Source organism: Desulfobacula toluolica Tol2, assembly GCF_000307105.1.
Taxonomy (GTDB): domain Bacteria; phylum Desulfobacterota; class Desulfobacteria; order Desulfobacterales; family Desulfobacteraceae; genus Desulfobacula; species Desulfobacula toluolica.
Genome location: NC_018645.1, coordinates 1,649,803 through 1,880,488 on the forward strand (window position 1 = coordinate 1,649,803; position 230,686 = coordinate 1,880,488).

The 230,686-nt window shown below is 42.4% G+C and carries 188 protein-coding genes, 3 tRNA genes, 1 other RNA gene and 3 pseudogenes (2 of these 195 running past the window's edge); 107 read left to right on the plus strand and 88 right to left on the minus strand.

The window, feature by feature from the left end; genetic code table 11:
* The 5 genes from TOL2_RS07580 to TOL2_RS07600 form a co-directional block, all read left to right on the plus strand.
* Positions 1-489, plus strand: partial view of an ABC transporter permease gene (locus tag TOL2_RS07580; protein ID WP_014956919.1) — the 3' portion only. It extends 288 nt beyond the left edge of the window; the window shows 489 of its 777 coding nt (coding positions 289-777); the start codon falls outside the window, past its left edge; the stop codon is at positions 487-489.
* 172 nt (positions 490-661) lie between these two features.
* Complete coding sequence (locus tag TOL2_RS07585; RefSeq protein ID WP_148278075.1) at positions 662-1,804, plus strand: glycosyltransferase family 4 protein; 1,143 nt, start codon at positions 662-664, stop codon at positions 1,802-1,804.
* Between the two features lie 56 nt (positions 1,805-1,860).
* Positions 1,861-3,006: an ABC transporter ATP-binding protein gene (locus tag TOL2_RS07590; RefSeq protein WP_232508095.1), complete on the plus strand. Its 1,146-nt coding sequence runs from the start codon at positions 1,861-1,863 to the stop codon at positions 3,004-3,006.
* Positions 3,007-3,010: 4 nt separating this feature from the next.
* Entirely contained in the window at positions 3,011-4,441 is a 1,431-nt protein-coding gene (locus tag TOL2_RS23520) for a methyltransferase domain-containing protein (protein WP_014956922.1), read from the plus strand.
* On the plus strand, positions 4,438-5,541 hold the full coding sequence (locus TOL2_RS07600; protein ID WP_014956923.1) for a glycosyltransferase: 1,104 nt from the start codon (positions 4,438-4,440) through the stop codon (positions 5,539-5,541). The genes TOL2_RS23520 and TOL2_RS07600 overlap by 4 nt, the downstream gene beginning before the upstream one ends.
* Here the strand turns inward: TOL2_RS07600 and TOL2_RS07605 are convergent.
* The 3 genes from TOL2_RS07605 to TOL2_RS07615 form a co-directional block, all read right to left on the minus strand.
* Entirely contained in the window at positions 5,521-6,498 is a 978-nt protein-coding gene (locus tag TOL2_RS07605; protein WP_041279356.1) for a hypothetical protein, read from the minus strand. The two genes, TOL2_RS07600 and TOL2_RS07605, sit on opposite strands and share 21 nt — an antisense overlap.
* Before the next feature lie 8 nt (positions 6,499-6,506).
* A complete protein-coding gene (locus TOL2_RS07610; protein WP_232508097.1) occupies positions 6,507-7,871 on the minus strand; it encodes an MBOAT family O-acyltransferase in 1,365 nt (454 codons plus the stop codon).
* Positions 7,872-7,988: 117 nt separating this feature from the next.
* Positions 7,989-8,816: a class I SAM-dependent methyltransferase gene (locus TOL2_RS07615; RefSeq protein ID WP_014956925.1), complete on the minus strand. Its 828-nt coding sequence runs from the start codon at positions 8,814-8,816 to the stop codon at positions 7,989-7,991.
* 146 nt (positions 8,817-8,962) lie between these two features.
* Here TOL2_RS07615 and TOL2_RS07620 point away from each other — a divergent pair, with 146 nt between their 5' ends.
* The 4 genes from TOL2_RS07620 (at position 8,963) to TOL2_RS07635 (ending at position 18,494) form a co-directional block, all read left to right on the plus strand.
* On the plus strand, positions 8,963-12,298 hold the full coding sequence (locus TOL2_RS07620) for a glycosyltransferase (RefSeq protein WP_041279882.1): 3,336 nt from the start codon (positions 8,963-8,965) through the stop codon (positions 12,296-12,298).
* A 326-nt stretch (positions 12,299-12,624) separates the two neighbouring features.
* The gene (locus TOL2_RS07625) at positions 12,625-16,971 is read left to right on the plus strand and encodes a DUF4214 domain-containing protein (RefSeq protein WP_014956927.1); all 4,347 of its coding nucleotides are present in this window, start codon (positions 12,625-12,627) and stop codon (positions 16,969-16,971) included.
* A gap of 368 nt (positions 16,972-17,339) precedes the next feature.
* A complete protein-coding gene (locus tag TOL2_RS07630; RefSeq protein ID WP_014956928.1) occupies positions 17,340-18,146 on the plus strand; it encodes a SapC family protein in 807 nt (268 codons plus the stop codon).
* 114 nt (positions 18,147-18,260) lie between these two features.
* Entirely contained in the window at positions 18,261-18,494 is a 234-nt protein-coding gene (locus TOL2_RS07635; protein WP_014956929.1) for a DUF6447 family protein, read from the plus strand.
* A gap of 89 nt (positions 18,495-18,583) precedes the next feature.
* Here the strand turns inward: TOL2_RS07635 and TOL2_RS07640 are convergent, their stop codons facing one another.
* Complete coding sequence (locus TOL2_RS07640) at positions 18,584-18,850, minus strand: VWA-like domain-containing protein (protein WP_269764193.1); 267 nt, start codon at positions 18,848-18,850, stop codon at positions 18,584-18,586.
* A gap of 237 nt (positions 18,851-19,087) precedes the next feature.
* Here TOL2_RS07640 and TOL2_RS07645 point away from each other — a divergent pair, with 237 nt between their 5' ends.
* Positions 19,088-20,428, plus strand: coding sequence for an ATP-binding protein (locus tag TOL2_RS07645; protein ID WP_014956931.1), 1,341 nt, complete (start codon positions 19,088-19,090; stop codon positions 20,426-20,428).
* Between the two features lie 487 nt (positions 20,429-20,915).
* A complete protein-coding gene (locus TOL2_RS07655) occupies positions 20,916-21,194 on the plus strand; it encodes a hypothetical protein (protein ID WP_041279359.1) in 279 nt (92 codons plus the stop codon).
* Between the two features lie 239 nt (positions 21,195-21,433).
* On the opposite strand, the pseudogene TOL2_RS07660 reads toward TOL2_RS07655, so the two are convergent.
* Positions 21,434-22,324, minus strand: a pseudogene (locus TOL2_RS07660) (IS3 family transposase); the annotation flags it as partial.
* Positions 22,325-22,438: 114 nt separating this feature from the next.
* Between TOL2_RS07660 and TOL2_RS24810 the strand changes: the two are divergent.
* On the plus strand, positions 22,439-22,780 hold the full coding sequence (locus tag TOL2_RS24810) for a hypothetical protein (protein WP_158406074.1): 342 nt from the start codon (positions 22,439-22,441) through the stop codon (positions 22,778-22,780).
* 178 nt (positions 22,781-22,958) lie between these two features.
* Here the strand turns inward: TOL2_RS24810 and TOL2_RS07675 are convergent, their stop codons facing one another.
* The 10 genes from TOL2_RS07675 to TOL2_RS07715 form a co-directional block, all read right to left on the minus strand.
* Positions 22,959-23,192: a hypothetical protein gene (locus TOL2_RS07675; protein ID WP_041279361.1), complete on the minus strand. Its 234-nt coding sequence runs from the start codon at positions 23,190-23,192 to the stop codon at positions 22,959-22,961.
* A complete protein-coding gene (istB, locus tag TOL2_RS07680) occupies positions 23,192-23,941 on the minus strand; it encodes an IS21-like element helper ATPase IstB (protein ID WP_014956934.1) in 750 nt (249 codons plus the stop codon). The genes TOL2_RS07675 and istB (TOL2_RS07680) overlap by 1 nt, the downstream gene beginning before the upstream one ends.
* On the minus strand, positions 23,938-25,377 hold the full coding sequence (gene istA / locus TOL2_RS07685; RefSeq protein ID WP_083863884.1) for an IS21 family transposase: 1,440 nt from the start codon (positions 25,375-25,377) through the stop codon (positions 23,938-23,940). Before istA (TOL2_RS07685) ends, istB (TOL2_RS07680) begins: the two co-directional genes overlap by 4 nt.
* A gap of 141 nt (positions 25,378-25,518) precedes the next feature.
* Positions 25,519-25,695, minus strand: coding sequence for a MerR family transcriptional regulator (locus TOL2_RS24605; protein WP_158406075.1), 177 nt, complete (start codon positions 25,693-25,695; stop codon positions 25,519-25,521).
* Positions 25,692-26,180, minus strand: coding sequence for a transposase (locus TOL2_RS07690; RefSeq protein WP_014956136.1), 489 nt, complete (start codon positions 26,178-26,180; stop codon positions 25,692-25,694). The genes TOL2_RS24605 and TOL2_RS07690 overlap by 4 nt, the downstream gene beginning before the upstream one ends.
* A gap of 401 nt (positions 26,181-26,581) precedes the next feature.
* Positions 26,582-27,943, minus strand: coding sequence for a DUF4214 domain-containing protein (locus tag TOL2_RS07695; RefSeq protein WP_014956936.1), 1,362 nt, complete (start codon positions 27,941-27,943; stop codon positions 26,582-26,584).
* Positions 27,940-28,572, minus strand: coding sequence for a hypothetical protein (locus tag TOL2_RS07700; RefSeq protein ID WP_014956937.1), 633 nt, complete (start codon positions 28,570-28,572; stop codon positions 27,940-27,942). Before TOL2_RS07700 ends, TOL2_RS07695 begins: the two co-directional genes overlap by 4 nt.
* A 50-nt stretch (positions 28,573-28,622) precedes the next feature.
* Positions 28,623-30,056, minus strand: a complete 1,434-nt coding sequence (locus tag TOL2_RS23525; RefSeq protein WP_083863517.1) for a sulfotransferase — start codon at positions 30,054-30,056, stop codon at positions 28,623-28,625.
* Positions 30,057-30,074: 18 nt separating this feature from the next.
* On the minus strand, positions 30,075-30,311 hold the full coding sequence (locus TOL2_RS07710) for a hypothetical protein (RefSeq protein WP_232508099.1): 237 nt from the start codon (positions 30,309-30,311) through the stop codon (positions 30,075-30,077).
* Positions 30,284-31,489, minus strand: a complete 1,206-nt coding sequence (locus tag TOL2_RS07715; protein ID WP_014956939.1) for an arylsulfotransferase family protein — start codon at positions 31,487-31,489, stop codon at positions 30,284-30,286. The genes TOL2_RS07710 and TOL2_RS07715 overlap by 28 nt, the downstream gene beginning before the upstream one ends.
* A 1,035-nt stretch (positions 31,490-32,524) precedes the next feature.
* On the opposite strand from TOL2_RS07715, the pseudogene TOL2_RS07725 reads away from it, so the two are divergent.
* The 3 genes and pseudogenes from TOL2_RS07725 to TOL2_RS07735 all read left to right on the plus strand — a co-directional run.
* Positions 32,525-33,157: pseudogene (locus TOL2_RS07725) on the plus strand (IS1634 family transposase); the annotation flags it as partial.
* 135 nt (positions 33,158-33,292) lie between these two features.
* Positions 33,293-34,294: an NAD-dependent epimerase/dehydratase family protein gene (locus TOL2_RS07730; RefSeq protein ID WP_014956942.1), complete on the plus strand. Its 1,002-nt coding sequence runs from the start codon at positions 33,293-33,295 to the stop codon at positions 34,292-34,294.
* Positions 34,295-34,544: 250 nt separating this feature from the next.
* Positions 34,545-35,651, plus strand: coding sequence for a lytic transglycosylase domain-containing protein (locus TOL2_RS07735; protein WP_014956943.1), 1,107 nt, complete (start codon positions 34,545-34,547; stop codon positions 35,649-35,651).
* 2 nt (positions 35,652-35,653) lie between these two features.
* Here TOL2_RS07735 and TOL2_RS25135 read toward each other — a convergent pair whose 3' ends face one another.
* From TOL2_RS25135 to guaA, 3 genes are all read right to left on the minus strand, one after another.
* A complete protein-coding gene (locus TOL2_RS25135) occupies positions 35,654-35,812 on the minus strand; it encodes a hypothetical protein (RefSeq protein WP_173391120.1) in 159 nt (52 codons plus the stop codon).
* 142 nt (positions 35,813-35,954) lie between these two features.
* A complete protein-coding gene (locus TOL2_RS07740) occupies positions 35,955-36,935 on the minus strand; it encodes a coiled-coil domain-containing protein (RefSeq protein WP_051012321.1) in 981 nt (326 codons plus the stop codon).
* A 57-nt stretch (positions 36,936-36,992) separates the two neighbouring features.
* Positions 36,993-38,522 (minus strand): glutamine-hydrolyzing GMP synthase, encoded by a 1,530-nt coding sequence (gene guaA, locus TOL2_RS07745; RefSeq protein ID WP_014956945.1) that lies wholly within the window; start codon positions 38,520-38,522, stop codon positions 36,993-36,995.
* A gap of 256 nt (positions 38,523-38,778) precedes the next feature.
* Here guaA and efp point away from each other — a divergent pair, with 256 nt between their 5' ends.
* Entirely contained in the window at positions 38,779-39,342 is a 564-nt protein-coding gene (efp, locus tag TOL2_RS07750) for an elongation factor P (protein ID WP_014956946.1), read from the plus strand.
* Positions 39,343-39,483: 141 nt separating this feature from the next.
* On the opposite strand, the gene topA is transcribed toward efp, so the two are convergent.
* The 11 genes from topA to parE form a co-directional block, all read right to left on the minus strand.
* Positions 39,484-41,751 carry a type I DNA topoisomerase gene (topA, locus tag TOL2_RS07755; RefSeq protein ID WP_014956947.1) on the minus strand — a complete coding sequence of 756 codons (2,268 nt, stop codon included), beginning with the start codon at positions 41,749-41,751 and terminating at the stop codon, positions 39,484-39,486.
* The gene (gene dprA, locus TOL2_RS07760; RefSeq protein ID WP_083863520.1) at positions 41,748-42,815 is read right to left on the minus strand and encodes a DNA-processing protein DprA; all 1,068 of its coding nucleotides are present in this window, start codon (positions 42,813-42,815) and stop codon (positions 41,748-41,750) included. Before dprA ends, topA begins: the two co-directional genes overlap by 4 nt.
* An 83-nt stretch (positions 42,816-42,898) precedes the next feature.
* Entirely contained in the window at positions 42,899-43,597 is a 699-nt protein-coding gene (ybgF, locus tag TOL2_RS07765) for a tol-pal system protein YbgF (RefSeq protein WP_014956949.1), read from the minus strand.
* A gap of 4 nt (positions 43,598-43,601) precedes the next feature.
* Positions 43,602-44,633, minus strand: coding sequence for a protein translocase subunit SecF (secF, locus tag TOL2_RS07770; protein ID WP_014956950.1), 1,032 nt, complete (start codon positions 44,631-44,633; stop codon positions 43,602-43,604).
* Between the two features lie 12 nt (positions 44,634-44,645).
* On the minus strand, positions 44,646-46,217 hold the full coding sequence (gene secD, locus TOL2_RS07775; protein WP_014956951.1) for a protein translocase subunit SecD: 1,572 nt from the start codon (positions 46,215-46,217) through the stop codon (positions 44,646-44,648).
* A gap of 20 nt (positions 46,218-46,237) precedes the next feature.
* Positions 46,238-46,588: a preprotein translocase subunit YajC gene (gene yajC / locus TOL2_RS07780; protein ID WP_014956952.1), complete on the minus strand. Its 351-nt coding sequence runs from the start codon at positions 46,586-46,588 to the stop codon at positions 46,238-46,240.
* A 36-nt stretch (positions 46,589-46,624) separates the two neighbouring features.
* Positions 46,625-47,446: a hypothetical protein gene (locus tag TOL2_RS07785; protein ID WP_014956953.1), complete on the minus strand. Its 822-nt coding sequence runs from the start codon at positions 47,444-47,446 to the stop codon at positions 46,625-46,627.
* A gap of 72 nt (positions 47,447-47,518) precedes the next feature.
* Positions 47,519-48,991 (minus strand): Rne/Rng family ribonuclease, encoded by a 1,473-nt coding sequence (locus tag TOL2_RS07790; protein WP_014956954.1) that lies wholly within the window; start codon positions 48,989-48,991, stop codon positions 47,519-47,521.
* A 259-nt stretch (positions 48,992-49,250) separates the two neighbouring features.
* The gene (mltF, locus tag TOL2_RS07795; RefSeq protein WP_014956955.1) at positions 49,251-50,633 is read right to left on the minus strand and encodes a membrane-bound lytic murein transglycosylase MltF; all 1,383 of its coding nucleotides are present in this window, start codon (positions 50,631-50,633) and stop codon (positions 49,251-49,253) included.
* 3 nt (positions 50,634-50,636) lie between these two features.
* The gene (gene parC, locus TOL2_RS07800; protein ID WP_014956956.1) at positions 50,637-52,910 is read right to left on the minus strand and encodes a DNA topoisomerase IV subunit A; all 2,274 of its coding nucleotides are present in this window, start codon (positions 52,908-52,910) and stop codon (positions 50,637-50,639) included.
* Complete coding sequence (gene parE / locus TOL2_RS07805) at positions 52,910-54,850, minus strand: DNA topoisomerase IV subunit B (RefSeq protein ID WP_014956957.1); 1,941 nt, start codon at positions 54,848-54,850, stop codon at positions 52,910-52,912. The genes parC and parE overlap by 1 nt, the downstream gene beginning before the upstream one ends.
* Before the next feature lie 142 nt (positions 54,851-54,992).
* On the opposite strand from parE, the gene TOL2_RS07810 reads away from it, so the two are divergent.
* Positions 54,993-58,862, plus strand: a complete 3,870-nt coding sequence (locus tag TOL2_RS07810; protein WP_014956958.1) for a class I adenylate cyclase — start codon at positions 54,993-54,995, stop codon at positions 58,860-58,862.
* Between the two features lie 64 nt (positions 58,863-58,926).
* Here TOL2_RS07810 and TOL2_RS07815 read toward each other — a convergent pair whose 3' ends face one another.
* Positions 58,927-59,601 (minus strand): LOG family protein, encoded by a 675-nt coding sequence (locus TOL2_RS07815; RefSeq protein WP_041279887.1) that lies wholly within the window; start codon positions 59,599-59,601, stop codon positions 58,927-58,929.
* Positions 59,602-59,810: 209 nt separating this feature from the next.
* On the opposite strand from TOL2_RS07815, the gene TOL2_RS07820 reads away from it, so the two are divergent.
* From TOL2_RS07820 to TOL2_RS07835, 4 genes are all read left to right on the plus strand, one after another.
* Positions 59,811-60,092, plus strand: a complete 282-nt coding sequence (locus tag TOL2_RS07820) for an HPr family phosphocarrier protein (protein WP_014956960.1) — start codon at positions 59,811-59,813, stop codon at positions 60,090-60,092.
* 3 nt (positions 60,093-60,095) lie between these two features.
* The gene (ptsP, locus tag TOL2_RS07825; protein ID WP_014956961.1) at positions 60,096-61,871 is read left to right on the plus strand and encodes a phosphoenolpyruvate--protein phosphotransferase; all 1,776 of its coding nucleotides are present in this window, start codon (positions 60,096-60,098) and stop codon (positions 61,869-61,871) included.
* Positions 61,868-62,332: an SsrA-binding protein SmpB gene (gene smpB, locus TOL2_RS07830; protein ID WP_014956962.1), complete on the plus strand. Its 465-nt coding sequence runs from the start codon at positions 61,868-61,870 to the stop codon at positions 62,330-62,332. The genes ptsP and smpB overlap by 4 nt, the downstream gene beginning before the upstream one ends.
* Positions 62,333-63,428: 1,096 nt before the next feature.
* Positions 63,429-63,755 carry a transporter substrate-binding domain-containing protein gene (locus tag TOL2_RS07835; protein WP_158406078.1) on the plus strand — a complete coding sequence of 109 codons (327 nt, stop codon included), beginning with the start codon at positions 63,429-63,431 and terminating at the stop codon, positions 63,753-63,755.
* Positions 63,756-64,239: 484 nt separating this feature from the next.
* On the opposite strand, the gene TOL2_RS07840 is transcribed toward TOL2_RS07835, so the two are convergent.
* From TOL2_RS07840 to ssrA, 5 genes are all read right to left on the minus strand, one after another.
* The gene (locus TOL2_RS07840; RefSeq protein ID WP_083863523.1) at positions 64,240-66,372 is read right to left on the minus strand and encodes a PAS domain-containing hybrid sensor histidine kinase/response regulator; all 2,133 of its coding nucleotides are present in this window, start codon (positions 66,370-66,372) and stop codon (positions 64,240-64,242) included.
* Positions 66,332-67,783, minus strand: a complete 1,452-nt coding sequence (locus TOL2_RS07845; protein WP_148278077.1) for a transposase — start codon at positions 67,781-67,783, stop codon at positions 66,332-66,334. The genes TOL2_RS07840 and TOL2_RS07845 overlap by 41 nt, the downstream gene beginning before the upstream one ends.
* 157 nt (positions 67,784-67,940) lie before the next feature.
* Positions 67,941-68,711 carry a transporter substrate-binding domain-containing protein gene (locus tag TOL2_RS07850; RefSeq protein WP_158406080.1) on the minus strand — a complete coding sequence of 257 codons (771 nt, stop codon included), beginning with the start codon at positions 68,709-68,711 and terminating at the stop codon, positions 67,941-67,943.
* 544 nt (positions 68,712-69,255) lie between these two features.
* Entirely contained in the window at positions 69,256-69,786 is a 531-nt protein-coding gene (locus TOL2_RS07855; protein ID WP_014956967.1) for a hypothetical protein, read from the minus strand.
* A 357-nt stretch (positions 69,787-70,143) separates the two neighbouring features.
* Positions 70,144-70,501, minus strand: a transfer-messenger RNA (tmRNA) gene (ssrA, locus tag TOL2_RS24070).
* Positions 70,502-70,934: 433 nt separating this feature from the next.
* Between ssrA and TOL2_RS07860 the strand changes: the two genes are divergently transcribed.
* A tRNA-Lys gene (locus tag TOL2_RS07860) sits at positions 70,935-71,010 on the plus strand.
* 511 nt (positions 71,011-71,521) lie between these two features.
* Here the strand turns inward: TOL2_RS07860 and TOL2_RS07865 are convergent.
* Both TOL2_RS07865 and TOL2_RS07870 read right to left on the minus strand, forming a co-directional pair.
* Positions 71,522-72,130 carry an L-threonylcarbamoyladenylate synthase gene (locus TOL2_RS07865; protein WP_014956968.1) on the minus strand — a complete coding sequence of 203 codons (609 nt, stop codon included), beginning with the start codon at positions 72,128-72,130 and terminating at the stop codon, positions 71,522-71,524.
* A gap of 85 nt (positions 72,131-72,215) precedes the next feature.
* The gene (locus TOL2_RS07870) at positions 72,216-72,788 is read right to left on the minus strand and encodes an HDIG domain-containing metalloprotein (RefSeq protein ID WP_014956969.1); all 573 of its coding nucleotides are present in this window, start codon (positions 72,786-72,788) and stop codon (positions 72,216-72,218) included.
* 488 nt (positions 72,789-73,276) lie between these two features.
* Here TOL2_RS07870 and TOL2_RS07875 point away from each other — a divergent pair, with 488 nt between their 5' ends.
* The 10 genes from TOL2_RS07875 (at position 73,277) to TOL2_RS07920 (ending at position 87,805) form a co-directional block, all read left to right on the plus strand.
* The gene (locus tag TOL2_RS07875; protein WP_014956970.1) at positions 73,277-74,545 is read left to right on the plus strand and encodes a substrate-binding protein; all 1,269 of its coding nucleotides are present in this window, start codon (positions 73,277-73,279) and stop codon (positions 74,543-74,545) included.
* A 118-nt stretch (positions 74,546-74,663) separates the two neighbouring features.
* The gene (locus tag TOL2_RS07880) at positions 74,664-78,794 is read left to right on the plus strand and encodes a response regulator (protein ID WP_014956971.1); all 4,131 of its coding nucleotides are present in this window, start codon (positions 74,664-74,666) and stop codon (positions 78,792-78,794) included.
* Between the two features lie 20 nt (positions 78,795-78,814).
* On the plus strand, positions 78,815-79,654 hold the full coding sequence (locus tag TOL2_RS07885) for a CheR family methyltransferase (RefSeq protein ID WP_198408368.1): 840 nt from the start codon (positions 78,815-78,817) through the stop codon (positions 79,652-79,654).
* A complete protein-coding gene (locus tag TOL2_RS07890; protein WP_014956973.1) occupies positions 79,651-80,244 on the plus strand; it encodes a chemotaxis protein CheB in 594 nt (197 codons plus the stop codon). Before TOL2_RS07885 ends, TOL2_RS07890 begins: the two co-directional genes overlap by 4 nt.
* Entirely contained in the window at positions 80,225-82,678 is a 2,454-nt protein-coding gene (locus tag TOL2_RS23530) for a response regulator (protein WP_051012324.1), read from the plus strand. Before TOL2_RS07890 ends, TOL2_RS23530 begins: the two co-directional genes overlap by 20 nt.
* A gap of 182 nt (positions 82,679-82,860) precedes the next feature.
* On the plus strand, positions 82,861-83,679 hold the full coding sequence (locus TOL2_RS24075) for a putative molybdenum carrier protein (protein WP_014956975.1): 819 nt from the start codon (positions 82,861-82,863) through the stop codon (positions 83,677-83,679).
* Positions 83,676-84,650, plus strand: coding sequence for a rhomboid family intramembrane serine protease (locus tag TOL2_RS07905; protein ID WP_014956976.1), 975 nt, complete (start codon positions 83,676-83,678; stop codon positions 84,648-84,650). Before TOL2_RS24075 ends, TOL2_RS07905 begins: the two co-directional genes overlap by 4 nt.
* 43 nt (positions 84,651-84,693) lie before the next feature.
* Positions 84,694-87,210, plus strand: coding sequence for an intermembrane phospholipid transport protein YdbH family protein (locus TOL2_RS07910; protein WP_158406081.1), 2,517 nt, complete (start codon positions 84,694-84,696; stop codon positions 87,208-87,210).
* A gap of 14 nt (positions 87,211-87,224) precedes the next feature.
* Positions 87,225-87,425 (plus strand): YnbE family lipoprotein, encoded by a 201-nt coding sequence (locus tag TOL2_RS07915; RefSeq protein ID WP_014956978.1) that lies wholly within the window; start codon positions 87,225-87,227, stop codon positions 87,423-87,425.
* Positions 87,426-87,433: 8 nt separating this feature from the next.
* Positions 87,434-87,805, plus strand: coding sequence for a YdbL family protein (locus tag TOL2_RS07920; protein WP_014956979.1), 372 nt, complete (start codon positions 87,434-87,436; stop codon positions 87,803-87,805).
* 87 nt (positions 87,806-87,892) lie between these two features.
* Here the strand turns inward: TOL2_RS07920 and TOL2_RS23540 are convergent, their stop codons facing one another.
* The 3 genes from TOL2_RS23540 to TOL2_RS07935 all read right to left on the minus strand — a co-directional run bounded on the left by TOL2_RS23540 (position 87,893) and on the right by TOL2_RS07935 (position 93,466).
* Positions 87,893-90,244: a PAS domain S-box protein gene (locus TOL2_RS23540; RefSeq protein WP_083863530.1), complete on the minus strand. Its 2,352-nt coding sequence runs from the start codon at positions 90,242-90,244 to the stop codon at positions 87,893-87,895.
* Between the two features lie 14 nt (positions 90,245-90,258).
* Positions 90,259-91,557 (minus strand): amino acid ABC transporter substrate-binding protein, encoded by a 1,299-nt coding sequence (locus tag TOL2_RS07930; RefSeq protein WP_014956981.1) that lies wholly within the window; start codon positions 91,555-91,557, stop codon positions 90,259-90,261.
* Between the two features lie 142 nt (positions 91,558-91,699).
* The gene (locus TOL2_RS07935; protein ID WP_014956982.1) at positions 91,700-93,466 is read right to left on the minus strand and encodes an AMP-binding protein; all 1,767 of its coding nucleotides are present in this window, start codon (positions 93,464-93,466) and stop codon (positions 91,700-91,702) included.
* Between the two features lie 296 nt (positions 93,467-93,762).
* Between TOL2_RS07935 and TOL2_RS07940 the strand changes: the two genes are divergently transcribed.
* The 5 genes from TOL2_RS07940 to TOL2_RS07960 all read left to right on the plus strand — a co-directional run bounded on the left by TOL2_RS07940 (position 93,763) and on the right by TOL2_RS07960 (position 97,110).
* The gene (locus TOL2_RS07940) at positions 93,763-94,539 is read left to right on the plus strand and encodes a DUF4198 domain-containing protein (protein ID WP_014956983.1); all 777 of its coding nucleotides are present in this window, start codon (positions 93,763-93,765) and stop codon (positions 94,537-94,539) included.
* A gap of 1 nt (position 94,540) precedes the next feature.
* Positions 94,541-95,146: a cobalt transporter CbiM gene (cbiM, locus tag TOL2_RS07945; RefSeq protein ID WP_014956984.1), complete on the plus strand. Its 606-nt coding sequence runs from the start codon at positions 94,541-94,543 to the stop codon at positions 95,144-95,146.
* The gene (locus TOL2_RS07950; protein ID WP_014956985.1) at positions 95,143-95,619 is read left to right on the plus strand and encodes a hypothetical protein; all 477 of its coding nucleotides are present in this window, start codon (positions 95,143-95,145) and stop codon (positions 95,617-95,619) included. Before cbiM ends, TOL2_RS07950 begins: the two co-directional genes overlap by 4 nt.
* A 1-nt stretch (position 95,620) precedes the next feature.
* A complete protein-coding gene (gene cbiQ / locus TOL2_RS07955) occupies positions 95,621-96,376 on the plus strand; it encodes a cobalt ECF transporter T component CbiQ (protein ID WP_014956986.1) in 756 nt (251 codons plus the stop codon).
* Between the two features lie 74 nt (positions 96,377-96,450).
* Positions 96,451-97,110 (plus strand): energy-coupling factor ABC transporter ATP-binding protein, encoded by a 660-nt coding sequence (locus TOL2_RS07960; protein WP_232508100.1) that lies wholly within the window; start codon positions 96,451-96,453, stop codon positions 97,108-97,110.
* 109 nt (positions 97,111-97,219) lie between these two features.
* Here TOL2_RS07960 and TOL2_RS07965 read toward each other — a convergent pair whose 3' ends face one another.
* Both TOL2_RS07965 and recJ read right to left on the minus strand, forming a co-directional pair.
* A complete protein-coding gene (locus TOL2_RS07965; RefSeq protein WP_014956988.1) occupies positions 97,220-97,645 on the minus strand; it encodes a hypothetical protein in 426 nt (141 codons plus the stop codon).
* A gap of 178 nt (positions 97,646-97,823) precedes the next feature.
* On the minus strand, positions 97,824-99,533 hold the full coding sequence (recJ, locus tag TOL2_RS07970) for a single-stranded-DNA-specific exonuclease RecJ (RefSeq protein ID WP_014956989.1): 1,710 nt from the start codon (positions 99,531-99,533) through the stop codon (positions 97,824-97,826).
* 200 nt (positions 99,534-99,733) lie between these two features.
* Between recJ and TOL2_RS07975 the strand changes: the two genes are divergently transcribed.
* The 4 genes from TOL2_RS07975 to TOL2_RS07990 are packed head-to-tail and all read left to right on the plus strand — an operon-like array spanning position 99,734 to position 102,956.
* Positions 99,734-99,943 (plus strand): DUF4911 domain-containing protein, encoded by a 210-nt coding sequence (locus TOL2_RS07975; protein ID WP_014956990.1) that lies wholly within the window; start codon positions 99,734-99,736, stop codon positions 99,941-99,943.
* Positions 99,933-101,303: a tRNA (N6-isopentenyl adenosine(37)-C2)-methylthiotransferase MiaB gene (miaB, locus tag TOL2_RS07980; RefSeq protein ID WP_014956991.1), complete on the plus strand. Its 1,371-nt coding sequence runs from the start codon at positions 99,933-99,935 to the stop codon at positions 101,301-101,303. The genes TOL2_RS07975 and miaB overlap by 11 nt, the downstream gene beginning before the upstream one ends.
* The gene (map, locus tag TOL2_RS07985) at positions 101,300-102,181 is read left to right on the plus strand and encodes a type I methionyl aminopeptidase (protein WP_014956992.1); all 882 of its coding nucleotides are present in this window, start codon (positions 101,300-101,302) and stop codon (positions 102,179-102,181) included. Before miaB ends, map begins: the two co-directional genes overlap by 4 nt.
* Positions 102,171-102,956 carry a lysophospholipid acyltransferase family protein gene (locus tag TOL2_RS07990; protein WP_014956993.1) on the plus strand — a complete coding sequence of 262 codons (786 nt, stop codon included), beginning with the start codon at positions 102,171-102,173 and terminating at the stop codon, positions 102,954-102,956. Before map ends, TOL2_RS07990 begins: the two co-directional genes overlap by 11 nt.
* Positions 102,957-102,989: 33 nt before the next feature.
* Here the strand turns inward: TOL2_RS07990 and TOL2_RS07995 are convergent, their stop codons facing one another.
* Genes TOL2_RS07995 through TOL2_RS08030 form a run of 9 tightly spaced genes read right to left on the minus strand, consistent with a single transcriptional unit; the run spans position 102,990 to position 111,360 of the window.
* Complete coding sequence (locus TOL2_RS07995) at positions 102,990-104,621, minus strand: B12-binding domain-containing radical SAM protein (protein WP_014956994.1); 1,632 nt, start codon at positions 104,619-104,621, stop codon at positions 102,990-102,992.
* 11 nt (positions 104,622-104,632) lie between these two features.
* The gene (locus TOL2_RS08000) at positions 104,633-105,802 is read right to left on the minus strand and encodes an MFS transporter (protein ID WP_014956995.1); all 1,170 of its coding nucleotides are present in this window, start codon (positions 105,800-105,802) and stop codon (positions 104,633-104,635) included.
* Between the two features lie 5 nt (positions 105,803-105,807).
* Complete coding sequence (locus TOL2_RS25755) at positions 105,808-105,933, minus strand: hypothetical protein (protein ID WP_269764194.1); 126 nt, start codon at positions 105,931-105,933, stop codon at positions 105,808-105,810.
* A 22-nt stretch (positions 105,934-105,955) separates the two neighbouring features.
* Positions 105,956-106,606, minus strand: a complete 651-nt coding sequence (rpe, locus tag TOL2_RS08005; RefSeq protein WP_014956996.1) for a ribulose-phosphate 3-epimerase — start codon at positions 106,604-106,606, stop codon at positions 105,956-105,958.
* Positions 106,546-107,601 (minus strand): PASTA domain-containing protein, encoded by a 1,056-nt coding sequence (locus TOL2_RS08010; protein ID WP_014956997.1) that lies wholly within the window; start codon positions 107,599-107,601, stop codon positions 106,546-106,548. The genes rpe and TOL2_RS08010 overlap by 61 nt, the downstream gene beginning before the upstream one ends.
* Positions 107,602-108,960: a 16S rRNA (cytosine(967)-C(5))-methyltransferase RsmB gene (gene rsmB, locus TOL2_RS08015; RefSeq protein WP_014956998.1), complete on the minus strand. Its 1,359-nt coding sequence runs from the start codon at positions 108,958-108,960 to the stop codon at positions 107,602-107,604. It lies immediately after the preceding gene.
* On the minus strand, positions 108,961-109,908 hold the full coding sequence (gene fmt, locus TOL2_RS08020) for a methionyl-tRNA formyltransferase (protein WP_014956999.1): 948 nt from the start codon (positions 109,906-109,908) through the stop codon (positions 108,961-108,963).
* On the minus strand, positions 109,905-110,429 hold the full coding sequence (gene def / locus TOL2_RS08025; RefSeq protein WP_014957000.1) for a peptide deformylase: 525 nt from the start codon (positions 110,427-110,429) through the stop codon (positions 109,905-109,907). Before def ends, fmt begins: the two co-directional genes overlap by 4 nt.
* Positions 110,416-111,360, minus strand: a complete 945-nt coding sequence (locus TOL2_RS08030; RefSeq protein WP_014957001.1) for a bifunctional riboflavin kinase/FAD synthetase — start codon at positions 111,358-111,360, stop codon at positions 110,416-110,418. Before TOL2_RS08030 ends, def begins: the two co-directional genes overlap by 14 nt.
* A 121-nt stretch (positions 111,361-111,481) precedes the next feature.
* Here TOL2_RS08030 and TOL2_RS08035 point away from each other — a divergent pair.
* Both TOL2_RS08035 and TOL2_RS08040 read left to right on the plus strand, forming a co-directional pair.
* A tRNA-Leu gene (locus TOL2_RS08035) sits at positions 111,482-111,568 on the plus strand.
* A 22-nt stretch (positions 111,569-111,590) separates the two neighbouring features.
* Positions 111,591-111,675 (plus strand) — tRNA-Leu (locus TOL2_RS08040).
* Positions 111,676-111,759: 84 nt separating this feature from the next.
* On the opposite strand, the gene TOL2_RS24080 is transcribed toward TOL2_RS08040, so the two are convergent.
* A complete protein-coding gene (locus tag TOL2_RS24080) occupies positions 111,760-111,981 on the minus strand; it encodes a tyrosine-type recombinase/integrase (protein ID WP_014957002.1) in 222 nt (73 codons plus the stop codon).
* A gap of 45 nt (positions 111,982-112,026) precedes the next feature.
* Here TOL2_RS24080 and TOL2_RS08045 point away from each other — a divergent pair, with 45 nt between their 5' ends.
* The 9 genes from TOL2_RS08045 (at position 112,027) to TOL2_RS08075 (ending at position 117,927) form a co-directional block, all read left to right on the plus strand.
* Complete coding sequence (locus TOL2_RS08045; protein WP_014957003.1) at positions 112,027-112,614, plus strand: hypothetical protein; 588 nt, start codon at positions 112,027-112,029, stop codon at positions 112,612-112,614.
* Between the two features lie 415 nt (positions 112,615-113,029).
* Positions 113,030-113,227 carry a cupin domain-containing protein gene (locus tag TOL2_RS25875; protein ID WP_014957004.1) on the plus strand — a complete coding sequence of 66 codons (198 nt, stop codon included), beginning with the start codon at positions 113,030-113,032 and terminating at the stop codon, positions 113,225-113,227.
* Positions 113,228-113,230: 3 nt separating this feature from the next.
* Entirely contained in the window at positions 113,231-113,875 is a 645-nt protein-coding gene (locus TOL2_RS25880; protein WP_332370622.1) for a pirin family protein, read from the plus strand.
* A 52-nt stretch (positions 113,876-113,927) separates the two neighbouring features.
* Complete coding sequence (locus tag TOL2_RS25765) at positions 113,928-114,050, plus strand: hypothetical protein (protein ID WP_269764195.1); 123 nt, start codon at positions 113,928-113,930, stop codon at positions 114,048-114,050.
* A gap of 146 nt (positions 114,051-114,196) precedes the next feature.
* Positions 114,197-114,418, plus strand: coding sequence for an aminotransferase class III-fold pyridoxal phosphate-dependent enzyme (locus tag TOL2_RS25960; RefSeq protein ID WP_014957006.1), 222 nt, complete (start codon positions 114,197-114,199; stop codon positions 114,416-114,418).
* Between the two features lie 238 nt (positions 114,419-114,656).
* On the plus strand, positions 114,657-115,367 hold the full coding sequence (locus TOL2_RS08060) for an IS110 family transposase (protein WP_014957007.1): 711 nt from the start codon (positions 114,657-114,659) through the stop codon (positions 115,365-115,367).
* A 141-nt stretch (positions 115,368-115,508) separates the two neighbouring features.
* Positions 115,509-116,948 (plus strand): IS21 family transposase, encoded by a 1,440-nt coding sequence (gene istA / locus TOL2_RS08065; protein ID WP_083863884.1) that lies wholly within the window; start codon positions 115,509-115,511, stop codon positions 116,946-116,948.
* The gene (gene istB, locus TOL2_RS08070) at positions 116,945-117,694 is read left to right on the plus strand and encodes an IS21-like element helper ATPase IstB (RefSeq protein WP_014956934.1); all 750 of its coding nucleotides are present in this window, start codon (positions 116,945-116,947) and stop codon (positions 117,692-117,694) included. The genes istA (TOL2_RS08065) and istB (TOL2_RS08070) overlap by 4 nt, the downstream gene beginning before the upstream one ends.
* Positions 117,694-117,927, plus strand: coding sequence for a hypothetical protein (locus TOL2_RS08075; protein ID WP_041279361.1), 234 nt, complete (start codon positions 117,694-117,696; stop codon positions 117,925-117,927). Before istB (TOL2_RS08070) ends, TOL2_RS08075 begins: the two co-directional genes overlap by 1 nt.
* Positions 117,928-118,105: 178 nt before the next feature.
* On the opposite strand, the gene TOL2_RS24815 is transcribed toward TOL2_RS08075, so the two are convergent.
* The gene (locus tag TOL2_RS24815; RefSeq protein ID WP_158406074.1) at positions 118,106-118,447 is read right to left on the minus strand and encodes a hypothetical protein; all 342 of its coding nucleotides are present in this window, start codon (positions 118,445-118,447) and stop codon (positions 118,106-118,108) included.
* A 120-nt stretch (positions 118,448-118,567) separates the two neighbouring features.
* On the opposite strand from TOL2_RS24815, the pseudogene TOL2_RS08090 reads away from it, so the two are divergent.
* A pseudogene (locus tag TOL2_RS08090) lies at positions 118,568-118,909 on the plus strand (transposase); the annotation flags it as partial.
* A 639-nt stretch (positions 118,910-119,548) separates the two neighbouring features.
* On the opposite strand, the gene TOL2_RS08095 reads toward TOL2_RS08090, so the two are convergent.
* Positions 119,549-119,749 (minus strand): cold-shock protein, encoded by a 201-nt coding sequence (locus tag TOL2_RS08095; protein ID WP_014957010.1) that lies wholly within the window; start codon positions 119,747-119,749, stop codon positions 119,549-119,551.
* Between the two features lie 455 nt (positions 119,750-120,204).
* On the opposite strand from TOL2_RS08095, the gene TOL2_RS08100 reads away from it, so the two are divergent.
* The 3 genes from TOL2_RS08100 (at position 120,205) to TOL2_RS08110 (ending at position 123,677) form a co-directional block, all read left to right on the plus strand.
* Complete coding sequence (locus tag TOL2_RS08100) at positions 120,205-121,251, plus strand: IS110 family RNA-guided transposase (RefSeq protein WP_014957011.1); 1,047 nt, start codon at positions 120,205-120,207, stop codon at positions 121,249-121,251.
* Positions 121,252-121,994: 743 nt separating this feature from the next.
* Positions 121,995-122,261, plus strand: coding sequence for a hypothetical protein (locus tag TOL2_RS08105; protein ID WP_014957012.1), 267 nt, complete (start codon positions 121,995-121,997; stop codon positions 122,259-122,261).
* Between the two features lie 30 nt (positions 122,262-122,291).
* Positions 122,292-123,677 (plus strand): sigma-54-dependent transcriptional regulator, encoded by a 1,386-nt coding sequence (locus TOL2_RS08110; RefSeq protein ID WP_014957013.1) that lies wholly within the window; start codon positions 122,292-122,294, stop codon positions 123,675-123,677.
* Here the strand turns inward: TOL2_RS08110 and TOL2_RS08115 are convergent.
* Positions 123,674-125,572 carry a sensor histidine kinase gene (locus TOL2_RS08115; RefSeq protein WP_232508102.1) on the minus strand — a complete coding sequence of 633 codons (1,899 nt, stop codon included), beginning with the start codon at positions 125,570-125,572 and terminating at the stop codon, positions 123,674-123,676. The genes TOL2_RS08110 and TOL2_RS08115 overlap by 4 nt on opposite strands.
* Positions 125,565-127,214, minus strand: coding sequence for an ABC transporter substrate-binding protein (locus TOL2_RS08120; RefSeq protein WP_014957015.1), 1,650 nt, complete (start codon positions 127,212-127,214; stop codon positions 125,565-125,567). The genes TOL2_RS08115 and TOL2_RS08120 overlap by 8 nt, the downstream gene beginning before the upstream one ends.
* 953 nt (positions 127,215-128,167) lie before the next feature.
* Here TOL2_RS08120 and TOL2_RS23545 point away from each other — a divergent pair.
* Both TOL2_RS23545 and TOL2_RS08135 read left to right on the plus strand, forming a co-directional pair.
* The gene (locus TOL2_RS23545) at positions 128,168-129,430 is read left to right on the plus strand and encodes a two-component system sensor histidine kinase NtrB (protein ID WP_051012326.1); all 1,263 of its coding nucleotides are present in this window, start codon (positions 128,168-128,170) and stop codon (positions 129,428-129,430) included.
* 307 nt (positions 129,431-129,737) lie between these two features.
* Positions 129,738-130,910 (plus strand): pyridoxal phosphate-dependent aminotransferase, encoded by a 1,173-nt coding sequence (locus TOL2_RS08135; RefSeq protein WP_014957017.1) that lies wholly within the window; start codon positions 129,738-129,740, stop codon positions 130,908-130,910.
* 148 nt (positions 130,911-131,058) lie between these two features.
* Here TOL2_RS08135 and TOL2_RS08140 read toward each other — a convergent pair whose 3' ends face one another.
* Positions 131,059-131,367, minus strand: a complete 309-nt coding sequence (locus tag TOL2_RS08140; RefSeq protein WP_014957018.1) for a hypothetical protein — start codon at positions 131,365-131,367, stop codon at positions 131,059-131,061.
* A gap of 260 nt (positions 131,368-131,627) precedes the next feature.
* On the opposite strand from TOL2_RS08140, the gene TOL2_RS08145 reads away from it, so the two are divergent.
* The 7 genes from TOL2_RS08145 to TOL2_RS08175 all read left to right on the plus strand — a co-directional run bounded on the left by TOL2_RS08145 (position 131,628) and on the right by TOL2_RS08175 (position 143,270).
* Positions 131,628-132,971: a pyridoxal phosphate-dependent decarboxylase family protein gene (locus TOL2_RS08145; protein ID WP_014957019.1), complete on the plus strand. Its 1,344-nt coding sequence runs from the start codon at positions 131,628-131,630 to the stop codon at positions 132,969-132,971.
* Between the two features lie 297 nt (positions 132,972-133,268).
* Entirely contained in the window at positions 133,269-134,978 is a 1,710-nt protein-coding gene (locus TOL2_RS08150) for a hypothetical protein (RefSeq protein WP_014957020.1), read from the plus strand.
* Positions 134,979-135,046: 68 nt separating this feature from the next.
* Positions 135,047-137,314 (plus strand): cache domain-containing protein, encoded by a 2,268-nt coding sequence (locus tag TOL2_RS23550; protein WP_014957021.1) that lies wholly within the window; start codon positions 135,047-135,049, stop codon positions 137,312-137,314.
* Entirely contained in the window at positions 137,314-137,976 is a 663-nt protein-coding gene (locus tag TOL2_RS08160; protein ID WP_014957022.1) for a response regulator transcription factor, read from the plus strand. The genes TOL2_RS23550 and TOL2_RS08160 overlap by 1 nt, the downstream gene beginning before the upstream one ends.
* A 166-nt stretch (positions 137,977-138,142) precedes the next feature.
* Complete coding sequence (locus tag TOL2_RS08165; RefSeq protein ID WP_014957023.1) at positions 138,143-139,753, plus strand: acyl--CoA ligase family protein; 1,611 nt, start codon at positions 138,143-138,145, stop codon at positions 139,751-139,753.
* Between the two features lie 59 nt (positions 139,754-139,812).
* Positions 139,813-141,174, plus strand: a complete 1,362-nt coding sequence (locus TOL2_RS08170) for a hypothetical protein (protein ID WP_014957024.1) — start codon at positions 139,813-139,815, stop codon at positions 141,172-141,174.
* 248 nt (positions 141,175-141,422) lie between these two features.
* Positions 141,423-143,270: an acyl-CoA dehydrogenase gene (locus TOL2_RS08175; protein WP_014957025.1), complete on the plus strand. Its 1,848-nt coding sequence runs from the start codon at positions 141,423-141,425 to the stop codon at positions 143,268-143,270.
* An 88-nt stretch (positions 143,271-143,358) separates the two neighbouring features.
* Here the strand turns inward: TOL2_RS08175 and TOL2_RS08180 are convergent, their stop codons facing one another.
* The 3 genes from TOL2_RS08180 to yqeC are packed head-to-tail and all read right to left on the minus strand — an operon-like array spanning position 143,359 to position 145,822.
* The gene (locus TOL2_RS08180; RefSeq protein WP_014957026.1) at positions 143,359-143,961 is read right to left on the minus strand and encodes a nucleotidyltransferase family protein; all 603 of its coding nucleotides are present in this window, start codon (positions 143,959-143,961) and stop codon (positions 143,359-143,361) included.
* Positions 143,958-145,022 (minus strand): XdhC family aldehyde oxidoreductase maturation factor, encoded by a 1,065-nt coding sequence (locus tag TOL2_RS08185; RefSeq protein ID WP_014957027.1) that lies wholly within the window; start codon positions 145,020-145,022, stop codon positions 143,958-143,960. Before TOL2_RS08185 ends, TOL2_RS08180 begins: the two co-directional genes overlap by 4 nt.
* Positions 145,022-145,822, minus strand: coding sequence for a selenium cofactor biosynthesis protein YqeC (gene yqeC / locus TOL2_RS23555; RefSeq protein WP_014957028.1), 801 nt, complete (start codon positions 145,820-145,822; stop codon positions 145,022-145,024). Before yqeC ends, TOL2_RS08185 begins: the two co-directional genes overlap by 1 nt.
* A 174-nt stretch (positions 145,823-145,996) precedes the next feature.
* Between yqeC and TOL2_RS08195 the strand changes: the two genes are divergently transcribed.
* The 11 genes from TOL2_RS08195 (at position 145,997) to tnpC (ending at position 155,667) form a co-directional block, all read left to right on the plus strand.
* Entirely contained in the window at positions 145,997-146,809 is an 813-nt protein-coding gene (locus TOL2_RS08195) for a thioesterase family protein (RefSeq protein ID WP_041279369.1), read from the plus strand.
* Positions 146,810-147,108: 299 nt separating this feature from the next.
* Positions 147,109-147,534 (plus strand): DUF2231 domain-containing protein, encoded by a 426-nt coding sequence (locus TOL2_RS08200; protein WP_014957030.1) that lies wholly within the window; start codon positions 147,109-147,111, stop codon positions 147,532-147,534.
* Positions 147,535-147,549: 15 nt separating this feature from the next.
* On the plus strand, positions 147,550-148,095 hold the full coding sequence (locus TOL2_RS08205; RefSeq protein WP_014957031.1) for a DOMON domain-containing protein: 546 nt from the start codon (positions 147,550-147,552) through the stop codon (positions 148,093-148,095).
* Positions 148,092-149,054: an SCO family protein gene (locus tag TOL2_RS08210; RefSeq protein WP_014957032.1), complete on the plus strand. Its 963-nt coding sequence runs from the start codon at positions 148,092-148,094 to the stop codon at positions 149,052-149,054. The genes TOL2_RS08205 and TOL2_RS08210 overlap by 4 nt, the downstream gene beginning before the upstream one ends.
* A 17-nt stretch (positions 149,055-149,071) precedes the next feature.
* A complete protein-coding gene (locus TOL2_RS08215) occupies positions 149,072-150,700 on the plus strand; it encodes a cytochrome c oxidase subunit I (RefSeq protein WP_014957033.1) in 1,629 nt (542 codons plus the stop codon).
* 40 nt (positions 150,701-150,740) lie between these two features.
* Positions 150,741-151,337, plus strand: coding sequence for a cytochrome c oxidase subunit 3 (locus TOL2_RS08220; protein WP_014957034.1), 597 nt, complete (start codon positions 150,741-150,743; stop codon positions 151,335-151,337).
* A gap of 124 nt (positions 151,338-151,461) precedes the next feature.
* The gene (locus tag TOL2_RS08225; RefSeq protein WP_014957035.1) at positions 151,462-151,749 is read left to right on the plus strand and encodes a cytochrome C oxidase subunit IV family protein; all 288 of its coding nucleotides are present in this window, start codon (positions 151,462-151,464) and stop codon (positions 151,747-151,749) included.
* A 7-nt stretch (positions 151,750-151,756) separates the two neighbouring features.
* On the plus strand, positions 151,757-152,368 hold the full coding sequence (coxB, locus tag TOL2_RS08230) for a cytochrome c oxidase subunit II (RefSeq protein WP_014957036.1): 612 nt from the start codon (positions 151,757-151,759) through the stop codon (positions 152,366-152,368).
* Positions 152,358-153,278: a UbiA family prenyltransferase gene (locus TOL2_RS08235; protein ID WP_014957037.1), complete on the plus strand. Its 921-nt coding sequence runs from the start codon at positions 152,358-152,360 to the stop codon at positions 153,276-153,278. Before coxB ends, TOL2_RS08235 begins: the two co-directional genes overlap by 11 nt.
* A 94-nt stretch (positions 153,279-153,372) precedes the next feature.
* Entirely contained in the window at positions 153,373-153,771 is a 399-nt protein-coding gene (locus tag TOL2_RS08240) for a hypothetical protein (protein WP_014957038.1), read from the plus strand.
* A gap of 273 nt (positions 153,772-154,044) precedes the next feature.
* On the plus strand, positions 154,045-155,667 hold the full coding sequence (gene tnpC / locus TOL2_RS08245; protein ID WP_014957039.1) for an IS66 family transposase: 1,623 nt from the start codon (positions 154,045-154,047) through the stop codon (positions 155,665-155,667).
* 391 nt (positions 155,668-156,058) lie between these two features.
* On the opposite strand, the gene TOL2_RS23560 is transcribed toward tnpC, so the two are convergent.
* Together TOL2_RS23560 and TOL2_RS08260 are read right to left on the minus strand one after the other, a co-directional pair.
* Positions 156,059-164,830 carry an autotransporter outer membrane beta-barrel domain-containing protein gene (locus TOL2_RS23560; protein ID WP_051012328.1) on the minus strand — a complete coding sequence of 2,924 codons (8,772 nt, stop codon included), beginning with the start codon at positions 164,828-164,830 and terminating at the stop codon, positions 156,059-156,061.
* Positions 164,831-164,932: 102 nt separating this feature from the next.
* Entirely contained in the window at positions 164,933-166,051 is a 1,119-nt protein-coding gene (locus TOL2_RS08260; RefSeq protein WP_232508106.1) for an ISNCY family transposase, read from the minus strand.
* A 449-nt stretch (positions 166,052-166,500) separates the two neighbouring features.
* Here TOL2_RS08260 and TOL2_RS08265 point away from each other — a divergent pair, with 449 nt between their 5' ends.
* The 6 genes from TOL2_RS08265 to TOL2_RS08290 all read left to right on the plus strand — a co-directional run bounded on the left by TOL2_RS08265 (position 166,501) and on the right by TOL2_RS08290 (position 172,683).
* Positions 166,501-166,851, plus strand: coding sequence for a type II toxin-antitoxin system RelE/ParE family toxin (locus tag TOL2_RS08265; protein WP_014957042.1), 351 nt, complete (start codon positions 166,501-166,503; stop codon positions 166,849-166,851).
* Positions 166,848-167,123 (plus strand): helix-turn-helix domain-containing protein, encoded by a 276-nt coding sequence (locus TOL2_RS08270; protein WP_014957043.1) that lies wholly within the window; start codon positions 166,848-166,850, stop codon positions 167,121-167,123. The genes TOL2_RS08265 and TOL2_RS08270 overlap by 4 nt, the downstream gene beginning before the upstream one ends.
* A gap of 291 nt (positions 167,124-167,414) precedes the next feature.
* A complete protein-coding gene (locus TOL2_RS08275; protein WP_014957044.1) occupies positions 167,415-168,767 on the plus strand; it encodes a transposase in 1,353 nt (450 codons plus the stop codon).
* Between the two features lie 244 nt (positions 168,768-169,011).
* Complete coding sequence (locus tag TOL2_RS23565; RefSeq protein ID WP_014957045.1) at positions 169,012-169,920, plus strand: alpha/beta hydrolase; 909 nt, start codon at positions 169,012-169,014, stop codon at positions 169,918-169,920.
* A gap of 113 nt (positions 169,921-170,033) precedes the next feature.
* Positions 170,034-171,602: a bifunctional GNAT family N-acetyltransferase/carbon-nitrogen hydrolase family protein gene (locus TOL2_RS08285; protein ID WP_014957046.1), complete on the plus strand. Its 1,569-nt coding sequence runs from the start codon at positions 170,034-170,036 to the stop codon at positions 171,600-171,602.
* Positions 171,603-171,732: 130 nt separating this feature from the next.
* Positions 171,733-172,683 (plus strand): radical SAM protein, encoded by a 951-nt coding sequence (locus TOL2_RS08290; protein ID WP_014957047.1) that lies wholly within the window; start codon positions 171,733-171,735, stop codon positions 172,681-172,683.
* Here TOL2_RS08290 and TOL2_RS08295 read toward each other — a convergent pair.
* Positions 172,680-172,865, minus strand: a complete 186-nt coding sequence (locus TOL2_RS08295) for a hypothetical protein (protein ID WP_041279371.1) — start codon at positions 172,863-172,865, stop codon at positions 172,680-172,682. The two genes, TOL2_RS08290 and TOL2_RS08295, sit on opposite strands and share 4 nt — an antisense overlap.
* A gap of 278 nt (positions 172,866-173,143) precedes the next feature.
* On the opposite strand from TOL2_RS08295, the gene TOL2_RS08300 reads away from it, so the two are divergent.
* From TOL2_RS08300 to TOL2_RS08375, 15 genes are all read left to right on the plus strand, one after another.
* Complete coding sequence (locus TOL2_RS08300) at positions 173,144-174,118, plus strand: AAA family ATPase (RefSeq protein ID WP_041279901.1); 975 nt, start codon at positions 173,144-173,146, stop codon at positions 174,116-174,118.
* Between the two features lie 18 nt (positions 174,119-174,136).
* Entirely contained in the window at positions 174,137-175,015 is an 879-nt protein-coding gene (locus TOL2_RS08305; RefSeq protein ID WP_014957049.1) for a DUF58 domain-containing protein, read from the plus strand.
* On the plus strand, positions 175,016-175,594 hold the full coding sequence (locus tag TOL2_RS08310) for a hypothetical protein (protein WP_014957050.1): 579 nt from the start codon (positions 175,016-175,018) through the stop codon (positions 175,592-175,594).
* Positions 175,594-176,589, plus strand: a complete 996-nt coding sequence (locus TOL2_RS08315) for a VWA domain-containing protein (RefSeq protein ID WP_014957051.1) — start codon at positions 175,594-175,596, stop codon at positions 176,587-176,589. Before TOL2_RS08310 ends, TOL2_RS08315 begins: the two co-directional genes overlap by 1 nt.
* Positions 176,590-178,410, plus strand: a complete 1,821-nt coding sequence (locus TOL2_RS08320; RefSeq protein ID WP_014957052.1) for a VWA domain-containing protein — start codon at positions 176,590-176,592, stop codon at positions 178,408-178,410. It begins immediately after the preceding gene.
* On the plus strand, positions 178,394-180,943 hold the full coding sequence (locus TOL2_RS08325) for a BatD family protein (RefSeq protein ID WP_014957053.1): 2,550 nt from the start codon (positions 178,394-178,396) through the stop codon (positions 180,941-180,943). Before TOL2_RS08320 ends, TOL2_RS08325 begins: the two co-directional genes overlap by 17 nt.
* 123 nt (positions 180,944-181,066) lie before the next feature.
* Positions 181,067-181,624: a DJ-1 family glyoxalase III gene (locus TOL2_RS08330; protein ID WP_014957054.1), complete on the plus strand. Its 558-nt coding sequence runs from the start codon at positions 181,067-181,069 to the stop codon at positions 181,622-181,624.
* 33 nt (positions 181,625-181,657) lie between these two features.
* Positions 181,658-183,196: a two-component system sensor histidine kinase NtrB gene (locus TOL2_RS08335; RefSeq protein ID WP_158406084.1), complete on the plus strand. Its 1,539-nt coding sequence runs from the start codon at positions 181,658-181,660 to the stop codon at positions 183,194-183,196.
* Positions 183,189-184,535 carry a sigma-54-dependent transcriptional regulator gene (locus TOL2_RS08340; RefSeq protein WP_014957056.1) on the plus strand — a complete coding sequence of 449 codons (1,347 nt, stop codon included), beginning with the start codon at positions 183,189-183,191 and terminating at the stop codon, positions 184,533-184,535. Before TOL2_RS08335 ends, TOL2_RS08340 begins: the two co-directional genes overlap by 8 nt.
* 3 nt (positions 184,536-184,538) lie before the next feature.
* Positions 184,539-185,501, plus strand: coding sequence for an ABC transporter substrate-binding protein (locus tag TOL2_RS08345; RefSeq protein ID WP_014957057.1), 963 nt, complete (start codon positions 184,539-184,541; stop codon positions 185,499-185,501).
* A 275-nt stretch (positions 185,502-185,776) separates the two neighbouring features.
* Complete coding sequence (locus tag TOL2_RS08355) at positions 185,777-186,877, plus strand: TRAP transporter substrate-binding protein (protein ID WP_014957058.1); 1,101 nt, start codon at positions 185,777-185,779, stop codon at positions 186,875-186,877.
* A 36-nt stretch (positions 186,878-186,913) separates the two neighbouring features.
* The gene (locus TOL2_RS08360) at positions 186,914-187,438 is read left to right on the plus strand and encodes a TRAP transporter small permease subunit (RefSeq protein WP_014957059.1); all 525 of its coding nucleotides are present in this window, start codon (positions 186,914-186,916) and stop codon (positions 187,436-187,438) included.
* A gap of 15 nt (positions 187,439-187,453) precedes the next feature.
* The gene (locus tag TOL2_RS08365) at positions 187,454-188,761 is read left to right on the plus strand and encodes a TRAP transporter large permease (RefSeq protein ID WP_014957060.1); all 1,308 of its coding nucleotides are present in this window, start codon (positions 187,454-187,456) and stop codon (positions 188,759-188,761) included.
* A 44-nt stretch (positions 188,762-188,805) separates the two neighbouring features.
* Positions 188,806-189,783 (plus strand): CoA transferase subunit A, encoded by a 978-nt coding sequence (locus tag TOL2_RS08370; RefSeq protein ID WP_014957061.1) that lies wholly within the window; start codon positions 188,806-188,808, stop codon positions 189,781-189,783.
* A 67-nt stretch (positions 189,784-189,850) separates the two neighbouring features.
* Positions 189,851-190,621: a CoA-transferase subunit beta gene (locus TOL2_RS08375; RefSeq protein ID WP_014957062.1), complete on the plus strand. Its 771-nt coding sequence runs from the start codon at positions 189,851-189,853 to the stop codon at positions 190,619-190,621.
* A gap of 26 nt (positions 190,622-190,647) precedes the next feature.
* Here the strand turns inward: TOL2_RS08375 and TOL2_RS08380 are convergent, their stop codons facing one another.
* From TOL2_RS08380 to TOL2_RS08410, 7 genes are all read right to left on the minus strand, one after another.
* Complete coding sequence (locus TOL2_RS08380) at positions 190,648-192,054, minus strand: sigma-54-dependent transcriptional regulator (RefSeq protein WP_014957063.1); 1,407 nt, start codon at positions 192,052-192,054, stop codon at positions 190,648-190,650.
* Between the two features lies 1 nt (position 192,055).
* Complete coding sequence (locus TOL2_RS08385) at positions 192,056-194,287, minus strand: PAS domain-containing sensor histidine kinase (protein WP_014957064.1); 2,232 nt, start codon at positions 194,285-194,287, stop codon at positions 192,056-192,058.
* 20 nt (positions 194,288-194,307) lie between these two features.
* Positions 194,308-195,066 (minus strand): IclR family transcriptional regulator, encoded by a 759-nt coding sequence (locus TOL2_RS08390; protein WP_014957065.1) that lies wholly within the window; start codon positions 195,064-195,066, stop codon positions 194,308-194,310.
* Positions 195,067-195,249: 183 nt separating this feature from the next.
* Positions 195,250-197,679: a benzylsuccinate synthase subunit alpha gene (locus TOL2_RS08395; RefSeq protein WP_014957066.1), complete on the minus strand. Its 2,430-nt coding sequence runs from the start codon at positions 197,677-197,679 to the stop codon at positions 195,250-195,252.
* 89 nt (positions 197,680-197,768) lie between these two features.
* Positions 197,769-197,948 carry a benzylsuccinate synthase gamma subunit family protein gene (locus tag TOL2_RS08400; protein WP_014957067.1) on the minus strand — a complete coding sequence of 60 codons (180 nt, stop codon included), beginning with the start codon at positions 197,946-197,948 and terminating at the stop codon, positions 197,769-197,771.
* A 205-nt stretch (positions 197,949-198,153) separates the two neighbouring features.
* Complete coding sequence (locus tag TOL2_RS08405; protein WP_014957068.1) at positions 198,154-198,495, minus strand: 4Fe-4S dicluster domain-containing protein; 342 nt, start codon at positions 198,493-198,495, stop codon at positions 198,154-198,156.
* A complete protein-coding gene (locus tag TOL2_RS08410; RefSeq protein WP_014957069.1) occupies positions 198,488-200,938 on the minus strand; it encodes a molybdopterin-containing oxidoreductase family protein in 2,451 nt (816 codons plus the stop codon). Before TOL2_RS08410 ends, TOL2_RS08405 begins: the two co-directional genes overlap by 8 nt.
* 610 nt (positions 200,939-201,548) lie before the next feature.
* On the opposite strand from TOL2_RS08410, the gene TOL2_RS08420 reads away from it, so the two are divergent.
* The 3 genes from TOL2_RS08420 (at position 201,549) to TOL2_RS08430 (ending at position 205,034) form a co-directional block, all read left to right on the plus strand.
* Positions 201,549-201,854, plus strand: coding sequence for a DUF997 family protein (locus tag TOL2_RS08420; RefSeq protein WP_014957070.1), 306 nt, complete (start codon positions 201,549-201,551; stop codon positions 201,852-201,854).
* Positions 201,855-203,348 carry a sodium:solute symporter family protein gene (locus tag TOL2_RS08425; RefSeq protein ID WP_014957071.1) on the plus strand — a complete coding sequence of 498 codons (1,494 nt, stop codon included), beginning with the start codon at positions 201,855-201,857 and terminating at the stop codon, positions 203,346-203,348.
* Between the two features lie 114 nt (positions 203,349-203,462).
* Positions 203,463-205,034, plus strand: coding sequence for a benzoate-CoA ligase family protein (locus tag TOL2_RS08430; protein ID WP_014957072.1), 1,572 nt, complete (start codon positions 203,463-203,465; stop codon positions 205,032-205,034).
* Positions 205,035-205,187: 153 nt separating this feature from the next.
* Here TOL2_RS08430 and fdhD read toward each other — a convergent pair whose 3' ends face one another.
* From fdhD to TOL2_RS08455, 5 genes are read right to left on the minus strand one after another with little or no spacing between them, the layout of a single operon-like run.
* A complete protein-coding gene (fdhD, locus tag TOL2_RS23570) occupies positions 205,188-205,979 on the minus strand; it encodes a formate dehydrogenase accessory sulfurtransferase FdhD (protein ID WP_014957073.1) in 792 nt (263 codons plus the stop codon).
* Positions 205,980-206,037: 58 nt separating this feature from the next.
* A complete protein-coding gene (locus TOL2_RS08440) occupies positions 206,038-207,630 on the minus strand; it encodes an ABC transporter substrate-binding protein (protein WP_014957074.1) in 1,593 nt (530 codons plus the stop codon).
* Between the two features lie 42 nt (positions 207,631-207,672).
* Positions 207,673-209,289: an ABC transporter ATP-binding protein gene (locus tag TOL2_RS08445; protein ID WP_014957075.1), complete on the minus strand. Its 1,617-nt coding sequence runs from the start codon at positions 209,287-209,289 to the stop codon at positions 207,673-207,675.
* A 13-nt stretch (positions 209,290-209,302) separates the two neighbouring features.
* On the minus strand, positions 209,303-210,121 hold the full coding sequence (locus TOL2_RS08450) for an ABC transporter permease (RefSeq protein ID WP_014957076.1): 819 nt from the start codon (positions 210,119-210,121) through the stop codon (positions 209,303-209,305).
* 13 nt (positions 210,122-210,134) lie between these two features.
* Complete coding sequence (locus TOL2_RS08455; protein WP_014957077.1) at positions 210,135-211,094, minus strand: ABC transporter permease; 960 nt, start codon at positions 211,092-211,094, stop codon at positions 210,135-210,137.
* A 673-nt stretch (positions 211,095-211,767) separates the two neighbouring features.
* Between TOL2_RS08455 and TOL2_RS08465 the strand changes: the two genes are divergently transcribed.
* From TOL2_RS08465 to TOL2_RS08485, 5 genes are all read left to right on the plus strand, one after another.
* The gene (locus tag TOL2_RS08465; protein ID WP_014957078.1) at positions 211,768-213,057 is read left to right on the plus strand and encodes a KamA family radical SAM protein; all 1,290 of its coding nucleotides are present in this window, start codon (positions 211,768-211,770) and stop codon (positions 213,055-213,057) included.
* A gap of 97 nt (positions 213,058-213,154) precedes the next feature.
* Positions 213,155-214,465: a glutamine synthetase family protein gene (locus TOL2_RS08470; protein ID WP_014957079.1), complete on the plus strand. Its 1,311-nt coding sequence runs from the start codon at positions 213,155-213,157 to the stop codon at positions 214,463-214,465.
* Between the two features lie 257 nt (positions 214,466-214,722).
* Positions 214,723-215,220, plus strand: a complete 498-nt coding sequence (locus tag TOL2_RS08475; protein ID WP_014957080.1) for a MarR family winged helix-turn-helix transcriptional regulator — start codon at positions 214,723-214,725, stop codon at positions 215,218-215,220.
* Between the two features lie 152 nt (positions 215,221-215,372).
* Entirely contained in the window at positions 215,373-215,702 is a 330-nt protein-coding gene (locus TOL2_RS08480; protein ID WP_041279375.1) for a hypothetical protein, read from the plus strand.
* Positions 215,703-215,719: 17 nt separating this feature from the next.
* A complete protein-coding gene (locus TOL2_RS08485) occupies positions 215,720-216,793 on the plus strand; it encodes a DUF120 domain-containing protein (RefSeq protein WP_014957082.1) in 1,074 nt (357 codons plus the stop codon).
* Between the two features lie 59 nt (positions 216,794-216,852).
* Here the strand turns inward: TOL2_RS08485 and TOL2_RS08490 are convergent, their stop codons facing one another.
* From TOL2_RS08490 to TOL2_RS08545, 11 genes are all read right to left on the minus strand, one after another.
* On the minus strand, positions 216,853-217,485 hold the full coding sequence (locus TOL2_RS08490) for a histidine phosphatase family protein (RefSeq protein ID WP_148278083.1): 633 nt from the start codon (positions 217,483-217,485) through the stop codon (positions 216,853-216,855).
* Positions 217,409-218,539, minus strand: a complete 1,131-nt coding sequence (locus TOL2_RS08495; RefSeq protein WP_014957084.1) for a DVU_1551 family NTP transferase — start codon at positions 218,537-218,539, stop codon at positions 217,409-217,411. Before TOL2_RS08495 ends, TOL2_RS08490 begins: the two co-directional genes overlap by 77 nt.
* 4 nt (positions 218,540-218,543) lie before the next feature.
* The gene (locus TOL2_RS08500) at positions 218,544-219,584 is read right to left on the minus strand and encodes a molybdopterin-binding protein (protein ID WP_014957085.1); all 1,041 of its coding nucleotides are present in this window, start codon (positions 219,582-219,584) and stop codon (positions 218,544-218,546) included.
* 17 nt (positions 219,585-219,601) lie between these two features.
* Positions 219,602-219,802: a sulfur carrier protein ThiS gene (gene thiS / locus TOL2_RS08505; protein WP_041279377.1), complete on the minus strand. Its 201-nt coding sequence runs from the start codon at positions 219,800-219,802 to the stop codon at positions 219,602-219,604.
* A gap of 6 nt (positions 219,803-219,808) precedes the next feature.
* Entirely contained in the window at positions 219,809-220,546 is a 738-nt protein-coding gene (locus TOL2_RS08510) for a HesA/MoeB/ThiF family protein (protein ID WP_014957087.1), read from the minus strand.
* A 4-nt stretch (positions 220,547-220,550) separates the two neighbouring features.
* Entirely contained in the window at positions 220,551-222,911 is a 2,361-nt protein-coding gene (locus TOL2_RS08515; protein ID WP_014957088.1) for a xanthine dehydrogenase family protein molybdopterin-binding subunit, read from the minus strand.
* A 10-nt stretch (positions 222,912-222,921) separates the two neighbouring features.
* Positions 222,922-223,386 carry a (2Fe-2S)-binding protein gene (locus TOL2_RS08520; protein WP_014957089.1) on the minus strand — a complete coding sequence of 155 codons (465 nt, stop codon included), beginning with the start codon at positions 223,384-223,386 and terminating at the stop codon, positions 222,922-222,924.
* A gap of 18 nt (positions 223,387-223,404) precedes the next feature.
* A complete protein-coding gene (locus TOL2_RS08525; RefSeq protein ID WP_014957090.1) occupies positions 223,405-224,286 on the minus strand; it encodes an FAD binding domain-containing protein in 882 nt (293 codons plus the stop codon).
* Between the two features lie 15 nt (positions 224,287-224,301).
* The gene (locus TOL2_RS08530) at positions 224,302-225,063 is read right to left on the minus strand and encodes an IclR family transcriptional regulator (protein ID WP_041279378.1); all 762 of its coding nucleotides are present in this window, start codon (positions 225,061-225,063) and stop codon (positions 224,302-224,304) included.
* 778 nt (positions 225,064-225,841) lie between these two features.
* On the minus strand, positions 225,842-226,402 hold the full coding sequence (locus TOL2_RS08540; protein ID WP_014957093.1) for a GAF domain-containing protein: 561 nt from the start codon (positions 226,400-226,402) through the stop codon (positions 225,842-225,844).
* A 76-nt stretch (positions 226,403-226,478) separates the two neighbouring features.
* Positions 226,479-226,940 (minus strand): universal stress protein, encoded by a 462-nt coding sequence (locus tag TOL2_RS08545; protein ID WP_014957094.1) that lies wholly within the window; start codon positions 226,938-226,940, stop codon positions 226,479-226,481.
* 524 nt (positions 226,941-227,464) lie between these two features.
* Here TOL2_RS08545 and TOL2_RS08550 point away from each other — a divergent pair.
* Complete coding sequence (locus TOL2_RS08550; protein WP_014957095.1) at positions 227,465-227,791, plus strand: antibiotic biosynthesis monooxygenase family protein; 327 nt, start codon at positions 227,465-227,467, stop codon at positions 227,789-227,791.
* 61 nt (positions 227,792-227,852) lie between these two features.
* Entirely contained in the window at positions 227,853-228,941 is a 1,089-nt protein-coding gene (locus tag TOL2_RS08555; RefSeq protein WP_014957096.1) for an NAD-dependent epimerase/dehydratase family protein, read from the plus strand.
* Here TOL2_RS08555 and TOL2_RS08560 read toward each other — a convergent pair.
* The gene (locus TOL2_RS08560; protein WP_014957097.1) at positions 228,938-229,930 is read right to left on the minus strand and encodes a universal stress protein; all 993 of its coding nucleotides are present in this window, start codon (positions 229,928-229,930) and stop codon (positions 228,938-228,940) included. The genes TOL2_RS08555 and TOL2_RS08560 overlap by 4 nt on opposite strands.
* Before the next feature lie 87 nt (positions 229,931-230,017).
* On the minus strand, positions 230,018-230,686 hold the final stretch of the coding sequence (locus TOL2_RS08565) for a bifunctional aminoglycoside phosphotransferase/ATP-binding protein (RefSeq protein WP_014957098.1). The gene runs 966 nt beyond the window's last position; only the last 669 of its 1,635 coding nucleotides appear in the window; its start codon lies beyond the right edge, outside the window — the gene reads right to left on this strand; its stop codon occupies positions 230,018-230,020.

A 230,686-nucleotide genomic window follows, 5' to 3' on the forward strand; every position in this document is an offset into this window, starting at 1 on the left:
AAGGTGAACACATCCTTTTCTTCTCTGCTTTTACATATCCATTTGTCGGAAACCATCACCTATATTATCTCCATGCTGGTTTTCTTTATTATCCTGGCGTTTCAGGGATATGAGTTCCATAGATCTTTGCTGCTTTTGCCATTTCTCTATTATCTTCAACAATTGCTGGCCCTGGGTATTGGATTGTTTGCCGCTGTATTAAATGTTTTTATTCGTGATGTGCGTGAAATAACAGGCGTGATTCTTCAGCTTTGGTTCTGGTTTACGCCAATTGTTTATATTTCAAACATCCTTCCGCAATTTGTACAAAAATTGATTGCCTATAATCCGGCATATATAATTATTGAGTCCTATCACAGGATTTTTGTGTTTAATGAGTATCCTTCTTTTAAAAGCCTTATGCTTCTAACTATTATGACACATTTTATATTGTTTTTTTCTTTTTTGATGCTGCGGTATCTGGAAAAAGACATCCGGGATTTTTTATAATGGATTTGCTTTTTCTTGTGTGCTGGACGTCTGTATTTCTGCTGGGGACTTTTTTGACTTGGAAGCGGTTTGTCAGCCGTTTCAGGATCTATTTTTTAATGCTGCTGAATCTATTTTTTCTTGCCGGTCTTTTCGGTTTTTATCCACTGGTGACGGGGATGTCTGGTAAATTTTGAAAATTTTAGTCAATGCAATACCGATGACCGGTGTTTTGACCGGTGTTGCCAGATATCTGCGCAATTTGTATAGGGCTATGTGCCTGATGGATAAGGCTGATATCTATTATTTTAATGGTAGAATTCAGACAGTATCCATGCCTCTTCCGGCAAATTCAACTCGACGGCAGCAAACCACCTGCTCAGTGCGGTATCTTCCTGATCCCATTGTCTTTGGTTTGCGGGCAGCTTGCTGGTTAAAATATGAATACTACCTTAACCGAATATGTAAAAGTGAAGAGCCTTTTTTTGATGTCTATCATGAAACCGCTTTTACGCCGGCAAAATTGACGCATGTTCCCACGGTTTATTCTATTTACGACTTGTCTTTGCGTCGATACAGGGAAACACATCCAAAGGACAGGGTATGGCTTTTTGAATATTTCATAAAGACACGGTTGCGCTACGCCAGCCATATTCTGACCATTTCCGAGTTCATTCGGCAAGAGATCATTGATGAGTTTAACCTGCCCCCATCCATGGTAACAGCAGTTCCGCTGGCGCCAGACCCCTTGTTTGTTCCCTGTAGTGATGATATCGTATCAATGGTCAGACATAAATATAACCTGCCCAAGTCTTATCTGCTTTTTGTAAGTTCCCTGGAACCCAGAAAAAATATTGATCTTTTAATCAAAGCCCTTATGATTGCCCGTACAGATATCCCCCTTGTCCTGGTTGGCTGGCAGGGGTGGGGGGAAAAACGCTGGCTTGAAAAAATCGAGGGTCAAAGTCTGGCAAATAAAATTTATATCACAGGCCATATTCCGGATTATGATTTGCGAGCCGTTTATTCGGGGGCACAAGCTCTGGTTTATCCCAGCCTTTACGAGGGGTTTGGGCTTCCTATTGTTGAGGCAATGGCATGCCATTGTCCTGTTATCTGTTCCGATACCGCCAGCATGCCAGAGGTTGCAGGCGAAGCCGCCATTTTAATTGATCCTGCCAGAAGTGATGAACTTGCCCATGCAATTGAAACCATTGTCCATGACAGCGAAATAAGGTATAAGCTTGTGAAAAAAGGGGGTGATCAGGCAGCCAGATTTACCTGGAATGATACGGCCATACAAACTTTTGAGGTGTTTAATACGGTTCTAAAATGATTGTTGTTAAAAATATTTCAAAGACCTTTAAACTTTATAGGCAACCTTCTGATAGATTGAAGGAAATTGTATTAAGGCGTTGTTATCACAAAGAATTTCCAGCAGTAAGCGATGTTAGTTTCCAGGTTCAAAATGGTGAGACCCTTGGAATAGTAGGGGAAAATGGTGCGGGCAAATCAACGATTTTAAAGCTGTTGACAGGGATTCTTATCCCAGATTCAGGGTCTATCCATATCACCGGTAAAATCACAGGTCTTTTAGAGCTTGGAACAGGGTTTAATGCTGAATTTTCCGGCATCGACAATATTATTCACAATGCGACTTATCTTGGGCTTTCAAGACCTGAAATCAATGAAAAACTGGATATGATCATTGAATTTACAGAGCTTGGCGAATTTATTCACGAACCCATAAAGACATATTCTTCGGGTATGGTCATGCGGTTGGCATTTTCTGTTGCCATTCATGCAGAACCCGAAGCCTTTGTTGTGGATGAAGCGTTATCTGTTGGGGATGCTTATTTTCAGCAAAAATGCATAAAAAAAATAAGGGAGTTCAAAGAAAACGGGGGATCCATTGTGTTTGTTTCCCATGATATGAATTCTGTAAAAGTCTTGTGTGACAAGGCAATTTTGCTGAATAAAGGTTGTGTGGTTGAATATGGTGTACCTGAAGCCATTATAAATTCTTATAATTTTCTTATTGCACAACGATCTTGTGGGCAGGAGATTAAATATAGGGAGAAACAGACGTCTTCAGGATATGGAAATCACAAGGTGATGATTGAACAAGTTGATTTGCTTGATGAAAACAATAATAGATCTGAAGTTCTCATGAGCGGCCATTCTGCCAATATTAAGGTTCGCCTTAAAGGACATGAGGCAATGGATGACCTGACGCTGGGGATTGTCATACGGGACAGGTTCGGACAGGACATATACGGAACCAACTCCTATTATATGAAAAAGCAGATCAGTATTCAACCGGGCCAGATTCTTATTGTGACCTATGCATTTGAAGCATTTAATCTTGGACCCGGCAAATATTCCATCACTTTGGCAATCCACAAAGGTGCAGATCATATTGACGAATGTGTTCACTGGATAGATGGATGTGCTGTATTTGAGATGGTGGCAGGGGATAACTATTTTTTTACAGGTTTAGTAAGACTGACACCTGATTTGAAGGTAACAAAGGAATAAAATTATGATTGAAATTGATACGCCCGGGGTTGATATAGATAAAATAAAGGCCTGCATCCAAGAAGAACTGGAACAGTATAAAACAGTCAATGGGGGGAGATCTTTTAAATCCATTCCCTGTCCGTCTGATTTTAAATCGGCAGAGCAATGGCGTATTGATGATTGTGTCAGCAAAGAAACCCTTTTGCAATTCCACGGGCCGGAATTTATAAACAAGGCATATATTTCAATACTTCACAGAAAACCTGATTTCCAGGGGAAGGCCATCTATCTTGATAAATTGCAGAATGGTCAGCTTACTAAAATCGAAATTCTGGGCAGGCTCAGGTATTCCAGAGAGGGACGTCTTAAAAAAGTTTATATAAAAAATCTTTTGTTTCCCTTTCTACTTAAAACTTTTTTCAAAATCCCCGCATTGGGTTGGGGCTTGAGAATTATGGCAGGAATTTTCAATCTGCCTATAATTTTGATGAATATACAGAGAATTGAAAATACGTCGATTGCCCACTACAGTCTTATGGAAGAGAAGGATAAAAATACTCGAACGCTGATTTTAAAATTAGATGAGGATATTCAAAGCCTTAAGACCGACAGCATCCAGGCCCGATCTGACCTGGCAAAGGAAGTCTCCTTGGTTAAAACAGATTTATTAAAACAGATAAAAGATAACACAATAACGCTTCTGGATATGCAGCGCAGAATTCAAACCCATTTGGAAGAGGCCAGAAAAAGATTTCCTGAACCGATTTCAAATGACCAGCTTGTACATGTGGTCAAAGAAGAGGACCACCTTTTTGATGCAATGTATCTGAGTTTTGAAGACCGGTTCCGGGGCACGGAAAATGATATCAAAGAGCGGGTGAAGGTTTATCTTCCCTATGTGCAAAAAGCGTGTGAAAATACAAAGGATAAGTCACTTCTGGATGTGGGTTGCGGTCGGGGGGAGTGGCTTAAGCTTTTAAAGGAGAACAATATTGCAGCCGCAGGCCTTGATCTGAACGGTGTTATGGTGGAAAAATGCCGGGATGCTGATCTGGATGTTGTCCAATCCGACTTGCTGGCATATCTTAGAAACTTAAAAGCCGATACGCTTTCTGTGATCACAGGGTTTCATATTGTAGAACATTTGCCCTTTAATACTATGATTTCTTTGTTTGATGAATCTTTGAGGGTTTTAAAACCAGGTGGCATGGTTGTTTTTGAAACCCCCAATCCTGAAAACCTGATGGTGGGTGCATGTGATTTTTATACGGATCCATCACACAAAAATCCCATTCCGCCCCATACGCTTTCCTATCTGGTTGAAGCCAGGGGATTTGTAAATATTGAAATAGTGAGACTTCACCCCAATAATGCCATTCAGATTGAAGATCCGTTTTTAAATTACTATTTTACAATTGGGCAGGATTACGCTGTTATTGGATTTAAAGAATGAAAATATGTGTTGCAGTTGGTTCCCTGCTGGAAAATGATGCCATCGGAAATGATGTCGCCCATCAATTGTCTGTCCTGAATACCAATAATATTTCAGCTTTTGTCTATACAGATCAGGTAAAAAGGGCCGGGACGGCGCAATATGTCCTGGACATGGTCGCTTTGTCTGATCTTATTGATGACCCTGATAATATATTGATTTATCACCATGGCGGGTGCTGGGGCAATGGTCAGAATATTCTTGAAAAAGCAAGATGCCGGATTTTTCTTAAATATCACAACATCACCCCCCCTGAATTTTTCAAGCCCTATACCCGGTTTTTTAAAAAATATTCCAACCATGAAAAATTTTGTAGAAAGGGCATTGAGCAAACCAACAAAATTCTTCGTTTGAACAAAGTCAGCCGGTTTTTATGTGATTCTTGTTTTAATGCAAAGGATTTTCTAAACTGCGGTATTGATGATTCCAAAATTAAGATTGTGCCGCCTTTTCATAAGTTAGATGATTTTAAAAACGTTGAAATAAATCCGGATCTTTGTCAAAAATTAGATGATGGAAAAATAAATGTTTTGTTTGTCGGCCGCCTGGTGCCAAACAAAGGTCACAAACATTTGATCCGGGTGATTGCAGATTATACAAAAATGTACAACTCAGATATCCGGTTGATCATTGTGGGGGGAATTGATCCGAATCTTCGCTTGTATCTGGATGAACTTAATACCTTAATTAAAAAAAATAAATTGCAGGAGATTGTTCATATAAAAGGTTCTGTGACCTTTGAAGAACTCCACACCTATTATAAGGCCTGCCATATTTTTTTACTCATGTCAGGCCATGAAGGATTTTGCCTGCCGGTGTTAGAAGCCCAGTTTCATTCCCTGCCCATTGTTGCCCTAAATACCAGTGCCGTCCCGGAGACCATGGGGGAAAACCAGATTGTATTTGATGAGCCGGATGGTCAAAAATTTGCCGCAGCAATCCATGTTTTGTATCATAATTCCGATTTCCGGGAGTATATTGCAAATGAAGGCAAAAAAAATATCGAGCGGTTTTCAAATAAAACAATAGAAGACAAATTTTTAAAAGCCGTGCTTGATTAAAATATGGGTCTTTAAATCCCGGATCATCTGTTCTGTCCGAAGCTGTCTTCCCGTTTCAGTCAAATGAAAATAGGTATTAAAATACAGTGACGGTTCATACATATAATCATAGGGATTGCCCACATAGCGCCACCCTCTGCGTCTTACTTCCATCACAATATTGTCATAAAACCACTTTTCTCCTGGATTTGTGTAATAGCTTTCATGCTTCATTAGCGTGCTGGGCATAAAGATCACACTGACATTTAATTTTTTACAATACAGGATAAATTCACTGATAAACTGCCAGCCAATTGCATCTGGGTCAAAGGTTTCAGAATATTTTTTAGGCTTGAGCTGCTGGGAGTGTATTTCCTTGAACATGGCCCAGGTTTTAAATTTTAGATTTGTATTGATCTGATCTCCGTGGCTATCGATTTGATGGGCCCCGTATAAGCCGGTATCTATTTTTTCCCCGCCTTGATATAAAAAACCTCGGAGTAGTCTTTTTAAGTCCATGTAAAGCACCATGTTTATTTGTTCTTTCAGGCTCATTTTCCAGAAAAACCCTGGGTCCCTTGAAAATATATAATCAACCGTCTGTGCACTCGGGGTTCCATCATAGGAATACATTGGATACTCCAGGGGCATGAGAATAATGTCGCCTGGATGGACCACTTTTTTAGCCGTTTCCAGGGTGTAGGGCAGGTCGATGCCTGCATTGACACCGTAATTTAAGACCGGCATGTGGAATGCCCGGGCAATTTTTTGACTGTCCACACCAAATAAAATATTGGAACCTGCCAGAAGGATGATTTTTTCCCCCATAATTCTTTCTGAAATAAGTTGTTTTTTTTCATAGACATCATAAATCCATTGGGACATTTGTGTGGGATTATTTACCTGGACAGCAATGAGTAAAGCCCAGAACAAAAAAGCTGAAACCAGGGAAAAAATAAAAACCGTTAAAAATCTCAAATCAATCCTTAAAAATTAAAATATACAAAGGTTTGTGCCGGGGATGCGACCATTGATTTTAAGGCAACAAACAATAAAATCCCTGCGACAAATCCATGCTTCAAAGATACTTTGGGTTCATCATTCATAGATGTGATAAACGCCATTGAATTCGGAAAAAACCAAATAACCATCAACCCACAAAAAAGCAAAAATTCCCTGGACGTCAAACACGCATATACCCCCCATTTAGTGAATTTTAAACCCTCAACAGAAAAAGCGCGAAAATCAAAAAGTGCCCCATAGTATTGGAGGGCCATTTCAAAGGTCTGGGCTCTGAATAAAACCCATAAAAGCGTCACCACCAAAAAGGTAAGGAGTATGGAAAACTGTTTTTGCAGTCTTAATCCCTGGGGAAACAATTTGTTTTTAAGATGAAGAACAGCTAAAAACAGGCCATGGAGGAACCCCCACAGTAAAAAAGTCAATCCAGCCCCATGCCAGATCCCGCAGATAGTCATGGTGATGACCAGGTTGTACAACTGCCTGGGAAGGCAGACCCGACTGCCGCCCAATGTAAAATAAACGTGTTCTTTTAAAAAGACAGATAAAGTGATGTGCCATTTTTTCCAAAATTCAATTAAATTTTGTGCCTTGTAGGGTGAATCGAAATTTATGGGAAGTTTTATACCTAGAAGAAATGCCAGGCCCAGGGCCATATCAGCATACCCGCTAAAATCAAAATAAATTTGAAACGAGTAGGCAAAAATGCCCATCCAGGCATCATAGTTTGATAACAGGGTACTTACATTTAAAAAGGATTGATTGACTATAGATGTCATATTATCCGCAAACACAACCTTTTTAAACAGGCCGGTGCAAAATAAAAAAATCCCTGCATTAAAATAGACTTCATTGAATTGGGCCCAGGAAGGTTTTTTGATCTGAGAAATAAGGTCGTTATAGTGAACAATGGGGCCGGCTATGAGTTGGGGGAAGAAAAACACAAAAAACAGATACTCTTTAAAATAAGTTAGCGTGATTTTTTGTCTAAACATATCCACTTGAAAGGCGATTTGCTGAAATGTATAAAACGAAATGGCAAGGGGCAACACAAGAGAATAATGGCTTATTTGCAAAAAGTTAGTGTACTTATAGTAGATCAGCGGAAGTAAATTAAGCAGAATGACGGCGGCAAGTATTTTTTTTTTATGCTTTTCCGGGATGTTTTTGGCATAGCCATAATTTAGTGCCACTGATGTGAATAAAATGATCAGATGTTCCAGTTCCGACTGCATATAAAATATAATGGAAGCCGCTATCAAAAACCATACACGAAACCGGATGTCTAACAATCGAAACAAAAGGACAGTCGGTATTAAAAATATAAACATAAACTCATATGAATTAAATAACATTACTCAGCTTTCCGGGTTAGTTTTGTTCACGATTTAAAATTGCAACTGACTGAAATAATTAAAACAGGCCCAGGTGAGCCCAGGTTTCGCTTTCTACAATTTGCGAAAGAAACAAATGATGGATGTCCATTGGACTCTGCCGTCATTCAGGATAATATGATGCCGTATTCTATGTACATCTCCATCAAGGTGCATCATGATGGGATCCATCAGATATTCCAATGAGGGCAACTCGTAATTCATTTCATGTACCAGTTGAAGTTGTGGGCTGGCATTGATAATATATTTTTCAAGCAGTTCCTTTGTGAAAAATTCAGGATGATCCTTGCAATTGGGGGTCAGTATAAACTCAGTTGCAACAGCAACAATACCGTTTTTCTTTGTCACCCGTGCCATTTCCTTCATGGATTCCTTTGCTTTTTTGTGCCCGCCAAAGTGTTCAATGGACGACAAAGACCATACAAAATCAAAGGTTTTGTTATCAAATTTGAGATCTGTGCCGTTCATATTCAGCAATTGGAGTTTTGATTTATCATAGCCTCTGTCGCAGAACTCATCTGAGTTTTCAAGAATAGAAGGATTCGCTTCGTTTCCCCCTATGGCATTGTTTGTCCAATTCTCATTGCCGTACAAATCAGTGCCGGTTACCTCGGCGATATGATCCGCCAGATAATACAAAATCGGTTCATGTCCTGCGCCAACACCAAGGCCTTTGGCCTTTGCATCAATTGCTCCCAGGGTATGCAGGCCCCAGATGCATTGCGTCCATTCCCAGCCTTTTCTATATGCATATTCCTTGGATTCACTAAAGCAATGCTTGTCCACAGAGTAGGATTCAAGTTCTCGATGTATTTTCATCCATTCCGGATTGTCCCATTTGTTTGGGTTTGTCATCTCATTTAATCTGTGCAAATCCATCATTTTTATCTCTCCTTTTTTCAATGCCGATTAAAATGGTAAAGACTAACAATTATTGTTGAATAGCATCTCATTTTCATATATGGAAGTGCCAACAGATAATTATTTTCTATTTTTAAAGAGTGAAACACAAGATAAAAATAAAAATTATGGAAAAAATAGCGATACATCAATTTCATTCAGGCTCTGCCTATGGTGATGCCGTAACCAATTCAATGTTTTTAATCCGCAGATTGCTTTTAAAGTTTGGGTTTGATTCAAAAATATATGTGGAGCGGATTGCCCCGGAATTAAAAAAAGAACTGTTCTCTTATAAAAAACTGAAATTAAAAAAAAGTGATATCATTTTGATTCATCACTCCATGGGGCATGACCTTGGAAAGTGGGTGATGGGTCTTGCCGGGAGAAAAATCCTTGTGTACCACAACATTACCCCGGCTCATTTTTTTTCTGATAATTATCGTTTTAAACACTATGCCACCCTTGGCAGAAAGCAGTTGAAATTATTTCTTCCCCTCATGGAGTCTATCATATGTGTTTCAAAATTCAATGCAGATGAACTGCGAGGTTTTGGCTACAAGGATGTGAAAGAAATTCCCCTTTTGGTAGACATCGATAGGATTCAAGCCCGGAAATGGGATGACTCAATTGTGGCAGAATCCGCCGGGATTTATACTGTTTTGTTTGTGGGGCGGATCGCTCCCAATAAATGCCAGGAGGATCTTGTCATCATTGCCCGATATTTAAAGACAATGTTAAGCCGTCCTTTTCAGCTGATACTTGTCGGTGGTTATTCTAAAATAGACGCCTATTATCGGAAATTGTCCGCCCGGATCAAGGCAGCCGGCGTGGAAGATTGTGTCAGATTTACAGGAAAAATTTCTGATGCCAAGCTGTATGCATGGTACAGAACAGCAGATCTGTTTTTGAGTATGAGTGAACATGAAGGGTTTGGCGTTCCCTTAATTGAAGCCATGGCATTTGATGTTCCTGTTGTGGCATATAAATGCAGTAATATCCCTTATACCATGGGAGGGGCAGGGGTATTAATTACCCAAAAAGACCACTTTTCCATTGCCGCCTTTATAAAAATTCTTTCCAGTGATCGACCCATGAAAAGGGCCCTGATCAGGCAGCAGAAAAAACAGGTGGCCAAATTTACCAACCAGCAATTGTCAAAACAATTATACGCATTTTTAAAAGAACAGAACATTGATGTTCCAAATCCTGATGTCGATTTTGGAACTAATTTAAACTCTGCTCCCCTTCACTGTCAGGTCGAAGGCCCTTTTGAAACTTCCTACAGCCTTGCCCTTGTAAACAGGGAGATGGCTCTGGCATTGGATCGTAATAAACCGGGGAGTGTAACTCTCTTTGCCACTGAAGGTCCCGGTGATTATACCCCTAATATAGAGGCTGTCAGATCCTTTGCCGGTGTTGAAAATCTTTGGAAAAAGGGGTGTAAGGCCAGCCGGGCAGATGTTGTGATTCGTAACCTTTATCCGCCAAGGGTAGCGGATATGGATGGTCAGATTAATTTTCTTTATTTTGCATGGGAAGAGTCAGGGCTTCCCTTTGAATGGGTAGAGCAATTTAATCAACATCTGGACGGCATGCCCGTGGTTTCAAATTTTGTTAAAAAAATTCTCATTGATAATGGCGTTTATCTGCCTGTTCAGGCAGTGGGGGATGGGGTAGACCATATTTGCAAGAGTATAACAACCTATTCGTTAAGCGTAGAAACAAAATATAAATTTTTACATATTTCTTCATGTTTTCCCAGAAAAGGTATTGATCTTTTGTTATCCGCCTTTGCCAGGACGTTTACGGTAAAAGATGACACAAGTCTTGTGATTAAAACCTTTCCTAATATTCACAATACCATTGAAGAAAAAGTAAAGTGTCTTAAAAAGAGATTCCCGGATTGTCCTCCCATTGAGATTATTAATAAAGACCTTGCCCTGTCACAAATTGCAAGTCTTTATCAGCAATGCCATGCTCTTGTGGCGCCCTCCCGGGGGGAAGGGTTCGGCCTGCCCATGGCTGAAGCTATGCTGTATGGGCTGCCGGTTATTACAACCGCCTATGGCGGGCAGTCTGAATTTTGTACAAAAGAGACCAGCTGGCTGATTGATTTTTCATTTAAGATAGCCAAAACACATATGGGGCTTTTCAATTCTGTGTGGATGGAACCGGATGTGAATCATCTTGGACGCTTGATGCATGAGGTGCGCTTTGCAACCCAAGCTCAGCTTAAATTAAAACTTGATGCTGCAAAAGCATTGATCAAAGATCAATTTACCTGGGACCAGTGTGCCGGCAGGTTAAAAAAATTTGTGCAGAAAATAGACAATATTCCCCCGCTTTTCCAAAAAAGAATACGCCTTGGCTGGGTATCCTCCTGGAATACAAAATGCGGCATTGCAACCTATTCAAAATTTCTCATTGATGGATTGTCCAAAGATGATTTTGATATCACCCTGTTCGCTTCCAAGGCCGAGGCAACCCTTGTGCCGGATGCGCAAGTTTCATCGGATGCAAATGTTTTACGCTGCTGGACTGATTGTGCCGGCGGGGTTAAAGCGCTTCTGGCAGCCATGGCCAAGGAAAAGCCGGATGCCCTGGTTCTTCAGTTCAACTTTGCCTTTTTTAGTTCAGGTCATCTTGGAAAGATTATTCAGTTTGCAAATGACCAGGGGATTGTTCTGATCATTATGTTTCATTCCACAAAGGATGTGAAAGTCGGCAGGTGGGAAGCATCCCTTGAACCTGTCACATCTTTGCTTGAAACGGTTGATCGTCTTCTGGTCCATAGTGTGGAAGATCTGAACCTGTTTAAATCCAGGGGGGTATATAAAAACACCGCTATTTTCCCCCATGGGGTTTTGAACCGGTTGCCGGTTTCTACTGTATCCAGAGGCAAATTTATTATTGCCAGCTACGGTTTTATGCTGCCCCATAAAGGTTTGGAGCAATTAATTGAATCCTTTGTGATGCTGAGAAAGAATCGGCCGGATCTGCAGTTGTTGATGGTAAATGCATTGTATCCCAACCGGGTATCGAATGAGACAAAACTTCGGTGTGAGAATTTAATAAAAGCAAATCAGCTTCAGGGATCGGTTACCATGGTAACTGATTTTCTCAGAGATGAAGACAGCTTTGCCTTGCTCGATACAGCATCCATGATTGTATTTCCTTACCAGGCAACGGCTGAATCATCAAGCGCTGCTGTCCGATACGGTCTTGCAACCCATTGTCCTTGTGCGTGTACCCCCCTTGAAATTTTTTCTGATGTTAAGGGTATTGTTCATACGCTGCCGGGAACATCGCCTGAGGATATTGCCGCTGGTATTGAAAGATTACTTTGTGATCCAGACCGCTTGAAAAGTAAGCAGACGCTTCAGGAAAGGTGGCTTTCAGCCAATTCCTGGGATGTTTTGGGCAAGCGGCTCGGGGGGATGATAAGAGGTCTGGTTTTTTCTTAAAATAGCAAACACGGCTTCATCCGGTATTTTGCTGTGTCCAAGGTTAAATTAAACCATATCTGTATAAATATGGCCAAATATTATAATTTTTTGTTCCGAGACCATTGGCCGGTTAAATTGTTTTGGTAAACCATTGGTGCTGGCAGATACCCGCTGGGCCGGAAGAATACAGCATAATTCGGATTTGCCCGGCGCAGTTAAACTTGTAGAAAAGTTGACATTGGTATCTTATTTGCATATGTTGAATCGAGAATGAAATTGTGAGTATTATCTGTGCCATTTTTATGGTGGCGCAATTATTAATTTATTGTTAAGGAGAATAAAGAATGGCAGTAACAAGAGAAGAAGTTGCAGAGCTTTTCGCGGCTACATTTAATAGAGCGCCACTTTCCGAGGGACTTGACTATTGGACAAGCAGTGATTTTACCATTGAGATGGTTGCCAATAGCTTTTTTGACCAAGCTGAAGCTCAGGCTATTTATACTAACGACGGCGATCCAATCTCGAGTGAAGAGTTTGTGATCAGAATTTTTGACAATCTTTTTAACCGTCTTCCGGCAGTGGCAGGACTTGAATACTGGACCAATGCCCTGGATAGCGACGCTGTTTCCCAGGGTGAAATGATTTTGGCTGTAAAAAATGGCGCAACAGGAGACGATGCGCTTATCCTTGCCAACAAGACCGAAGTTGGTCTTTATCATGCTGACCAGGGCGCAACAGGCACTGATTTTTCCCTTGCAAATATCGACGCCACTGATGCCAGCGTGGCATCTGCAATGGCTGCCGTTGATGCCACGATAACAGAACGTTTAACGCTCACGCAACGTGCCGACAAATCCACCGGTACTGATGGTGATGACGTGTTCGTGGCGCCGGTTACTCAGAACGAAATCGGTTCTGGTGAGCTGGCTAACACCTTTGAAACCGGCGACGTACTGAGCGGCGGACAAGGGGCTGATGTTCTGCGTGCAGACCTCATCGCCACGGGTACTATCCAGGATAACTTTAACGGTGCAGCGATCTCTGCTACGACCACTGGTATCGAAGCGGTTTACCTGACGGCCATCACACCGCAGATCGATACTGCTAACAACACCACTTGGGCCTCTACAATTGATGCAGGCAGAATGGCAGATGTTGAGCAGTGGTGGACTGATGAAAGCCGCGCTGACGTCCAGATCGAAGACATCCGCACCCGTCCCCAGGACACTGTCTTTGGTATGGAGCTGACGGATCCTAACGTAAGCTACAGTGCATTTTTCAACCCGCTGTTCCTTGACGGTGATATGAGTGCTGAATCTGCGCTGACACTGATCGTTCAGGAAATCACCGATGGCCAGGCACCGTCTGTTACTGAACTGGAAAATATCACTGTTAGAGAAATAAACTTTTCTCTGGGCGGTACTGACTACACCCTGGATACCGAAGACATCCGTGCTGCCAACACCTGGGCTGATCTGGAAACCGCTATCGCTGCTGAACTGGTCGAGCAGGGTCTGGCCACACTGTCTGTCTCTCACACTGGCAACGGTGTGTTTGAAATTAACGATAGCGAAGGCACGGCTTTCGCAGTTGAAGATGGTGAAGCCCTGATCCTGGGTGTGGCCTCTGATATCGATACACGTAACCGTCTAGAAGTAGGTCGTCTGGAAACTGAAGGCCAGACCTCCAGCACCCTGATTCTGGATGGCGCTGGTTCCGGTTCCCAGGGCGGCGCTGTGAACATCGCGGCCGCTTCTGGTGATCGTGGTGTTGAAGTCATGGATGTTCAGGTGGGTCGCGACAGCCACATCTCATCCCTGGCTTCTGAAAACAACCCACGTAATGTAGCTTCTGGTTTCGAGATGGAGCAGATGCTGGAAGAAGTCAACGTTACGCACACAGACGCCGGCACGGGTACTCTGCAGATCGGTACTCGTACTGTTGATGCACAGGGTGTTTCCACCACTACGGATGACCGTTTGAACACCGATGGCCTGACTGACGTGCGTATATTTGATGCTTCCGGCTTTGATGCTGCATTGAAAGTCGGTGCTGCTCTGACCGGTAACGCCTTCGACAAATACCTGGCGGATGCCGATGACACTGTTCAGTTCAGCTACCTGCTGGGCGATGCCGGTTCCAACCTGAACCTGGCTGTGAACAACGTGCTTGCGGGTGATGTTGACTTTGCCCTGGAAATCGTTGGTGGTGATGGTGATGATCGTATCAACCTTTCTGGTCTGGCCGATAAGCATCAGACTGCTGTTGACGGTGAGCTGAGTGATAACACCCTGGAGGTCAATACTTCCACCGGGTTTGCTGCAACACAAAATGGTTTTGACGTTGCTGTTGCTGCTGGGACTGACCTGAATGCTGCTGAAACCTCTTTTGACGATGTTTCCAATATCGACACGGTTGTTATTGGTGCTAACACCGTCAACGTTGGCGCTCAGGCAAATGTTGCTGCAGCACAGGCTGCTGCTATAGCTCCTGCTGCTAATGCAAACTTTGCTGATACAACTCACGATATCTCCGCAGGTGGCTTTGGTGACGTCGACAACTTTGTGATTGCAACCAACACCACTGTTGACTATACCATTGGTGGAGTCGCTTTTACTACAAACATCAATGGCATCACTGACACTCGCCTGATCAACCTGGATGCCACCACGCAGACCGCTGAAGTTTCTGGTAAAAATCAGACTCTGGGAGCAGGTAACAGCGATAACAACCAGGCCTTTGGCACAATTCGCCTGTCCAATACTACCGGCAGCGAACTGGATCTGGCCCTGAGCAACACAGCTCGTGCTACTGGTAGGCTGACTGTTAACGCGCTGACCATCGACGGTAATACCAGCGAGGTTCGCACGCTGAACCTGGACTCTGCGGGCACACGTCAGACCAGCAATACCGTTGCTGCCCTGAACGGTAACCTGGTGAATACCTTCAACCTGGAAGGGTCTCAGGATCTGCGCATCACCAACTTGGCTTCTGCAGCTAACTCTATTGCTGCCATCGCTGCAGATATTGACAGCCTGGACGTTGATGCCAGCACGCTGGAAGGTGATCTCTACCTGGGTGTTACTGGTGCAGTCGTAACCGCTATTGACGGCGCTATGGGTACCAACCGTACCGTTGAACTTATCGGTACTGAAGGCACAGCAGATATTCTGAATATCCGTGATGGTGTAACAACCACCAATGCAACAACAATCTCAGAATTTGAGACTATTCGCTTTGGAGACGGCGGCACAGGTATTGCTGCTTCCCCATCTATCACCGTCGCAACAAATTTTAATGCGACCAACGTAGCCGATGTTGATCTATACGATCTGATTGATAGCACCGTTGCTATTTCATTGACAAATTTGCGTGCTACCGAGAATGTGCAGATCAACTCAGTTGATACAAATGGCTCAACTGTTAATGGTGATGTAACGCTTGCTGCTGCAAATCCGACTACTGGAAGCGCGGTTAATGTTGATTTTGTTTCAGATACTGTAGCAGGTGCCGTTGATGCCAGCTTCTGGGGTGTTGGCGGTAACAACCTTAACGTTCAGGATTTCGCTGCAATTAACCTCGATATGGGGGGATCAACTGTTGACAGCTATGATTACAACTTTGAGCTGAATCTTATGGCTAACCCCACAAGCGGTCTTGTTAATGCCCGTACGCTGGAAATCACCGGTGGTGCAGGTGTTGGCGTGTTTCAGGACACTTTGACCCTGGGTCTGCTGGATACAGCACTGACCCTCGTTGATTTCTCTAACTACAATGGTTCTTTTACGACACAAGGTTGGGATAGCCTTAAGGGTACCAATGCGACTGTTGCTGTCAATGAATTTGATTTTATCTTTGATGTTGGTGGAGACAATACTGTAATTGCCATTCCAGCTGCAGCAGCACCTGCTTCTGTTGATACGGCTGAGATTATTACTGTTGATCTCACCCTCGGTGGTGGTATTGTAGGTGCTGGAGCCCTGGCGGCGGGTGATTCAATCACCATTAACTTCGCTGGTGGCGAATATGTATTTAACAACACTACAGGTGCTGCGATTGCAGAGGCTTCACTTGATGAGGCCATCGTTGCCGACGCTGGGAACCACCCGGATGCATTCAGCATTGTTGCCGGCGCTGGTAATGCGTTGACACTTACAGCGGCTATCCCCGGCGACATGCCCGCAGCAGTTATTACCTCATTGCAGGGTGGTGTTGCCGGTGTTACTGATGCAGCAGTTACTGCTGCTGTAGTTGTGGCTACAGCTGGTGATGTGGTTGGTACAAATGTTACCGGTTTTGATCTTGTAACCGCAGCTTCGGAGTACATTACAGCGTTTGATTTCAATACTGATGCAGATGCATTCGGTACTATCTGGCAGATTAATAATTTCATGGCGTTCGAAGCTGGTGAAAATATTGATCTTAGTAATCAGTCTATCATTGACCTGCGTGACCTTGGTGTTGACAGCGCGGCAGATATCAGCGTTCAAGCTGGTGATGCCTACTTGGCTGGATTGACAGCGGCTGAAATTGCAGTTTACGATGCTGCACAAGGTTTAGGTTTCTCAGCGGCCAATTTTGTTGCAGGTAACGCAGTTGTTACCTCTAACGAAGGTTTGAACTACACCATCCTTCTTACTGGTGTCGATTCTGCTGATCTGGTTAATGAAAACTTCTCCGGCATCGCTTAATTGTCAGTTTGAAGATGTAGCATGAAAAAAGGCCACCCGCCACCCTTTGGTGGGTGGCCTTTTTTTAAAGTGCGCCCGCTTAGGAGTGTGGTGCGTATGCACCATCCATCAGGCTGTGGTGCCCATATGGAGACAGTAACTACTTACTATTTGACATGCACTTTGTAGTTCGGCAGCCTGTCTCTCAAAGCCTGGACTAATCAGCTATATGCATTAGTTTCATCGTTTTCAACATTTTTTGTGAACCGCCGTGTACAGAACAAGTACGCACGGTGGTGTGGGAGGACGGCAGGGATGATGACAACACCCCTGCCTCCGACTCGATCCCGTTACTCTTATACAGCACATCTTTTCTCTCTGGAGTCACTATGTTTAAACAGCTAATCCCCTTAAATGCCGAAACACACCGTGACCTGCTTTTTTCACCTAACCAATCCTTCGATTTTGCGAGGGAACAGGTTATGTTGCCGCTGGTTGCCTCAGAACTGAACAAGGTTGCGCGTGAAATGGCTATTGTTTTTCCGCTGGAGGGTGGCGTTCCCCAGGCACTGGTCGGCGTTGATGCGGGGCATAACCTGTACATTAATCAATCCGGTTATTGGTTAGGGCGTTATATCCCAGCGCAATTGCGTCGGTATCCCTTTGCCTTAACAGAAGTCGACGCGACCTCTGAACAATTGGCAGAACACGGGCGCCGTTTTGCCCTGCAGGTGGATATAGCTTCTGCCCACCTCAATCAAACCGGTGGCCAACGGTTGTTCGAGGAAAATGGGCATCCGACAAAACTGCTCAAAAAGGTGCAGCGCATTCTAATGCACATACGGGCCGATAATGAACGCACGGTCGCCATGGTTGCTGAACTGGAGAGCCTTGATCTGCTTGTGCCCCAGTATCTTAAGATCAACCCTGATTCCGGCAACCCCAGGGTCATCAGCGGATTTCGATTGGTTGATACCCAGGCTTTTGCTAAACTAACACCAGATCAACTGGGAGGCCTGCACACTAGTGGCTCACTCGCCTTGATCTACGCTCACTTCATTTCCCTTAGCAACCTCGAAGACGGTTGTCTTGCTAAGCAGGCAGCTAATAGGGGAACACAAACGGTTGAAAAGGATGAAATTGACTTGGAAAAAATCTTCGGTAGCTTCAACGATACCTTAAAATTCGACTTTTAACCCCCAAGCCTGACCTCATATACTTGGCATCACGCTCACGATGCCGATGATGACGGCTTTTTTGCCTTAAAACACTCAACTGAGTATGTATAACCTAAGGAGATACCCCCCAACATGACCAACAAGACTGATAAAGCCCAGACCACAGCCACACCGGGTCAGACCCTCACCATCGATGGTGTTGATTACAACGCAGCGGATCTGTCTGAGAATGCCAAAAATCAGATCATGAACCTGCGTGTGACCGATCAGGAGATTGCCAGCCTGCAGCAGAAGCTGGCCATTGCACAGACTGCTCGTGTGGCCTATGCCAATGCCCTCAAGGCTGAACTGCCTGCGGCCAAGTAAAGGGAAAATGGGAAAGAAAAAAAATGGTGGGATGTTTCTACGGAAATGTCCTTTTATAAAAAATAAAAAAAAGGAAATTGATCTATTTGTCAACACAACGATAAATAGATCAGAGTCCTTATAAACGAAAGGCCCTCATCACTTCTGTGGTGCGGTGTCTCTCGTATTTGTTCGTCCTGCCTGAAATCAGTGCCTCTATCTCCTTTAAGTTTAAGTGTCAATGGCAGATCTGCCTGGATGAAAGTTTTCTGGCCTTGTACTTTGGAATCCACATAAATTACCTCTACGGTTGTATTGAATTCTTCCAGCATGCCAGACACTTCAGCAGAAAACTGCTCCACCTGGCCCTCAGACACAGAACCGGATATATTCTATCTGGGTGGCGGTGTTGTGATTACGTATCAAATGTTTAAACAGACTTTCTAAAATGAAAAACAATAAAGACCCTTGACTTTTTAAATTATATTTTTTATAGTATGACCTGTCTTTGATAAACAAATGCGCTGAATTAACATTAGCCATTTGACTTCAAAACGGCATTGAAGGCCCCTTGTTAACGGGGAGATATCCATGGTGTCAGGAAGGGCAAAACAATGAAACGCTTACAGGAAACCACATTACTCTCTTGGAAAGATTCCGGTCGGCGGAAACCATTGATTATCAGAGGTGCTCGTCAGGTTGGAAAAACATGGCTGGTTGAAAATGTTCTGGCCGGGGAATTTGAAAACTTTGTTAAAATAGACCTGGAAAAAAGAAGAGATCTTCACGTTTACTTTTCGGGCACACTGGAACCCGAAACAATCCTTGGGTACCTGGAACTATCAGCGGGAAGAATAATTCCCGGTAAAACCCTTGTCTTTTTTGATGAAATCCAGGCATGTCCACGGGCCATCATGGCACTGCGCTATTTTTACGAACAAATGCCCGAGCTCCATGTGGTTGCGGCAGGCTCCCTTCTGGAATTTGCTTTTGGGGAAATTTCCATTCCCGTGGGACGCCTCCAATACCTGAACCTTTACCCCATGACCTTTTACGAATATCTTAGGGCCCTGGGCAAAGCCCCCATGGCCGCCCATGTGATGAAAAACCAGGCCGGGGTTGCTCCGCATATCCAGCAGATGATTCTGGCTGAATTGAAAAATTATTTTTTTGTGGGGGGGATGCCGGAGTGTGTTCAAGCCTGGTATGACACCAGCTCCATGCTCGAAGCCTTTAAGGTACAATCGGAAATCCTGGATTCATATCGGGATGATTTTTCCAAATATACCCCCCGGGTGGACACTAATTGCCTGGATGCGGTATTTTTAAACTTGGCCCAGACCGTGGGAGAACAGATAAAATATACTCGCTTAAACCAGGGCCACACCAGCCCTACTAACCGGAAAGCCTTTGATCTCTTGGTGAAAGCTCGGCTCGTACAAAAAATCCCGGCTGCCAGCCCATCCGGCCTGCCCCTTGGGGCCACTGCCAATCAGAAAAAATTTAAAACAGCCATGTTGGACATCGGGTTACTCCAACGACTGTGCCAGGTCCCTGTGGAAATGGAACTTAAACAGAAAGATCTCCTTGCCATGTACCGGGGAAAACTGGCAGAGCAATTTGTGGCCCAGGAATTGCTGGCTTTGCAGGATACATCGCTCTATTATTGGGCCAGAGAAGTCAAGGGCAGTAATGCAGAAGTGGATTTTCTCATTGTGTGTAACGGAAGCATCTACCCAGTTGAAGTCAAATCCGGTGCCAGTGGCAGTTTAAAAAGCCTTCATCTCATGCTGAAGACATTTCCAGACTGCCCCGGAGGAATCGTTCTTTACAGCGGTGATTACAAAGAATTGCCTGATCAGAAACTTACGTTTTTGCCCCTTTACAATGTGTCTTCCCTCTGTGGGCTTAACCCAATCAGTGAAAGGATAAGCGGCAGCCTTCCGGCATTTTAAGAGAAGCTTGTAACGTTCTGCCTCTGAAACTACTGTGGTTTTTCGCTCTCTATCCATTACGTCACTTAAAGTTAGGTGCTGAATCAAAATTAATCCTCGGTTCAGAAATGGACTGAGGTTTTTTTTACTGAATGGGATAGGGTATGGGGAATTGAAGCCTTATTATTATACTAGTTATATGATAAATGAAAAATTCATATTTGGCTGATAACTATAATTAAAATAAGGTGTTATATATCATGCTTAAAAAAAAATTAGGCTCTGTCTTCCCCAAGCCCTGCTTTTCCTTGAATCCGATAAAAATGCTTTTGTAGATGAGAAGGGAAACTGGAAAGTTCCTTAAACCGATATCCCCAAAATTGTGCGGCCACCTGTAAAGAAAACTATTTTTTCCAATGTACCTGCTCATTTCAGACAGTATCCGTTCACGCTGCCTGAAATCCAGGATCAGGCATAAAAAGGCTTTAACGGCTTGAAAGGTGTTGACATGGAAAAACTTCTTGCCATGGATTATAAGAGCATTGCAGGCTATGTGAAAAATGGTATCATGGGAATGGTTTATGATCATAACCATTCATGGTCTAATTGTTCAAAACTCCCAGCACTCGCAGCAAAAATAGGAACATTAAACAGATCTGATTTCAAAAACAATAAACACGACTGCCCTCATTTAAATTTTATTTTCAATAAGGACAGATATCTCTGGAATATAAATGAAAACTCTTCAAACCGGTGCAAAGGGTTTAATTCAAAGGATTATTCATGATTGAAAAGAATACGACCTCATCGGGTATAATTGAGCTCCACATTGCCATATTTAATCGGGCACCTAATTCAGCCGGTTTGGCATATTGGATAGCGGTGGATGTCAAGCAAGATGTCGCCTTTTTCTAAAACACTTTGTTAATATTCCCGCAAAATCCCCTCATGACCTCCGACGGATAATTTGAGGATCCATTCTCGCCCATGAGGGATTTTTGCTAATGCTATACCCATTTCTGACATCTATGCAGCCCTCTTTGCCGTATCAGTGGATTGTTTTACCTTCTTAAATCTTTTTAAAACAACCTCTGTAAAGGGTTTCCAGTTCCTTGTTTTTTTTGACCATCTTTCAGGATGTTTCGTTTTAGCCTTCTGATACACATGATGACGATTTTTAAGGATTTGTATATCCCTGCCGTTGTGTCGATCTTCCGGAGTGACATAATTAATGCCGCTATGCAGATGCTCCTTATTATACCAATGAATAAAACGATTTGCCCATTCTCTGGCATCAAATAGATTTTCAAATGGTTTGTCCGGATATTCCGGTCGATATTTTAATGTCCTGAACAATGACTCTGAGTATGGATTATCATTGCTGATACTGGGTCTGCTGAATGAGGGAATAACTCCCAAATCCTGAAGCTTTGCCAGCATGGTGGCAGATTTCATGGGAGATCCATTATCAGAATGCAAGGTGACTTGTTCTTCTGAAATTTTTTCTTGATTGCAGGCATCCGTTATAAGTTCAGCTGCCAAATCACCGGATTCATATTCATAAACTTGACATGCCACGGCTTTTCGGCTGTATAAATCCATCACCATATATAGGTAAAAGAACCTGCCCCTTACTGTTGACGGCAAATACGTTATGTCCCAGCTCCACAACTGGTTCGGGGCATTTGCAATCAATGGATCAGGACTGTGCCTTTTTGCGGGAAGACTGGATTGACGGTGTTTATTCATTTTTAAGTCCCTAAGAATTCTGTACATGGTTGATTCAGAACCCAGATAAATTCCCTGGTCAGCAAGTCTTGGTACGATCTGATTTGGATTGGACTCAGCAAATTCAGGCGACTCTAATACATTGGCTATCCGGGTCTTTTCATCATCAGACAATTTGTTACCAGGTGATCAACGACAAATATTTTTTTCCTTCAACGACAATTAAAATTCCCGTTTCTCATTCCTTTATAACCTGCTGATTTTATATTTTTTTTCATTATTAACTTGATATTTTTTGTAACATTGATAATATCCCTCACGCCGGTCTGGAGGATAGGGCAACTGCTGGGAAGCAACCCGAGCGCCGTGACTGGTGACGAAGACATGGGGGGCAGTATGCTGTCCAATGTATTCTGCCCTTCCCCCCATGTTTTTGTCCTTCATGCGTTAAATCCCCGCGCCTTAGCGCGGAACAAATACCCCGTAGGGCCGCCGGAGGCATATTGTTTTTCTTCATTTTTCTGCTTGATACTTGAAACCCGCTTTAATCAATATATCCTCCAAAATTATCCCAACCTCACCTCTTTTTTTGAGCTCATCAAGCATCCACCGCTGGATGCGGGCATTCACATGAACACGCTTTAGATGTGACGGCAATTTCGGTTTTGGTTTTCCTCTATATCCTCCACGCATACCATCTCCTTTTTAAATAAAAAAACCCGAAAGCCTTGCCATTCAAAGATTATAGATAACCGTACAACGCTTTACAAAAAAAATATGTGATTTTCGCATAAAAAAATGGCCGTTTATTATTCATCTGTTTTTAAACAGGATTATTATAAAAACCGGTTCTGCCATGTGTTAGGCCATGTCGTGATAATATACGCCCAATAGTTCTCACAGAAGGTATTGGCTGGATATTCTCATTCTCCATTTCCTCCCTTATAACCCTGGCGCCACAGTGCAGGCCTCTATTGTATAAATGCAGCCGTATCATTTTGACAATTTCTACGAGTTCTTCCCTGGTATATGCTGTTTCCATATCGTGTTCGAACATTATCTTGCCTCCTTTTTGGCCTGCTCCATGCGATAGCTCTCAACATTCAATTCAAAGATAATGCTGTGATGAACAAGCCTGTCGATAGCCGCAGCCGTCGTCATCGGATCTTTAAAAATCTGTTCCCACTTGGAAAAGGGAAGATTGCTGGTGATCATCAGACTGCCTTGCTCATACCGGTCTGCCAGGAAGGTGAACAGCACCTCCATCTCTTCCCGGCTTTGCTGGACATATCCGATATCATCGATAATCACGGCATCAAACCTGGAGAGGCTTTTGAGCTTTTTTGTCAACTCAAGCTCCCTTTTGGCGATCAGCAGCTCCTGAACAAGCTGGCTGCATGAGATGAAAAGGACCTGCTTTCCTTTTGCAATCAATTCATGGCCAATGGCACACAACAGATGGGTTTTCCCGCTTCCCGGATTCCCAAAGGCCAAAATATTTTCAGATCGGCTTAAAAAAGAGCCGTCGATCAGTACATTCAAATGATTAGCGACCTTTATGGGAAGGCGTTTTTTATCAAAATTTTCAAAGGTCTTTGACGGTGGCAGCTTGGATGCCCTCAGGTTCCGTGCTATCCGGTTTTGCCACCGCACTTCACATTCAAGATTCAGCAGCTGTAAAAGATACTGTTCATACCCCCATGACTCCGCCCGGGCCTGATCTGCCATTTCTTCATAGCTGCGGCGCATGGTCGGCATGTGGAGACTCTTGAGATGGTTCATGATCTGGTCATGATCACTCATCATGCTGCCACCTCCTTGAGAAGTTTGTCATAAAGGGTTAAATCAACTGCCGGAATATGGATATCATCTGGTCCGGCAACAGGGGCATTGGATTCCATAAGGCGCTGAACAGCATCTTTGCTGATTTCATGGCTTTCGTTTATTAAAACCGTCAAAGCACTGTCTACAGCCACTTCACTGTCTTTTGCGGCAAGGTATAGAATCTTCAAATATCTTGAGGCAGCGCTTTGAACAGTATAGCGTTCTTTTAAATAGTCATAGGCAATCCGGAAACGGCTGGTGGGAAACATGGCATCACGATAGCGGTAGTTTTCAAACGCCCTCGGCTTTTTGACCAGGCTGTCAATGATATGCCGGTAATTGATTTTGTGCTTCCCCTCACCCCGTAACCGTGGCAAGGTGTCGATCTTTTTCTGTCCGTACCAGATTTCCAGACATTCCATGTAAAGACGAACCTGTATTTTTTCTCCTATGAGCCTGCTGTTCACTGAGTAGACATTGTGATTGACTCGTATGGTACTGCTGGGACCGACTTTTAAATCCAGTTTTTTACATGAGTCGATCCGGCGTTTGGGGAGCCGATGCAGGAGTTCCACTTCTTCTGCAAGGCGGCCTTTTCGGCCGGCATTCAGTTGCCCAAACAACCTGGACAGAAAACTCTCATACTCTTCCCGGTCTTTAAAATCCCGGTGACCTCTCAATAACAGGGCTTGTTCAACGGCTTTTTTGAACCGGTAATTGCGCTGCTCCACATCACCATTTTCATTGGGGCTGGACGGGTTCGTTTTAGAAGGAGTCAGACCGTAATGGTCGACAAGATCCTGATATCTGCGGGTGAACTCTTCCGGGTGGGTCTCCTTGTTGACAGCGGCAGCCAAGCGATCTGTGCGGTGATGATACGGTACACCGCCCAATTCCCATAAAGCATTTTGCAGGCCCTGGCTCAGGCTTTCAAAACTCTCGGAGAAACATATGGTACCGGTTTCCCAGTTGGAATAGGTTAAAACAAAATGATAAATCATGTGATCAAAAGGAACGCCGGATATGGTGATGCCCAGCTCATCCATATGGGTGAAGTCAGACTGGCATAATTCGCCCGGCTTATGAATTTGAGCGAAGAAAATTTCTTTACCCGGTCCTTCTGTTGCCCTCCAATGTTTTATCCTCCGTTGCAAGGTCCTCAACTGCCCATCGGCAAATCGGCTTGGCTGGTTTCTTTGAAGATCCTCAAAAATGGTTTTGGCTTCCAACCCCGGATTTATTGATAACATTCCTTTGATACCATCCCATACGTCTTCAAACGGGTCCTTACGTGTTCTCCAGTTATGCTCCTGTTTAAGTTCGCTTGGCAATTTGCCCATTTTACGGTACTTTCGAGCCGTTTTTTCATCCATACCTGCTTTCATTGCTGCTATCCCGAAATTTTTTTCAGTTTGAATCAACTTGAATAACCTCCTCACTTGCTGGTCCGTTACCATCCAAATCTCTCCTTTCATAAGATTTGGCGGCTTTTACCATTTTTTTGATTTATATTTCAGGAATTTTAATTGTCGTTCGGCGGGTATTATATATGACGCTGATCAACCAGGGTCGGCTCGGGAGCCTTTTCGGCTGTCCAATAGGCCATTTTTGCTCCACCGCTGAAGGGTTCGAATGGTCAGTCCCAATAATTGGGCTGCCTTGCTTTTTCGTGCCCCTGATTTACAGGCCTCTGAAATCAATTTCAACACAGTTTTTTTGTCTTCTTGACTGATCAATCGTCCTCTGACTCCCCCCAGATTTCCTGGGCTTTTTTTTTAAGAACCAGCAAGGCTGCTGTTTCTGCCAGAGCTTTGTCTTTACGGGACAGGTCTTTTTTTAGAGCAGCGATTTCTTTTTTAAGATTTTTGTACTCTTCAATTTGTTCTTTATTCGCCTTCGGGATTATTGCTGATATGGCATCTTTTTTCCACTGGTCCAAATTATGGATAAAAATACCATTTTTGCGGCACCAGGCAGTGCGTTCGTCAGCAGTCATGGAACCTGTTTTAATTATTGCTGAAATACGTTCTTCGGCTGTCCAGTCTTTGGGGCGTTTTTCTTTTGATTTCAATTTTATGCTTCCGTTTTGTTTGTATTCTCTTAACCATTTACCGATTGTAGACCGGCCAACACCTAATTCTTTTGCAATTTCATGGTGGGGTTTGTTTCCCTGTAACACCTTTTTTAACACAGCTTCTTTTAATTGAATAGAATATCCCATATTTATCACCTCAATGCCCCAAATTTAATTTTTAATTGAGGCGACATCTATCCTGACACAGGGGGATAGACACCATTGATCAAGGTGGTTGGCGTATTGAAGATGTTGCCACTTTTTTTTTGATCAAGCAGAAACCATTGAAAAATATCCACCTCAATGCCTCGAATTTAATTTTTAATTGAGGCGACATCTATCCTGACACAGGGGGTGTCAATTCAATCGTCTAGTGGTTTGTTTATGACCAGGATACATATATAGTGGAAGATATGAGCCAAAATATCGATGGCATCTTTGTCGATGGTATTGATTTGATCCTCCAATTGCAAGGTGTTATTGCGCTGGACGGCGAACTAAACAACATTGTTCTCTTTAGTTAAAACCTGGGAGCCAAAATCGGGGGATCAATTATCAGCATTTTCAGATAATAGTTGTGCAATATATTCTTCTGCCTCTTCCATATGAAAATCACTACTTGTCGCAAGTCTGATAATATTTTTTGCCCAATCCATAAAATTTTCATTGTTTGTTGACGTTCCAAGTCCAGAATTAGCAAACAAAATACCGATTTCAGTTTTTTTCGTTAACATAGCGGCATCTGCCGGGTCGCCGGTTGCAGCTTTAGCACCATTGATGACCGCCATAATTGCCTGGTCACGCCTAAGCGCTCCTTGGTCAAGCGCTCCTACCCAATAGGCAAGTCCTTCTGCTGTTGGAGTACGGCTTAAGGTATTCTGGAAAATTGTGGTGATAAATTGACTATTGCTGGACCCTTCAGGAAATTTGTCTTTCGTTTCCGGTTGGTCAAAAAAGGATTGTGTCACCTGATCGATAGTGAATAAGCTGGTTTCAATCGCATCAACCCAATACATTAAACCACCATAAGCGGGTGCTCTCTCAAAGGTTGCTACAAAAATTTCAGTAACAAGACGTTGACTCGCCTCGGAGAAAAGCATTTCATCATCAAAGCCGTCACAGTCCTGGTCAATACCGTCTCCTCTGATTTCATAGGCCACGGGGTGGATACTTGCGTTATAATCATTGCAATCGGTATGGTCTGTTACATATCCTGATGGCTGAGTCGTTGACTCTGTTGAATTATTCGGGTTGCCATAGCCATCACCATCATGATCCCGGTAGTAAGTTGCACTGCCCCCATATAATGCTGCGACACCATTTATGTCATCTTGCTGCGGAATGGTAATATCTCCGGCATATGTCCTCATAATGCTCACAGGTCCGCTATCTTCATGGTACAAGCCAAGGGCATGTCCTAACTCATGCACCGCAACACGCCTGAAGTCGTTCACAGAATACTTCCAGGAAGTTGAATATACATTCCAGGATTCATTGGAATTAAAAACAATATCAGTCTCGCTGATTGTAGAGCCAACAGTCCAGATCGTACAGACGGCAAGGGTAGCCGCGCCCCAATCGTCTCCGCAAAGTGTGGAGGAAAAGCTTACTCCATTCCTATCGTCATCTGGATCGCAGGGGTCAGAATATGTCCCGGGGACAATATAAAATTGAAATATGGTAGCAACGTTCCATTCGTACATAGCCCCCTCAAAAGAATCATTCCATAATCCGTTTTGGCCCGGGATGTCCACGTAAAAAGTAGTGGTGGGTTGAGGCCATTTAGTGTTTCCTAATTGATAAGCATAAGTCGTTGATACGCAGATAAAGACCACAAGTGATAATAGACAAGCCAAAAGAGGTTTGTTTTTAAGTGCTTTTATTGGGCAAAAATTAGAAATTTTACTCATTGATCCATATCCATTTTTTCACGCAGAATATTTTTGAATTCTTCTGCAGTCAAGCCTTTATTATCATTGTCCTTTAGTGCGAACTTAATGCCTCTTGCTGCCCCTTTGCTGAGCAATGGGGCAGTTTCTTCCTGGCTTGGGCTCATTTGTTCTAAGGCGTTATCTTTCATAACCTCTGTGACAGGTTGCTCATTGCTGGTCATTACCCTGTCCATGCCTGTGTCATCAGATTGCACCAGAAAATGGCCCTGGCTCCAGCCATACAATGGATGTACTTGTGATCTTTTCAATGATTCAACAAAGTAAATGCCATGCTCCCCCACTTGTGGAATCTTCATATCTCTGACATCCATGGTCACATCACCAACCGTACCACCCAGGAAGCTTAATGTAATGGTGCTACTTGAATATTCCCCTTTAATAATATCTTGTATTTCAAACGTCACATACGTATGGATACGGTTTTGGCTATTTTCTTCGGCCTCAAGGGTTAATACCGTGCCTTCAAAAACAAACTGACACTGCTGGAGCATTTCGTCCATGGTGACTTGACGTACACTTGCTGCATGCCCATAAGAAATAGAAATTAAAAACAGATATGCCCACATTGATAGTGTTTTAAGGTGCATAATTTTTCTCCTTGAATAAAAAAAATAGAATAGCCTTTATGGCTAACCGGCTATTGTCCGACCTGTGGTTTTCCGTTAAAACCAATTGATTGAGCCATTAATTTTTTATAAATTTTTTGTGATTCCAGTATAAGGTCCCGGGGCAAAGACTCATTTATCGGATGGTAAGATTTTGAGAAAAAAATAGTTTCTGTATAGGGGGCCAAGTCGATTTTTTCAGAGATTTTACCCCAAACAAATGCTGTATCCTCACACAGGCTCTCATAACTTAAAAAAACAGCCTGGGATGGTAGATTTTCCATCAAGTAGGAATAGGTGTTCATCCAGAGTAAAAGCCAATAGCTTAAATTTTGCGTATCCTTTCTGTCATCACTTTTGCCGTCCTTTTTTCCATCAAACAAGAACGGACGATGATCAGCTCCGAACTCATGATGGGCCAGCCATGCCATGTATTGTTTTGTAAAGGGATCTTCTGAATGTTTTTGCATGAATCTTTTATGCTGCTTCAGAAGTGAAAATGCCTGCTGTAAAGGGTCCCGGAACGGGATGATAATCAAAGCATTGGGAAATGCTTTGATTATGGAATTCAAACGGAGAATATTATTATTATTCTTGGATAAATAGCAGTTGTCAGTATCGTTTTTTAAAATGAGGCCGATAAAAGAGTTGAATTTATCTAAGATCTTCAGGTCAGCTGTCATGGGAATCAAACAGTCCTGGCGGATATAATCAGAACCGCAAAATGTACGCCAGAAAACTTCTTCCAGAGCCTCGGGGCTATCATAGTCGATCTCCAAACCGTCTCCGTGTGCTCTCTCCTGCATCCCGGTATTTTGTCGGGAAAAATGGGAGATACTGCGCCACATATTCGGCGCAAGAATAAATGGCATGTCTCTGTATGTTAGAGACGTAAATTTGCCATTCTCATACAATTTACGCAGGAGAATCGTTGTTCCTGCACGTGCCAGTCCCGCCACAAAAACATGTTTTTTACCCGATACATCATGGACCCGTGAGGAATACAGCAGGTTTTCAATATCAAACAGGGCTTCTCCCAGAAAAAAATTTCCCAATGCGATCTGATGGAGAAGTTTTGAACTGGTTCCATAGTTTCCTCTGGATTTTCGGAATACAAACAGGGCAAATAAAAGGGCGATAATGGTGCTGGCCCCCCCCCCTCTAATGGATGAGGCCAGTTTAATGAATTGTCCTTCAAAAAAAAACAGGGAGATGGCTGAAAAGACAATAAAAGGGGAAAAAGCCAGGCTCAGAACGCCAAATGTCAAGAGGGACTTTAAGAATAACTGCAGTGAATAGCGGGGAAGGACTTTTTCTTTCCAGCGATCAGAGATATGAGGTGAACGTATGATATTAACTATCTTGATCGCAATAATTTGAAGGCCCTCTATATGACTCAATACCCTTAAGCATATAAATATTCCTACAAAACAAACCGAACTGAATGATAAGAGAAACCAATCCATTTGTTTTTACTCCGGCGGCTATCGGATGGGATTTTTTTTAGCTGATTTTTTAATCTTTTTCAGCAATCTTTTAAAAGGATACCAGAGCAACGCAAATACAGCAATGCATATTGATCCCAAAATCCCCAAAATCACACCCAGAGTCCCCGTTGCAAGGCCGGGACCGATATATGCCATACCACAGACCGGATTCAGCACTACTATAACGGTCAATAAGACTGTTGCCATTAATCGCATGTTAAATTGTCCTTCCATTTTAAATTGATCTCTTTTCCTGAAATATACCGTGTCCAATGAACCGCCCCCACCGTATCGGATGATACTGCGTTCACATATTCCCATCTAACTTTATTTTCAGAAATGCGCATTATTCGGCTTTTATCACTTTCTTCGATGTAAGCATCACCGTTTGCCAATATCTTTAAACGCCCGGATGATCCGGTTGCTATTTTTTGCTCTGCCATTACCTGGGAATAGGGCAGGGCAATACTACCATCTATAGCGTCAAACACATAAATATTTGACATGCCTTCTTCAACAAAAACCTGGCTGTTGTCCTGTTTCCGGATGATATCATTGCCCAGAATGCTGTATCTGCCGTCATCAAGCTGATTAATGTCATGCTGATTCAGCCATGGGCCTGTCTTAAGCCATCTGACTTTACCGGTTTGGGGCTGGACCAAAAGGACTGTAGACAAATGCCGGATGCTCAGTGCAATATCTCCGATTTTGGCCCCATTAAATTCTTTGAGTATGGGCTGGGCATCGTTTAAGTGTATTCGATCCGTCTCGAATTTTCCGACGCCGTAAATTAAAGCGCGATATCCGTTTTTTAATAAAATATCCGTGATTGAGTACTCTTCTTTGATTTTTCCATCCAGTGAAACAATTGCAAACCCGTCGTCTCTTATTGGCAATACAGTCACTGGAATTTGATGCTCCATTACAATGGGAACCACAAGGTTTCCATTATGATCCAATTCAATGGAGTGGTGAAAGTGACGATCATTCACCCAGACTATATTTCCACATGCAGTGATCCTCACCATGGGCCCTTCTCCACTGATAAAAATCAATCCGCCGTCTTCTAATAGAAGCGGATGCTGAGCACGATACTCTTTGATTGTATTGGTGCCAATATTCTCAACTTTTGATTCCTTAAAAATCTCAGTTAACGGAGGCACCCAGGTGTGTAAAACCTCATTGTCGGCAATGGAAAATAGCTCTACAATAACCTGGTGATCTTTTTTACTATACCTTGAAATTAGTAGATATCCGTTATCATGGAATGTTGTATCCCGTAATTGGAAACCTGCAAAATCAAACTGCGTGGGACGCTCCTGAAGATCAAGTATGATTTTTTCTTTTACGGATTTAGGCGGGCCATCTTTAAACGTAAGGTAGGCATGCACCTCTCCATAAACAGCAGCCATTTGTTTCCAGGGAAATATTTTATAATTTCCGGCAGCAACTCCCCAGCCAAAAAAGCCGAGGGATAGTAAATATAATAAAGCGATTATGCTAAAGATTTTTCCCTTGTTAAACATCCTATCCCTTCCTTTGTCCGGATCTTAGATATTATTTTTTGTAAAGAGTTGATTAATCCCATCAGAGCAAGATCATTGAATTTATAGGATTGTTTTATAATGGTGTCTCCTTTTAAAAAAATAAATTGGTTTCCATTTTGGAACCCCCTGTGATATATCACAACATCTTCCTGATTCGCAAGGTGAATAACCTTAACGGTGATCAAAAAACAAACATGAGAGCGATCACGATAATCCATGGACATGTATTCACGATAAATCAAGGTGCTGATGAACTTACCTGAACTTACCAATTCAAATCAAATTCATCCGATGATTTTACGAACTTTTTTCAATGTTCTGTTCAAATAATGTTCCATTTTTCCAGGGCGGGCATGATTGTTCCAATTCTGTCTTTCCGCAATGATTCGCTGATAGATTTCAGTCTGGGGAAATCCTCTGTGATAAAGCGCTAAATCATATGCAAAATCAGTGGCAGACTCATTGCCTTTGTCGTAATGCTACCGGGCAAGGTTGTTTTTATGACCCCCCCCCAGGGCAATGGCATTCGCTTTGATTGTAACAAAAATTTTTCTTTTCAAGTCTGTAGTATAACAGCATGGATTTGTTAACTTAACCAACAAATCCAATATTTTTAATTTTTTGTGCTTAACTTTTGAATAGACCTCCAATACAGTACAATTCTATGAAAGATATTAGCGCATTACCCAAGACCACATTTAGCGGACGTAGGTTTAACCGAAAGCAACTGGAACAGGTACAGGAAACGGTTGAGATGTTTAAAAATCTCAGTCGTAAGGAGTTGGCTTTGACTATATGCGAACATCTTGATTGGAAAAACCCCAATGGTAAACTTAAAATCAACTCCGCCTTAACTTTGTTGGAAAAATTGGAATCCTATGACGTCGTAACTCCGATCTCAAGGGCCGACTGAAGAAATACGATAAAGTTTTGGAAAAAACAGGTCGGTTGAAGCAAAAATATTCCAAAGCTTCCAAGCTCTATAAAATAGATATTTCCAAAGACGACAAAAGTGGTAATGCAGTAAAACTCAGTTGGACCCGCAAAGCCGAGCCATATACAAAGGATGGATTTCCCGGAGTATATTGCCTTAGAACGAGTCACAAGGATCTGGATGAAAATACGCTTTGGCGAACCTATACAATGTTGACGGATCTGGAATCTGTTTTTCGTTCATTAAAATCTGAACTGGGAATGAGGCCTGTTTTTCATCAGGTGACAGAACGTATAACAGGTCATCTTTTTATAAGCGTCTTGGCCTATCATTTGGTTCATTGTATCCGATACCGGCTTAAAAAGGTCGATATTGACACTGGTTGGTCTGGATTGAGAGAACAGCTGGCAGGCCAAAATAGAACCACCGTTTCAATGCGCTGTAAAAATGATGATATCGTGCATGTTAGAAAGAGTAGCCGCCCCGAACCAAGGCAACAGGAAATTTATTCTGCCTTGGGGATCAGTTTTCATCCGGGAGAAACGGTTAAAAGAGTAATCAATAAAAGTAGTGCCATAACGAACAAATTAAAAATATAATAAGCTGTAATTATAGCCGATTTTAACATTAGGTCGAAAAGATGGGTTAAGTTCGAAAGTTGAGTTATATGTTTTGCCGATTTTTAATTGAAATGGTATGAAGAGTCAAGTAAATTCCAAGGATAGGGAATGTGTATGAACAAGGGAATGATGAAAACAATATTAGTGACAGGGGCGTTGGGGTTTATCGGGCAGGCAGTATGTAAAAGAGTTGCAAAAAACTATCGGGTCGTGGCATTTGACCGGAATGAGTCTTCTTTTTTTTATTCAAATTATCTGTCTGTAAAAGCAGATATTACGGATGACAACTTGATAACCCAATTATGTGATACACACCGTTTTGATGCAGTGATTCATTGTGCCGGGATCGCCCACCAGAAAGCCTGGGAAGTTGACGCTAATTCCTACCGGGAAATAAACAGCAGGGCTGTTGAAAAATTGGCCCTGGCTGCCTCAAGATCAAACCCGGAAGTTTATTTTATATTTCTTTCATCCATATCGGTTTATGGAGAAGAAAATAACGGGGATGTGATCTTTGAAGAAAGTTCTTGTAAACCTACGAGCGATTATGCATTCAGCAAACTTGATGCGGAAAACCATTTGATTGACTTGTTCAATAAAGGCGTCATGAAAAAAGTAGATTTGCTTCGGTTGTCTCCTGTCTATGACCGCAACAACAGTTTTAATATTGATAAAAGAATTTTTGCGCCTGGAAAACTGGCCTATGTTCTAATAGGTAATGGTCAACAGAAAATGTCGGCACTGGCAAGGGGGAACCTTGTTGATTTTATTCAATATAGACTTGATTCATTGAATGGCCGGAACAATGACGGTCATATTTTTTGCAATACATATAATGTGTCGGATAAAATGCCTTATACGTTTAAGCAGATTATTACTATATTTTACCAATCTTCATACAGACCCACCCGTTTTGTTATCAGGGTTCCTCTTTTTTTTATTAAAGTGACCACAAAGTGTGCTGCTTATGTGATGAGAAAAAGAAAGGCATGGTTCATTGCAGCATACAAAAAAATTAGTCTCAACTTGGTTTTTGATAATAAAAAAATGTTAAAAACCGGTTTTGAACCTGAACATGATCTGTCAACTGTGTTTTTGGATCAACCGGATATTTGATAAAAAAGCATCATTTGCTTATCAATGAACCTTTTTTTGAGTTTCAGACCTCGTTAAAATAACACATTTTAAGTATGATTTTTCTCAACTAACGGCCATAGCGGATCAAGCTGACACAACAAAAAATGAAAGAGATCTGATTCCAACAAGTTAGAAGTTCTTTCATATAAAAAGGCCATGTCAGATTGACTTTGGTATTTGATTTTGAGATTATTCGTTAAATAAAAATTTTTAATATCAGGATAAATTTATGCAATACAAATATTTATGTAACGCAATTTTTATATCCATTGTATGTTTTTTATCCCCTTTGATCTGTTTGGGAACAGAACAGGTCAAGTATCAAAATCTTCAACAGAATGTTCCTTCATTAATGGAAAGCATAAGGTTTAAAAATGATATTCACTATTGTGATATTAAAATTCCGTTGGATCATCAAGAAATAAAAGAAAGCCTTGAAAAAGAACTGCTGTTGGCTTTGTGGGACAGGCCCCAGGTGATTCTCTGGATTAAACGGTCTGCAAGGTATTTCCCCCATGTTGAACACATTTTAAAACAACATGGATTGCCCCTTGATTTTAAATATGTTCCGGTCATTGAAAGTGCATTAAGACCTCATGCCGGTTCTTCAAAAGGTGCGGTGGGATATTGGCAGTTTTTAAAGTCTACAGGAAGAAGATATGGTCTCAGGATTGATTCTAAAGTAGATGAACGAAGAAATATATTTAAATCAACTCATGCGGCCTGTAAATATATAAAGGCGTTAAATTTGCAATTCGGATCATACCTGCTTGCTCTGAGTGCATATAATATGGGCGAGTATGGTTTGGAAGGTGAAATTGAACTTCAAAAAAACAATAACTATTTTTCATTATATCTTCCCTTGGAAACTCAAAGATATGTTTTTAAACTTATTAGTGCTAAATTGATTCTTGAAAATCAGGAACGATACGGTTTTTATTTGAAAAAATCAGATTTATATCCTGTTTTTACCTTTGATAAAGTCAATTTTAAATCGGATTTTAAAATGCCCATTGCCCTAATTGCCCGAGCTGCCGCCATATCCTTTAAAGCGGTTAAAGATTATAATCCCGAATTACGTGGACACTTCCTTGGTAAAGGAGATATTCAAATTTTGATACCAAAAGGAAAGGCAAAAGGATTTAAGGAACGGTTTACAACTAATTATAAAAACTGGGAAAAAACATATAAAACAAAATTTCACATTGTTAAGCAAGGAGAAAGTCTGATCGGAATTGCTAAAGCGTATAAGATATCGTTGTTTTCACTGTTAAGATTAAATGATCTTTCTGCAAACGTTATGATTCATCCAGGCGACAGATTGACGATTGAATGAAATTATGATGTGGTGGTGTCGGCTGTATTTTCTTTTTTAGGTTTTTGCTGCTTTTTAAAGCAGGTTTTATCTTCTCTTATGATGGCACAGAGCTTTGGATTATGCAATTCTCTGCAGGTTGCGTGATTATAGAGCGGGCATTCCGGGTATTGTTTAGACATGTTTAATCCTTTTTAATGGTATCCCCAAAGAATGGGTTATATATACCTTAATTTTCATTGCCTTTCAACCCATTTTCCATGAAGCACCGGTTGGACACGCATGGATTGCGAAAGATAAAAAAAGAAAATCCCTCAGTGATCCCTATTGTGTTAAGGATTCTTCTTCAATTTTCATGAAACCGGATGAATCAATATTGATAGGCTGTTTGGGTTTGATGTGGGTTTGTGTTTTTTTTGTTGGATTTTGAGGTGAAAAAGATGACGGAAGCAGGTCAAGACTTTTTTGTATCCGGGCTATATTGCTAATGAGTTCCCGGTTCAAGGTATTTACTTGTTCGTCTGTTTTTTTCATATGAGTGTTTAAATCCGTCTTCAATTGAATTAGTTTTTTATCCAGCTGTGCTTGAGAAATCGTCTCCCGGTCTAATCTTTTATATTTTTTATCCAGAAGACTTAAATTCATTCGAAGTTCATCGATTTGCTGCTCAGAATCTGAAAGTTTTAACAGTTCAGCATCAAATTTTTCTTTGAACAGGGCTATTTCTTCTTTTATTTGTCGCGCAGCTTTATCAAACAGATCTTGATTTTTTGTTATGGCAGAAAGGTTTTCTTTGTTGACTCTTTCAAGGGTCTGAAGAGTCATTTTATCTTGATTTGCGTTATTGGAAACACGTTTTTCAAGTTTAATAAACTGATTTTGAATGGTTTTATTGTCAGCTTTTCCGCTGACTAATTTCGCAATACTGCCTTCAATTGAAACCGTTTTATTGTTAAGTTCAGGCAGTTTGTTATCAAGATCATATCTGTTTCTTGCTATTTTTATATCAAGCGCATTTAATCTTTCTTCTAATTGTTGTGAAATTTTGTCAACCTGGTTTTGTTTGGTCTGATCAACATCCACAACTCGTTCTTTCATATCAAGGTAGGCAAATATGATAATGGCACTGATAAGACATGGAATAATGATGGAAATGATCGTCACCCTGTTGGAAAGTTTCTCGATTTTCAAGGTGTTGATTTCTTCGTGATGTGTTGATGCAGGAATTTGTCCGCCCGTGTGTTTGGGAAGTTCCTCCTCATCGTCAAAATTCAGGTTATCAGGTCTGAAATCTTTTAAATTCATTGAACCCATTATTATATTTTTTTTGGCAACTTGATTGCAATGGCCGTTACTGGTATTTTATTCCCATTCAATTGTTCCGGGAGGTTTTGATGTTATATCAAAAACAACCCTGTTAATATTTTCAACTTCATTGATAATCCTGTTGGAAATTTTACCCAAAAGATCATGGGGCAATTTTGCCCAGTCAGCCGTCATGGCATCATTGCTGGTGACAGCTCTGATAGCAATGCAATTTGCAAAGGTTCTTTTGTCTCCCATTACTCCCACGCTTTTTATTGGCAGCAGAACTGCAAAAGATTGCCATAATTTTCTGTAAAGCCCGGCTTCTTTGATTTCTTCAAGTAAAATGGCATCGGCCTCTCTTAGAATTTCAAGTCGAGAAGCAGTGATTTCTCCCATGATCCTTATGGCAAGACCAGGCCCTGGAAAGGGTTGACGCCATACAAGATCCTCATTGATGCCAAGCTCTGAACCTAATTTTCTGACTTCATCTTTGAACAGCAGTTGCAAAGGTTCAATTAATTTGAGTTTCATTTTTTCCGGCAGACCACCGACATTATGATGAGATTTGATGATGGATGTGGGACCGCCAAAGGCTGATTTGGATTCAATAATGTCAGGATACAAAGTTCCCTGACCGAGAAACTCTGCTCCGTCTATCTTGTTGGCTTGGGCGTCAAATACATCTATAAATAGATTTCCTATGATTTTGCGTTTCTTTTCAGGATCGGTTACGCCTTCTAATGCAGTTAGAAATTTTTCTTTTGCATTTACAAATTTGATGTTCAGATCAAGTCCGGCTGTCAGGTTTTTTTCAAGCCCCTCTTTTTCACCTTTTCGTAAGAGTCCATTGTCCACAAAGATGCAAAACAAATTCTTGCCGATTGCTTTATGAATAAGGGTTGCAGCAACGGATGAATCCACACCGCCTGAAAGCCCCATGATCACTTTTTTGTCTCCAACAGCTTCTTTAATCTGGGAAATGGCACCATCGCAAAATGATTTCATATTCCAGTTTTCCCGGCACTTGCAGACATCAAATAAAAAATGACGGATCATGAGGGTTCCGTTTTTAGAGTGTTCCACCTCAGGATGAAATTGAAGACCGTAAAAGTTTTTTTCATGATTTGCAATGGCTGCGATAGCCGTATTTTGAGTTGAAGCGGTAATAACAAAATTTTTTGGCAGTTTAATGGCGGAATCGCCATGGCTCATCCAGCATTGGAAGCCTGTTTCCATGTCTTTGAATAAAGGGGCAGGCTCTTTTATATCAAGGCTTGCAAAGCCATATTCCCGTTTTGTTGCTTTTTTGATTTTACCGCCGAGCGTATGTACCATAAAATGCATCCCATAGCAGATGCCAAGGATGGGGATTTCAAGATCAAAAATGGATTTATCAATTTTAGGACTGTCTTGTTCATATATGCTTGAAGGGCCTCCGGAAAGAATAATGCCTTGGGGATTAAGTTCCTTTATTCTGGCAACTGAAATATCTGACGGCTCTACCTGGCAATAAACGTTATTTTCTCGAACTCTTCTTGCGATAAGCTGGTTGAATTGAGAACCAAAATCAATAACAATGATCATATAAATTTTCCTATAATAATATTTTCTAAAACATTATATTTCCTATAATACCGATAAAAAAGCAAGTTGTTTTTATCCGGAGGTTGCCAATTTACACTTAATGTGATTAACTGCCACGGGCAGACTTGGTATTTCACCTTAAGCTTTGCCGCAACAAAATATGAAGGTCTTTATTTGGATTTTTCAAAATTTTCATATAAAAGAGAGATCTGTGATAAAGTCTGTTATGTTTGAAAGATAAATTTAGGAGCATTACATGTATTTAGCAAGTGATTTGAGAAAGGGTTTAAAGTTTGAAATAGACGGAGAACCTTATGTTATTATTGGCTTTGAATTTAAAAAACCCGGAAAAGGGCAATCCCTGTATAAATGCAAATTAAAAAATATGATTACAGGGTCCCAGTTTGAACGAACCTATAGATCCGGTGATAAATTCAAAAAAGCGGATCTTGAAGAACAGGAAATGGAATATCTGTATTCGGATAAGGACAGCTACTGCTTTATGAATACATCCAATTATGAACAGCATTTTTTGACAAAAGATCAATTAGGGGATGCAATAGATCTGCTAAAGGACAATACGCTTTGTACAATCCTTTTGTATAACGGACTTCCCATTGGCATAACATTGCCCAATTTTATCAACCTGGAAGTGATCAAGTCAGAACCATGGGCAAAAGGAGATACTGCCACCGGAAGCACCAAGCCCGCTATACTTGAAACAGGGTTTGAAGTCCAGGTGCCGCCTTTTATAGAACAAGGACAGATGATCAAAATTGATACCAGAACCCGCGAGTATGTAGAACGGGTTAATGAATAATATGGTTTAAAAGTTTTCTATCCGGAGAATCTGTATTGTGATGGTATTTCATTCGACATACCATCATTTGATACGCTCCACCATATGACACAGTAATTGTTAAACAATTAAAAGCTGGCAGATAATCGGGACGGATTTTTTTTACTGATGCTCTTTGAACCCACACTTTTTATCCGGGCATTTTAAGAATTTTCCTTCCTTTTTGGTCTCTTTTTCAACAAGATAGGGGGAACTGCAATCCGGACAAGCTCTATCAATTGGTTTGTCCCAGGATGCAAATGTGCAATCCGGGTATTTTGAGCAGCCGAAAAAGATTTTCCCTCTTTTTGTCTTTTTTTCTAAAATTGTTCCTGAGCAATCTGCTTTTGGACATTTTACCCCGATATCCTTACTGCTGTATTCACCGTTGACGGACTCAGTATGCTTACAGTCCGGGTATCCGGTGCAGGCGAGAAAGAGACCGAAACGGCCGTCTTTTTGAACCATGGGTTTGCCGCATTTGATGCAATCTTTGACTTTTGTATTGTCAACAATTTTTTCAACAATTGAAATATTGCCTTTTTCATCCCGAAGATAATTGCTGGTAAAAGAACAGTCCGGATATCCCGTACATGCAAGAAAATGGCCGTTTCTGCCGATTTTTATATTCAATTGCTTCCCGCAGGACGGACAGACCAGGCCGGTCTCAACTCCGACGCCTTTTAAGCTGATCATGTTTTCACTTGCAGCATCCAGATATTTTTTAAAAGATGCATAAAAATCAGTTAAAAGCTGCACTTCTTCCAGGTTGCCGGTTTCAACATCGTCAAGATTTGTTTCCATCTGGGCTGTAAATGAGATGTTTAAAATATTTGGAAAAGAAGCTACCAATAGGTCATTCACAATAAATCCAAGCTCACTGGGCGCAAAATATCGATTTACAAGATCAACATATCCTTTGTCCCTAATCACTGACAGGATGGATGCATAGGTACTGGGTCGTCCGATTCCGTTTTTTTCAAGCTCTTTGACAAGTGATGCCTCGGAAAACCTTGGCGGAGGCTTTGTAAAATGCTGTTTTGGAAAAATTTCCAGTGTTTTTAAAACAGTTCCTTCTTTGGCATCAGGTAAAGCCTGTATATCTTTTTCTTTTGATTCATTATTTGGGGAATAAAGACTCATGAATCCTAAGAATCTAACTGTTGAACCGCTGACAGAAAACATGTATTTATCCGTTGCCTTAATCAGAATTGTTTTCTGGTCAATGATGGCCTGTGCCATTTGAGATGCAACAAATCGTTTCCATATCAGATCATAGAGCTTAAACTGGTCTGGAGACAGAAAATTTTTTATTTTTTCAGGTGAGTGAAACACAGATGTCGGGCGAATGGCTTCATGGGCATCTTGAACCTTGTTCTTGTTTTTGAAGAATCTGGGGGTGCTTAATGCAAATTCATCTCCTATTGTTTGTGCAATAAAGGCTTGTGCCTCCCGGGCTGCATCAGGAGCAATTCTGGTTGAATCCGTACGCATATAGGTGATGAGACCTTCGGGGCCTCCTGTTCCTATTTCAATGCCTTCATAAAGCTGCTGTGCAACAATCATGGTTTTTTTTGCGGAAAACCTTAGCCGATTGATTGCATCCTGTTGAAGTTTACTGGTGATAAAAGGAGGTGACGGGTTCCGTTTAATAGTTTTGGTTTTTATTTCATGAATAACAAATTGCGCAGCTTTAAGATCTTTTAAAATACCTGAAGCCTGTTTTTCGTTGGTAACCTTGGCCTTTTTATTGTTAATCTTAATGAGGGCAGCATTAAACTTAGGAGGGGATTGTGAAAGAAGGTCGGCTGTGATCGTCCAGAACTCTTCCGGAATAAATTTTCGAATTTCCCTTTCCCTGTCACAGATAATTTTAACGGCAACAGATTGAACCCTTCCTGCACTTAAGCCTCTCTGGACTTTTTGCCATAATAAAGGGGAAATCTGATATCCAACCAGACGGTCCAGTTTTCTTCTTGCCTGCTGGGCATCATATTTATTGGCATCCGGTATCAGGGTCTTTTGTAATGCCTCTTGAATTCCCTTTTTGGTTAATTCATGAATAAGAACACGATGAAAAATCCGGTCTTTTTTCTTTAAAATATCCATAATATGGAATGCAATGGCTTCACCCTCGCGATCCGGATCAGGTGCAAGATAAATTTCTTTGGCATCTTTGGCCAATTTCTTCAGATTGGAAATAACTTTGGATTTGTCTTTTATGTTAACATATTCTGCCTGAAAATTTTTTTCAATATCAATACCAAGGGTTTTAACAGGAAGATCCCTTATGTGGCCGGCACTTGCAGCAACATTAAATTCCTTTCCAACATATTTTTTTAATGTTTTGATTTTTGTTGGGGACTCGACGATGATTAGGGGTTTTGTCAATGGTATTCCTCCGAGATCGAATAATAATTACCCTGATGGCGCATCACTGTGCCTTGCAGTTCCAAATCAATTAATTGGGATGTAACCTGCGAACTTGTCATCCCGCTTTTTTCGATTAACACATCAATATGTACAGGGTAAGGGTCAAGAAAATTCATAATTAAAGATTTATTTTGTTTACAACTTTTATAATCAGTTGATTTTTGTTTTTGTAAAGGAGCCGCTTGAAAGTTTTCTTTTTCTTCATGAATAAAATGATGAAGTTCATCCATAATATCATTTTCATTTTCAACCAGCCTTGCACCTTGCTTGAGCAGAGAATGGGTGCCCTCGCTTTTTTTTGATTTTATACTTCCCGGAACTGCAAATACCTCTCGATTATATTCCGTGGCCAGTCGGGCAGTGATCAGAGATCCACTTTTTTTGGCTGCTTCAACAACAATACTTCCACAGGATAAACCTGCAATGATACGGTTTCGAGTGGGGAAATTTGATGGATATGGCTCTGTATTCAGTTTGAATTCTGAAAAAACAGTGCCGTTTTCCGCAATAGCCTGAAACAGACTTTTATTCTCCCTGGGATATATTTTATTCAATCCTGATCCCAATACGGCAATGGTCTTTCCCTTTGCTCTTAACGCACCTTTATGTGCCATGGAATCAATTCCTCTTGCAAGGCCGCTGACAATCTGAAATCCTTTTCCGGCAAGATTATATGCAAAATTTTCAGATGCGCTTAACCCATAGCCGGTTGCAGCTCTTGAGCCGATAATGGATATACAAGGAGAGCTGTTATCGAGTTTGCCCACATATGTCAAAAAAGGCGGCGGATCAGGGATTTGTTTGAGCAACACAGGATATTCGCAATCCGTTAAAGTTACAATGTTAATATTTTTGTTTAAAACAATTTCCAATTCTTTTTTTGCCCGGTACACAAATGCTTTATGATTGACGATGTTGTCTCTTACTTTTGCAGAAAGTCTGTTAACCTTTCCAAGCTGATGTTCGGATGTTTTTAAAACGATTTCGGGTGATCCAAATTGATCTATTAATCTTTTATACATTATATTGCCCAAAAACGGGATTTCCCGCAGCGTAAACCAAGGCAGATATTTTTCAAAAGAATTATTTTTTCGTAAAAAGGATATTATTCAAAATCTCCAAGTTTTTTCTGAGCTTTTTCCGCAGCCGGTGAAAAAGGATATTGTTTTAATACTTGTTTTAAATAGTGGTTTGCCCGGTTGAAATCATCCAGCAACAAATATGAATAGCCTGTTTTTAATATGGCATCAGGCACTTTTTCCGATTTGGGATATTTTATTTCCAGGTCTTTGAATACCTCAATTGCCTTTTTATAATCTTTCAGAGAATAATGACATTCACCAAGCCAATAAACACAATTGTCTGCCAGACTGTTTTGAGGATAATGTTTAATAAATTCGGAGAACAAGCCGGCAGCCTTTGAAAAATTGTTTTCAAGCAAAAGATTTCTTGCTTTTTTGTATAAATCAGCCGGTTTGAGGGCCTCAATTTTATACTGGATAGGGGCTGCAGGCTGTGGGGTTTTTTCAAGAAATGCAATTTTTGTCTCCAGGGTTGAGATGATATCCTGAAGTGTTTGTATAATGGTATTATTTTTTTCTATTTGATATTTTAAAGTTGCCTGATCCTGCTTTATACCGGTAAGCTCAGATTCCAATTCCACAAGCTTTGTGTGACATAAAGTCTCTTCTTTGTCGTTTCCTGCGGGCGTTTTAACAGAATGCATCGCACCGCAGGAAACAAAGAAAAACGACAGGATAAGAAAATAAACAGGTTTATACAATCGTTTTTTTAAACAGGGCATTTCACTACCTTTTGTTGGTCGCAAGAACAATGGGGGATGCCACAAATATGGAAGAATAGGTGCCGATAAGAACACCGATAATCATGGCAAATGCAAAATTATGAATAATTTCTCCACCCAGAAAATAAAGGGCCAAAAGAACGATCAGTGTTGTTACTGATGTTAAAATCGTCCTTGAAAGGGTTTCATTGATGCTTCTATTAAACAATAAAGGCAGTGATTCAGTTGTTTTAGCTCCTTTTACATTTTCCCTGATCCGGTCAAAGACAATAATGGTATCATTTAATGAATATCCAATAATGGTTAAGAGTGCCGCAATAATCGGTAATGAAAAATCCAGGTTTAACATCGAAAAGATTCCCACGGTGATCAATACATCATGCAAAAGCGCAACAATAGCACCCATGGCATATTTGAGGTGCAACATCCAAAACAATACCAGTGTTACAACCAGGGCTGCCGTGATCAGAACAACCATGCTTACATTAAATACGGACAGAAAATATACCGCAGTCATAAGAGAACCCGCTGTTACACCCGATAACATCCATTTTAGCTCAAACCTGCCTGAAATATATATGGTGATAAACAGCAGGGAATAAAAAATGGCTAACAGCGCTTTTTTCCTTAAATCCTGCCCGACCTGGGGGCCGACCATTTCCACTCTTCGGATTTCAGGAGCAACTCCTGTGGATGCTTTGACAGCTTCAATCACGGATTGAGACAAGCCTTTACTGGTCATTTCCAGGTTGCTGGTTCTAACCAAAAATTCATGGTCCTGGGGCTGTCCGAAATTTTGTACCGAAGCATCGTTAAAGCCTATATCGGATAGGGCTGATCGTATTTTTCCAACAGGAACCTGTTCTGAAAATTTTAGTTGAATTAAGGTTCCGCCAACAAAATCGACACCATAGTTAGGCCCTTTATTAATGATGAGAGACCCGATGCTCAAGAGGATAAGGATGGTTGATAAAACAAATCCGATTTTATGTTTACCAATAAAGTCTATATTGATATCAGACTTGATAATTTGCATTATGTATTCCCTTTATATGCTTAGTTTTGACGACTGTTTGTTTTTAAGAATAAAATCAAAAATATTTTTTGAGAGAACCAGCGCTGTAAAAAGGCTTGCAATAATACCAAGGCAAAGGGTAACGGCAAAACCTTTGATCGGACCTGTACCAAACTGGTAAAGAACCAGGGCGGCAATAAAAGTGGTCACGTTGGCATCGAGAATCGTCAGGGTTGCTCTGTCAAACCCTGCATGAACGGATGCCAGGGCGGTTTTTCCGGATCGCAGCTCTTCTCTGATTCTTTCAAAAATAATCACATTGGCATCAACAGCCATGCCGATCGTAAGAATTATGCCTGCTATTCCTGGCAGAGTCAGTGTGGCCTGGAATGCGGCAAGGCCGCCACCGATAAGAACAATATTAATAATCAGTGCCAGATCGGCAATCAAGCCTGCACCCTTATAGTAGATGCTCATGAACAGTACCACAAGAAGTCCGCCCACAAGCATTGAAATAAGACCCATTCGGATGGAATCAGCACCCAGTGTGGGACCAACGGTTCGTTCTTCAATAATTTTAACAGGTGCCGGCAAAGAACCGGCTCTCAGTGCAATGGCCAGATCTTTTGCCTCATTCAATGTAAAACTACCTGTTATTGTGGCTTTGCCCCCGGCAATTCTGTCCTGGATGACCGGAGCTGAATAAACTGATTTATCAAGAACTATGGCAAGACGTTTGTGGATATTTTCCCCGGTTATCCGGTCAAAAATCCTTGCTCCTTTTCGATTAAACTCAATGCCTACCAAGGGTTGTTGAAATTGATCAAACTCAACTCTGGCATTGGTTAGGAGGCTTCCATCAAGAAGGACTCTTTTTTTGATTAAAAAAGGAATTTTAGTTGATGTGCCGGAATTTGAATTGATTTTATGCTGATACAGTATTTCATCTCCAACCGGAGGGGTTCCATTGATGGCCAGATCAACATCAGCTTCATCATCAACCAGCTGGAATGTTAATTGGGCTGTTTTTCCGATCAGCCCTTTTGCCCTTTCCGGATCTTTAATGCCCGGCAGCTGTAAAAGGATTCTGTTCCCGCCCTGTATCCGGATATCAGGCTCACTTACACCAAACTCATCTATCCTGTTACGGATGGTTTCAAGAGCCTGTTCTGTTGCCATTTTTTTGATGTTTTCAATATCTTTTTCCGGCAAGGCTAATTTATAGGAAATATTGTTATTTTCCTTTTGAGGTTTCTGGATGATCAGATTGTCAAAACTTTTTGAAAGAACGTTTTCAATGCTGGATTTGTCTTCGCTCCCTTGAAATTTTGCAAGAATGGAATTGTCGTTCAGACGTGAAACACCAATGTGTTTCACCCCCTCGCTTCTAAGTTCTTTTTTAATCTCCTGTATTGTTCTTTCCACCTCTGCTTCAACTGCTTTGATATTCTGGACTTCAAGTACAAGATGCATCCCTCCTTGAAGATCCAGCCCCAAATTGATTTTTTTATGGGGCCAGCAATCAAGGAATGTGGGAAGCAAACAGACAACAGCCGCTAAAACAACACATAGAATAAATACAGTTTTAAAGGTAAATGGTTTCAATCTAATTGCTCCTAATGGAATTATTTTTTCTTTTTATCATCTTTACGGACAGCATCTGTATCAGAAATTACCGCTGCAACATTTCCACGGGAAATTTTAATTTTTACCTTTTCAGCGATTTCAAGACCAATGGTTGTATCATCCAAGCTTTGGATAGTTCCATAGATGCCGCCGGATGTTACAATCCGAATGCCTTTTTTTAAATTGGATATCATTTCCTTATGTTCTTTGGCTTTTTTCTGCTGTGGCCGAATCAAAAGAAAATAAAAAATTGCAAATAAAATAATAATGGGTAAAAAGCCTGCTATTCCACCTGCCTGTCCACCCGCTTGCCCGCCTGCCTGTCCCATTGCATATGCTGTACTAATCAAAATAAATCCTCCTTAGAATAAATAAAATATATAAATTTATATTTTTTTTGCAGGAATCCAGATTGTTTTTCCGTCAAACTGGATTCTGTCTATATTATGATAGTTAATTTCCTGAAGAAGTGAGAAAACTTCATCCACATTGTAAACGACAATCTTGCTTAGCGGTTCAATAATATCAATATTTGAATCCACTTTTTTTTCAATAAGATTATATATGATTACAAGTGTTTCGGAAAATTTTAAAATTTTTCCAACCCCTGAGCTTTTCCCTTGATCAATGGGTTCATCGGCTCTGGGTGTAACATGTATACCGTGATGGCCGTAAAATTCTTTTAAAATATTAAAATGAATATTCCATATGTTATCGCCGGGTTGAACCACATAAATTCCATAGGGTTTTATCTTTTGAGGCAAAATAGCTCCGGAGTCATAAATTTTTTCTTCAAAAACTTCTCCGTCTTTTATAAAGGCATTTTCTAAAATATCTCTCATAGAGATTTGAACGTCACCAATTTTGAAGCTTTCATCAGAATTGACAATCATATCAAGGCTTTTTTTAATGCCCAGGCCCTCTTTGCGTGATACCATGAGTTGCTTTAAGGTTTTGTCCTTTTGAAGATTATTATAATCAAGGGTCGGCATAATGATAATGTCACCTTTAACGGCTTTGTTTTTATTGCCCGTAATGTCCTTTTTGTTGATTCCCTGTTTTTGTGACATTACAATTTTACCTTTTGATGCTGGTAAATCCTTTTCCTGAAGTTTGGTAAAATACAGGGCGGTCAAAAAAAACACCCCGCATAAAATTACGGCAATAGTTATTAATCCGCTTCTTTTTCCATTCTTTTGCAGGCTCATGGATCCAGCTTCCTTCTTAAGATTGAAATTGTTTCAGATACACAATAGAACCCTTTATGTCAAGAAAGGTCTTCAATTGTTATGGGGAATGATAATGATTTTGTTTTCCCCCGAAACCATATTTGGATCACCCTCAATCGTAATGAAAACAGATTTTTTCGATTCAATTTCAGTGAGTTCAGCTCTTTTTTTGTTCAACAGATAACCTGCCACATCATTGGGTAAAACTCCTGTTGCTTCCTTGATTCCGGGTTTTAATGTCCTGAGCTTCAACTGCCTTAAAAATGCCAGACCCTGGGTTTCTACTGAAGGCGTCTGGCCCCTGCCTTTACAATGCCTGCAGGTTTCATAGCTTCCAAAAGTGATTGAATGCCGGATTCTTTGCCGTGACATTTCCAGTAAACCAAATTTTGTGATGCCCCCTACTTTTGTTTTAGCCTTGTCGGATTTTAAGTTTTTTTTCAGTGTTTTGGTGATTTCAGCCTTATGGCGGCTCTCTTTCATGTCTATGAAATCAACCACAATCAGACCGCCCATATCGCGCAGCCTCAATTGCCGGGCCACTTCCTCGCATGCTTCAAGATTGGTATGAAAAGCGGTTTCTTCTATGTTTTTCTTTTTGGTGGATTTTCCTGAATTAACATCAATGGAAACAAGGGCTTCTGTTTGTTCAATGACCAGAAACCCCCCGGATTTGAGGGTTACCTCCCTTTTATAAATAGAGGCAATCTGATCTTCAAGCTGATATTTGGTAAATATGGGTTTTTCGCCCTTGAACTGCTTGACTATTTTTTTTTGTTTGGGAGCGATAACCCCAATGAAATCTTTTACCTCTTTAAAAATTTCAGGGCTGTCGATGAGAATTTCTTTAATATCCGATGTTAAATAATCTCTTAAGGATCGAACGGCAAGTGTTTGCTCTTTATAAAGCAACGAAGGGGCAGGGCTTTTGATTGAAGTTTTGTCAATATTATTCCATACTCGCATCAGGTATTTTAAATCAGCCGTCAGCATGGTTTTCGTGGCGTTTTTTCCGGCAGTCCTGACAATCATGCCGAATCCTGAAGGAATATCCATTTTTTTTATGATACCGACAAGTCTCTTTCGCTCATCCTCATCACTGATTTTCCGGGACACCCCTTTTGTTGAATTGCCCGGCATCAGAACAGATAATCTTCCGGGCAGGGAGATGAAGGTTGTCAGCATGGCCCCTTTTTGGCTTATGGGATCTTTTGTAACTTGAACAATCAGTTCCTGGCCCTTTTTGATAAGTTTAAACAGGGCCTTTTCACCAGCTTCAACATCCTGAAAATAGTCTTTATGGATTTCGTTTTTTTGAAGAAAACCATTCTTAGGTTCGCCATAATCCACAAACACCGCCTGAAGGCTGGGTTCGACTCTTGTGACAATCCCTTTGTAAATATTGCCCTGTGTGACCTGTTTTGCAGTGGTTTCAATGTGAAATTCTTCAAGTTTGTTATCTTTTAGCGCAACAATTCTGTTTTCATCAGAATCTAAAGCATTGATCAGAATTTTTTGTGTCATTAATTTTTCTCTTGAATAGTGTTTTTATTCTTTGTTAGTTGTGAATTTCATTAAAATTATTGAGTTTTTAACTAATAAATTGAACGAATCAAGTCAAATTTTTTATTTCTTTGATAGACTTTATTTGTTTTCATCAAGATATCTTTATTTTATTTGCTTATCAAGGATTTACCTTGGGTTTTAACGTTTTAAACGGTTTTATCAGTATTTTTTAATGTCTGATTGTTAAATTCAATAAAGCAAAAATAGTATTGAATGTTCAATGATTTTTTTTTTGCTTAAGGATATCAAAATAGGTAAGTATGCGTTCAACATATTGAATCGGCTCCCAACCTCTTGCATAACCATATTGGGTTTTTGCATAATATTTTGATTTTGACAATAATGGCAGGACTGCTTTTAAATTATGCCATCTTGTTCCATCCAACCCCATGTCTTCGGCAATCTGTACGGCATCCATCACATGTCCATATCCGACATTATAGCTGGCCAGAGCAAACAGCATTCTTTCATACTCATCCTCAAGATGATCAAAGCGTTTAGCCATTTTATCAAGATATTTTATCCCGGCCTTAATGCTTTGTGCCGGTATTAGACGATTTTCAATCCCCATTTCTTCTGCTGTAGCCGTTGTAACCTGCATCAACCCCCTGACATTTGTAAAGCTTATTGCATTTGGATTGAAATGGGATTCCTGGTAAATGGCTGCTGCCAAAAGTTTCCAGTCAAAATCATATTTCATGGATTCTTCCATAATTATTTTTTTGTATTTTGGCAGCCGGGTTTTGATTCGATGATGAAATATTTTCAAGTCAAACAGGTCTGTATTTTCAATATTGGAATAATATTTATCTTTTATTCGGTTTAAGATTCCGGTTTCATTTGCATACAAGAAGAATTTATTCATCTGCTCCAGCAGTTGTGAATCATTCTTGTTAACCGCCCAGGCAAGATATTCTTTTTCCTGAACCGGAATCCCGATTCGGATATCCGGATAATATCTTTGATTTAGATATGCCATTGTATCGTAGGTGACTGTAAATTTGATTTCCTGGTTGGAAACCATTTGGATTAAGTCTTCTGTCGGGATATTATCATGAAGAATATAGTTTAAGTCAATGCCTGAATTTTTAATTTCCTCCAGCCTGGCATGATAAGATGTGCCGCGAGGAACATCTATTGTTTGAAAGTTAAGGTCTTCAATATTCTTTGGCCCGAAAACCAGTTTGTGATGAACAATATGCTGTTGAACGGTCATATAAGGAATTGAAAAATTGACATCCTCAAGCCTTTTTTTTGTTATGGCAAGTCCGGCTGCGATAAAATCTCCTTTTCCCTGTTCAAGATAAGAAAACATATTATTCCGTCCAGGGGTAACAATATCAAGATCAACATTAAGGAAATCGGCAAATTCTCTGGCAAGATCGTATTCAAATCCTGTGAGCCTGTTATTATACCAGTAACAGGTTTTTATGGAGTTGGTGGAGATAAATCGCAGAACGCGGTTTTTTTTGATTCTTTCCAGATGGCTTAAATTCAGATCGATTTCCCTGTTATGAATCAATGCAGAAAAAAAAACAAAAAAAAATGTCAACACCAGGAGGTGAATTAAAATAAAATACTGCAAATAAAATTTTTTCATCTTTTACTCGTCAACAGGGTTAATCGGTATTATTTCCACCCGATCGACATTTTGGTATCCACGGGGAAGCTTTTTTCCCCTCTGTCCCCTGCTTCCTGTATAATCTTTTTGATTCCCGGGGGTTAATTTCAGGAAGTGCTTGCCGGAATAAATTATAATATTAGATTCTGACGGCACAATTTTAAGGATCTTGAGCCTTTCAGGGGGTGTTGAGTTTAAGTTCTTTTTAGATATGGAAATAATTTTATTGCCCTGTCCTTTTTTCAGGTTTGGCAGTTGGCTTAATGTAAATATCAATAATCGGCCTTGAGATGAAAACGCAGCAATGCTGTCTTTTTCACGATCAACAATATTTTCAGGATTTAATAATTCATGATTTTCTTTTAAATTGATTACAGCTTTGCCGTTTTTATAATTGGTCAAAAAATCGGTAAATTTTATGATAAATCCGTAACCATTATCGGAAGCGACCAGAAAATAATCGTTACTTGCTCCTGACAGCATGAATTTGATATGTGCATTGGGTGCAATTGACAATTGACCTGTTAATGGCTCGCCATTTCCCCGTGCAGAAGGAAGTGAATGGGAAAACAGCATATAGCTTCTGCCGGTATTGTCCAGAAAAATAATGGGTTTGTCGCTCCTGGTTCTTAAACAATCCATAAGCGAATCTCCTGATTTGAATTTAACCGTTTCAGGATTTATCTCATGCCCTTTGGCCGATCTAATCCAGCCGTTTTTTGATAAAATAATGGTGACCGGTTCAATGTCCATTAAATCGGTAACAGAAAATTTTTCCGCTTCTTTGCGTTTTTGCAAGGGAGATCGTCTTTTATCTCCATAATTTTTTGCATCTGCTTTTATTTCTTCTTTGATATAGGATTTGAATGTTTTTTCACACCCAAGGATTTTTTCAAGCTCTTTTCTTTGGGATTCCAGGTCTTTGAGTTCTGATTTGATTTTAATTTCTTCTAATCTGGCCAGCTGGCGAAGCCTGATTTCCAGAATTGCAGCAGCTTGGATTTGAGTTAATGAAAAGGCCTTTATCAAATCTTTTTTTGGATGATCAGAATTTCTGATAATATTAATCACTTCATCAATATTTAAAAAAGCGGTGAGCAATCCCTCTAAAATATGGAGCCGGTCTAAAATTTTTTCCAACCGGAAGTTTATTTTTTTTCTTACTGTTTCTGCTCTGAATTCAAGCCATTCCGTCAATATTTCAAGCAGGTTTTTAACCTTGGGCCTGCCGTCGATTCCAATCAGGTTCATGTTGAAAGAGTAAGACTTTTCAAGATCGGTTGTTGCAAACAAATGATCTGTCAACGCGTTCAGATCCAGATTTTTTGATCTTGGAATAACAACCAGCCGTGTGGGCTCTTCATGGTCTGATTCATCTCGTATGTCGCTTATCATTGGCAGTTTTTTTGCTTCCATCTGAGCTGCAATCTGTTCATATATTTTTTCCGTGGAAGCATGATGGGGCAGGGCTGTGTAGATTATTTCCGAATCTTCCACATGAAATACGGCACGCATCTTTATCCGGCCGGCTCCTGTCCTGTAGCTTTCTATTATCTCCTCAGAGGGAGTGATGATCTCAGCGTCCGTTGGAAAGTCGGGGCCTTTGATGTATTTGCAGATTTGATCAAGATCCGCGTTTTCATTATCAATTAAATGTATCAAGGCCTTTGCCACTTCCCTCAGGTTATGGGGAAGAAGACTGGTTGCCATTCCCACGGCAATACCGGTTGAGCCGTTCAGTAAAATATTGGGAAGGCGTGCAGGAAGAATTTTGGGTTCATTGAGAGTTCCGTCAAAATTCGGTGACCAGTCCACAGTACCCTGATCCAGTTCTTGAAGAAAAATTTGTGCATATTGTGACAGACGAGATTCCGTATACCTCATGGCTGCAAAAGATTTGGGATCATTGGGATCACCCCAGTTTCCCTGGCCGTCCACCAAAGGATATCTTAAGGAAAAAGGTTGTGCCAGGTGAACCATGGCTTCATAGCAGGCCGTATCTCCGTGAGGGTGAAATTTACCCAGCACATCTCCCACGGTTCTGGCTGATTTTTTAAATTTTGCTGATGACGATAATCCCAGTTGACTCATGGCATATACAATTCTTCGCTGCACCGGTTTTAAACCGTCACCGATATGGGGCAGGGCACGATCTAGAATAACATACATTGAATAGTTCAAATACGCTTTTTCGGCAAAATCCTGGAAAGGTATTTTTTCATAATCATCAATGGCTGACGGAAGCGTATCTTTCATTACTCAATCTCTTTTATGTTGCCGTTGGTTTCTATCCAGGTTTTTCTGTCTTTTGCTCTTTTTTTACCCAAAAGCATATCCATGACCTCGTAGACCTCTTTTAGTGATTCTTTACAACTGCCGTTTACAGACAACCGGACAAGTCTCCTGGAATCCGGTGAAATGGTTGTCTCTTTGAGTTGTGCCGGATTCATTTCACCCAGCCCTTTAAACCGTTGGATATTTATCTTGCCATGTTTTTTGCGCCGGTCTATTCGTTTGATAATATTGTTTTTTTCCGAGTCGTCCAATGCGTAAAAAACTTCTTTGCCCACGTCAATTCTGTATAATGGGGGCATGGCAATATAAACATGACCCTGGCTTACAACTTTTGGAAAATGTTTTAAAAACAGTGCGCATACCAGCGTTGCAATATGCAATCCATCTGAGTCGGCATCCGCCAGGATGCATATTTTATTGTACCGGAGTTTTGAAATGTCATCAGAACCGGGTATGACGCCTAAAACCTGTGAAATATTCCGGATTTCCATTGATTCAACAATGGCGGAAGATTCCATATCCCATGTGTTTAAAATTTTACCGCGTAACGGCATAATGGCTTGAAACCGCCTGTCTCTTGCCTGTTTTGCCGAGCCGCCCGCAGAATCTCCCTCCACAAAAAACAATTCACGCCTTTCTTGATCAACACTCGAACAGTCTGATAATTTGGCCGGAAGGGTAGTGCCGTTTGATGACCTTTTTTTAGTCACTTTATTGGCTTTTTTAATTCGGTTTTTTGCATTTTCAATGGCAAAATTTGCCAGTTTTTCACCTTGTTCAATATTTTGATTCAGCCATAAACTAAAGGCATCCCTGACCTGAATATTCACCAGATTGGCACAATGACGCGAAGACAGTCTCTCTTTTGTCTGTCCGGAAAATTGAGCGTCGCTAAGTTTGACGGACAGGATATAACCGATTTTATTCCAGATATCTTCAGGTGCCAGGTATAAACCCTTGGGCAAAAGATTTTGAAACTTGCAAAATTCTTTTACAGATTCTAAAAGACCAGATCTGAAACCGTTTACATGGGTTCCGCCTAATCGTGTAGGAATAAGGTTGACATAGCTTTCTTCAGGGTTTGGGCCGGTGTCCATGGTCCAGTTAACCGCCCATATGAGTTGAAGATCATCTCCTTTAATATCTCCTGAAAAAGGAGATGAGAATATGCATTTTTTTTCTTTTAAATTTTCACTGAGATAATCATCAATTCCATGATCATATTTCCAGGTTTCTTTTTCACCAGATGTTTCATCATAAAAACTTGTGACAAGCCCTTTACAGAGAATGGCTTTTGATTTCAAGGCAGTTTTTAAAGCTGTTTTTGAAAATAAAGGGATATCAAAATAAGACATGTCAGGGTAAAATTGAAGAGATGTTCCGGATTCTTTTTTGTCGATTTCTTTGACAATTGTCAGCTCTTCGGTTTTAAAGCCGTTTTTAAAACCAATACAATATTCTTTTCCATCCCTTTTAATATGGATTGTTAAATTTGTTGACAATGCATTGACAACAGACACCCCAACACCATGCAGACCGCCTGAATAGCTATAGTCTTTATTGGAAAATTTTGCGCCTGCATGAAGTTTTGACATGATTAATTCCACCCCGGAGACTTTTTCTTCAGGATGAATATCCACAGGCATCCCGCGCCCGTTATCCGAAACAATAAGGGATTGATCTGTCTTTAACACCACATCAATCCGGTCGGCATATCCTGCAATGGCTTCATCCACACCGTTATCAATAACTTCAAATGCCAGGTGATCCGGGCTTGAAGTGTCAGTGTACATACCCGGTCTTCTTTTGACCGGATCAAGCCCTTTTAAGACTTCAATTGATTCGGCAGTATAGGCCGCAGCATTTTTTTTATTTTCTGTGTTAAGTTCAAATAATTTCATAAATGATTCTGTTGTGCATAAATGATTCTGTTGTGCATAAATGATTCTGTTGTGGTATAAAGTTAAGCAGCTGTAATTTTTTTAAACATATCCTATAGCATTTTTATTTATAAATGTAAAAAATGGAAAGACTATATTCATCATGGATGCTGTACTCAAAGATTTTGATTTCAATATGTTTGAAGCCCAATGGAAAAAATTATCTGAAGAAAAACAAACTATTATTGTCGAAATAGCAGAGCAGTTGGATCCAGCAGATGCAATTATAGCGGTTTTAGCAGGAATCACATCCTATCATTTTCATTTGAGGAACAATGCAAAGAGGAGCCTTGAGACCATTCAACATAAAATTCATGCTCTTTTAGCAGATCCATCAGATAAAGAGGGATTCTTGCAGGGCATGAAAGCATCCGCTTCAGTTTGTGCAAGGATCTGTGCTTATATTCGTCCCGGCCTGCACTTTAATGAACTCAGTTATTTTTTTACAAAATTGCTTGAATTTGAAGGTAAAGGGGCTTTTTTTGCTTACAGGCTTGTTTACAGGGGGCTTGTCTGCGTAAGTGACATGGAAAAAATCATTTCCAATGTTTCTGAGCATATGAAGCTTGCTTTTGTGGATCAATATATTCAAACCAGCCCAAGTGCCAGGTTAAAATTCGGATTGTCATTTAAAGGCATTTTAAGATCAATTCAGCATAGAAAGGCGGTTGTGGAATTTTATGCCGGCCTTTTTGACCGGAGAAGGGATGCAGACCCTATTTTATACAATATTAATGCCGGGTTAAGAGATCCGGATAAAATCATTTTCAATGAGATACAATCTCAGTCACCTGATATAAAAATTATGGGACTCAAAGCACTCTCCATGATGGTTAAAAAAATTTCCCCGGTTTTATTGATCAACATCTTGAAAGCAGATACCAATGAAAACGTAAGGCTTGTAATCTATAAAATCATTGAAAATTCTTCAAAGGGGATGTATCCGGAGCTTTTTTGTCCGATTTTGGAAATTTTTTATGAGAGTGATTTGCCGGAAGCCTTTGCCGCTTTCAAAGCGCTGCTTGTATCGGGAAAACTGCCGCCTTATGCCTTGATTGAACTTGTAAAGAAAAAATATCCCGCACTGATGCCGGTGATCATGATTGAAATATCAGAGTTGTCAAAAATTTCTTTTTTCATTATTCAGGATATTGCTTTGAATAAAGAAAAATATTTAAACGAGAATTTTGATGTGAATCTTGCCTGTGTTCTGGGGATGATCAAAAAACGGCCGGAAAGGGTTGTCAATATATTAAACCGATATGGTATTGATTCCAAAGATTCTTTAAGATCGGATGTTGTCCAATTCATAGAAAAAATAAAACAGTTTCTCCATCTGGAAAAAAAAAGTATTGAAACTGAATTTGATTCTATCATCAGTTTGGCCAAAAAGAATTCAAAAACAAACAGGGGTTTTATACAAAAATTTTTTTTAAGCCCAAGTGAAAAAAAGATAGAAGCTCTTAAAAAGAATACTTTGCTGAAGTCGATTGATTTTAAAGATGAAGTAATACAAAATATCGACCTGTCTTGTTGTTCTTTTTTTTCCGTCTCTCTTTTCTTTTGTAAATGTAATATTCGTAATTGTGATTTTTCCAGGGCATCTTTTTTCAAGGCATTTTTTAAAAAAAGCCTTTTTTACAATGTTGATATGCACGAAACGGAATTTGACCGGGTTAATTTTGATGACACCGTTTTTATAAATGTTAATGCACAGAACGCAACATTTAAGAATTGCAGTTTTCAAAATGTTTCTGTTTTTAATTGTAATTTTAATTGTGCGGATATGACGGATGCATCATTTTTGAATGCTGTTATCTCAAAAACCTCTTTTAACCGGACAAAAATTGCTGGTGCCTGTTTTGCTCATTCAAGAATTTCTGCAGTATCCTTCGTAGATTCAAACATTGAACAGGCTGATTTTTCAAATGTCTCTGCAAGGTTTTGCAGATTTCCTTCCGGTGCAGGGCTAATCGTTAAAACCCAAGATATGGATTATAATGCCAGAGAATTTCAAGTTTCTTTAAACGATATGCCAAAAATGGATAAAACCACGGTGGCTCAAATAAATATTTTGATTTTCAGTGAATTTATTCATTATGGTGAGAAAAAGTTTTTGAAACAAAATCAACTAAGCCTGCTGACAGCGTTTGATATTTTTAAGACCAAGCAAGCGGATTTATTTCAAATCATACCTTTTTTGCTTCATGAACATATTGAGTTTCAAGGCGTTTCAGGCATCAGTGATAAAACACCCCGTGGTATCTGCGATTATGTGCCGAGTTTTGAAACCCAAGAAGTTTTAAAAAAATATATAAGCATAGATAACATACCTGTCAGGCGGTGTAAAAATCATGCAATTGAAGGACTTTTTACCATTGGAAGCATAGGGTCTATTGCCCAGACCTCAGAATCGGATATTGATTACTGGATCTGTATTAATGAGGATAACTTCACTGAAAAAGAACTTGATCTTTTAAAAAAGAAACTGAAAACAATCGAACATCTGGCCCTGTACGAATTTGACACTACGGTCATGTTTTTTCTGGTGGATATTATAAAAACAAAACATAATGATTTCGGGGAATCAACATTTGAAAGCTCCGGTTCTGCCCAGACAAGACTTTTAAAAGAAGAATTTTACAGGACAATGATTTATGTTGCGGGGAAAATACCTCTTTGGTCTGTATTACCTACTGCAATCAGTATTAATTATTATAATACTATTTTAAATGAAATCTCAAATTTTTCAAAGTTTGTAAGATATATGGACTTAGGTGATATCCATGCCATATCAACAAACGAATATTTTGGCGCGTCCATCTGGCAGATGTTTAAATGGCTGAAAAGCCCGTTTAAATCCGTGATCAAAATAGCTCTTCTTGAAAAATATATTTATGAGTATGGTAAAGAATCATTGCTTTGCAATAAGTATAAGGATGAATGGATGAATTCCGGCATCCATTTGCAGCTTGCCCAGAATGATGCTTATTATATTTTGTTAAAGAATTTGATAAATTATTATCAGACAGCAAAAGATGAGTACTCGGTTAACCTTATGCTGACCTGTTTTTTCCTTAAGCTCGGCATTTCAAAAGAAGAGCAAATTGATAATACTGTGTTTGGCCTTAGAAAAATACTGCTGGAAAAATGTCTGATAAAATGGAGCTGGAAAAAAAATAAGATATTTTATATCGGAGGTTTCAAAACATGGCCTTATAGCGATATTGTAAAACTTTCGAACAGCATTAAAAAGTATATGAAAAAAAAACATGCAACAGTAAAAACATTGTTTCAAGGCATGTTTCATGATCGGTCAAGAATCAGCCCTGAAGACCGGATAGTACTTGAGAGAAGGGTGAGTATTGAATTTTCAAAACAACCGGGCAAGGTTGATAAGATCCTTCTCATATCACAAAATGACAGGCATTTTCAGGGCTTGCATCTCAAATATATCAAAAGAAATGATACGATCGGGACTTGGGAGCTATTTAATAAAAATAAAAAATCGGTTTATCATAATGAAGAGTCTTTGATTAAAGCAAAAACCATTGAAGAAATTGGTGCATGGTTGATTAACAATAACCTTTATAAAGAAACTGCTGTCGTTAATTTAATCCCTAATCCTACCTATGCAAGCTTTAATGATATCCGCAAACTTTATAAAACCATGTATGATTTTTTCAGTCCTGTATACAAAAAAGTCATCACTTTTGATCAGCTGTCGGAGGAAAAGGAAGTGATATACCTGTTTGTATCCATAAATTTTTATTCCCCTAGACAGCAACAAAAGATAACTGAATATACGGCAGTTTATTTGAATTCATGGGGAGAAATATTTTGTAAATCATTTTATTCGGATCATGGTTTTTCAACAATGGAAGAAACAAAAAAAGATCTCATGAACAGAATCGGCTTGGAAAGATTACCGGAAAATACAGTCTTTTATTTTTCAAAAGGAGCTGTAAGATAGGATTAAGATGGGGAAAGGGGAACAGATTTAAAATTTGTCCCCCCTCTGTCATATAACATGCATGCTATATTATTGGTTCTTGATTAAAATCCACAACCACCTTGACGATTTCATCCGGATCATCAAGGAGGTGAAAAAGGTTGAGATCTTTTTTTGAGATCATATTTTCTTTTAAAAGCTTGTCCTTTACCCATTGGATAAGACCTTCCCAGTACTCGGTGCCCACAAGGATAATAGGGAATTTCCTGATCCGCTGAGTTTGAATCAGTGTTATTGTTTCAAACAATTCATCAAGGGTTCCAAAACCGCCCGGCAGAATGATATAGGCCTGGGCATATTTTAAAAACATCACTTTTCTTACAAAAAAATATTTAAATTCAATTTGAGTTGTTGCATATGGATTGGGTTTTTGTTCAAAGGGAAGAGTGATATTCAAGCCGATCGAATCTGCATTTTCTGTTGCCGCGCCCTTGTTGGCCGCCTCCATAATCCCACCCCCACCGCCGGTAATAACCGAATATCCGTTTTTAGCAAATACTGCGGCCAGGTTTTCGGCTTTTTTATAATACGGGTGGTCGCAATCGGTTCTGGCAGATCCGAAAATAGATACTGCAGGTCCTATATCATGCAGCGAGTCAATTCCTTCAACAAATTCCCCCATAATTTTAAACAAACGCCAGGATTCGCCTGTTTTAAAATCATTAATGGGGTATTTTCCGTTAACAGGGTATTTTTCCATTTTGATAATTCCAATAACTTCTTTGTCTTTAAATCCAATTGTATTGTGGGAACTGGTAAACTTAAACAATATGTGCTATTTTAACCTTTAAATCAAGGGCCTATCATATATAAATTTAACTGTCAATTATAAGCCTTTTCCCTTACATTGACATTTTAAGGGGAAAGATATAATAAAAAAGAAAATTTTTTTTCAAAGAAAGAACAATATTGAAGAATAGTGAAATAATTACTCGTAAAACATTGGTTAAAAATGAACTTGGAATGCACGCAAGACCCGCATCCAAAATCGCACAAATGGCTGAGCTGGCTCAATCCGACATTTGGCTTTGTGCAAACTCAACAAAGGTTGATGCAACAAGTATCATTGATATATTAACCCTGTGTGCTGTGAAAGGAACCCGGATTGTGATTGAAATCGAAAATCAGGAAGATATGGTGATTCTTGATCGGATTGTTGATTTTTTTGAAACCGGTTTTGGAGAAATATAAAAGATGGTCATTTCAAAGTCACGTCAGATAATTATAAAAGGAATCAGCGGGTCACCCGGTATCTGCATCGGTAAGGCATATATCGTTGACAAAGAAGGTGTCAACCTCATTAAGCGGTATCCAGTAAGTGACGCACTGGTGCCAAAAGAGATAGACCGGTTCAAGCAGGCTGTTTTAAAAGCAAAAAACGACCATGCCAAGATCATTGAGGCCCTTGATGATGATATTGGTGAAAATTTGAATATCCTTGAAACACATATGGTTCTGTTTAAGGATAAAATGCTGTATGGCAAAACCATTGATATTATTACCAGTGAAAAGATCAATGCGGAATGGGCCTTGAGAAAAGTATCAAGAAAAGTCAAAGCCATGTTTCAGCAGATTGATGACAAATATCTGCAGGCCAGGGTAAATGATATTGTTCAGGTTTCAGACAAGATTATGTCATATTTGATTGGTGCCCAGGACATTAAGATTTCCGATATAAACAAGCGTGTGATTATTGTTGCACATGATTTGTCTCCTGCGGATGCCAGTCAGATACAGCTTGAGAGAATAAAAGGGTTTGTTACCGACCGTGGCGGAAAAGATTCTCATACAAGTATTGTTGCCAAATCATTAAAAATTCCTTCTGTGCTGGGACTGGGCCGGGCAACAATCAATGTTAAAAATGATGATATTTTAATTGTTGACGGTTCTTCCGGAACTTTGATCATAAACCCGGATGAAGACACTCTTTTTGAATATGAAGCCCGCCTGGCAAGGTTTGAAGAATACAGGGCAGGTTTGGAAAGAGAGAGTCATCTTCCGGCTGTCACTAAAGACGGATTTTTTTTAAACCTTATGGCCAACATTGAGCTTGTAGAAGAAGTTGTTGCAGTCAAAGACTACGGGGCAATAGACATAGGTCTTTTCCGGACCGAATTTTTATACCTTGATTTAAAAAGGTTCCCGACCGAGGATGAACTCTTATGTAAATACAAGGAACTTGTCGAATTAATGAGTCCGCAGAGCGTAACCATCCGGACACTTGATATTAATGGAGACAAGGTTAATCCATATTTATCAACGGTTGAAGAGGCTAACCCTTCTTTAGGGTTGCGGGCAGTAAGGTTCTGTCTTGAGAATGAGGATATCTTTATTACGCAGTTGAAAGCCATTTTAAGGGCGGCAGCCTTTGGAAATATCAAATTGCTGATTCCGATGATTTCTTGTGTCGAAGAAATTATTCAGGTCAAACAGGTTATCAATAAAGCAATCCTTGAACTTGACCATGAAGATAAAATTTTTAATAAGGATATTCCTCTTGGCATTATGATTGAGGTGCCGTCTGCAGTCATTATGGCTGAACACCTTGCCGATCATGTAGATTTTTTCAGCATTGGAACAAATGATCTGATTCAATATTCCATGGCGATCGACAGGCGCAACAGGCGGGTAGCGCATCTATACCAGGCATTGAATCCGGCGGTGTTAAAAATGATTAAAATGACCTATGACGCTGCAAAGAAAAAAGGTATAGATCTGGTAATGTGTGGAGAGATGGCAGGTGATCCAATTAATCTGCCTGTTCTTGTGGGTATGGGATTGTCAAATTTTTCCATGAACCCTGCTTCCATTCCGGCAGTTAAAAAATTGATTCGTGAACTTGATGCACAAAAGGCTGAAAAGAACGTAAAAGAAATTATGAAATTCAATACTGTGCAAGAAATATCGGATTTTATTTTAAAGGAATATAAAGATATCCTCCCTTTTCGAGAGACGGATGAAAACCTATGAACTCAGAATATATTAAACTCATTGCAACCAATAAAAAAGCCCGGCACAACTATTCCATTGAATCAGAATATGAAGCGGGAATCGTTCTGGTCGGGACTGAAGTTAAATCTATCCGGGAAGGACGAGTCAGTTTTCAGGATGCGTACGCAGATATTAAAAATGGTGAAATTTTTTTAAGACAATTACATATCTCACCATACAAATATGCATACTACAGCAACCATGAATCATTGAGAACGCGAAAGTTGCTGCTTCATGGATATGAGATTAGAAAACTTTGGTCAAAAATTAAAGAAAAGGGATATACCCTGGTCCCGTTGAAGATATATTTTAAAAACGATAAAATTAAGGTTCTCATTGGTCTTGGCCGAGGCAAAAAATTATTTGACAAGCGGGAAAGCATCAAGAAAAAAGATATGAAGCGAGATCTTGACAGGGAAAGAAAAAAAGAATCCTTTTAGCAAAGAAACCCTGTGCCATAGCAAAGTTGCTCAGGATTATTTCCAGGACAGAAGGGGAGTCGGCAAGCTGCTACAGCTTTAAAAAACGGATAAAAGATAAAAAATGATGCAAAAAGGCAGTATTGTTTTAAAGATATTTTTTTGTATAACTACTTGAATTTGCGAATAAAAATGGTGGAGGCGGCGTCCATCCAAAAGGTTGATAATTACCTTTGAAAACAAATAGTTAAAAACTATATTCGATTAAAATACCGTCAAGTTTTTTTTATTCTAAATGATTTTATGTTAAGGTTTTAGCTCAAAAATAGACATAAAACTCTCCTCAATTTTATTCACCTCCAGAAAAGACTTCGTAGATTAATTAAAAACAGGGCCTCCACCATCAACCTTGCAAAAAAAAATTGAAGACTAAGGGATAGTCCGGGGTGTTTTTGATCTCGGAATCCCTTCTTAATAGGCAGAACAAGTCCGGGTTATCCAAATATTTTCAGTATGAAAAAAAATAAACTTTTATATACAATTTTTGAAAATGAATTTCATGGCTGGAAATTAAAAATTGGAGATACCAGATATTGTGGTGAGCGTTTCTATAAAAAAAAATCATGACTTCACGTTAGAGTACTCAGTCCCACCTTGAATAAGGGACTCGGAATAAAATAATCACCCCAGTTGTTTTAGCCAAAAGATAACAACCTTTTTTGATTTTGGCTACAATTACAGCTTGGATTTACCAATCCAAATAGAATGGTACGTTTTATTGTTTCCAAGCCCCTAAAAGCACCAAATAATAAAGCAAGCACTCTTTTCCTATCCTTGAAGCTCTCTATTCAACTAAATATTTATTCAAAAAATTAAAATAAAAAAACCTATTTTTTTTCAAAAATAGGTTTTTTTAACGATTTACATGTGAAACTTGGAGTGATATAAAAATTAAAATTCTCAATTCTAAAGGAGATTTCCGATGCTCACTATTAACATATTAGGGTTTTCTCCTTTATATGCTTTCAGGAAAATATCGCTACTCTTGTTTTTACTGTTTTTCACACTTTTCTTTTCTCCAACATGTTTGTATTGCGAAACAAACGATTTAAAAAGAATGACTGCAGAACAAACGGTCATTAAAAAAAAGCGGCTTCAAACCATTATCGTGGATAATTATTATCCATATAGTTTTGTAAATGAAGCAGGACAACTGGATGGTTTCAGCGTTGATCTGATTAAAGCCGTAATCAAGGCCATGTACCTGGAACTTGATATCCAGGTTGATGATTGGGATAAAGCTCAAGACAGTCTGAAAATCGGGGCAATTGATCTTCTGCCCATGATGGCCTATTCCAAGGTCAGGGATCAATATTTTGATTTCTCAGTGCCTCATACCATTGCCTTTGATGCTTTTTTTACAAGAAAAAATACAAAAAAATAGAGTTCGCAAATGATTTTTACAACCAAACCATTATCATTATGAAACAGGACCAGGCCCATAATTATCTACAGTCTATTGATTTCATATCACCACCAACTGATCCTGATTGAAAGCATACCCGAGGCACTTAAACTGCTGTCGTCCGGATAGGGTGGGTCGCCTTTATTCCTAAGGTAGTGGGGCTTGTCTCTATTAAGAAAATGGATTTAACCAATCTTGAAATATCACCGATTTTCATACATGATTACAACAGGCCTTTTAGTTTTGCAGTTACAGAAGGGAACCAGATGCTTTTGGGACTGCTAATCCAGGGATTGTTCATGGTTAAAGAAACAGGCCAGTACCGAACTATATTCAAAAAATGGTTTAGGACTTATGACCCTGCCGAGATGTCTAATAGTTCAGATCCTGAAATATTTTATCTGTTGGGTGGTTGGTTTTATATTACTTTGCGGCGTATTGGTATTATGGTCCCTTTCCTTTTCTACTTAACCAGAACGTCACGCATCTTTTTCGAAAGATCTTTCATCATAATCGGCTTAAATAAAAACCCTTTAATACCAACGGACAGCACCTTTTCTTCAGAAAATTTTTCACTATAGCCTGTGCAAAGCAATATTGGAATATCAGGACGTATTTTTATCAGCTCAGCCGATAGCTTATTTCCAGGCATAGCCGGCATAGCCATATCAGTGATGACCAAGTCAAATTTATCAGGGGTACTCCTGAAAGTTTCAAGGGCTTCAATACTGCTGGTGTGTGGCGTAATATGATAGCCCCAACGCTCCAACATCCGTTTTTCCATTTTAATAATACTTTCTTCATCATCTACAAGCAAAATTTGTTCAGTCCCTCTTCGAAATGGTTCTTCAGCTTGGCTTTTCTGATCTTCAGAAACATTTTTTTCTACTGGAAAATAGAGATTGAACTGTGTGCCTTTACCCAACTTACTATAAACTTGTATTGCACCCCCCATGCTCGTTACAATACCATGCACAACAGAAAGCCCCATCCCGGTACCCTTGCCCTCTTTTTTAGTGGTAAAAAAAGGATCGAAAATTTTTTCTTTCACATCTTTATCAATCCCTATGCCGGTATCTGCCACTACCAAATGGGCATAATTACCGGGCTTCATATCGGGATTGATCAAATCAGGTTCTCCAAGTTCAACTTCTTTAAGGCTTGCCGTTAATGTGCCACCGTCATCTTCCATGGCATGAAAAGCGTTTATTGCCAGGTTCATAATGATCTGGTGAATTTGTATGGGGTCAGCGTTTATTGCACTGCATTCAGTGTCTATATTTTGATTGATATCAATGGTGGTTGATATTGTAGATCTTATCATTTTTAGCGCTTCTCTAAAAATTGGCTGTATCTTTATCCGTTTTATTTCATTTTTTTGTTGTCTTGAGAATGCAAGAATTTGTTGGACCAGTTCCCTGGCTCTCAAACCAGCAGTGTAAATTTCATTAAGGCTGTCCCTGTATGGACTGTCTTCAAGAAAATCCTCTATTAGCATCTCCGTATGACCTACAATGGGGAAAAGAATGTTGTTAAAATCATGGGCAATACCTCCAGCCAAAGTGCCGATCGATTCCATTTTCTGAGCTTGTTGGAGTTGTGTTTCGATTTTATTTTTTTCAGTTACATCCCGAAATACCAATACAACACCAATAATTTCACTGTTTATATTAAAAATGGGAGCGCCGCTGTTGGCAATCATTCGCTCTGTACCGTCTCTTGCAATGAGATTTGTGTAATTGGAAGGCTCTACAACGGATTTTGCTTTTAGCACTTTTTCAACCGTATTTTCGCATTGTTGTCCGGTTTTCACATTTATGATGTTAAAGACATCCTTGATATCCCTTTCGTAAGCCTCAACTTGAGTCCAACCGGTAAGTTTTTCAGCTATTTTGTTGATCAGCGTAATCCGACCTTTTGTATCTGTGGTTATAACCCCATCACCTATGGAACGTAATGTAACCAGCAGGCGTTCTTTTTCTTGGGAAAGTGCTATTTCGGTTTTTTTTAGTTCGGTAACATCCCGGTACACAACACATACTGAAGACACAGCTTCATTTAAAGCGTATATGGGGGAAATAATTGAATCGGTATAGTAAAGACGCCCCATCATTTCTTGTTCGTCTTGCACTCTCAGCACTTTACCTGTTTCAAATACTTTGTCAATGCGGCTCATCCAAAGAGTCATAAAATAAGGAGTTTGCCCCAATCCATCTCTGATGTTCCTGCCTATGACCTTGTCTGGCGTAGTCCCGAAATGATCAATCGCCGACTGGTTAGCGTAGAGATAGTTGTAGTCTTTGTCCCAAATCAAAACACAATCTTTCGCCGAATCAAATGCAGCCCGGAAACGTCCCTCACTTTCACGCAGGGCCTCTTCAGCCTGTTCGCGTTCAGCTATTTCGGTTTTCAACTGAACGTTTGCTGAATTAAGCTTTTCTGTTCGCAATTTAACCTGTCTTTTCAGGCCTTTGTTCAAAATAAGGATTGTAATACTCGATGATCCAGTTTTTAAAAATTGACATAGAATTGCAATGTCAGTTATTATCTCCATATTAACGACAAGCCTTATATTTGAGAGATGGTGATGGTTCATGTCTCCCCCATGGCCTTAGATTCATATGTTTGGTTGAATCGTTTGATTTGACAAAATGCTCTTTTAAAAATACCGAGATTTTTTTAAAGTAAGATTCTGGGTTGTCGCTATATATAATTTCTTCAACAAAGGATAAGATGCTGTCAATCTTGATGATTTCACATAGGCTGCCAACAGTCTTTGCGGGCAGTTTGTTGTTTATTGAGGCCATCTGGTCAGGATGAAGCAGGAGACAGTGATCAACCAGCAGGCTCAAGGTCAAACTTCTGTAAGACCCATCTTCACCCGGTTGTTTGGTCAGTTTTCCCCATCCTTCATTCGCCTTATGGTCTTGAATAAAAACCTCTACTAACCATCGGAGAGTATAGACTTCTGTTATATCAATATTTTGCCATGTTAAATCCGTAGCAACAAGATATCGATATTCCTTTTCTCCTTTATATTTCAACGCAATAACAAATCTTCTTTTGTCGTGGGCACAGACATACATTCTGGCACAGCTAATATACACTTTAACCTCCTTACCACCGCGTACACATAATGTTTGTTCAACCGGCTGACAATGTTCAAAATATTCTTTCACTGATTTTTTTTTATTTTTGATCAAGATGTTTTGATTGTTTCTTAATTGGCTGACTATTTGAGATGTCCCTGTAATTTCTGATGCCTTGTCCATAAAAATGGCATTGCCATATAGGGCATCAGCAACAACTGCTTCTATCTTTATAGCCGGATGTTTTTTTACAAATGTCTCCAGCAGTTCATTGGCAATCATCGTAATGGTAGGGTATGCTTCGGATCTTGCAGGTTCTTTGGGACGTTCTGATTTTGGGACTCCAGCTTTTTTTAGCCTTTTATCCTCTTTGGACCACTTACTTATCTCAGGATCAGGAATATGAAAAGCGTAGCCTATTGGAACCGTTATTTTGGGGGTTATCAAAGTCAAAAACACCAGACCTTGGCCCATGCAAAATCCACCTGTCGATTTGTCTTTTATTTTATGGACACCAAAGATTTTAGTCGTACATTTGCTGCGTTTTTTGTCTGAATCATCAATACTTATAACCCCTTTCGTAATGCCATAAGTTTGAAAAACAATACTGAGGCTGAAATGGAATAGATGTTCCCAAGCAATTTTAGAATTCCGAAACATCCAGGAAAGAGCATTCTTTTTATACTGTCCCACACTAATACGAGAGAAGGCCGACCAATTAATGCTGTTTGTCAAAATTATTCCGGTAATGCAGAAGCCCAGCCAAAGCTTTTGAGTTCTACTTAACGACATTCCAGGAGAATGTTGGATTAATGCAGCATTTAATAAATCGGTATAATTCTCAACAAATGGCAACATCTTTTTTATTAACATTTCCGCCTCATCATACATAATCAGTGAAGCGGTTGCATATATCAAATCATCTCTTGTGTTTAAATGATTTTTATTTTATTTTGTCCATTGAGGCTGGCCATCCGATGGGTGAGATACTTCCTGTAAGGTTGTATTATAACATCGACTTGACCAGCCTTTTCATTTTTAATCTGGATTTACCATTCCAAATAAAAAAACTGGATCATCGAGTAATAATAATTGTAATAATTGCTCCGAAAATGCTTCCAGATACAATCCAAAAACGCCTGTTTTTATAGAAAGGTTTATATTCCAATCCCAAGGAAATCCAATTTCGGTAAATAGCGTCTTTTTCAGCCTGAGTGATAAGAGCAAGCCCCTTTTCAAGTATCCTATTCAGAAGCGGCAAATCCTTTCTTGATGCAAAGCAAAGTGCATTTGTATAATCCGCATATCCTGCAACACGAAGGTTTGTTATCCCGTGTTTTTCAATAAAATATGATGCAGCAGCCAGATTGACAACCGCCGCGTCGACGTTTTTTGTGGCAGTTTCAAGCAAACAACCGGTTTCTTCTTTAAAAATGACAAGGTGCAAATAACTATAATTGTTTTTTATGAAATCCGTAATTGCATATCCTTTTGAAACGGCAATCTTCATATTTCGCATATTCTCTAGTGCCAAAAAACCTTTTTGCTCTTTTCTGACAATAATCACATTTGGAATCTCTATGTAGGGTTTTGTAAAGAGTACATATTTAGATCGTTCCGGATTTTTTTGCATTTCGCAAATTACTTCAATCTCATTATTTTGTAACTTCTTGATGATATTTGTCCAGGTATCTAACTTGTCCAGCTTGAATTTAAAGTGAAGTTTTTGTTCGATGAGCCTGTAATAATCAACAGCAATTCCAATAGGGTAGTTATTTATATCTGTATCGATAATAGGCGGCCAGCCTTTTTCATTATTAATGGTTATCTGTCCGGCATGCTGCATTAACCATGCTCTCTCCTCATGTGTCAGGGGGTCCTTGGTTCCACACCCGATCAAAAAAGGAAGCCCTATAAACAGAAAAGCGCAGATTACCAATAAAATCCCCATGTAATTACCGGGACAAACGTACTTTCTGAATTTATACATAAATTACCAATGATTATTTTTGAATTAAGACAAAATGCTTCCATACTAATTTCCTGTGACGATTGTATGTCAAACAAATAACGGAGCCGTTCAAAATATTAACATATCTTGTCAAACTATAGCTCCTGAAAAATAAAACCTTGAGTATCAAGTCTTTACTGTTTATTAAATGACAGACCTTTCAGATTTTGTATATCTGATTTTGTTTGTGACTCCAAGCCAAATAATGTTTAGGATCTGCGGCTAACCGGATGCCAAAAAAAATAGATCTTTGCCACAGCTTTTCATCCGGTTCGTCCGCATATTTTGTATAATTTAAATATCTAACCGCATATCACTCAGGATTGAAAGAATATGCGATAAGCATAGTTAAAAATCTTTTAAAATCTAAACTTATTCGTTAGATCTGCTTTTTTTCTATTTCTTTTAATAAATCAATAATATCTGGCACACCAAAGAATGTGCCAAAGCAATCAGTACCGTAAAGTGGATTTCTGCTACCTTTCAAATTGTGATCTATGGATGCTTTTTTCCAATACGTGGGTGATGAAGGTTCTTTGGGGAAAAAATTAAACTTGTTTTGATGAGAACTTGCATTCCTTATGTGTCTAAATAGTTCAAATTCCGGCGACTTGTCATTTCTCTCTTTCACTGCTTCATATGCTGTGTTAGCCAGCATACAGCAGCAAACATTAATGTAATTGTCAAAAGTAAAATTCCCCTTTTGGATGTTTAAAACAACATCGTGAGGGTAAAAGTGCCTTGGTTTAACCCACTTACCTTCCATGCTAACCCAATCTTTTTCTTTTAAATTAATCAATTTATCGTTGTTTAAAATAAAGGAAACCGTTGATAATGATGTCATAAAACTCATGACCATTTCAAAAAAAGGTAAACCTTGCTTGAACTGTATATGATCATATTCTTGCATTAGCTTTTTGTTCATAGATCTATGAAATGATTATACTGGTCTGTTTATCATGTAAATTTGAATGATGTTTTAAAATCAGTTCCAATAAAGGCATACACGATTAATTTGAAATTTGCCAGATAATTTTTACTCATATTATCGTTAATGGCTATTGCTCAAATTTTCATCATGATTAAAACTCAAGGATGATTGCATTGAATGTTAAAATTTTCAATCAAGTGAAAATTTATTCTGAAATAAAACAAGAATTGAATTGTAAAAAATGCCGAAAAACAGGCAAAACCATTTTGCACATGTTTTGCACATGCAAAATAGCAGGTTTTGAAATTGTAAGTTATTGATTTTATAGATATTTGTTGGTGGAGGCGGCGGGAGTTGAACCCGCGTCCGAAAACAATCAACCTAGGCTTCTACATACTTATCTCAAAATTTATATTTGTTGTAATGTCTCCTTTGAGATGGATACAAAACAATATAGTCTGAAAAGTTTAACTTTTAAGGTTCAGACGCCCTTAAAAAGCGGTCTTGCAAAGTCGACGCCCTGACCTGAGATCTGCAAGAAGGATTTCAGGAGGACGGAAGCTGCCTTAAGCAGCTACAGCGTAATTATAATCATCTGCGATTATGTTTAATGCTTTGCCAATTTTACGAGCTGACAAAAAACTCGGTATGCTACCATGGGCCTCAAAATCTCCGTCGAAGCCATTTCGCCCCCAAATTGTAAAAGATCAATTGTTTTTAAGAATAAGCTTAAATGCCTAAAAAGTCAATGTTTAACTCGATGTTTGACAAGGATAACGCATGTGAATATTCTAAATCCCCTTTATATGATCATAAGGTTGCTGCTAAAAAACGTAATCCCCTCCATTTTTGAACAGCCAAAACCCAATTACTTTTTGAAGAACTTCGAGAAAAGCTGAACAAATATAAACTAAAGCCAGGGTTTGCCATTGAACAGCACTTGGCAAAGAATCTGCTCTGCGTGGCTTATACTTTAGTCACCAATAGACTGGAAGATGCTTTATCAATCAAAGAAGCCATATTGGCAAATAAAAATCAGTACAAAATTGTAACAAATATGCATCAAAATCAAAAAAATCTATTGACATTTTTAAGATTGGTTGATAGATTTATTGGGTTAACTTTATGGGCCGTTAGCTCAACTGGTAGAGCAACTGACTCTTAATCAGTAGGTCCCGGGTTCGACTCCCTGACGGCCCACCATAAAAAAAACAAACAAAGGTTTTCAGCTTTTTTGGGGTTGAAAACCTTTTTGTTTTGGTTGTGCATAGGTTGCACTATTCTATTTCTTATCATCTAAAACATCAGCTCAGTATCCATGATTAAATAATATCCAAATATGGTATCATGCAGAACATTATGCCTTGATGAAGCAAAAAAGAAATTTAGAACCCTCTAAATTTTTTGAGCTTTAAAAAAAATATGAGAAGTCAGTTTGATAAATATTTGCCGCAATGGAACTGTGTTGCTGTTTCTGAGGCAATTGGAGTTTCAGCGGTTATTTATAATCCGCGTTCCTTAAAAAAGCCTTGAGGCAGCGGCAGAGGGTCTGTCATGGCATGTGAAAATATTGGAAGCATAAATATCGAGTGTTTGCTTAATGGTGAGGATTGGATTGTAAGGTGTTTGAATCTGGTAAAACTCTGGAAAATTTTGTTTGCCAGTATTTTTTTTGAGTACCAGACGAGTATTTTTAAATAAGTTTGTAGGTATTTTATTGGAAGATCTCAACATTTCCAGCACCGTAACGGATAATTTCCGGTACGTCATCAATTAAAGAAATTACGCTTGAAGGAGACCCCGGCACAGAACCCCCATCAATAACTATATCAATGGTGGTTGCAAAATAATCATGAAGCAGTGACGGGTCATCAAAAACCTTTCCATCCGGTCGGGTGGCACTGGTTGAAATGATAGGGTGGCCAAGTTCATTGGCCAGTGCCAGTGCGATTTTATTATCAGGAACCCTTATTCCTGCTGTTCTCCGTTTGGTCAGCATTATCTTGGGAACCAGTTTGGAGCCGGACAGAACAAATGTATACGGTCCCGGCAATAACCTTTTCATATTTCTATATGCAAAATTGGATACTTTGGCATATTTGGAGATATCTTTTAAATCAGGACAGATAAAACTAAAGGGTTTGTTTTTATTGCGTTGCTTTATGGTGTAAATTTTTTCAATGGCTTTTTTGTTCATAATATCACATCCGATACCATAAAATGTATCTGTGGGATATGCGATAATCCCGCCTTTTTTAATAATATCTACTACCCTTGAGATCTGTCGCTCCTGTGGATTGTCTGGATTGATTTTTAACAGCATGCGTTCTTTTTTGTCCTGTTTTCCTTTGAATTGGTTTTCAATCAAATAAACTTATAAAAATTGCCAGAAAGAAAAGATATCACATTTATTTAAAATATTCATCTTTTTTGATTTCTTCCGTTATACAGCCTGATAATTGGTTGGGTGTTATATTGAGATGAAAGAATATTTTTTTTTCCAGATTTATTGTATTGGTCCACATTATTTGAATACGATCTTTAAAACTTTTTTTTGTTCCATATTTAACCTTGATATATTCAAGTCTTTTGTCCAGGGATACTACTTTGTCATGCAATACCCGTTTGTCAGAATAATTGACTATTTCCTGCACCGTCACAGGCGAATCGTTTTCATAAGAGTCCAAAATAACGTGTTGACGTATGATATCACCTATTTCCGGATATCCTAATTCGGTTAACATCCGGCCGCCGGTTTCAGAATGGCGCTCTTTTGTATCAAAACTTCTGGTTTTTGTTATGTCGTGGAGCAATGCTGCGGAAATTGCCAACCTGGTGTCAAGATCAGGAGAGGTTTTTTTAAGCTTTATACATAGAAATCGGGCCACATTGGAAACCATTATAGAATGGTCAATGATATGGTCCATCATATCCATTTTCTCTATCAGCTTAAAACATTCTTTTTGGGACGGTATGTTCATAGGCCAATCTCTTAATTTTTAAATGAAAGTCTTCAAAAATCCAAACAGCGACTTTCATGCTTTATTGTGGGCAAACCAAAAAGACCAGATCGTTGTAAAAAATTGTCAAGTATGCCCGTGGCAGTTATTCAAAGGGTTAAAATTATACTATTTACCGCTAATATAGGAAAGGTTTTTTTTAGTGTGTTGTTTTTTTGGCGTCATGTCTCTTGAAAATCAATTTGTTTTGCAACACAAGATGGTGTATGTTGAATTTATAGAAATTGTCCTGAATACCTAAGCTTATTGCCTTTTTAAAAAATAAAATTCTGTATTGTTCAGCCGTGTTTTTGTTTTTCTTGTTCAGATGTCAAAATAATAATTCAGGTGTTTTTTTGGTTGATCTTTGTTGAAAGAAAAGATCAGTTTGTTTGTGGCGAAAATCACCAGCCTGGGAAAATAGGGAGGAGATGATGACGAGATGTCAAAGGTCATTGCGGAGGTTGTCATTGATATTCTCATTAGCACTTTCAGTTGTTTTTTTGTGGTCTGTAAACGGGTATGCCTACGACAAAATAGTTAAAATAGGTTTGAATTATCCACGAACCGGCCCATACTCAGTTCAGGGCCTTGATCAGATCAGGGCCACAGAACTTGCTGTGAATGAAATAAACTCAAACGGCGGTATCCTGGAAAAAAAGGTGAAAGTGGTCTGGCGCGATTCCCAATCAAGGGTTGATACAACAATTTCAAATGTCACGGACTTGATTGATAATGAGCAGGTAAAGATGGTTTTTGGAGGCTCTGCCAGCAATGTTGCCCTGGCAGCCAGCCGATTGTGCCAGGAAAAAAGGATCATCTTTTTTGGCACTTTGACCTATTCAACAGCAACAACAGGAACACATGCCCATCGCCATACATTCCGCGAATGCTATAATGCATGGATGGGAGCCAAGGCCATTGGCAGTTATCTTAAAAAGCATTTTCCTGCAAAACAAAAAAAATATTTTTACATCACAGCAGATTACACATGGGGAGACACAACAGAATCTTCTGTAAGACATTTTACAGGAACCAAAGACAAAGAGAGACACAAAGGCATAAAAATATCCTTTCCTGATGCAACAGAAAAAGAATTTAGAAAAGCAATCCTGTTTGCAGGGATGTTGAAACCGGACGTCCTGGTACTGGTTCTTTTTGGAAGGAATATGAGTACGGCAATCAGGCAGGTAAAAATTCTCGGACTTGAAAAGAAAATTCAAATTATCGTTCCAAATCTTACCCTTGGGATGGCACAAGATGGTGGACCAAGAGTTATGGAAGGGGTTATCGGAACGCTTGCCTGGTGCTGGCAAGTGCCGTATCTTTATGATTATCCAAAAGGAAAAAAATTTGTTGAATCATTTGTCAAAAGGTATAATAGATATCCGTCCACATCCGGGGCTTGTGCTTATACAATTTTATATCAATACAAGCAAGCAGTTGAAAGAGCTGGTTCCTTTGATTCTTCCGCAGTGATCAGAAGCCTTGAAGGCCACAATTATGTTTCGTTAAAAGATGAACAAATGTGGCGGAAGTTTGACCACCAGTCGGTGCAGAGTGTGTTCACTGTAAAATGCAAACCTGAAATTGATGTCATAAAAGACAGGTTTCATCTGGATTATTTTGAAATTATTGAAAAAATGACAGGAGAAGAAGCTGTCCGCACGCGAGAAGAATGGAATGCTTTGCGCCTGAATTCAGGCATGCCAATTGATTTGGAAAAACTGCCTGATTGAGCAAACCGAATTGATTAAACCGAACTGAACAAACCGAATTAACTAAAAAGGTATGGCGGTTCATATGGTTTGTTGTGCTGTATGATAACATGCGGAACACAAGGATAAGGTGAAGGCAATGAATATTGGAACTTTTTTTAAAGGAACCATAAGATCCAAGATCTTTATCGGTTTTTTTATTGCAGTAATTCCCATGATAATCATAGTTTTTATTAATTATTACCCTACCCGTGAGAATACGATTCAGACTGCATGCCGACTGATGGCGCTTTCCGCTCAAAACTGTTCCGAAAGACTGAACGCATATTTTAATGCCAGGGGAAGAGTTTTTATCAACTGGACTGAAGATGATGTGTTCGGCATGGCAATTGAATTTAACACCATCATAGAGTTGAAAGAGTATTTTTCCTCTTTGATGAAAAATTATCCTGAATTCTTGTTGCTTTTGTTTACAGATGAAAATGGAAAAGTTCTTGAGGCAGCTTTTCGCGAAGATACGGAACTTATGGATATTAAAACCTTAAAAGGAACCATTGTCACACAGACTGCTCAATTAAAAGAGGGCAATGATCACAGTGTGTCTCTTGTGAAAAACGATTTCGTAAAAAAAAACGGTTGGCAGAATTCATATACCGCTCTTTATAGTTTTAAAACACGAGATTCTTCAGGCAGGCAGAATGGATTTTTTCTTGCATACCTTGACTGGTCAATAATCCAGGGAATGATTGACCAGTTGTATGTTCAGATGATTCAAAACAGATTTAAAAGCAGTCATATTGCTATGATTGACGCGAACACTCAAATCATTATCAGTCATTCAGTCAAAGAATTTTTAAATCGCAGACTTTCACCTGACAGATCTCTTGAAAAAATCAAGCCTGCAAAAGACAAAAAGGCTGTAAAAATTTCAACTGAACGTGGTGTGGAATATGTTATATCAAAGCCGCTGATTATGGCATCAACTTTTTTGACCTTGAAAAAAACAGGGGATTTTAAACCGGATATTTATCTTGCTGTTTTTGTAGCGCAAAAGGATATTCTTTCAAGTTTTCGTAAGATTGTGGGTTTTGCTGTTGCTGTCGCAGGTATCGGCTGCAGTGTTATCTTTTTGATCTGTTTTATTCTTGCTCAATCCATTACCAGCTCAACAAGAGAGCTTGTTCGCGTTCTTGAAGCTTCTGAGAGAGGGGATATGGACGTAAGAGCAGGTTTGACTTCAAAAGATGAGATCGGTTTTTTAGCAGAACGGTTTAATGCCATGCTGGAGCAGATCAACGAGTCATCCAGTATCCTTAAAAAAAGCGAGTCAAAGTATCGGTTGATCTTTAATAATTTGCAGAATGCCATAAATAAAAAAGAGTTTTCATTCAGATTTACACCTGATTCAAACAAAGATGATCTGGTCGTATCCATGAACAAGATGCTTGCAACCCTTGAAAAAGCGGATACTGAAACAAGCAGTCAGGACTGGCTGAAAACAGGCCAGGCAAACCTTAACAACACTATAAGCGGAGAAAGAAATCTGACAACCCTTTGTCAAAAAGCAATCACATGTATTGCCAAATATGTCGGCGCTCAAGTGGCTACTTTTTTTGTCAGGGATACTGAAAAAGAGGAATTTGTTCTTATAACAAATTATGCCTTCAGACAAAGAAAAGGTTTTATGAACCGGTTTAAACCTGGTGAGGGTCTTACCGGGCAGGCGGCATTGGAAAAACAGCGAATTCTTTTTACTGAAGTGCCAAATGATTATATGAAAATTGAATCTTCTCTTGGAGCTGCAGTGCCAAAAAACATTCTGGTTCTGCCTCTTATATTTGAACAGGATGTCAAGGGAGTGATTGAAATAGGTATGGTCTCATCTTTTACAAAACTTCAGATCGATTTTATTGAACTTGCGGGTGATATTCTGGCAGTTGCATTAAATACAGCCATGTTTAATGAAAAGCTTGAAGAGTTGTTGGAGCAAACAAAACAACAGTCTTTGGAGCTTCAGGAACAACAAGAGGAGCTAAAGGCGGCAAATGAAGAACTTGAAGAACAGACCGTTATTTTAAAAAAATCAGAATCAAAACTGCAACTCCAGCAGGAGGAGTTACAGGCCAGTAATGAAGAACTTGAAGAAAAAACTGAAATTCTTGAAGCCCAGAAAAATGAGATAGAAAAAAAGAATACCTCCCTTAAGATAAAGCAAAGAGAGGTTGAAGAAAAAGCAGAACAGCTGGAACTTGCCACCCGGTATAAATCCCAATTTCTTGCCAATATGTCCCACGAGCTTAGAACACCGCTCAACAGTCTATTGATTCTTGCCAATATGCTTGCGGAAAATGAAGATCAAAACCTCACAGCAGAACAGGTTGAATCCGCCAGATCCATTCACAGAAGCGGACAGAACCTTTTACGCCTGATCAATGACATCCTTGACCTTTCAAAAATTGAGGCTGGAAAAATTGATATTAATATCTCAAAAATCAGCGTTGAGAGCCTTGGTGCCAATTGCAAAACAGAGTTTATGCACATGGCAAAAGCAAAAGGGATCGAGTTTAAACTGGATTTAAAACAAAATTTGCCAAAAACAATTACCACAGATGAACTCAAGCTGAACCAGATCATCAGAAACCTTATGGGAAATGCCGTTAAATTTACTGAAAAAGGGTCTGTTGCACTTATTATTTCCCGGCCTGATCCTGATGTGAAATTTGACGCAAAAGATCGGGACAGAAAAAAAACAATAGCCATTTGTGTTGCCGACACAGGCCCTGGAATACCACATGGTCAACTGCAGCTCATTTTTGAGGCGTTTAAACAGGTTGACGGAACCATTAGCAGACGCTATGGCGGAACAGGTCTTGGACTGTCCATATCCCGTGAGCTTGCCATTCTCATAGGAGGCGAACTTAAAGTCAGGAGTACGCCCGGCAAGGGGTCTTTTTTCACCCTTTATATTCCTGAAATTTATGCGGATGAAAAAATTGCTTTACCGCCTGAAAAGAAAAAAACAAAAGAACTTAAAACAATTTCTGAAAAAAAAGAGAGCCAAAAAGAAATTTTGGTGACACAAGAGGCATACTTCCCTGGCAAAACCATGCTGATTATTGAAGATGATAATGAATTTTCCGCTATACTGGCCGCTTTTTTCCAAAAAAACGGTTATGAAAGTATTATTGCATCAGACGGCGAAACAGGGATTAAATTTGTAATCGAACATCAACCCACTGCCATCATACTTGATATAGGGCTTCCCGGTATTGACGGATGGGCGGTTTTAAGTGAACTCAAGAATAATCCGGCCACACGGCATATCCCCGTGCATATCATGTCGGCTTTTGATAATACACGGCAGGGGCTTGAAAAAGGGGCTGTGGGATACCTTACCAAGCCTGTTGATACCAGGGGCCTTCAAAAAGCGCTCAACAGGATTGAAAGTGTCCTGGCAAGCGATGTCAAAGAACTTCTTATTGTTGAAGACGACAAAGAGCTTAAAATGAGCATCCTCAAGCTCATGAAAACCAATGACATCAATGCAGTTGCCGTTGAAACCGGGAACAAGGCCCTTGGGCTGTTAAAAAAACAGAAATTTGACTGTATGATTCTGGATCTGGGGCTTCCCGATATCACAGGGTTTGAATTGCTGGACATCATCAATACCGATCCTGTTGTGCAAAAAATTCCAGTGATAATCTATACGGGTCGTGACTTAAGCCGCGAAGAGACACAAAAACTTGAAAGATATTCTTCCAGCATTGTTTTGAAAAGTGCCGTGTCCATGGAAAGACTTCTGGATGAAACAGCCCTTTTCATGCACCGTGTGGAAAAGGATATGCCGGAAAATCATAAGAAAATAATACAAAGCTTAAGAGAGCGTGAATCCATACTGCCAGGAAAAAAAGTTTTACTGGTGGATGATGATATGCGAAATGCCTTTGCGCTCAACAAGTTTTTAAAATCCAAAGGCATGGATGTCGTGATTGCAGATAATGGGCAAAAAGCTCTTGATATCCTTGATCAAGGCATAAAACCGGATATTATTCTGATGGATATTATGATGCCGGTGATGGATGGTTATCAAACCATGAAAAAAATCAGAAAACAAAAGGAATTTAAGAGCCTGCCCATCCTTGCCTTAACTGCAAAAGCAATGGAATCGGATCGAGAGGAATGCATCAAATGCGGGGCAAACGATTATCTGTCCAAACCTATTGACACGTCAAAATTGCTGACCATGCTCAGAATATGGCTTTATTCGTAGACTTGGGTGGTGTGAATTATATGGATAATGAAGAGATAGAAATAAAGGTTCTCATGGAGGCTGTACGGCTCAGATACGGTTATGATTTCAGCCAGTATGCAGGTGCATCCCTTACAAGAAGAGTAAAAAAATGCATGTCTGATGCAGGAGTTAAAAACATTTCAGACATGATCCCTCATATTATTCATGACAAGAGGTTTTTCAGTTCTTTTTTGTATAATCTTTCCGTAAATGTCACTGAAATGTTCCGTGATCCAAAATTTTTTTTATCTTTAAGAACAAAGGTGATGCCATATCTTAAGACCTTTCCCTTTATCAAGGTCTGGTCAGTGGGAGTTTCCACGGGTGAAGAGGTATACTCGCTGGCAATTGTACTCAAAGAGGAAGGCTTGTATGAAAAATCCCTGATATATGCAACTGATTTTAACGATATAGTACTTAAAACAGCACAAAAGGGAATATATTCAGGTGATGATATAAAAAAAAGCACCCTGAACTACCAGAGAGCAGGCGGTAAAAAGTCGTTTGGAACGTATTATCATGCGGATTATGATTCCGTTATTATTGACAGATCCCTTAAGAAAAATATTGTTTTTGCAAACTATAATCTTGCAACCGATAATGTATTCGGGGAGATGAACCTGATTTTTTGTAGAAATGTATTGATCTATTTTAACAAAGACCTGCAGGAAAGGGTGTTAAAACTTTTTAAAACAAGTCTTTGCAATCATGGGTTTCTCTGTTTGGGAAGCCGTGAAACCATTGATTTTTCAGATATCTCATATTTTTTTGTGCCTGTTGTTAAAAAACAAAGGATTTTTCAAAAAAAAATAAAAACCTGTCCGGGAGAAAAAAGATGAAATTTGATTTTCATGCCGTGGTTATGGGAGTGTCAGCAGGTGGTTTTAAGGCACTTAATATCCTGCTTCCCATGTTTCCAAAAAATTTTTCCTGTCCTGTGATCATTGTTCACCATGGAATGCCGGCAGGCGATGATTTTTTTGTGAACTCACTGAACACAATGTCTAAACTTATTATTAAAGAGGCAGAGGATAAGGAACAATTAAAAACCGGAAAAATTTATATTGCTCCAGGTAATTATCATCTTCTTGTTGAAAAAGATTACACTCTTTCCCTGTCAGTGGACAAACCTGTGTGTTATGCAAGGCCTTCGATTGATGTTTTGTTTGAAACGGCAGCCCGGGCTTTTGGCCCTCATCTGATAGGAATCATTCTTACAGGTGCAAGTTGTGACGGCAGTAACGGCATCAGGATCATAAAAGCAAACAAAGGGCTGACAATAGCACAGGACCCGAACACGGCAGAGGTGAATCTGATGCCTGGTTCGGCAATTGCAACACAGTGTGTTGATTTTATTTTATCCCTGGAAGATATCCCTTCTTTCATAACCGGTTTATTGGAGGATGATCATGAAGGATGCAAGTCATAGACCTAAAATACTTATCGTGGATGATAATCCTGAAAATCTTTTTGTTCTTGAAAAGATACTTAAAAAGCTTGATGCCGATATCATAAGGGCTGTTTCCGGCAATGACGCTCTTTCAACCACTCTTTATAATGAATTTGCCCTGATTATTTTAGATGTTCAAATGCCTGAAATGAACGGTTATGAAGTAGCGGAAATTTTAAAAGATGACGAGCGCACTGAAAATATTCCCATTATTTTTGTCACTGCAATTGACAGGGACAATGCCAAAGAGATCAAAGGATACAGCAAAGGAGCTGTTGATTTTATATTTAAACCGCTGGATGAATTTATTCTGATGAGCAAGGTAAGAGTATTTCTGGAGATCTATAAAATGAAAAGCGGGCTTGAACAGCTTGTGAGGGAAAGAACCTTGGAACTTGAGAGGGCAAACGCCCATCTTTCAGACAATAATGCCAGGCTCAGAAAAATTGTTGAAACAACACAGGGGTTGACAGGTTGTATTGAAATCAGTTCTTTCGGACCTAAGCTGCTTGAGGAATTTGCAAGTCACATGACCGCTTCAGGCGGAAGTCTCTATTTTGTAGAAGAGGACGGTCTGCGGCTTTTGCATTGCCTTGATCCGGGCCATGCCCCTGATTATTTATCGTTTCCTTTGGATGAGTTTTCGATTTTAAGGCAGGTTCTGGAAAGCGGAAAGCCTTCTCTTGTGGATGATGTTGCAAAAAATGATACCATAAAGTCCAGTGGCTGGGGCGGATATCTGGATGGTTCACTTCTGGTTTTTCCGATTCTTGGAACTTCCCGGAAGGTGTCCGGGGTTTTGACCCTTCACAGTAAAACCCAACCGCCATTTACCGAACAGGATAAGGAAATCGGCATCATACTGGCCTCGTACAGCTGTGAAACCATGCGTGCGGTAGAAGCGTTTGAAGCATTGCAAAAAAGCGAAAGACAATACAGAACCCTGTTTGAGAAAACAAACGATGCTATTTTTATTGCAGAAAGAGCCACGGGCCGTTACACAGATGCCAATAAAGCCGCTCTTGATCTTACCGGACGAACATTGGATGAGCTAAAGCAGATGACCACCCGTGATATTACATCAAAGGATGCAGATAATCTGCTTGCCGCTATTTCCGAATCCTGTGAAGTCAGGGAGCTTGGAAGGGTCACCTATTACCGGCCGGATGGTACATGCAGGATTGCCAAGCTGAGCAGCGTTCCTTTAAATACCAAATATGTGATCGGTATTGCACGAGATATTACCCATGACCTGGAAGTGGAAAAACAGCTTCGCCAGGCCTATAAAATGGAGGCCATCGGCACCCTGGCCGGGGGGATAGCCCATGATTTCAACAATATACTGTTCCCGATTATCGGTTATACTGAAATGCTGCAGCAGGATATCCCTGAAAACAGTCCGTTTCGTGATAGTCTGGATAAAATTTATTCCGGTGGCATGCGGGCTAAGGATCTGGTGAAACAGATCCTTACATTTTCCCGTCAAAGGAGTGGTAAATTGAAATTGATGAAGATGCAGCCTATTATAAAAGAAGCATTAAAATTGATCAGATCGACAATTCCCACAACAATTGAAATCAAACAGGATATTAATACTGATTGTGGTGAAGTCAAAGCTGATCCGACTCAGATTCATCAAATTGTGATGAATCTTGCGACAAACGCTTATCACGCCATGGAGACGACCGGTGGAGAGATGAACGTAAACTTGAATCAAATTCAATTGAGCAATCAGGATGTGCTGAGTTTGGATATAAAACCGGGGCTTTACGCCTGCTTGACAATTGCCGATACCGGCACAGGTATGAATAAAGATTTGATAGAAAAAATCTTTGATCCGTTTTTTACCACCAAGAAAAAAGGGAAGGGCACAGGAATGGGACTTTCTGTCGTGCATGGTATTGTTAAAAGCATGGAAGGCTCCATACGGGTTGACAGCATGCCTGGCAAAGGTACTCAATTTTACGTTTATCTGCCGATATTTAAGAAGTTTTATAAAGAACAGCCTGTTCAAAATAACAGTCCAATAAAAAAAGGGAATGAAAAAATTCTGCTTGTAGATGATGAAAAAGATATTGTTACAATGGAAAAACAGATGCTGGAACGGTTGGGTTATCAAGTTGTTTCAAGGACCAACAGTATTGAAGCTCTTGAAATTTTTCGTGCCGATCCCGATAAATTTGATATGGTTATAACTGATATGGCTATGCCCAATATGCCAGGAGATAAATTATCGGCGCAGTTGATAAAAATAAACCCTGATATTCCGATATTGCTTTGCACCGGGTTCAGCGAAGCCATTTCTAAAGAAAAAGCAGCGGCTCTGGGAATTAAGGGTTTTTTAATGAAACCGATTGTAATGAAGGATTTTGCCGATAAAATACGTGAGGTGCTGAAGAAAAATTTAAAATAATAAAATTTTATTGAAGTTATAGTTTTATTGAAGTTATACTTCTCACTGGTATTTTATATGAAAGTCTTATCAAATCCAAACAGTGACTTTCATGTTTTTTTGTGGGCAAACATGGGTGAAAGACTAATACTGCCCGTGGCAGTTATAGAAAAAAATTCTTATAAGGCAGTGATACTATTAAAATGTTGAAAAAAATAATTTCAGGCGGACAAACCGGTGCGGACAGGGCGGCATTAGATTTTGCCATTAAATTCAATATTGAACATGGCGGGTGGATTCCAAAGGGCAGAATAACCGAACAAGGGCCTTTGCCAATGAAATATCAATTGGTTGAAATGGAGACCACTGATTACCGGGAAAGAACAAAACAAAATATTATTGATTCCCATGGGACAGTTATTATTTCACGGGGGAATCTTTCCGGCGGATCAAAGTTGACACAGACCTATGCAAACGTTCTTGGTAAACCCAATTGTTATATCGATCTTTTAAAGACAGATGAATTTGAGGCTGCCATGATTTTAAAATCATTTATAATGGAAAATAAAATTCGGATTTTGAATGTTGCAGGCCCCAGGTTAAGCTATCACCCCTGGATATACAAGGATGTAAAAACTGTTCTTGAGGTCACTTTGTACCTTGTTTTTTCAGACATAGATCAGGACAATGGCATCTACGACTGCATTCCTTGTGGCCCGGCTAAAGAGAGTTTCCCTCAAACCATTGAAGAGGCTGTTGTCATGTTTTGTGACGACCTGCCGCTCAAGACCCGGATATTTATTGCAAAATTTGATTGTCAAAAGATCCATATGCTGTATTTTACCCTGCTGGACTATTTAAGGCATAAAATGGGATTTGACAGTGGAAATCAGGAACTTTTAAACGATTGTTGTTCCAAGACAGAGGATAATACCTGTACCATTGAAGATGCTGTTATGGAAATTTTAAAACGGTTTAAGAAATATCTTGAAACAGACCATATATTAAGAGTAGTTAAATGATACCTATTCGGGATAATCAGCCATCCAATTGTTTTCCTGTCGTGACATATCTTCTCATGGGCATTAACTTGTCGGTATTCTTGCTGCAACTTCAAATCGGGCTGGATAATGAGGCATTTTTTTATGTTTACGGATTGGTTCCGGCTAAATATACGGTACATGAAGTATCAAGGCATTTTTCAACGGCCAATCAATTTTTTTCTTTTTTTTCTTATATGTTTTTACATGGCGGGTTTTTCCATTTTATTGGGAATATGTGGTTTTTATATATTTTCGGGGACAATGTTGAAGAATATTTCGGATCATTAAGATTTATAGGGTTTTATTTGATTTGCGGCATTATTTCAGGATTTTTCCATTTTTTTTTAAACCCTGTATCCGTGGTGCCGACAATTGGCGCAAGCGGTGCTATTGCCGGTGTTATGGGGGCTTATTTTCTGCTGTATCCAAAATCACGGATTTTAACAGTGATTCCAATTATCATTATTCCCTGGTTTGTTGAAATTCCCGCCTTTCTTTTTCTGGGAGTCTGGTTTTTAATCCAGTTTTTCAATGCAGCCGGCAGCAGTGCCGGATCGGGTATTGCCTGGTGGGCACATATTGGAGGATTTGTTGCAGGGCTTTTATTGGTTAAGGTTAACAAAACACTGCCTCAAACAGGCACCAGAGAAAAAATCAGTCAATTTACCGCTAAAAAGCGAACCCCAAAGCTTCAAATGATTGTTACATCAAACACGCCGGACAGCTCGGATCTTTTTGGAGATATTGAAATCACATCCATTGAAGCCATTACCGGTGTCAATAAAATGGTGACGATTCCATGGGGATTTTATAAACCCCTTTACAAGGTCAGGATTCCTCCCGGAGTGAAACACGGAACCCGTTTACGGCTTTCCGGAATGGGAAGGGTTTTTCCAGGCGGTATCAAAGGGGATATGTATCTTACAGTGAATATCAAAAATGTTTTTTAAAAAAGCTATAAAAATCGTTTTTTTTCTCTTCCTGGGTTTTTTTATGGTTTTGTTTTTTGTTTTCCTCAATCTTCCCCATATTGTGGAACCCAAAATCAAAGAAAAATTGCAGCAGGTTTTAAATTCCAAGGATATAGAATTTGATATACAAAAAATAGGCTTTTCAAATACTGTTATTTCCAAAATTCGCATAGGCAAAGGGATTTTTATTGATTTGCTTAATATTGATTATGGATTTTATGATTATGATATCAAATATTTGCCTGGTATTAATTTGCCGTCCATTCATTTGAGTGAAATGACCGTATCGGGATTAAATGTTCATGCAAGTCTTGATGATAATAATCAGTTTGAAATTCATGGATTTACGATTCCCGGCACATCAAAAGATCAAACCAGACAGCCGGATACATCGTTGCTGTCTTTTCTGCCAAAAAAAATTGTCTTGCAGAATGCTAAAATTATTTTACACGCATTTGATGATGAGTTCTTGATTCCGTTTGATGTGTTGTCCAACCTGAGCGCAACAGATGAAAAAATATTTGTCCGGGCCTTATTATATCCTTTTGGCGAAAAACTCAATATTCGTATTACATATGATTTGCATAAGGGGGTTGAGTTTTTAAAACTTGAAGGAAAATCATTTGACTTAGAACATATGAACACATTGCTCTCCCAAAAAACAAAAGGTGTTCAATTAAAAGGTCCGGTTGATTTTAACCTGGTATCATCTTCACTTCAAAAGAAATGGGATATGCATATTTCCCAAGTTGTTGTCGGGCAACCTGTTGAGATGTCTGTTGCTGATGTTGCCGCCACTTTTTTGATTGACAATAAAAAAATAAGTGCGGGTGGCACTTTTAACATCGCCTGGCCTATGCTGCCGCTAACCCGGATGCAATACGCTGTGACAATTGATTTGAAAAAAGATCATAAATTTGATGTGACACTTGAAAACAGTAAAATACAACATTGTGAATTTGCACATGGATCAACTCTTGTGGATATCAAACAGCCTGAATTTAAAGCCGGGTTCAGTGGTACGCAGTCAAAAGGGAAGGGTAAAATAAGCCTTGATTTGAAACAAGGCCGCATTCAAAATCAAAAACAGGAACTTGCTTTTGCCGATACAAAACTATCGTTGGATATTGATGTTGATCTTACAGGTAAAGGAAAAGGTTTAAGTTCAAAATGGATGCTTGCAGCAAACAAGGTCAAAATCAAATCGGATTTGGTGCAATCAGCCTTTCCTTTGGCAGAGGGGTCAGGAGTGTTCTTTTTTGACAGGAACAACATTCCTTCCGGTAATATGATATTAAAGGCTTCCAAAGGCAACCTGAGATCTTCAAAGTTCAATATCAAAGCTTCGGGGATTGATTTTAAAATTCCGATCCATTATCCCAATACCGGTAAAAGGTCGTATGGAACATATTTTATTCCGGCAATTTCATACAATAACCAGCATAACTTCAGCACAAGAGGTAGAATTTTTCAAACCGATTCAAAAGAGTTCCGTGTCAGCGGAGGGCTTGATTTTAAGACAGTGAAGGATGTAACAGCTCAATTCAGCTCAATTATCGGGTTTGAAAAAGGGCTTTGGGCATCCCTGGATTTTAAAACAAATCCTGTTAAGTTAACTTATGAGGATATTAAAAAATTGATTCCTCAAAAGCTTGATTCCGCCGATATTGAAATAACGGCCTGGGCCAATGGAAAGGCTGATTATAGTCATCATCAATTAAACACATCCATGCAGGTGAACATAAATGATGGTAAAATACATATGCCGGATATGAACTTTACTGCAACAGGCATCAATACCACAGTGGATTTCAATGATCTGCTGGTGCCGGAAACTGTTCCGGGTCAGATGTTAACCATTGATTCAATTGAAGTGAACAAGATCAAAATAGCGGATGCAAAAATTCGATTCAGTCTGGAAGATGCCAGCTCTTTGCTCATTGAAAACATCCGGTTCAAGTGGTGTAACGGCCTTGTTTCATCGGAATCCATAAGGTTTCCCCAGAAAAACAATGCCTATTTTCTAACCCTTTATTGTGATCGCCTGGAATTGACACAGCTGTTAAAACAGATGGGCTTGTTTAATTCCCAGGGAACCGGCACATTAAATGGACGAATTCCCGTGATTTATTCTGACGGGAATATTGCATTTGACAATGGGTTTTTATTCTCAACTCCGGGAAGTGGGGGAAAGGTGATGATTGAGAATGCCGGCAGGATTACAGCGGGTATTCCAATGGACAGTCCGCAGTTTGTGCAACTCGATATTGCTCAGGAAGCTTTGAAGGATTTTGATTATAAATGGGCAAAACTTATATTTAATTCATTTGAAGACATGCTTTATGTGAATATGGAGCTTGATGGAAAACCGTCGAAACTATTACCCTTTGAATATCGAAAAGAGTTGGGAGGATTTATCCGGGTGGATGCATCAAGTCCTGGATCAAGTTTCCAGGGAATAAAACTGGATGTGAATTTAAATCTTCCCTTTAATGAAGTGATGAAATTTGGTAATAAATTAAAATCAATCCTAAATTAAAAAAAGGAGAGCGTATGTCCGGAAAAGTTTTTTTCATGGCATTGTTCATTGTTCTTTTTGCCTTTGCAGGATGTCAGTCAAGCCATGAAATTGAGGTGAAGCCTGTTGAAATCAAGCCCATTCACATTACCATTGATGTGAATGTCAGGGTTGAAAAAGCCCTTGATGACTTTTTCGATGACCTTGAAGCGGCTGAAGATGAAATAAAAGAATAGGAGAAAGTATGAATATGCGCAATATTTTAAAAATATATGTTTTACTGATGGTCTGCTTTTTTATATCATTCCAGGTTGCCTTTGCAGCCGGCATTAAAGAAAGAATGAAACAGCGGCTGCCTGCAATTACAGGTTTGAAAGCAAAAGGCATTATAGGAGAAGATAACAGAGGCTATCTTGGATTTGTCACCGCTGCCAGGGAACTGGAAGATGTTATTGCCGCTGAAAATCAAGACAGGAAAGCCATTTACACTCACTTTGCAAAACAGCAGAATACTTCACTGGAAGTTGTTGAAAAAATTCAGGCCAAGCGAAAAGCAGAAAAGGCAGACCCGGGAGAATTTTTTCAAAATCCTGATGGGTCATGGCAAAAAAAGTGATTTCAACAATAATTTTGATGATCCGGAATTTTGATGATCTGAAAGAAGTGTTTTGAAAAGCTGAGTATTTAAGATTGAAGTTCCTGGCTATATTGGCAGGCGGATTATAAATTTGGCCCCGGAACCGGGTGTGGATTCCACACTCATTTCTCCTGCATGGTTTTCAGTGATGATAAAATAGGATACGGACAGCCCAAGGCCTGTGCCGATCCCCACAGGTTTGGTGGTGTAAAATGGTTCAAACACCCGTTTGCGGGTCTTTTCATCCATTCCAGGGCCGTTGTCCTGTATTGTCATGGAAACCATTTTTCGCTTTTTTTCAAAATGTGTTTGGACAATAAACAAAGGGTTTGGGGTTTGATTCTCCTGCATTGCCTGCGCACCGTTGCGCAGGATATTGAGAAGAACCTGCTGGATTTTTGCCCGTTCACAGGGGACAGGTGGTACAGTGTCATCATACTCTTTTTTAATCTCAATCATTTTAAAATCATAATGTTTTTTTAAATCAAACTCAGTGGCTGCAAGCTCCAGGGTTCTGTCTATGAGTTCCGAAAGAGAATATGACGATACCAGTGTGTCGCTTTTCCTGGCAAAACTTAGCATGTTATTGACAATAGTTGCCATTCGTGCGCCGGATTCGTTAATGGTTTTGATCATGCGCAGGATGCCTCTTTTTTTCATAAAAGCCTTGATATCATTCATATTAATACCTATCTCTTCTGCCGCACGCATATTGGCCGGTATCTCAATATTGGTAAGGCGTTTGCTCATTACATCTGCGGTCTGCATCATACCTGCCAGGGGATTATTGATCTCGTGGGCCATGCCTGCGGCAAGTCCGCCTACGGAGAGCATTTTTTCCGATTGCACAATCATCTCCCGGGTTTTTTTACGTTCATTAATATCCCTGACAACTGACAGCATCCTTTCTTTATTACCGATTTTTGAAAACTTGAGATTTATTTCCGTCCAGAATATGTCTCCATTTTTTTTCTTTGCCTGCCATTCAAATATATGCGATCCTTCCTCCACTGCCTTTTTTGTTTTTTCATCAATACCTTTCTGATCATAGGGAGGAATTCCTGAACTTATATCTGTAGCAGTGCATTTCAATAGTTCTTGTTTTTCATAGCCAAACATAGTCAATCCAGACATGTTTACATCAAAAAACCTGTTTTTTTCATTGTCTAATATAAATAAGGCATCACTGGTGGCGTTGAATATTTCCCGGTAATTGCGCTCACTTTTTGCAAGTGCTGATTCTGCGCGCTTTTGATCTGTGATATTGCGGGTTATCCCAAGAATGCTTGCAGGTTGCAGGTGTAAGTCAGGTAAAAATTTTATATTAATGCTGGTCCAGATTGTTGTACCGTCTTTGCGGTATTGTTCTATTTCAAATATGGTGGACTCCCAGCCATCAGGATCACCTGATTCAATGCTTTTCAGTTTTTTTTGATGCAGTTTTGTTGCCTTTTTGAATGAGTCTGGAGGCATTATGTCCTTTATCGGCATTTTCATTGCTTCCTCAACTGTATATCCATTTTGTTGCTGGATTGAAGGACTTATATAGGTGAAAACAAGGTTCATATCCATTGTCCATATTACGTCTGAAACGTTTTCTGCGATTAATCGGTAACGCTTTTCTGCTTTCTCTTTTTCCCTTGTTCGGTCTATGATGGATGAAATCATCCGCTCAAAAGCAATGGACATCACTCCTATTTCATCTTTTGTTATTGAGTTGTTGTATTTTTTTATATTGTCAAAAAGAGTCGGCAAGGCGTCATGCCCATAATTTTTCATTATATTGCTGACTTTAATAATGGGCATTACAATCCATTTGTTGGTAAAACAATAAAAAACAAGACTGGTGAGGGCAATGGCAATGATAAAGGAACCGAGAAAATACAGAATATTTTTTTCAAGTTGTGTTTGAAGATATTCTTTTGTAACTCCTATTCGTATAAGCCCTATATGGCGGTCTTTAATATTTAAATGGGTGATCAGTTCATAAAAATTTTTATTTATCTGCAGCTTGGAAAGGTTTTGATTTCTGGACAGGTGGACTATTTTTTCGATATCCAGGTGATGCGCCGGAATGTTGCCGACGCAAGCTATTATATTTGCTGTGTCATCATATATCTCAATATAAACAATTTCTTGATTCTTTTTATACAATGTTTCAATGGCAGGGTTAATTCTATCGTATGCAATTGTGCTTACAACGGGATCAATACATGAAATTTCCAAAAGATCATGTATTAAAATGGATTTTTTTAACAAACTATTGTCGGAATCATTTTTTTCAATAAAGTAATATGAAATTATTATAATAAGGAATAAAACAGTTGTTGAAAAAAGGTGTAAGATTAAGATTTTATCAAACAGACCTGTACCTCGTTTAAACATTCTATTTTGCGTAACCCATTTATCTTGTTTCATATGAGCGGCTTTGTTTAATATTTGCTGTGAAGGGGATAATTAATGGTGCTTTCAGATGCTTGCGGGGGCCATATGGTTTTCATTTTGCCCTGTTGAATTTGCACAAGCGCCATTTGATGCCCGATATTCATTCCCCTTGAATTATATTTTATCCGTCCGTAAAATATTTCCACATCCATATTTCTGATGTTGTTTATCAGTTCTTTTGAATTCAGGGCAGTACATTTTTCCAGGGCCAGCTGAAAAATAACTCCGCATGCACTTGATGTGGCATTCTGCTGGCTGGGCTGTCGGCCGTATTCGTCTTTAAATGCTTTCATATAATCCCTTGACGTACCGAAAACAGGCCCTTTAAATGATTTTTGGGGAGCCCATTGTGCAATGCCTATCATCCCTTCTGAATCATCACCAACATCCTGAACATAATTTGTTTCAGAAGGCCCAATGGTCATGACAACTGCTTTTGGTTTCAGTTGTTTTATTTTTGACAATTGTTTGCTGAAGTTCACAGCGTCCTGATAATGGCTGGTTAATATTATAATATCAGGTTGTTTTGACGCCATTTCATGCAGATAGGGGGTGAAATTATCTGTTTGCTTGTCAATGATTTGATAATATACTTCTTGAATTTTTTGAGAGGCAGCCCATATTCGAACCCCTTTGGCCGCACTTCTGGTGAACAGCTTATCAGGCATTATCAGAGCATATGTTTTGGGAGCGGGTCTGACTTGTGACATCAGGTTGAAAAATTCTTTAAACCACCAGCTGGCTGAGGTTTGAGTTGCAAATGTGAAATGCTGGTTTTTAGTAAAAATAGAGTCTGACACACCTCCGGACGCTATCATGATGATACCGTTTTTTTCCGTTATTTGACTGGCGGCAAAATTAAAGTCACTGGAGAACGGCCCTAAAATAAAGTCAACCTTATCTTCTTTTATCAGCTTGGTTATATTTTTTTTTAAAGTTTCAATATTACTTTTATCATCATAAGATTTAATGTTTACCCGGTATGATCGGGCTCCAATTTTAATACCGCCGGCTTTATTTACATGCTCCTGCCAAAACATGTAACCTTGAATTACATTTTTACCTTCTACGGAAAACCGGCCTGTTTTTGAAATTGAAACACCAAAATTGATTGTTTTTCTGTCCAAAGGGTTTTGAAGTGGTGAAAGCCTGTCATCAGCAGAAAAGAAGGCATTGTGATATATTGCTCTGTTTTCGGTGGGATCAGTTGTTTTTCGGCTTAAAAAAATAAGAGTGGAGCCCAGGGCTATGGCGATAAAGAATAAAAAAAATATTTTTTTTTGCATTCGTGCCTCCAGAGAAAATATTATTATGAATAACATTCCATGGCAACAGGGCTGGATATAATAATCAGTCCAGCTCAATAATGCAATGGAAGGATTATTTTTCCACGGAAAAGTGTGCTGGACTGACAATATTTTTGCTGATTTATTTGTTTTTTGAACTTAACTCGGGAAAATCCCAGTAAAAATATTCGTTGGGGCTTGTTTCTTCTTTGTCTTCCAGTCGTGCGAGTTCCTGTTCTCTTAGCTCTATTCTTCTTATTTTACCGCTGATGGTCTTGGGAACCTCCGGAACAAATTCAATGATCCTGGGAATTTTGAATTTGGCAAGAATTGCAATGGTATGTTTAAACAGATCCAGGGCCAGTTCCCTTGTAGGCTCAAATCCCTGATTCAGGATAACATAGGCTTTAACAAGCTGATGCCTCTTTGGATCGGGTTTTCCGATAACAGCGGCCTCACCAATGGCCGGATGCTCAACCAGGGCGCTTTCAACCTCAAACGGACCCACACGGTAGTCCGAGGACTTGATCACATCGTCTGCCCGGCCTACAAACCACCAGTACCCGTCTGCATCAAATGAGGCGCGGTCCCCGGTATAGTAATAATCGTCAATAAACACCTGATTCATTTTTTCAGGGCTTCCAATATATTCTGTAAACAGGCCTTTGGATTTGAATTTATCCAGTTTTACAACAATATGACCGGGCTCGTCAGGGGTTAAAATTTCATTTCCTTCATCATCAATCAGAGCAACATCATACATAAACGACGGATATCCGAATGATCCGTTACGCATTTTTCCTGTCATCCAGGGGGGATTGCCGATCATTGCCGTAGATTCGGTCTGTCCGTAAAAATCACGGATTTCAGTGCCGGTGAATTTTTTCCACTGGATGATAACCTCTGGATTGAGGGGTTCTCCCGCACTGATGGACTGGCGCAGACAGGACAGATCATATGCTGATATATCCATATTAATGAACATTCTCCAGGCAGTTGGCGGCGCACAGAACGTGCTGACTTTGTTTGTTGCTATGGCTTCCAGATATTGATTTCCGTCAAGGGTTGTAAAATTAAACCCTGTTGCAGCCGCACCAACGTTCAGGGGGACAAAAAAACTGCTCCATGCCCATTTTGCCCATCCTGGCGCACTGAGGTTGTGATGGATATCATCCGGTTTAACCCCGATCATTACGGATGTGGACAAATGCCCCACAGGATATGAGGTTGCACTGTGTCCAACCCGTTTGGGAAGTCCTGTGGTTCCGGAAGTAAAAAAACAGAACAAAAGATCATGGGCTTTGGTTTTTGCAGCCTCGGCTGTTGCTGATTCATTTTCAATGTCGGCATAACTAGTCCATCCCGGTTTGGTGCCAAGTACGATTTTTGTCTTGGGGGTGATCCCGGTTACGGTTAAAGCCTCATCCATTAAATCGGTAAAAGACTGATCAGAGATGATAACATCCGGTTCATAGGTTTCAAATCTGTATTGCAGTTCCCTCATGGTCATGGTCGTAGCCGTAGGCACTGAAACAAGCCCGCCTTTTATGCCGGCATAAGTTGCAAACCATGTTTCAGGGACAATGGGAACCATCATGTACATATTGTCGCTTTGCTTCACGCCTGCATTTCGAAGATAGTTAAGGCATTTGTTTCCGTTTGCTGAAAATTCTTTGTATGTATAGCGTTTTGTCTCTTTTGTAACAATATCCGTCCAGAGCAGTGCCAGGTTTTCTCCTCTTTCTTTGACATGTATATTATCAAAAACTTCTTCAACCCAATTAAAATATTCAGGGAACTCCATGAAATTTAATTTTTCAAAGAATGCTTTGGCAGCCTTTTCTTTTTGTTCATTGTCATCCATCTGATTGAGTTCCATGACCGCTCTGTAAAATTTTTTCATTTCCATAAAATATTCCTGCAATTTTATTGTTTCTTTGTAAGATTAAAAATTTTTTCTTTATAGCATCTTTTTTAAAGGGTGTATTTAGCAAATTTACATTAACAGGGCTTTGTAGCCTTAAGAACAGAGGTTTGTTGTTTTATCCGTTGACATTTGGATCATGAAAGGATAAGTAAAGCCAACCTCAAGCAGAAGCTTGAAAAAATATTTTTTTTAATAAACAATTTAAACCATGAAGGTTGATTTATCGGCAGGATAATGCCGTCACCTTTATGGTTTTTTTATTTTTAAGGAGAGTTTAAATGAAATTTTTAAATGTGATTTGTTCAACTGTTTTAATGTTCTTTTTTTCTTTTGGATCGTCATATGCTCATTTTGGAATGGTTATACCGTCAGATAATATGGTCATGCAGGATGATTCCAAGCAAGTTGATATCCAGCTGTCTTTTTCCCATCCCTTTGAAATAGTTGGAATGCCGCTGGTCAAGCCGGAAAAATTTTTTGTGGTCAAAGATGGTAAACAACAGGATTTGAATGGAAAACTTCAAGCAATCAAAGTCATGGGACATGACGCCTGGAAGACCGGGTATGCCATAAAAAGACCAGGTGCCTATGCCTTTGTAATGGAGCCAAAACCCTATTGGGAACCGGCTGAAGATTGCTTTATTGTTCATTATACCAAAACCATTGTGGCAGCCTTTGGTGATGACGAAGGATGGGACAGTGAACTTGGACTGAAAACTGAAATCGTGCCGTTGTCCAAGCCCTTTGGTCTGTATGCCGGAAACGTGTTTCAGGGGATTGTAAAGCTGGATGGCAAAGTTGTTCCCTATGCAGAGGTTGAAGTGGAATATTATAATAAGGATAAAAAAGCCCATGCACCAACAGATTATATGGTGACTCAGGCCGTAAAAGCCGACGGCAACGGAGTGTTTACCTATGCCGCACCAATTGCCGGATGGTGGGGGTTTGCAGCGTTAAACACATCCGATGCAACAATGATGCAGGATAATCAGGAAAAAGATATAGAGTTGGGCGCGGTTTTATGGGTAAAATTTGAGAACTGGCAGGAAAAATAAGATGCATATTTCAGAAGGCGTTCTTTCCGGTCCGGTATTGGCTGCCGGTGCGGCAATAGCCATTGCCGGAACCGGTCTGGGACTGAAAAAAATCAATTACGACCGCATTGTTCATGTGGCTATTCTGGCCTCCTCCTTTTTTGTGGCATCACTGATCCATGTGAATATCGGACCGGCAAGCGCCCATCTGATCTTAAACGGAATTGTGGGATTGCTGCTTGGATTTGCAGCAATCCCGGCAATCCTGACGGCATTGCTGCTTCAGTCCATTCTTTTTCAATATGGCGGACTCACTGCACTAGGGGTTAATGTTGTGGTGATGGGTATGCCGGCCGTGCTGTCCCATTATCTTTTTTTGCCCCTGCTGGGAAAATCATCAAGGTTGACCTTTATTGCCGGATTTTGCGCAGGTTTTTTCTCCATATTGTTGTCATCTCTTTTGTTGGGCGGGGCTTTATGGTTCACGGATAAAAATTTTTTTGAAACCAGCCTGACCATTATCATGGCTCATGTTCCCGTCATGATCATCGAAGGAATTGTAACAGGCTTTTGTGTGGCATTCCTTTTAAAAGTTTACCCTGAAATTATACCGTTGAAGAAAAAATGAAATTAAAAAACACACTTATTCTAGCCCTTATCTTAGCGATAATTCCTGCAAGCCGTGCCATTGCCCACAAGGTGATCATTTTTGCCTGGGTGGAGGATGGAATGATTCATACGGAGAGCAGTTTTGGCTCGAAAAGAAAGGCCAAAGACTGCACCATAACCGTTGTTGATGAAAATGACAGGGTTGTCCATACAGGACGGACAGATCAGGATGGAAACCATGTGTTCAAGATTCCTGAAAATGTTGATTCAGATCTTATTTTAAATCTTGATGCTGGAACCGGTCATAAGGGCCAGTGGCGACTGTCCAAAGATGAACTGGTTGCTGTTCCTTCACCTGTGGATATCCGGACAGCCATGGATGAAAAAGAAAAACTGGAACAAAATCCGTCTGTGTTTAAAATAATCGGTGGCATTGGCATTATCTTTTTGCTGGCTCTGGGTATAATGCTTTTAAAAAGGAAAGCATCCTGAAATGATAGAAGAAAAATTTGCATCAGGCCGGTCTTTTATCCACCGGCTGGATCCCAAAATACGCATCATTGCTTCGATTGTCTTGTCTGTTGCCACAGCTCTTTGTGATAATTTAAATCTTGCAATGATTTATTTTGGTATTTCAATGATTTTAATTGCAATGGCAAGATTGAATCCGGTTGATGTTCTCAAACGGTTAAAACCCCTTTTCTGGTTTTTGTTGATGATCTGGATCATTCTTCCGCTAACCTTTGACGGAGATCCCCTGTATCAATATTATGGCTTGAAAATAACACAACCCGGTGTTCTATTGTGCTGCAAGATAACCATCAAATCCATCACCATATTGCTTTTTTTTACAGCCCTTATTGCCACAATGACCATAGCTTCCCTTGGAAACGGACTTCATAGAATTCATGTGCCTGATAAGATGGTTTTTTTGATCCTGATGTCCTACCGGTACATATCCGTTATTGAGGCGGAATACAGACGGCTTTTGCGGGCAGCTAAATTCAGGGGATTTCAACCCGGAACCAATCTGCATTCCTATAAAACATTTGCTTATCTGGCCGGTATGCTTTTTGTCAGGGCATCTGTCAGAGCCCAGAGAGTTTATCAGGCCATGTTGTGCCGTGGATTCAATCAAAAATTTCATACCCTTGACGTTTACCCGTCAAATAGATTAAACTCCAGCTTTTTAATAATTGTATCTGCGGCAAGCTTAAGTCTTGTCATAATTGAAATTATCTGGGTTTAACAGTGAATGACAATTCAAGCGTAATCAAGTTAGAAGACATTTGTTTTTTTTATCCCGGCTCAAATGAAAAAGTTTTGGATCATCTGAATCTTGAAATAAAAAAAGGTGACAGGATTGGAATGATGGCTCCCAACGGGTCAGGCAAAACAACTTTGCTGCATACGATCATGGGGCTTTGCAAACCTGATTCCGGAACAATAACAGTGTTTGGTAATGTGTTAAAAAATGAAAAAGATTTTTTACCGGTTCGATCCAAAATAGGTTTATTGTTTCAGGATTCTGATGATCAATTGTTTTGTCCGACCGTGCTGGATGATGTGGCATTTGGGCCTTTAAACCTTGGCTTTTCACAACATGATGCAATTGAAATTGCAAGAAAAACCCTTGAAAGACTTGGAATTCCGTCTTTTGAACAAAGCGTGACCCATCGGCTGTCCGGCGGACAAAAACGGCTTGTGGCACTGGCTGCAGTGCTTGCCATGGAACCTGAAATCCTGTTGCTTGATGAACCCACTGCCGGCCTGGACAATATGGTTCAAGAAAAATTAATCAACATTCTCAATGGTCTTGATATATCTTACTTTGTGATTTCACATGAGTTTGATTTTGTTAAAGCAGTGACAGATAAAATATATTCCATGGAAAACGGCAGAATTTTAACTGATGATAAAATTCACATCCATCGCCATGAGCATATTCACAAGCACGGCAAACAACCTCATATTCATAAATGATAATTAATTGGTTTAATTAATTATCATTTACCATGAAGGAGTTGAAACTCATGAATGGCCTTTTTTTATTTGGAAGTATGATTTGATTTGAATCTAAAGCCGTGTCAGATCAGACATTGGACAGAATAGCGGTAAGTTCTTTTTGAATGCAATAATAAATATCTTCATCACTGCCGTAAACATCAATAACATCTTTGTGATTAATGAGTTTTTCCACAATAAATGTTGTCAGGTAAAGGCAGGCAATATTGGGATTTGAAACAAGGGTTCTCAAAGGTGCAATCATGTAATCAATATCAAAATCCTCTGCTTTGCATAGCTTGTCAAGACATCTTGCCAGCTGGTTTTCAATGCTTGATTTTGAGACGGTTTCAACCAGGCCGGTTTCTATAAGTTTCATGGACAGTTTATTGCTGAAAACATCTATGTTGTCCCGGATTGTGTTGATGGTTTTGATTCTTTCCCGTTCTTTGGAAGATTCGATCTTTGAAAGAAGCTTTGCTTCCCTGTTTCCGGTATAAAAAATTTTAGCCATAAAATTATCCTTAAATTTTATAAGAAAGTCTTAAAAAAAATAACACAGAGACTTTCAATTTTTGTTGTGGGCAACGCTGAATAAAACAGCAAATCTGTCCTTGGCAATTATAAAAAAAGTCGTAAAATGCCAATCTTTATTTATATAATAAAAACAGGGTATTTTTCAAGTAAAAAATCTAAAGGTCTTCGATAATTATCTGGGCAGCGTGTGTTTTGAATTTATTGATTTTAATCTTAAAGGCAATCTTCGGGTAATAAACAGGCAGGTTATCAGGATCACTGATGTTAAAATGAAAAGCTTCAACCATATGTTGAGAAATTGAGCCTGCACTTTTAAGAACCATTTTTCTGTGGCTGTTTCCAATGAGATAAGAAGAGGCTACACAGATATCTTTACACATAAAAACCGGTTCAGGGTTGGCCATACCAAAAGGCCTTAATCTGTCCATCTCTTTGGCCAGATTAAAATTTATATCTTCAAAATCAAGAGTGGCATCAATGGTCTTTGATTTGTGAAAATCTTTTTCAGAATAAAAATTTTCCATATGCCGGTTCAAGCTTTGACACAATGCCTGTAAATTGCTTTTTTTAACCGTAAGGCCCGAAGCCATAGCATGGCCGCCAAATTTTTCAAGCAGGTGTTCGCTGTTTGTGAGTGCTTTGTGGATGTTGATATTATTGATGCTCCTGCCTGAACCAATGGCTTTTTCACCTGCGCTGGACAATAAAATTACCGGACAACAGTATTTTTTTGACAGTTTTGATGCGGCAATTCCCAGAACACTTGGGTCCCAGTGGTCATCCCATAAAAAGAGAAGCTTTTTATTCAGCAAGTCCGGTGTTTTTAACAGCCTGTGTTCTATTGTAAGGATAATTTCTTTTTCGATCTTTTGCCGTTTGAGATTTAACTGATCCAGAAGGGATGCTGTTTTCTCCGCATTGACAACATCTGTGCAGGTCAGCTGTGAAACACAGATTCTGGCATGAGATATCCTGCCTGCAGCATTAATTCTCGGGACAAGTTTAAATGAAATATCATCTGAATCAATTTTTCCCAGATCAACCCGGCAGATATCAGCAAGAGATTTTAATCCAAGCCTTGTTCCCTGTTTGATTTTTTTTAGACCTGCAATGCAAAGAACACGGTTTTCATTGATTAATGGAACCATGTCCCCGATGCTTCCAATGGCAAACAGGTCAAGATAGTCTATGAGATTGGGTTCCTTGATGTCTTCCCAGAACTCTTTGTCCCGTAAGAATTTTCTAAGTGCCATGACAAGAAAAAAGGCAACCCCCACACCGGCAAGATAGTCTAATCCAGACCTGCAGTCTTTTCTTTTAGGATCAACGACTGCCAGGGCAGCAGGCAGGTCAATCCCCGGCTCATGATGGTCGGTTACGATGACATCAATATCTTCAAGATTGGCTTTGATGACGGCTTCGTGACTGCTGACACCGCAATCAACCGTAATGATCAGGTCAATATCCTGATCCGATGCCATTTGAATATGATCTGTCTGAAGGCTGTAACCTTCTTTGATGCGATGCGGGATATACCATGACACATTGGCATCGCAATATTCAAAAAAATCACTGAGCAGGGCTGTAGAGGTCACGCCATCTGCATCAAAATCGCCGAAAATAAGAATCTTTTCTTTGTTTTCAATTGCAGTAAAAATTCGTTCTACTGCTTTGTCCATATCCTTTAAAAAAAAAGGATTGGTAAGATTTTTAACATTGGGGTTTAAAAAGAAGTTCGCGTCTTCAATATTTGTGATTCCCCTGGCTGAAAGCATTTTTGCCAGAAGCGGGTGGCAGTTCAGACCTTTGGTTAATCGTTCGACTATTTCCTGGTCCGGTTCAAGATATTTGAGTATGGTATCCATGTTAATTAGAAAGAATTTATATAAGTAAACCATTATAAAGTCAATTTGATATAAAAATTTCATCAATTAATAAAGTTTAAAAATGAAACATTTAGTGGTATAGCGGTATCTAAACTTGATCTGGTTTGTATTAATTATGTTAAGTTCGTAAAAATAGTGATATATTAACAAGTTTTAAAAGAAAACAAGAGTGGAAAAATATGAAAACGGTTCATAAAGAGTATATAGTTGATAAAACCAAGATAGGATTTATCCGGTTTATTTTAGAAGCCCATGAAGGTGTGGCTATTGCCACAACCCTGGATTCTCAAAAAGGTCATATCAGGCTTGCCATTGCACCTGATCGCATGGAGTCTGCCCAAATGATCGTTGAAGATTTAAAAAAGGATTTTTTGTTTAATGAAGTATAGCGGATATGCGTATGTTTATACAATTGGCTGCCAGATGAATGTCTATGATTCTGAAAAATTAGCCTTGATACTTAGTTCTTACGGGTTTGAAAAAACCGATGATTTGGATAAAGCCGATATTGTGGTTTGCAATACCTGTTCGATCCGGCACAAGGCAGAAGAAAAAGCATTTAGTTTTTTGGGCAGGTTTGCCAAAATCAAAAAGAAAAAACCCCATCTGATAACGGTCATGGCAGGATGTGTGGCCCAGCAGGAGGGCAAAAAAGCGTTTGAGCGGATTCCGCATCTTGATATAGTTTTAGGCACTCAGGCCTTTTCAAGGTTTGGCAAGCATATTGATGCGGTTAAATCCGGTAAGTTGAGAGTAGTTGATATTGAAGACTCGTCCATGATTTATGAAGCCATGCCGGACAGCACCTGTTTTGATGAAAATAAAATTTCCAGGTTTGTCACTATTATGCAGGGGTGTGAAAATTTTTGTACCTATTGTGTGGTTCCCTATGTCCGGGGCAGGGAAAGAAGCCGTGATCCGGAAAAAATAGTGGAAGAGATAACTTTGCTTGCCGAATCAGGTGTCAGGGAAGTCACCCTTTTGGGACAAAATGTCAATTCTTACGGACAAAAAGAAGGCAGGATCTCTTTTCCTCAACTTCTGGCCAGGATCAATGAAATCAAAGGAATTCATCGGATACGATTTGCCACGTCACACCCAAAGGATCTTTCCATGGACTTGATTTATGCAATCCGTGATCTTGATAAAGTTTGCAACCATCTTCATCTGCCTGTACAGTCGGGTTCAAATCAGGTTTTAAAAAAAATGAACCGGGGGTATACACGGGAAAAATATATTAACAGGATTTATGACCTGAAAAAGCAATGTCCTGATATTGCGCTTTCAACGGATATGATTGTCGGGTTTCCTTCGGAAAGTAAAAATGATTTTTATGATACAATGAATCTGTTGCGTGAGATTGAATTTGATTCCATATTCGCGTTTGCGTATTCAAACCGTTCATCCGCACCTGCCGCCAAGTTTCCCAATCAGATTGACGAGAAAGAAAAACTTGACAGATTAAATCAGTTGTTGGCATTACAAGAGCAGTTTACTGAAAAAAAGAACAAAGACTTGGTCGGCAAGGTATTGGAAGTCCTTGTTGAGGGAAAAAGCGGAAAAAAACGGGACGGGTTTGAACAAATCGGTAAAAATCTGGAACAGATGACCGGAAGAAGTGAGTCCAATAAAATCGTGCATTTTCCATCCGAACATGCCAAAATAGGCGATAGGATCAATATTAGAATTAAAGATGCTTATCCCCATTCATTATGGGGACATCCTGTTGGAGATTGTGAGTATAGATGAAAAACAAAGCTGTAAAAATCGGAAGAAATGCCCTTTGCCCATGTGGAAGCGGAAAAAAATATAAAAACTGCTGCCGAAATAAAAAAATGGAAATAAGCATAAGAGAAGAATACAAACAAAGATATGATATCACTTTAAAAGAACCCCACCAGATAGAAGGCATTAAAAAATGTGGAGACCTTTTAATATCTATTCTCAATAAGGTTGAGAAAATTATAAAACCAGGACTCAAGACAGACGATATCAATACCCTGGTTCATGAGGAAACCATTAAGGCAGGTGCAATTCCGGCACCGTTAAATTACCGGGGTTTTCCGAAAAGTGTCTGTGTTTCGGTCAATGACGTCATTTGCCACGGCATTCCCGGAGATCGTGTTTTAAAAGATGGTGATATTGTCAATGTGGATATAACCCCGATATTGGACGGGTATTATGCTGATGCCAGTAAAACATTTTTTGTGGGAACACCAACTGAACAAGGAAAAAAAATCGTCAATGTTGCAGCCCAGTCTTTGAAAAGAGGGATTGAAATTATTGCTCCGGGAGCTACACTGGGGGATATTGGCCATGCCATCCAAAGCTATGCAGAGGCTCAGAGCTGTTCTGTGGTTCGAGAGTTTGTCGGTCACGGTGTGGGCATTGATTTTCATGAGCAGCCCCAGGTTCTTCATTTCGGAAGAAGGGGAAAGGGTCTTGCCCTGGTTCCGGGTATGGTCATTACCATTGAACCCATGATTAATCTGGGCAAAAGAGATCTCCATGTGCTTGAAGACCGGTGGACGGCCGTTACCAATGACGGTTCCTTGTCTGCCCAGTTTGAACAGACCATAGTTGTAACTGAAACAGGATGGGAAAGTCTTACGCCTTATGAGCTTTAAAAGTCTGGGAACTGCCTTTTTTTCATATGCATATATCGCATTTGTTGGTTTAAGTTCTGTTATAATGTTTATGGTTGCCTGTTTGATTAGATTGCTGACGCAGGCTTTTGACAGAAGACTTGTTTTGTTAAATCTTTTTTCATCTTTCTGGGGCTCCTTGTATCTGTGGTGCATGCCCATATGGTCTGTTAAAATAACGGGCCGGCAGAAGATGGATATGAAAAATAGTTATGTCATTGTATCCAACCATCAGTCGCAACTGGATATTCTTGTGGCATATCGGCTTTTTTATCCATTTAGATGGGTTTCCAAGGCCGAGGTGTTTCAACTGCCGTTTATCGGCTGGAACATGGTATTGAACGGGTATGTGAAATTGAGGCGGGGAGATAAAGACAGTGTCCGTCAGATGATGGATCAGTGTGAAAAATTGCTGAAACAAAATATTTCCATCATCTTGTTTCCTGAAGGAACCCGTTCAAAAACCGGGCGGGTAAAACCCTTTAAACCGGGTGCGTTTATCCTTGCAAAAAAAATGAAAAAATCCATTCTTCCTCTGGTGATTAACAATACAAAGAATGCCTTGCCAAAACATTCTTTAATGATTCAGGGCAAGCAATGGATGGAGATCAGAGTGTTGGATGAAATATCTTTCTCAACATTTGAGCATATGGAGATTGATGATATTGCAAAGATGGTACAAAAGATGATCAGCTCCCATGTCAAAGAACACATTGCCCTTGAACAGGAAAAATACATTGGCATACCAGCGAACTGATCTAAAATAGAAATCTTGCCCGGTGTTTCCTGCTTATTTTACACCGGCAACCGTAAGGGTTTTGATTCTTTCAATAAACTGCTGTGTCAAGCTGCTGTCGGCAGTATGGGTGTAAATTTTTCCACCGGCATCAATACCCCTGATTTTACCATCCTGCAAAAACCATTGAAGCAGTTTTTGTGATACGGTCTGTCGGTCAAAAGACAGATCTGTCTTTGAGTCGCAAAAAGGTTCCGGCTCAGGTATGTTCCCTGTTGTATCCTTCAGATGTTTCATAAAATTTATAATTCTTGAAAGCCTTAACAGGGTAAGGGCTTCTATTCTTGATGTTGTGTCATTCAACGGCAGTGCCGTAGACCGCATCAGGCTAAAGCTTTTGGGCAGGATTTTTTTGTCCTTGCAAAGCTGGTAATCCAGACTTCCTGGTGCCGGATAATAAACAGAGAGTCCGGCCAGGGTTCTTTTTTGTGCCAGGTATAACAGATCTTCAAGAGAACTTTGTGCGGTCTGATCCGGTGCTGCCGCAATAATATATGAGACACATTCCAGACCATACTTTTGGGCAAGGTCAAGAGCGTTTTCAAAGGAGGCTCTTACATCCCGGCGTTTGAATTTTTTCAATTGTTCTTTTGATGTTGATCCCAGAGAAAGATTAAGGGTTTTAAATCCCGCTTGTTTCATCAAAGAGACGGTTTCCTCATCAATGGCAGGGGGGTACAGGCCGTTCATAGCCCGAAGTTCGATATTTTTTTCTGCAACCAGGTGTTTTATTTTCGAGAAAAGCTCAACAAACCATTGTTTGTTCAGGCATAAATTTTCATCTTCAAAATCCATAAACCCGACATCATGATTTTTTGTCTGCATTTCAAGCTCTTTGATCACATCCTCAACGGTTCTTTGCCGGAAGGGGGCATGGGAGGATGCAGCGGATACGGAACAATAGGAACACTGCATAGGGCATCCCCTGCTTGAAACAACAATCGTTGCCCGCCTGTTTTTTCTTTGGTAAAAATTATAATTGATCAGGTTCATGGCAGGGACAGGAAGGCTGTTAAGGTTTTTCATCCAGGATGGGGGTGATATGAACACGGAATTATCCTTTTTAAAGGCAATTCCTGGGATTTGTTCTAAATCTGAATTGGTTTTTAACGCTTCACACAGCAGTCCCATGCTGGTTTCACCTTCTCCTTGCAGCACAAAATCAACAGCGCTGCAATTTAATGTTTTTTCAGGAAACATTGTGGGATGATGGCCGCCCAATACGATTTTGCACTGCGGATAAAACTTTTTAATAATTTGAGCCGTTTTTAACGCCTGGTTGCAATAGGCTGTAAACAAAGATGAGATGCCAACTAAAAAGGGTTCTTTTTCCCTGATTTTTGTTCCGATATGTTCATAAGAGTATCCAAAATGCCTGAATTCATGGAACAGGGAAAACGCGGATACATCCTTTTGTCCATAAAAAGGTTTAAGATAGGAAAACTCTTCAGGATATTCAATTGTTTTTGATTTGCCGGTTGCAAGGGCATCAAGGATTTCAACATCAAATCCTCTTTTTTTGATACAGGCTGCAATGGAGGCAAGTCCGTAGGGCAGGGTTCTTTTTTTTGTCAGATAAAAATCTTCTATGGGCGGTTGAACCAGAATAACTTTTGATGGATTCATATCAAACCCGTCTATTTAACCTTTGGAAATTTAAGAATGAAAATCAGGGTTACAACAGGGATAAATGCTGAATAAAAAAGAACATTTTCAAGGCCGTAAATATCGGCCAGTTTGCCGACTATAGGCGACAATGCACCCCCAAGGCCATATGCAAACCCCATCATCAGGCTTGATACCATGGACCTGGATTTGGGGGCTAATTTTTGCGCCATTACCACTCCAAGGGGAAGTGATGCCAGAACCGCAAATCCGGCAAGAAAAGATCCGAGATAAACAAACTGGCCCGGAAGATAAAGATATAATAAAAGGGCCGGGGTCATAAAGGCATGGGAAACAAAAAAGATTTTTTTAAAATCCGTTCTGTCGGCCATCCAGCCTGCCAGAAGGCCGCTGAAAGTGCCTGCCAGAATAAACAGAGAAAAAATCAATCCCACGGAAACAAGATTATGGCCTTTGTCAGTCAGGTAAATGGGCATAAAGGTCATAAATGTTTGCCCGGTTACCGCCCGAAGAACCATCACCAGCCATATCAGGAAAATGGATTTGTATACTTTGCCAAGGGTATCTTTAATAGACCCGAAAAATCCCAGATGGGAAAGGTTCTCGCTGACGGGAACCGGCAGGTATTTGATACAGAACAGCAGAGCAAAGGCGCCTAAAACAAGAGTGTAGGGCATTTGTTCAAGGCCAAATCGACCCACATACCAAGTGATAAATACCGGGCCCAGTGCAAAGGCAAGGATTCCTCCTGTGTTGTAAATGGACAGGCAGAATCCTGTGCGGTTGCCGGCATATAGGGGCACCATGCCTGTTGTGGCTGGATGAAAAATTGATGACCCGATTGACCCTATGCAAAGAACCGTCATCAGTACCCAGAAATTTGGGGCAATGCCTGAAAACGGGATAAAGAAAAAGGCTAAAAAGAGTCCTGCAAGCACAAAGCTTCTGGTTTCATACCTGTCCGCAAGATATCCGGTTACAGGTTGTACAATAAAAGAAAGAAGCCTTATCATTCCGGTTATCAAGCCGACCTGGGCAAGGGTTAAATCCAGCTTGTCAACAAAAGCAGGCAATAACGGGGCAAAAAAGGAAGAATAAAAATCACCGGCAAAATGAATCAGGGTTAAGACAAAAATAATATTGTAATTAACCGTGTTATCATTGGATTTGATTTGGGTCATGGCGGCTAATGTTTTGTTCTGTTGATCGAGGCCTGAATCCAGCCCTCATGTTTAACAAATTGATCACAAAGACGATAGACTGCATAACAGGTTTTTAAAAGGCTTTGTGTATGGGTTGTGATTTTTTTCATTTTTATCCTTCACATATTCCTGTTACATATTCCGGCGTAACTTTGATATGGCTTTTGTGTAATTTTCAGTGTTGAAGATTGCAGATCCTGCAACAAAAGAGGTGGCACCTGCCTTGGAAACTTTGTTAATGGTATCTTTGTTGATTCCGCCATCCACCTGGATTATGGCCGTGGAATTTTTTTCTTTAAGCATGTTTGACAAGGCTTTTATTTTTTCAATACTGGATTCAATAAATTTTTGACCGCCAAATCCGGGATTCACGCTCATGATCAAAACAAAATCCAGCTGATCCACAACCCATTCAATTGAAGACAGAGGGGTTGCAGGATTTAATGCCACACCTGCCTTTACACCGAAGCTTTTGATCAGCTGAAGACTTCTGTGAAGATGAGTGCAGGCTTCGGCATGAACGGAAATGTAATGGGCTCCTGCTTTGGCAAACTCAGGGATGATCAAATCCGGTTTTTCAATCATTAGATGCACGTCAAGGATCAGATCCGAAGCTCGTTCGCATGCCTCGACAATGATTGGGCCATAGGTGATGTTGGGTACAAATTGTCCATCCATGACATCAATATGTATCCAGTCTGCACCGGCTTTTTTAATTTGGATTAATTCGTCACCCAGTCGGGTGAAATCGGCTGATAAAATTGAAGGGGCGATGATTCCCATAAGATACTGTCTCCTGCGTCAATGTCCTCTTTCCAAGGATCAATAATAATTGTTTTTTCCAGGGTTTGATCAATAAATATGTTCACCCTGGTTTTAATTGCCGGGGGAACTAAAATGTTAATGTCTTCACCTGGTTTCATATATTCATTGTAAAGATTTATTATAGGTCCGAACATGTCGGTTTCAACCCTGACATGCTGTTTTAATATGCCGGGACTCAGAGAATGGGTCAAAAGGATAAGGCTGTTTAATTTGTCCGGTGACATATGCCTGCCTTTTTCCAGAGCGTTGACAACAAGGGTTATGGGCGTATTTGCAGTCACATGGCTGCCGGCGTGTGGGGTTGAAGATAAAATAATTCCCCAATCCTGATGAGGATCCACGTTTGATATGATTTGAGAAATATCAAGATGAAGATTTTCAATGACAGCCGATGCTTTTTCAAGACGTAATCGTGTTATGTCCGGCATGATCACGGCCACAGGATTGATACCCCGGCTGATCAGCAGATCACAGGAAGAGCCTTTCAAAGCCGTGGAAAAAGGTTCCGGATAATGTGCAATGACACATTCATTTTTGGTTTTTAAAGAATAAGTAAAAGAGACATGCCCTTTTTTAAATTCGTTTTTTTCAAGAAGGATCAGGGCCTGTTTAAGGGGGATTTGCCTTAAATCCGGAATAATATTTTCTTTTGCCCCCTTTGAAATATAAATAATTATATCTCTGCCTTTTTTTATGGTAGACCCCGGCTGAGGGTCCTGGGAGATGACAGCATACCTGGGAACGGCATCATCATACCGGGAGCCGTAAAGTTTTGCATTTAATCCCATGTTGGTGAGGGTTTCCAACACATAAATAATGTTTTTGCCTGTTAATTGGGGCAAAACAATTTCATCCGCGCTCTGGGTAAAAAGGCGTATCGAGTAAAAGCCAATGGTGCCTGCAATGGAAAATGCCAACAGGAAAATAAAACAATATTTTAAAATCGATTTCACTTAAGATCTGGATTTCCTCTTTAAGCGGGCCGCAAAAAAACCATCCATATTGTTTGTGTCGGGATATGTTTTTAAAAATTTGTCCCGGGTCATTAACCTGGAATATTTGTTGGATTTAAAATGGGTATCAATTGAAAAATCTTTTCTTTTATTTAAAAAGGTGTGGATAACCTCTTCATTTTCTTCTCTTTCACACGAACAGACGGCATAGACAAGAATCCCCCCCGGTTTGACGAGATTGGCTGCTGCATTGAGCATTTTTTTTTGTTTTGCCGCAAGCCGTGCAATATCATTTTTTGAGCGCTTCCATTTAGCATCTGGATTCCGCCGCAGTACGCCAAGCCCTGTGCAGGGAGCATCTATCAGGACACGGTCAAAATAAAAGTCAAAATCCTTGATAGAGGTTTTTAGCAAATTTATTGGTTTTGTCCGGATAATCTCAATACCCAGTTTTTTTGCATCTGATTCAAGGAATTCAAGTTTTTTGGGTTCCACATCCGCTGCGATAATTATTCCCTTGTTTTCCATTAGCTGGGCAATGTGGCCGGTTTTTCCCCCAAGGCCGGCACAGGCATCCAGAATTTTTTCTCCGGGTCTGGGTGCCAATAACTGTGTGACAATCTGTGCGGCTTCATCCTGGATTTGAAACAATCCAAGTTTAAATGCTTCAAATTCCCGGATGAGTATACTGGGGTTGGTAAAACTGACTCCCTGATCTGCATATTCAGTCAACTCAATGTTTTTTGCGACTAAAGAAAGTTTTTGGGCAAGAGATTGCCTGTCAATTTTCAATGTGTTGGTTCGAAGGGTAATCGGAGGAATCGTATTGATCTGTCGGCAAAGCAAGCTTGATTTTTCAAATCCAAAAGCATGGTTCCATTTTCCGGACAGCCATAAGGGCAAAGAATATTGGATGGAAATAAATTTTGCCGGTTCCGCCTTTGGGTCAGGTAAAGTGATTTTTGAATTGTTTTTTGCCGCATTTCTTAGCACGGCATTAATAAATCCAGCTGTTTTTTTTCCTGAAGTTTTTTTTGCAATATCAACCGCAGTATTAATGGCGGCAAAGGCCGGAATTCTGTCCATGTACAGAATTTGAAATAAAGTTATTCTTAATAGATATAAAGGCGCTGTGTCTATTTTTATCAAGGGAATATTTGAAAAAGCACAAAGGGTATGATCAATAGATTCTCTATGACGAAGAACACCGAATATCAAGGCATTGCAAAGGTTTTTGTCATTTTTGGAAAGACAGGATATCTCTTCTGAATGGTTTTCCAGGCTTTTGTCAAGGGTCAATGATGCCTTGTGCCAGGAGCATAAAACATTCAAGGCGATGTGTCGGGGATCTTTAATCATCTAAAGATCAAATTTTACAGGTGGATCAATCTTGTGACCGCATAAAAAGTCCATGGCTTTTAATCGTTTCCCGGACGACCCCATCAGTTCAAGAATTGTCAGGCAGCCGTTTCCGGTTGTTACATGGATACCTTCTTTGTCGCATTGAAAAATGACTCCTGGCTCATGGTTGGCAGGCTTGTCAGATGTCTTGGCAGTATAAATTTTGATCAATTTATTCTCAAGATGGGTGAATGCGCCTGGCCAGGGTGTCATGGCATTGATATGGGCACGGATCTGTCGGTTGGAAAGGTTCCAGTTGATCTTGCCGTCACTTTTTTTGAGCATTTTGACATTCGTGGCCTTTGAGTGATCCTGGGGCATGGGTTTCAGGCGGTTGTCCAAAATGGCATGAATGGTTTTCACAATAAGGTCCGCACCGATTTCCCCCAGCCGGTCATGGATATCCTGGGCAGTATCATGTTCTGATATGGGTGTTTCTGATGTCAGCAGAATATCTCCTGTGTCCATTCCTTTGGCCATAACCATGGTGGTAACCCCGGTGATCTCATCCATATTCAGAATGGATGCCTGGATGGGGGATGCCCCCCTGTATTTGGGTAACAGAGAGGCATGGATGTTTATGGGATATACTTTGGGAATGTCCAAAATTTCCTGTGAAAGGATCTGCCCAAATGCTGCAACAACAAAAAAATCAGGTTGAAGGGATAAAAGTTTGTCTTTTGCCTCTTGTGTGTTGATTTTTTCGGGTTGAAAAACATCAAGGCCCAGCTCGAGCGCAGCAGTTTTGACAGGGGAGGGTGCAAGTTTTTTCCCTCTGCCCTTGGGCCTGTCCGGTTGAGTGACCACCAGGCTGATATGAAAATCATCCTGTGCCGCCAGGTGCTGCAAAGCCGGAACACTGAAATCAGGTGTTCCCATGTATATGACACATATTTTTTGTTTCATTTGATTTTCAATTTTTTTGCAAGTTTCTTTTTATACATGGTTCTTTTTAAGATGCTGATTCTGTCAATAAACAGTATACCATCAAGATGATCAATTTCATGCTGCATGATGACGGCAAGAATTCCCTTGGCCTCAAATTCAAGTTGTTTTCCTTCAGTATTAAGAGCCTTAACCGTTACGGTCTCATATCTTTTAACATCAGAGCTATAGTCAAGCACACTTAAACAGGCTTCTTTTTCTGAAATAATGCTGCCCGAAGCTGAAATTATTTCGGGGTTGATCAAGGCTGTAAATTCCTTTTTTGACCCGTCATCTTCCGGATTTGCTGCATTTGAATCATAGACAATAATTCGTTTGTTCACACCAACCTGGGGCGCGGCAAGCCCGACGCCAGGTGCCTCAAACATGGTTTCTCCCATATCCTCGGTTAGTTTTCTTATGTCATCGTCAATTGTGTCAACCTTATCTGATGGTTGCAATAGCGATTTTTCAGGATAGGTTAAAATTTTAAGAATGGCCATTTTTCTCTAAAATATCCTTTGCGGTTTCAATGTCTTTTTTAATCTGTTCGGAAAGTTCGTGAATATTGGCAAATTTTTGTTCATCCCTTAACCTTGCAACCATATTGACCCGGATACGGGTATCATAAATGTCATGATTAAAATCAAGGATATGAACCTCAATGGTAAATATATGGTCTCCAAATGTAGGTGAGAAACCAATGTTGGCCACCCCCCAGAAATTGCCTTTTGTTGTTTCCACCGTCACCGCATAGACCCCCAGTTTAGGGCACAACTCATCATGGAGTTTGATATTGGCAGTTGGAAATCCCAGTTGGCTGCCGCCACGTTCGCGACCTTTGATCACTTTACCCCTGATTTGATAGTGCCGGCCAAGATATTTCATGGCCTGGTCAACATTTCCCTGACTGACAATTTCACGGATTCTGGTGCTGCTGATTCTTTCAAGATCTGAATCCGTATTATTTATCCAGGGTGAAACAATGGTTTTAAATCCAAGATTGTCTTCTTCTGTTTTTAAAAGATCTACATTACCCAGTCTGTCTTTCCCAAATGAATAGTCCGCGCCAATAATGATAGCTTTCATTCCGATTTTATTCACAAGAAAGTTTTCAATAAAATCATGGGCGGTAATGGCGGCAAACTCCATGTTGAAAGGGATGCACAACAAAACATCTATGCCGCATTGTTCAATAAGTTCAAGCTTTTGGTCACGTCTGGTAATCAAGGGCGGGCCTGAAATTCCCAAAGCTTTTAGCGGGTGAGGATCGAATGTCATGGCAACGGATGTTCCGTTGATCTGTTTTGCTTTTTCTATCACTTGCTGAAAAAGACTCTGGTGTCCTTTGTGAACACCGTCAAAGTTGCCGATGGTAATGACCGCATTTTTAAACGGACTGTTAATCTGATCTATATTTTCAATTAATTCCATATTTACCTTTTCTATTTGGAACAATAATCTTGACAAAGCTTTCAAACACATATATATAGCCTAATCATGATTTTTAAGCAATCTTTAATTGCTCGTTTATGTGCAGTATGGAAGGCTTAGAGCCGAAGTGGCGGAATTGGTAGACGCGCTTGTTTCAGGGACAAGTGAGCGAACGCTTGTGGGAGTTCGAATCTCCCCTTCGGCACCAAATCATGTGCTTAAGGGATTAAGCCGAAGTGGTGGAATTGGTAGACACGCTAGACTTAGGATCTAGTGCCGCAAGGCGTGGAAGTTCAAGTCTTCTCTTCGGTACCATAATAAAAACAGAGGTTTAGATGGTTCAATCTAAACCTCTGTTTGCGTTTGGTCAACGATTTGCTCAACTTTTGCCGCTAAAAGTCAACTTTTTTTATTGACCTTATCTCCATGACTGAATAAAAAAAATTCCATTCTTTTTACAGCTTCAGCCTTTTCTTTTTCATCAACAGTATTGTACCGGTCAAACATTTCCCGGGTAGAGTGCCCGGTTATATCCATGGTCACGGTATCATGGGTGCCGGCCTTTCTCATGTATGTATTGAAGGTATGCCTTAAATCATGTGCTGTGATATGCAGATTCATATAAATTATTTAATCGGCTATGAATTGAAAATGAGATAAATATTAATGAACCATATTTTAGAAATTGCAGAACAAATACAAAAAAAAGCTTGGGATGTCATTGACGATATAAATATAATTGAATTATGGTCTTCAATTGGTGCAACCATCAATTTGGTAGGTTCACTAAAAACAGGCTTACTGATAAATAATCGGGATATTGATTTTCATATTTATACAAACCCATTTAGGCTTGCTGATAGTTTTTCAGTGATATCCAGACTTGCAGAGAATAAACGCATTAAAACGATTAACTACACAAATCTACTTGAAGCGGAAGACAAATGCATCGAGTGGCATGCTTTTTATGATGATCAAGAAGGGTATTCTTGGCAGATCGATATGATTCACATTTTAAATGAATCCCCCTATGTTGGTCATTTTGAGAATGTGGCTGAACGTATTTCCAAAGTTTTGACACAAGAAACTCGTGAAGCAATTCTCAGAATTAAAAACGATATTCCCATTAGAAAAAAGGTGATGGGAATACAGATATATAAAGCTGTTATTGAAAACGGAATTCGTGATATCGATTCTTTTTGGCAATGGAAACAACAAAATCCAGATGGTGGTATTATCACATGGATACCTTAAACAGAGGGCGGAACAACTCATTTGACTTGGACCGGGAAAGGCTGCGGTTTTTTCGAACGTAATTATTTTTCTTAATTTTAGGCTTTTAAACTGTTGTAATGATTAAAGCTGAAAAATAATAATGACACATAATAGAAAAAAATATCTTTACAAGGTGTTTTTTACAGTATGAACGGTCTCTTCGTAATCCACTCCCTCTCTTTCTAATCCCAAGAAAATTTTATCCGCTGCCAAATCATGTATTGCGCATGGGTCTGATTGAATATAAAATGAAGAACTAACCTCAATTCGCTTAACATAAAGTTTCCGCCCTTTCGTCCTGTCTGATCTTCGGCAACCTGCTTATGGCGGATACCATAACAGTCTCAGAGCAAGAGAGGCCCAAAGTTCTTTAAACAGTAAATGGAGGGGAACCATGCAGGATGTCAGAAAAGTAAAATTGATATTAACCCGTCAACCAACTACAGAGGGGGCAGGGGTTCATCTGAGCCGGGTGTTTGGATACAATGAAGCGCCAACGTTTGACCCCTTTCTGATGCTTGATGATTTTCGGTCCGATACGCCTGAAGATTATCTTAAAGGATTCCCCTGGCACCCCCACCGTGGCATTTAAACCATAACCTATGTTCTTAAGGGGGATGTGGAACATGGGGACAGCTTAGGCAACAAGGGAATCATCTCTTCGGGGGATGTACAGTGGATGACGGCAGGCAGCGGGATTATCCACCAGGAAATGCCGAAAGGCGATAAAAAAGGGGCTATGTATGGATTTCAACTTTGGGCCAACCTGCCCGCATCACAAAAAATGATTTCACCAAAATACCGTGATATTACAGCAGACCAGGTTCCTGAAATAAGTACGCAAAACAATATTAAAATCAAAGTAATTGCAGGAAATATCGCCGGTGTACAAGGCCCAATGGATGACATTGTAATTGATCCTGAATTTCTGGATTGTGCCGTTCCGGCAGGGGAAACCTTTATACATGAAGTTGATCCGACTTATACCGCCTTTATTTATGTGATCGGCGGCAGTGGAACTACAGATAACAAATTTATAGAAAACGGCAATTTGGTTCTTTTTGAAAAAGGGGAATATTTATCAATTACAGCTGCCGATGAAAACCTCAGATTTCTGGTGTTAACAGGTAATCCGCTCAAAGAACCTGTCGCATGGAGAGGCCCTATTGTCATGAATACCCAGGAGGAACTGGCGGTTGCCTTTCAAGAATACCGGGACGGCACATTTATTAAAAAATAATGATGATTCGGCCTGAAAGGTTAACAGTAAAATAAATATAAGGACGAACGTCATGACAAATGGTCCAGAGAGCAAAATCAAAATTTTTTCAAAATTTCATACCAGTAAGTCCGCACAGAGAACCCGGGAAGGGGCACTGGCCGAACTTAAGCAGTCACTGAACCGGCTCAATTGAGAGCGATCACGATAATCCATGGACATGTATTCACGATAAATCAAGGTGCTGATGAACTTACCTGAACTTACCAATTCAAATCAAATTCATCCGATGATTTTACGAACTTTTTTCAATGTTCTGTTCAAATAATGAATTCCGCTGTCATGGGAGATTATTTTTTAAGTGGATTAAAAACGCTGAAAAATTCTTTGATAAAAGAAGTTCGGGGCAGGGGGCTGATGACTGGATTTGAATTGATTTCTGACAAGATAAACGCAAGAAACTATTGTGAAAGTTTGAAATACAATGGTGTTTTGTGCAAAGAGACACATGACAATATTATCCGGTTTGCGCAGCCACTGGTGGTAAAAAAAAGAAGATATTGACCATGCGCTTAATGTGATTCATAAGGTTATTGGTTAAGATAATAATTTAGTACATGAGAACCTGTTTTAAAAATACCACATTATGCCGGAAACCCCTTTGGGCAGGTAGAATTTTGATGAAATTAATTTTTAAACAGATAATATGAGAAGGCTGGTCCCTCCAACGAGCTATGATATAATCACGCTCAATTAGTAACGCAGTCACCCAAGGGGCTGCAAAAAAAGGAGGGGACCAGCCATGAATAACAATATCACAATAGGAATGGATTTGGGAGACAAGTTTCACATAGCGGTTGTATTTGACAGTGATGGCACTGAATTAGAGATTGCCAAGGTGATTAATACTAAAACCGGTATACGCACGTTCTTCAAACAGTACAAATCCGCCACAGTGGCTATAGAGGCAGGCACTCACTCTCCATGGATCAGCCGGTTGTTGACTGAAATGGAGCAGACCGTGTACGTCGGGAACCCTCGTAAATTAAGGTATATCTGGGACAGTATTGATAAATCAGATGCCCGGGACGCACGGATGCTTGGTATGGTTTGCCGATTGGAACCAAGACTTCTGCAACCAATACACCATCGCAGCAGCCAGGCCCAAGTTGATCTGACAACAATCAAATCCCGTGATATGCTGGTTAAGAGCCGCACACAGCTGATCAACCACGTAAGGGGAATCGTCAAAGCCAATGGGGAGCGTCTGCCCAAATGCAGTGCAGCAAGCTTTGCCAATAAATGTAGTTCCGATATCCCAAAAGAGCTTTGGCCTGCTATAGCGCCTTTGTTTGAAGTTATCACGGAGTTGAATTGCCAGATAAAAGAGCTTGAGAGCAAAATTGAACAACTCAGCATAGAAAAGTACCCTGAAACCAGGTTTTTGAGGCAGGTTCCTGGAGTTGGTCCCATAACTGCATTGTCATATATCCTTTACATTGAAGATCCTTGATCAGCGTCATATATAATACCCGCCGAACGACAATTAAAATTCCTGAAATATAAATCAAAAAAATGGTAAAAGCCGCCAAATCTTATGAAAGGAGAGATTTGGATGGTAACGGACCAGCAAGTGAGGAGGTTATTCAAGTTGATTCAAACTGAAAAAAATTTCGGGATAGCAGCAATGAAAGCAGGTATGGATGAAAAAACGGCTCGAAAGTACCGTAAAATGGGCAAATTGCCAAGCGAACTTAAACAGGAGCATAACTGGAGAACACGTAAGGACCCGTTTGAAGACGTATGGGATGGTATCAAAGGAATGTTATCAATAAATCCGGGGTTGGAAGCCAAAACCATTTTTGAGGATCTTCAAAGAAACCAGCCAAGCCGATTTGCCGATGGGCAGTTGAGGACCTTGCAACGGAGGATAAAACATTGGAGGGCAACAGAAGGACCGGGTAAAGAAATTTTCTTCGCTCAAATTCATAAGCCGGGCGAATTATGCCAGTCTGACTTCACCCATATGGATGAGCTGGGCATCACCATATCCGGCGTTCCTTTTGATCACATGATTTATCATTTTGTTTTAACCTATTCCAACTGGGAAACCGGTACCATATGTTTCTCCGAGAGTTTTGAAAGCCTGAGCCAGGGCCTGCAAAATGCTTTATGGGAATTGGGCGGTGTACCGTATCATCACCGCACAGATCGCTTGGCTGCCGCTGTCAACAAGGAGACCCACCCGGAAGAGTTCACCCGCAGATATCAGGATCTTGTCGACCATTACGGTCTGACTCCTTCTAAAACGAACCCGTCCAGCCCCAATGAAAATGGTGATGTGGAGCAGCGCAATTACCGGTTCAAAAAAGCCGTTGAACAAGCCCTGTTATTGAGAGGTCACCGGGATTTTAAAGACCGGGAAGAGTATGAGAGTTTTCTGTCCAGGTTGTTTGGGCAACTGAATGCCGGCCGAAAAGGCCGCCTTGCAGAAGAAGTGGAACTCCTGCATCGGCTCCCCAAACGCCGGATCGACTCATGTAAAAAACTGGATTTAAAAGTCGGTCCCAGCAGTACCATACGAGTCAATCACAATGTCTACTCAGTGAACAGCAGGCTCATAGGAGAAAAAATACAGGTTCGTCTTTACATGGAATGTCTGGAAATCTGGTACGGACAGAAAAAGATCGACACCTTGCCACGGTTACGGGGTGAGGGGAAGCACAAAATCAATTACCGGCATATCATTGACAGCCTGGTCAAAAAGCCGAGGGCGTTTGAAAACTACCGCTATCGTGATGCCATGTTTCCCACCAGCCGTTTCCGGATTGCCTATGACTATTTAAAAGAACGCTATACTGTTCAAAGCGCTGCCTCAAGATATTTGAAGATTCTATACCTTGCCGCAAAAGACAGTGAAGTGGCTGTAGACAGTGCTCTGACGGTTTTAATAAACGAAAGCCATGAAATCAGCAAAGATGCGGTTCAGCGCCTTATGGAATCCAATGCCCCTGTTGCCGGACCAGATGATATCCATATTCCGGCAGTTGATTTAACCCTTTATGACAAACTTCTCAAGGAGGTGGCAGCATGATGAGTGATCATGACCAGATCATGAACCATCTCAAGAGTCTCCACATGCCGACCATGCGCCGCAGCTATGAAGAAATGGCAGATCAGGCCCGGGCGGAGTCATGGGGGTATGAACAGTATCTTTTACAGCTGCTGAATCTTGAATGTGAAGTGCGGTGGCAAAACCGGATAGCACGGAACCTGAGGGCATCCAAGCTGCCACCGTCAAAGACCTTTGAAAATTTTGATAAAAAACGCCTTCCCATAAAGGTCGCTAATCATTTGAATGTACTGATCGACGGCTCTTTTTTAAGCCGATCTGAAAATATTTTGGCCTTTGGGAATCCGGGAAGCGGGAAAACCCATCTGTTGTGTGCCATTGGCCATGAATTGATTGCAAAAGGAAAGCAGGTCCTTTTCATCTCATGCAGCCAGCTTGTTCAGGAGCTGCTGATCGCCAAAAGGGAGCTTGAGTTGACAAAAAAGCTCAAAAGCCTCTCCAGGTTTGATGCCGTGATTATCGATGATATCGGATATGTCCAGCAAAGCCGGGAAGAGATGGAGGTGCTGTTCACCTTCCTGGCAGACCGGTATGAGCAAGGCAGTCTGATGATCACCAGCAATCTTCCCTTTTCCAAGTGGGAACAGATTTTTAAAGATCCGATGACGACGGCTGCGGCTATCGACAGGCTTGTTCATCACAGCATTATCTTTGAATTGAATGTTGAGAGCTATCGCATGGAGCAGGCCAAAAAGGAGGCAAGATAATGTTCGAACACGATATGGAAACAGCATATACCAGGGAAGAACTCGTAGAAATTGTCAAAATGATACGGCTGCATTTATACAATAGAGGCCTGCACTGTGGCGCCAGGGTTATAAGGGAGGAAATGGAGAATGAGAATATCCAGCCAATACCTTCTGTGAGAACTATTGGGCGTATATTATCACGACATGGCCTAACACATGGCAGAACCGGTTTTTATAATAATCCTGTTTAAAAACAGATGAATAATAAACGGCCATTTTTTTATGCGAAAATCACATATTTTTTTTGTAAAGCGTTGTACGGTTATCTATAATCTTTGAATGGCAAGGCTTTCGGGTTTTTTTATTTAAAAAGGAGATGGTATGCGTGGAGGATATAGAGGAAAACCAAAACCGAAATTGCCGTCACATCTAAAGCGTGTTCATGTGAATGCCCGCATCCAGCGGTGGATGCTTGATGAGCTCAAAAAAAGAGGTGAGGTTGGGATAATTTTGGAGGATATATTGATTAAAGCGGGTTTCAAGTATCAAGCAGAAAAATGAAGAAAAACAATATGCCTCCGGCGGCCCTACGGGGTATTTGTTCCGCGCTAAGGCGCGGGGATTTAACGCATGAAGGACAAAAACATGGGGGGAAGGGCAGAATACATTGGACAGCATACTGCCCCCCATGTCTTCGTCACCAGTCACGGCGCTCGGGTTGCTTCCCAGCAGTTGCCCTATCCTCCAGACCGGCGTGAGGGATATTATCAATGTTACAAAAAATATCAAGTCAATAATGAAAAAAAATATAAAATCAGCAGGTTATAAAGGAATGAGAAACGGGAATTTTAATTGTCGTTGAAGGAAAAAAATATTTGTCGTTGATCAGATCCTGCCCGTTTTTCCAAAAGTCGTCAAGTCGGTCCTTTCTTAGGGTTAACACCCAGGAGGGACCAATCGGGTGAAATGGACAAGCAACTTCCCATTACTAAAGCAGGGAATACTTATCTGCGCCAGTTGCTGGTGGGATGTGCCCATTATATTATGGGGCCATTTGGCCCAGAAAATTCCCTGCGCCTCCACGGCCTGGCTATCGCTGCAAGAGGAGGTAAAAATGCCAAGAAACGAGCCGTTGTCGCTGTCGCCCGGAAATTGGCAGTGCTACTGCATCGACTATGGGTGAGCGAAGACACATACCAGCCATTTTATTGCAGAGACAAAAAAGTTGCCTGAAGATGAACCTCATCAATATAAAACAGGATTTATGAGTTGAAGATTTTTAAGGAAGATGACCCGATTTTAAGGGGGCCAGCCGCCCCCTATCCCCCCCCGGGATTTATCGCGCTAGGGACAAAAGCATGAGGGAGGAACAGGTACAGTTGCGGTGTACCTGCCCCCATGCTCTCGTCACCGGCTGCGGCGCTCGGGTCGCTTCCCAGCGTTGCCCTATCCTCCGAGCCGGCAGTAAGATAATATCACTGCAATACAAAATATCAACAGGATGGTGCAGCATGATACAAGTTTCCAACGTCTCATCCAGGAGACTGCGATAAGAGCCTTGCAACAGTCGGTTGCCGCTGACATTAAATGGTTGCGTTAAACAGATAGCAGCTCCTGCCACCGGATATTAACATGCACCGGGACAAATGGCAGTCCCATAAAAGAGTGCGAATGGAAGCGTGATGGTCCGAGACTTGTTGGATTGGGAAAAGGATAATTCGTGAACGAATTTCCTCTTGACATAAGCCTTCTCATGGAAGCCTCTTAGACAGAGGCGTAAAAGCAAAAAAAAACCCTTAACAGGATACTGTCAAGGGTTTTTATCTTTTCAAGTCACCAAAATGACTTTGTTCGAGCAAATAAAACGGTTAACTATAGAACGGTTACATTTGTTGCAGCAGGGCCTTTTTGTCCTTCTTCAACATCAAATGAAACACGATCCCCTTCATTCAGGGATTTAAATCCTGTTGCATTGATGCCGCTATGATGTACGAATACATCTTTTCCATTTTCCTGTTCGATAAATCCAAAACCTTTTGAGTCGTTAAACCATTTTACGATACCAGTAGCCATATTGGCAATCTCCTGTAATAAAAAATAAAAAATTCCAGTTTCTAACTTTGGGGGTAATGCCACTTCCATAGTGGGAGGAATATACACCTTTCTGATGAAACCTTTGCGCTTTACATACAGCAGCGCAAGTCAAAATATAATATAGGAACATTTGTAAAAGTCAAGCATTAAATTGGCTTTTAATTTCAGTCAATATTTTTTATGTTTATCTCAAGTTTTGTCTTTGTTAGAGCCTGTTTTAAAAATACCACATTGTGCCGTAAACCCCACTGAACAGGTAGGATTCTGCTTGATACAGATATGGGTTTGCTGAAATTAGTCTGTTTAACCATTTAGACAATAACTTTTAAACAGATAATATGAGAAGGCTGGTCCCTCCAACGAGCTATGATATAATCACGCTCAATTAGTAACGCAGTCACCCAAGGGGCTGCAAAAAAAGGAGGGGACCAGCCATGAATAACAATATCACAATAGGAATGGATTTGGGAGACAAGTTTCACATAGCGGTTGTATTTGACAGTGATGGCACTGAATTAGAGATTGCCAAGGTGATTAATACTAAAACCGGTATACGCACGTTCTTCAAACAGTACAAATCCGCCACAGTGGCTATAGAGGCAGGCACTCACTCTCCATGGATCAGCCGGTTGTTGACTGAAATGGAGCAGACCGTGTACGTCGGGAACCCTCGTAAATTAAGGTATATCTGGGACAGTATTGATAAATCAGATGCCCGGGACGCACGGATGCTTGGTATGGTTTGCCGATTGGAACCAAGACTTCTGCAACCAATACACCATCGCAGCAGCCAGGCCCAAGTTGATCTGACAACAATCAAATCCCGTGATATGCTGGTTAAGAGCCGCACACAGCTGATCAACCACGTAAGGGGAATCGTCAAAGCCAATGGGGAGCGTCTGCCCAAATGCAGTGCAGCAAGCTTTGCCAATAAATGTAGTTCCGATATCCCAAAAGAGCTTTGGCCTGCTATAGCGCCTTTGTTTGAAGTTATCACGGAGTTGAATTGCCAGATAAAAGAGCTTGAGAGCAAAATTGAACAACTCAGCATAGAAAAGTACCCTGAAACCAGGTTTTTGAGGCAGGTTCCTGGAGTTGGTCCCATAACTGCATTGTCATATATCCTTTACATTGAAGATCCTGCCCGTTTTTCCAAAAGTCGTCAAGTCGGTCCTTTCTTAGGGTTAACACCCAGGAGGGACCAATCGGGTGAAATGGACAAGCAACTTCCCATTACTAAAGCAGGGAATACTTATCTGCGCCAGTTGCTGGTGGGATGTGCCCATTATATTATGGGGCCATTTGGCCCAGAAAATTCCCTGCGCCTCCACGGCCTGGCTATCGCTGCAAGAGGAGGTAAAAATGCCAAGAAACGAGCCGTTGTCGCTGTCGCCCGGAAATTGGCAGTGCTACTGCATCGACTATGGGTGAGCGAAGACACATACCAGCCATTTTATTGCAGAGACAAAAAAGTTGCCTGAAGATGAACCTCATCAATATAAAACAGGATTTATGAGTTGAAGATTTTTAAGGAAGATGACCCGATTTTAAGGGGGCCAGCCGCCCCCTATCCCCCCCCGGGATTTATCGCGCTAGGGACAAAAGCATGAGGGAGGAACAGGTACAGTTGCGGTGTACCTGCCCCCATGCTCTCGTCACCGGCTGCGGCGCTCGGGTCGCTTCCCAGCGTTGCCCTATCCTCCGAGCCGGCAGTAAGATAATATCACTGCAATACAAAATATCAACAGGATGGTGCAGCATGATACAAGTTTCCAACGTCTCATCCAGGAGACTGCGATAAGAGCCTTGCAACAGTCGGTTGCCGCTGACATTAAATGGTTGCGTTAAACAGATAGCAGCTCCTGCCACCGGATATTAACATGCACCGGGACAAATGGCAGTCCCATAAAAGAGTGCGAATGGAAGCGTGATGGTCCGAGACTTGTTGGATTGGGAAAAGGATAATTCGTGAACGAATTTCCTCTTGACATAAGCCTTCTCATGGAAGGCTCTTAAATTAATATTATTGACCGCATTATTTTTTTTATTTTACTTCCTCTATTGTCTTTTGTTAGGATTGTTCCAGGCAGTTTTATTTTTTTATATGAAAGTTTTAAAAAATCACACAGAGACTTTCAATCTTTGTTGTGGGCAAATCTTAAATGAAATATCAAATATGCCCGTGGCAGTTATTCAAATTTCATATATGTTGGGAGGAAAAACTATGAAATCTATTCAGGTGGAATTTGAAAAGGCTTCAAAAAAAATAACCTTTAAAAAAAATGCAAAAGTGGAAGACTGGTTTACAGTATGCAAAAAATTCAATGATGATGTTTCCCGGATTTGTGATGTCACGGACAAAAAAGACTATACCGGTCTTTTTGAGTGTTGTGATGATAAAAATAAAAAGTTTTTTTATCTGGTTAAGGAGGATAAAAAATTATACCGGATGAAACATAGATATTTTTTTGATAATCTTGGTTTGAAATAAGAAATTCAGGATCATGGAAAAGGGGTTTTGATGCAGGCGCGGATTCTGGTGGTGGATGATGATGAAGCCATAAGAGATGCCTTAAGAGAGATTCTTGAGGATGATTATGCTGTTGTCTGTGTGGACAACGGGCTTAAAGCCGTTGAGATGGTTAAAAAACAGGTGTTTGACCTTGTTTTTTTGGATATTATCATGCCGGAAATAGACGGGATTGAAACCCTAAGACGTCTCAAGGTCCATGACAAGATGCTGGATATTATCATGATTTCCGCCGTGGACCGTGCCCAGGAAGCCACGGATTCCATCAAACTCGGTGCCTATGATTATATTACAAAACCATTTGATCATGAAATCATATTGAACAGGCTCAAAAAGGTTCTGCAAAATAGAAGTCTTATAAAAGAAATCAGTTTTCACAGGGCCCAGGCTGCATCAGGTTCATGGAGAGACACCATCGTCAGCAAATCAAAAAAAATGACTGCGGTACTTGATCTGGTGTCAAAAGTCGCTGATACGTCAAGCAGTGTCCTGATCACAGGAGAGAGTGGAACCGGAAAAGAATTGATTGCAAAGGCGGTTCATAATGCAAGTCCTCGTCATGACAAACCTTTTGTTGCCATTAATTGTGCTGCCATACCGGCAGAACTCATGGAAGCCGAGTTGTTCGGTCATGAAAAAGGCGCTTTCACAGGTGCCCATAAACAGACTATTGGTAAGTTTGAGTTTGCTCATCAAGGTACGATTTTTCTGGATGAAATCTCCAGCCTTAAATCCGAATTCCAGGCAAAGTTGTTGAGATTTATTCAGGAAAGGGAATTTGCACGGGTTGGCAACCATCGTACAATTAAAGTGGATGTTCGAATTGTTGCCGCCACCAATACCAGTCTGGATGAGATGGTTAAGGAAGGTACGTTCAGGGATGATCTGTATTTCAGGCTAAATGTGGTTCCGGTATTGCTGCCGCCTCTTCGCAGCCGCAAAGGGGATGTACCGCTTCTGGCGGATTTTTTTCTGGACAGATTCAACCGCCGGATGAATAAAAGTGTCAAAGGCTTTACCCCGGATGCAATTATTGTTCTGGAGGCCTATCCATGGCCCGGCAATATCCGTGAACTGGAAAATCTTGTAGAACGGATGGTAGTGCTGGGGTCTGAAAATCAATTTATCGATGAAAAAGATCTTCCTTTTGACCTTTTGTTGCATGGAGACCCCACACAAGGTGCGGAAAAAGGGGTCAGGGAAAACAAGGGGCTTGTCCAGGCCCGGCAGTCCTTTGAACGCCTTTATATTCTCAGGGCACTTAAGAACTGCAGATGGAACCAGACCCTGGCTGCAAGTCTTCTGGGTATTCACAGAAATACCCTTATTCAGAAAATGAAATCCTTAAATCTTACACGAAACCAGGATGATCTCTAATGGTTTCCCCTGGGCAGGCTGATTGAAAAACAGCAGCCCTTTCCTTGTTGGCTTTTTGCCTTTATCTGACCTCCGTGTTCCGAGATCACCTTATGGGTGATGGCCAGTCCCAGTCCGGTTCCCTTGGCCTTGGTGGTAAAAAACGGATTAAAAATATTTTCCGCAAGTTCGGAAGAAAATCCATGTCCTGTATCTTTGAAATCTATTGCCAACAGGTTGTCTTTACAGGATGCATGAATTATCATTATCCCGCCATCCTGCATGGCTTGGGCACCATTTTGCATGAGATTAATAAATACTTTTTCAAGCTGGTCTGCATCTGCCATGATTTGAGGCAGGTCATGTGCAAAGTCGCTTTGGCAGTCGATGCCCCTATCTGTAAAATCCGCTTCCAGCAATTCAATGCATTGCCTGAGCAATTGGCTAATATCTGTCTGATTAAAATTGTATTTAGGGGGCCTTGACAGTTCCAAAAGTTCTTCAGTGAGGGTGTTTAACCGGTTGATTTCCCTGGGAACGGTTCTCTGGAATTTTTCTAAAAATCCTGGTTTTTCGATCTTTTTTGGCAGCAGTGCCACATAGGTTTTTATGGCGGATAAGGGGTTTCTTATTTCGTGGGCCATACCGGCCGCCAGGGTTCCTAAGTCTGCAAGCCGCTGGTTCTGGCGGATTTCAGCCTCAAGCTGTTTAAGATCAGTAATGTCGTTAATGTTGAATATGATCTGCCGGGGCATTTTTTTATCCGACTTGAGAATCCCGGCACCTGCCAGGATTATCCTGGTATCTTTGCCGTTTTGCAGGTGGATTTCCCGCTGGTTTCTGGCGGAAGGATTTTCAAGGGAGTTTTGAATATAGGCTGCAAACGGGTTGTTTTTATCAAAAAGTTTTAAAACATGGCGGTCTTTTGCAGCATGGTCAAGGGGAATACTCAAAATAGCATGGGCAGCCGGATTGACGGCTGTGACAATTCCCTTCATATCAACAGCCAAAAGCCCGTCTGTCATTGTGGCCAATATTTTTTCCGCATATTGCTGCAATTGTTTTATTTCTTTGATCTGGTTTTCCAACTGCCGTTTATGGGCCAGGATTTCCTGTATCATAACGGAAAAATTATCGGCCAGAATCTCAACTTCATCTCGGGTACGGATGGAAAACTTTTGATCTAAATTGCCTTGAGCCGCTTCAACAGTTGCATTTACAAGGGTTCCCAGGGGTCTGGTGACTCGCTGGGCTGCCCAGTTGGATATCAAAATACCAATGGCAAGGGCCACAGACCCCACAATGAGAATACTCCACAGGGTTTGACGGATCTGCTGATACATCAGATCAAGAGACAGGCAGACACGTATGGTTCCCCACCGGTCCTGGGCATTGGAAATATAAACCGGCACAGCCACATCCATGACCGGGGTGGTGCCGGATTCAGGAACCCTGACATTTATCAGGGGGACTGTCGCCGCAATGGCATTCCTGCTGATATCATCTGTCATATAACGGTTCTGCAGATCGGGTCGCCGGCTGTAACCAGCCACTTTTCCTTCTTTGTCATGGACAATTACATAAATGATTTCAGGATTATTGACGGCCTGGTTTGCAAGTTTTTCCAAGGCAACATAATTATATGTAACCAGGTGGTCAATTGATATTGCGGCAAGGTTTTTTGCAATGGCCAGACCCTGTTTTTCAATTCTGCCCCGAATGGTTCTAGTCTGGAGTACTGCCAGGACTGCGGCAAGAGTCCCCAGCAACACCAGAAGCATAATTGAGGTGATAAGAATAAACCTGTAGCGCAGGGAAACAAAGCGGTTTTTTTTTAAGGTTTGCTTTTTCCTGCTGGGTGCGCCATGGTTTTGTTTTGCAGGGTATAGTTCTTTTTGTTGATGGTATTCAGTCATTTTGATGGGGTTGGTCCAGCCATATTTTGTTGAGTTGCAGGTTATGGGCTCCCAGGGCACTTACGTTCACGGATTTGACATAGGACTGGTATACCCGGTCCACACTCATGTAAAAAAGTGGGATCAGGGGAGCAGACTCCATGATGGCAGCTTCGGTTTTCTGGTACATGCCGGCCCGTTCAACAGGGTCCACGATTGCCCTGGCAGCCAACAGCATCCGGTCTATATTTTCATCCTCTAAGTTCATGAAATTGGTGGGTGATTCAGAGGCAAAAAGAGAATATAAAAAACTGTCAGGATCGGGCATGTCGGCAAACCAGACATACCGGTAAATCTGAACAGCATCTGAATTTAAATAGGTTTCGAATTCTTCCCAGTCAGTGATGTATTTTGCCCTGATTTTAATACCCAGTTTGCTCCAAGCGTTTTTTATGATTGTTATCTCCTGTTCTACCCTGGGGGTTTGTATAGCGGAAACGATCTCCAGTTCAGGCTGCTTATCTAAGGTTGTGCTAAATGCCTGGTTCAAACACTGCAGGGCAAGGTCAGGGTTGTTGTCCTCCATCTGGCTCAAAGGAGTACGCCCAGGCATGCCCAAGGGTAAAATATTTGTTGCGATGTCAAACTGGCCTTTGTAGACTTGATTGACCAATGCCTTGCGGTCAACAGCTATGGAAAGAGCTTTTCGAAGGTCTGGGTTTGCAAGATTTGGATGTTTCAGGTTCATGCCGTAAAAAAAGAGGCTCAGGGAAGGCCTGTGAAACCATTGAAGCTCTTTATTTTCTGACAGTTTTTTTTTAACGTCCCCGTAGACTTCCATCTCTTCAAGATTGTTGTTTTGAAAATCAGCGAATATAATGGGGTCCTGTCCTCCTGGATAAATTTTATAGTGAATTTCATCCAGAAAAGCAGGTTCGGCATAATACTCTTCAAATCGCTTAAGTTGAATTGATTTGCCTTCTTCCCAGGATATAAAGCTGAAGGGGCCGCTTCCCACGGGATTTTTTCCAAAGTCTTCTTTGAGCAGGATTACCTCTTTTTGTGAAACAATTGATGCCTGGTACATGCCCAGGGCAGTTAAAAAAGGCACATGGGATTCTTGAAGGTGTACAGTGAAAATTTGTTCATTTTCTATTTTTAATCCCGGAATATTTTCCAGGGTTCCTGCTCTGTATTCTTTTGCACCGACAATTTTAAGCAGATGGGGCAGCACTGCAGAAGGGTGTTCCGCCCGTAAAAGCCTTTTAAAAGAAAAAATGACATCTTGGGAGGTAACAGGATCAAGGTTGTGAAACCGGGCGTTTTTTTTCAGTTTAAACTGGTACACCTTGCCGTCTTCTTTGACTTGCCAGGTTTCAGCCAGGGCCGGTAAAACCGACAGATAGGAATCATACCGGACAAGACCGTCAAAAATCTGGTGGACAATCGTTTCTCCATAGTTGTCTTGAACAAGTGCAGGATCAAGAGTGGGCGGGTTGCTTCGCAAAGAAGCCCGATAAATACCACCCTGGATGGGTACTGATGATGATAAGGCTCTTTGTGTCTGTTCTTTTTTGTCTTGGTTGGTGCAGCCCGGCAGAAAAATTAGGTTCAAGAAAAAAAAGGGGACACAAAAGATTGAAAACAGGCCTGACATATTCATTTTTTTCTTCCTAATTAACAATGGTTTAAAGGAGAAAAAAATTACCATATGGGGAGGGGGAATGCAAGTATTTCAAGCTCAGTACAAAAATGAAACCCAAGGTTTTTTCTAAGCCAAAGCTTATTGATAAGAAACAAAAAAAGCACGGTTGGAATTTTACCGTGCTTTTTTGAAGAATGGATGTCTTTCCTTTAAATATTAGCCGGGACCGCCGCCACCAGAAGCAAGAACAGGCATTGCATATCCAGCAAGCAAAACACCAATTACAAATACTTTTACCATTAATTCTTTCATTTTAGATCTCCTTTTGTTGGTTAATTGTTTTGTGCAACGTTCATCATGTTGAACTTAATTAAGAGCAAGGCAGGGACCATTCATTTTTTTCTTGGAAAATAATTTTATAACTATTTGAAATAAAAGGATTATTGTTCTGTTTTTTATTCTGAGTATGAAAAATAATTCCTGGAAAATGCACATGGCTCTGTGCAGACGAAAAGGTAAAAATAAAAAAATAGAATTCCTGTTGTTTTGGGTATTGTTTTTAGCCTTGTGGGTATATGCTTTGAGACAATTTGCACATATTAGTGTGCAAATTGTCTTTTTTTACAGGCAGTGCTTTTTATATATAAATTTAAAATACTTATGCTGTTTTTATCCCTTAATCTCACAAACAAGCCCTGAAATATGTGCATTCCTTTTAAATCCACCGGGTGGCGGACTGGTTTTCGTATGTATGTTTTTGCTAATAAATTAAGATTGTTAATAGGTTTTTGTGTCTTGCTGTGATCTGGCACAATCATTGCCTTCAATGCAGGTGTTTTGAAAAGACGGGCTTGTAAAAGGTCGTGCATAAAGAAAAAAACAGGGCGATTAGTCCAAAGGTTTACATCTCCTCCGGGCAGATTTTTAATTGAAAATGTCAGACAGGCGGACTTATTTTTAAGAATAATATAATGGACATAAAGCTATTGGAAAATTTTACTTCAGAAAAAAAGAATAAAAAAATATTTGGGAAAGCGTCTGAAAGAATAATATATGATGATCCTATTCATGGTTCTGATTTATATGAAAGTGTTCATGTAATGCCGGATTATTTTGATTTTCTCAGAGATGGCCAATCCATTTTGTATGATTCTCTTCCTTTAGCCTATGTGGCACTTAATGAAAAAGGAGTTGTTAAAATTGCCAATCAGGCTGCAGTTGAAATGCTGAGTGTTGAAAAACGCCATTTGATCAATACAAATTTTATTGATTATATTTACAAGGAAGATAAAAAAAAAATTAAGATAGACAAAGAAAGCCTTTTTGGTACTGTTTTTAAACCTTTTGATATTCGGCTGAAAAAAAAACAATCCCTTGTCTGGGTTCGGGTAAATTTTATGATGGATGAGGAATTTTGTTCCTGCGGCAGTCCTTTGGGGTTGATGCTTACGGATATAAACGATTTGAAACATGTTGAACTGGAAAAATCAAAATTGCAACATCAGCTTCTGCAAGCACAGAAAATGGAAGCCATTGGTAATCTTTCCAGTGGTATTGTTCACGATTTTAACAATATTCTTCACCCCATAATCGGTAGTCTTGAGTTGCTCATAGATGATACGGCCAATGACAGGAAACGCCTGAAAACCCTTGAGAATATTCTTAATGGTGCAAAAAGGGCATGCAGTCTTGTGAAACAGATTCTCAGTTTTACTCATACCTCATCCCTTGAGGCCAGTCCTGTAAAAATTCAGCCCATTGTTCGGGAAATATTAAAATTGAGCCGCTCGAGCATGTCAACTGAAATTAAGGTGATTCAGTCCATTGATAATGATTGTGGAAAAATTTTAGCAGATCCCATTCATGTTTATCAGATTGTCATGAATCTGATTACCAATGCCTGTCATGCCATGGGAAAGGATGGCGGGATTCTTGATGTCACACTCAAAGAAATTGAAGTTGCCAGGAATTTTTCAGGAAAATTGATCTTGAATCCAGGTATGTATGCATGCTTAAGTGTTGCTGATACCGGGTATGGTATAGACAGTGCCATTAAAGATAAGATATTTGACCCTTGTTTTACAACCAAGAAAAATGGCACTGGCTTAGGGCTTTCCGTTATTTCCAGTATCGTAAAAAAATATGGGGGGGGTATTGATTTTTCCAGTGAGCCTGGAAAAGGAAGTCTTTTTAAGGTCTATATTCCCCTGTGCCAGATTCACTCTTTTTTTTAGTCTGACTCAGCGATTGTATTTTCCCTTATTCTCATTACAGATGACCGTCAAATTAAAGAAAAAATCAAATGGAGTTTTTTGAATATGTGTCGCTATGGCCAAGGCCTGAAGGTTCCGGCAGGAGGCAAAAACATGCAAGATGGATGTCCCGCAGGAAAGGGCGGGAAAGACTATCTAAGGTCGCAATATGTTTTTGAAATGAAAGAGCGGCTTTGAAAAAAGTAATACCTTTTTTAAAGGAGTGTTTGCATCTTAAAAAAATTGATGTATGGTATAGCTTTTAATTTTAATTTCGGAGGAAAATCAAATGCCTATTGCAGATAAAATGGTTAAAATGGTTGAATCAGCATCTATGATCCGGAAAATGTTTGAAGAAGGGATAAGGATGAGAGAAAAATACGGTGCAGATAATGTGTTTGACTTCTCTCTTGGGAATCCCGATGTTCCCCCACCCGCAGTTGTTAAAGAAACCCTGCTAAATTTGATTAACAACGAGGCAATATCTCATGGATATATGCCAAATCCGGGCTATCCTCATGTTCGCCAGGCCGTTGCCGATTACCTGAATAAAGAATATGATGTGGGGCTGACATCTGATCTGGTTGTCATGACGGCGGGTGCGGCAGGTGCCTTGAATGATGTGTTGCGGGCCCTGATGAATCCGGGTGAGGATATCCTGGTGCCGGCACCTTATTTCGTAGGGTATAATCAGTATGCCTTTGTGGTCGGTGCAAATTTAAAAACCGTTGCCTCTCAATCTGATTTTCATCTGGATTTGGATGCGATTCAGGCTGCCATTACTGAAAAGACAAGGGTTATGTTGATAAATTCTCCAAACAATCCAACCGGTATCGTATATAACAAAGCAGAACTTTTGGGGTTGGGAAAGGTGTTAGACGCTGCCAGCGAAAAGTTTGGAAAACGGATTTATCTGATTTCAGATGAGCCGTATAGAAAGATTTCTTATGGTGTTGATGTGCCGTCTGTTTTTGATGTTTATCCTCATACCATTGTTCTGACTTCTTATTCCAAGGAACTCTCTCTGGCTGGAGAGCGAATCGGGTATCTTGCCATTCATCCTAAAGCCGAGGACGCAGCAATGATTGCAGGAGCGGCAGGAGTGGCAAATACCATGATGTATGTGAATGCACCTGCCCTTTTTCAGCAGGTCGTGGGACAACTTCAGGGCGTTTCTGTGGATATCGGTATTTATAAAAGACGTCGTGATATGTTCTGTGAAGGACTTCAAGCTGCCGGGTATGAATTTGATGTGCCAGAGGGTGCTTTTTACCTGTTTCCCAAAAGTCCCATTGAGGACGATATTAAGTTTGCGGGCATATTACAGGAAAATAATATTCTTGCAGTCCCGGGAACAGCGTTTGGCGGCCCAGGCCATTTCAGGCTTTCGTATGCAGTTCCGGACAAAACCATTACCGGATCTTTTGATGGATTCAAAAAAGCCTTTGACAGTGTAAAATAGAATATTATGGTAAAATGAAAATTTTATGACCCTGTCTCCGGTATAACAAAGGCGGCAGGGTCAGCCATTATTTAAATGCCATTCACATCCTATCAGTCCTGCTCATAGTTTGTTTTTTTAAAATGGATGGTTGTCTGATTTAAAAAGATTAATCCTGCTTTTCTTTCCTTTTTTTTGCCTGTTCAATTAATTCAAACAATGACAGGACTTTTGGTTTTGCCTTGTTTAAGAAGATTTTTTTGAATTCATCTTTTTTTAAGCTGTTTTTGAGGTAGGCGTGAACATCAAAATGGGGATACCAGCAATCAAGGGTTTTAAAACAGGGATCTCCGCTATTTTCAGACCGGCAATAGGAAAAATTGATCTGATGTCCAAGTCTTGGACATCGGATGGTGAAATCATCTTTCGGAGGATTTGCCGGAGGATCTATCTGAAAGGTATCAGTATTTTTATTCATTTATGTATCCATTTTGTTTAATTCGTAATGCAAAAAATTGAACAGGTTTAACATTATTTTAATTCATTTATGGGAATAAACCGGCCAAGTCAAGCCCTAAATTTAGGGGTTATACTCTTGCATTTAAGCCAAGATAATTTCCATGATTTAAGAGTCTTTACTATTCAAAGGATTTATTTTAAACATAGAATTAAAAAACATAGTGGCTTCCAAACAATAGAAGAAACCATGGACAATGAATTCAAGCCGGAGAGATAAAAATGGAAAAAGAATTGATCATACATCTTCACGAGGCAATGACTCAATTGTTGTCAGGTTTTGATCACCTGCCTTGTTTTGAGCAAGAAAAAGATATGGGAAAAATCAATACTATTTTGAACCTGGTTGCTGAAAAATTAAAAAGCAACTACCCTTATCATCACCCCTTGTATGCAGGCCAGATGCTGAAACCACCTCATCCGGTTGCCTTGTTGTCCTATACCCTGGCAATGTTGATGAATCCCAATAATCATGCCATTGACGGGGGAATCGCCAGTTCAAAATTAGAAAAAGAAGCGGTCTCAAACATTGCCTATATGTTTGGGTGGGATGATTTTCTCGGTCATTTGACCAGCGGAGGCACCTTTGCCAACCTTGAAGCACTCTGGATTTGTGAAAAAATGAATCCCGGAAAAGTCATTGTGGCTTCCGAACAGGCCCATTATACTCATAATAGAATATGTGATGTTTTAAAAATTGCTTTTAAACCGGTTCCTGCTGATCATGATGGTGTCATGGATACGGCTGCCCTGGAAAAAATTTTAAAAGATTTTGATGTCGGAACAGTCGTTGTGACAATGGGGACAACAGGATGTGGAAAAATTGATCCGTTAACGAAAATTCTTGATCTGCAAAAAAGATATAAATTCAGAATCCATATCGATGCAGCCTACGGCGGATATTTTAAACTGGCAACAAATTTGTCCGCAGAAACCACTTTGGCATTTGAGCAAATGCATAAAGCAGATTCAATTGTCGTGGACCCTCACAAACACGGCCTCCAGCCCTATGGATGCGGCTGTATTTTGTTCAAAGATCCCCATGTTGGGAAATTTTACAAGCATGAGTCACCTTATACCTATTTTACATCAGATGAACTTCATCTTGGGGAAATCAGCCTTGAATGTTCAAGGGCAGGGGCATCTTCCGTGGCTTTATGGGCCACTCAGCAATATTTTCCAATGAAAAAAGGCGGTGAGTTTGCAAAAAATCTTGAGAAATCAAGACATGCCGCGATTAAATTATTTGAGCTGATAAACAGTGCTGATGAATTTTTCACCTTTTTTAAACCAGACCTTGATATTATTGTCTGGAGCCTGAAAGGAGTTTCTTCTAAAGAGATTTCTAAGCGAAACAGAAGGTTTTTTCAAAAGGCTGCCCAATTAAATCTTCATCTGGCTTTGGTAAATATTCCACAATCAATCGCAAGTCATCATTGTGACATCCAATGGGATAGTGATGATCTTGCATGTCTTAGATCCTGTTTAATGAAACCTGAACATGATGACTGGATAGAAAAGATGTTTGACATAATTCAAACATCGATAAAAACTTTAAACGTTTGATATCACGGTATGTGGATATTACAAAAACAAAGAGATCTGATTCCAATAATTTAGAAGTTCTTTCATGTAAACTGCAAAGGGCAGACTTGGTTTTTAATCCAGGTTTGCTCACGATAGAATTTTTAAATACACAGTTTTGACTTGAATATCATTCTTAAACCTTATAAGGGTTATAAAAGTCAGAAAACGCTTGGCTGGAGCCAATTACAGCATAAAACAGATGCTGAATCGGCTTGAAACTCATAAAAGACAATTGAGTTTGTAAACGATAAATACTTTAATTTCGAGAGGTTATTTATGATTCACCGTTTTATTTTTATGGTTCTTTTTTTGTATTTTTGTTCTTGCAGTGCGGTTCTTGCCGTTGAGACCACGCTGCCCGAGGATACCAAAGCTGATGAACCCTCTTCAAATCTGGAGCAACAAGCACTGAAACCCCAGCCGGAACTGGACAAGAATGAAACCTCTTTGAAAATGCTTCACTCTATTACAGAATTGAAAAAAGGTCTGAATCAGCGGATAAATGAGAAAAACAAAGTCCTGAAAAAAAGCAGTTCAGATACTGAAAAAGAATCGTTGATTTTTGAATTGAAAAAACTTGACAAGCAGCTCAATGATTATACCGTGGATTTTGAGCGGATTGCCACAGGCATAGATGTCGGGCTGTTTGCTGAAAAAAAAGTCGAAGAGTTTGATTGGAAAAACGAGTTGGTTGGTCTGGTTGAGCCCGGTATTAAAGAAATCAAGCGTTTGACGGTTAAGGCAAGATATAAAACAAAATTAAAGGATGAGCTTTCCTATTACCAGAATCTGTTACCGGTTGCCCAGCAGGCAGTGGGCAATATTAACACCCTGATATCCCGGTCGGAAAACAGGGAAATGAAAAACAAATTAAAAAAGCTGCTGCCGGAATGGAAGGGGGTTGAAAATCAGATTCAGAATAAACTGGAAATCGTGAGCATGCGTTTGGCTGAAATGGAGAGCGAAGAAAAATCCATTATTGAAACCTCCCGGACCTCTGTGAAGAATTTTTTTCGCACCCGGGGATTATTCCTGTTTATTGCTGTGATGGCATGCCTGGGGGTGGTTTTGTTTTTACGCTTATCTTCCAGGGCTTTGGTACGGTTTGTTCCCGGATATACGGCCAAATACAGGCCTTTTCATGTCCGGGTATTAAATCTTTTCTTTAAAATATTTGCCTTGTTTTTAACCCTGTTTGTCCTTGTGTTTGTTTTTTATGTGGTGGAAGACTGGGTGTTGCTCAGTTTAACCATTATCTTTATCATGGGAGTGGGCTGGGCTGCCAAACATACCCTTCCCCAGTACTGGCACCAGAGTCGGCTTATGCTGAATATCGGCGCTGTCAGGGAAGGCGAGCGCATGGTTCATCATGGCGTGCCCTGGCTTGTAAAGAGCATCAATGTTTTCAGTGAGCTTGAAAATCCCTATCTTGGGGTCAAGCTTCGTCTGCCCATTGAAGAGCTTCTTGGTAAAACCTCCAGGCCGTTTCATAAAAAAGAACCATGGTTTCCCTGTAAACGAAGCGACTGGGTTATTCTTTCCGACGGCACCAGGGGGGTTGTTACAAGTCTCTCTCACGAGATGGTGGAACTGGTTCAGCGGGGCGGTTCCCATAAAACCTACCAGACGAGCGATTTTCTGGCATTGTCCCCATTGAACATCTCTGTCAATTTCAGGCTTAAAATCCCTTTCGGCATCAGCTATGATCTTCAGAAAGAATCCACAGGAAGTATACTTGAAATTTTAAAATCATATATTGAGACCCAAATTGATGCGGAAGGGTACAAAAAGAGCCTGTTGAATCTAAAGGTGGAGTTTTGTCAGGCTGGCGGATCATCCCTTGACATGGTTGTGATTGCGGATTTTAAAGGTGATATGGCCCCTTTGTACCAGCGGTTGTCCAGGGCCATCCAGCGCTGGTGCGTGGATGCCTGCACCCTGAATAAATGGGAAATTCCCTTTCCCCAGCTTACCATTCATAAGTAAAGGAGAGGGCGCTTATTGTGTCCGTATCATTATGAATGAATAATTTTTAATGGGGTTATAATGTGAATATGCTGCATCTGTACAGCCGGTTACTGAAAACAATCAATAACCGTCTCAAGGCAATGAGGTCTTTGTTCAAGTCTCTTGAGATCCGCTATAAATTTCTTGTCAGTTTTTCCATTGTTTTTTTCCTCTCCATGCTGTTATGCAGCCTTTTTATTTATGTATTCGTAAGAAATAATATAGAGACAAGCATTGAAAGCGAACTGAACAATACGACCCAGATGATTTTCAACCTGGTAAAAACATCTGTGACGGTTTCCATAAAAAATCATTTAAGAGCCGTTGCTGAAAAAAATGAAGAAATCGTTCGCAGTCTCTACAATCAGGCCCTGGACAACAGGATCAGTGAAGCTGAGGCCAAAGAGAGGGCATCTGAATTGATGCTCTGCCAGACAATCGGCACATCAGGATATATTTATGGTGTGAACAGCAATGGCATGGTAGTGGTCCATCCGCAGCCCACCCTGATCGGTTCCAATGTTGCCCACCATGATTTTGTATCCCGGCAGATGAGGTCTCCTCAGGGATACCTGGAATATGAATGGAAGAATCCGGGAGAAACCGTTCCCCGGCCAAAGGCCCTTTATATGGTGTATTTTGAACCCTGGGACTGGATTATTTCCGCCAGTGCTTATCGTACTGAATTTACCAAGCTGGTAAATGTGGAGGATTTTCGTAAAAGCATACTTTCCCTTAAATTTGGAAAAACAGGGTATTCCTTTGTGATTGACAGCAGGGGAACCGCCGTTATCCATCCAAAACTTCAGGGCATCAATATTTTTGATGCAGAAGAGCTTCCCAACAAGTATCTCGAAGATATGATGAAACGTAAAAAGGGAAAATCCGTTTATTATTGGAAAAATCCTGATGAACCCAAAGCCAGGCAGAAGATGGTTATGTTCAATTATATTGATGAATATCAGTGGATTGTTGCGTCTTCGTGTTACCTGGATGAGTTTTACAGCCCACTTGATACCATCCGTAATTTTATTTTTGGCGTTTCCATTGCTTTTTTTTTGCTCATGCTGGCAATTACATTCAAGATCAGCTCATCCATCACAAATCCCCTGCGCGAATTGATGGGGCGGTTTGACTGTGTAAGAGAGGGCGACTTTACGGCCCGAATGAAAAATGATTCCACAGGCGAAGTCGGGCAGCTGGTGGTTTATTTTAACCGGTTCATGGACCGGCTGGAAACCTATCACCAGAGCCTGCAGAACCAGATCCAGGAGCGGCGCATTGCCCAAGAGGCGCAAAGGAAAAGCCAGGAAAGGTATTTCCTGTTGATGGAGGCGGCGGCAGACCCCATTGTTACCTATGATATGAAAGGCAATGTTATTTATATCAACCCGGCATTTACCAGGGTCTTTGGATGGTCCCTTGAGGAATGTGTCGGAAAGAGAATGGGTCATTATGTGCCTGAAGATAATTGGAACGAAACAAAAATAATGATAAATCAGGTTATTTCAGGTAATGCCATCAATAATGTAGAAACCCGGCGGTATTCAAAACAGGGCCACACGGTTGATGTCAGTATAAGTGGTGCCATTACCAGGGATCGAAAAGGGAATCCGTCCGGCAGTATCATCATTCTCAGGGATATCACCAAATCAAAACAGCTGGAAAAGCAGTTGATTCATGTGGGGGACCGGGAGCGCCGGAAAATCGGACAGGATCTCCATGATGATCTGTGCCCTCACCTGATCGGCATCGCAGGTCTGGCCACGGTATTAAAAGGCGATCTGGCCGTCCAGGGCCATGCGGGCGAAGGCCTTGCAGATAAAATCTTGGTGTTGATCGAGGATGCCATTGGCAAGGCCCGGTCCCTGGCAAGGGGCTTGTGTCCCGTCCACCTGGTTTCCCACGGCCTCCAGGCCTCACTTGAGGAAATAGCCGATACTCTGGGACACGCTTCCGGGATAAAGTTCAGGTTTGATGTGGACAAAACCGTGGTGTTTCAGGATAATAGTGTGGCCACCCATCTTTATTATATTGCCAGGGAGGCGGTAACCAATGCCGTAAAACATTCAGACGCAGGAAGGATTGAACTCTGCTTGTCCAGGGAAAATGAATTAATCCATATGTGTATCAAAGATAACGGCAGGGGGATAAAGAATACAGGCGTTCAGCATGGCATGGGGTTGCAGATAATGGCATATCGTGCAAAAATTATTGATGCCAGGTTTGATATTGAAACCGGGCAGAACGGAACCATGGTGCATGTTTACATCAAAAATACCTTGTCAAATGCTCAAAAGGAGGAAATCGTCTGATGGAACTTGAAAACACCTTTAAGATAATGATTGTGGATGATCATCCTGTTTTTTGCCTTGGCATGACAGAACTGATCGGCAGGGAACCTGATTTGACGGTCAGCACCAGTGAAGATACCGCAGACAAAGCATGGACCGCCATTAAACACCATTGTCCCGATCTTGTTATTGTTGATATTTCGCTCAAGGAGAGTAACGGGATCGACCTTGTGGAGGACATCAACAGGGAATATCCGGATCTGCCGGTACTGGTGCTTTCCATGTATGACGAAACCCTTTATGCAGAAAGGGCGCTGATGGCCGGTGCCCGCGGATATATCATGAAGCAGAAGGCCATCAGCCATGTTGTCAAGGCCATTCGCCAGGTGCTGTCAGGTGAGATTTATGCAAGTCAAAAGATTAAGGACAAGATATTCAGCCGGCTGGTTTCCCGCAAGACGGCCGGCGAAAAAATTTCCCTGGACATTTTAACCAACCGGGAACTTGAAGTATTCCGTCTTATCGGAGACGGTCTTGATTCAAAGGAGATTGCTGCTCGGTTGAATTTAAGCATCAAAACCATCGGCACCCATCGCGAGAATATCAAAACAAAGCTGAACCTCAAACACTACACAGAGCTTGTCAAATCCGCCGTCCACTGGTCCCGGAAAATGGAAAAATAACTTTTCTAGGTTCTAAACCTATCCCGCCTAAGATTATCGGCAGTATGATTATCCGCTGTTGACCGATTGAAACCCTTATGCCTTGTTGCTAAATTATATTCAAATCCTGATTAAGGTTTAGCGACCATTGTTTATTGACAACAAAAAGGTACAAGGAGGAACAAAAATGCCTGAGCAGAGTGTAAATTATGATTTGCTGAGTCCGGTGAAATTTCTCAGCCGCAGTGTCGAGGTTTATCCCAACAAGGCGGCAGTGATTTATGGGGACCGGCACTTCACCTATGCCCAATTCCAGGAAAGGGTATTTCGCCTGGCCAATGCCCTGAAAAAAAACAATATAGGCAAGGGTGACAAAGTTGCATTCATCTGCCCCAATACCCCGCCCATGCTGGAGGCCCATTATGCTGTTCCCCTGATCGGGGCGGTCCTGGTATCCATCAATATCAGGTTGTCTGCCAATGAAATCGCCTATATTATTGATCACTCAGATGCAAAGGCTGTGTTTGCGGACAATGAGTTCGGCAGCACGGTTGCCTCTATTTCGTCTTCGCTGCCCAAGGTTGGCACTTATGTCAATATCTGTGATCTTGACGATTCAAAGCCCCTTGATGGACCGGATTATGAAACCTTCCTTGCTTCCGGGTCAGAGGAACCAGTTGAACTTGCTGTAACCGATGAGAGAGATGTCATAACCATCAACTACACCAGCGGAACAACCGGACAGCCAAAAGGAGTTATGTATCATCACCGCGGGGCATATTTGAATGCCATTGGTGAGCTGCTTGAGTTCAAGATCAGCCCCGACTCCGTTTATCTCTGGACACTTCCCATGTTTCACTGCAACGGGTGGTGTTTCACCTGGGCCATAACTGCTATGGGAGCCACCCATGTGTGTCTGCGCAAAGTGGTCCCGGAAGAAATTTACAATATTATTGATTCTAAGGGGATCACCCATCTGTGTGCCGCTCCCACCATTCTTATCTCAATGTCGGCCTATGCCAGGGAAAACCGGTTAACGCTGTCAGGCAACCTTGAAATCATGACAGCCGGGGCACCACCGGCACCCACGGTCATTCAGAACATGGAGAGTATTGGCGCAAATATTCTCCAGAGCTATGGTCTCACAGAAGTATTTGGGCCTCACAGTATCTGCCGCTGGCAACCCAGGTGGGATGACCTTGATCCCTTTGAAAAAGCCCGGCTTAAAGCACGCCAGGGCGTTCCGTATATTGTTGCTCAACATATGGATGTTGTAGACTCTGAAACAATGGAACCTGTTCCAAGGGATGGGAAAACAATGGGCGAAATCGTCATGCGGGGCAACAATGTCATGTTGGGGTATTACAAAGATATTGAGTCTACCAATGATGCATTCCGGGGAGGCTGGTTTCACAGCGGGGATCTGGCTGTAATGCATCCGGATAATTACATTCAGATCATGGACCGCCAAAAAGATATCATTATCAGCGGCGGGGAAAATATTTCAACCGTTGAAATAGAAAATGTTCTGTTCACCCATCCCGACGTTCTTGAGGTGGCTGTGATTCCTGTGCCGGATCCGAAATGGGGCGAAGTGCCCAAGGCCTTTATTGCACTGCAGAACGGAACCCAGCCTGCTGCAGAGGATATTATTGAATTTTGCAGAACAAAACTGGCACGGTTTAAAGCACCAAAATACGTTGAATTCGGAGAATTGCCGAAAACCGCTACCGGCAAGACTCAGAAATTCAAACTTCGGGAAAAGGAATGGGAGGGCCATGATCGCATGGTGAATTAGCAGTCCTGCTGCAGATTTGAAGCAAATATTCTATTTTAAAGATTAGAAAGGAAGTCAACATGTCCGTTTATAAACGCCAAAATGGTGAAGAACAACCTTACTGGCCCTTTGGTCCTTTCAAAATAAGACTGCCCCTTGTTCATTATCGATGGGAGCCGGTGGAATTTGTACAGGCCCTTATTCTTTTTGTTGTAAGTCTTGCAATGATACCGCTTTTGCAAAAATACCTGGGCCTTCCATATGAGATAGCGCTTGCCTATACTTTTGTCTGTGGGATTGGTTTTATGATGCCGGCCTTTCTGGGTGTCTCTATGGTGCCGGGCTGGATTACCCCGGCTATTCCTGTGGTTCTTCTCTATCTGGGGCAGTTTACACCGGGTCCTGAAGCGATTCAGGCCCTGGTTGCCCTTCAGCTTCTTGTGGCAGCCATTTTCCTTTTGTTGGGAATCACCAGACTCAGCAGTAAAGTGGTGACAAAGGTTCCTGCCTCCATCAAGGCGGGAATTCTTCTGGGAGCCGGTGTTGCCGCTTATATGGGAGAATTGAAACTGGGTGGCCGCATTCCCAAAACGCCCATTGCCATCGGCCTGGGCAGTTTGATCTGTTTTTATATGCTCTTTTCGGTATCCTTTTTAAAATTGAAAAATAAAAATAAAATCGCACAAATGTTGGGTAAGTACGGCATGGTGCCTGCCATGGTACTTGCCATATTTATCGGTATCCTGGTCAATGAATATCCCATACCGGATATTGAATGGGGAATCACCATCCCGCATTTCAGACAGATGTGGGCATATCTTCCCTTTACAGTGGGTTTTCCCAGCGCTGACATGTTTATCAAAGCAATTCCCACAGCAATTATTGCATATATCATTGCCTTTGGAGATGTGATCGTGGGGACGGCTCTGGTTAAGGCAAGCTGTGAAGAAAGCCGGCCTGATGAAAAGGTGGAGATTGATATTGACAGAATTCATCTGGTAACCGGCATGAGAAACCTGCTCCATGCTTTTTTTGCGCCTTATCCGGGCCTTGCCGGTCCCATCTGGACTGCCGTTACGGCAACCGTTGCCGACCGGTATCGCCATGGCCGGAAAGCCATGGATTCAATTTTCAGCGGCAGCGGGACCTTTTGGATTTCAGGATTCATCGCCTTGTTCATCTTGCCCCTTGTCAGCTTTTTCAAGCCGTTTCTGCCCCTTGGACTTTCTTTGACCATGGTAGTTACCGGATATCTGTGCATCATTACAGCATTCAAGCAGATCAAGGAGCCATTGGAACTGGGTGTGGCCGGCACCATGGCGGTTGTCCTTGCAATGCATGGGGCTGCATGGGGCCTTGGGGTAGGTGTTGTGCTGCATATCTTTTTGGAAAGTAAATTCAAGGCTTCAAAAAAAGTGGTGGTTGAAATCGAAACCACATAAATCAATTGTCTGGGTAACGGCCCTTGCCGGGACCGGGAGGGGCCATTACTCAGGGGTACACCACAGGACGAACTCAGGTGGATAAATTGTAACTGTTTGTTATCGTAAAATATTCTGACCAGGCGTCCAAAATAAACTGGTAATAACGGCCATGGCAGATCAAGCTGCACAATAAAAAAATGAAAGAGATCTAATTCCAGCAGGTTAGAAGTTCTTTCATATAAAATTATATAAAAGGAGTAAAACATATGGCACAGCTTATCGCTGACAGACGGGATGTTGATTTTGTCCTGCATGAACAGATCGGGATGGTGGACCATGAATCATTTGATGAATTCAACAAAAAGACAATAGACCTGATCGTTTCCGAGGCAAGGAACCTGGCCATAAAAGAAATTCTTCCCACTTTTAAGGACGGGGATGAGATCGGATGTAAACTTGAAAACGGAAAGGTAACGGTGCCCGAATCCTTTAAACGGGCCTGGAACCTCTATTGTGAAGGCGAATGGCTTGCCATGTGTGACGACCCCGAGGTCGGGGGGCAGGGAATGCCGAAACTTGTCGGGTGTGCTGCCCTGGAATACATGGTGGGTGCCAACTCAGCATTCATGCTCTATTACGGCATGACCCACGGTGCGGCAAAGCTGGTGGAAGCCTTTGGCACTGAAGACCAGAAAAAGCGGTACATGAAAAAAATGTTTGCCGGTGTCTGGGGCGGCACAATGCTTTTGACCGAATCCGAGGCAGGATCAGACGTCGGGGCCTTGACCACCACGGCAACGAAAAAAGCGGACGGCACCTATTCCATCCAGGGATCAAAAATTTTTATCTCAGCCGGCGACCATGATCTGTGCGAGAATATCATTCATCCGGTTTTGGCCAGGATTGACGGCGCACCTGCCGGCACCAGGGGGATCTCACTGTTCCTGGTTCCCAAATACCATGTCAATGACGACGGCAATCTGGGGGATTTCAACAATATCGTGTGTACGGGCCTGGAACATAAAATGGGCATTCACGGCAATGCCACAGCCTCTCTTTCTCTGGGAGAAAAAGGCGAATGTATAGGCACCCTCCTGGGAGAAGAGAACAAAGGCATGGCGGCCATGTTCCGGATGATGAATGAAGCGCGTGCCTTTGTCGGCATTCAGGGGTTTGCCGTGGCATCTGCCGCGTATATGTATGCCCTTGATTATTCCCGGAACAGGGTTCAGGGAAAATATCTGCTTGCTGGCAAAGACCCGGCTGCAAAAAATGTAACCATTATTCGGCATCCCGATGTGAAACGCCAGCTGTTGAACATGAAGGTTTACACGGAAGGGATGCGGTCGTTGATCTATTATTATGGCAAATGTTCCGACATTGTCCGCATCACGGATGATGAACGGCTCAGGGCAGATACCAGTGCATTGATTGAAGTGTTGACCCCCGTTGTAAAAGGGTATGTCACGGACAAGGCCCTGGAAGTATGCTCCCATGGCGTCCAGGTCTATGGCGGCTATGGTTATATCAGTGAATACCCGGTTGAACAGCTGATGAGGGATTCAAGGATTTTTATGATTTACGAAGGCACCAACGGCATCCAGGCTATGGATCTTATCGGCAGAAAACTTGGCATGAACAAAGGCAAAAGTTTTAAATACTTTATTGACCAGATGAGAAAGACCATTGAAGAGGCAAAAGTAATTGAGGGTATTGAAGCACTGGTTGAAAAAGTTGACCATGCCGTATCCAGGCTTGAAGCACTTGCTCAAAAAATCGGACAGAGAGCCAGGTCCGAGAAAGTTCTGAATGCCTATGCCTTTGCTCATCCCTTCCTTGAGGTGACAGGGGATGTAACCTTTGCATGGATGCATTTGTGGCGGGCATCTGTTGCCGCACCCAGGCTTGTTGAAAAAGTTGGCAGTCTTGAAAAGAAAGCGGTTGCCGCAAAAGCTGAGAAAAATAAGGATGCAGCCTTTTATGCAGGCCAGATTGAATCGGCCAGGTTTTTTATTCATACCCTTCTGCCGGCAGCTTATGGGAAAATGGATGCCATTCTGGAAGGTGACTCTTGTGTGGAAGATATCCTTGATGTCTCTTTTGGGTCAAAATAACTGCTACGGACAGACCTGGTCTTTTATCCGGGTTTGCCCGCAATAAATAGCGTTGTTGGGTCTCACCGGGCGGTTCGGATTTGGATGTTCATTTTTTTGATATCAAGGTTTGATAATCAGCCGGTGTATCCACGTCAACCAGAATGGCCTTGTCAGGAACCGATACTCTTAATATGACGTCTTTAAATTCTTCAAACAAGACCCTTGCCCCGGTGTCTGCGGATAATGATGCCAGGCGATAAAACAGCGGCCTGGCAATAATGACCGGGTTGCCCCGTTTGCCGTTGCAATAGGGGATGACAATCGGGGCGGTGCCGGTTTCAAAGGCATCAGCCAGTCTGTTGATAATGGCGGCAGTTACAAGGGGCTGGTCAGCCAGAAGGAACATGGCGGCATCACAGTCGGACGAGACCGCTTCGACTCCTTTGATAAGGGATGTACTCTGCCCATTGGCATAGGCCGTATTCCGGGTGACCCTGGTCCCTTCAAAATCAATGCTCCGGCTTATTTTGCCAGCATTGTGACCCAGTACAACAATGATTTCATGCAGCCGGGAGTCCCGGGCATTTTGGATCACCCGGCCCAGGAGAGTGGTTTCTCCAAATGGGAGCAGCTGCTTGGTTTTTCCCATGCGGGAGGCAGATCCGGCAGCCAGGATGATCCCGGAAATCTTTTTGTTTTGACCACTCATAAAATAAGTTGCTTTGCCTTTTTTTTGGGTGCCCGTTTTTTAATCAGTTCTCCCACAATGCTGACGGCAATTTCTTCAGGGGTTTCCGCGTTGATCTCAAGGCCAATGGGGGAATAAACCGTTTCAAGTTGCTCTTTGGAAAACCCCTCCTCCATCAGTGCTTTGTATATGGTGTTTTTCTTCTTTTTACTGCCGATCATGCCGATATAGCCTGCAGCGGTGGAAAGAGCCTGCTGCAGGACAACCTTGTCATGGAGGTGGCCCCGCGTGATAATCAGGATATATGAAGTCGGAGAAATTTCCAGTTGTTCAAATGCCTGGTTCAGATCCGTGACAAGGATATTATCCGCTTCAGGGAATCGTTGTTCATTGGCAAACTCGGGCCTGTCATCAATTACGGTGATGCTGAACCCCACCATTTTTGCCAATTGCGCCACAAACAACGAGACGTGACCTGCCCCGAAAATAAAGACCTGGGGCTTGAGGGCAATTTTTTCCACAAAAAAAGCCTCTCCTTTGTCTCCGGAAGAGATCAGTTCATAGGGGATATTTTTGTCAAAGGCCAATTGCTTTGGATTCAATCCGGAAATGCTCCCAAGGGTTTGGCCGTCCGTTTCCAAAAACAGCCTTGCTTCGGTATCAATTGCAGGTATGCCGTCTTTAATCCGGGTCACCAGTATGCCAGGTCGATTTTTTATAATGTGTTCCTGTATGGCTTTATATAAGGATACCATGCCAGTGTTTTCCGGGAAAAGCGGTTCCAGGTAAAGGTCAACATCTCCTCCGCAGATCATGCCGCCGGCTGCCAGATCCTCACCGCTCAGGCGAAACTGGTAGACGAATGATTCTTTTTCCTTTAACAGGGTCTTGGCCTTTTGCTGTACCTTGTATTCCAGAAGTCCGCCGCCAACCGTTCCGATAAGGTCGCCGTCTTCCGTAATGATGCACATGGACCCCACATCCCTGGGAGTTGATCCAGAACGCCGAATGGTTCTGGCAAGGATAATTTTTTTCCCGGATGAAAGCAGGTCATAGGCTTTTAGATATAAGTTTTTTCCCATTATTTTTTTTCCTTTTTTTTATTTGATGGGGGCAAGCAGTCTTTTACAGGGTTATTGTCTTTTAGTGCGGCTGTAATAATTCTGTCAAGCTGGGTCTTATCCTGCAAAAGCATCCCGATTTTCCGGCCTGCATCTATTCGGTCCGGGGTATCGGCTTTATTGAGGAAGACAATCATTACCTGAGGGCATCCCAAAGCCCCGGCTTTGTTTATCTCAATGGCAATGGATGTTGCAATGGCATGTTCATCAATGGCGGCTCCCATGCAAAGTCCTGTGTTATTGGAAAATAAGTTTGCCCTGTGAACATGGTTTTCGTCCAGGGGGAGGCCTACCGCATCAAGCCCTGTGACAAGAACCAGGTGGGTTGTGGCAGTTGGGATCACGGGTTCATGTGTGTCTGTGGCTTTCATGGGTTTTCGTTTGGCACCGTCCGCTTCAACAATAATCCAGTCAAAAAGGTTGGTCTGCCGCAATTGATCAATGATGTCCGGATCAAATCCGTTCAATTTTCCAGAGCCAGGATCATGACTGCTTCCTGCTGAGAAATGAGAGTGGCGGTTAAGCCCGGATTTTGATTTTTTAATCAGTTCTTCAATGGAACCGGCTATGATGGTTTTCGGTGACGTGTCCGGGCCGGGCATGAAAATTTTGGTGGTGGTTGTTGTCAGAACGGTTTTGCCGGAATCCGCAAGTTCTCTTGCCAGCCGGAACATCAGGGTGGTTTTCCCGCCTGCGCCGATAATGCTGATAAGCCCCTGATGTTTTAGCCCTAATGTGTCAATTAATGAAGTTGTCATCATAAATAAAATTAATGGTTACTCCCCTCTAAATGGTAATTTATTGAACCCAAAGACATTTTAATGTATGTACCTTGCTATATTTAACCTGGTCTATTTAATTTGGGGATGATTATTTCATAATTTTTTAATAATTCAAGTGCTAAAGAAAAAAAGAGATACCGATTGGAATATAATATGATCAAGAAAAATCTGCATGTGTTTGACAGGGATCTGGAAATGGTGGATACGGGGTCCAAGGTTTTTGCTCTAACCTTGTCGGATAAATGGAATATTGCCGGCAGTACGTTAAATGGGGGATATCTTATGGCCGTGATTGCAAGGGCCATGGAACATTGTTCCCCTCAAAAGGCCACTCCCATCATTACTGCAAACTATATTTCAAAATGCGTTCCCGGAAAGGCATTGGCCCATGTTGAGGTTATTTTTGAATCCGGCAATTTTACAAGACTCATGGTCAGGCTGGTACAGCAGGGGAAGGAAAAAATCCGTGCCATGGGGACATTTTCTTCGGATGTTAACGAAGATGTATTGTGCGAATATGAAACCGGTCCGCCGGTCATAGCCTCTTTTGAAGAATGTTCCCAGGTTCCGGTGACGCCGGATAATGCATTGTTTGACCATGTTGACCTGAGACTGGACCCGTCTTGTGCGGGATGGCTTACAGGAGAGCGCTCCGGGCGATCCGAATTCAAGGGGTGGGTCTGCTTTAAAGAAAAACGTAAAATTGATATCCCGGCAATTTTATTGTTTGCCGATACCTACCCGCCTCCGGTTTTTGCAAAGTTTGGCCCTTCGACATGGGTTCCTACCATTGAGTTATCCGTTAATATCAGGAAAGTTCCCGATACCCTGATATTGAAAGGCATATTTAAAAGCCGGTTTGTCAGTGGCGGTCTTGTGGAGGAAGACGGGGAATTGTGGAATACCCATGGTGAACTTGTAGCTGTTTCCAGGCAGATTTCAAAATACAGGAAAATAAAAGAGTAATGCTTAAAATATAAAAAAAGCAGTCGCCATATTATGAGTTGTCAATAAAAAAAGTTATGTATGATTAATGTTTTTTCTGTTGGAAATTTCTCTTTTGAAACGGTTAATTCCCTTGACTTGTTTCTTCCTTAAACGTATCTTTTAAGAACAGCCCGACACAGTGTGGGTGTTCTTAAGCGCAGACAAAAACTATTTTTATTTATCGAAAAAAGCAAATGCCGAAGATAAAATAAAATCCTGATACGGGATTTGATTTGTCTTTAATATTGAGAAACTAAAATCAAATCAAAGGTGACAACATGACGGAAATTATTTTTGAGTTTCTAAACAAAATCGGATTCACTCATCCTCTTCATCCTGCATTAACTCATATTCCCATGGGAATGGTAATGGGAGCGGTCATTTTCCGGCTGGCCTCTTTTCTGCCCAAATTGAGATTTCTGGCAAAAACGGGGTATCATTGTGTTGTGTTAGGGCTTTTAGGGGTGTTTCCAACCGCTTTTACAGGTTACCTGGACTGGCAGCATACCTATATGGGGCAGTGGGAATTTTTGATTGTTTTGAAAATGATTCTTGCAGTTATTCTGACTGTTGTCCTTGCGATTATTGTCATTACAGATGATCCTGAAAACCCTAAGTTTGATAAAAAGACGCTTTTTTATATTGTTATCGTTTTTTTGGCCGTCGGTCTTGGATTTTCAGGCGGTGAACTTCAATATGGATAATAAGGAGTAATACTCATGACGAAAAATTATTTTATTATTTCAATTGCGGCAACTGTATTTTTTTTAAGTTTGTTGCCGTTGTACGCAATGGACTACCAGCATACCCTTGAAGTAAAAGATATGCAATTTTCATGGACCATTGAAGGAGAACAGATCCATGTCCAAATGTCAGCAAAGACAACCGGCTGGGTAGCGGTTGGATTTGATCCGGAAAAGGCCATGCAGGGAGCCAATATTATTATTGGCGCGGTCAAGGAGGGTAAGTTCAAAGTTGAAGATCATTATGGCAACAGGAAAAGAGGGCACAAAAGTGATGAGGAAATGGGAGGGAAAAATGATGTACTGAATCCTGCAGGCTCAGAAGCAGACGGGATCACAACCATTTCATTTTCATTGCCCCTGGATACGGGTGACGCCTATGATAAACCCATTAAACAGGAAGGAACAACAAAAGTGATGCTGGCTTATGGTGCAGGAAAAGATTCTTTCAGAAACCGCCATCCCTTTCGTACCATTTATGAAATTAATTTTTCAACTGGTGAAAACAAGAAGATTAAATGATACCCGTAAGATCCAGCCCCATATTTTTTGCCTTTTTTCTGGCCGTCTGGCTGACCTTTTTGCCGGTGGCTCAGGCAGAAACCAATCACGAGCAAATGCATCCTGATCACGGGACGGCAACACCCCGTCAGGATGTAATGGTCGGCGAGGGAGAACCTGATCAAAGCATTCATGATCACACCCAAATGGTCATGGAAACCGAAAAACAGGAACCCGCACTTACCCAGCAGATTAAGGTTGAAGAACAATTGGGGAAATATGCGGCCCTGGACACCCGTTTTAAAGATGATAATGGCAATCCGATCAAGCTTGAAACTATTTTTGACAAGCCGGTTGTATTGCTTCCAGTTTATTTTATGTGCCCCTCTGTCTGTGATTTTTTGCAGGCAGACTTGGCAAATGCCCTGAACTTTGTGGATCAGATACCGGGCAAGGAATTTAATGTGGTTACCCTGGGTTTTGCCGATGATGAAGATCATACACATGCAAATATCGCCAAAACAAATTACAGCAACCTGATAAAACGGGATTTTCCCCTGGAAAACTGGTTTTATCTGACCGGGGATAATGAGAATATCCATAAACTGACCGATTCCCTGGGATATTATTTTATCAAGACAAAACCCCATTTTTATGTCCATCCCTCCGTGCTTGTGGTTCTTGCTAAGGACGGGAAAATTATCCGGTATCTGTACGGACCCAATTTTTTGCCTTTTGATCTTGGGATGGCAATCAGCGAAGCCGACAGGGGAGAACCCGGTATTTCAATCAAAAGAGGTGTGTTGTCATTTTGTTTTGATTATGACCCCCAGAAGAAGACCTATGTTTTTAAGATGTTTCGGATTGTTGGAACAGCTATCCTGATACTGGTGCTTGGATTTATTATATTTTTGCTGTATCCGTCAAAAAGAGACAAGAGTAAAAAAGATAAAACAGTATTTAAAAATGAAAATTCGTAAGAGTTTGTGAGGAGTTTATGGAAGGTGCAACATCTTTTTTTGAAACCCCTTCACCGGCAAGGTATAAGGGTGTGTGGTCCTGGCTGATCACAACTGATCACAAGCGCATTGGATTGATGTATATGTTTTCAATCCTTTTCTGGTTTTTGCTGGCCGTCCTTTTGGGGGGGCTTCTTCGTCTGGAACTCATGTTTCCCGGTGAAACGGTTATAGGCTCTGAAATATACAATTCAATGTTTACCCTTCACGGGGTTATCATGATTTTTCTGTTCATCATTCCTGGTATACCTGCTATTTTTGGAAATTTTTTTTTGCCCATGCAGATCGGAACTGATGACGTTTTTTTTCCAAAACTGAATCTTTTGTCCTGGTATCTGTATATGAGCGGCGGGGCCATTGCCATCATATCTCTTTTTTCAGACGGATTTGCCGACACTGGATGGACCTTTTATGTGCCGTTCTCCATTTCAACCAACACCAATGTTTCCACGGCGGTTTTTGCCGCATTTGTCCTGGGGATGGCCTCCATGCTAACGGGCTTGAATTTTATCACCACAGTACACAAGATGAAAAGAAAAGATATGGGCTGGATGCAGATCCCTTTGTTCACCTGGACCTTGTATGCCACATCCTGGGTTCAGCTGCTGGCAACGCCCGTGGTTTCCATCACACTGTTGCTGGTAATCATTGAACGTTATGTCGGAGTAGGGCTTTTTGATCCGTCCAGGGGAGGGGACCCGATTTTATACCAGCACCTGTTCTGGATGTATTCCCATCCGGCTGTTTATATCATGATCCTGCCTGGTATGGGGGTTATCTCGGAAATTATTCCCGTGTTTTCACGCAAATCCATATTCGGATACAAAGCCATTGTGGCTTCCTCCATGGCCATTGCCATTGCAGGCTCCCTTGTCTGGGCTCATCATATGTATACCAGCGGGATGAGCGATACGGCTATTTTCGTATTTTCTCTGCTGACTTTTGTGGTGGCAATCCCTTCGGCCATCAAGGTGTTTTCATGGGTGTCCACCCTGTATAAAGGTTCGATACAGATGGCACCGCCCCTGTTTTTAGCCTTATGCTTTATTTATCTGTTTTCAGTGGGCGGGTTGACCGGCCTTGTCCTGGGAGCCGCCGGAACAGATATTCATGTCCATGATACCCATTTTGTGGTGGCCCATTTCCATTTCACCATGTTCGGCGGAACCGGGTTTGCATTTTTCGCAGCACTGCATTATTGGTGGCCCAAAATGTTCGGGCGCATGTATGATTTTAAACGGGCCTATATCGGTGCCATCCTTGTTACGGGCGGGTTTGTGCTTCACTATGTGCCCATGTTCATTCTGGGGCTGCAGGGAATGCCCAGGCGCTATTTTGATTATCTGCCGCAATATGCAACCGGTAATTTTTTTGCAGGATTTGGTGCTTTTTTCATGATTATCGGGATCTTTTTAATGATGACCAACCTGATGCTTTCCTTTAGAAAACAACGGGATGCGGTTTCTGATCCATGGGGAGGCACAACTCTTGAGTGGCAGACACCCTCTCCGCCGCCGCTTCATAACTTTATAACAGAACCCGAGGTGTTGGCTTACCCCTATGATTTTACAGGGGTTGTGGAACGATATGCCTCCCAAAAAAAATGAAAAGAATGAAAAAAATGAAATGAAAAATAAAGGAGCATAAATGTCCTCTTCTCTTGATGAATCCGGTAAAAAGATGGGCATGTGGCTTTTTCTTTATACGGAGATCATCCTTTTTGGCGGCCTTTTTGTTCTGTATGCCGTATATTTTGCAAGGTACACCAGTGATTTTGTGGATGGCGGCAAAGAATTGAACCGCCTTTTCGGCGTTGTAAATACCGTCATTTTGCTGGTTTCAAGTTTTGCCGTGGCAGCATCCATTACGGCGATTCAAAAAAAAGAAAAAAAATGGGTCATGGCCGGGATTTTGACGGCCCTTTTGTGCGGCCTTGTATTTCTGGTCAACAAGTATTTTGAATGGAGTCACAAAATAGAATATGGAATTTTTCCCAATTCGGAAAAATTGGTGGATGGTCCTCCCGGTCAGAATATGTTTTTCGGGCTTTATTATGTGATAACAGGGCTGCACGGTGTTCATATTGTTATCGGCATGAGCCTTTTGTTGATCAGCCTTGTGCTGGTTATGAGAGAGAAAATTACTCATGACCGGTTTGCCATGCTTGAAAATTCAGGGCTTTACTGGCATCTGGTGGATTTGATCTGGATTTTTATTTTTCCTTTATTTTATTTGGTGATTTAGGAAGCGATTATGACGTTTTATATGAAAGAACTTATAATCTGTTGGAATCAATCTCTTTCATCTCTTGTTGTGGCAGATCAATCTGACATGGCCGTTATTTGGAAGATTATACAGGAGACAGTCCATGGAAAATAAACCGTTACAGCATTTTTTTGAATATAAAACGCTTTTTAATGTTCTTCTGGTATTATTGATGTTTACCGGTATCACTGTGGCCGTGTCTTTTATGGATCTGGGAAAGCTCAATGTCTGGATCACCCTTTTGATTGCATCCGTCAAAGCGTCCTTTGTGCTGCTTTTTTTCATGCACATGAAATTTGAAGGCAGGGTACTTTTACTTTCTTTTCTCGGAACTATTTTTTTTCTCGGCATCATGATCAGTTTTACATTCTGGGATGTTGCATTCAGATGAGGTGGAGATGAATGATATTGTAAATCCGGTTGCTTTGGTGGACCGGTCTTTTTATTTTATTATCGGTTTTTCGTTTGTTTTTTTGTTTGCCATCACCCTTGTGATGATCTGGTTTGTGATCCGGTATCGGCGCAGCAAACATCCAAGCCCGTCGGATATTCGTGGAAATCTGCTCTTGGAAACGGTCTGGATTGTCCTGCCTACCATTATCGCACTGTCCATGTTTGTGTCCGGGTGGAGATCCTATACCGGCTTGAGAAATGTTCCCGAAGGCGCCCTTGAAATAGAAGTGATCGGCCAGTCATTTTCATGGCTGTTTTATTATCCCAACGACAAAGAGACGGAAAGCGAAATCGTGGTGCCGGTGAACACGCCCGTGAAATTAAACATTACCTCGGCTGATGTGATCCACAGCATTTTTATTCCCGCCTTCAGGGTCAAGGTGGATGCGGTGAAAGGTCTTTATACCTATGCCTGGTTTCTGCCGGAAAAGACAGGGGAATACTTTTTCCAGTGTACCGAGTTTTGCGGCACGGGCCATTCCGACATGACAGGGGTGGTCCGTGTGGTTTCTCAAGAAGAATATGAAAAATGGGTCAACCAGGAAGATGAGTGGTAACAAAACCGACCTGGTGGTGCAGGCAGGGGGTTCAGGTTCAGTTCAAGCGATAACGCATTACCTGGAATTGTTTAAACTGCATCTGTGTCTCTATATCGGTCTTTCCGCCGTGTTCGGCCATGTTATGGCCTGTCAAAGTTTTTCTTTTGAGTCGCTTTTGGTAGGCATTTTAGTGCTGGTACTGGCCTGTGGATCTGCTGTTTTGAACAATATCCAGGACAGGGTGTATGATGGATTTTTTTTCAGAACACGCCACAGAAGCCTGCCCCAAAAAAAAGTACCCGTTTTTCATGCAGCAGTTATTGCCATAGTGATGATCTGGTGCGGGCTTTTTGGGCTTTTGCTGTTTACAGGACTTTTTTGTTTTTTCTGGGGGGGCATGGCATTGATCGCTTACAATGGCCTTTATACCCCTTTAAAAAAACAATCTTTGCTGGCTATTGTTCCCGGAACCCTGTGCGGCATGCTTCCGCTGCTGATCGGATGGGCTGCCGCAGGAAAGCCTTTGTCTGATCCCCATATCCTGATGATCATGGTGGTTATGGGACTATGGCAGATACCTCATTTTTTCATCATTCTGTTAAAAACCAAACCGTCCCCATCCGGAATGGCCGGTTACAACCGGTTCCCCTGTTTTACAAAAATCTTTTCTCCAAACGAAATAAAGCTGCAAATCCTGATCTGGACAAGCCTCTACAGCCTTGCAATCCTGCTGTTTTTGCTGAACGGCTCCATAAAAAATCCTTTGTTATCAAATCTTTCCGGGTTGAATGCCGTTATGATTCCTTTTCTTGTTTCAATAATGGTAATTAAATCCGGCAAATGGAATCTGCCGTTTGCCTTTGTCTCCATTAATCTGTCTGTGCTTTTTTTTATGGGTGCAGGAATTTTTGATAATTGTCTGCTGTGACAAGTGCAGTGTGTCCTTTCGGTTGGCCTGCGTGAATTAATTTTAACAGGATGATAAATTTCGGTTCTAAACTTTATTATACGAGGAGGAACCGATGAAACCAGCGACATCATCAACCACAGATTCTGCACTGGAAGAAGTCAGACAACAGTTCAGTGAATGGCGCAGGACAAAAATTGGCAGAGGACGTATCCCGGAATTTTTATGGCAGTCAGCCATAGGTCTGTTTAATACCGGAGGGTACAGCCTGCATAAAATTTCCAAAACATTAAGATTGAACCACACAGATTTTAAAAAACATGTAAACAAAAACCTTGCCGTCCCACAAGAAAAGACACCTGCCTTTATTGAGCTGGAACCGCCGGTATCTGATTCAGAATGTGTCATAGAGATGGAAAATATTTCCGGATCAAAGATGAGTATGTGCTTTCGGGGAAAGCCTGATCCGAATTTGATTGAACTGGGCAAATCCTTCTGGAGGAAACCGGCATGATTCAGGTCACCCCTCATATGAGGATATTTTTAGCCGTGGAACCGGTAGATTTCAGAAAAGGCATTGACACCTTTTAATACCCAGACAGCTCCCATGTGGAGAAAAATTCCAGCATAATTTTTTTATTCAATCTGGATTTTTTTGCATACGCTTCAATTGAAAGTGTGCTATATGCAGTTGTCATGGAAAACGACAGCATACTTACATACTGTGGCAAAAATGTAATAAAAAAGATATTGGGTTTACCACACCCATCAACGGAATGACTTGGTCATGAAAAAGATCCAGTTAACTCAGGAGGAGGTTGATGCCCTTTTGGAAAGGGTAAAGGCTAATAATCTCACCAACGGAGATTATGATATCATTAAATCCATGGCTGATGCTGTCACGATTTTAAGCCAGGCTCTTAATAAAAAAGCAACCTCTATAAAACGGCTGTTGACCATGCTGTTTGGTGCAAAGACTGAAAAAAAGGATAAGGTGTTGAAAAACACCACCACTACGAATAACAATAACACCACCGCCAACAATAATGATAAATCTAAAAAGGGTACTGCACCAAAACCCGGTTCAAATCAGAAAAAAGCGGGACATGGCCGAATACCGGCTTGTGACTACACAGGAGCCGACAGGGTCTCCATATCCCATGATAAGCTCAAGCACAAAGATCCATGTCCCTTATGTCCAAATGGTAAACTTTACAAAATCAAAGATCCCGGTGTTGCGATCAGGATAAACGGTCAGGCACCCTTGAATGCAACCGTGTATGAACTGGAGAAACTGCGCTGTAACCTGTGTGGAGAAGTCTTTACAGCAGCAGCTCCGGATAACACCACCGGAAAACAGTATGATGAAACTGCCAAAGCCATGATCGCCCTTTTAAAGTACAGCTGCGGTTTTCCCTGGTACCGCCTGGCAGGTCTTCAGAAAAGCCTGGGTATTCCTGTTCCGGCATCCATCCTGTGGGAAAATGCAGAATCATCAGCAGACCACATCTATCCTGCATTTGATGAACTCATGCGGCAAGCGGCCCAGGGCAACGTCTTCCACAATGATGACACCACCATGAAAATCCTGGATTTGATCAAGGAAAACCAGTTTTTGGATAAAAAGGAACGTACTGGAATTTTTACCTCCGGCATCATCTCAGTTTTAGATGATGATAAACGGATCGCCCTTTTTTTCACGGGCCGCTGCCATGCCGGTGAAAATATTGCATCCCTTTATGACCTGAGGAATAAAGAAAAGCCTCCACCGCTTCAGATGTGCGATACCCTCTCCAGGAACATGTCTTCCGAGTTTAAAATTATTCTCATCCATTGCATGGTCCATGCCCGCCGAAATTTTGTCGATGTGGTGACAGCCTTTCCGGATGAATGCCGTCATGTCATTGAAATCCTGGCCAAGGTCTATGAAACTGATGCCATTGCAAAAACCGAACGGATGAGCCCGGAAGAGCGGCTGACATATCACCAGACTCACAGCGGTCCCAAAATGAAAGCGTTACGAACTTGGCTGGACAAGCAGATTAATGAAAAGCTGGTTGAACCCAATTCCGGTATAGGCAATGCCATTGCCTATATGCGAAAACACTGGACAGAACTCACCCAATTTCTAAGGGTTCCCGGCGCACCGCTTGATAATAATATCTGCGAACAGGCCTTGAAACGCAGTATTCTTAACCGAAAAAATGCTCTGTTTTACAAAACTCAGCACGGAGCTTACATCGGAGATATGTTCATGAGCCTTATTCATACCTGCAGTTTAATGAAGGTCAATCCCTTTAATTATCTGGTGGCCCTTCAAAAATATTCTGCCCGGGTGTTTAAAAATCCCTCCCAATGGATGCCCTGGAACTATGAGACAGCTGCAACTCTTGCGGCACAGTCGGCCTGAATTCACCTGGTTTCTAATCAATTTGGGGTTCATGGTTCACAGCTTCTGGACAAATTCATGCTGAAGGTCATGCTGTATTTAGAACCATTGGTAACATACCCGTAAATAAATTTCACGCAGGCTCACCGAAAGGACACTGTGTAATGTGATGAGGGAAAGTCGGAGCCACTGCACTCATCCGTGCAATGGTATAAATTTAAACAAATGCTTTAATTTCTGCAAATAAATAAGATGTCCCCGGAATTTAATGGGGCTTGCTTTAAGGGATGAGGAGGGTGTTGAAAATTGGCCGCAGGATAGTAAGACGCTTTTTGTCAAGATCAAAAAGCGTCTTACTATCCTTTTTCTAAGGCCGCTTGGGTGAGTTCCGCGGCGTAAAATATGGTCTCGATTAAAACTCCCACTGCACCCCGGCAAAGAACGATTGGGCGTTGGAATCGGATCGGCCCACCTCGGCGTTGAAGTCGAGCGCCACCCGATAATGCTTATCGCTGATGATGTCTATGCCCGTACCCACCACGGCGAAATCATCGTCGGACGCGTCGGTTCGAATATGCAAGGCTGCTCCGGTTTGGCCGAGATCGGCAGCGAGGGGTCGACTACCATCGGCAAATTCGTGCTTGTAGGCAGCGTAGAGTTGGGGGATGATGTTGACCGGGCCGTGGTTGAGCACTGCAGCAATTTTTAAGCCCACGCTCGATTGCAGGGAGTCGACCTCCTGCGAGTCCACATTCAGGTCCAGCTCCCCGGCGCCGCTTTCGCTGAAGCCGTTCATCCACAGGTGGGAGTAAGCCAGGGAGACCATCGGGGTGAATACCGCGGACCTGAATTTGAAATCATAGCCCACCTCCCCGTAGGTGTTGATCTGGTGCCCGGAGGTTGTGCTGTTTGCCGTGCGGTACAGGTCGCCGAAACGCATTTTTCTTTCCATGCTGAAAAAGTTCAAGGCGTAACCCAGTGAGCCGTATGCGTAAAACGATTCCGGCATATAGGCCGCATAGACCGACAGGGGAAAAACGTCGGCCTCAATGTCGCCGCCGTTTTCCGTGAAACGCGATCCGGTATGACCGTATTCGGCCGACACGCCCAGGAGCAGGTCGTCCTGCAGCCAGCGGTAGACGCCCGTGTTGAAGCCGACGGTGGAATAGTCAAACCCTGTCCGGTTCACCGTTGAATCCCGTGACCCCAGGGTCAGGAACGGATAGATGTAAAAGCCACTTTGATTGCCGGGGTCCTGCGGTGATTTCTCTCCGGCCAGTCCGGCAAGACGCGATGCATCAAAAGCCTGAGTCAGACCTTCGGACTGACGGGCGATCACGGCAAGGGACGACCGCGTGCTGCCCGGCGCTGCGGTCTGCGGGCCGCCGAAACGCAACTCCTTGATCTCGCGGGCCTGGCGGAGCATCTGGAAGGCGGCTCCGGCAAGGGCGAGCGTGGCGGGCGCCTCTGCTTTTTCCGGCGATATCTGCTTGAAGGCGTTCCTGACGCTTCCGCTGTCGGGAAGATAGTCAATCGCGTTCAGGACGCTGTCCAGATCGCCGTTGGCAACCCAGGACCACTCATCAAGCACAGCTGCGATTGCCTGCTGATTGTCGTTTAACCCCAGTTCGGGATTTGTATAGGAGCGCTTCACAAAAAGGTCGACGCTGTTGGGAAGATACCGGGTCTCCCAGGACAGGGTGGGGGTGAATTGCTGATCGACAATCCGACTGAAAGTCCCGGAAATGCCACCGTCGGCGGTGACGATCCCGGAGAATACATGATTGCAGCGGGGTTTGAAGCCGTCATAGGCGACGGGGGCCAGAGCGCCATCCAGAACGGCGGTGCCGGGGGTGCCGTCGACGACAATTCGGTCATAGACGTCGGGAGAGAAGAGTTCCGTGACCAGAATACCCAGGTGGGATTGCTTGTAACTGCCGGTTACGGAGAGGTCGCCGGGAGAATTGCCGGGATTGATCGTGCCGTGGTTTGTTAAGTTGCCGGGAAAACTTCTCCCGTTTAACGTGCCCATTTCGGAGTTGATGAAAGTGCTTTCGTCTCCCTCGATCAGTGCCCCGTAGGAGGTGATGGTTCCGGAATTCAGAATCTGGTTCTGAATTCCTCCGCTCAGGCGAATGGGCGCCGTGCCGTCGGGCGCGCCCACCAGTGTGCCGCCGGGCATATTACTGATTAATATGAAACTTTCTCCGGATTGGCCGCTGCTTTCGGCATAGATCGCATGTGCTCCGGTCCCTGAAACCGTTATGGTGCCGCTGTTTGTTACACCCACCGTGAAGCCGTGGCCGGTGCCGCCGGCGCTCTGAGCGAAAATGCCGTGGGCATAGGCGCCGGTGGTGGTAACGGTGCCGGAATTGGTGAGGTGGAGGGCTTCGCCAGATCCCGCGCCTCCGGCGCTGCCGGCAGCGCCGGAAGCGGCATTCAGACCACCGCCGCCACCGATGCTCTGGGCGAAGATGCCACAGGCCCCGCTGCCGCTGGTGGAGACCTGGCCGGAATTGTCAATGGTTACCGTGTCTCCATTCCCTGTATTGCTGCCGTCGCCTTCCGGCATGGTCGTCTGGAGTCCGCTGACGGCGAATGCATCGGATGCGGAGGCAAAACCACCACCGCCGCCGATGCTCTGGGCGATGATGCCGTAACCGCCGTCACCGCTCGTCGTGATCGGTTTTTGATTGGTGACCGCTACTGGCAGGCCGTCGCCCGATGCCGAGGTGGGCCTCCACAGGGGCGTCACTCCATGATACCATGGGTTCGCTACTGGCAGGCCGTCGCCCAATGGCGAGGTGGACCCGCCGATGGTTATGCCGCTCGTGGATGCGAGCGCATCATTGCTCCCCAGGCCGCCGCCGCCGCCGATACTCTGGGCCAATACGCCGCAGGAGCCGATACCTGCAACCGATATGACACCGTTGTTCATGACGCTGACGGAATCGCCGTCGCCGCTGCTGCCCCGACCGCCAAGGGTGAGGGCGGCATCGGTCGACTGTACGCTCCCGGTGACGCCGACCCAGCCGATCCCGCCGCCGCCGCCGATACTCTGGGCGATAATGCCGGAAGCACGATTCCCCTTGGTGTTGATCAAGCCGTTGTTCACCACGGAAGCGCTATAGCCCTTGCCGCTTCCAGTCCCGGCAGCACCCAATAAGACACTTGTTGAGGATCCACCGCTCATGTCTCCATTTATGTTAACCCCGGTGACGCCTCCCCCCGCCCCGATACTTTGGGCCAGGATTCCGGTCGCGTCATCCCCTTTAGTATAAATACGGGAAGCGCTTGTCACATTTACATTTCCTCCGTCGCCGCTGGCACCGTCACTGCCGCCCGAGGTCAGCGTCAACTCATCGGAGATCTCCAGGGAGCTGAAGCTGAAACCACCATGCCCACCGCCCCCGCCAATACTTTGCGCTTCGATGCCGGCCGAACGGTCTCCCATGGTGGTGATGTCAGCCCCATTGTTGTTGACCGTCACATCACTGCCGCTCCCACTGCCCCCGCCGCTGCCGCCGCAGGCCATGGCCGACCCTTCACCGCTTGCGTTCAGCATGCTGATTGCGCCCGAGATACTGAAACCGCCGTTGCCCCCGCCGTTGCCGATGCTTTGCGCCTGAATGCCGGCGGAGTCGCGACCGAAGCCGTTAAGATCCCCAAAGCCGGTGCTGATGGTACTGTTGTTGGTTATCGAGACGGCCCCGGCATCGGCGCCGTCGCCGCCGTCCCCGCCGCAGTTCAAGGACACCTGCGACACTGTGCTGATTCCGGCTCCAAGACTGAAGCCGCCGTTGCCACCGCCCCCGCCGACACTCTGTGCAAAAATGCCGCGGGAACGATCACCCAGGGTTCTGATATTTGCGCCAGTGCTGGTAACCGCTACCGCCCCTGCGGTACTGCCGCTCCCCCCGGAACCGCCGATAGCAAGGGTGGCGCCCAGCGGCGCATTGCCCATATTGACCATGGCGTTGATGCTGAACCCCCCGTTGCCGCCGCCCCCCCCAACGCTTTGGGCCGTAATGCCGTCGGCGTCGTTGCCCGAAGTGAACGCGCTGGAGGTCGTCAGACCCGTGGTGACGGAACTCGAACTGGTAACGGTCACCGACCCGGCGGTGCTGCCGTTGCCGCCGCTGCCGCCCATGGCCAGACTCAGGGAGGGTCCGGCCGCCCCAGCCCCCACCCCGATGGCGAGGGAACCTCCGCCGTTGCCGCCCCCGCCGCCGACGCTTTGGGCCAGAATTCCCGTCGATGAGTTACCCTGGGTTCCGATTCCCGAACCGCTGTTGGTGACGGTAACAGCGTCGCCCGGGCCGCCGCTGCCGCCGCTGCCACCCATTGCCACGGATAATCCTCCCACGCCTAATTTGCTGTTTATGGAAGAGAGGTTGACCCCGATGGCGACCCCGCCGTTACCGCCGCCGCCGCCGGTACTTTGGGCGAAAATACCGTGGGCGTTGTCCCCTTCCGTTACGATGTGGCTTGCCGTGGACACTTCCACCTGTCCGGCCGCGCCGCCCGCACCCCCGTTGCCGCCAAAAGCCAGTCCCATTGCAGGCAGAAAGGAGGATCTGTCCTTATTGCCGGCCGACATGCTCCATCCCCCTGTGCCGCCGCCACATCCCAAGCTCTGCGCGAAGATGCCGTCGGCATTCAAACCGGTAGTATTGATGAACTTGTCGGCCGCTCCCGCGGCCAGGTGGTCATCCACGGTCACAGCATCGGCATCGCCGCCGCCGGCGCCGTTTTGTCCCGAGGCTCCCAGACCAAAACCCATGCCCTCTCCGTTTATCGAAAAATCGCCGTTGATGCGGGTTCCGCCCTTGCCGCCGCCACCGCCCACACTCTGTGCGAGAATGCCCGCTGCGGATTCACCATCCGTCGAGATGCTGCTGGTATTGTCAACCCGCACGGCGCCGCCCTTGCCGCCGCCTCCCCCCTTGCAACCCAGGTTTAATTTGGGGACATCCGCAAAGGAGTAATCATCGGTCCCGCCTGCCAGGCTCAAGCTGAAACCACCCTTGCCGCCGCCGCCGCCCAGGCTCTGGGCCAGGATGCCGTCGGACTGGTAACCCGAGGTGGTAATCGAGGAGCCGGTGGAGTTCACCCGAACCGCCAGTTGCGTGGTGGGATCGTTTACGCTGTCGCCGCCTTTCTCGCCGTTGCCCCCGATGGACAGACTGAGATTGGAGAGGGGGATTTTGCCCAGCTTCGCGCTCTCCGTTGCAATGGTGAGGGATGCGCCAATCCCGCCCTTGCCGCCTCCGCCTCCGTTGCTCTGTGCCAGGATACCCTCGGATTCGTCTCCCTGAGTTACGATAACGCCGCTGTTATCGACCGTTACGAAGGAGGCGGTATTGCCCTCTCCCCCAAATCCACCTATCGAGGCGCCCAGCGCCGCTTTCTTCCCGATGGACAGGGCGCCGCTGAAGCCGCCACTGCCCCCGCCCCCGCCCACGCTTTCCGCCTGTATTCCGGCGGAGGAATTCCCTCGTGTGATAATGGAGCCGGAATTCGTCACCTGAACGCCTGCGGCCGTGGCGCCCGCACCGCCGCTGCCGCCGACAACGACACTGATGGCGCCGAAACCGCCAAAATTTCCACTCCCGGCAATACTGAAGGCCGCGTTCCCCCCACCGCCGCCCGTGCTCTGGGCCAGGATGCCCTGGGCGGAATCCCCCGCAGTGGTGACGGTTCCCGAATTATCGAGCGTCACGGTCCCGGCATCGCCGCCGTTGCCGCCGCTCCCGCCCACGCTCACATAGGCATTCGGGGGTTTCGTGTATGCACCGCTTAGAACCGCGGAAAGACCGCCGGACACGGAGAAGCCGGCGTTACCGCCGCCGTCGCTGGTGCTCTGAGCCAGAATGCCGACCGCGTTTAATCCCGAAGTAGTAACGTCCCCCTGGTTGGTAAAAGTGACATTCCCGCCATTGCCCCCGTCGCCGCCGCTGCCCCCCACACTGACGCCTGCTGAGCCTGAAACGATACCATAGTTCAAGGTATTGAAAACCAGGTTGCCGTCCACCGAGAATCCCCCATTGCCGCCGCCGCCGCCGACGCTCGATGCCGCTATTCCCACTGCATTGTCTCCCGTGGTAGTTACCGTGCCATCATTGGTAAAGGATACAGATCCGCCGTCGCCGCCTCCACCACCCGAGCCGCCGTCGCTGCCACCTACAGTCAGGGTTGCTTTTTCGGCGTACGTCATATTGGCACCGCCGGCCACAGAGAAGCCGCCCTTGCCGCCGCCGCCGCCCACGCTATCGGCCAGGATGCCATAGGCATCGCTTCCGCTGGTGGCGACCGTATTGTCGGTGGTAAGTGTGACGGCGCCACCATTGCCGCCGCCGCCGCCGCTACCGCCCACGCTCACCGAAGCCACGCCGCTCGATGTACCTGCTCCCAGCGCCAGGGCACCGCTCACTGAAAAGCCGCCGTGACCTCCACCCCCGCCTTCACTGTGTGCCATGATACCTGTAGAGTGAGCGCCGTTTGTGCCAATCCCCCCGGTCGAAGTGGTCAGGTTGACCGTGCCGCCGTCGCCGCCGTCGCCGCCGGAACCGCCGACGCTTACCGCCGCCGTGATCGCCGCGCCACTATTGCTGCTGGCCGTACAAGACAGATCACCGGCAACGCTGAAGCCGCCCCGGCCACCGCCGCCGCCCGTGCTCTTTGCCTCAATGCCGGTGGAATGATCACCGATCGTGCCCACCGCGCCCGTGTTGTTGAGGGTGACGTCGTCGCCGTTGCCTCCGCCGCCGCCTGAGCCGCCAACGCTCACCCCCACGCCGACGTTTACAGCCGCATCGATGCCGATGTTCACTGTCCCGGCGACACTGAAACCGCCGTTACCGCCGCCACCGCCCTCACTCGCCGCCAATACGCCCGGGGCGCTGGTGCCCCACGTACTCACTGCTCCCGAATTGGTCAGGTTGACCGTACCGCCGTCGCCGCCGTCACCGCCGCTGCCGCCTATGCCGACGGCGATTCCCCCGCCGGCACCCGCCTGACTGTAGGCAAAATCTCCGGCGACACTGAAGCCACCCCGACCGCCGCCGCCGCCCGTGCTTTCCACCTCGATGGCAGTGGAGTGATCACCAAACGTATTCACCCCGTTGTCATTGGTCAGCGTCACACTGGAGCCCTTGCCGCCGCCGCCACCCGTGCCGCCCAAACTAACGCTGATCGCGCCCATACCCCCGCTGCCGGCCACGGAAAAACCACCGTCGCCGCCGCCGCCGCCGACACTTTTGGCTAAGATACCCACGGAACTCGTACCAAGGGTGACGATGGCATTTTCGCTCTCGCCCCGGGATATCCCAACCGTCACGTCACCGCCGCTACCGCCGTCGCCGCCGCTGCCGCCCAGCCCGAAGGCGACATTCGCCAGCCCCGCAGAAGCACTGATGTCAAAGCCACCCTTACCGCCGCCGCCACCGAGACTCTGGGCAAAGATGCCGTGGGATTTGGAGCTTGCCGTGAAGATGTTGGTGTTGACCAGATTGGTCTGAACAGTCGATGCGCTGCCGCCACTACCGCCGGAACCGCCCAGAGCGAGAGAGGCCCCCACATAAACATTGGCATCCACGGAAAACCCCCCGGCACCACCGCCGCCGCCCATGCTTTGAGCGAAAATCCCGTCGGAACGTTTTCCCGCAGTACCGATTTCCGCATTCTCCACAGAGACGGTAACGTCGCCGCCGCTCCCGCCAACGCTGCCCGATCCTCCGATCGCCACGTTCAGACCCAGGCCGCCGGTGACGGCACCGCCGCCATTGCCGCCGCCGCCGCCGAGACTTTCTGCGTAGATGCCATCAGCGTCATCTTCGGAAGTCTCGATATTTCCGGTGTCGTTGACCGTAACAGACCCGCCGCTGCCGCCGCTGTCTCCGGAGCCGCCGATGGAAACGAGGCCCCCCACCGCCAAGCCGCCCTTGCCGCCGCCACCGCCAAGACTCTGCGCATAAATGCCGTTGGACGTGGAAGTGATGTCTCCGGCATTCTCTACGGTTACACCACCGCCGTTGCCCGCTGCACTGCCGCTGCCGCCGATGGACTCCAGACCAACTGAAGGATGGGAACCCCCACCACCCCCCCCTGTACTCTGGGCATAAATGCCGTGGGAAGAGGAGCCGGCAGCCTCAAGCGTCTGAAGGTTGTTGGTGACGGAGACATCGCCGCCATTGCCGCCACTGCCCCCGGAGCCGCCCAGAGCGGTCAGCCCGATGCTGGTGCCGGCGCTGCCGCCGCCCGCCCCGGTACTCTGGGCTCGAATGGCATCCGAGGTTTCCCCGTGGGTGGTAATCCCTTCGGTGCTCTGGCCATAGTTCTCCACAGTAACGGCACCACCGTTGCCGACGCTGTGGGAATCGGCACCATACCCTGTCAACCCGGCACCGAAACCGCCGCTCCCGCTGAAACCCCCGGTGCTCTGTGCGTAGATGCCATGGGAAGATGTGTCCTGGGTGACAATGTTACCGCCATGGGTGGTTACGGACACGCTCCCGCCGCAGCCGGCGTCGCTGCCGGCACCTCCGGTGCCCCATACGCCGCCGCCCGCACCGCCCGCGCCGCCATGTCCGCCCAGACTTTGGGCAAAGATGCCGTAAGCCTTCTCACCTGAGGTCACAATTTCTCGCCCGTCACCATTTTGGGTGATGGCAACCGTTCCGCCTTTGCCTCCCGATCCGCCGTCACCACCTTTGCCGTAGGCGCCGTACCCGTCGCCGCCGTCGCCGCCGTCGCCGCCGTGGCTTGATCCATAGATGCCGATGCCTGTATTCGTGAGGAAACCGGCGGAACTGTCAATTTGGATATCGCTGCCGTTGCCTCCCAATCCGCCGTCACCGCCGATGGCATAGGCCAGTCCCCCTCCTGTTCCTCCGTCGCCTCCTTTGCCGCCGACACTCTCTACACGGAAGCCCGTGGCATTGTGCGTTTGGAAGTCATTGTCGTCCAGGCTCTGGCTCATCACCCCCCCTGCTTCACCGCTGCCGCCATTTTCACCTCGGCCATAAAACTCATAGATCCTGAAACCTCCATCATCGCCGTTTTTTCCTTGAAAATAGCTGCTTGATGCGGCTTGACCATCCGGCATGATGGTAGTGGCGCCGGTTGACTGAGTAATCAGAAGGAGTACGCTTACCATTGACCAATACCGCAGAAATCGAGTCATTCGAATAGTCTCCATTTAATTGAAAAAAAAACAAGAAAATAACCTGTTAATTGAAAAAAAACAAGAAAATAACCTGTTAATCAGCAATTCTAAATTTGACGATTAACCGGAATTCATTTTAATATCAGTTATATTCAATTCAAGCTGTTCTGCCATAAAGTTTATCAAATGCTTCCAGTTATCAAAATACAAGTACTTTGTTAATGCTTTAAAATCATGAAAAAAAATTTTTCTTACGGAAAGTGCTTTTCGGACTGAAAAATATGTTTTATCCATAAATTCCAGGAAAATATGGCTTAAAAATGCCAAAAGATTCAGAGTTAATAATGTAGAAGATAAAAATTTTTTCCCATGACCATAATTATGTTCAAGATGATATCCTTTGGTTTTAAGAACGTTATTATTTTCATTTTCAACTTTCCAACGCGCTCTTCCCGCTTGAATTATTTGTTCAACGTTTGAGTCGTCTATAATGAAATCTGTAATGAATGAATTATAATAACAGGTTTCCTGCGTCTTTGTGTTGGTTATGGTAATGTCTGCCCAATTAACATGGAGAACATTTTCTCCATCTTTAACAGGTAAGTTATTAAAGTAACGAAGAATTATTTTTTCATGGTATTTCCCATTCCAACGCCTGCTGGAAATAGATGAGACATCATTGCTTTTGATAAAACCATCTAAATATTCATAGAGAGTCTTGTGTGAATCCGGCTTACAAACTAATATGAAATGGAACCCTTTAAGAAGCAATTGTTTGCAAAACGGCTCTCTTGAAAAAAGATCATCCCCTAAAATAATAGATTTTTCATCCGCCATATGGGCATTTCTCTCAATCCATCTTTTGGCAGCATTAAGTTCACAATCTTGTTTTTTTGAACCATCTTGGGGAATAACAAATTCAGGCTCAAGCGGTATCACTGTTGTGCTGCTAGGCTGTGTTATAACAGGTGTCAGCACTTTATGAGAATATGACACTTTACCGTTCTTATGATGTGTAACCGTACAATTTTTACAATGTATTTTGGAAGATCTGAAGTACTCCGTACCATCAATTGCGACCAACAGGCAATCCTGAAAGAACCTGTATCCACCCAAGTGACCGGACTCTTCAATTTTTGAATAACAATCTGAAAATACAGAATAGAAATTATCGGGCGAGACCCCATCTAAAATATTACGGATTTGATTATCTGATGGTATCTTTTCAATTTTGAACAAACTTTCAGCGTTGCTTTTGCCCTTCGCTTGTTTCATGGAATTCTGATATGACAAAAAGGATGCGGATTGACTGAAAAACATTGAAAAGGCTCCTAATACGGCATTTTTCACCTCATAGGTTAACGCAGGACTAAAAGATCTATAATCGGGTAACCGGTCAAATGTATTATGAAGTTTGTCTATAAACCAGTCAAAATTGGAGCTACAGTTCATTGATATCCCATTATTTTTTGTTTAATATCATGGTTTGATCTCAATCTTAGGTATTGATCAATTGCTTTAATTTAAACACACTGTGTCCGAATAGTTGATTATAAGTTAAAAATCAAGATCTTATTGATTTTGGTTCAAATTTAAAATTGCTGTCTAAACAGGATAAGGTGGTTCAAAAAGAATTGATCGAACATTCTCCTTGACTTAGTTAACCTGCATGTTAACATATAAGCAATATGAAAGAAATTAATTTTTACAGGTCAGAGTCTGGAAAAAGCCCGGTTGAAGAATTTCTTGATAATTTAACCGCAAAACAGGCTAAGAAAGTTGTCTGGGTTTTGAATATGATCGAAGAGCATATTAATGTTCCTTCCAAATATTTTAAGAAAATGGTTAACACAGATAATCTTTGGGAAGTCAGGGTTAATTTGGGATCAAATATATTTCGAATCCTTTGTTTTTTTGATGGTTCTGAAATTATTATTTTAACTCATGCTATCCAGAAGAAGACTCAGAAAACTCCCAGACAGGCAATTAAAATTGCTGAGAAACGAATGAAGGACTATTTTAAGAGGAAAAAGTTATGAGTGATCTCCAAAAGTATATAAAAAAAAGAAAAAAAAAGGACCCTGAATTTGCAAAAGATTTTGATTCTGGATATGAACATTTTAAAATCGGAGTAATGCTGAAACAGGCAAGAGAGGAGTCTGGCCTCACACAGGAAGAATTAGCCTCTCGTTTAAACACAAAAAAATCTGCGATTTCAAGGATTGAGAATCATGCTGAAGATATTAAATTGTCAACATTGGAGAAATTTGCAAACGCACTTGGGAAAAGGCTAAGACTGGAAGTTGCGTGATTTTAAAATAAAACAGGCATTTCAAACATTCAACTGTAACCAATCTCGTTGATAAAATTCTATGATTTGATCTTATGGATCATTCTTCTTGATATATAATCCAAAAGGTGGTTTGAGAATTCTCTGTGAACCAAAATATTTCAACAAAAAAATGAACCGAGTGTGACCGGTTATTTTGGTGTTGAGGCTGTAGAAAAAGGTCGAAAACACTGGAGATTCTTATCATTTTGTGCTAGATTTTTATTAAAAATGAGAGACAAACCACTGACCTTCAAAGAGTAAAAAAACAAAATGGCCAAATACAAAGATTATTCATACGATCAAGGCGTTTTCCTCCCGGTCTTTTTTGATAAACAGATCCTCCCTGGAACCTTTGAATACTCCCTCAATCATTTGATTGATAATGAAGTTGATTTAACGATTTTTGACAACCGCTATAATAATGATAAAACCGGTGCAAAAGCGTATGACCCAAGGATCCTTTTAAAGATTATTCTTTTTGCCTACTCAAGGGGGATCACATCCAGCAGAAAGATGTTTGCAGTTGATGGCTGCAAGCTGCCTTCAAATGCTTCAAAGGAATGGAGTGGAACTAAAACGGATTTTAAAAACAAAGCCCTTAAACTTGAAAAAGCTATCGAGCGGATCATTCAAAAGCATCGGGAAATAGATCATATTGAAGAAAAGAACAACATAATAGATACAGATACTCAATACATCGCCACCCCTGCAAAAGCAGATAAAAAAATCCGGAACTGGACAAAAGATAATGATGACAAAATAGGTGCCAGTGGCAAGCCTGTTAAGTCCAACATTACAGACAATGACTCTGCCAAAATGAAAACCTCAAATGGTGTTATCCAAGGGTATAACGGCCTTGCCATGGTGGACAACAAACATCAAGTGATCGTGGGGGCCGAAGCTTTTGGGAAAGGACCGGAACAAGATTTATTAAAGCCATTAATAAACAACACAAAAGAAAACCTGGGAGATGATGTCTTTGAAAACACTCGTTTAACAGCAGACAGCGGATTTCATACCAATAAGAATATGGATATGTTAGCGGAAGAAAACATAGATGCATATGTTGCTGACAACCTTTTTCGAAAACGAGATCCCCGATTCGATAATGCAGGCCGTTACAAAGAATTGTTTAGAAAACAAAAAAACACGAAACTGTTTTCAAAGAAAGATTTTTACTTTGATCCTGAGTTTAAATTTTCTATGTGCCCTGCAAGAAAGCGACTTTACAGAACTGGCAACGGCATTGATAAAAAGGGCAATTTCGTTACCCGGTTTGAAGGCCCAAAATCAGCTTGTGGGCCGTGCAAACTTAGATCTAAATGCCTTCGAAAGCCTGATAAGACACTCCAAAGGCAGGTGGCTTATTTTCATGTCAGCAGGAAAACACCTGAAACTGCAACAGAAAAGATGAAATTAAAAATAGATTCGCCCTCGGGTAGACAAACCTACTCTAAACGGCTCGGAACGGTGGAACCTGTTTTTGGCCATATCCGTCATACGATGAAACTTAACTGGTTCAGTATGAGGTGGAAAATAAAAGTAAACAGTCAATGGCTGCTTTTTTGCACCCTGCACAATTTAAAAAAGATCCATAGGTATGGTTCGGTAGAGGTTACATAGAATAAAGGGGGATATCCTCCTAAGTGTTTGGTTATAGCACCCATATAAGAAAAAATTGACCATATATGTCAAATTTATCGACCCTAAAAACAAATAAAACAAAATGTAAGAAAAAGTACATGGGAAATGGAATCACTGCCTTTTGAAAAGTACTTATCCCACTTTCCTCGGGCCTATTAACAAGCTGCTGCACACAGATAAATTTGTGAGCTAAATATTATGTAATAAAAAAGGAGCCTTAATAATGAAAACAGATATAACTGTAATGAAAAAATATATAGCCAGCATCAAGAATAACAAGACAATCGCGATTTATCTGATAACTGCAATTTTATGTTTGTTGTTTTCAGCCTGTGCCATAAACAACCCAGCAACTCAGAATAAAAAATTAACCGCCCAATCTGCTGATGACAGTCGCATTGCTTATGGGACCAGAGGTCAGGGAGAAACGACTCTTTTATTCGTTCACGGCTGGTTATGTGACCATAAAGTTTGGCAACCTCAGATTGATTATTTTTCCAATCATTATAAGGTGGCATGGTTAGATTTGGCAGGTCACGGAGATTCTGAAACCAACCGTCAGAAATTCACGATGTCAGCATTTGCTCAGGATGTTAAGTCGGTTTCGGATAAAGTTGGCGGAGAAAAAATAATTCTTATTGGTCACTCCATGGGAGGCCCTATCGTTATTGAAACTGCAAAATTGCTTGGAGAAAAAGTTGTTGGAATCGTTGGCGTTGATGCTTTTTATACTCCGCTTGCATCTTTTCCTGAAGCAATGAAATTGGTCTTTCTTGAAAAATTGAAAAACAATTATCCTGTTGCCTTGGAGGAAACTGTAAAGTCAATGTTTGCGAAAAGTGCAAATCCTGATTTGATCAATTTATATTATAAAAATATGCTTGCTGCTGATCATAAGATGGGAATCAGTTCTTTATATGAATGCATCAAATGGAATTCACAACAAGAGCCGTTGGAGCTTAAAAAGTTTTCAAGCAAACTTTATAATATCAATGGTGCGCCGACAGGCAAAGAAAAAGTTTTGCATGAAAGTGTCGTTTTAATTTCAGGCGTCGGTCATTTTGTTGCTCAAATAAAACCGGATGAATTTAATGCGGCATTTGAAAAGATTATTGAAAATTTAAAAGATTAATTAAATTCAAAAATCAATTAAACAAGTACGCATGGCCCGCGCCGCACTCGGACGCAAAATGTTTCTCTATTAATCAGATATCCGTCAAGGCACACAATATAAGGAGTAATCTAATGGGTAAGTTACAATCAAAAATCACAACCAGAAGGTGGCGTCATGAAGACATTCCGGAAATAATAGAATGCAGCAGAGCCACCTACCATGATTATTCAGAAGAGTTCATATATTCTGAACGTCATTATGAAATGCAGTTTGCCGCTTTTCCCCAGGGACAGTTTGTGGCGGTCTGCAATAAAAAAATAGTCGGATACGCCACCAGCATTATAGTCAGTATTGATGACGACTTCTGGTACGATGTGGATGAACTGACCGGGGCTGGTACGTTCAGCACGCATAACCCGGACGGAGACACTCTTTATGGTGCGGATATTGCCGTTCATCCCGATTACCAGCGCCGGGGTATTGCCATGCTGCTGTACAGCCGGCGGAAAAGCATTCTCAAACGATATAACCTCAAGCAGATGATCGCCTATGGAAGGCTTTCCGGATATCGGAATTACGCAGGAAAAATGACGGCTGAGCAATATGTGGAAAAGGTGAAAAAGGGCGAGTTAAAAGATCAGGCCCTGAGTACCCACTTGAAAGTCGGTTATCAGGTGAAAAAAGTTCAGCTGGACATCACCATCGACCATTCCAGTTTGAATTACTCAACCTTTCTTGTCATGCCCAACCCTGATTATAATCTGGCAAAAAAAAGAATTTCCTCGGCCGTGTTTCCAAAAATCCAGGCCCGGCGGGTCAGGGTCTGCGCAGCTCAATACCACATGAGGCCCATCCGGTCTTTTGAGGATCTTGAGCGATCGGTTGAGTTTTTTGTGGATACGGCTGATTCCTATCACTGCCATTTTCTGCTTTTCCCCGAATACTTTACTTATCAGCTTTTAAGTTTTCAGGAAAAAAAGATGTCCATGAGAGATGCCGCCCTGAAACTTGCCGGTTATACGGATCAGTATATTGATATGTTCAAGCGCTTTGCACGGAAGTATAACATCTATATTATCGGCGGGTCCACCCCGGTATTAAGGGAGGGCAAGTTCTATAACACAGCCCATTTGTTCACCCCGGCCGGAAATGTTCATACCCAGGACAAGCTTCACATCACCCCGGCAGAACGTAATGAAGGGGGAATTGAACCAGGCACATCTGTTCGGATTTTCAACACCCCGCTGGCCAGGATTGCGATCCAGGTATGCTATGACATTGAATTTCCGGAGGTATCCCGCCTTTTGACCCTGGCAGGCGCTGAAATCATTTTTGTGCCTTATTACACGGAAGAGAAAAAAGCCTACTATCGTGTACGGCATTGCGCCCAGGCCAGGGCCGTTGAAAATTTTATATATGTTGTGATGACAGGAAGTGTCGGAAATATGCAAACCAGATCAGGTTCCTTTCTGAACTACAGCCAGGCCGCCATACTTACTCCCAGCGATTTCTCATTTCCGGAAAAAGGGATAGAGGGAGAGGCAGACCCCAATGTGGAAGCGGTTGTCATATCCGAACTGGCCTTGTCTTCCCTGTCCCAGCAGCGGCATGTGGCAACGGTCCGGCCCCTTCATGACATGCGCCTGGATCTCTATGATCTGATGTCGAAAGACAAAATCAAAATTCTCCGGGTCGAGTAAAAAGGAGCTGGCGCGGTCGGAGCTTTGGTTGTTGTCCCTCCTGTTGAACTATGGTAACTAACAGTTTTCGGGTATAGATTCATAAAATTACAATGAAATCAATTCCGGGATATTATAAAAGGGAGTAAAAATGAATTCAAAAACCGTATTTGGCCCTGTGCCATCCAGACGCCTGGGAAAAAGTGTTGGGATAAACAATATTCCTCCAAAAATATGCACATATTCCTGCGTATACTGCCAGCTGGGCAAAACTCAAAAAATGATTGTGTACAGGTGTGTTTTTCATGATCCTGACAGGCTGGTGGAAGAGACAAAAACAAAATTAATCAATGCGCAATCCAATAATGAATCCATTGACTATTTAACCATTGTGTCGGATGGTGAACCCACACTTGATGCAAAATTGGGACTATTAATCGACCGGCTGCGTCCGCTGGGTATTAAAATTGCCGTCATAACCAACTCAAGCCTCCTGCACAGGATTGACGTTCGACATGACCTGTGCAAGGCAGACTGGGTATCCGTTAAAATTGATACTCTGGATGAAAAGACATGGCGGAAAATAGACCGCCCCCACAACGGCATTAAATTTGATGTCATGTTAGACGGGATTAGTTCTTTTGCAAAAAAATTTACAGGGCGGCTTGTAACGGAAACCATGCTGATCAAGGGCCTGAATGACGACAGGCAAAACATCGAAAAAACTGCTGATTTTATTCTGGGCATAGACTGCGCCACAGCATACCTGAGCATTCCAACACGACCGCCTGCACAAAAATGGGTAAAGCCTCCCGGAGAACAAGCCTTGAATCAGGCCTACCATGTGTTTGACGACCGGGGGATAAATACTGAATACCTGATTGGATATGAGGGGAACCAGTTTGCGTTTACCGGGAATATTGAAGACGACATATTAAGCATTACATCGGTTCACCCCATGCGAAAAGATGCGGTTGCCGGGTATTTAAAAAAGGCGGGCAGTGATTTCTCAGTCATTGAAAAATTATTGGAAGAAAACAAACTTAAGGTTTCTGAATATCAGAACGAACAGTTCTATATCAGGAAGCTGCCTGTGATCTAACTTTCGTAGGAAGATCGCTGGGATGAGATTCCCCGTGCCAGTTTTGTCTGGATTTCATCCAGGATAAGGCAGCCGTCATGGCATTTTGGAAGCGATGATTTTTTGTCGCAGGTAAGGCACGGGCTTTTGGTCAAATATCCGATTTCAAAATCAAATTTGTCTCTTTTAATAATATTTTCCATAACTTATTTCTTTTGTTTAAAATGAAGCTTACCTATATCAATTATCTGAAGAGTCGTCAATAATCGGAGTTTTTTTATTTTTGATACAGCGTATTTTATGTTGAAAAACAACCCGGCCAATCTTGTTGCTCAAACCTGAAAAGTCATGGCCTGTTTGCTTGCTTCGTCTCTTGACACTTGATTAACCAATACTATATTAGATGAATTCATTGTTAAGAAACAGGGCTTGATATGGTTTATGATGTTAAACTTTAAATGATATGGGCAAAATAAGGATTATGGAAGAGATCAAAGAATCAATAGAGAAAAGTCATCTGTTAATCAGCAGTATCCGGAACGAAATCTCAAAACAACTCGTGGGCCAGGAAAAGCTGGTGGACAGTCTTTTGACCGGGCTTTTAACAGGAGGGCATGTGCTGATCGAGGGTGTCCCGGGACTGGCTAAAACCAGTGCTGTAAAGGCTCTGGCTTCTGTTGTGCAGGCGCAGTTCAAACGCATCCAGTTTACACCGGATCTTCTTCCGGCGGATTTGACCGGAACTGAAATATATCGCCCTAAAACCGCTGATTTTGTGACGAGAAAAGGGCCTTTGTTTAACAATATCATTCTGGCAGATGAAATTAACCGGGCACCTTCCAAGGTTCAATCCGCACTCCTTGAAGCCATGGAGGAAAAACAGGTTACCATTGGAGATCAAACTTTTGTGCTGCCGTCCCCTTTCCTGGTTCTGGCCACCCAGAATCCCATTGAACAGGAAGGAACCTATCCGCTGCCTGAAGCCCAGGTGGACCGGTTTATGCTGAAAGTCTGCATTGACTACCCTGACAAGGCCCAGGAACTGGAGATCCTTAAAAAGAACAGTTTTCAAAAGACAGATACCGTCAATCCGGTCATCAGTTGTGACCAGCTTGCCGCCATGGGAGAGTTGATTGACCATATCTATGTGGATGAAAAACTCAAAGAGTATATCGTTGACCTGGTGTTTGCCACCCGTCAGCCCGAAAAATACGGGATGGACATGGCCGAGTATATCGAGTTCGGTGCATCTCCCAGAGCCACTATCTTTCTTGCAAAAGCCGCCCGCGTGAATGCATTTCTGTCTGGCAGGGCCTATGTTACACCCCAGGATATCAAGCTTGTGGGGCCGGATGTGTTAAGGCACAGAATTATCTTGAGCTTTGAGGCTGAAGCTGAAGATATCTCGTGCGAAGATATAATCCAAACGCTTTTTGATTCGGTTGAGGTGCCTTGATTTGAGGATGCGCATCAGATGATTCCCGCACATATTATTAAAAAAATAAAACGAATCCACATCAAATCCAGCCGCACGGTGAACAGCATCATGGCAGGGCAGTATAAATCCGTGTTCAGGGGTTCGGGCATTGAGTTTGAAGAAGTCAGGGAGTATTGCCCGGGCGATGATGTTAAAACCATTGACTGGAAGGTTTCGGCACGGCTTGGCAAGCCCTTTGTCAAACTTTACAAGGAAGAGCGCGAAAGCATTGTCATGCTGCTCATCGACATGAGTGCCTCGTTAAAGTTCGGGACTTTTTTCGGGCCGAAACTTGAGAGGGCCGCAGAGGTGGCATCGGTGCTTGCGTTTAATGCCGTTAAAAATAATGATAAAGTTGGAGTGATTTTTTTTACTGACCGGGTTGAAAAATATATACCGCCTAAAAAAGGGTCCGGCCATATCTGGAGGGTGATCAAGGAGATTTTCACGTTTTCGCCACAGGGAAAAGGCACCGACATATCGGAAGCCCTGGATTTTCTGGCGAAAATATCCAAGAAAAGATCTTTTGTGTTTGTTTTGTCGGATTTTCTGGATGACGGTTACCTGAAAAGTCTGAGAACCGTCAGGCAACGTCATGAGGTGATCGGGGTTATGATTTATGATCAAGGGGCGTTTGAACTTCCGTTTAAAGGCATTGTAACTCTGTCGGATTTTGAAACCGACGGAGAAATGGTATTTGATGCATTTGATACACATACCCGGAAGAAATTTTTTACTGCAAAACAGGCGAATCACAAAAAAACCTTGACCCTTTTTTCCAAGGCCCAAAGTGATGTGATTGAACTTGAAACCGCAGCTTCAGTATCAGATACCTTGTCCCGGTATTTTAGGTTAAGGGAAAGGAGACTGCTGTAAATGAAGGATATCCATGGCATAAGGCCTCCTGTTCAAGTCGGTTTTGACCCAATTCTTTTTAAAATTATCTTGATGGTGTCGGCTGCCGTTCTTGTGGCTGCCCTGGTATTTTTTCTGGTCAAAAAATTTTGGAAAAGAAAAAAACATTCCAAAGACCAAAAAGCCCTTCCTCAGCCTTTGGCACCCTATGAAGCAGCCGCAAAAGCGCTGGATCTTTTGTTTCAAAGGCAAATGGATGATCCCAGAGCTTTTTATTTTGATCTGACGATTGTTCTGCGGCAATATATAGGTCGTTCTTTTGGTATCAACGCCATTGAAATGACATCCCAGGAGTTTATTCGCAGCTTAAAGACCCTTGATCTTGATAAAGGTATAAAAAAAGAGATGGCAGAGTTTCAGAACATATCCGATCCTTTTAAATATGCAGGTGTTGTGCCACAAAAAGACCGGGTGAAAAAAGATCTTCTGTTGATCAAAGCTATCATAGATCAAATAGAAAAAGACCTGACCAAACAAGCCGAACTGCTATCGGAAAAACAAGCAGAAAAACAAGCAGAAAAACAAAAGGAGAGAGCATAATGTTCAGATTTGCCTCGCCGCTTTTTTTGTGTCTGCTTTTGGTGGTGGCTGTTGTCCTTTTTTTGAAATATAGAAAGAAAAATGCCAACCATATCAGGGTGTCGTCCCTGGATGGTGTTCACACGCTTCCCAGGTCTTTTATGGTAAGGCTTTCAAGCATTATGCCGCTTTTGAAAATCGCGGCCCTGGTGTTGTTGATACTTGCTCTTGCCAGGCCCCAGTGGGGGGATAAAAAAGTAAACGTGACCACTCAAGGCGTTAATATTATCCTGGCCCTTGACCTTTCCGAATCCATGCAGGCCCTTGATTTTAAAAAGAACAAAAAGATTGTGACCCGGCTTGAGGCGGTAAAAGGGGTTGTGCGCGATTTTGTCCTCAAACGTGAAGGGGATCGCATCGGCATGGTGGTTTTCGGGTCAAATGCTTTTACCCAGCTTCCTTTGACTCGTGATTATAACACCATTGCCTTTATTCTGGACCGGTTGAATATCGGGGCAGCAGGGCCCATGACCGCCATCGGGGATGCCATCGGTATTTCCTTAAAGCGGCTGGAAGATATTCAAAGCAAATCCAATATTATTATTCTGCTCACAGACGGGAAAAGCAATTCAGGTGAACTTTCCTGGCAGGATGCAACACGGATTGCCGCCCAGAGAAAGGTGAAAATCTATACCATCGGGGTTGGCACAAAAGGGGAAGCTCCGTTTCTTGTGGACGGCATGTTCGGCAAACGGTATGTATACCAGAAAGTGGATGTGGACCTGGATGCCTTGAAAACGATTGCCGAACAAACTTCGGGCAGCTTTTTTGAGGCGGGGGACTTAACCGCTCTTGAGCAAATATACGAAATGATCAACACCCTTGAAAAAACAAAGGTGGACGTTGAAAAATGGGTGGAGTATAAGGAGTTGTATCAGGGTCTGCTGGCAACCGGTTTGATCCTGCTTCTCATTTATATTATACTGGCCAACACACGATTTTTAAGGATACCGTAAATGAAATTTGCCCATCCCTATTTGTTGAATTTATTATGGACACTGATCCCGGTGTTCGGCATCATGGTGTACGGCATTTTGAAACGAAAAAAAATATTGTCCGAATTTGCCGGGGCAAACATGTTTTCTTCCATTATTCCCGGATTTGATCCTAAAAGGCGGTGGATAAAGGCGGTTTTAATCCTCCTGGCTTCAGGGTTTGCCATCGTTGCTCTGGCAGGTCCGCAATTGGGATACAGGTGGGAGAAAACAACGCAAAAAGGTGTGGATATCATTATCGCCCTTGACTGTTCAAAAAGCATGCTGGCCCAGGATATCAAGCCCAACCGTCTTGAGCGTGCAAAAAGAGAGATTGTTGATTTGCTGCGCATGATGAAATCCGACAGGGCAGGGCTTGTTGCCTTTTCCGGCAGGGCCATTCTTCAATGCCCGTTAACCCTTGACCATGAGGCGTTTAATGTTTTTTTAAAAGTGCTTGAGCCGGGTTTTTTGCCGGTGGGCGGGACCAATCTTGATGCGGCAGTCACGACAAGCTACAGTGGGTTTGAAAAAGAGTCTGATACTGAAAAAGCCATTATCATTATTACGGATGGCGAAAACACGTCCGGGGATGTGGAAGAAACTGCCAAAGAGATGCTCAAGCAGGGAATCAAGATTTTTTGTATTGGTGTGGGGGATCTTCAAGGCGCTCCCATACCCGATGAAAACGGCGGGTTTAAAAAAGATGCATCCGGCAATATTGTTTTATCCAGGGTGGATGAACAAGGTCTGGAAAAACTGGCCGCCATGACAGGCGGCGCTTATGTCAGGTCTGTGGCAGGGGATATGGATCTTGATGTGATTTATAAGGATAAAATCCTTGGCACCATGGAACGAAAAACCCTGACATCAGGTAAGAAAAAAGTCTGGGAGAACCGTTATCAATGGTTTCTTTTTCCCTGCCTTGTGTTATTGTTGATGGAATTTGTGTTGTCGTCAAAACGCAAATCACACCGATGGTTTGTAGTGATTGTCGCATTCAGCTTAAGTCTTTTTTCAGCCCAGACTGTTCCGGTTTATGCCAAAACGGTTTCTTCCAGTGTCAAGCAGGGAATACAAGCCTATGAAGAGCAGAAGTATGAACAGGCCAAAAAACACTTTATTGACGCCCAGCTTGAACGTCCTGATAATGAAACGCTTTATTATAATATTGGCGCGGCAGCTTATATGAACAAAGAATATGAACATGCTTTGAAAAACTTTACTGAGGCGGCCAGATCAGAAGACGTCAACCTGCGCCATAATGCCCAATATAATCTTGCCAACACACAATATCAGATGGGAAATTTTAACGAGGCCATCAAGGGATATGAAGCTGTTTTAAAGAAATTCCCGGATGATAATGACGCAAAAGAAAACCTTGCGCTTGCAAAACAAAAAAAACAAGAACAGGAACAGCAAAAATCAAACCCTGATAAAGATGGGGACGATAAAAATAAGGACAAGCAAAATAATCAGGACAAGCAAAATACAGAAGGCCTGGATAAAAATCAGGAACAGGAGAAAAACCAAAATCAGAATCAGAATAAAAATCAGAATCAGCAGCAGGACAAACCATCATCTGAACATCAGCAGGGCGATAATCCCGGAGAAACACCGTCCCAGGCGCAAGACAAAAAGACTCAACAGGCAAAGGGGAATGAAACAGCCGCTTCTGAAGATAACCAGCAGCAAAAACAGGCAGACCAGGCAATGGAAAACATGCTCAACCGGCTTGAAGACAAACCTGGCAGTGCAATGATGCCTGTGATAGAGGAGCGACATATTGAAAAAGACTGGTAATGATATGAATCTGAAAAGATTTTTTTTCATCGCAATAGTGCTGGCGGTATTCATACCGTCAATGGTTTATGGTTTCGATGTAACGGCCCATGTGGATAAAACCCGGATTTCAATCAGTGATTCCGTTTTTTTAAAGGTGGAGGTCAACGGAGGTCAAGCTGACCTGGATCTTTCAATGATAAGGGATTTTAAGGTCAAGTCCCGGGGAACCTCATCCAGTTATAATTTTATCAATGGCAGGTCTGAAAGAAAGGCAACCTATCAATATGTATTGATACCCCTGGCAAAAGGCGAGTTGAAGATTCCCGCCATCAAGGCCACACAGGATGGTCAAACTGCGTTTACCCGGCAAATTGTCATCCATGTGTCCGATCAGGTGGTGAAATCCGATGACGACAAGGCCTTGTTTGCCAAAGCCCATGTGGCACAGTCCAGTCTTTTTGTAGGCCAGCAGGCGGTTTTTACCCTGCGGTTTTTTACCTCAAAACTATTGTCCGGTTTAGGGTTTGAAACTCCGCCTGAATTTAACGGGTTTTCATCCAAACCTTTTGAAAAGGAAAAAACTTATAATTTGAATATCAACGGGGTCCTTTTTCAGGTTACCCAAGTCGATTACGTCATTATCCCGGCAAGTCCCGGAAATTTTACCATTGATCCTGCGGTTCTCATTGCCAATGTGGTGGTAAAATCAAACCGTGACCCCCGGTTGGATTCTTTTTTTAATGATTCTTTTTTTTCGTCCAGCCGTTCCAAGCCTGTGCGTGTGGTATCAAATCCGGTAGAAATTAACGTATCTCCTGTTCCTCCCTATGAAGGCACAGGTAAATTTTCAGGACTTGTTGGCCGTTTTGAGATTGAGGGGACAATTGACGGTACAACCGATGGGAAAATTGATGGAATAACGGACGGAACAACTGACGTAATAACGGACAAAACAACACTCAAGGCCGGTGAATCAATCACACTTACCATTAAAATTTCAGGGTCTGGCAATATCATGGATGCAAGCCCTCCTGAAATTGATCTGAATACGGATGCGTTTAAAGTCTATGATGATAATCCAGTGGAAAACATTCAATTGACGCAAGATGGTTATGAGGGGGTTAAGATATTCAAAAAAGCCCTTGTTCCCGTTAATCCTGGCAAATATGTGATCAAGCCTGTTGTGCTGATTTATTTTGATGTGGATAAAAAAGCATATCAGACAATTTCAACAGATCAAATCCATTTGGATGTCAGGCCGTCTGAGCAAATACATCTTGCGGCTGCCCCCTTGAACCTGTCACAGGAAAAATCTGTTGTTAAACAAGAGGTTTCCCTGATTAATAAAGATATCCTGGAAATAAAAGAAGGGTTGGAGGTGTTAAAAGATTACAGGCAAATAGAGCCGCTCTTTTTTATTTTGTTGTTGTCCATTCCAGCATTTTTATTTTCAGGTGTTAAACTGTTTGTCCTGGTTACAAAAAAAGATGTATCAGTTGAAAAGCTTATGGAAGAAAAGGCAAAACATCATTTAAAACAGGCCGGGAAAACAGATGCCGGGGAATCGCAGTTTTTGAGCCATGTTTATTCCGCTTTAGTGGCGTTTATTCTGGCTAAGGGGAAAAAAAGAGGCGAAACCGTGACCATACAGGAAGCCCGGGGTATTTTAAGCGATGCCCATGTGGATACTGCCTCAATTGAACAGGTTGTGGAGCTGCTTGACACCATAGAATCGGTTCGGTTCGGAGGAACCAAGATTCATGAAATTAAACCAGATGCCCTGTTGTCAAAAACAAAACAGATATTGAAATTGTTCTGCCTTGCCCTGTTCTGCATGGGACTGTTCTCTTTTGTTCCGCAAAGAGCAATGGCCGATCCTGCAACCACTTTTATGGACGCAGTTAAAAATTATAAGGCCGGTCATTTCCAGCAGGCTGCCATGCAGTTTGAAACCGTTGCAAAAAATCACATCAAAAACCCCTATCTTTTTTATAATGTTGCAAATTCCTATCTGAAAGCCAATGACATAGGTCGTGCCGTCCTCTGGTATGAACGGGCATTGGTTTTGGCTCCTAATGATCCCGACCTGAGATTCAACCTTGAATATGCCAACAGCCTTGTGAAAGATAAAAAAGAGTCTTCTGTGAATATCATGGATGTTCTTTTTTTCTGGGATAAACTGATTTCTGTGAAAACACTTCAGATCACATCTGTGTTCCTCTCTTTTGTTTTTTTTGCATGGGCAGCTGTCAGGGTGGTACAACAACAAAAGGTGTTTTCAGGGACAGGTGTTTTTATCTGTTCCGTATTTATCATTGTTACCTCTATCACCTGCGTGAATTTTTATAAACAATCTGCAAACCTTGCCGCCGTTATTGTGGCCGATGAAGTGGCTGTGCGCTCAGGGGTTACGGATAAATCCACAAAATTGTTCAGCCTCCATGCCGGAACCAAGGTCAGAGTTGAAGAACAAAGAAACGGGTATGTGAAAATAGTTTTTTCAAAGGGCATGGTCGGCTGGATTAAAGTCAAACAAGCCCTTATTATTTAGTGTGATCTCATGTAAATGGATTGTCCTGTTGACTGTTTGAGCTGATTGACTTCATCAAAACTAGCTGCTAATTTGTTTTTATATGATTGTTTTTTTTAAATCTTAAAATAACAGGAGGGTGCCATGGAAAGAAATGTCCTTGTTCCGGTGGCCCAGGGGACGGAGGAAATGGAGGCCATCACCATTATTGATGTTCTTCGAAGGGCAGGTGCGAATGTTGTTGTCGCGTCTGTGGATGAAATCATGATTAAAGCGTCAAAGGGAATCGAATTTAAGGCGGACAAACTGATCCAAGATTGCATGGAGGAAGAATTCGATTTGATTGTCCTTCCTGGCGGAATTCCTGGAGCCCAGAATCTTCGCAATTCAACCGAACTTGAAATTCTGCTTAAAAAACAGGCAAAACTTGAAAAATATTATGCAGCCATCTGTGCCTCTCCGGCCGTTGTCCTGCATCACCACGGGCTTGTCACTCCCGGTCGTGTAACTTGTCATCCCGGGTTTGTGGATCAGATTGATAATGGAAATATTATTGAATCCAATGTTGTGGTGGACGCCAACTGTATCACCAGCAGGGGAGCGGGAACCGCCTGTGAGTTTGCATTAAAGCTTGTTGAACTGCTCTATTCAAAAGAAAAGAAAGAGGAAGTGATGCAGGGTCTTGCAATGCTGGTTGAGTGACAGCTAAGTTATGGTTGAGCAATGGTTGCAAAAATGAGTATTAAAAAATTTGACTGGGAAGATTTTTTCAATAGGCATCGAGCTGAGATAACGCTTGAGTGGAAAAAAAGGCTCAAGTATCATGTGTCCAGAAATTATGAACTCAGATCCCTTGACGAGTTGCGGGTTACCACGGAAATGGCCTATGATGCGAGTTGCAGCATGATAGTTTGCAATGACCATGCTCTGATTAATCGATTTATTGATGAAATCAGCAATATTCGTCTGGAAGAGGGATTTCGGCTGGATGATGTTCAAAAAGCATTTGAACTTTTTCGCAAACTTATTGTTCCCGCTCTCATAAAAGAATCGCCAAGAGAACTGTTGTGTGAAAATATTGAAGCGGTTAATACAGCTCTTTCGTATACCATTAACCGGTTCAGCTCCGATTTTCAAAAAAAGCATGAAAAATATCTGAAAGACTATGCCCAGCAGCTTGAAAAAGATGTGGCGTCAAGAACTGTGGAACTAAAGGAATCAGAGCATAAGTATAAAACCCTGGTTGAAGAGATCAGTGACGGATTTCTGGTGCTGGATAAAGATCGGATTGCCTTTGTGAATCAGGCTTTCTGCGGGATGCATGGATGCCGGATCAAAGAGCCTCTGCAGGCTTCGTTTTTGTCTTTTGTTTCAAAAAAAAGCCATGAAAAAGTAAATGCGATTATTTCCAGGGGGATAAACAAGTGTGCGGAGCCGGAAGCTTTTGAGTATCTGAGATTAACTAAGGACAAAAAATGCCTGCCAACGGAAATAAATTTCAGGCCGTCCCGTTTCGGGGGCAGAGATTATAACCTTTGTATTGTAAGGGATATTACCAAACGGGTTGAGACGGAGAAGAAAAGCAGGGAAATGGAGCGCATGGCCTATATCGGGCAATTGACAGCATCGCTTTCCCATGAGATCAGAAATCCGCTGTCATCGGTAAAAATGAATCTTCAGATTCTGGGCAAGAATATGATTTTAAAAGGCAATGACAGAAAACGCATTCAAATATCAGAACGGGAGATTAACCGGCTTGAAGGCATTTTAAAACAATTGCTTGATTTTGCAAAACCAGTGTCATTAAAGTTTGACATGGTTGACATCAATGATATTGTCCGTTCCTGTGTTGAATTGTTGGAAATGAAGTTTCATAGAAAAAGCATTGAGTGTGAAATTAAACTTGACCCTGGCTTAAAAGAATTTCTTGCTGATAAAGGCAAAATTGAACAAATAATTATCAATTTTCTTTTAAATGCCTTGGACTCAGTGGATGATTTCGGGATTATAAGGGTTTTAACGGCTGTAAAAAAACAAAACGGCACACCCTGTGCCATGATACGGGTTGAAGATAACGGCAAAGGAATTTCAAGAGATTTGCTTCCCCATATTTTCGAGCCCTTTTATACGACCAAGACAAATGGAACCGGCCTTGGTCTTGCCAATGTAAAACAGATTGCAACTGCCCATGGGGGAAGGGTAAGGGTAATTGATTTGAAAAATTCAGGGACCGCTTTTGAGGTCTTTTTACCCATGGGAGAAATAAATGGCTAATCTTTTGATTGTGGATGATGAGCATCCAATCCGCGAATCCATCAGCATGTTCATGTCTGAGAAAGGTCACTCGATTCACACCGCATCAAGTGTTAATGAGTCAATCTCCGTGTTTAAGGAATGTACCCCCGACGTTGTTATCCTTGATATCCGTCTTCCCGACGGCAGTGGACTGGATGCCTTAAGTCAAATGCGTGATTTTTATCCGCTGTCCAAAGTGATCATGATTACGGCATTTCAGGATATGGAAACCACCATCGAAGCCATGAAAAGGGGAGCCTATGATTATATTCATAAACCTTTGGATGCGGATGAACTGGAAAAAACGGTAAATGATGCCATTGCAAGTTTTTATGAAGATGCCAAAACAGCGGTAAAAGATAAAGGAAAAACGGTTTACAATGAAAGCGAGATCGTGGGTAAAAGCCGTGCCATGAAAGAAGTGTATAAAACCATCGGGATGCTTTGCCAGAACCGGGCAACCGCATTGATAATGGGGGAAACCGGTACTGGAAAGGAAATTGTTGCAAGACGGATACACCTGAGCAGCACGGATTGTGAAAAACCATTTATTACTTTTGATTGTTCAGCCGTTGTGGACACACTTCTGGAAAGTGAATTGTTTGGTCATGAAAAAGGCGCGTTTACGGGAGCCGTAACCTTAAGGCCGGGTAAAATCGAACTGGCAGGGGACGGCACCCTGTTTCTGGACGAAATCGGGGAATTGCCTTTGAACCTCCAGGGAAAGCTGCTGGGTTTTCTTGAAAGAAAAAGATATATGCGGGTTGGCGGGAAAGTACTTATGAAATCAAAGTGCCGGATCATTGCTGCCACCAACAGGGACCTTGAAACAATGGTCACACAGAAAACATTCAGGGCGGATCTGTATTACAGGCTCAAGGTTGTGAATATGACCCTTCCGCCGTTAAGGCATCGCCTGTCCGATATCAAAGACCTTGTGGCCCATTTTGTTCAAAAAAGTGCGGATGAACTGGGGGTTGAACATATGACATTGCAGGACGGCTGTATTGAGAGACTGAAACACCATCCCTGGACGGGAAATGTCCGGGAGCTTGAAAATGTTATTGTATCCGCCTCCATCCAGTCCAGGGGAAGTGTGATCCTGCTGGATGATCTTGAAACCATTTTATCCTATCATCCGGTTTCCGCAGAAGAGAGCAGCAGTTCGCAGTCTCTTTCACAAATGGAGCGCCAGCATATTTTTAATATTCTTGAATCGGTTCAATGGAATAAAACCCATGCCTCACACATTCTTAAAATTTCTTTGCCCACTTTAAGAAAAAAAATTAAAAAATATCACCTGGATACCCCGGATTAATCAATGGTAAAAAAAATATCTCTGGTATTATTTTTGAGTATTGCCTTTGCGGGTTTGTGGGATATATCCTGTTTGCCCCTGCTGTCTGCACAAAAAATTCATAGGGTTGCAATGGTTACATGGCGCGGTGAAACCCCTGCGGAAAAAGGGTTCTCAGATGGATTGAAATATTACGGGCATGCGATTCATATTATAAAATACCATGCAAACCAGGATATGCAACTGCTGGATGACGCCATTGCGGCCTTGGGAAAAAGTGATGTGGATTTGATATATGTATTTGGAACCACTTCTGCAAAACGCGTACTTTCAAAAATAAAACAGACGCCCGTTGTGTTTAATATTGTGACACGACCGGTTGAGTCGAAAATTATAGCAAGCTGGAATTCATCGGGAAATAATGCCACCGGTGTCAGCAGTATGGTGCCGATTGTTCATCAGCTGAAGGCCCTGAAAAAAGTGGTTCCTTTTTTTCGGTTGGGCATCATATATAATCCATTGGAGCAGAACTCCGTTATCCAGAAAGGTATTGTCAAGGGAATGGAGACCATGCTCAATTTCAGATTGACTGAATTTAAGATAACCGGAAAAAGAGATATCCCTCAAGTCCTTACAAGGTTAAATGAAGCGGTGGATGCGGTTTATCTTCCTTCGGACTCAATGATAAAAATACTGGGTACAGAGATTATCACCAGGGTAAATAAATTTAAAATTCCCTCGCTTTCCGCACTGGAGGACCTTGTGACCAACGATTGTGCGCTTATGGGACTTGTCCCTGATTATTATCAGCTGGGCAGACTGGCTGCTTTAAAAGCAAGTTTGATCTTCCAGGGCAACCACCCTTCTGAAATTAAAACCTCCACACTGGATCATTTTAAGATAACCGTGAACATGCATACGGCAAAAAAGATCGGTATCAATATCCCCACCTCCATTCTTGTGATGGCAGATAAAATTATTCGATAATCAAATTCACGGTCATATTGTTTTTTGTCAACCATTGCCGGGAATGATTATAAGATAGTCCTGCCCCAATCCATAATTACTTCTAAAATTTAACTGCTGTGAGATTCCGCACGGTTTTATGTGTGCGTAAACCGCTCGCATAAAACATTCTGATAAATAATTCCTTGAAATCATAGGTAAAAATTTCTGTATCGGGCTTGGCACAAAAGATGCTTATATGGTTTATAATATAGTTAAATTGTAACTGTTTTAATCTTTTAACAAGGAGTCCGGCAATGAAGGAAAAAGGTTTATTTGTCATTAATGTATTGGCTTTAGTGATCCTGTCTGTTTTTGTTTTCGGAGCAATACCGAACATGGCCCAGTGTAAAACATACAGGTTGAAATTTCAGATGGCATGGCACACGCAGCATCCGCAATATAAAGCGTATAAGGAATTTATCAAAAGGGTGAAAGAGGCGTCAAATGGAAAATTGAAATTTACTGTTTTCCCCGCCAGTCAGCTGATCGGAAGAAATGAAGCCCTGGACGGATTGAAAAGCGGCACCATTGATATGCTGGCCGGCTGCGGGACGTATTATCATGGTATGGTGCCGGAAGGCGATGTGGATTGGCTGCCGTATATTTCTTTGAACAATCGTGAAAAATTCTGGGATTATATGAATAATGATCAGGGCGGAAAAGCCGGTGAATTTCACGATATTATCTATAATGCCTACCTGGAGAAAGCAAACGCCGTATGGCTTACCAATATTATTTGCGGCAGCTCCGGCATCATCGGCAGGGGCAATACTGAATACAATACCATGGAGTCATTGAAAAATATCAAATTGAGAGCCGCTGGTGGGGTCAGCACAAGAGTGGCCAAGGCGTGGGGAGCCTGTCCGGTTACAATGGCCACAGGAGAAATTTATCCGGCCCTTCAAAGGGGAACAGTGGACGCACTGATCTTCTATGCTTACGGATTAAAGGATTATAAATTTTTTGAGGTGGCAAAAACATTTTCAACACCGCCGGTCTTTACCTGGGCGGATGATCTTTGGATCAATAAACGCGCCCTGGAAAGACTTCCCGAGGATTTGAGAAATACGCTTGTAACAGTTTCCCGTGAGTGGGGGCACTGGGCCAGTGTTGAATATTGGCCGGAATATGAGGCTGAAAACGAAAAATGGTGCAGGGAAAACGGGGTAAAGTTTGTCAGCATGGACAATGAAAATATTGAAAAATCAAAGAAGATGCTGGAGCAGGTGTGGGACTGGTATGCCAAAGAAAGCCCGGAATGTGAAAGACTGGTGGACTTGATAAAAACCGAGCAAAAAACCTGGACTGCCCTGAAAAAGGATAGCGGTCTTGAAAAAATTGCAGGGCTTCAATAACGCATTTTCAACCAGGGGAAATAGAGGAACGATAAAATGATGAATAAAAATAAAGGACTGACCCGGATCATGGACGGCATTGCGTCATTTGATGAGAAACTTGCTGAAATTGCCGGTTGGATCGTTGTACTCATGATGCTGACCATAAGTTATGACGTGGTCATGCGATATGCTTTTAATTCACCGACCACCTGGAGCTTTGAAGTCAACCGGTACATGCTCATCATGGTGGTGTTCATCGGTGCGGCATGGACCCTCCCTGCCGGAGGACACGTCACTGTAGATATTGCCACTGAAAGAATCCCGGAAAGAAAAAGAATTGTACTGGATATTATTACATCTTTTATGGCCGGGACATATGTGTTGATATTTCTGATCCAATCAGTGGTGTTTACCTATGACGCACTGGAACATAATGTAAGAAGCACTGAGTACCTGGCCTGGCCGCTGTGGCCCATAAGGGCATTTCTGGTAGTGGGTGCCGCATTGTTGTTTCTTGAATATATATTGAGAATTGTTCGAAATTTCTCACAGCTTTCTCAAACACATGAGGAAAAATAATAAGGAGATTTATTTATGGAATGGTATATCGTTCTTTCTATTCTGGTGGTGTCTCTGTCTTTCTTTCTTTTTCTGGGGCTTCCGGTAGCATTTTCTCTGGGATTTCTCAGCATTATCTGTGCACTTGTTTTCTGGCCGGGCACCACCGGGCTGTATGGGGTTGCATTGGCCGGATATGGCCATATGGGCAATTATACATTGGTTTGCGTCCCTCTGTTTATCCTCATGGCACAGCTGGTGATGCACAGCCGCATGGGAACGGACAGCTATGAGGTGGCGGATCGTTTCCTGCGCCGGTTGCCGGGGGGGCTGGGAATGACCAGTGCCGTGTTTGGCGCTATATTTGGTGCGGTTTGCGGTGCAAGCACGGCTGGAACAGCTACGGTCGGTCTGCTGTCCCTTCCGGAAATGATAAAAAGAGAGTATCAGGCCGGCATGTCCGGTGCCATTGTTGCATTTTCCGGTGCCTTGTCCATCTTGATCCCTCCCAGCGTAATTCTTATCCTTTACGGCACCCTGGCTAATGAATCCATCGGCGCACTGTTTGCCGGAGGAATTATTCCGGGAATCCTGATGACCGTTCTGGCCCTGGCCTATATTTTTATCCGGGTGCTGATTGATCCTGACGTGGCGCCCAGGGATGATGTCCGGTTTACATGGAAAGAGAAATTTGCCTCTCTTTCAAAGGTATGGTCGCTGTTAACGGTTATTTTTATTCTGTTGTTCACAATCTATACGGGGGTTGCAACCCCTACTGAAGCCAGTGCCATCGCCTGCCTTGCTGTTTTTATCATTGCGTTTGTAAAAAAAAACCTGGATGTGAAGACTACCCGGAAAGCGCTTTTGCATACCGTAAAAACCACGGCAATGATCGGTTGGATTATTATCGGTGCCACATCTTTTGGGTATGTTATTATTTATTCCGGATGTGCAGCCGAGCTGACCGACTTTGTCGTATCCCTTCCGTTGCCAACCACTGCGGTGGTGATGATACTGATGCTGGGATTTTTGATTATGGGGATGTTTTTAGACCCTGCGGCCATCGTTATGATGACAACCCCCATTATATTGCCTATTTTGACCGCCCTGGAGATAGACACCTTGTGGTTCGGTATTTTAATGGCCGTAAATATGTGTGCCGGAAATATCTCACCGCCCATGGGATTGAACTTGTATATTGTAAAAGGGCTTGTGCCGGATAAAATAAAGCTGGCTGAATTGTTCAAAGCCGCAGTGCCGTTTATTATATTGGATATCGTCACCATCGGACTGATCATGATATTCCCTGAAATTGTTACCTGGCTTCCAAGCCTGATTGTTTAGTACCATTGAAATAATAATGAAATGAATAAAGAGGAAAAATATTGATGAATAAAGGGTTAGAAAAAGTTATGGACCTTTCTGCGGCCATCGGGAAATTTGTGGAAAACGGCTGTCATATGTGCATAGGAGGGTTTACGGTAAACAGAAACCCCATGGCTGCTGTGTATGAAATTATCCGCCAGAGAAAAAAAAATCTGCATCTGTATGCTCATTCCAACGGCCAGGGCGTGGACGAGCTTGTGGGGGCGGGATGTGTGGATAAACTGGAGATCGCATACGGCGGAAACGGCAAATTTGCTTCCACCTGTATCCGGTTCAAACGTGCGGTTCAAAACGGAGACCTGCTGGTTGAAGATTATTCCAATTATCAAATGACCCTGCGGTTCCAGGCCGGTGCCATGGGACTTCCCTATCTGCCGGTCAGGTCTTCTCTGGGAACCGATATTGTTAATAAATGGGGCTTTTCCAGGGAAATAAGAACCGGCGATCCCAAAATTCCGGACGATAAATTAATTGTAGCGGATAATCCGTTCAATAAATGGGCGGATGTCGAAAAAATCGTTCTGGTGCCGGCCATTAATCCTGATGTCACCATTATCCATGTTCAGAAAGCAGATTCTCAAGGCACGGTAAGTATAGAGGGGTTGCCCATGGCGGATGTGGAACAGGCCAAAGCGGCACAATATCTCATCGTTACCTGTGAACAGCTTTTAGAGCCCGATGAGATGAAAAAACAGTCCGACATGAACCAGATTCCCCATTTTTGTGTTGATGCCGTTGTGCATATGCCCTGGGGCGCTTATCCCACGGCATGTTATAATTGTTATGATTATGACCCTGTGTATTTAAATAATTATGGAAAATTTGCCTCTGATGATCAGTTGTACCGGGAATACCTGGATAAATTTATCCATGGAACACCCCATCATGAGGCGTTTCTTGAGTTGGCCGGAATGGATCGTTTAAACGCAGTCAAGGCTGATCCGGAACGCGGATATGCTGTTAACCTGGATCGAAGATAAATCGGTTTTAGAGCGGATCATTTTGCCTTTACAGGCTTTTTTTAAAAAAATTTAGGAGTGAAATAATATGGCCGATTATACCTTGAGAGAACTGATGACCATTGCTGCTGCCCGGCAGATAAACAACGGGGAAATCGTTTTTTGCGGCACCGGGATTTCCATGCTGGCTGCCATGGCGGCAAAACATATCAGTGCGCCGGAAAGTGTGATATTTTTTGAAACCGGTGCCATTGATTCAAAGCTTGAAGAAGTCCCCATGGCTGTTGCCGATCCCCGGGTCATGTACGCGACATCGGTGAACGGCAGTCTTGCAGATGCGTTTGCCACCATGCAGAACAAAAAAACCGGAAAACGGGTTGTGGGAATCATGGGGGCCGCACAGATTGATATTTATGGAAACCTCAATTCCACGGTGATTGGGGATTACCATCGCCCAAAGGTCCGGTTTTCCGGCAGTGGCGGTGCCTGCGATGTGGCATCCTTTGTGCCGAAGAGCATTATTTTCATGCAGCATGAAAAAAGAAAATTTGTAAAAAAAGTTGATTATCTCACAAGTCCGGGGTGGCTCAACGGTCCCGGCAGCCGTGAGGCAGAAGGCCTCGGCGGTTCCGGGCCATCCACGGTGATTACCAACATGGCGATTATGGGATTTGATAAAATCACAAAGAAAATGTATCTGGATAAAGTCTATCCCGGCATTACACCGGAGCAGGTGCTGGACAACATGGAGTTTGAGGTGGATATATCAAGGGCCGGGGAACTTGATCCGCCTTCTATGGATGAGCTGATGGTGCTGCGTGAAAAATGTGATCCCCAAAAATTAATTCTTGGAAATTAAACAATCTTGATTTTGCCCCCGTGCCCTCAGCCCGGGGGTAAAATGATATTGAGCCGTTCCATGCGGCGGTTCAGCGCAAACCTGCTGATGCCCAGTATCCGTCCGGTTTCGGTCTTGTTCCCTTTGGCTTTTTCCAGGGCGTTCCGGATGATGCGGTTTTCAAACTGGTCCATGGCGGTTTTCAGATCATGACCGGGGTCCGGGGCGGGCGTCTCACTATCGTGTTCCATGACCGGTTTCTCATGCAAGCCTGTTCCCTGTTTGAATTCCGGGGGCAGCACCTTTGTTTCTATGGTATCCCCTTTGGTGAAAATCACCGCTCTTTCAATGACGTTTCTCAATTCCCTGACATTTCCCTCCCATGGATACCGGGTAAATATCTGTTTTACCGGTTCGGAAATTTTTTTAGGCGGTTTTTTCATGTCCCGGCAGAATTCATTTAAAAAATAGTCTGCCAGCAGCAGGATATCATCCTTGCGTTCTTTCAGGGGCGGCATATAAAGGGTGATCACATTTAAACGGTAAAAAAGATCCTGCCGGAATTCTCCGTTTTTAATGGCGGTTTCAAGATTTTTGTTGGTGGCGGCAACAATCCTGACATCCACTTTGATATCCCGCCCGCTGCCCAGGCGTTTAAATTGTTTTTTTTCAAGAAACCGTAAGAGTTTTGCCTGGGCTGGCAAGGGCATATCCCCTATTTCATCCAGAAAAACAGTTCCGTTGTCTCCCAGCTCCAATAATCCTTTTTTGTCTTTTTTGGCATCGGTAAACGCGCCTTTTTCATATCCGAACAACTCGCTTTCAATAATGGTTTCAGGAAGGGATGCACAATTGATTTCAATAAAGGGGGCCTTGTTTCTTTTGCTTCTATAATGGATGGCACTGGCCACAAGTTCCTTGCCTGTACCGCTTTGTCCGCGGATTAAAACCGTTGTGTCTCCGGCATGGGACAAAATGTCTATTTGTTTGTACACTTCTTTCATTTCAGGACTCTGCCCCACCAGGTCGCTGAACCTGTAAAATCGTCGCTGCTGGTATTTGAGATATTCATACTCCTTTCGAAAGTTCCGGTCTTCAAGGGCCTGTCCCACCAGCAGCCGTATGTCTTCCAGTTCAAAGGGCTTGTTGATAAAATTAAACGCCCCTCTTTTGACGGCCTGCACCGTTGTCTGGGTGTCCCCGTAGGCCGTCATGATAATGACCGGCACCTCCCGGTTCCAGGCGGAAATTTTTTCCAATACCTGGATGCCGTTCATTCCCGGAAGCCTCAGGTCAAGAAGAACCAGGTGGGGTGAAAATGTTTCCAAAAGCGTTATTGCCTCTTCTCCCGAATCAGCTGTGGCAATTTCATAGCCCTTTCCTTCAAAGGCAATTGCCAGGGACCGGCTTAATACTATTTCATCATCAACAATCAAAATTCGTTCCTGTTCCATGCTACCGATCTCCTGTCTGCTTTTTATCGGATGCCGGCAACAGCAGCCGGACCTGTGTTCCCTGCTGCACCACACTGTCGATAAAGATATATCCTTTGTTTTTTTCCAGTAATTTATGAACAATGGAAAGTCCCAGGCCGGTTCCTTTGGGGGAAGTGGAAAAAAAAGGATCAAAAACCCGTGGCAGAGCTTCCTTTGAAATTCCATGGCCGGTATCTTTGAACCGGATTTCAACAAACCCGGCCCTGTACATTGCAAAATCAGGATCTTTTTGGGTCAGCTTTGTTTTTATTTGTTCTTCGTTCCTGACATTCCCTGCGGTTATAGTCAGCTCTCCCCCTGCTTCCATGGCTGTGAGGCTGTTTAAAATCAGGTTAAGAAAGACCTGGTGCATCTGCTCCTGGTCGGCCATGGCAAAAGAAAGGTCTTTATCATACCTGCAAATCAGGCGGATATCGGATTTTTTGAGCTTTTCCTTGACCATGCCAATGGTTTTTTCCAGGATGTTTTTTACATTTACCGGTGACGGAAGCGGGGGGGATGGACGGGAAAACCGCAATAAATCGGATACGATGGTGTTCAGCCGGTTGATTTCAGACAATACCCCGGAAATCAGGATCTGTTCCGCATCGGTGCGTGCCCTTTCGGCCAGCACCTGGAGACTTGTTTTCATGCCGGCCAGGGGATTTCTTATTTCATGGGCCATGCCGGCGGACAGCTGCCCCAGGGAAGCCAGTTTGTCAACTCGGACCATGAGTTCTTCCATGCGCTTTCTGCGGGTGATGTCACGGATATCCGCGATGGCACCGATCAGTCCGCCTGACTGGTCGGTAAGCTGGGAGGTATTGATCTCCACACAGGAGGCCTTGTCATCGGACCGGGCCAGTTTCAGTTCATGATCCCGTGTATTTTCACCGGATTTCATGGAATGCTTCAAGAGGTCTACAACCTGTTGCACCGGTTCACAGGGCCGGAAACCGTCTGTCCCGGATGTTTCCCTGTGACCATATCCCAGCATGGTTTGTGCACTCTGGTTAATGGAGGAAATTTGGCCTGCCTCATCTACGGTGATGATACCGGAAGACACGTTCCTGAAAATATCTTCCATAAAAGTTTTCAGGTCCACGATCTCTTTCATGTTTTTCTTCAGGGTGGCCACCATCTTGTTGAATTCCCTGGCCACAGCCGAGAGTTCATCATTGGATTTAATTTCAATCCGCTGGTCAAGGTCTCCTTTCCCAATGGCTTCAGCACCTTTGATCAATTGCAGTATGGGACGGGTCAGGCTTTTAATGAACAGGAAGGATACCGGCAGGAAAAGCCCGATTATAATCATGATAAAGGATATGATTTGATTCCTGAATGTGTGGATATCCGCCATTAACTCGGATTTAAAAACCGTCACCCCGATACTCCAGTTCATCAGGGTGCAGGGAAGGTATACAATAAATTTTTCAGCATTGTCATGCGTATAATTTCCGAATCCTTTTTTACCGTCCATCATATTGTTGATATGCGTTTGAAAGCGGTGGTCACTCAAGGCCTGGATATCCGTTTCAGAATCAATCTCCTTGTCCGGATGGTAAATCAGAAATCCGTTTTTGTGTATTAAAAAGGCATACCCTTTTTCCCCGATGCGGAGGCTTGCCACATAATCAACAAACGCGTATTTTTTAAGGTCAAAGGCCAGAACACCAACTATTTTATCCGGATTTTCAAAATCATACACAATTTTTCCCAGCATCACGACCTTTGAAGACCGGTGGTTTGAAAATTGAAGATCTGACAGAAATCTGCCGGTTTCAAGTGTTTTTGCAAACCAGTCGGCTCCGGAAAAATCCGGGAGACTGTCATCCTGGTCTCCGGTAACGGACAAAATGGTTTTTCCCGCCAGATTGACCAGGTAAATGCCATTGTAATTTGGGTTGCTTTGAAAATAATCTGCCAGCAGGCGCTGGGAGGTATCAAGGCGTTGATTGAATTCAAATTGCAGGAATGTCAACTGAATAAAAGGGAACTTTGATAACAGGTCAATGTCTTTTTGGGCAGCATCAAAAAAATGATCCACCTGTTGTGCGGTTTTCTGGGCAACCTTGTCCAGCTGCTGGCGGGTCTGTACCAGGAGTGCATTGGCTGCGCTGTGATAGGAAACAGCTCCGACAACCAGCAGGGGGATTGCCCCCAGTATCATCAGGATACAAATCAGCTTGGTCCGTATGCTGGAAAATAACATGATACCATTCCCCTGCCGGATCAGACAGTCATTTTTTTTTGAATTTTATCAGCGATGTGTTTTATGAATTCTCCCCAGGACCGGAGACGCTTTTCGGGTAGCATTTTTTTAAGCCCAACCACATAAATGGCAGCGGGAATGGTCTTGCTGACATACAGGGGAACGGCTACGGCATGGATACCTTCGGTGTATTCCTCCCTGTCAAAGGCCACGCCCTCTTTTTGAACTTTTTGAATCATTTTTTTAAAATCGACCTTATCCACACAGGAAAAAGGGGTAAAAGCAACCAGATCATTGGTGGCCAGAAGATGATCCAGGTCATGGTCTGTGAGTTGGCAAAGGAGGGCTTTCCCCCCTGCTCCAACGAACAGCGAGTGGCTGTGTCCCACCTCGGTGGATATTTTAAATCCTGTGATGGAATCTGCCTTTTCCACCACAACAGCGTTTAAGGCCGAGCGAACAACCAGAAAAGCGGTCAATCCTGTTTTAAGATTAATTTCTTCCAGATACGGTCGGGCCGTTTGAACCAGGTTGGTCGATTTTCCTGCTGTCTTACTCAATTGATAGAAGTGTGACCCAAGATGAAATTTTCCCTCATCATCACGTTCAAGGATTCCCAGATCCACCAGGGAGTAGACTATATTGAATACCGTACTGCGGTGATATCCCAGGGCGGAAGCAATGGCGCTGATCCCCAGGGATTTCCGAGTCTTTGACAACAGATCAATCAGATCAAAACATTTATATATGGCTGGTACTGCTTTAAATTCTACAGACATGGCTGTTTTTTATCAAAGGCCTTTTCAATTAAAATAAACTTCTATTTTTAAACAGCCACCAATGGTTGTCAAGTGAAATTATAGCAGCCTTGTTTTTTAAAAAATATAATTCAGTGATAGGGTAATATTGGGATCATCCCCGGCAAATATAGCCGGGGATGAGGAAGTCGTTAATATGGTGGGTTATCCTGCTGCCATATCCTGCTCGGTACGGGCGATAATCGTATCCTGGGAGTATCTTGCAAGATCAATGAATTTTGCGCTGTATCCGGCAATTCTTACCAGCGTGTTTGCATATTTTTCAGGTTCTATTTGAGCGGCTTTCATGTCTTCTGTTGAGATGACATTGAACTGGACATGATCAATTCCCAGTGAATGCCATGTTTTCATGTAGGCATGCCAGAGATCAAACCCGGCATCACTGTGCATGAGAATATTTGAAAGACGCTGGTTTAAAAGGACGCCCTTGTGTCTTGAGGCATCAATTCTTGATACGGATTTTAGAACCGCAGTCGGTCCGTTGGTGTCACATCCCATGTAGGGAGAGCAGCCGCCATCATCTAAGGCCTCTCCTGCGTGTCTTCCGTTTGCAGTGGCCGCTGTTTTAGGACCGTTTACAATATATCCGGCAACAGACTGGGCCAGGGGTAAGGGATAGGTGCCTGAATAGGTTGTATTCCGCTTCCACTCATCGGCAATCAGGTTATAATACTTTGTGGCCATTGCATCTGCATAATCATCATCATTGCCGAACTTGGGGGCATTCCAGAAGTCCAGACGCATTTCTTCTTTGCCTTCCCAATTATTTTTCAAGGCATCCATAAGTTCGGCCATGGTATATTTTTTGTCTTCAAACACCAATTTTTTAATGGCTGCAAGGGAATCGATCACCACCACACTGCCGCTGCAGATATTGTGCCATGGATTGGCTACCTCTGCCAGGGCATTAGCATCCATACCTTTTTCAACGCATCCGTCATCAATGCTTGAAATAAAAGGACAGCACAGATGTGTTGATTCTATTATACGACCCACGTCTTTAGAGCGCAGAGTTAATTCGATAGCATACCTCAATTGTAATTTGTATGCATTCCAGACTTCATCAAAACTCGTAAAATTTGCAGCATCACCTGTTTGGGGGCCCAACTGGATATTGGTGAAAAATTCATCAAATCCGTTGGTCAGGGCGATTTCCATGGCTTTGGCCGGATAAACATCTCCGCCGCCCTCGTTTCTTGTTTTCTGCGTCCCTCTGCGGCCCGTTATTCCCGGTGACATACATAAAACAAGAGCCCAGTCCCTGGCAATATTTTCTGGTACATTAAAGTATTTGATCAATTGCTCGGTATTCAGTTCATCATTTTTAATAGAGGGGAACCCGAATCCCTTTTTAATGCAATTGAATACCCTTTTCTTTGTTTCAACATTGCCGGTTTTATTCCACCGGAATCCAATGGAAGGCTCGGTCGTAACAATGCTTTCTGCAGCTTCAAGAATGGCATTGGTGCAGTCGTTGCTGGCATCGGAACCATCCGGATTGATGCCGCCCAAAGTAAAGATAAACAGGTCATTGGAACCGGCAAAAAATTCTCGAAGCTGTCTTCCCTTTGTACTGCCGTGTTCAGACACTTTTAATCTTTCACACTCAAAGAGTTCTACTGCCTCTTCCCTGGTCATGGGTTGGTCTGTTTTATTGATGACGCTTTTTTGAAAATAGGGCCAGAGAAGTTTATCTGCTTTGTGTCCATACCCACTGCTGTATCGTTCCATGGAGTGGCATAACAGAAAGGTAAACCACTTGCTCTGCATGGCATCTTTCAGCCCCCTGGCCGGATTTGCCGGAACATGCCTGCAGATGTCTGAAATTTCAAGCAGCTCTTGTTTTCTTTTTGCATCGGTCAAAAAGTTTTCTGCCATGATCCTGGCCAGCCTGGCATACCTCTGTGCCCAGCCTACAACCGCTTTCATGGCAATGACCATGGCTTCCCATTGGTCAAGTTTGTCCATAAAATGTAGGTTGTCCTGGGCATTCCAGGGAGATTGGCGCATCTTATCGTTGGCGTCGGCAATCTTTTTTTCAACTTCTTCAATTCTTTTGATCAGGCCATCTTCAAGAACAGACTCGTAATTGGGGACAAGACTTGAAAATGCCGTAACAAACAGGGGCGGCTGTACTGTCGTTGCAGAATACATGATGTTGATTTCTTCGGGTGTGAAATATTTTTCCCCCTTTGTTTGAATGGTATAGGGCTTCCAGTATTCAGCGATTTCCCGCATCTCTTCTTTGTACTCGCAATACGGGCTTTCAACCATATCCACGGTGGCAAAATAGGACAGCTCCGGATACATGGGGAAATAATCAGGATGTTCCGTGTTGGCACCCACGATGAGTTCGTCATCTTGAATATGGATGGTAATGTTTTTAAGGATATTTTCAAGCCCTCTGGCCCTCATAATGCAATTGGGCTCACCAACATTCTTTTTATGGGACTGGGTGATCAGTCTGGCCCGTTCAACACCGGCTTTTACCCCGGCGTCAACATATTCGCCTCCTGCTACATGTTTAAAACGGCACCTGTCTTTAAGTCTTGTGGTTCTTTCTGTTGTCGGCATGGTCGTTCCTCCTGTCTGGCATCAAAATTTTTTAATTTAACTTAAACTTGCTGTTTGGATAGAACTCGAGTCAACTGGTCCATGAAAAATCAGTTGGTTCGAGCCCTGAGATGCTCGCAGGCGGTGTTGTCCTTGAATACCGGTCTGGACAACCAGAATTTTCCCTTTGTATCCTCCTGTTGTCTGATGCAATCCCCTTTCTTGGGTTCAAAATCCATATCCCCTTCTGGAATTGGAAAGAAAAAAGCACATTTTTTACATTTTGACATAAGACCCTCCTTGCGTTGAATTGTTCGGTTTTAACCTGATTCTAACTGTTAAATGGTAACAATGTTTTGCAAAGCCCGCTTCGGCGGATTGCAGTTATTTGTCATGTTTCAGTAACGGCTTTTTCGTCATTACTGAAACGTGTCAATCCTTTTGATATTTCAGATACAAATAGCTGTTATTAAAATGTCATCATGGTTGTTTTAATTATTTGGGTGACCACAGCACCATGCGGGGTTTTTTTCCAAGTTCCTTGGCAAGATCGGATAAAGACCCGTAGGTGATCACATTGGCCATGCAGTGCTGGGCACAGGCCGGTTCCAGTCCTTTTTTTGTTCTCGGAGCGCACAACACACACAATTCCGTGGGAAAGGGTAAAAAGTTGAGGTACGCCTTGTCCTTGGGAAGGTTTTGAATGATTTCCAGAACCTGGATGCCGCCCATCCCTGCGGGCCAGTGATGTTCCTGGGAACAGGCCACCTGGCAGGCAAAGCAGCCTGTGCAATATTCATAATCAATCAACAATCCGTTTTCAGGTTTTTTAGCCATTATTCGTCTCCTTTCCGTTTGCCTTGATGATTCGGCAAAGCAGGTGTTTGATGGGGGCTCCCTGGCCGTCTTTGCCCTGATTGCCCATGGGGATGAGTTGATTGACATTGCACTCCCAAACCCCATATAGGCTCGGTTCAGCCGCTTTTTTTTCGGGATACCACCACCCGTGTGCCGCCATCACCATCCAGGGCGGAACAATGGGAGTTACTTTTGCCTTCATTTTGCAGCGGCCCAGCCAGTTCTCCAGCCAGACCCATTCGCCATTACCTATATCATGGGCCGCAGCGGTTTGCGGATGAATTTCAACAACCGGGTCCGGGTCAAGTTGCCGCAGCCACGGGATATTGCGGTGTTCGGAATGAAAATATGCAGGAGAGCGTCTTCCAGTGGATAAAATCAAAGGATATTCCTTAGCCAGATCCGGGCGGCTTACCGGTGTAAAGGGCGGTTCTTCATGGTGGGGCAGGGGATCCAGGCCCCATTCCTCGCGGTAGGTGGAGTATAATTCAAATTTTCCGGTGGGGGTTTTGAATCCGGGTTTGCCGTCGGGCCGCAATTGTCCTTTTTCATGGCGATGGTATGGAGAGCTGGGATGATCTTCCGGCGGAATGGCCCACCCTTTTTTCTGGAGCTGTTCAAAGGTCATGCCCGATGGTTTGAGAATTTCGTCAAACAATTCATTTACCGTATCGTATTTGAAATCCGGATCAAAGCGCCGGGCCAGTTCAAAATTGATCTCCACATCAGGCCGGCACTGGTCTACTTTCATGGCTTTGTTGATGGTCTGCAGCGGCACCCACCAGCTTCTCACCCCGTTTTTTTCCAGAAAGGTGGATGCAGGCAGAAGAATGTCCGCATATTGGGTGGTGGGAGTATGAAACAGATCCACGGCAGCAATAAAATCCAGTTTTTCCAGGGCTTTTTTCCATTTTTTGGGATCCAGTCCAATTCCGTTCAACAGGCCCGCAGTCTGAATCCACATCCCCTTGATGGGGTAGGGCTTGCCTGTAAAAATCTGGTCCAGGGTCATGTCGGTCTGGGCCCGCCAGTGAAAGGTGCGGTAGGGGCCGTATTCTTTTACCCCCACCCGTTTGGCATCCATTTTTTTGTCTTTCAGGCCAATGGGGCCCACAGCGCCTGGAAGGGCATAGGACACAGCATCAAAGGCGAATTTGGCAATCACGTTTCCGCCGGGTATATCCAGGTTACCGGTCAGCGCCCACAGCGATGCAATGGCATGGCAGGTGGGCGTCACCGCAGGTGTCATGTCAATGGGAACCCCCCATTGAATGGCCGCAGGCTTGCTGGTGGCATAAAGCCGGGCGGCTTTTCGGATTTCATCGGCATCCACCCGGGTTATCTCCTGTACCTTGTCCAGGGGATACTTGTTGACTTCTTCTCTATATGCGTCCCAGGCTGTTCGGCAGGTCACACGGGTGCCGTCGGCAAGAATTACGTCCCAAAGCCCTGAAAACGCTGCCTTTACGTTCAAAGTTTTAAACTCAGTTTCGCTGGAGTGCCAGATTACCGGTTCCCCGCTGTTTTCATCCCATACCACGAAATTGTCAGGAGCGCCGGTCTTGTCCAGATGGACCTCCCGCAGAAGTTTCCCCGTATCCATGCGCATGAGATGAGCGCCGTTGGTCCATTTTTCAAGAAAATCATGATCATACAGATCCTCATTGATAATAACATTCAACATTCCCATGGCCAGGGCCGCATCCGTGCCTGGTCTGATCTGAAGCCAGTGCTTGGACCGGGAGGCAAAAAAACTCAGGCGTGGATCTACACAGATGATCTTGGTGCCGCGCTTCATCATGTCGATCACCCAATGGCCGAAAAGGTTATCCGGGCAGGTGGCGGCAATATTATACCCCCAGATGATAATGGTTTCGGGCAGTTTGAATTTTGGATCCTCATAGCGTTTCGGCAGCCATTGGCCGGCATCAAACACGCAGTAACACCCCTGAAAAGTGTTGCAGGCACTTAATCTGGGTCCATAGCAGGCACTTCCGCTGAGAGAAAACATCACGTTGGGGCTGCCAAAGGCATAGGCCAGCATGCAGATCCAGGGGCCGATGTCCCTTCCTGTTCCCATGGAAAAGATAACGCTTTCAGGGCCATACTCTTCCCGAATGTCTTTCATTTTTTTTTCAATATAATCAAGGGCCTCTTCCCAGGAAATTTCTTCCCATTTGCCTTGTCCGCGTTTGCCTACGCGCTTTAACGGCCGGGTGATACGATCTTCATGTTTAACATATTGGGTCATGGCCAGGGCACGGGCGCATAGCCTTCCCTGGTTCCATGGATGATCAGGATCTCCTTCTATTTTTATAAGCTCTCCATCTTTGATGTGGGCGAGTACGCCGCAGCCGCCATGGCATCCAGGTCCGGCAGACCAGGTCGTGGTGCGGACAATATCAATATTTTTTGACCCCATGCTGTTTTTCTCCTTTTTAATCTAAGGGAAATTATTATTGCCTTTGCAGGCCTTTTAACTAATGTGGTCAATATTGATTTTGTGTTTATTGACCACCATAGAGAACACTATGACTCTATAGAGAATATTTTGTCAACCTTTTTTATGTGAAAGTCTTCAAAAATCCAAACAGTGACTTGCAATATTTTTTGTGGGCAAACCAAGCTGAAAGACCAAGTCTGCCCGTGGCAGTTATATAAAAATTTTTAAAAATTCATGCGGAGACTTTCAATATTTGTTGTGGATAAATTTCAAATAAAACATCAGGTTGCACATGAAAATTATTTTAAAAGCTGAATTTCGGTGAAAAAAATATCGTTCTTTTGAACAGGGCGGGGTTTATACCGGAAAGTATTTTTCTAGTCTAAAAAGATCCTTTCCGGTAAATTCGTTTTGTTTAAGGTTTGCTTGTATTCTAAAACCATTATTCCCGTAAGCCTTTGCCGGTAATAACAGACTTGGGAAAGATTGGCACAGGATTTGCTCTATTACAGAAGCAAATGAAAATGAAGCTTCATTGGCAAAAGTGTCTGTATTTTTTAACATCTTTAACACAATAAGGAGAAAGTGAATGGCGTCCAACGTAAATAAAAAGAAAAATACTGTTTTTCTGATTTTGTTTCTTGTTCTCACTGTGTTCTGCTGGTGCCCTATTGGATATGGAAGTTATGGTGAAGTCGGGTTGATCATGGGAATGCCCTCGTGGGCCTTTTATCTGCTGCTGATTGGTGCGGTCTTGTTTTTTGTCGAATGGGTTTATCTGTTTAAAACGGATTTGGCCTTGTATGACGAAGATCTTGAAGGAATCAAAGCTGCGCTTGAAAAAACCATTGCAGAAGAAACAATCGCTGGAAAAACCATAACGGAGGAAAATTAAATGGTAGCCGTCATTATTATTACCGGGCTTTGTCTGGTATCCGTCTATATCAGTTATGTGGCATTTCGCAAGGGATTTACAAAAAGTGCAGATGATTATTTTGTAGCAGGGTCAAGTCTTGGTTATTTTGTGCTTGTTTTCAGCCTTCTGGCATCTTTTTTAAGTGCCTTTTCCATGTTCGGAATGTCAAGCTTTGGATACCGCCTGGGATTTGGCTCTTTATATGTTTTGACAGCCAACCTGGTTCCTTTGGGGTTCTTATGGTATTTCATTCACAAAAAAACATTTCTTCTGGGAAGGGCCCGAAAGTGGATGACCATGGGCGCGCCATTTGGTGAACGATACGGCACTCCCATGAGAATTGTTCTGGTACTTGTTGTCCTTGTGGCATCCGTTCCCTATATTGTCGCCCAGATCCAGGGAATAGGGGTCATGCTGGAGGCCATGAGCGAGGGCATCATCTCTTTTCATGCGGGTCTGTTTTTTGTTCCCTTTTTTATAGCATTATATCTGATGATGGGCGGAATGAAAGGGGCGGCCTGGGTCAACGCCATCCAGGGGGTCTTTTTTTCCATCATGGTGTTTGTCCTTTTCTTTTTTGTCATGATGAAAAACGGCGGGTTTGTTCCGACCATGGAGCTGGTCATGGCAAAACATCCCAACCTTTTCCAGATTGGCTGGGCAGGAGGCAAAGTCTGGAGCTATCCCATGATTTTTGGAATGGCAGCAGCCATGTGTCTGGGGTGTGTCTGTTTTCCGCAACCTTTTATGCATGCCTATTCAAGCCGGTCTGCAAGGGGCTTGAAAGCCATGTTCCTTTCATTTGGCGGCATTTGTCTGTTCATCATTACCATGCCCACATTGATCGGTATTGCCGGCAATGCCATTGTTCCCGGACTTAAAGGGGTTGAAGCCGATAAAATTTACGGTCTTGTTGCCGCAGCCACCATGCCGGACTGGCTGGCGGCATTTGCTGTGGCAGGCGGTTTTACAGCTGCCATGTCAACGGTGAACGGTCTTGTTTTCGGAAACGCTGCAAATTTATCTGTGGATGTTATTAAAATAATGAGGCCGGAAACCAAACCATCCGAACTGATTACCATTGCCAGGGTTTTTGTGGCGATTATCATGGCCATATGCGTGTTTATCGCCTGGAATCCCAATACCCCCGTGGCTGAACTGTCCATCATTGCTTTTGGTACGGTAGCGGTAACCTTTTTTGCTCTGTGGGGTGCTTACTATTGGAAAAGAGCAACCGCAACGGGCGCTATTTTATCCATCCTTGTCGGGGTCTGTTTAAACATAACCTTCTTTTTTGTCGGCGGTAAAGCCATGGTTCTTTTCCCTCAAAAATCACTGTTTCAGCTGAACGGATTTCTTGCTTCGTTTATTATCGCAGGAATTGTTTTCTTTGTGGGATCTTACCTGACAACTCCGGGCAAAACCGAACAAAAAAGTCTTAAATTGTTTTTTCACCCGGTTTTAAACAAATAATTGCCAAGGGCAGGCTTGATTTTTTATCCGGTTTGCCCGCAACAAATAATGAAAGTCTCTGTATGGATTGTTTAAGGCTTTCTGATAAAAAAATACATAAGGAGAATATCGAATATGAAACCTGATATTATTGAATCTGAATATTTTAATGCAGCAGATTATTTTGTAGACAGAAATGTCCGTGAAGGAAGAGAAGATAAAGTGGCCATTCTGTGCGAAGACCGCCAGATGACATATGGAACGCTTGCCAAAGAAGCTAACCGGTTCGGCAATGCCCTTTTATCATCAGGCGTCAGGATGGAAGACCGGGTTGCGCTGCTCCTGCTGGATATGGAGCTTTATCCTGTTGCGTTTTTTGGGGGCATTAAATCCGGTGCCGTGCCCATCTGTTTGAATACTCTTATGCGGCCAAAAGATTATCTTTACTTTTTAAATGACAGCCGGGCCAGGGTTTTGGTGGTTGATGAGAGCCTGTATTTTAATATTGAAGAGATTAAAAGTGAATTAAAATTTCTGGAACGGGTTGTTATGGTCAACAGCAGCCAGGCCAGGCCGGATACCATGACATATGAGGATTTTGTCAACGGTCAGCCAGAGACTCTTGAGACAGCCCCGACCGGTCCTGATGATTCCTGCTTTTGGCTGTACAGTTCCGGGTCAACCGGGAAACCCAAGGGAACCGTTCATTTGCAGCATGATATGCGGTTCAGCGTTGAAACTTATGGCAAGCAGGTACTTAAAGTCAGGGAAGATGATATTTGCTTTTCAGCAGCCAAATTGTTTTTTGCCTATGGTCTGGGTAACGGCACCTATTTTCCTTTCAGTGTCGGTGCCACAAGCGTATTAATGCCGGAACGTCCGACACCGGATTCTGTTTATAAGACCATTGCCCAACACAAGCCGACCTTGTTTTTTGGTGTTCCAACTTTGTATGGTTCCATGCTGGCTTCGGAAGAGGGGGAAATGGACGGGGTAAGGCTTTGTGTATCCGCAGGCGAAGCACTGCCTGCCGATATTTTTCATCGCTGGAAAAAACGGTTTAACCTGGATATCCTTGATGGAATAGGTTCAACGGAAATTGCCCACATCTATATCTCCAACCGGGTGGAGGATATCCGTCCGGGAAGCACAGGACAGATTGTGCCCGGTTATGAGGCAAAAATAGTGGACAATGATTGTAATGAAGTGGAGCAAGGAGAGATCGGAACCGTTTGGATCAAAGGCGACAGCACGGCTGCCTATTATTGGAACCGGCATGAAAAAACCAAAGAAGCCATGTTGGGCGAATGGTTTAATACGGATGATAAATTTTTTGTGGATGAAGACGGGTTTTTCTTTTATGTGGGGCGCTCCAATGACATGTTAAAGGTTGGCGGTATCTGGGTTTCTCCGGTTGAAGTTGAAGCCTGCCTCATTGGTCACCCATCCGTGCTTGAGTGTGCGGTTGTTCCCAGCAGGGATGAAGAAAATCTTGTGAAGCCCTGTGCTTATGTTGTTTTAAACAAGGGAATTTCAGCATCAGAAGAACTGGAAAAAGAGATAAAAGCCTATGTTAAAAATGAACTGGCTCACTATAAGTTTCCCCGCTGGATTCATTTTGTGGAAGATCTGCCCAAAACAGCCACAGGAAAGGTCAAACGGTTTGAATTGAAAAACCAGGAAGATCAGAAGGTCTTGAGCAATTAACTGCCATGGGCAGATCCGGTATTTCGTCCTGGTTTGCCCACAACAAAGATTGAAAGTCTCTGTATGAATTTTTGAAGATTTTCATATAAAAAAACAAATGACGAGTGTCATGTTTCTGAGGTTTAACAGCCCGGTTCCGTTTTTGAACCGGGCTTAATTTTTCTTTATTCTATTTTCATGGGTATAAATATTAAACCGGTTGTTTCTTGCAAACCCGACAATGGTCAATCCGGCTTTGTCAGCAAGTTTAACGGCGGACAGTGTAGGGGCTGCATTGGAAATGACAATGGGTATGCCGGTTTTAATGATTTTACCGATGATTTCAAGGGACATCCTGCAACTGACCGTTGCAATCTTGTCTGCCGTATCCATTGCTTTTAACAGAATATCTCCCGCCAGTTTGTCAAGAGCATTGTGCCGTCCAATGTCTTCGTAATAGGATAAGAGTTTGGATGCATTGCACACAGCTGCACTGTGAACCGCACCTGTTTTATGGAACAGTTCGGATTGATCCCAGTGCTGTTGAATCAAGTACAATACCTGGTCATAAGTTATAAACAGGGCTTTTTCCCGGCTTCCGGACAAAATATTTGTCTGGCCCTGCAATAGTGTTCCGCCTGATGACCCTTTGATTGATTGTCCTTTTTTAAATTCATCCAGCCGTTGCATGGCCCGGTCATTTAATGTGATATGGCATTGTTTTTTTTCTTTAAAAAAATTTAGTTTAATTATGTCGGTTTTGTCATGAACAATGCCTTGAGTAAACAGGAATCCTGCCGCAAGAGCCCGTGTATGGGTCATGGAAAATACCATTTTAAATGTTTTGTCTTTGTTGATCACTATCTCAAGAATGTCTTCGTCAATGATGCTGTCTTTCATCAAGATGGCTTTGTTGTCTTTTATTCTGGTGATATTAATCTTTTTAAGAATATGGTTGCTTTCCATGAGGTTCTCCATTGCCAAAGTTTTGTGAATTGATACCGGTATGGCATATTATTGCAGATTATGACTTGAACCACCAGCGTTCAGTATTTCTAAAGCCATCCATTGGCATATTCCCGGCAATGGGGCCATGGGCAAGTTTGTCTGAACTTGCTTCCACCATCTGGTTGTACATGGGGACAATAGTTCCGCCGTCATTCCTGCAGATTTCCTGCATTTCCAGATACATTTGTCTGCGTTTACCTGTGTCCAGCTCTGCTCTTGCATCAATCAGAAGGTTGTTAAACCTTTTGTTTTTCCAGTGGGTATCGTTCCATGGGGCTCCTGACGCATAGGCAAGCGAGAACATCATATCTTCCGTGGGGCGACCGGTCCAGTAACACATGCACCACTCTTTTTTTGTCCATACATTGCTCCAGTATCCGTCGTCTGGCTCTCGCACAACATTGATGGTGAGACCTGCCTTTTTGGCCTGTTCCTTGATAAGGATGGCGGCATCAACTGCACCGGCAAATGCGGCGTCTGCAGCATGCAGATTGAAAACATGGTCAAGCATGCCTGCTTTTTTCATATAGAATTTTGCCTTGTCCGGATCATATTTTCTTTGTTCCAGGTTTTTGGCAAAATATTGATTGACAGGTGCGATGGGATGGTCATTGCCGAGTTCTCCATAACCCCGCAGGACTTGTTTTAATAATTCTTCACGGTTAACGGCAAGTTTTAATGCCATGCGGACATTGTTGTCACTGTATGGGGTTTGATCCACGATCATGGGAATGGAGTAGTGTGCCGTTCCGGTGGTTGCCGTCACATTAATGCCGGGCATTCGTTTCATCAAGCTTGCTGTTTTTAGTTCAACACGGTCCATATAGTGGATTTGCCCTGTTTTTAAGGCATTTGTCCTGGCATTAGTATCAACGATGGACAAAGTTTCTATTTCATCAAAAAAGGCTCTTCCCTCTTTCCAGTAATTGGGATTGCGTGTTGCAAAAGCCTTGACACCAGGCTCCCATTTTTCCAGAATATATCCTCCCGTACCAATGCCTTTTTCCCATTCCCGTCCTTTGGTTCCCGCCGGGCAGATTGTCAAATGATGGTCTCCCAGGATAAACGGAAAATCCGCACTGCCCCCGGAAAGCTCAAAAATAACTTCATACTTTCCATCCGCTTTGATATTTTCAACACTCTTTAAATAGGGTTTAACAACAGATTTTGATTTTTCGCCCCTATGGTGGTTGATGGTAAAAATAACATCTTCTGCCGTCATGGTTTTGCCGTTATGAAACTCAACGCCTTTGCGCAGTTTGAAACGCCACACTTTTGCATCAGGGGAGGAATCCCAGGACTCTGCCAGTTCCGGGATGGGTTTGAAATTATGGTCAATTTCCACCAGGCTGTTTCTGATCTGCCAGTTGATGCTATAGTTCATATTGGACGTCAGTGTCCCGGGATCCATGGAGTCCGTGGTGGACCCGCCAGTGCATCCCATGATAAACCGTCCACCCCTTTTGGGTTCGGACGCCCAAGCTGTACCCGGAAGCATTGCAGGGGAAACCGCCGCTGCAAGCCCAAGTGCGGACATGCCGGTAAGGAACTGCCTGCGGCTGATTTTGTTCTGGTTAAACATCTGTGTTAAAGATGATAGGTCCGTCATATTCTTTCCTCCGATTTAAGTGATTGATATTAAATGATTGGATCAGATGAAACTTGAGGCACGCTCTTCTAAAAGGTTGTCCAGCCAGTCCGGGTCCATTTCAGGAACGGATGCCAACAGCTTGTCAGTGTATTCATGATGGGGTGGAGACAAGACTTGTTTTTTTTCGCCTTGTTCGATGATTTTCCCTTTTAGCATAATCACAATTTTATCTGCAATGGCCTTTACCGTGGCAAGGTCATGGGTGATAAACAGGTAGGACATGTTTGTTTTATTTTGCAGGTCCTGCAAAAGGTTGAGGATGCCTTCGGCCACCAGTTGATCCAGGGCTGAGGTGATTTCGTCGCAGATGATCAGGTCCGGTTCGGCTGCCAGGGCCCTGGCAATACAGATCCGCTGTTTTTCTCCGCCTGAAAGTTCCGTGGTCAAACGGTCTATATAAATGTCCGGATCAAGTTCGATTTTGCTTAGCAACTCTTTGATCCGGTCTTCAGCCGCTTTACCCTTGAGGCCAAAGTAAAATTTAAGGGGCCTGCCAATAACCTTTCTGACGGTCTGTCGCGGGTTTAAGGCCGTATCCGGCATTTGATAGATCATCTGCATTTTTCTCAAGTCTTCTTTTTTTCTGTTTTTCAATTCACGAGGAAGCTTTTTTTCAAAAAACGTTATACTGCCCTGAATGGCGGGAAGAAGGCCTGTGATAACTTTTGCCAAAGTGCTTTTGCCGCTGCCGGATTCTCCGACCAGGGCAACGGTTCTGCCTTTTCTTACGGTCAGGTCAATGTTTTCAAGTACATTTTTCTGGCCTGTGTAGGTTGCAGCCACATTCTTGATGTCCAGAATCACAGCCATTTTATCCGTAATGATTTTTTCTTCTCTCAGGCTTCTGACATTTAACAGTTCCCTGGTGTAGTTCTTGTTGGGTTGTTTAATCAATTGTCGGGTTTCACCCTCTTCAACCAGCCGACCGTTCCTCAACACCATTATCCGGTGAGCCACCTGGGCCACGACAGCCAGATCATGGGTGATATACAAAGCCGCTTTGTTCATTTTTTCCGTGATCTCCTTGACAGCAGCCAATACTTCGATCTGGGTGGTGACATCCAGGGCGGTTGTGGGTTCGTCAAACACAATGATGTTTGGCTTGCAGGCCATGGCCATGGCCACCATGGCTCTCTGGAGCTGGCCTCCTGAAAGTTCGTGGGGATACCGGTATCCGATTTTTTCAGGTGTGGGCAAGAACAGCCGCCGATAAATTTCAACAGCTTCTTTTTCAGCTTTTTCACAACTCATTATTCCATGGTGAACAGGTGCTTCTACATATTGTTTTATGATACGGTGTGACGGGTTAAAGGAGGCTGCAGCACTCTGTGCCACATAGGCAATCTTGGATGATTTAATCAGTCGCAAATCTTCCTCGGATGCATCAAATAATTCGATCCCTTCAAGATTAATAGATCCTGATGCCAGTCTGCATCCCGGGCGTGTATACCCCATGGCAGCAAGCCCTATAGTGGATTTGCCGGCACCGGATTCCCCGATAAGTCCAAGCACTTCTCCTCTTTTCAATTCAAGGCTGATGTCTTTGACAATGGGTTGCCATTGGTTTTCGTAAAAGCCTTCAATGTATAGATTCTTTATCTCTAACAGATTGTTCATGGGTGTTTCCTTTCTAATCGTGCAGCCCGCTGGATAAATGTAAAAACCAGTCAACAATTAAATTGACGCCCACTGTTAACAAAGCAATTGCCCCGGCCGGGATTAAGGGTACAAAAATGCCAAATGTAATAGCCCCGGCGTTTTCTCTGACCATTCCTCCCCAGTCTGCCAGGGGCGGCTGCAGGCCCAGTCCAAGAAAACTTAAACAGGCAATAAAGAGAAATATAAAACAAAACCGCAGGCCGAATTCCGCAATCAGCGGCGGCATGGCATTGGGCAGGATTTCATGTCGTATGATCCACCAGAGACCCTCTCCTCTCAAGCGGGCGGCTTCTACAAATTCCATTACTTCAATGTCCATGGCCACAGCCCTGGATAATCGATACACTCGCGTGGAGTCCAGGATGGCGATGGTAAAAATCAAGGTGGGGATGGATGATCCCAGCACAGATAAAATCATCAAGGCAAAAATAAGGGTTGGAAATGCCATGACAATGTCAACTGTCCGGCTTAATGCCTGGTCAGTCCACCCGCCTTTAACAGCGGCAATAAAGCCTGAAAACGAGCCAAGCAGAAATGACAGCATAGTGGTGATAAACGCAAGGGCAATGGTATTTCTTGCACCATAGATCATCCGTGTAAACAGATCCCTTCCAATATGGTCGGTGCCCAGATAAAATTTGCCGGAAAAAGTTTCCCACACATCTCCGACCACGCTGGTTTCCCCATAGGGTGCGATCAATGGTGCAAAAACAGCAACCAGGATATTCAAAATAACGATCCCCATACCGATCCGGGCGGAAATAGGGGACTGTCGTAATAAGTTTAACACAATGGAACTCCCTTTAAATACTGGATTGTCTCAGTTTTGGGTTGGAAAGCATGGACAGGATGTCTGCTGCAAGGTTTAGAAAAATATAGGCAATGGAAAAAATCAATCCTGATGCCTGGACTACGGGCAGATCCCGCTTGGCAACCGAATCAACCAAAAGCTGACCCAGTCCGGGATAGACAAACACGACTTCGACAATAACCACACCGACAATCAGGTAGGCCAGGTTGACGGCAATCACATTGATCACCGGGGACAGAGAATTGGGAAATGCGTGGTGTACAATGATTCTCAACCGTTTTATCCCTTTTATTCGGGCCATTTCAATATAGGCACTGGCCAGCACATTGATAATGGCTGCCCTTGTCTGTCGCATCATGTGTGCAGTTACCACACAGGTGAGTGTAAGGGACGGCAGCAAAATTGCATATATTTTGCTGGTAAATCCCATGTCTTGGTCAATCATTGCCAGGCTGGGAAAAATATTTAATTTTACCGACAGAATACTGATCAGTATATAGGCGATAAAAAATTCAGGAAAAGAGATAAATGAAAGTGTGGTGATCGAGATCAGCTTGTCAAAAAAAGTATTCCTGTAAAATGCCGCAAGCATGCCCAGAAAAATTGCCAGGGGAACTGCAATTACGGCAGTGGTTAAGGCCAAAAACAGTGTGTTGGCAAACCGCCACCCGATTAATTCGGAGACAGGTCTGCCATTGGCAAGGGATTTGCCAAAGTCCCCATGGATAAAATCTTTCAGCCATGCCCCATACCGAATATGGGGGGGTAAATCCAATTTGAGTTGAGTTCGAAACGCCGTTACCGTCTCTGGCGTGGCAGATTGTCCCAGGACGGTCTCGGCCACGTCACCGGGCAGCATTTCCACGCCGATAAAGATGATAACAGAGATGATAAATATGGTTGCCAGGCTTGCGCCAAGACGTTTGGAAATTAAAATTAAAACATTTTTCATAAATTAAAGTTGTCTTCCTTAACCGTTAATATCTATCAGAAAAATATATCGAACTCTAATTAATTTGTCAAACTGACACTTCTTGCTAATATTGACTTATCGATCTGTAAATATTGTTTTTGCAAGTTGAAAAGTATAGTATTCAATGTTTTAGGTGCTGTCTGAATATGCTATTTGAAATTTATCAGGATTTCATAATATATCCGGTTAAGTTATTCGCCGGCAGAAAAATTGATCCGTTAGGGTGTCATAAGTGTTTGCGCAAAGATACCGCCCAAAAGAAATTTTGGATAATATGTCGAAAATTAAAAGATCATCAAGAAGTTTTGATTTTGATTATTGAAATAATAATGGACTTTTAAATAAAATATATTGTATTGTGTTCGAAATATATATTTATGAATTTATATAAAAGTATAAAATATATATTTGATATATATTTGAAATATGTTTGAGATTATTTAATTAATTTAATTGGTTGATGTTTTTATTGTTTTTTTAAATTGTATGGTCTTTAGCGAGATGGGTCTTTTTAGATACATTGATATCTATGTAAAATCATGTTATTGTAGCCTTGTTTTTAAATTTTCATAAAGGTTCAGATTTTGTGAGTGGTTTTTCTTTGCGAAGCACACATGGATCTGATTTTTTTTTGACATAGAGAGAAAATGAAATGAAATATCAAAGCTATACACTAAAAAATTTACATCAAATCAAACTGCTGAATGATCTTCCTGATGAAATAGTTGACTCGATCAAGGTTGTTGGACAGGTATTACCTTTTAAAAGTAATAATTATGTTCTTGAAGAGTTAATAAACTGGAATAATTTTGAAAAAGATCCTTTGTTCACCCTTACATTTCCAAGAAAAGAAATGCTAAAGCCCAATGATTATAAAATCGTAAAGCAATGTTTGAACCAGAAAGAACTTGCCACAGCTGTTAGTTTGATTCGCGCCGGATTAAATCCTCATCCTGCTGAACAAATGGAAAAAAATGTCCCGATATTTAATGGAATACCTTTGAATGGCATTCAACATAAATATCGCGAAACAATGCTTGCATTTCCCTCTAAGGGGCAATTGTGCCATGCTTTTTGTTCTTTTTGTTTCAGGTGGCCGCAATTTTCCGGGATAAAAGAGAAAAAATTTGCTTTGAAAAATGCGGATTTAATGATTGGGTATCTAAAAGAGCATCCTGAAATAACAGATGTGCTTTTTACAGGTGGTGATCCCATGATAATGCATGCAAAAGCATTTGAGATTTTTATTGACGCAATAATTAAGTCCGGTATCAAAACAGTAAAAACGATACGCATTGGCTCCAAAACATTGTCTTTCTGGCCTTATCGCTATCTGACAGATTCCGATAGCGATGAACTTCTTGATTTGTTCAAAAAAGTTACGGATGCAGGGTTTCATTTGTCATTTATGGCCCATATTTGTCATGAAAACGAAATGTCTACGGATGCTTTTAAAGAAGCTGTGAAAGCTATCAGAGACACAGGAACAATTATAAGGACTCAGTCACCGGTTATGCAGCATATAAACGATAATTCCGAAAATTGGAGCAATATGTGGAGAAAACAGGTAAGTCTGGGTATGATTCCATATTATATGTTCGTTGCAAGGAATACAGGATCTCATCGTTACTTTTCAATACCAATCTTAAAAGCCTATGATATTTTCAGGAAAGCTTATATGAAAGTAAGTGGTGTTGCAAGAACAGTGCGAGGACCCATTATGTCTGCATCCCCAGGGAAAATTGGAATTGATGGAATTGTTGATACAGATAAAGGTAAGGTTATTTCATTAAGTTTTATCCAGGGAAGAAATCCTGAATGGGTCAAGCGCCCCTTTTTTGCAAAATACGATGAAAAAGCTGTATGGCTTGATGATTTAAAGCCTGCATTTGGAAAATCAAACTTTTTTTTTAATGAGCATGATGTTTTATTAAAAAACTAATACCCATGGCAGATTGACCTGCCACAACAAAAATTGAAACTCTTATTATGGCAGCATGTTGAGCTGAGTTTCATATGGAAAACAGTAATAGGATAAAATGCAAAACATAACAGAGTTTAAAAAAGAAATTAGTGATGTCGATACATTGCAGCTTTTCACAACAGATCTGAATGGTCGACCAGTGACGCTACAAGTGAACACTGAGAATATTGAATCATTGATTAGAACTGGGGTTGGTTTCGATGGAAGTTCAGTTCCAGGTTATGGAACTGTGGATGATAGCGATAAAATATTAATTCCTTTGCCTGAAACTTTTAAGAAAATTGAATTTTCAGAGGAAAACTTAGGTTTCTTGATAGGTGAAATAAGTGAAGGATATGGCAAAAGGTCTCCATTGGATCCCAGGGCACTTTTGGAAAGAGTTGTTAAACAGGCAGAAGATGAATTCGGCCTTTATTTTATGACCGCACCCGAGCATGAATTTTTTTTGCTGAACAATGATGAGTTTGGTAAAGATATACATACGGATAATGCCGGTTATTTCCATTCAGATCCGCGAGATAAGGGTGAACTTATACGAAAAGAGATCGTAACAGTATTGAAAAAGTGTGGTATTCAGTTTGAAAAAATGCATCATGAAGTCACTCCTTCTCAACATGAGATCAATCTGTCTTGTCTTGATCCCATCAAAACAGCAGATAGAACTATACTTTTTTCATATATCACCAAAAGAATTGCCAGTGAGAGAAATTTACATGCTACATTTATGCCAAAACCATTTAATGGGTTTAATCGAAACGCCCTCCATTTCCATATCTCTGCCCAGGATATTGACGGTAATCCAAAGTTTTATGATAAAAATGCAAACTATTTTTTGAGTAAAACTGCACATCAATTTATCGGTGGCATCTTAAAATATGCAAGAGAGACATCTATTATAATGGCTGCAACTTTTAATTCGTATAAAGCTTATGTTGTTGGAAAAGAGGCTCCTATTGTTCGCAGTTGGGGCATTAAAAACCGAAGCTCAATGATTAGGGTTCCATACGCTGCAGGCCCGGAGGATACAAGGGTTGAAATCCGTTCTCCAGATCCTTCAGGCAATATTTATCTTCAGCTTGCAACCCTTATAGGCATAGGTCTTCAAGGAATCAGAGAGAAACTTGATTGTGGTGATCCGGATATTGGCAGTACTTATAAAACAAATAATGCTTCCAGTCTATTAGACAGCAGTTTTTTACCCCGAAACATGTTTGAAGCTTTAATTGAAGCTGAAAAAAGTCAAATTTTAAAAAAGATTTTAGGGGATACTCTTTACACTCAGTACATGTCGTTAAAGATTAATGAGTGGGAAAATTATCGAACTTTTGTAACACCGCGTGAACATAAAATGAATTTGCATATATAAAAGTTTGGATGCACTTATTTGTAAGCATTAAGGCGGTTTATATTTCAATTGCATTTTAATCATGTGTTTGATATTTTTATCAATTAATCGGGCCTTGTTGATCTGTCTTTTCAGATAAGAATACAGCGCTGAAGTGGGGGAGTTGAAATATAAAGATTTTAATGGACTATGTTAAAGTGCCGGGAATTGTTTTTATAACCCTTATAATATTGGGTAACTGACCTTGAAATTTGACGGTATAAAAAAAGGGGACTGAAATGGGCAAGACAAATGATGAACGGTGCAGAAATCTTTTGATCGCTTTGCGGAAAATTATCCAGGCCATAGATCAGCATTCAAAAAGTTTGAAAAAAAATTTCGGTTTGACCGGACCTCAGCTTATTATTCTGCAATCAATAGTTGCAAATGATCAAATTTCAGTTACGCAGCTTTCAAAAAATGTCAGCTTGAGCCAGGCCACAGTGACGGATATTACAAAACGTCTTGAAAAACGTGGATATATTACAAGAAAAAGAAGCATAGATGATAAAAGAAAAACCAATATAACCTTGACGGAAAATGGAAAAACCATAATGGAAACAGTTCCCCCTCTTCTTCAAAAACAGTTTATGGATAGATTTTCCAGGTTGGAGAGCTGGGAGCAGTCAATGATTGAAAGCGCATTTGAACGGGTTGTCTCCATGATGTCAGCTGAAAATATTGAAGCGTCTCCAATTATGATAACCGGTTCGATTGAGTCATCTGAGTTATTATAATACGGATTCCCAGCATGACTTTTCATCCCGCAAGCTTGAAAAGATAAATCTTGTGTGATTTTTTAGAAAAATTATTTATTTAAATGCTTTTAAAAAAATAAAAATTTATGCTGCGGAAATGCAGCTAAGATGACTCATGAAAGGAACTCACTGTGCATTTGTATAATCAGATTTATGAATTTGCCGCATCAGTCGGTGCCCTTGAAGGGTATGTGTATCATAAGAAAAGTGTAGCTGAGATGGATATGAAAGCTCTCCATGTCTGGACAGGTAATCTGGTGGATGCCTATGACCACCTGCCGGCTGATGTATTGGACAAGGTTCAGCCGTCTCTTGATTTGACCTTGAACCGGGCCATCAGTTCTTTTAACGCTATCCTGGAAAAAGACCATCAGGTGCTGGAAAGGCTCAACTCTATGATCAGCCGGGAAAAAGAATGTTCACCTGATGATTTTCAAAAAAAGAAATGGTTTCAAGAATAAAAATAAAGGATAAGCTGGTGATATCTGGGAAAGTGATTCAAGGGGCTCACAAGGCTGCTTTTTTTACAGAGCTGGACTGGGTAAAGCTGCAGTGTCGTGAAAAAATCGGATTTGTACCTTTTCCCGGAACCCTTAATCTCGAATTGTCTTTGTCTGAGGTGGAACGTCTGGAAAAGTTCAGTGAAGGGATCTGGGAAGAACTGGTACCGCCGGATCAAAATTTTTGTTCCTCAAAGGTTCTTCCCATATGGGTTGGAAACGTCAAAGGGGCATTGATTCTTCCTGATGCAGACGTGAAAATTCACGGCCGGCAGGTTGTTGAAATTCTGGCACCGGTGAAACTGAGGGATGAACTGGGGATAAATGACGGGGATATGGTTGTACTGCAATTGGGTGGGATCATTGCAAAACCAGGGCTCAAGCTCTCTGTGGATGCTGTTTTGTTTGATCTTGACGGCACCCTGATAGATTCCATTGAATCCTATTATTGCATCGTGGAAATCATCCTTGATAAAATGGGATTTCCAGCAGTTCCGAGGCAGACTATCCTGGAAGCGGCAAAAAATGATGAATTCAACTGGGATTTGATTCTGCCGGATGTGCCGGACCGATCCAGACAAGAAACAGCCGCCCAAGCCTGGCAGATGGTACAACAGATATATCCTGACACGTTCCTGAAAAATGTCAGGCCTTTCCCTGATACGGGAAAAGTGCTTCGCCTTCTCCATGACCGCAATATCAAGATTGGGATTGCGACATCAACCCCTCAAAAAAATATCAGTGATAAAATGAAGATCCTGGACCGGGAGGGGATTTTAAATTTTGTTGAGACAGTTGTATCAGCCGGGGATGTTGAACGTAAAAAGCCGTTTCCGGATGCCTTGATTTTGTGCAGAGATCGTCTGGGGGTTCGGTCAGACCGGTGCGTTTATGTGGGAGACATGGTAATGGACGTTGTCGCAGGAATGGCTGCAGGTATGAAAACCATCGGAGTTCTCACGGGATTTGAGACATATGCAAGCCTGGCACAAAATAATCCTGATGTTATTATTGAGTCTATTTCAGATCTGCCTGATGTGCTGGAGATTTAGAGAAAATCATTGAGTAGTGTTTTTTATGAAATAGCTTTTAGTTTGTAAGTTTTGCGGTTTTAAGACGGTAAGTCGGGTTGAATAACAAAAAGCTGGGCGTAGCTGATTTTTATTTGAAAAAGATCGGCAAGTTTTATACCTAAAAGATGGCACAGGATCACCCTTATCACACCGGCATGAGTGACGAACAATATATTGTTTTTTAATGTGGTTGCACAGTCTTTAAAATAAGGAACAGCACGGCATGAAGTGTCGTGAAAGCTTTCGCCGCCGGGTGTTTTGTAGGTATCGAGATTTTTGCCCCTTTTTTCAAACTCTTTGGCGCTTTGCTGTTTGATTTGATCAAAAGAGCAGCCATCCCATTTTCCCATGTGTATTTCATTGAGTGCCGGAGATGTTATGATTTTTTTATCATTGGCAATCAATTCTGCCGTGCGGGTGCATCTCTGGAGAGAGCTTGAATGAACAGCTTCGAAATTCAATGATGAAAAAGCTTTTTTCCAATAAAGAGCCTGGTCTATACCCATAGGGTCCAGTTCAACGTCCGTTGCCCCGATAAATCGTTTTGTTTCATGGTCTTTAATCCGGCCATGCCTTAAAAGAAAGATCAAGGGGTCAGGATGAGATAATTTCTCGAACGGATTTTCCGGCAGATTCTTCAATTCTGGCTTGTATGAGTTTAGTATTTTCATATCGTTTTGAAATGGATGTTATGGCCCAGGGAAATTTCATTAAATTTTCTGAAAACCGTTTGTGGTAATTTAAATCAACACCATTGCCGTTGCAGAGTTTGTCGGCAAAATAAACCACCTCTTTTTCATTGACCTCAGATGCGGTATCAATATCAATGTCCATGTGCTGGGTAATTATTGCTGATACTTCTGCGAACCCAAGATCCCTTATAAATTTAGCTCCTGCTTTGGCATGGTTTTTTTCTTTTCGTTTAATATCATGAAGGATTGCTGCGGCAATCACCAGGTCTGTATTCAGTTGATGGGGAAGGCCATTGGCAATTTTCAATGCTGCGAATGAAACCTCTGCCAGGTGAATTCGGATTGGGTCATTCTCGGGCAATATGTCATTGATGATCGAAAGGCATTCTTCTTTGTCCGGGATGTTCAGGCTGTTAAATTTTTGGCAGATATGCTCATACCCTTGTTTGTCATCGGCATCCATTAAAATGCCTCTGTCGTAAACCTTCAAAGGTATTTTTTGATTTTCCGGGGACAGCATCACATCCCTTAAAGTTGATCCATCACACAAATTGAGAATATCTGTTTTTAAACCGACTGGAATCAGGGGCGGATGGCCTGGAGTATCATCAAAATAAGGCAGTATGATTTTATCCGGGGTCTTTTGAAACTGCTGTATCATTAACTTGATGGTAGAAGGGCGAATAGCAGGAATGTCTACCGGAAGAAGGAAAAATCCTGAATATTCCGGCCGGATATTTTGGACGCCTTTTTGAATGGAACTTAACATCCCGGATGAATATTCACAGTTAAATATTGGAAGGGCACCTGCTTTTTTCACTATCGGTTCAAGCAAATTGTAATTGTGGCCGGTTACAACAACAATATCATTAATTTGATGCGCCTTGAACAAATTGATAGCGGTTTCCACTATTGTTGTTTTGCCCAATGGCAGCAAGGGTTTGAAATCGCCCATTCTGGACGATAACCCTGCTGCCAGGATAACGGCAGAGATTGGTGTTGAGCGGTCTTTTTGCTTAAGGTGCCGAACCATTTTCTTATTTTCCAAAACTGCATGACGGATATCTGCAGGTTTTACAGCTTGAGCAGAACCCTCCATGTCCCATTTGTACAATATCGGATTTTAAAATACTTTCCCCGGCCAGTAGTTTGGGCACGATTAGATCAAAAATACTGGCCCTGTGATACATGACGCATCCGGGCAGGCCTATTACCGGGATATTATTGATATGGGCCAGCATGAACATGGCTCCGGGCAGGACAGGGGCTCCGTAAGTAATAACTTCTCCTCCCGCAGCCCTGATGGATGCCGGGGTCAGATCATCCGGATCAACGGACATTCCGCCTGTAACCGCAATCATTTGGGCACCAGCACTGATATTGTCATGAATGGCTTGAACCGTCATGTCCATGTCATCGCTGACAATGGTTTTTTTGATGACAGGACTTCCCAATTCTTTGAATTTTTTTTCCACCACAGGGCCGAATCCATCCCTTATCCGTCCATGATATACTTCGGAACCGGTTACAATAAGGCCGACGGACAAACATTGAAGCGGTTTGACCTGAATGATGGGAAAGTGTTTTCTACAAATCTCTTCCACTTCAATGATCCGGTTTTCATCAATGGACAAGGGAATTATTCTTGTACCGGCAAGATCGTTTCCCTTTTGAACGGTTTGATTCGTGTGCAGGGTTGCAAAAATAACATCCGGAATGCTGTTGATCTCTTCAAGGGCGGATACATTGATTTTTAACAATCCGTTTGTTTGAGATGAAAAATTAACTTTTCCTTCCTGAGGGGCACTCAGATTGATTCCGGGACCCGCGGCTGCCTCAGCAATTCTAATGGCCGCATCATTTTCATGAAGTTCTCCGTTAAGGGTTGCCACATAAATATGACGCTTGCCAATGTCAAGTAATTCTTCCACATCTTCCTGGGTGATCACATGTCCTTTTTTAAAACAAGGACCTTTGAACAGATCGGGTATGATTTTAGTGATATCATGAACCAGAACTGTTCCAACGGACTCTTCCACGGGCAGTGATTTGATTTTGCTTTTGTTGTATAATTTCATATTGATGAACTCTTTTTTTATCCGCCAAGATCCGGGTTGATAAATTCAATGACGTCGTTTTCTTTTACAATGGTGCTGTGATAGTCAGTTGGGTAGATATACCTGCTGTTTTGTTCAACGATCAGATGCGGGTCTCCCTCTTTGACAAATTCAATAAGGGCTTGAATGCTGATATTTTCAGGTACATCTTCTTTCAGGCCGTTCAATATAATAATCATAAGCTGTTATTGACTGTTTTCCTTTTTTGAATTTATGCCATGACAAGTCGGGCAAGCCGGATGAGTTTCAAGGGGTGTGACGGTTGTGCGCATATCCATACCGGAAACTCTGATCAGACGGTTGCTCAAATTTTTTCCGATATCCAATAAAAGTTTGATTGCTTCCATGGCCTGGAAAGACCCGATAACCCCGGCAGCCGGGCCGATAATTCCTGTTATGGTTTCCCGGCGGTCTTTATTTGAAAACAGGCAGTTAAAACAGGGTGTTTTTCCGGGAATAAAGGTTGATGCCATGCCGTCAAATCCATTGACACCTCCGAATATGTATGGGATTTTTTTTTTCAGTGACGCCCGGTTTAACACATGCCGGGTTTGTATATTGTCACAGGCATCCACTATGATATCCACATTTTCCAGTAAATGACAAATGGATGCATCTGTGATTTTTACCTTGACCGGTCTGATCCGTATGGATGAATTTAACCGTTCAAGGCTTTGGGCGGCCGAAACGGCTTTGGGTTTCCCAAGGTCGGCTTCACAATGAATAATTTGCCGGTTCAAGTTGCTCAGTTCGACTGTATCATTATCCACGATGATGAGGTTCCCAATGCCGGCTGCGGCCAGATAATATGAAGAGATTGAACCCAAGCCACCGGCACCGGCGATGAGGACACAAGCTTTAAAAAGTTTGGCCTGACCGCTGGTGCCGATCTGTGGAAGGATTGTTTGTCTTGCATATCTCATATGTTTATGCGCTTAGTTTGTCCTTGTAAGCCTGGATTGCATTGTAAACGCGTTCCGGTGTCAGCGGCAGTTCGCCAATTCTTACGCCGGTTGCATCATAAACAGCATTCAAAATAGCGGGAATAGTAGGCATTATTGCACCTTCACCCACTTCTTTTGCTCCAAAGGGACCGTTGGGTTCATCGCTTTCAACTACAATGGCATTGACCGGCGGCATATCCATGGATGTAACAATTTTATATTCTGCCAGGTCACTGTTCAGAACCTTTCCATTATTGTCGAATATGACTTCTTCATGCATGGTTTCACCGATGCCCATTGAAATAGATCCCTGCATCTGGGCTTCAACCGAAGTCTTGTTGATTGCTTTTCCGCAATCATGGGCATCTGTAATATTATCAATGGTGATCTGGCCGGTTTCCATGTCAACTGTAACTTCTGCTATCTGGGCGCTGCATCCGTATGCCGGAGATGTACCCACGGCAGCTCCCTTGAATTTTCCGCCAAGAAAGTGAGGCCGGTATTTGCCGGTTCCGACAATGGAACCTTTTTCAAGAAATGCAATTCTTGATGCTTCTTTAAAAGTCAGCTTGTCTGAATCAGGATTGTCTGTCCATCCCCTGTGTTCTTTGATGTATCTGGTTCTTAAGGCTGAAAAATCAGGAGTTCGGTCTTTGAATTCGATAAAGCCTTTTTTGATATCCATCTGTTCTACAGGAATATCCAGTTGTTGTGCCAGCACATCCAATACCTGCTGTCTGGCATGTTCGGCTGCTTCTTTGGTGGCATGCCCTGTCATGAGGGTCTGGCGGCTTGAATAAGCACCCAAGTCAACGCCCATGTCCGTATCCCCTGATGCGAGGCGGACATTTTCCAGGGGGATGCCCAATGCTTCTGCCGCAATCATGGCAAATGCAGTGTCAGATCCCTGACCGATTTCTGCAGAAGCCGTATAAACCAGAGCTGTACCGCCGTCTTCCGTTAGTTTTACAATGACGGTGCCATGGAAGGTGTCGGACCGGTAAATTGGAAATCCCGCACCTGATACAAAAAAGCCGCAGGCCATTCCAATGCCTTTGCCTTCAGGCATATTTCCTTTCTTTTTGTCCCAGTCAGAGCCGCTGCGAACTGCTTCAATACATTCGGACATGCCAAAAGAACTCATGTTCAGATCATTGCAGGTAGTGTCACCGGTGTTCATCATATTTTTGATGCGAAGTTGCAGGGGGTCCATACCGATCTCTTCTGCAATCATGTCAAGCTGCTGTTCAAAACAGGCTCTGGCAATTACAGCACCGTGGCCTCTCTGGGCACCGCAAGTGGGTTTGTTGTTGTATACACGGTATCCGTCATAGCTCATGTTGTCAAGCTTGTACGGCCCTGCAAGAAGAGATCCTGTGTAGTATACCGTGGCAATGCCAAAGCTTGTGTAAGCTCCCCCGTCCAGGTAACACTCGTGTTTAAGGGCCATTATGGTGCCGTCTTTTTTTGCACCCGTGGTAATTTTGTGGGTGAACTGGTGCCGTGCCCGTGCCTGCATGAAGACCTGTTCACGGGTGTATCCCATTTTAACAGGTCTTTTAAGCTTTCTGGTCAGTATACAGCAGGCAAGTTCCATGGCGTTTGCAGAGGCTTTGATACCGAATCCGGCTCCCACATAAGGTTTTTTAACTCGGACCTTTCCGACATCCATTTTCAATACCATGGCCACGGTCCTTTGAACATAGTGGGGAACCTGGGTGGAAGTGGTCAAGGTCAATGTTCCCCTGTTGTCATATTCCGCGATACAGGCCTGCATTTCAATACAGGCACCGTCCTGGCGCTTGCTTTTCATGGTCGTGGTTTTTATGATATCACTGTTTTTCAAGCCTTCTTCAACATTGCCGAATTCGTGGTGAACCTCGGCACTGAGATTTCCGGCAAAGGCCTCGTGTACCTGGGGAGCGCCTTCTTTTAAAGCGTCTTCCACCGTAAAAACCGCAGGCAGAATCTCATATTCCACCTGGATCAATTCAACAGCCTTCAGCGCGGTTTCAAGGGAAGTTGCGGCAACAGCGGCAATTTCATCGCCGATATACCGAACCTTGTCAATGGCAAATACGTTTTCATCATACCGTGCCGGAGAGACGCCGTATTTGACATCTCCTGCATCTTTTGCCGTTATAACGGCTTTGACCCCTTCTAAGGCCTCTGCCTTGGAAGTATCAATGGAAAGAATTTTTGCGTGGGGGTGGGGGCTTTGGAGCAGGGCACCGTACAACATGCCGGGCTTGGAAATATCAGCTGTAAAAATAGCTTTTCCCGTTGCCTTGTCCGGCGTATCAATTCGATGGGCTCGGGTACTGATAACATCAAAATTTTTCATGGGTGCCTCCTTATTTGTCCGAACATTGAGATGAAATGGCTTCAAAAATTTTCTGGTATCCGGTACACCGGCAAAGGTTACCTGAAATGCCTTCTCTGATCTCCTGGTTATTTGGGTTGCTGTTTTTGTCCAAAAGGTTTTTGGCAGACATGATAACTCCGGGAGAACAGAATCCGCATTGGATGGCCCCATGTTCAACAAAGGCTTCCTGCAGAGGATGCAGGCCGTCTTCAGTGCTTAAGCCCTCAATAGTTTCAATGGTTGCGTTATTTGCCTGAACCGCCAGAACAAGGCAGGAATTGACGGCATCGCCGTTTAAAATAACAGTGCAGGCACCGCAATCGCCCGTGTCACACCCTTTTTTTGTACCGGTCAGGCCCAGGTCGTTTCGGAGAAGATCCGCAAGCGTTTGATTGGGTTCTATTGCAAGTTCGTATGTTTCTTTATTTATAGTACATTTGATGATCCGTTTCATATGGTCTCCTGATATCTTTTATTGGGCTGTGGCCTGTTTACAGGCTTTTTCAAGGGTCCTTTTGGTCAATACGCCGATCATGGCCCTTCTGTAGTCGGCTGTTCCCCTGAAATCATCAATGGGTTTGCAGTCTTGGCGTCTGGCTGCTTCACCGGCTTCATAAAAAGCCGCTTCATTTGCGGCGCTGTTTTTTAATGCTTCTTCAGCATGAAAAGACCTGATTGGGGTTGCTGCAACAGATCCCAGGGCAATAATGGCATTTTTAACAGTCTGATTTGCCGGATCGATTTCAATAAATGAGGCCACATTAACAACATTGATTTCAGATGATTTTCTTTTTCCTAACTGGATATAGTGGGCACCACTGTTTTTGCCCGGCAAAGGCAATTGAAATCCAACCAGGATTTCATCGTCTTTTATATCGGTTTTGCCCGGACCCTTGAAAAAAGATTCAATGGCCATTTTGCGCTGTCCTTCCGGACCTTGTAAGACAACCTGTGCCTGGTAGACAATAAGAGAGCAGATAGTGTCGCCAGCCGGACTTGCATTGCAGACATTCCCGCCAATGGTTGCCCTGTTTCTGATCAGGTGGGTGCCAAGATTGTCTGCACCAGCTTTGACGGCACAAAATTTTTCCTGAATGATCTTTGATTTGGACAGCTGGGCCATGGTTGCACAGGCACCGATTGTAACGGCATCCCCTTCTTCTTTGATCTGGGACAGCGCCTCAATTTCGGATAGGCTGATAATGTGGTCTGCTGTGACCAGCTTTTTTTTAAGATGGACCAGAAGATCCGTACCGCCAGCCAGGAACTTTGCTTTTTTACCATGTTTTTTCTTTAATTCAATGGCTTCCTGGATGGAGGTCGGTTCATGGAATTCAAACTTGGGTAATAACATATAAATTTCCCCTCCTTAAATTGATTGTAAAGATATTTTGCTTTCGATTTTGTTTGCGATCTCTTTTAAAAGATCCTTATATGACTGAAGTGATTTTTCTGTGATCTGGTTTTTTAGTCCAACCGCCCAGATAGCACATTGAAAATCTTTCCGGTTAAGCTTTAATGGTACTGCCAATGCGCTTATTCCTTCTATATATTCATCGCTTTCATAGATGATTCCTTCTTTTCTGGTCGTTGTGATGGCGGCTCGATATTTTTTTTTATCCAGGACTGGCAGGCGTTTATTGTTTTTACGGCTGATGGATGACAGGATCTCTTGAATCTCGTGATCCTGGAGCGGCGACAGAAGGGCTTTGCCATGAGCACCGCTAATTATGGAAATTTTAGTACCGATATCAGCTGAAATCTTGAGATTATAAGAAGAATCCGACTTGTCAATTATAACTGCCTTTAAGCCGGAAAGTATGCCCAGAAAGGCGGAAAGATTGGTTTTTAGGCTGATCTTTTTCAAGTATGGATGAATGCTTCGTATCAGATTAGATCCTTGCTCGGCAGCTTTCCCCAGTGTATAAAGTTTTGCTCCAAGAATAAATTTGTTTTCACTGTCCTCCAAAATGTGTAAGTCCAACATTGTGTATATAATATTAAAAACCGTACTTTTGTTAAGATTTAGTTCATTGGATATGTCGGTTATGCCCAAAGGCTCTTTTCTTTTTCTGAAAAGTTCCAATATCTGAAAGCATTTATCAATAGCTGGGACACGGTTAAATTTCATGTTCAATCCTATGTTTCTCTGTAAGGAACGGTTGTTCTTATTATCAAACAGAATAAAACAACATAAAATGACTTTTGTCAACCATAAATTACTTTTGAAATTAGCCTCGTGTTTTTTGGATGGGCTGTTTGAATTTTAATCGGGGGATTTTTTAGATTAAGTGCCTATCGTCAGCATGGCTATGTCCAAAGGCTCTTTTCTTTTTTTGAAAAGTTCCAATATCTGAAAGCATTATCGATGGCTGGGACACGATTAAATTTTATGTTTAACTCTATATGTTGTTGTAAATAACGGTTGCTTTTACAATTAAACAGAATAAAATAACTTTTATTAACTATAAATAACTTTTAAGACTCACTGCGTGTTTTTGGATGGGTTTGTTTAAATTTGAATCGGGGGGATAGATCAAGTGCTTGTCGTCAGTATGGAGATGTCCACATGATCGGTAAACAGTACCAATTTTTGACAAATTCAATAAGGGCTTGAGCCTTGATGTTTTCCTGTATATCTTCAGAAACTGTGTAAACAAGAACCGTACAGCCGTTTTTTATCAGCTTGACAATTACAGTACCATGGAAGATGTAGGACCGGTAAATAAGAAATTTTGACACCTGATGCAAAAGTCATTTTGGATCAATTTAGGCAACTCCGGCAACGACTCAATGATATATCGCAAAAAGTTTATAAAGATATTTATTGTGAGGGCTAATGAGGGTCTGTTTAAAAAATGTGATGGGTTTTTTTTAAATTAACCCATCACAAAGGGTGAAACAGAATATCAACAGGGGTCCACCCAAATGTCGTGAACATCTTGAACTGTATCCTTGATCAGCATAAACGCGTTTAAAAGGCGTGTATACGTCATAGCCATGCCCACATGGTCGGTGAACAGCATCAATGTTTCAAGATCATGATCTGATACATCCCATGATTGATGATGGTATAGACGAATCGCACCGATGATCTTGCCTGAAAAAACAACCGGCAGTGAAATGATTGATTTTATGCCTTCTTTTTGTGCAGCCTCAGGATATTGAAGAAGGTCTGTATTTGATGTGTCTTTAATCACAACCGGTTTTTTGTTGTAAATGGCTGCAATGCTTTTTTTGGACGAAATCGCACCTTTTCTCAGATATGTTGTACTCAAGCCAAAGGTGGTGAAAATATCCAGTTCTTTTTTTTGGGGGTTTGCTGCAAAAAGGCTGCATCCCTTGATATCCAGGGCACCGGTCATAAGCTGAACCAGATTGTTGCCCATGCTTTCCAGGTCTGCAGATGTGTGCATGGCACTTTTAATAACTTTAAATAGATCTATATTGATTTTGTTTTCAATGCTCATATATCTTCTCCTTGATTATTTTTAAATTTAAAGTCTTACAAGCAGGAGTGCGAAATTAAATTTTTGATCATGGTTTTCAGGTGATAATCGTTATAGTGACATTTTTAAGAGTTGTCACAACTTTGTTGAATACACTGGGTATGAAAAAACTTGTTACGGTTCCGGACCGGCTCAGCACAATTGTATGATATCTTTCGTCTCTGGCCAGCTGGATGATTTCTCTGGCAATATCCTTTTTCTTGGGCAGATACAAATAATTCACCCGGCTGTCTTTAAATCCCTCGCTTAAAAGATATTGTTTGATTTCAATCATCCTGCTTTCCTGGTCTATGACCTGACGGCGAAGATAATGCAGGTTGCTTGACATTTTTTCCATCACGCTGCTTTTGCTCACATCAATATCAGGAACCGGAGAATACGCATGGAAAACCGTCACACTCACATCGTCATGATTAACATAAGTCCGGCAAATAAACTCCAGTGCTTTTTTATCCATATCTGTAAAATTATAGGGAAGTAAAATTTTATTTTCGTCCATAGCTATCTCCTTATTTTGGGGTTAATAGGAACCTGGAATTTGATCATTTAGAATAAAAAAAAATTAAAGTTGGCTGCGACAGCACATGGTTACGATGGAGTTTAAAAAAAGAGAATTGAGAAAGAGAACTGATTGAGGCTTCAAAATTGTATGTATACGTTTAAAATAAACCATGTACCTGAGTTCTGTCAAGATAATTAACTTCCTGCCGGCCTGAAATCCTTGGTGTTAATCATTGACATTGAATCCGGTAACTTGTTACACTGCATAATAACTGAAAATCGTCAGAGTGCTGTGTCTGAATCCGGCTGAAACTAATGTTTTCTAAAGTTCTTTTAAACAATCACCACCAACTGATCCTCAATTTACACTCAACTTCACCTCAACTTCAATATTTGAGTATTATCCAACCGTTTTTTTTATTAATGGCTTCTCTGTGGGTTTTGTCAGGCAGGCAATAATAATACCCGATTTTATCAAAGGAAGCCTTAACTTATTTATTATGGTTAGAAAAGGAGGTTGTTATGGCAGTTTGTGTAATTATAAGGCGAAGCGTAAAAGATAAAAAAATAGCAGATAAGCTGGTTCCCCTGATTCTAAAACTCAGGACCAAGGCTATCGTCCAGCCAGGGTATATTACAGCCCAGACATTTTCAAGCCTGGCCGTTGAGGGTGAATATCTTATCATCAGTACATGGAATAAGATTGAAGACTGGAACCGGTGGATGAACAATGAGGAACGGCTGGCTATCCAAAAGAAGATAGACGAATTAATCGGAGAAAAAACCCAATATCAATATTACGAACCTGTTATCGGTGGTATTATGCCGAGATTTGAAGGCAAAATTTAATTGTAAGATATCTTTTATGATGCGTTCTCTGTGATGCGTTTTTATTGTCAAGCGGGTTAAAATGGGGTATACGATTTTGATCACCGGGGCATCCGGTTACCTGGGCTCGGCACTGTGTGCGGAATTGTCCCGGGATCATCATATTATCGGACTTTACAGGCGCTTTCCGTCTGAAAAACTACAGACAGTTGCGCCAAATGTCAGATGGGAAAAGGGTGATGTCGTTGATGAAGATTGCCTGGACCTGATTTTTAAAAATGGGATTTCACGGGGCCGGCCCATTGATTATGTGATTCATTTTGCAGCCTTTACGGGTTTTGGTGAAAAATGGCAGGATGAATACAGCGATACCAATGTTATCGGCACCCGGAATATTATCAAATCCGCCTGTGCAGCAGGTGTGAAACGGATTCTTTTTGCCGGGAGCATTGCCGCACTTGAGCCTCTTGCCCAGGGAGAAGTGTTGACGGAAAAATCATTGGTCTATGGTCGCATGGCATATTCTAAAAGCAAGGCCATGGGAGAAAAACTGTTTGCCAAAAATTCAGACCGGGTCCCGGCAATAGTACTGAGGCTTGGCGGGGTGTTTTCAGACTGGTGTGAACTTCCTCCTTTATTCAGTGTCATGAATCTTTGGAGCAAACCGTTTGTCGGAAAGATGGTGCCGGGACAGGGAAAGTCAGGATTCCCTTATATTCACCGCAGGGATGTGGTTAAAATTGTCCGGAGAATCGTTGAGAAAAATGATAGTCTTGACCGGTTTGAAATATTGTTTGCATCCCAGTCCGGCTGCACATATCAAAAAGATTTGTTTCCGATAATTCGAAGGGAATGCAAGAAGAATTTTTCGGATAAACCTGTGAACATGCCTTTGTTTCCTTTGAAAATAGCTTTGCATGGAAAATTTATTGTCAATACTCTTGCCGGAAAAAAAACTTATGAAAGGGCCTGGATGATTGATTATGTCGACAGGCCCCTGGTGGTCGATACCTCCTATACCCGTAATAAACTGAACTGGAAGCCCAGTCCAGGGCTTCACATCCTTGAGCGTTTACCGGTTTTGATGTATTATTTTAATCATCACCACCGCAAATGGTATGCCCGGAATATTAAGCGTAATGATCAAAATTATGAATATGAGCCGGATTAGCAAGCAGAAGGCCCTTTTCTTTTTTTTAGATGAAAAAGATTAATAGATCGGTCCGTTGCAGTTTCCCTGTTTTGATCCGGTATCTGGATATCATGCCATTTTTCAAGTGCTTTAGGGTCGTTCAAGACCAGAACCGGACAATCGGCTCTAAAGCTGACGCGCTCTACAACACTTCCGGCATACCATTTTCCCGCATAGTTTTTTCCAGTATCATTTTTTGTGTGTGATCCAAGGATGATCAAATCTGCATCTGTTTTTTCTGCACATTTCAGCACTTCCTGATGCGGCAGGGCACCTCCCCAGATCTTATATTCATGCTCTGTTCCATCCAGGTAAACATCACAGAATTCCTCAAGTTTTTTTGTTAACGCATCCATATCCGTCTTGTAGTGAACCCCATTATATTTCGGATATGGCGGAATCGGAATCATGAAAAACGGATAAAGAATTGAGTTGAAATCCCGGGATAATTTAACAGAAAGGCAAAGCGCGCATTCACAGGATATGGAAAAATCAATGCCCACAATTATTTTTTGGAACTTGAGCTTTTCTTTTGCAATTGGTTTGTTAATGATCATCATTGGACAGTTTTTCCGGGTGAGTATCTTTCGGGCAGTATTTCCGATTTTTTTGTTTTTCCTGACCGCCTCTTTTTTTTCAGTCTGTTTGGAGTGCGGACCTAAAATGATCAGGTCTGTATCCGGATTATGGGCCTCATTGAGTATTTCTTTCCATGGGCAACCAGTTCGTATGGTGAATCTGACGATATGGGAGTAAGTTACATCACTCTCATAGGTCTTGTGCAGTTTGGTTTTTATGGTTTCAGTATAGTCGGGGCTAACCTGTTCCGTGTTGCTTGTGAAACCAGGCTCAAGGACGTGAAGGACGGTCAGTTTGGCATGGTATTGTCCGGCAAGATCAAGGGCCGTCAATACCGGAGCATCGGCACGGCTTACCCTGTCTGTTGCAACCAGGATATGTTTAAACATGATACCCTCCTTATCTTAAATCATGGCTTTGAAAAGCCTGTTTTAAATCATTGAGCATCTGTATTACATCTGTTTTGAACTTAAGTCTTATCTGTTGTTATATGCCATTTTTGATTCGGTTTGACCGATATCAATCATGGCTTTTGCATCAATTCGGAATGCTTTAATTAAAATTTTTCTTAAGACATCCTCAAGGGGAAATGCCGTGTCCACACTAATGTGAAGAGCATTCCCGGCATACCGGAACCGTTCGTATCGGGCAGTGAGTTTTTCAAAATGATCAATTCTTGCATCTGAAACCGATGGGCTGAATTGCCTTTCCAACAATCTCTCTTTTATTGTTTTTTCTCCGGCACGGCATTCAATGAAAACAGGTTTAATACCTTTTTCCTTTGCCAGACAGATCACTTCTTTTCTGTGCTTTGCCTTGCTGTAAGTTGCATCCAGAATAACGGATCTTCCTTTTTTGATTTCTTCTCCTGCCAGACATAAAAGTTTTCCATAGGTTAGAGATGTTACCAAAGGTGAATATAGTTTTTCTCCAAAAAGGTCCGTGCCGCTTTCGTAGGGCTGGAGCCCGAACATCTGTTTTCGAACGGCATCGGATCGAATCGTTTTTATTCCAAGCACAGCAGATAATTTTTTTGCAATGGTGCTTTTTCCTGTTGCCGGTTTTCCGAAAATTACCCATATGCGGGGCCTGAAAAACTGGAGCGCATACTGAGATGCAAGATCAAGATATTTGATGGCATCCAG

Excerpts from the sequence above, each read along its gene's own strand:
- TOL2_RS23520 (WP_014956922.1), top strand. The coding sequence starts at position 3,011 with ATGATTGAAATTGATACGCCCGGGGTTGATATAGATAAAATAAAGGCC.
- TOL2_RS07600 (WP_014956923.1), top strand. The coding sequence starts at position 4,438 with ATGAAAATATGTGTTGCAGTTGGTTCCCTGCTGGAAAATGATGCCATC.
- TOL2_RS07610 (WP_232508097.1), bottom strand. The coding sequence starts at position 7,871 with ATGTTTATATTTTTAATACCGACTGTCCTTTTGTTTCGATTGTTAGAC.
- TOL2_RS07615 (WP_014956925.1), bottom strand. The coding sequence starts at position 8,816 with ATGATGGATTTGCACAGATTAAATGAGATGACAAACCCAAACAAATGG.
- TOL2_RS07620 (WP_041279882.1), top strand. The coding sequence starts at position 8,963 with ATGGAAAAAATAGCGATACATCAATTTCATTCAGGCTCTGCCTATGGT.
- TOL2_RS07625 (WP_014956927.1), top strand. The coding sequence starts at position 12,625 with ATGGCAGTAACAAGAGAAGAAGTTGCAGAGCTTTTCGCGGCTACATTT.
- TOL2_RS07630 (WP_014956928.1), top strand. The coding sequence starts at position 17,340 with ATGTTTAAACAGCTAATCCCCTTAAATGCCGAAACACACCGTGACCTG.
- TOL2_RS07635 (WP_014956929.1), top strand. The coding sequence starts at position 18,261 with ATGACCAACAAGACTGATAAAGCCCAGACCACAGCCACACCGGGTCAG.
- TOL2_RS07645 (WP_014956931.1), top strand. The coding sequence starts at position 19,088 with ATGAAACGCTTACAGGAAACCACATTACTCTCTTGGAAAGATTCCGGT.
- TOL2_RS07655 (WP_041279359.1), top strand. The coding sequence starts at position 20,916 with ATGGAAAAACTTCTTGCCATGGATTATAAGAGCATTGCAGGCTATGTG.
- TOL2_RS07675 (WP_041279361.1), bottom strand. The coding sequence starts at position 23,192 with ATGTTCGAACACGATATGGAAACAGCATATACCAGGGAAGAACTCGTA.
- istB (WP_014956934.1), bottom strand. The coding sequence starts at position 23,941 with ATGATGAGTGATCATGACCAGATCATGAACCATCTCAAGAGTCTCCAC.
- TOL2_RS07690 (WP_014956136.1), bottom strand. The coding sequence starts at position 26,180 with ATGGGATATTCTATTCAATTAAAAGAAGCTGTGTTAAAAAAGGTGTTA.
- TOL2_RS07695 (WP_014956936.1), bottom strand. The coding sequence starts at position 27,943 with ATGAGTAAAATTTCTAATTTTTGCCCAATAAAAGCACTTAAAAACAAA.
- TOL2_RS07700 (WP_014956937.1), bottom strand. The coding sequence starts at position 28,572 with ATGCACCTTAAAACACTATCAATGTGGGCATATCTGTTTTTAATTTCT.
- TOL2_RS23525 (WP_083863517.1), bottom strand. The coding sequence starts at position 30,056 with ATGGATTGGTTTCTCTTATCATTCAGTTCGGTTTGTTTTGTAGGAATA.
- TOL2_RS07710 (WP_232508099.1), bottom strand. The coding sequence starts at position 30,311 with ATGGAAGGACAATTTAACATGCGATTAATGGCAACAGTCTTATTGACC.
- TOL2_RS07715 (WP_014956939.1), bottom strand. The coding sequence starts at position 31,489 with ATGGCTGCTGTTTATGGAGAGGTGCATGCCTACCTTACGTTTAAAGAT.
- TOL2_RS07730 (WP_014956942.1), top strand. The coding sequence starts at position 33,293 with ATGAACAAGGGAATGATGAAAACAATATTAGTGACAGGGGCGTTGGGG.
- TOL2_RS07735 (WP_014956943.1), top strand. The coding sequence starts at position 34,545 with ATGCAATACAAATATTTATGTAACGCAATTTTTATATCCATTGTATGT.
- TOL2_RS25135 (WP_173391120.1), bottom strand. The coding sequence starts at position 35,812 with ATGTCTAAACAATACCCGGAATGCCCGCTCTATAATCACGCAACCTGC.
- TOL2_RS07740 (WP_051012321.1), bottom strand. The coding sequence starts at position 36,935 with ATGAATTTAAAAGATTTCAGACCTGATAACCTGAATTTTGACGATGAG.
- guaA (WP_014956945.1), bottom strand. The coding sequence starts at position 38,522 with ATGATCATTGTTATTGATTTTGGTTCTCAATTCAACCAGCTTATCGCA.
- efp (WP_014956946.1), top strand. The coding sequence starts at position 38,779 with ATGTATTTAGCAAGTGATTTGAGAAAGGGTTTAAAGTTTGAAATAGAC.
- dprA (WP_083863520.1), bottom strand. The coding sequence starts at position 42,815 with ATGTATAAAAGATTAATAGATCAATTTGGATCACCCGAAATCGTTTTA.
- ybgF (WP_014956949.1), bottom strand. The coding sequence starts at position 43,597 with ATGCCCTGTTTAAAAAAACGATTGTATAAACCTGTTTATTTTCTTATC.
- secF (WP_014956950.1), bottom strand. The coding sequence starts at position 44,633 with ATGCAAATTATCAAGTCTGATATCAATATAGACTTTATTGGTAAACAT.
- TOL2_RS07785 (WP_014956953.1), bottom strand. The coding sequence starts at position 47,446 with ATGAGCCTGCAAAAGAATGGAAAAAGAAGCGGATTAATAACTATTGCC.
- TOL2_RS07790 (WP_014956954.1), bottom strand. The coding sequence starts at position 48,991 with ATGACACAAAAAATTCTGATCAATGCTTTAGATTCTGATGAAAACAGA.
- mltF (WP_014956955.1), bottom strand. The coding sequence starts at position 50,633 with ATGAAAAAATTTTATTTGCAGTATTTTATTTTAATTCACCTCCTGGTG.
- parC (WP_014956956.1), bottom strand. The coding sequence starts at position 52,910 with ATGAAAGATACGCTTCCGTCAGCCATTGATGATTATGAAAAAATACCT.
- parE (WP_014956957.1), bottom strand. The coding sequence starts at position 54,850 with ATGAAATTATTTGAACTTAACACAGAAAATAAAAAAAATGCTGCGGCC.
- TOL2_RS07810 (WP_014956958.1), top strand. The coding sequence starts at position 54,993 with ATGGATGCTGTACTCAAAGATTTTGATTTCAATATGTTTGAAGCCCAA.
- TOL2_RS07815 (WP_041279887.1), bottom strand. The coding sequence starts at position 59,601 with ATGGAAAAATACCCTGTTAACGGAAAATACCCCATTAATGATTTTAAA.
- ptsP (WP_014956961.1), top strand. The coding sequence starts at position 60,096 with ATGGTCATTTCAAAGTCACGTCAGATAATTATAAAAGGAATCAGCGGG.
- smpB (WP_014956962.1), top strand. The coding sequence starts at position 61,868 with ATGAACTCAGAATATATTAAACTCATTGCAACCAATAAAAAAGCCCGG.
- TOL2_RS07835 (WP_158406078.1), top strand. The coding sequence starts at position 63,429 with ATGACTGCAGAACAAACGGTCATTAAAAAAAAGCGGCTTCAAACCATT.
- TOL2_RS07840 (WP_083863523.1), bottom strand. The coding sequence starts at position 66,372 with ATGAACCATCACCATCTCTCAAATATAAGGCTTGTCGTTAATATGGAG.
- TOL2_RS07850 (WP_158406080.1), bottom strand. The coding sequence starts at position 68,711 with ATGCAGCATGCCGGACAGATAACCATTAATAATGAAAAAGGCTGGCCG.
- TOL2_RS07855 (WP_014956967.1), bottom strand. The coding sequence starts at position 69,786 with ATGCAAGAATATGATCATATACAGTTCAAGCAAGGTTTACCTTTTTTT.
- TOL2_RS07865 (WP_014956968.1), bottom strand. The coding sequence starts at position 72,130 with ATGCTGTTAAAAATCAATCCAGACAATCCACAGGAGCGACAGATCTCA.
- TOL2_RS07870 (WP_014956969.1), bottom strand. The coding sequence starts at position 72,788 with ATGAACATACCGTCCCAAAAAGAATGTTTTAAGCTGATAGAGAAAATG.
- TOL2_RS07880 (WP_014956971.1), top strand. The coding sequence starts at position 74,664 with ATGAATATTGGAACTTTTTTTAAAGGAACCATAAGATCCAAGATCTTT.
- TOL2_RS07885 (WP_198408368.1), top strand. The coding sequence starts at position 78,815 with ATGGATAATGAAGAGATAGAAATAAAGGTTCTCATGGAGGCTGTACGG.
- TOL2_RS07890 (WP_014956973.1), top strand. The coding sequence starts at position 79,651 with ATGAAATTTGATTTTCATGCCGTGGTTATGGGAGTGTCAGCAGGTGGT.
- TOL2_RS23530 (WP_051012324.1), top strand. The coding sequence starts at position 80,225 with ATGAAGGATGCAAGTCATAGACCTAAAATACTTATCGTGGATGATAAT.
- TOL2_RS24075 (WP_014956975.1), top strand. The coding sequence starts at position 82,861 with ATGTTGAAAAAAATAATTTCAGGCGGACAAACCGGTGCGGACAGGGCG.
- TOL2_RS07905 (WP_014956976.1), top strand. The coding sequence starts at position 83,676 with ATGATACCTATTCGGGATAATCAGCCATCCAATTGTTTTCCTGTCGTG.
- TOL2_RS07910 (WP_158406081.1), top strand. The coding sequence starts at position 84,694 with ATGGTTTTGTTTTTTGTTTTCCTCAATCTTCCCCATATTGTGGAACCC.
- TOL2_RS07915 (WP_014956978.1), top strand. The coding sequence starts at position 87,225 with ATGTCCGGAAAAGTTTTTTTCATGGCATTGTTCATTGTTCTTTTTGCC.
- TOL2_RS07920 (WP_014956979.1), top strand. The coding sequence starts at position 87,434 with ATGAATATGCGCAATATTTTAAAAATATATGTTTTACTGATGGTCTGC.
- TOL2_RS23540 (WP_083863530.1), bottom strand. The coding sequence starts at position 90,244 with ATGAAACAAGATAAATGGGTTACGCAAAATAGAATGTTTAAACGAGGT.
- TOL2_RS07930 (WP_014956981.1), bottom strand. The coding sequence starts at position 91,557 with ATGCAAAAAAAAATATTTTTTTTATTCTTTATCGCCATAGCCCTGGGC.
- TOL2_RS07935 (WP_014956982.1), bottom strand. The coding sequence starts at position 93,466 with ATGGAAATGAAAAAATTTTACAGAGCGGTCATGGAACTCAATCAGATG.
- TOL2_RS07940 (WP_014956983.1), top strand. The coding sequence starts at position 93,763 with ATGAAATTTTTAAATGTGATTTGTTCAACTGTTTTAATGTTCTTTTTT.
- cbiM (WP_014956984.1), top strand. The coding sequence starts at position 94,541 with ATGCATATTTCAGAAGGCGTTCTTTCCGGTCCGGTATTGGCTGCCGGT.
- TOL2_RS07950 (WP_014956985.1), top strand. The coding sequence starts at position 95,143 with ATGAAATTAAAAAACACACTTATTCTAGCCCTTATCTTAGCGATAATT.
- cbiQ (WP_014956986.1), top strand. The coding sequence starts at position 95,621 with ATGATAGAAGAAAAATTTGCATCAGGCCGGTCTTTTATCCACCGGCTG.
- TOL2_RS07965 (WP_014956988.1), bottom strand. The coding sequence starts at position 97,645 with ATGGCTAAAATTTTTTATACCGGAAACAGGGAAGCAAAGCTTCTTTCA.
- recJ (WP_014956989.1), bottom strand. The coding sequence starts at position 99,533 with ATGGATACCATACTCAAATATCTTGAACCGGACCAGGAAATAGTCGAA.
- TOL2_RS07975 (WP_014956990.1), top strand. The coding sequence starts at position 99,734 with ATGAAAACGGTTCATAAAGAGTATATAGTTGATAAAACCAAGATAGGA.
- miaB (WP_014956991.1), top strand. The coding sequence starts at position 99,933 with ATGAAGTATAGCGGATATGCGTATGTTTATACAATTGGCTGCCAGATG.
- map (WP_014956992.1), top strand. The coding sequence starts at position 101,300 with ATGAAAAACAAAGCTGTAAAAATCGGAAGAAATGCCCTTTGCCCATGT.
- TOL2_RS07990 (WP_014956993.1), top strand. The coding sequence starts at position 102,171 with ATGAGCTTTAAAAGTCTGGGAACTGCCTTTTTTTCATATGCATATATC.
- TOL2_RS07995 (WP_014956994.1), bottom strand. The coding sequence starts at position 104,621 with ATGAATCCATCAAAAGTTATTCTGGTTCAACCGCCCATAGAAGATTTT.
- TOL2_RS08000 (WP_014956995.1), bottom strand. The coding sequence starts at position 105,802 with ATGACCCAAATCAAATCCAATGATAACACGGTTAATTACAATATTATT.
- TOL2_RS25755 (WP_269764194.1), bottom strand. The coding sequence starts at position 105,933 with ATGAAAAAAATCACAACCCATACACAAAGCCTTTTAAAAACCTGTTAT.
- rpe (WP_014956996.1), bottom strand. The coding sequence starts at position 106,606 with ATGGGAATCATCGCCCCTTCAATTTTATCAGCCGATTTCACCCGACTG.
- rsmB (WP_014956998.1), bottom strand. The coding sequence starts at position 108,960 with ATGATTAAAGATCCCCGACACATCGCCTTGAATGTTTTATGCTCCTGG.
- fmt (WP_014956999.1), bottom strand. The coding sequence starts at position 109,908 with ATGAAACAAAAAATATGTGTCATATACATGGGAACACCTGATTTCAGT.
- def (WP_014957000.1), bottom strand. The coding sequence starts at position 110,429 with ATGGCCATTCTTAAAATTTTAACCTATCCTGAAAAATCGCTATTGCAA.
- TOL2_RS08030 (WP_014957001.1), bottom strand. The coding sequence starts at position 111,360 with ATGGAATTAATTGAAAATATAGATCAGATTAACAGTCCGTTTAAAAAT.
- TOL2_RS24080 (WP_014957002.1), bottom strand. The coding sequence starts at position 111,981 with ATGAATCTGCATATCACAGCACATGATTTAAGGCATACCTTCAATACA.
- TOL2_RS08045 (WP_014957003.1), top strand. The coding sequence starts at position 112,027 with ATGAACCATATTTTAGAAATTGCAGAACAAATACAAAAAAAAGCTTGG.
- TOL2_RS25875 (WP_014957004.1), top strand. The coding sequence starts at position 113,030 with ATGCAGGATGTCAGAAAAGTAAAATTGATATTAACCCGTCAACCAACT.
- TOL2_RS25765 (WP_269764195.1), top strand. The coding sequence starts at position 113,928 with ATGACAAATGGTCCAGAGAGCAAAATCAAAATTTTTTCAAAATTTCAT.
- TOL2_RS25960 (WP_014957006.1), top strand. The coding sequence starts at position 114,197 with ATGGGAGATTATTTTTTAAGTGGATTAAAAACGCTGAAAAATTCTTTG.
- TOL2_RS08060 (WP_014957007.1), top strand. The coding sequence starts at position 114,657 with ATGAATAACAATATCACAATAGGAATGGATTTGGGAGACAAGTTTCAC.
- istB (WP_014956934.1), top strand. The coding sequence starts at position 116,945 with ATGATGAGTGATCATGACCAGATCATGAACCATCTCAAGAGTCTCCAC.
- TOL2_RS08075 (WP_041279361.1), top strand. The coding sequence starts at position 117,694 with ATGTTCGAACACGATATGGAAACAGCATATACCAGGGAAGAACTCGTA.
- TOL2_RS08095 (WP_014957010.1), bottom strand. The coding sequence starts at position 119,749 with ATGGCTACTGGTATCGTAAAATGGTTTAACGACTCAAAAGGTTTTGGA.
- TOL2_RS08100 (WP_014957011.1), top strand. The coding sequence starts at position 120,205 with ATGAATAACAATATCACAATAGGAATGGATTTGGGAGACAAGTTTCAC.
- TOL2_RS08105 (WP_014957012.1), top strand. The coding sequence starts at position 121,995 with ATGAAATCTATTCAGGTGGAATTTGAAAAGGCTTCAAAAAAAATAACC.
- TOL2_RS08110 (WP_014957013.1), top strand. The coding sequence starts at position 122,292 with ATGCAGGCGCGGATTCTGGTGGTGGATGATGATGAAGCCATAAGAGAT.
- TOL2_RS08115 (WP_232508102.1), bottom strand. The coding sequence starts at position 125,572 with ATGACTGAATACCATCAACAAAAAGAACTATACCCTGCAAAACAAAAC.
- TOL2_RS08120 (WP_014957015.1), bottom strand. The coding sequence starts at position 127,214 with ATGAATATGTCAGGCCTGTTTTCAATCTTTTGTGTCCCCTTTTTTTTC.
- TOL2_RS23545 (WP_051012326.1), top strand. The coding sequence starts at position 128,168 with ATGGACATAAAGCTATTGGAAAATTTTACTTCAGAAAAAAAGAATAAA.
- TOL2_RS08135 (WP_014957017.1), top strand. The coding sequence starts at position 129,738 with ATGCCTATTGCAGATAAAATGGTTAAAATGGTTGAATCAGCATCTATG.
- TOL2_RS08140 (WP_014957018.1), bottom strand. The coding sequence starts at position 131,367 with ATGAATAAAAATACTGATACCTTTCAGATAGATCCTCCGGCAAATCCT.
- TOL2_RS08145 (WP_014957019.1), top strand. The coding sequence starts at position 131,628 with ATGGAAAAAGAATTGATCATACATCTTCACGAGGCAATGACTCAATTG.
- TOL2_RS08150 (WP_014957020.1), top strand. The coding sequence starts at position 133,269 with ATGATTCACCGTTTTATTTTTATGGTTCTTTTTTTGTATTTTTGTTCT.
- TOL2_RS23550 (WP_014957021.1), top strand. The coding sequence starts at position 135,047 with ATGCTGCATCTGTACAGCCGGTTACTGAAAACAATCAATAACCGTCTC.
- TOL2_RS08160 (WP_014957022.1), top strand. The coding sequence starts at position 137,314 with ATGGAACTTGAAAACACCTTTAAGATAATGATTGTGGATGATCATCCT.
- TOL2_RS08165 (WP_014957023.1), top strand. The coding sequence starts at position 138,143 with ATGCCTGAGCAGAGTGTAAATTATGATTTGCTGAGTCCGGTGAAATTT.
- TOL2_RS08170 (WP_014957024.1), top strand. The coding sequence starts at position 139,813 with ATGTCCGTTTATAAACGCCAAAATGGTGAAGAACAACCTTACTGGCCC.
- TOL2_RS08175 (WP_014957025.1), top strand. The coding sequence starts at position 141,423 with ATGGCACAGCTTATCGCTGACAGACGGGATGTTGATTTTGTCCTGCAT.
- TOL2_RS08180 (WP_014957026.1), bottom strand. The coding sequence starts at position 143,961 with ATGAGTGGTCAAAACAAAAAGATTTCCGGGATCATCCTGGCTGCCGGA.
- TOL2_RS08185 (WP_014957027.1), bottom strand. The coding sequence starts at position 145,022 with ATGGGAAAAAACTTATATCTAAAAGCCTATGACCTGCTTTCATCCGGG.
- yqeC (WP_014957028.1), bottom strand. The coding sequence starts at position 145,822 with ATGATGACAACTTCATTAATTGACACATTAGGGCTAAAACATCAGGGG.
- TOL2_RS08195 (WP_041279369.1), top strand. The coding sequence starts at position 145,997 with ATGATCAAGAAAAATCTGCATGTGTTTGACAGGGATCTGGAAATGGTG.
- TOL2_RS08200 (WP_014957030.1), top strand. The coding sequence starts at position 147,109 with ATGACGGAAATTATTTTTGAGTTTCTAAACAAAATCGGATTCACTCAT.
- TOL2_RS08205 (WP_014957031.1), top strand. The coding sequence starts at position 147,550 with ATGACGAAAAATTATTTTATTATTTCAATTGCGGCAACTGTATTTTTT.
- TOL2_RS08210 (WP_014957032.1), top strand. The coding sequence starts at position 148,092 with ATGATACCCGTAAGATCCAGCCCCATATTTTTTGCCTTTTTTCTGGCC.
- TOL2_RS08215 (WP_014957033.1), top strand. The coding sequence starts at position 149,072 with ATGGAAGGTGCAACATCTTTTTTTGAAACCCCTTCACCGGCAAGGTAT.
- TOL2_RS08220 (WP_014957034.1), top strand. The coding sequence starts at position 150,741 with ATGTCCTCTTCTCTTGATGAATCCGGTAAAAAGATGGGCATGTGGCTT.
- TOL2_RS08225 (WP_014957035.1), top strand. The coding sequence starts at position 151,462 with ATGGAAAATAAACCGTTACAGCATTTTTTTGAATATAAAACGCTTTTT.
- coxB (WP_014957036.1), top strand. The coding sequence starts at position 151,757 with ATGAATGATATTGTAAATCCGGTTGCTTTGGTGGACCGGTCTTTTTAT.
- TOL2_RS08235 (WP_014957037.1), top strand. The coding sequence starts at position 152,358 with ATGAGTGGTAACAAAACCGACCTGGTGGTGCAGGCAGGGGGTTCAGGT.
- TOL2_RS08240 (WP_014957038.1), top strand. The coding sequence starts at position 153,373 with ATGAAACCAGCGACATCATCAACCACAGATTCTGCACTGGAAGAAGTC.
- tnpC (WP_014957039.1), top strand. The coding sequence starts at position 154,045 with ATGAAAAAGATCCAGTTAACTCAGGAGGAGGTTGATGCCCTTTTGGAA.
- TOL2_RS23560 (WP_051012328.1), bottom strand. The coding sequence starts at position 164,830 with ATGACTCGATTTCTGCGGTATTGGTCAATGGTAAGCGTACTCCTTCTG.
- TOL2_RS08265 (WP_014957042.1), top strand. The coding sequence starts at position 166,501 with ATGAAAGAAATTAATTTTTACAGGTCAGAGTCTGGAAAAAGCCCGGTT.
- TOL2_RS08270 (WP_014957043.1), top strand. The coding sequence starts at position 166,848 with ATGAGTGATCTCCAAAAGTATATAAAAAAAAGAAAAAAAAAGGACCCT.
- TOL2_RS08275 (WP_014957044.1), top strand. The coding sequence starts at position 167,415 with ATGGCCAAATACAAAGATTATTCATACGATCAAGGCGTTTTCCTCCCG.
- TOL2_RS23565 (WP_014957045.1), top strand. The coding sequence starts at position 169,012 with ATGAAAACAGATATAACTGTAATGAAAAAATATATAGCCAGCATCAAG.
- TOL2_RS08285 (WP_014957046.1), top strand. The coding sequence starts at position 170,034 with ATGGGTAAGTTACAATCAAAAATCACAACCAGAAGGTGGCGTCATGAA.
- TOL2_RS08290 (WP_014957047.1), top strand. The coding sequence starts at position 171,733 with ATGAATTCAAAAACCGTATTTGGCCCTGTGCCATCCAGACGCCTGGGA.
- TOL2_RS08295 (WP_041279371.1), bottom strand. The coding sequence starts at position 172,865 with ATGGAAAATATTATTAAAAGAGACAAATTTGATTTTGAAATCGGATAT.
- TOL2_RS08300 (WP_041279901.1), top strand. The coding sequence starts at position 173,144 with ATGGAAGAGATCAAAGAATCAATAGAGAAAAGTCATCTGTTAATCAGC.
- TOL2_RS08305 (WP_014957049.1), top strand. The coding sequence starts at position 174,137 with ATGATTCCCGCACATATTATTAAAAAAATAAAACGAATCCACATCAAA.
- TOL2_RS08310 (WP_014957050.1), top strand. The coding sequence starts at position 175,016 with ATGAAGGATATCCATGGCATAAGGCCTCCTGTTCAAGTCGGTTTTGAC.
- TOL2_RS08315 (WP_014957051.1), top strand. The coding sequence starts at position 175,594 with ATGTTCAGATTTGCCTCGCCGCTTTTTTTGTGTCTGCTTTTGGTGGTG.
- TOL2_RS08320 (WP_014957052.1), top strand. The coding sequence starts at position 176,590 with ATGAAATTTGCCCATCCCTATTTGTTGAATTTATTATGGACACTGATC.
- TOL2_RS08330 (WP_014957054.1), top strand. The coding sequence starts at position 181,067 with ATGGAAAGAAATGTCCTTGTTCCGGTGGCCCAGGGGACGGAGGAAATG.
- TOL2_RS08335 (WP_158406084.1), top strand. The coding sequence starts at position 181,658 with ATGAGTATTAAAAAATTTGACTGGGAAGATTTTTTCAATAGGCATCGA.
- TOL2_RS08340 (WP_014957056.1), top strand. The coding sequence starts at position 183,189 with ATGGCTAATCTTTTGATTGTGGATGATGAGCATCCAATCCGCGAATCC.
- TOL2_RS08345 (WP_014957057.1), top strand. The coding sequence starts at position 184,539 with ATGGTAAAAAAAATATCTCTGGTATTATTTTTGAGTATTGCCTTTGCG.
- TOL2_RS08355 (WP_014957058.1), top strand. The coding sequence starts at position 185,777 with ATGAAGGAAAAAGGTTTATTTGTCATTAATGTATTGGCTTTAGTGATC.
- TOL2_RS08360 (WP_014957059.1), top strand. The coding sequence starts at position 186,914 with ATGATGAATAAAAATAAAGGACTGACCCGGATCATGGACGGCATTGCG.
- TOL2_RS08365 (WP_014957060.1), top strand. The coding sequence starts at position 187,454 with ATGGAATGGTATATCGTTCTTTCTATTCTGGTGGTGTCTCTGTCTTTC.
- TOL2_RS08370 (WP_014957061.1), top strand. The coding sequence starts at position 188,806 with ATGAATAAAGGGTTAGAAAAAGTTATGGACCTTTCTGCGGCCATCGGG.
- TOL2_RS08375 (WP_014957062.1), top strand. The coding sequence starts at position 189,851 with ATGGCCGATTATACCTTGAGAGAACTGATGACCATTGCTGCTGCCCGG.
- TOL2_RS08380 (WP_014957063.1), bottom strand. The coding sequence starts at position 192,054 with ATGGAACAGGAACGAATTTTGATTGTTGATGATGAAATAGTATTAAGC.
- TOL2_RS08385 (WP_014957064.1), bottom strand. The coding sequence starts at position 194,287 with ATGTTATTTTCCAGCATACGGACCAAGCTGATTTGTATCCTGATGATA.
- TOL2_RS08390 (WP_014957065.1), bottom strand. The coding sequence starts at position 195,066 with ATGTCTGTAGAATTTAAAGCAGTACCAGCCATATATAAATGTTTTGAT.
- TOL2_RS08395 (WP_014957066.1), bottom strand. The coding sequence starts at position 197,679 with ATGCCGACAACAGAAAGAACCACAAGACTTAAAGACAGGTGCCGTTTT.
- TOL2_RS08400 (WP_014957067.1), bottom strand. The coding sequence starts at position 197,948 with ATGTCAAAATGTAAAAAATGTGCTTTTTTCTTTCCAATTCCAGAAGGG.
- TOL2_RS08405 (WP_014957068.1), bottom strand. The coding sequence starts at position 198,495 with ATGGCTAAAAAACCTGAAAACGGATTGTTGATTGATTATGAATATTGC.
- TOL2_RS08410 (WP_014957069.1), bottom strand. The coding sequence starts at position 200,938 with ATGGGGTCAAAAAATATTGATATTGTCCGCACCACGACCTGGTCTGCC.
- TOL2_RS08420 (WP_014957070.1), top strand. The coding sequence starts at position 201,549 with ATGGCGTCCAACGTAAATAAAAAGAAAAATACTGTTTTTCTGATTTTG.
- TOL2_RS08425 (WP_014957071.1), top strand. The coding sequence starts at position 201,855 with ATGGTAGCCGTCATTATTATTACCGGGCTTTGTCTGGTATCCGTCTAT.
- TOL2_RS08430 (WP_014957072.1), top strand. The coding sequence starts at position 203,463 with ATGAAACCTGATATTATTGAATCTGAATATTTTAATGCAGCAGATTAT.
- fdhD (WP_014957073.1), bottom strand. The coding sequence starts at position 205,979 with ATGGAAAGCAACCATATTCTTAAAAAGATTAATATCACCAGAATAAAA.
- TOL2_RS08440 (WP_014957074.1), bottom strand. The coding sequence starts at position 207,630 with ATGACGGACCTATCATCTTTAACACAGATGTTTAACCAGAACAAAATC.
- TOL2_RS08445 (WP_014957075.1), bottom strand. The coding sequence starts at position 209,289 with ATGAACAATCTGTTAGAGATAAAGAATCTATACATTGAAGGCTTTTAC.
- TOL2_RS08455 (WP_014957077.1), bottom strand. The coding sequence starts at position 211,094 with ATGAAAAATGTTTTAATTTTAATTTCCAAACGTCTTGGCGCAAGCCTG.
- TOL2_RS08465 (WP_014957078.1), top strand. The coding sequence starts at position 211,768 with ATGAAATATCAAAGCTATACACTAAAAAATTTACATCAAATCAAACTG.
- TOL2_RS08470 (WP_014957079.1), top strand. The coding sequence starts at position 213,155 with ATGCAAAACATAACAGAGTTTAAAAAAGAAATTAGTGATGTCGATACA.
- TOL2_RS08475 (WP_014957080.1), top strand. The coding sequence starts at position 214,723 with ATGGGCAAGACAAATGATGAACGGTGCAGAAATCTTTTGATCGCTTTG.
- TOL2_RS08490 (WP_148278083.1), bottom strand. The coding sequence starts at position 217,485 with ATGAAAATACTAAACTCATACAAGCCAGAATTGAAGAATCTGCCGGAA.
- TOL2_RS08495 (WP_014957084.1), bottom strand. The coding sequence starts at position 218,539 with ATGGTTCGGCACCTTAAGCAAAAAGACCGCTCAACACCAATCTCTGCC.
- TOL2_RS08500 (WP_014957085.1), bottom strand. The coding sequence starts at position 219,584 with ATGAAATTATACAACAAAAGCAAAATCAAATCACTGCCCGTGGAAGAG.
- thiS (WP_041279377.1), bottom strand. The coding sequence starts at position 219,802 with ATGATTATTATATTGAACGGCCTGAAAGAAGATGTACCTGAAAATATC.
- TOL2_RS08510 (WP_014957087.1), bottom strand. The coding sequence starts at position 220,546 with ATGAGATATGCAAGACAAACAATCCTTCCACAGATCGGCACCAGCGGT.
- TOL2_RS08515 (WP_014957088.1), bottom strand. The coding sequence starts at position 222,911 with ATGAAAAATTTTGATGTTATCAGTACCCGAGCCCATCGAATTGATACG.
- TOL2_RS08520 (WP_014957089.1), bottom strand. The coding sequence starts at position 223,386 with ATGAAACGGATCATCAAATGTACTATAAATAAAGAAACATACGAACTT.
- TOL2_RS08525 (WP_014957090.1), bottom strand. The coding sequence starts at position 224,286 with ATGTTATTACCCAAGTTTGAATTCCATGAACCGACCTCCATCCAGGAA.
- TOL2_RS08530 (WP_041279378.1), bottom strand. The coding sequence starts at position 225,063 with ATGAAATTTAACCGTGTCCCAGCTATTGATAAATGCTTTCAGATATTG.
- TOL2_RS08540 (WP_014957093.1), bottom strand. The coding sequence starts at position 226,402 with ATGAGCATTGAAAACAAAATCAATATAGATCTATTTAAAGTTATTAAA.
- TOL2_RS08545 (WP_014957094.1), bottom strand. The coding sequence starts at position 226,940 with ATGGACGAAAATAAAATTTTACTTCCCTATAATTTTACAGATATGGAT.
- TOL2_RS08550 (WP_014957095.1), top strand. The coding sequence starts at position 227,465 with ATGGCAGTTTGTGTAATTATAAGGCGAAGCGTAAAAGATAAAAAAATA.
- TOL2_RS08555 (WP_014957096.1), top strand. The coding sequence starts at position 227,853 with ATGGGGTATACGATTTTGATCACCGGGGCATCCGGTTACCTGGGCTCG.
- TOL2_RS08560 (WP_014957097.1), bottom strand. The coding sequence starts at position 229,930 with ATGTTTAAACATATCCTGGTTGCAACAGACAGGGTAAGCCGTGCCGAT.